General features: G+C 68.6%; 168 protein-coding genes, 2 tRNA genes and 4 pseudogenes. 80 read left to right on the top strand and 94 right to left on the bottom strand.

Features of this window, described 5'->3' with window-relative positions:
- Nucleotides 1-947 (top strand): L,D-transpeptidase (locus tag AWC24_RS03285; protein ID WP_207568295.1); only part of this gene is annotated, 947 nt, incomplete at its 5' end.
- Between the two features lie 33 nt (nucleotides 948-980).
- On the opposite strand, the gene AWC24_RS03280 is transcribed toward AWC24_RS03285, so the two are convergent.
- Nucleotides 981-3,053 (bottom strand): M13 family metallopeptidase, encoded by a 2,073-nt coding sequence (locus AWC24_RS03280; RefSeq protein WP_085082042.1) that lies wholly within the window; start codon nucleotides 3,051-3,053, stop codon nucleotides 981-983.
- A 52-nt stretch (nucleotides 3,054-3,105) separates the two neighbouring features.
- On the opposite strand from AWC24_RS03280, the gene AWC24_RS03275 reads away from it, so the two are divergent.
- Nucleotides 3,106-3,789: a hypothetical protein gene (locus AWC24_RS03275; protein ID WP_085082041.1), complete on the top strand. Its 684-nt coding sequence runs from the start codon at nucleotides 3,106-3,108 to the stop codon at nucleotides 3,787-3,789.
- A complete protein-coding gene (locus AWC24_RS03270; protein ID WP_085082040.1) occupies nucleotides 3,786-4,499 on the top strand; it encodes a hypothetical protein in 714 nt (237 codons plus the stop codon). Before AWC24_RS03275 ends, AWC24_RS03270 begins: the two co-directional genes overlap by 4 nt.
- 10 nt (nucleotides 4,500-4,509) lie before the next feature.
- On the opposite strand, the gene AWC24_RS03265 is transcribed toward AWC24_RS03270, so the two are convergent.
- A complete protein-coding gene (locus AWC24_RS03265) occupies nucleotides 4,510-5,001 on the bottom strand; it encodes a helix-turn-helix domain-containing protein (RefSeq protein WP_085082039.1) in 492 nt (163 codons plus the stop codon).
- Nucleotides 4,998-7,982, bottom strand: coding sequence for an MMPL family transporter (locus AWC24_RS03260; protein ID WP_085082038.1), 2,985 nt, complete (start codon nucleotides 7,980-7,982; stop codon nucleotides 4,998-5,000). Before AWC24_RS03260 ends, AWC24_RS03265 begins: the two co-directional genes overlap by 4 nt.
- Nucleotides 7,983-8,353: 371 nt before the next feature.
- On the opposite strand from AWC24_RS03260, the pseudogene AWC24_RS22845 reads away from it, so the two are divergent.
- Nucleotides 8,354-8,707: pseudogene (locus AWC24_RS22845) on the top strand (hemophore); the annotation flags it as partial.
- A gap of 16 nt (nucleotides 8,708-8,723) precedes the next feature.
- Here AWC24_RS22845 and AWC24_RS03250 read toward each other — a convergent pair.
- A complete protein-coding gene (locus AWC24_RS03250) occupies nucleotides 8,724-9,917 on the bottom strand; it encodes a lysylphosphatidylglycerol synthase transmembrane domain-containing protein (protein ID WP_407663461.1) in 1,194 nt (397 codons plus the stop codon).
- A 78-nt stretch (nucleotides 9,918-9,995) separates the two neighbouring features.
- Between AWC24_RS03250 and AWC24_RS03245 the strand changes: the two genes are divergently transcribed.
- On the top strand, nucleotides 9,996-11,171 hold the full coding sequence (locus AWC24_RS03245) for an AI-2E family transporter (RefSeq protein WP_085082036.1): 1,176 nt from the start codon (nucleotides 9,996-9,998) through the stop codon (nucleotides 11,169-11,171).
- On the opposite strand, the gene mmpL3 is transcribed toward AWC24_RS03245, so the two are convergent.
- The 3 genes from mmpL3 to trmB all read right to left on the bottom strand — a co-directional run bounded on the left by mmpL3 (nucleotide 11,131) and on the right by trmB (nucleotide 15,596).
- On the bottom strand, nucleotides 11,131-14,055 hold the full coding sequence (gene mmpL3, locus AWC24_RS03240; protein ID WP_085082035.1) for a trehalose monomycolate exporter MmpL3: 2,925 nt from the start codon (nucleotides 14,053-14,055) through the stop codon (nucleotides 11,131-11,133). The genes AWC24_RS03245 and mmpL3 overlap by 41 nt on opposite strands.
- Nucleotides 14,056-14,127: 72 nt before the next feature.
- The gene (locus AWC24_RS03235) at nucleotides 14,128-14,823 is read right to left on the bottom strand and encodes an NYN domain-containing protein (RefSeq protein ID WP_085082034.1); all 696 of its coding nucleotides are present in this window, start codon (nucleotides 14,821-14,823) and stop codon (nucleotides 14,128-14,130) included.
- Nucleotides 14,820-15,596 carry a tRNA (guanosine(46)-N7)-methyltransferase TrmB gene (trmB, locus tag AWC24_RS03230; RefSeq protein ID WP_085082063.1) on the bottom strand — a complete coding sequence of 259 codons (777 nt, stop codon included), beginning with the start codon at nucleotides 15,594-15,596 and terminating at the stop codon, nucleotides 14,820-14,822. The genes AWC24_RS03235 and trmB overlap by 4 nt, the downstream gene beginning before the upstream one ends.
- Before the next feature lie 197 nt (nucleotides 15,597-15,793).
- Between trmB and AWC24_RS03225 the strand changes: the two genes are divergently transcribed.
- The 6 genes from AWC24_RS03225 (at nucleotide 15,794) to fadD4 (ending at nucleotide 22,575) form a co-directional block, all read left to right on the top strand.
- A complete protein-coding gene (locus tag AWC24_RS03225) occupies nucleotides 15,794-16,789 on the top strand; it encodes a hypothetical protein (RefSeq protein ID WP_109560305.1) in 996 nt (331 codons plus the stop codon).
- Complete coding sequence (locus AWC24_RS03220) at nucleotides 16,786-18,273, top strand: hypothetical protein (RefSeq protein ID WP_085082032.1); 1,488 nt, start codon at nucleotides 16,786-16,788, stop codon at nucleotides 18,271-18,273. The genes AWC24_RS03225 and AWC24_RS03220 overlap by 4 nt, the downstream gene beginning before the upstream one ends.
- A 133-nt stretch (nucleotides 18,274-18,406) precedes the next feature.
- Nucleotides 18,407-20,227, top strand: a complete 1,821-nt coding sequence (locus AWC24_RS03215; protein WP_085082031.1) for a phosphoenolpyruvate carboxykinase (GTP) — start codon at nucleotides 18,407-18,409, stop codon at nucleotides 20,225-20,227.
- A 51-nt stretch (nucleotides 20,228-20,278) separates the two neighbouring features.
- A complete protein-coding gene (locus AWC24_RS03210) occupies nucleotides 20,279-20,509 on the top strand; it encodes a type II toxin-antitoxin system Phd/YefM family antitoxin (protein WP_085082030.1) in 231 nt (76 codons plus the stop codon).
- Nucleotides 20,506-20,889, top strand: coding sequence for a type II toxin-antitoxin system VapC family toxin (locus tag AWC24_RS03205; RefSeq protein ID WP_085082029.1), 384 nt, complete (start codon nucleotides 20,506-20,508; stop codon nucleotides 20,887-20,889). Before AWC24_RS03210 ends, AWC24_RS03205 begins: the two co-directional genes overlap by 4 nt.
- Before the next feature lie 156 nt (nucleotides 20,890-21,045).
- A complete protein-coding gene (gene fadD4 / locus AWC24_RS03200) occupies nucleotides 21,046-22,575 on the top strand; it encodes a fatty-acid--CoA ligase FadD4 (protein WP_085082028.1) in 1,530 nt (509 codons plus the stop codon).
- Between the two features lie 10 nt (nucleotides 22,576-22,585).
- On the opposite strand, the gene AWC24_RS03195 is transcribed toward fadD4, so the two are convergent.
- Together AWC24_RS03195 and AWC24_RS23260 are read right to left on the bottom strand one after the other, a co-directional pair.
- Nucleotides 22,586-23,629, bottom strand: coding sequence for an FAD/NAD(P)-binding protein (locus AWC24_RS03195; protein WP_174813670.1), 1,044 nt, complete (start codon nucleotides 23,627-23,629; stop codon nucleotides 22,586-22,588).
- A 64-nt stretch (nucleotides 23,630-23,693) separates the two neighbouring features.
- A complete protein-coding gene (locus AWC24_RS23260) occupies nucleotides 23,694-25,082 on the bottom strand; it encodes a PGRS repeat-containing protein (protein ID WP_163705494.1) in 1,389 nt (462 codons plus the stop codon).
- Nucleotides 25,083-25,444: 362 nt separating this feature from the next.
- On the opposite strand from AWC24_RS23260, the gene AWC24_RS23255 reads away from it, so the two are divergent.
- Nucleotides 25,445-29,329: a PGRS repeat-containing protein gene (locus tag AWC24_RS23255; protein WP_163705496.1), complete on the top strand. Its 3,885-nt coding sequence runs from the start codon at nucleotides 25,445-25,447 to the stop codon at nucleotides 29,327-29,329.
- Between the two features lie 90 nt (nucleotides 29,330-29,419).
- Here the strand turns inward: AWC24_RS23255 and AWC24_RS03170 are convergent, their stop codons facing one another.
- A complete protein-coding gene (locus tag AWC24_RS03170; protein WP_085082027.1) occupies nucleotides 29,420-30,583 on the bottom strand; it encodes an acyl-CoA dehydrogenase family protein in 1,164 nt (387 codons plus the stop codon).
- Between the two features lie 27 nt (nucleotides 30,584-30,610).
- Between AWC24_RS03170 and AWC24_RS03165 the strand changes: the two genes are divergently transcribed.
- On the top strand, nucleotides 30,611-31,579 hold the full coding sequence (locus AWC24_RS03165; protein ID WP_085082026.1) for a MaoC family dehydratase: 969 nt from the start codon (nucleotides 30,611-30,613) through the stop codon (nucleotides 31,577-31,579).
- A 32-nt stretch (nucleotides 31,580-31,611) separates the two neighbouring features.
- Here the strand turns inward: AWC24_RS03165 and AWC24_RS03160 are convergent, their stop codons facing one another.
- Genes AWC24_RS03160 through AWC24_RS03150 form a run of 3 tightly spaced genes read right to left on the bottom strand, consistent with a single transcriptional unit; the run spans nucleotide 31,612 to nucleotide 34,727 of the window.
- On the bottom strand, nucleotides 31,612-32,772 hold the full coding sequence (locus AWC24_RS03160) for an acyl-CoA dehydrogenase family protein (RefSeq protein ID WP_085082025.1): 1,161 nt from the start codon (nucleotides 32,770-32,772) through the stop codon (nucleotides 31,612-31,614).
- Nucleotide 32,773: 1 nt separating this feature from the next.
- The gene (locus AWC24_RS03155; RefSeq protein ID WP_085082024.1) at nucleotides 32,774-33,829 is read right to left on the bottom strand and encodes an acyl-CoA dehydrogenase family protein; all 1,056 of its coding nucleotides are present in this window, start codon (nucleotides 33,827-33,829) and stop codon (nucleotides 32,774-32,776) included.
- A gap of 4 nt (nucleotides 33,830-33,833) precedes the next feature.
- Nucleotides 33,834-34,727 (bottom strand): alpha/beta hydrolase, encoded by an 894-nt coding sequence (locus AWC24_RS03150; RefSeq protein WP_085082023.1) that lies wholly within the window; start codon nucleotides 34,725-34,727, stop codon nucleotides 33,834-33,836.
- Nucleotides 34,728-34,815: 88 nt separating this feature from the next.
- Here AWC24_RS03150 and AWC24_RS03145 point away from each other — a divergent pair, with 88 nt between their 5' ends.
- Both AWC24_RS03145 and AWC24_RS03140 read left to right on the top strand, forming a co-directional pair.
- A complete protein-coding gene (locus AWC24_RS03145) occupies nucleotides 34,816-36,048 on the top strand; it encodes an alpha/beta hydrolase (protein WP_085082022.1) in 1,233 nt (410 codons plus the stop codon).
- A gap of 56 nt (nucleotides 36,049-36,104) precedes the next feature.
- Nucleotides 36,105-37,523 carry a WS/DGAT/MGAT family O-acyltransferase gene (locus AWC24_RS03140; RefSeq protein ID WP_085082021.1) on the top strand — a complete coding sequence of 473 codons (1,419 nt, stop codon included), beginning with the start codon at nucleotides 36,105-36,107 and terminating at the stop codon, nucleotides 37,521-37,523.
- A 106-nt stretch (nucleotides 37,524-37,629) separates the two neighbouring features.
- Here AWC24_RS03140 and fadD12 read toward each other — a convergent pair whose 3' ends face one another.
- Both fadD12 and AWC24_RS03130 read right to left on the bottom strand, forming a co-directional pair.
- On the bottom strand, nucleotides 37,630-39,267 hold the full coding sequence (fadD12, locus tag AWC24_RS03135; RefSeq protein ID WP_085082020.1) for an acyl-CoA ligase FadD12: 1,638 nt from the start codon (nucleotides 39,265-39,267) through the stop codon (nucleotides 37,630-37,632).
- A gap of 5 nt (nucleotides 39,268-39,272) precedes the next feature.
- Entirely contained in the window at nucleotides 39,273-40,013 is a 741-nt protein-coding gene (locus tag AWC24_RS03130; RefSeq protein WP_234807238.1) for a 1-acyl-sn-glycerol-3-phosphate acyltransferase, read from the bottom strand.
- A 159-nt stretch (nucleotides 40,014-40,172) separates the two neighbouring features.
- Here AWC24_RS03130 and AWC24_RS03125 point away from each other — a divergent pair, with 159 nt between their 5' ends.
- The 3 genes from AWC24_RS03125 (at nucleotide 40,173) to AWC24_RS03115 (ending at nucleotide 43,489) form a co-directional block, all read left to right on the top strand.
- Nucleotides 40,173-41,021 (top strand): arylamine N-acetyltransferase family protein, encoded by an 849-nt coding sequence (locus AWC24_RS03125; RefSeq protein ID WP_085082060.1) that lies wholly within the window; start codon nucleotides 40,173-40,175, stop codon nucleotides 41,019-41,021.
- Nucleotides 41,022-41,108: 87 nt separating this feature from the next.
- Nucleotides 41,109-42,956, top strand: coding sequence for an acyl-CoA dehydrogenase (locus AWC24_RS03120; RefSeq protein WP_085082019.1), 1,848 nt, complete (start codon nucleotides 41,109-41,111; stop codon nucleotides 42,954-42,956).
- A 35-nt stretch (nucleotides 42,957-42,991) separates the two neighbouring features.
- Nucleotides 42,992-43,489, top strand: a complete 498-nt coding sequence (locus AWC24_RS03115) for a hypothetical protein (protein WP_085082018.1) — start codon at nucleotides 42,992-42,994, stop codon at nucleotides 43,487-43,489.
- A gap of 4 nt (nucleotides 43,490-43,493) precedes the next feature.
- Here the strand turns inward: AWC24_RS03115 and AWC24_RS03110 are convergent, their stop codons facing one another.
- From AWC24_RS03110 to AWC24_RS03100, 3 genes are read right to left on the bottom strand one after another with little or no spacing between them, the layout of a single operon-like run.
- On the bottom strand, nucleotides 43,494-44,261 hold the full coding sequence (locus tag AWC24_RS03110) for a hypothetical protein (protein WP_085082017.1): 768 nt from the start codon (nucleotides 44,259-44,261) through the stop codon (nucleotides 43,494-43,496).
- Nucleotides 44,262-44,305: 44 nt separating this feature from the next.
- Nucleotides 44,306-45,778, bottom strand: a complete 1,473-nt coding sequence (locus AWC24_RS03105) for an aldehyde dehydrogenase (protein ID WP_085082016.1) — start codon at nucleotides 45,776-45,778, stop codon at nucleotides 44,306-44,308.
- Between the two features lie 55 nt (nucleotides 45,779-45,833).
- Nucleotides 45,834-46,610, bottom strand: coding sequence for a class I SAM-dependent methyltransferase (locus AWC24_RS03100; protein ID WP_085082015.1), 777 nt, complete (start codon nucleotides 46,608-46,610; stop codon nucleotides 45,834-45,836).
- Between the two features lie 37 nt (nucleotides 46,611-46,647).
- Here AWC24_RS03100 and AWC24_RS03095 point away from each other — a divergent pair, with 37 nt between their 5' ends.
- On the top strand, nucleotides 46,648-47,802 hold the full coding sequence (locus AWC24_RS03095) for a glycosyltransferase family 4 protein (RefSeq protein WP_085082014.1): 1,155 nt from the start codon (nucleotides 46,648-46,650) through the stop codon (nucleotides 47,800-47,802).
- 23 nt (nucleotides 47,803-47,825) lie between these two features.
- Entirely contained in the window at nucleotides 47,826-48,248 is a 423-nt protein-coding gene (locus AWC24_RS03090) for a thiol-disulfide oxidoreductase DCC family protein (protein ID WP_085082013.1), read from the top strand.
- Between the two features lie 37 nt (nucleotides 48,249-48,285).
- On the opposite strand, the gene AWC24_RS03085 is transcribed toward AWC24_RS03090, so the two are convergent.
- Nucleotides 48,286-49,800: an HNH endonuclease signature motif containing protein gene (locus AWC24_RS03085; protein ID WP_085082012.1), complete on the bottom strand. Its 1,515-nt coding sequence runs from the start codon at nucleotides 49,798-49,800 to the stop codon at nucleotides 48,286-48,288.
- A 134-nt stretch (nucleotides 49,801-49,934) separates the two neighbouring features.
- The gene (locus tag AWC24_RS03080) at nucleotides 49,935-50,561 is read right to left on the bottom strand and encodes a TetR/AcrR family transcriptional regulator (protein WP_085082011.1); all 627 of its coding nucleotides are present in this window, start codon (nucleotides 50,559-50,561) and stop codon (nucleotides 49,935-49,937) included.
- Between the two features lie 160 nt (nucleotides 50,562-50,721).
- Here AWC24_RS03080 and AWC24_RS03075 point away from each other — a divergent pair, with 160 nt between their 5' ends.
- From AWC24_RS03075 to AWC24_RS03060, 4 genes are read left to right on the top strand one after another with little or no spacing between them, the layout of a single operon-like run.
- Nucleotides 50,722-51,444 carry a hypothetical protein gene (locus AWC24_RS03075; RefSeq protein WP_085082010.1) on the top strand — a complete coding sequence of 241 codons (723 nt, stop codon included), beginning with the start codon at nucleotides 50,722-50,724 and terminating at the stop codon, nucleotides 51,442-51,444.
- Entirely contained in the window at nucleotides 51,441-52,181 is a 741-nt protein-coding gene (locus AWC24_RS03070) for a hypothetical protein (RefSeq protein WP_085082009.1), read from the top strand. Before AWC24_RS03075 ends, AWC24_RS03070 begins: the two co-directional genes overlap by 4 nt.
- Nucleotides 52,178-52,789 (top strand): cytochrome c oxidase subunit 3 family protein, encoded by a 612-nt coding sequence (locus tag AWC24_RS03065; protein WP_085082008.1) that lies wholly within the window; start codon nucleotides 52,178-52,180, stop codon nucleotides 52,787-52,789. The genes AWC24_RS03070 and AWC24_RS03065 overlap by 4 nt, the downstream gene beginning before the upstream one ends.
- Nucleotides 52,790-52,795: 6 nt before the next feature.
- The gene (locus AWC24_RS03060) at nucleotides 52,796-53,074 is read left to right on the top strand and encodes a cytochrome C oxidase subunit IV family protein (protein WP_085082007.1); all 279 of its coding nucleotides are present in this window, start codon (nucleotides 52,796-52,798) and stop codon (nucleotides 53,072-53,074) included.
- On the opposite strand, the gene AWC24_RS03055 is transcribed toward AWC24_RS03060, so the two are convergent.
- Nucleotides 53,056-54,753 (bottom strand): MmpA family trehalose lipid delivery protein, encoded by a 1,698-nt coding sequence (locus AWC24_RS03055; RefSeq protein WP_085082006.1) that lies wholly within the window; start codon nucleotides 54,751-54,753, stop codon nucleotides 53,056-53,058. The genes AWC24_RS03060 and AWC24_RS03055 overlap by 19 nt on opposite strands.
- Nucleotides 54,754-54,760: 7 nt before the next feature.
- Nucleotides 54,761-56,029 carry a cell envelope lipid trafficking protein PgfA gene (pgfA, locus tag AWC24_RS03050; RefSeq protein WP_163705500.1) on the bottom strand — a complete coding sequence of 423 codons (1,269 nt, stop codon included), beginning with the start codon at nucleotides 56,027-56,029 and terminating at the stop codon, nucleotides 54,761-54,763.
- Nucleotides 56,030-56,193: 164 nt separating this feature from the next.
- Between pgfA and AWC24_RS03045 the strand changes: the two genes are divergently transcribed.
- A complete protein-coding gene (locus tag AWC24_RS03045) occupies nucleotides 56,194-57,318 on the top strand; it encodes an acyltransferase family protein (RefSeq protein ID WP_234807236.1) in 1,125 nt (374 codons plus the stop codon).
- A 24-nt stretch (nucleotides 57,319-57,342) separates the two neighbouring features.
- Here AWC24_RS03045 and AWC24_RS03040 read toward each other — a convergent pair whose 3' ends face one another.
- Nucleotides 57,343-58,671 (bottom strand): oxygenase MpaB family protein, encoded by a 1,329-nt coding sequence (locus AWC24_RS03040; protein WP_085082004.1) that lies wholly within the window; start codon nucleotides 58,669-58,671, stop codon nucleotides 57,343-57,345.
- Between the two features lie 106 nt (nucleotides 58,672-58,777).
- Between AWC24_RS03040 and AWC24_RS03035 the strand changes: the two genes are divergently transcribed.
- Nucleotides 58,778-59,359 carry a TetR/AcrR family transcriptional regulator gene (locus AWC24_RS03035; RefSeq protein WP_085082058.1) on the top strand — a complete coding sequence of 194 codons (582 nt, stop codon included), beginning with the start codon at nucleotides 58,778-58,780 and terminating at the stop codon, nucleotides 59,357-59,359.
- Nucleotides 59,360-59,365: 6 nt separating this feature from the next.
- On the opposite strand, the gene AWC24_RS03030 is transcribed toward AWC24_RS03035, so the two are convergent.
- Nucleotides 59,366-60,343: a phosphotriesterase family protein gene (locus tag AWC24_RS03030; RefSeq protein WP_085082003.1), complete on the bottom strand. Its 978-nt coding sequence runs from the start codon at nucleotides 60,341-60,343 to the stop codon at nucleotides 59,366-59,368.
- Nucleotides 60,344-60,396: 53 nt separating this feature from the next.
- Entirely contained in the window at nucleotides 60,397-60,819 is a 423-nt protein-coding gene (locus tag AWC24_RS03025; protein WP_085082057.1) for a MarR family winged helix-turn-helix transcriptional regulator, read from the bottom strand.
- A gap of 194 nt (nucleotides 60,820-61,013) precedes the next feature.
- Here AWC24_RS03025 and AWC24_RS03020 point away from each other — a divergent pair, with 194 nt between their 5' ends.
- The 4 genes from AWC24_RS03020 to AWC24_RS03005 all read left to right on the top strand — a co-directional run bounded on the left by AWC24_RS03020 (nucleotide 61,014) and on the right by AWC24_RS03005 (nucleotide 64,559).
- Nucleotides 61,014-62,111, top strand: coding sequence for an LLM class flavin-dependent oxidoreductase (locus AWC24_RS03020; RefSeq protein WP_085082002.1), 1,098 nt, complete (start codon nucleotides 61,014-61,016; stop codon nucleotides 62,109-62,111).
- 172 nt (nucleotides 62,112-62,283) lie between these two features.
- Nucleotides 62,284-62,889 (top strand): NAD(P)H:quinone oxidoreductase, encoded by a 606-nt coding sequence (gene wrbA, locus AWC24_RS03015; RefSeq protein ID WP_085082001.1) that lies wholly within the window; start codon nucleotides 62,284-62,286, stop codon nucleotides 62,887-62,889.
- A gap of 48 nt (nucleotides 62,890-62,937) precedes the next feature.
- A complete protein-coding gene (locus AWC24_RS03010) occupies nucleotides 62,938-63,621 on the top strand; it encodes a TetR/AcrR family transcriptional regulator (RefSeq protein ID WP_085082000.1) in 684 nt (227 codons plus the stop codon).
- On the top strand, nucleotides 63,618-64,559 hold the full coding sequence (locus AWC24_RS03005) for a R2-like ligand-binding oxidase (protein ID WP_085081999.1): 942 nt from the start codon (nucleotides 63,618-63,620) through the stop codon (nucleotides 64,557-64,559). The genes AWC24_RS03010 and AWC24_RS03005 overlap by 4 nt, the downstream gene beginning before the upstream one ends.
- 20 nt (nucleotides 64,560-64,579) lie before the next feature.
- On the opposite strand, the gene AWC24_RS03000 is transcribed toward AWC24_RS03005, so the two are convergent.
- The gene (locus AWC24_RS03000) at nucleotides 64,580-65,959 is read right to left on the bottom strand and encodes an NADP-dependent succinic semialdehyde dehydrogenase (RefSeq protein WP_085081998.1); all 1,380 of its coding nucleotides are present in this window, start codon (nucleotides 65,957-65,959) and stop codon (nucleotides 64,580-64,582) included.
- 111 nt (nucleotides 65,960-66,070) lie between these two features.
- Here AWC24_RS03000 and AWC24_RS02995 point away from each other — a divergent pair, with 111 nt between their 5' ends.
- Nucleotides 66,071-67,009: a hypothetical protein gene (locus AWC24_RS02995; RefSeq protein WP_174813671.1), complete on the top strand. Its 939-nt coding sequence runs from the start codon at nucleotides 66,071-66,073 to the stop codon at nucleotides 67,007-67,009.
- 41 nt (nucleotides 67,010-67,050) lie between these two features.
- Here the strand turns inward: AWC24_RS02995 and AWC24_RS02990 are convergent, their stop codons facing one another.
- Together AWC24_RS02990 and AWC24_RS02985 are read right to left on the bottom strand one after the other, a co-directional pair.
- Nucleotides 67,051-71,328 (bottom strand): alpha-(1->3)-arabinofuranosyltransferase domain-containing protein, encoded by a 4,278-nt coding sequence (locus tag AWC24_RS02990; RefSeq protein WP_109560294.1) that lies wholly within the window; start codon nucleotides 71,326-71,328, stop codon nucleotides 67,051-67,053.
- A 49-nt stretch (nucleotides 71,329-71,377) separates the two neighbouring features.
- Nucleotides 71,378-71,551, bottom strand: a complete 174-nt coding sequence (locus tag AWC24_RS02985) for a DUF2613 domain-containing protein (protein WP_013827163.1) — start codon at nucleotides 71,549-71,551, stop codon at nucleotides 71,378-71,380.
- A 135-nt stretch (nucleotides 71,552-71,686) separates the two neighbouring features.
- Between AWC24_RS02985 and AWC24_RS02980 the strand changes: the two genes are divergently transcribed.
- Nucleotides 71,687-72,874 (top strand): glycoside hydrolase family 3 N-terminal domain-containing protein, encoded by a 1,188-nt coding sequence (locus AWC24_RS02980; protein WP_085081997.1) that lies wholly within the window; start codon nucleotides 71,687-71,689, stop codon nucleotides 72,872-72,874.
- Between the two features lie 77 nt (nucleotides 72,875-72,951).
- Nucleotides 72,952-73,578 carry a TetR/AcrR family transcriptional regulator gene (locus AWC24_RS02975; protein WP_085081996.1) on the top strand — a complete coding sequence of 209 codons (627 nt, stop codon included), beginning with the start codon at nucleotides 72,952-72,954 and terminating at the stop codon, nucleotides 73,576-73,578.
- A gap of 96 nt (nucleotides 73,579-73,674) precedes the next feature.
- Here the strand turns inward: AWC24_RS02975 and AWC24_RS02970 are convergent, their stop codons facing one another.
- Both AWC24_RS02970 and AWC24_RS02965 read right to left on the bottom strand, forming a co-directional pair.
- Nucleotides 73,675-74,517 (bottom strand): MaoC/PaaZ C-terminal domain-containing protein, encoded by an 843-nt coding sequence (locus AWC24_RS02970; RefSeq protein WP_085081995.1) that lies wholly within the window; start codon nucleotides 74,515-74,517, stop codon nucleotides 73,675-73,677.
- A gap of 1 nt (nucleotide 74,518) precedes the next feature.
- Complete coding sequence (locus tag AWC24_RS02965) at nucleotides 74,519-75,883, bottom strand: 3-oxoacyl-ACP reductase (protein ID WP_085081994.1); 1,365 nt, start codon at nucleotides 75,881-75,883, stop codon at nucleotides 74,519-74,521.
- 143 nt (nucleotides 75,884-76,026) lie between these two features.
- On the opposite strand from AWC24_RS02965, the gene AWC24_RS02960 reads away from it, so the two are divergent.
- On the top strand, nucleotides 76,027-77,373 hold the full coding sequence (locus AWC24_RS02960; protein ID WP_085081993.1) for an acetyl-CoA C-acetyltransferase: 1,347 nt from the start codon (nucleotides 76,027-76,029) through the stop codon (nucleotides 77,371-77,373).
- A 173-nt stretch (nucleotides 77,374-77,546) separates the two neighbouring features.
- On the opposite strand, the gene AWC24_RS02955 is transcribed toward AWC24_RS02960, so the two are convergent.
- The 3 genes and pseudogenes from AWC24_RS02955 to AWC24_RS02950 all read right to left on the bottom strand — a co-directional run bounded on the left by AWC24_RS02955 (nucleotide 77,547) and on the right by AWC24_RS02950 (nucleotide 80,464).
- Entirely contained in the window at nucleotides 77,547-78,260 is a 714-nt protein-coding gene (locus AWC24_RS02955) for a DJ-1/PfpI family protein (protein WP_085081992.1), read from the bottom strand.
- A gap of 21 nt (nucleotides 78,261-78,281) precedes the next feature.
- Nucleotides 78,282-78,386: pseudogene (locus AWC24_RS21470) on the bottom strand (GlxA family transcriptional regulator); the annotation flags it as partial.
- Nucleotides 78,387-78,619: 233 nt separating this feature from the next.
- Entirely contained in the window at nucleotides 78,620-80,464 is a 1,845-nt protein-coding gene (locus tag AWC24_RS02950; RefSeq protein ID WP_085081991.1) for an acyl-CoA dehydrogenase, read from the bottom strand.
- A gap of 261 nt (nucleotides 80,465-80,725) precedes the next feature.
- Between AWC24_RS02950 and AWC24_RS02945 the strand changes: the two genes are divergently transcribed.
- The 3 genes from AWC24_RS02945 to AWC24_RS02935 all read left to right on the top strand — a co-directional run bounded on the left by AWC24_RS02945 (nucleotide 80,726) and on the right by AWC24_RS02935 (nucleotide 83,310).
- Complete coding sequence (locus tag AWC24_RS02945; RefSeq protein WP_085082054.1) at nucleotides 80,726-81,211, top strand: flavin reductase family protein; 486 nt, start codon at nucleotides 80,726-80,728, stop codon at nucleotides 81,209-81,211.
- A 64-nt stretch (nucleotides 81,212-81,275) separates the two neighbouring features.
- Entirely contained in the window at nucleotides 81,276-82,145 is an 870-nt protein-coding gene (locus tag AWC24_RS02940; protein ID WP_085081990.1) for an inositol monophosphatase family protein, read from the top strand.
- 358 nt (nucleotides 82,146-82,503) lie between these two features.
- Nucleotides 82,504-83,310 carry an aldo/keto reductase gene (locus AWC24_RS02935; RefSeq protein WP_234807235.1) on the top strand — a complete coding sequence of 269 codons (807 nt, stop codon included), beginning with the start codon at nucleotides 82,504-82,506 and terminating at the stop codon, nucleotides 83,308-83,310.
- Between the two features lie 9 nt (nucleotides 83,311-83,319).
- Here AWC24_RS02935 and AWC24_RS02930 read toward each other — a convergent pair whose 3' ends face one another.
- From AWC24_RS02930 to AWC24_RS02905, 6 genes are all read right to left on the bottom strand, one after another.
- The gene (locus AWC24_RS02930; RefSeq protein WP_085081988.1) at nucleotides 83,320-84,321 is read right to left on the bottom strand and encodes an aldo/keto reductase; all 1,002 of its coding nucleotides are present in this window, start codon (nucleotides 84,319-84,321) and stop codon (nucleotides 83,320-83,322) included.
- 3 nt (nucleotides 84,322-84,324) lie between these two features.
- Entirely contained in the window at nucleotides 84,325-85,080 is a 756-nt protein-coding gene (locus tag AWC24_RS02925) for a succinate dehydrogenase/fumarate reductase iron-sulfur subunit (protein WP_013827178.1), read from the bottom strand.
- Nucleotides 85,080-86,996 (bottom strand): fumarate reductase/succinate dehydrogenase flavoprotein subunit, encoded by a 1,917-nt coding sequence (locus AWC24_RS02920; protein WP_085081987.1) that lies wholly within the window; start codon nucleotides 86,994-86,996, stop codon nucleotides 85,080-85,082. Before AWC24_RS02920 ends, AWC24_RS02925 begins: the two co-directional genes overlap by 1 nt.
- Nucleotides 86,997-87,032: 36 nt before the next feature.
- Nucleotides 87,033-87,872 carry a succinate dehydrogenase subunit SdhC gene (gene sdhC, locus AWC24_RS02915; RefSeq protein ID WP_085081986.1) on the bottom strand — a complete coding sequence of 280 codons (840 nt, stop codon included), beginning with the start codon at nucleotides 87,870-87,872 and terminating at the stop codon, nucleotides 87,033-87,035.
- 68 nt (nucleotides 87,873-87,940) lie between these two features.
- Nucleotides 87,941-88,237: an Rv0250c family protein gene (locus AWC24_RS02910; protein ID WP_085081985.1), complete on the bottom strand. Its 297-nt coding sequence runs from the start codon at nucleotides 88,235-88,237 to the stop codon at nucleotides 87,941-87,943.
- 176 nt (nucleotides 88,238-88,413) lie between these two features.
- Nucleotides 88,414-88,860, bottom strand: coding sequence for an Hsp20/alpha crystallin family protein (locus tag AWC24_RS02905; protein ID WP_085081984.1), 447 nt, complete (start codon nucleotides 88,858-88,860; stop codon nucleotides 88,414-88,416).
- Between the two features lie 223 nt (nucleotides 88,861-89,083).
- On the opposite strand from AWC24_RS02905, the gene nirB reads away from it, so the two are divergent.
- Nucleotides 89,084-91,660, top strand: coding sequence for a nitrite reductase large subunit NirB (gene nirB, locus AWC24_RS02900; protein ID WP_085081983.1), 2,577 nt, complete (start codon nucleotides 89,084-89,086; stop codon nucleotides 91,658-91,660).
- Nucleotides 91,657-92,025, top strand: a complete 369-nt coding sequence (gene nirD / locus AWC24_RS02895) for a nitrite reductase small subunit NirD (protein WP_085081982.1) — start codon at nucleotides 91,657-91,659, stop codon at nucleotides 92,023-92,025. The genes nirB and nirD overlap by 4 nt, the downstream gene beginning before the upstream one ends.
- On the opposite strand, the gene AWC24_RS02890 is transcribed toward nirD, so the two are convergent.
- From AWC24_RS02890 to AWC24_RS02865, 6 genes and pseudogenes are all read right to left on the bottom strand, one after another.
- On the bottom strand, nucleotides 92,022-93,161 hold the full coding sequence (locus AWC24_RS02890) for a uroporphyrinogen-III synthase (RefSeq protein ID WP_085081981.1): 1,140 nt from the start codon (nucleotides 93,159-93,161) through the stop codon (nucleotides 92,022-92,024). The two genes, nirD and AWC24_RS02890, sit on opposite strands and share 4 nt — an antisense overlap.
- An 84-nt stretch (nucleotides 93,162-93,245) precedes the next feature.
- Nucleotides 93,246-94,637, bottom strand: coding sequence for a nitrate/nitrite transporter (locus AWC24_RS02885; RefSeq protein WP_085081980.1), 1,392 nt, complete (start codon nucleotides 94,635-94,637; stop codon nucleotides 93,246-93,248).
- A gap of 134 nt (nucleotides 94,638-94,771) precedes the next feature.
- Nucleotides 94,772-95,488, bottom strand: coding sequence for a sirohydrochlorin chelatase (locus AWC24_RS02880; protein ID WP_085081979.1), 717 nt, complete (start codon nucleotides 95,486-95,488; stop codon nucleotides 94,772-94,774).
- A pseudogene (locus tag AWC24_RS02875) lies at nucleotides 95,485-95,784 on the bottom strand (winged helix-turn-helix domain-containing protein); the annotation flags it as partial. The gene AWC24_RS02880 and the pseudogene AWC24_RS02875, both read right to left, overlap by 4 nt.
- An 87-nt stretch (nucleotides 95,785-95,871) precedes the next feature.
- Nucleotides 95,872-97,278, bottom strand: coding sequence for an MFS transporter (locus AWC24_RS02870; protein ID WP_085081977.1), 1,407 nt, complete (start codon nucleotides 97,276-97,278; stop codon nucleotides 95,872-95,874).
- A 255-nt stretch (nucleotides 97,279-97,533) separates the two neighbouring features.
- Nucleotides 97,534-98,757 (bottom strand): sodium-dependent bicarbonate transport family permease, encoded by a 1,224-nt coding sequence (locus tag AWC24_RS02865; RefSeq protein ID WP_085081976.1) that lies wholly within the window; start codon nucleotides 98,755-98,757, stop codon nucleotides 97,534-97,536.
- A 955-nt stretch (nucleotides 98,758-99,712) separates the two neighbouring features.
- Here AWC24_RS02865 and AWC24_RS22815 point away from each other — a divergent pair.
- Nucleotides 99,713-100,924 (top strand): annotated as a pseudogene (locus AWC24_RS22815) (SulP family inorganic anion transporter); the annotation flags it as partial.
- Between the two features lie 497 nt (nucleotides 100,925-101,421).
- On the opposite strand, the gene AWC24_RS02855 reads toward AWC24_RS22815, so the two are convergent.
- From AWC24_RS02855 to relB, 6 genes are all read right to left on the bottom strand, one after another.
- Entirely contained in the window at nucleotides 101,422-101,991 is a 570-nt protein-coding gene (locus AWC24_RS02855) for a GNAT family N-acetyltransferase (RefSeq protein ID WP_407663474.1), read from the bottom strand.
- Complete coding sequence (locus AWC24_RS02850) at nucleotides 101,985-102,878, bottom strand: 5-oxoprolinase/urea amidolyase family protein (RefSeq protein WP_085081973.1); 894 nt, start codon at nucleotides 102,876-102,878, stop codon at nucleotides 101,985-101,987. The genes AWC24_RS02855 and AWC24_RS02850 overlap by 7 nt, the downstream gene beginning before the upstream one ends.
- A 12-nt stretch (nucleotides 102,879-102,890) precedes the next feature.
- Nucleotides 102,891-103,550, bottom strand: a complete 660-nt coding sequence (locus tag AWC24_RS02845; protein ID WP_085081972.1) for a 5-oxoprolinase subunit B family protein — start codon at nucleotides 103,548-103,550, stop codon at nucleotides 102,891-102,893.
- Between the two features lie 87 nt (nucleotides 103,551-103,637).
- Nucleotides 103,638-104,582: an ABC transporter substrate-binding protein gene (locus tag AWC24_RS02840; RefSeq protein ID WP_085081971.1), complete on the bottom strand. Its 945-nt coding sequence runs from the start codon at nucleotides 104,580-104,582 to the stop codon at nucleotides 103,638-103,640.
- Between the two features lie 19 nt (nucleotides 104,583-104,601).
- Nucleotides 104,602-108,207 (bottom strand): hydantoinase B/oxoprolinase family protein, encoded by a 3,606-nt coding sequence (locus AWC24_RS02835; RefSeq protein ID WP_085082053.1) that lies wholly within the window; start codon nucleotides 108,205-108,207, stop codon nucleotides 104,602-104,604.
- Between the two features lie 14 nt (nucleotides 108,208-108,221).
- Complete coding sequence (gene relB / locus AWC24_RS02830) at nucleotides 108,222-109,172, bottom strand: type II toxin-antitoxin system RelB family anti-toxin (protein WP_234807232.1); 951 nt, start codon at nucleotides 109,170-109,172, stop codon at nucleotides 108,222-108,224.
- Nucleotides 109,173-109,302: 130 nt separating this feature from the next.
- Between relB and AWC24_RS02825 the strand changes: the two genes are divergently transcribed.
- From AWC24_RS02825 to casI, 4 genes are read left to right on the top strand one after another with little or no spacing between them, the layout of a single operon-like run.
- A complete protein-coding gene (locus AWC24_RS02825) occupies nucleotides 109,303-110,514 on the top strand; it encodes an acyl-CoA dehydrogenase family protein (RefSeq protein WP_085081970.1) in 1,212 nt (403 codons plus the stop codon).
- On the top strand, nucleotides 110,511-111,527 hold the full coding sequence (locus tag AWC24_RS02820; protein ID WP_085081969.1) for a phosphotransferase family protein: 1,017 nt from the start codon (nucleotides 110,511-110,513) through the stop codon (nucleotides 111,525-111,527). The genes AWC24_RS02825 and AWC24_RS02820 overlap by 4 nt, the downstream gene beginning before the upstream one ends.
- Before the next feature lie 20 nt (nucleotides 111,528-111,547).
- Entirely contained in the window at nucleotides 111,548-112,309 is a 762-nt protein-coding gene (locus tag AWC24_RS02815; protein WP_085081968.1) for an SDR family NAD(P)-dependent oxidoreductase, read from the top strand.
- A 34-nt stretch (nucleotides 112,310-112,343) separates the two neighbouring features.
- Nucleotides 112,344-114,047, top strand: a complete 1,704-nt coding sequence (casI, locus tag AWC24_RS02810) for a steroid-22-oyl-CoA synthetase (RefSeq protein ID WP_085081967.1) — start codon at nucleotides 112,344-112,346, stop codon at nucleotides 114,045-114,047.
- On the opposite strand, the gene AWC24_RS02805 is transcribed toward casI, so the two are convergent.
- Nucleotides 114,044-115,282 carry a DNA polymerase domain-containing protein gene (locus tag AWC24_RS02805; RefSeq protein WP_085081966.1) on the bottom strand — a complete coding sequence of 413 codons (1,239 nt, stop codon included), beginning with the start codon at nucleotides 115,280-115,282 and terminating at the stop codon, nucleotides 114,044-114,046. The two genes, casI and AWC24_RS02805, sit on opposite strands and share 4 nt — an antisense overlap.
- Before the next feature lie 58 nt (nucleotides 115,283-115,340).
- Between AWC24_RS02805 and fadD2 the strand changes: the two genes are divergently transcribed.
- Nucleotides 115,341-117,011, top strand: a complete 1,671-nt coding sequence (gene fadD2 / locus AWC24_RS02800; protein ID WP_085081965.1) for a long-chain-fatty-acid--CoA ligase FadD2 — start codon at nucleotides 115,341-115,343, stop codon at nucleotides 117,009-117,011.
- 81 nt (nucleotides 117,012-117,092) lie between these two features.
- On the opposite strand, the gene AWC24_RS02795 is transcribed toward fadD2, so the two are convergent.
- From AWC24_RS02795 to AWC24_RS02775, 5 genes are all read right to left on the bottom strand, one after another.
- Nucleotides 117,093-118,133, bottom strand: coding sequence for a TQO small subunit DoxD (locus tag AWC24_RS02795; RefSeq protein WP_085081964.1), 1,041 nt, complete (start codon nucleotides 118,131-118,133; stop codon nucleotides 117,093-117,095).
- A 120-nt stretch (nucleotides 118,134-118,253) separates the two neighbouring features.
- Nucleotides 118,254-118,736 carry a hypothetical protein gene (locus AWC24_RS02790; protein ID WP_133055689.1) on the bottom strand — a complete coding sequence of 161 codons (483 nt, stop codon included), beginning with the start codon at nucleotides 118,734-118,736 and terminating at the stop codon, nucleotides 118,254-118,256.
- Nucleotides 118,737-119,010: 274 nt separating this feature from the next.
- Nucleotides 119,011-121,209: an acyl-CoA dehydrogenase family protein gene (locus tag AWC24_RS02785; protein ID WP_085081962.1), complete on the bottom strand. Its 2,199-nt coding sequence runs from the start codon at nucleotides 121,207-121,209 to the stop codon at nucleotides 119,011-119,013.
- 32 nt (nucleotides 121,210-121,241) lie between these two features.
- Nucleotides 121,242-122,213 (bottom strand): 2-hydroxyacid dehydrogenase, encoded by a 972-nt coding sequence (locus AWC24_RS02780; protein ID WP_109560293.1) that lies wholly within the window; start codon nucleotides 122,211-122,213, stop codon nucleotides 121,242-121,244.
- A 1-nt stretch (nucleotide 122,214) separates the two neighbouring features.
- Nucleotides 122,215-122,850: a TetR/AcrR family transcriptional regulator gene (locus AWC24_RS02775; protein ID WP_085081961.1), complete on the bottom strand. Its 636-nt coding sequence runs from the start codon at nucleotides 122,848-122,850 to the stop codon at nucleotides 122,215-122,217.
- Nucleotides 122,851-122,937: 87 nt separating this feature from the next.
- On the opposite strand from AWC24_RS02775, the gene AWC24_RS02770 reads away from it, so the two are divergent.
- Nucleotides 122,938-123,516: a VOC family protein gene (locus AWC24_RS02770; RefSeq protein WP_085081960.1), complete on the top strand. Its 579-nt coding sequence runs from the start codon at nucleotides 122,938-122,940 to the stop codon at nucleotides 123,514-123,516.
- On the opposite strand, the gene AWC24_RS02765 is transcribed toward AWC24_RS02770, so the two are convergent.
- Nucleotides 123,513-124,160: a TetR/AcrR family transcriptional regulator gene (locus tag AWC24_RS02765; protein ID WP_407663463.1), complete on the bottom strand. Its 648-nt coding sequence runs from the start codon at nucleotides 124,158-124,160 to the stop codon at nucleotides 123,513-123,515. The two genes, AWC24_RS02770 and AWC24_RS02765, sit on opposite strands and share 4 nt — an antisense overlap.
- Before the next feature lie 239 nt (nucleotides 124,161-124,399).
- Here AWC24_RS02765 and AWC24_RS02760 point away from each other — a divergent pair, with 239 nt between their 5' ends.
- Nucleotides 124,400-125,362, top strand: a complete 963-nt coding sequence (locus tag AWC24_RS02760; protein WP_085081959.1) for a hypothetical protein — start codon at nucleotides 124,400-124,402, stop codon at nucleotides 125,360-125,362.
- Nucleotides 125,363-125,751: 389 nt separating this feature from the next.
- Nucleotides 125,752-127,068 (top strand): DEAD/DEAH box helicase, encoded by a 1,317-nt coding sequence (locus AWC24_RS02755; RefSeq protein WP_085081958.1) that lies wholly within the window; start codon nucleotides 125,752-125,754, stop codon nucleotides 127,066-127,068.
- A 31-nt stretch (nucleotides 127,069-127,099) separates the two neighbouring features.
- Here AWC24_RS02755 and AWC24_RS02750 read toward each other — a convergent pair whose 3' ends face one another.
- The 4 genes from AWC24_RS02750 to AWC24_RS02735 form a co-directional block, all read right to left on the bottom strand.
- The gene (locus AWC24_RS02750; protein ID WP_085081957.1) at nucleotides 127,100-127,636 is read right to left on the bottom strand and encodes a DUF5994 family protein; all 537 of its coding nucleotides are present in this window, start codon (nucleotides 127,634-127,636) and stop codon (nucleotides 127,100-127,102) included.
- A gap of 339 nt (nucleotides 127,637-127,975) precedes the next feature.
- Nucleotides 127,976-129,763 (bottom strand): selenocysteine-specific translation elongation factor, encoded by a 1,788-nt coding sequence (gene selB / locus AWC24_RS02745; protein WP_085081956.1) that lies wholly within the window; start codon nucleotides 129,761-129,763, stop codon nucleotides 127,976-127,978.
- 13 nt (nucleotides 129,764-129,776) lie between these two features.
- On the bottom strand, nucleotides 129,777-131,075 hold the full coding sequence (selA, locus tag AWC24_RS02740; protein ID WP_085081955.1) for an L-seryl-tRNA(Sec) selenium transferase: 1,299 nt from the start codon (nucleotides 131,073-131,075) through the stop codon (nucleotides 129,777-129,779).
- Between the two features lie 16 nt (nucleotides 131,076-131,091).
- Nucleotides 131,092-131,186 (bottom strand) — tRNA-Sec (locus tag AWC24_RS02735).
- 36 nt (nucleotides 131,187-131,222) lie between these two features.
- On the opposite strand from AWC24_RS02735, the gene selD reads away from it, so the two are divergent.
- Both selD and AWC24_RS02725 read left to right on the top strand, forming a co-directional pair.
- Nucleotides 131,223-132,200, top strand: coding sequence for a selenide, water dikinase SelD (gene selD, locus AWC24_RS02730; protein WP_085081954.1), 978 nt, complete (start codon nucleotides 131,223-131,225; stop codon nucleotides 132,198-132,200).
- A complete protein-coding gene (locus AWC24_RS02725; protein WP_085081953.1) occupies nucleotides 132,197-132,409 on the top strand; it encodes a hypervirulence associated TUDOR domain-containing protein in 213 nt (70 codons plus the stop codon). Before selD ends, AWC24_RS02725 begins: the two co-directional genes overlap by 4 nt.
- A gap of 6 nt (nucleotides 132,410-132,415) precedes the next feature.
- Here the strand turns inward: AWC24_RS02725 and nrfD are convergent, their stop codons facing one another.
- Genes nrfD through fdh form a run of 3 tightly spaced genes read right to left on the bottom strand, consistent with a single transcriptional unit; the run spans nucleotide 132,416 to nucleotide 137,717 of the window.
- The gene (nrfD, locus tag AWC24_RS02720; protein WP_085081952.1) at nucleotides 132,416-133,465 is read right to left on the bottom strand and encodes an NrfD/PsrC family molybdoenzyme membrane anchor subunit; all 1,050 of its coding nucleotides are present in this window, start codon (nucleotides 133,463-133,465) and stop codon (nucleotides 132,416-132,418) included.
- Entirely contained in the window at nucleotides 133,462-134,427 is a 966-nt protein-coding gene (locus AWC24_RS02715; protein ID WP_085081951.1) for a 4Fe-4S dicluster domain-containing protein, read from the bottom strand. Before AWC24_RS02715 ends, nrfD begins: the two co-directional genes overlap by 4 nt.
- A complete protein-coding gene (gene fdh / locus AWC24_RS02710; protein ID WP_163705504.1) occupies nucleotides 134,427-137,717 on the bottom strand; it encodes a formate dehydrogenase in 3,291 nt (1,096 codons plus the stop codon). Before fdh ends, AWC24_RS02715 begins: the two co-directional genes overlap by 1 nt.
- An 88-nt stretch (nucleotides 137,718-137,805) precedes the next feature.
- On the opposite strand from fdh, the gene fdhD reads away from it, so the two are divergent.
- The 15 genes from fdhD to eccE all read left to right on the top strand — a co-directional run bounded on the left by fdhD (nucleotide 137,806) and on the right by eccE (nucleotide 155,359).
- Nucleotides 137,806-138,630, top strand: coding sequence for a formate dehydrogenase accessory sulfurtransferase FdhD (gene fdhD / locus AWC24_RS02700; protein WP_085081948.1), 825 nt, complete (start codon nucleotides 137,806-137,808; stop codon nucleotides 138,628-138,630).
- Nucleotides 138,631-138,864: 234 nt separating this feature from the next.
- A complete protein-coding gene (locus AWC24_RS02695) occupies nucleotides 138,865-139,158 on the top strand; it encodes a hypothetical protein (protein WP_041316776.1) in 294 nt (97 codons plus the stop codon).
- Nucleotides 139,159-139,172: 14 nt separating this feature from the next.
- The gene (locus tag AWC24_RS02690; protein WP_085082049.1) at nucleotides 139,173-139,460 is read left to right on the top strand and encodes a WXG100 family type VII secretion target; all 288 of its coding nucleotides are present in this window, start codon (nucleotides 139,173-139,175) and stop codon (nucleotides 139,458-139,460) included.
- Between the two features lie 87 nt (nucleotides 139,461-139,547).
- Nucleotides 139,548-140,447: a class I SAM-dependent methyltransferase gene (locus AWC24_RS02685; RefSeq protein WP_085081947.1), complete on the top strand. Its 900-nt coding sequence runs from the start codon at nucleotides 139,548-139,550 to the stop codon at nucleotides 140,445-140,447.
- 266 nt (nucleotides 140,448-140,713) lie between these two features.
- Nucleotides 140,714-142,546 (top strand): type VII secretion AAA-ATPase EccA, encoded by a 1,833-nt coding sequence (gene eccA / locus AWC24_RS02680; protein WP_085081946.1) that lies wholly within the window; start codon nucleotides 140,714-140,716, stop codon nucleotides 142,544-142,546.
- Nucleotides 142,543-144,174, top strand: coding sequence for a type VII secretion protein EccB (gene eccB, locus AWC24_RS02675; RefSeq protein ID WP_085081945.1), 1,632 nt, complete (start codon nucleotides 142,543-142,545; stop codon nucleotides 144,172-144,174). The genes eccA and eccB overlap by 4 nt, the downstream gene beginning before the upstream one ends.
- Complete coding sequence (eccCa, locus tag AWC24_RS02670; RefSeq protein WP_085081944.1) at nucleotides 144,171-148,151, top strand: type VII secretion protein EccCa; 3,981 nt, start codon at nucleotides 144,171-144,173, stop codon at nucleotides 148,149-148,151. The genes eccB and eccCa overlap by 4 nt, the downstream gene beginning before the upstream one ends.
- A 28-nt stretch (nucleotides 148,152-148,179) precedes the next feature.
- A complete protein-coding gene (locus AWC24_RS02665) occupies nucleotides 148,180-148,491 on the top strand; it encodes a PE family protein (RefSeq protein WP_085081943.1) in 312 nt (103 codons plus the stop codon).
- Nucleotides 148,492-148,493: 2 nt separating this feature from the next.
- Nucleotides 148,494-149,939, top strand: coding sequence for a PPE family protein (locus tag AWC24_RS02660; protein WP_163705560.1), 1,446 nt, complete (start codon nucleotides 148,494-148,496; stop codon nucleotides 149,937-149,939).
- 20 nt (nucleotides 149,940-149,959) lie between these two features.
- Complete coding sequence (locus AWC24_RS02655; RefSeq protein ID WP_041316776.1) at nucleotides 149,960-150,253, top strand: hypothetical protein; 294 nt, start codon at nucleotides 149,960-149,962, stop codon at nucleotides 150,251-150,253.
- Nucleotides 150,254-150,267: 14 nt separating this feature from the next.
- Nucleotides 150,268-150,555 (top strand): WXG100 family type VII secretion target, encoded by a 288-nt coding sequence (locus AWC24_RS02650; RefSeq protein ID WP_085082049.1) that lies wholly within the window; start codon nucleotides 150,268-150,270, stop codon nucleotides 150,553-150,555.
- A gap of 45 nt (nucleotides 150,556-150,600) precedes the next feature.
- Nucleotides 150,601-151,473, top strand: coding sequence for an ESX secretion-associated protein EspG (locus tag AWC24_RS02645; protein WP_109560292.1), 873 nt, complete (start codon nucleotides 150,601-150,603; stop codon nucleotides 151,471-151,473).
- A gap of 24 nt (nucleotides 151,474-151,497) precedes the next feature.
- Nucleotides 151,498-152,940: a type VII secretion integral membrane protein EccD gene (gene eccD / locus AWC24_RS02640; protein ID WP_085081940.1), complete on the top strand. Its 1,443-nt coding sequence runs from the start codon at nucleotides 151,498-151,500 to the stop codon at nucleotides 152,938-152,940.
- A complete protein-coding gene (gene mycP, locus AWC24_RS02635) occupies nucleotides 152,937-154,376 on the top strand; it encodes a type VII secretion-associated serine protease mycosin (RefSeq protein WP_085081939.1) in 1,440 nt (479 codons plus the stop codon). Before eccD ends, mycP begins: the two co-directional genes overlap by 4 nt.
- Nucleotides 154,373-155,359: a type VII secretion protein EccE gene (gene eccE / locus AWC24_RS02630; RefSeq protein ID WP_085081938.1), complete on the top strand. Its 987-nt coding sequence runs from the start codon at nucleotides 154,373-154,375 to the stop codon at nucleotides 155,357-155,359. The genes mycP and eccE overlap by 4 nt, the downstream gene beginning before the upstream one ends.
- Nucleotides 155,360-155,369: 10 nt before the next feature.
- Here the strand turns inward: eccE and AWC24_RS02625 are convergent, their stop codons facing one another.
- Genes AWC24_RS02625 through bluB form a run of 3 tightly spaced genes read right to left on the bottom strand, consistent with a single transcriptional unit; the run spans nucleotide 155,370 to nucleotide 158,167 of the window.
- Nucleotides 155,370-156,563: an alpha/beta hydrolase family protein gene (locus AWC24_RS02625; RefSeq protein WP_085081937.1), complete on the bottom strand. Its 1,194-nt coding sequence runs from the start codon at nucleotides 156,561-156,563 to the stop codon at nucleotides 155,370-155,372.
- A gap of 18 nt (nucleotides 156,564-156,581) precedes the next feature.
- Nucleotides 156,582-157,481, bottom strand: coding sequence for an amidohydrolase family protein (locus AWC24_RS02620; RefSeq protein WP_085081936.1), 900 nt, complete (start codon nucleotides 157,479-157,481; stop codon nucleotides 156,582-156,584).
- Nucleotides 157,478-158,167 carry a 5,6-dimethylbenzimidazole synthase gene (gene bluB, locus AWC24_RS02615; RefSeq protein WP_085081935.1) on the bottom strand — a complete coding sequence of 230 codons (690 nt, stop codon included), beginning with the start codon at nucleotides 158,165-158,167 and terminating at the stop codon, nucleotides 157,478-157,480. The genes AWC24_RS02620 and bluB overlap by 4 nt, the downstream gene beginning before the upstream one ends.
- Between bluB and AWC24_RS02610 the strand changes: the two genes are divergently transcribed.
- From AWC24_RS02610 to AWC24_RS02595, 4 genes are read left to right on the top strand one after another with little or no spacing between them, the layout of a single operon-like run.
- Complete coding sequence (locus AWC24_RS02610; protein ID WP_085081934.1) at nucleotides 158,166-158,504, top strand: hypothetical protein; 339 nt, start codon at nucleotides 158,166-158,168, stop codon at nucleotides 158,502-158,504. The genes bluB and AWC24_RS02610 overlap by 2 nt on opposite strands.
- Nucleotides 158,501-159,133 carry a phosphatase PAP2 family protein gene (locus AWC24_RS02605; protein ID WP_085081933.1) on the top strand — a complete coding sequence of 211 codons (633 nt, stop codon included), beginning with the start codon at nucleotides 158,501-158,503 and terminating at the stop codon, nucleotides 159,131-159,133. The genes AWC24_RS02610 and AWC24_RS02605 overlap by 4 nt, the downstream gene beginning before the upstream one ends.
- 4 nt (nucleotides 159,134-159,137) lie before the next feature.
- The gene (locus AWC24_RS02600; protein WP_085081932.1) at nucleotides 159,138-159,374 is read left to right on the top strand and encodes a hypothetical protein; all 237 of its coding nucleotides are present in this window, start codon (nucleotides 159,138-159,140) and stop codon (nucleotides 159,372-159,374) included.
- A gap of 57 nt (nucleotides 159,375-159,431) precedes the next feature.
- Nucleotides 159,432-160,088 (top strand): L,D-transpeptidase family protein, encoded by a 657-nt coding sequence (locus tag AWC24_RS02595; RefSeq protein WP_085081931.1) that lies wholly within the window; start codon nucleotides 159,432-159,434, stop codon nucleotides 160,086-160,088.
- Nucleotides 160,089-160,105: 17 nt separating this feature from the next.
- Here AWC24_RS02595 and AWC24_RS02590 read toward each other — a convergent pair whose 3' ends face one another.
- Nucleotides 160,106-160,408, bottom strand: a complete 303-nt coding sequence (locus tag AWC24_RS02590) for a DUF732 domain-containing protein (RefSeq protein WP_085081930.1) — start codon at nucleotides 160,406-160,408, stop codon at nucleotides 160,106-160,108.
- A 20-nt stretch (nucleotides 160,409-160,428) separates the two neighbouring features.
- On the bottom strand, nucleotides 160,429-160,731 hold the full coding sequence (locus AWC24_RS02585; RefSeq protein ID WP_085081929.1) for a DUF732 domain-containing protein: 303 nt from the start codon (nucleotides 160,729-160,731) through the stop codon (nucleotides 160,429-160,431).
- 258 nt (nucleotides 160,732-160,989) lie between these two features.
- Between AWC24_RS02585 and AWC24_RS02580 the strand changes: the two genes are divergently transcribed.
- Nucleotides 160,990-162,144, top strand: coding sequence for a PPE family protein (locus tag AWC24_RS02580; protein ID WP_085081928.1), 1,155 nt, complete (start codon nucleotides 160,990-160,992; stop codon nucleotides 162,142-162,144).
- Nucleotides 162,145-162,155: 11 nt separating this feature from the next.
- Complete coding sequence (locus AWC24_RS02575; protein WP_163705506.1) at nucleotides 162,156-163,412, top strand: PPE family protein; 1,257 nt, start codon at nucleotides 162,156-162,158, stop codon at nucleotides 163,410-163,412.
- A gap of 1 nt (nucleotide 163,413) precedes the next feature.
- On the opposite strand, the gene AWC24_RS02570 is transcribed toward AWC24_RS02575, so the two are convergent.
- Nucleotides 163,414-164,040, bottom strand: a complete 627-nt coding sequence (locus tag AWC24_RS02570) for a TetR/AcrR family transcriptional regulator (protein WP_085081926.1) — start codon at nucleotides 164,038-164,040, stop codon at nucleotides 163,414-163,416.
- A gap of 39 nt (nucleotides 164,041-164,079) precedes the next feature.
- Between AWC24_RS02570 and AWC24_RS02565 the strand changes: the two genes are divergently transcribed.
- Complete coding sequence (locus tag AWC24_RS02565; protein ID WP_085081925.1) at nucleotides 164,080-165,306, top strand: hypothetical protein; 1,227 nt, start codon at nucleotides 164,080-164,082, stop codon at nucleotides 165,304-165,306.
- A gap of 446 nt (nucleotides 165,307-165,752) precedes the next feature.
- Here AWC24_RS02565 and AWC24_RS02560 read toward each other — a convergent pair whose 3' ends face one another.
- Both AWC24_RS02560 and AWC24_RS02555 read right to left on the bottom strand, forming a co-directional pair.
- Nucleotides 165,753-166,112, bottom strand: a complete 360-nt coding sequence (locus tag AWC24_RS02560; protein WP_085081924.1) for a hypothetical protein — start codon at nucleotides 166,110-166,112, stop codon at nucleotides 165,753-165,755.
- Nucleotides 166,113-166,124: 12 nt separating this feature from the next.
- Nucleotides 166,125-166,766, bottom strand: coding sequence for a TetR/AcrR family transcriptional regulator (locus AWC24_RS02555; protein ID WP_085081923.1), 642 nt, complete (start codon nucleotides 166,764-166,766; stop codon nucleotides 166,125-166,127).
- Nucleotides 166,767-166,864: 98 nt separating this feature from the next.
- Here AWC24_RS02555 and AWC24_RS02550 point away from each other — a divergent pair, with 98 nt between their 5' ends.
- The 4 genes from AWC24_RS02550 (at nucleotide 166,865) to AWC24_RS02535 (ending at nucleotide 170,023) form a co-directional block, all read left to right on the top strand.
- The gene (locus tag AWC24_RS02550) at nucleotides 166,865-167,713 is read left to right on the top strand and encodes an oxygenase MpaB family protein (RefSeq protein ID WP_234807231.1); all 849 of its coding nucleotides are present in this window, start codon (nucleotides 166,865-166,867) and stop codon (nucleotides 167,711-167,713) included.
- Between the two features lie 79 nt (nucleotides 167,714-167,792).
- A complete protein-coding gene (locus AWC24_RS02545) occupies nucleotides 167,793-168,176 on the top strand; it encodes an Rv0313 family protein (RefSeq protein WP_085081922.1) in 384 nt (127 codons plus the stop codon).
- Between the two features lie 75 nt (nucleotides 168,177-168,251).
- On the top strand, nucleotides 168,252-169,145 hold the full coding sequence (locus AWC24_RS02540) for a glycoside hydrolase family 16 protein (protein WP_109560298.1): 894 nt from the start codon (nucleotides 168,252-168,254) through the stop codon (nucleotides 169,143-169,145).
- 56 nt (nucleotides 169,146-169,201) lie between these two features.
- Nucleotides 169,202-170,023 carry a glycoside hydrolase family 16 protein gene (locus tag AWC24_RS02535; protein ID WP_085081921.1) on the top strand — a complete coding sequence of 274 codons (822 nt, stop codon included), beginning with the start codon at nucleotides 169,202-169,204 and terminating at the stop codon, nucleotides 170,021-170,023.
- Here the strand turns inward: AWC24_RS02535 and AWC24_RS02530 are convergent.
- The 20 genes from AWC24_RS02530 to AWC24_RS02455 form a co-directional block, all read right to left on the bottom strand.
- The gene (locus tag AWC24_RS02530; RefSeq protein WP_085081920.1) at nucleotides 170,020-170,829 is read right to left on the bottom strand and encodes a hypothetical protein; all 810 of its coding nucleotides are present in this window, start codon (nucleotides 170,827-170,829) and stop codon (nucleotides 170,020-170,022) included. The genes AWC24_RS02535 and AWC24_RS02530 overlap by 4 nt on opposite strands.
- A gap of 75 nt (nucleotides 170,830-170,904) precedes the next feature.
- Nucleotides 170,905-171,549, bottom strand: coding sequence for a PGRS repeat-containing protein (locus AWC24_RS23250; RefSeq protein WP_163705509.1), 645 nt, complete (start codon nucleotides 171,547-171,549; stop codon nucleotides 170,905-170,907).
- A gap of 646 nt (nucleotides 171,550-172,195) precedes the next feature.
- Nucleotides 172,196-172,789, bottom strand: a complete 594-nt coding sequence (locus tag AWC24_RS02520) for an NYN domain-containing protein (RefSeq protein ID WP_163705511.1) — start codon at nucleotides 172,787-172,789, stop codon at nucleotides 172,196-172,198.
- Nucleotides 172,790-173,206: 417 nt separating this feature from the next.
- Entirely contained in the window at nucleotides 173,207-174,610 is a 1,404-nt protein-coding gene (locus AWC24_RS02515; RefSeq protein ID WP_085081919.1) for a terminase large subunit domain-containing protein, read from the bottom strand.
- Nucleotides 174,610-174,849, bottom strand: a complete 240-nt coding sequence (locus AWC24_RS02510) for a hypothetical protein (protein ID WP_234807230.1) — start codon at nucleotides 174,847-174,849, stop codon at nucleotides 174,610-174,612. Before AWC24_RS02510 ends, AWC24_RS02515 begins: the two co-directional genes overlap by 1 nt.
- A 169-nt stretch (nucleotides 174,850-175,018) precedes the next feature.
- Entirely contained in the window at nucleotides 175,019-175,435 is a 417-nt protein-coding gene (locus AWC24_RS02505) for an HNH endonuclease signature motif containing protein (protein ID WP_085081917.1), read from the bottom strand.
- A gap of 133 nt (nucleotides 175,436-175,568) precedes the next feature.
- Complete coding sequence (locus tag AWC24_RS02500) at nucleotides 175,569-177,341, bottom strand: Gp37-like protein (protein ID WP_085081916.1); 1,773 nt, start codon at nucleotides 177,339-177,341, stop codon at nucleotides 175,569-175,571.
- Nucleotides 177,342-177,359: 18 nt separating this feature from the next.
- Complete coding sequence (locus AWC24_RS02495; protein WP_085081915.1) at nucleotides 177,360-178,049, bottom strand: hypothetical protein; 690 nt, start codon at nucleotides 178,047-178,049, stop codon at nucleotides 177,360-177,362.
- Nucleotides 178,036-178,473 (bottom strand): helix-turn-helix domain-containing protein, encoded by a 438-nt coding sequence (locus AWC24_RS22335; protein WP_163705513.1) that lies wholly within the window; start codon nucleotides 178,471-178,473, stop codon nucleotides 178,036-178,038. Before AWC24_RS22335 ends, AWC24_RS02495 begins: the two co-directional genes overlap by 14 nt.
- Nucleotides 178,470-178,742, bottom strand: coding sequence for a hypothetical protein (locus tag AWC24_RS22330; protein ID WP_163705514.1), 273 nt, complete (start codon nucleotides 178,740-178,742; stop codon nucleotides 178,470-178,472). The genes AWC24_RS22335 and AWC24_RS22330 overlap by 4 nt, the downstream gene beginning before the upstream one ends.
- Nucleotides 178,739-179,152: a hypothetical protein gene (locus AWC24_RS02485; protein WP_234807229.1), complete on the bottom strand. Its 414-nt coding sequence runs from the start codon at nucleotides 179,150-179,152 to the stop codon at nucleotides 178,739-178,741. Before AWC24_RS02485 ends, AWC24_RS22330 begins: the two co-directional genes overlap by 4 nt.
- Nucleotides 179,149-179,832 carry a DUF2637 domain-containing protein gene (locus AWC24_RS02480; RefSeq protein ID WP_234807228.1) on the bottom strand — a complete coding sequence of 228 codons (684 nt, stop codon included), beginning with the start codon at nucleotides 179,830-179,832 and terminating at the stop codon, nucleotides 179,149-179,151. The genes AWC24_RS02485 and AWC24_RS02480 overlap by 4 nt, the downstream gene beginning before the upstream one ends.
- Nucleotides 179,829-180,050: a zinc finger domain-containing protein gene (locus tag AWC24_RS22060; RefSeq protein WP_133055687.1), complete on the bottom strand. Its 222-nt coding sequence runs from the start codon at nucleotides 180,048-180,050 to the stop codon at nucleotides 179,829-179,831. Before AWC24_RS22060 ends, AWC24_RS02480 begins: the two co-directional genes overlap by 4 nt.
- Nucleotides 180,047-181,825 (bottom strand): hypothetical protein, encoded by a 1,779-nt coding sequence (locus AWC24_RS02475; protein ID WP_133055686.1) that lies wholly within the window; start codon nucleotides 181,823-181,825, stop codon nucleotides 180,047-180,049. Before AWC24_RS02475 ends, AWC24_RS22060 begins: the two co-directional genes overlap by 4 nt.
- Nucleotides 181,822-182,127 (bottom strand): DUF2742 domain-containing protein, encoded by a 306-nt coding sequence (locus AWC24_RS02470; protein ID WP_085081912.1) that lies wholly within the window; start codon nucleotides 182,125-182,127, stop codon nucleotides 181,822-181,824. Before AWC24_RS02470 ends, AWC24_RS02475 begins: the two co-directional genes overlap by 4 nt.
- Nucleotides 182,120-182,302, bottom strand: coding sequence for a DUF6011 domain-containing protein (locus AWC24_RS23470; RefSeq protein WP_220096839.1), 183 nt, complete (start codon nucleotides 182,300-182,302; stop codon nucleotides 182,120-182,122). The genes AWC24_RS02470 and AWC24_RS23470 overlap by 8 nt, the downstream gene beginning before the upstream one ends.
- Nucleotides 182,299-183,009: a hypothetical protein gene (locus tag AWC24_RS02465; RefSeq protein WP_133055685.1), complete on the bottom strand. Its 711-nt coding sequence runs from the start codon at nucleotides 183,007-183,009 to the stop codon at nucleotides 182,299-182,301. Before AWC24_RS02465 ends, AWC24_RS23470 begins: the two co-directional genes overlap by 4 nt.
- A complete protein-coding gene (locus tag AWC24_RS02460; RefSeq protein ID WP_085081910.1) occupies nucleotides 183,009-183,374 on the bottom strand; it encodes a hypothetical protein in 366 nt (121 codons plus the stop codon). Before AWC24_RS02460 ends, AWC24_RS02465 begins: the two co-directional genes overlap by 1 nt.
- Entirely contained in the window at nucleotides 183,364-183,513 is a 150-nt protein-coding gene (locus AWC24_RS22325; protein ID WP_163705516.1) for a hypothetical protein, read from the bottom strand. Before AWC24_RS22325 ends, AWC24_RS02460 begins: the two co-directional genes overlap by 11 nt.
- A complete protein-coding gene (locus AWC24_RS02455; protein WP_085081909.1) occupies nucleotides 183,514-183,693 on the bottom strand; it encodes a hypothetical protein in 180 nt (59 codons plus the stop codon).
- Nucleotides 183,694-183,797: 104 nt separating this feature from the next.
- Between AWC24_RS02455 and AWC24_RS02450 the strand changes: the two genes are divergently transcribed.
- Together AWC24_RS02450 and AWC24_RS02445 are read left to right on the top strand one after the other, a co-directional pair.
- Nucleotides 183,798-184,352, top strand: coding sequence for a hypothetical protein (locus tag AWC24_RS02450; protein WP_133055684.1), 555 nt, complete (start codon nucleotides 183,798-183,800; stop codon nucleotides 184,350-184,352).
- Nucleotides 184,353-184,416: 64 nt separating this feature from the next.
- A complete protein-coding gene (locus AWC24_RS02445) occupies nucleotides 184,417-185,532 on the top strand; it encodes a tyrosine-type recombinase/integrase (protein WP_234807227.1) in 1,116 nt (371 codons plus the stop codon).
- A gap of 68 nt (nucleotides 185,533-185,600) precedes the next feature.
- Here AWC24_RS02445 and AWC24_RS02440 read toward each other — a convergent pair.
- Nucleotides 185,601-185,674: transfer RNA gene (locus AWC24_RS02440), tRNA-Gly, on the bottom strand.
- Between the two features lie 154 nt (nucleotides 185,675-185,828).
- Between AWC24_RS02440 and dcd the strand changes: the two genes are divergently transcribed.
- Nucleotides 185,829-186,401, top strand: coding sequence for a dCTP deaminase (dcd, locus tag AWC24_RS02435; protein ID WP_085081906.1), 573 nt, complete (start codon nucleotides 185,829-185,831; stop codon nucleotides 186,399-186,401).
- A 111-nt stretch (nucleotides 186,402-186,512) separates the two neighbouring features.
- On the top strand, nucleotides 186,513-187,658 hold a 1,146-nt coding region (locus tag AWC24_RS02430), incomplete at its 3' end, for a DUF7159 family protein (protein WP_133055683.1).

The following is a 187,658-nucleotide window of genomic DNA, read 5'->3' as shown; positions in this document are numbered from 1 at the left end:
TCTGTGCCCCCCCGCCGCCTCCCGCGCCGGCGCCGCCGCCCGCGGACCCGTTGGTGTTCCCGCCCCCGCCGGAGCCCGCACCGCCTGTGCCCGGTGAGCCGGGTGCGATGCCGGGCGAGCCGGGTGCCGTGCCGGGTGAGCCCGGCGGGCCCGGTGAGCCGGGCTCGGCACAGCAGGGTGCGGTTCCGGTCGCGGCCGGCCCGGTCGCCGGGCAGAATCCCGAACCGTTCACCGGCACCGCGCCGTTCCTGCCCCCGTCGTTCAACCCCTTGGACGGATCGATGGTGGGCGTCGCGAAACCGATCATCATCAACTTCCAGCGGCCGATCGCCGACAAGGCGATGGCTGAGCAGGCCATCCACATCTCGTCGAACCCGCCGGTACCCGGCAAGTTCTACTGGATGACCCCCAGCCAGGTGCGGTGGCGCCCGTTCGACTTCTGGCCCGCCCACACCACCGTCAACATCGACGCGGCCGGCACCAAGTCGAGCTTCCGCACCGGCGATTCCCTGGTGGCCACCGCCGACGACAAGACACACCAGATGACGATCACCCGCAACGGCAAGCTGGAGAAGACATTCCCGATGTCAATGGGAATGTCGAGCGGTGGGCACGAGACCCCGAACGGCACCTACTACGTGCTGGAGAAGTTCCCCACCCTGGTGATGGACTCCTCCACCTATGGGGTGCCGGTCAACTCCACCTACGGCTACAAGGTGACGGTGCAGGACGCGGTCCGCATCGACAACAGCGGCGGCTTCGTGCACAGTGCCCCCTGGTCGGTCAACGACCAGGGCAAGCGCAACGTCAGCCATGGCTGCATCAACCTGAGCCCGGCCAACGCCAAGTGGTTCTACGACAACTTCGGCAGCGGCGACCCGGTCGTGGTGAAGAACTCCGTCGGCACCTACACCAAGAACGACGGCGCCCAAGACTGGCAGATGTAGCGCCACCCTTTCCGCCGGAGAAACCGGGCCGGGTCAGCTCCAGATGCGCACGCGCTGCGCGGGCTCCAGATACAGCGCGTCGTCGGGGGTGACAGCGAACGCGTCGTAAAACGCGTCCATGTTGCGCACCACCCCGTTGCAGCGGAACTCCGGCGGCGAATGCGGGTCCACCGCCAGCCGCCGGATCGCCTCGGCGTCACGGGATTTGGTGCGCCACACCTGCGCCCAGCCGTAAAAGACGCGCTGCACCCCGGTCAATCCGTCGATCACCGGCGCCTCGGCGCCGTCCAGCGACAACTGGTAGGCGAGCAGGGCGATCGACAGCCCGCCGAGATCGCCGATGTTCTCCCCGACGGTGAACGCTCCATTGACATGAGGGTCGTGCTGTCCGTCGCGCAGCTCCCGTGGCACATACGTCTCGTACTGGGCGATCAACGCGCTTGTGCGGGAACCGAACTCGGTGCGGTCAGCGTCGGTCCACCAGTCGACCAGGTTTCCGTCCCCGTCGTACTTGGCGCCCTGATCGTCGAACCCGTGGCCGATCTCATGGCCGATCACCGCACCGATTCCGCCGTAGTTGGCGGCGTCGTCGGCGTCGGCGTCGAAGAACGGCGGCTGCAGGATCGCGGCGGGGAAGACGATCTCGTTCATTCCCGGGTTGTAGTAGGCGTTGACGGTCTGCGGCGACATGAACCATTCGTCGCGATCCACCTCCTGCCCCAGCTTGGCCAGCTCACGGTCGTAGTTGACCGCGTAGCCCCGCAGGAAGTTGCCGTAGAGGTCGGCGCGATCGGTGACCAGCGCCGAATAGTCACGCCAGCTGGCGGGGTAGCCGACCTTGGCGGTGAACTTGTCCAGCTTGACCAGCGCCCGCTCCCGGGTCGCCGGGGTCATCCAGGCCAGGCCGGTGATGCTCACCCGGTAGGCCTCCCGCAGGTTAGCGACCAGCGTATCGATGCGAGCCTTGGCGTCCGGCGGGAAATGCTTTGCCACGTAGAGTCTTCCGACGGCGTCGCCCATCATCGACTCCACCAGGGACACGCCGCGCTTCCACCGTTCCCGGATCTGCTCGGTGCCGGACAGCCGTCGACCGTAGAACTCGAAATCCTCGGCGACCAGCGCATCGGTGAGGAGCCCGGCCCGGCCGTGAATCAGCCGCCACCGCGCCCAGTCCTGCCAATCGGCGAGTTCCACCGAGGACCACAGCGCGGCGAACGCCGTCAGATAGTCGGGCTGGCGCACCACCAGTTCGGTCGCGGCATCCCCGGACACACCGAGGGCGCCGACCCAGCCCGCCCAGTCGAAGCCGGGCGCCTCCTGCGGCAGCCCGGCGAAGGTGCGCAGGTTGTAGCCCAGCTCCGCGTCGCGGCGCTTCACCACATCCCAGTGCGCGCCGGCCAGGCTGGACTCCAGCGCGACGATCCGGGCCGCGACCGCGGCGTAGCCGGTCGGATCCCCGCCGTAGACGAGCGCGAACATCTTGGCGATGTGGTTCGGATAGTCGGCCAGGATCTCGGCGTGCTGGTCGTCGCGGTAGTAGGACTCGTCCGGCAGTCCCAGGCCTGACTGGGTCAGGTGCAGCAGATACCGGGTGGAGTCCTTGGAGTCGGTGTCCACATACAACCCGACGCCCCCGCCGACCCCGGTGCGCTGACATGCGCCCAGCACCCGGGCGAGGCTGTCACGGTCACCGGCGGCGTCGATCGCGGAAAGCTCCGCGAGCAGCGGTTCCATCCCACGCTGGGCCACGGTCTGCTCGTCGAGGAAGCTGGCGTACAGGTCGCCGATCCGTCGCTCGTCGCTGCCGGCCGCCCCGCCCGACTCCGCGGGTTGCTGCGCTGAACCGGCGGGTACATGCGCCGGTTCCAGCTTCGCCTCTCCTCCGTCGAGGCTCGCTGAACCGGCGGCCTCGGTGAGCAGGTCGCGGACCTGGCTCTCGGCCCGGTCGAACAGCGCGCGGAACGCTCCATCGGTGGCGCGGTCCGGGGGCATCTCGTAGCCGTCGAGCCAGCGGCCGTTGACATGACCGAACAGGTCGTCCTGTACGCGGATCGCGCTGTCGCGATGGCTGAGGTCAAGGCCGGAGCGGGTGGCTGGTGAGGTCATCGGGCCCATCCTTTCACGGCGAACCGTACAACCGTCCTGTAGCGTCACCGCCATGCCTGACGAGGAGCAGCCCGACATCTCCACTGAAGCGGACGGCGAAGTCGTCGAAGCCGGCGAGACCACCGTCGAGACGCCCCGGGACGACAAGAAGCCCGTCACCAAGAAGGGCGCCCCACCGGCTCCGGCGGCCAAGACGCCCAAGGGCGGGATCTCCGGCTACGGACTGGCGTCGGTGTTCCTCGGATTGGTCGCGATCGGCGCGTTGGTGTTCGGCCTGATCACCTGGAACGTGCACCGCGACGACGTCAACGAGCGCGCCTACCGCAGCCGGGTGCTGCAGACCGCCGCCAGCTGGACCAGCGTGCTGATCAACCTCAACGCCGAGAACGTCGAGAAGGGGATGACGCGGCTGCGCGACAAGACCGTCGGCGAGCTCAACAGCGAGTTCGACGCCGCATTGGAGCCCTACCGCGAAGTGGTGCAGCGGATCCAGTCCCGTAGCAGCGGCCGGATCGAGGCGGTCGCCATCGAGTTGGAGCGTCACAACCTCGACGATCCGGCCGCGGGAACCGACCAGCCGCAGAGCCCCGGCCGCACCGACCCGGTGATGGTGATCGCCACCTCGATCGCCGAGAACGTCGGAGGCCGGCCGCAGACGGTGCACTGGGCGCTGCACCTCGACGTCACCGACGTGGACGGGCACCTGATGATTTCCCGATTGAGGTCGATCCGATGAACAAGCTGGGGCTCCTGACGTCGCGAACGCTGTGGCGGATGCTGGCCTTCGACATCGCTGCGCCGCTGGCCGCGATCGGCGGTCTGCTGCTGGTCGGGCTGATGCTCGACTGGCCGCTGTGGTGGGTCTCGGTCTGCTCGGTGCTGGTGCTGCTCATCGTCGAGGGCATGGTGGTGAATTTCTTGCTGCTGCGTCGCGATGCCGTCACAGTCGGCACCGACGACGACCGGCCGAGCCTTCGCACCGGGGTGGTCGCGCTGGCCGCCACGGCGCTGGTCGCTGCGGCGGTGCTCGGATACCTGCGCTGGACGGTGCCCGACCGGGAACTGGAGGCGGACTCCGTCGAGGTGGTCAAGACGGCTGTCGCCATGGCCGAGGCCGCGGCGACTGTCTCACCGGCCAACCCGGACGCGTCGATCGAGAAGGCGGCGACCTACATGGTCCCGGACCGGGTCAACGCCTTCCGGGAAAGCATCGGGCGGACCGCCACCGAGATGGCCAACCGCAACATCGCGGTCGACGCGCAGACCCTCAGTGCCGGCGTCGAGGCGCTCGGTCCGTTGGCGGCTCGGGTCGCGGTGGTGCTGCGCAGCGTTCAGACCGTGGCGAACCAGCAGGTCAAGCAGGCGGTGGTGCCGGTGCGGGTGACCCTGACCAAGCGCGGCGACCAGTGGATGGTGCTGGAGATGTCGCCGATCCACGCGCGCTGAGGCCCGGCGACTACAGCACGTCGGGTGCGCCGCGGTTCTGCAGCTTGACGAACCGGTCCGACAGTCGGCGCATCCGGATCATCAGCGATGCCGGTGGGCTGACGGTGCCGTCGAGATACTCGCGCAGCGTGTCGGCGGGCACGCCGGCCCGCGAGCAGAACTCGTCTCGGCTCAGGCCCGACCGCGTGATCAGCACTCGCACGTGGCGGGCGACCTCGGCGCGCTCGTTGGCCTCCAGGTGTGCCCGGGCTCGGGTCAGCACCTCCGACAGCGCCTTGGAGATGCCGTGGGACTCGGTACCCTCCAGCACTTCTTCGACCTGGCGGGCGGTGCGCCCGTAGGGGTCGCGCTTGAGTGCCACCACGATGAGCTGCCAGGTGGCGATGTCGCCGGTCTGCAGCGCGGCGCGGATGGCGGACGTCGGCCAGAACTCCACCGGGCGGTCGGTGCTGCCGGACCGGGATGACTGCGATGCACGACGGCGGTCCGGGGCCAACGTCACCTCGCCTCCTCCAGCATCGACACCGCAACCGCCAGGCAGCGCCCGCGGACGTGTTCCCAGTCCGTTCCGGCCCGGGGCGCACCGTCACCGGTGTCGTCCGCTTCGCGTTCGACGGGCTCCGGGTCGGCGAGCCGACAGACCAGCTGCGTGGCCATCCATCGGCGGTCGGCTGGTTGCCCAGAGTAGTACCTGTCGATCCCGCCGAGTGCCGCAGCAACGGTTTGCGGGTCGAGCACGTCGACGAGCTCGGCGAGCTCGGTGTAGTCCCGGGGGCTGTTGCGCGACATCAGCAGGTATCCCTTGAGGCGCAGCGTCTCGGCGCAGGTGGGGATCTGCAGCCGGTCGCCGGTCGGCAGTTGGACCGCCGCGGTCTCCATCGGGCGGCACCGGGTCAACGCCGGGCCCTCGAAGCCGATCTCGTTGCCCACCCAGGCCTCGGTCTCCAGCGCGTCGAGTGCCACCGCGAGCCGGCGACGCCACACCGTGACGGGGTGCACCGGCCGTATCGCCTTCGGCAGTGCCCGGCCGCTACCGCCACGAGACGACCAGCCGCCGGCCAGCTTGGCCAGGGCGTTGCCCACCGTCTTGCCGCCGGCGGGCGCGGCCGCACCGACCGGCAGCGCTTCGATCTTGGTGGTGGCTATCTCGGCCACGCCGCAGCCGCGCAGCGCCAGCGGGTCGCCGACGCAGACCGTGTCGGGAACCAGTTCGGTGAGCCGGGCCGCCGACTTCACCACCGCCCGAAGGTCCGCGCTGGGGGTGATCAGTGCGGAGATGTCGTCGGGAATGATCACGACATCGCCCAGATCGACGGTGGGCAGTGGTTTTTCGAAGTCCACCGACGGCAGGATCCAGGCCAGCCAACGCGGCAGCCACCAGTTCCACTCGGCGAAGATCGCCATCAGCGCCGGCACCAGCACCAGCCGAACCACCGTGGCGTCCACCGCGATCGCCACTGCGCAGGCCACGCCGAGTTCGGCGACCAGGGGCATCCCGGCGAACGCGAAACCGATGAACACCGCGATCATGATCAGCGCGGCGCTGGTGATGGTGCGCGCGCTGGTGCTGACGCCGTGGGCGACGGCGTCCTGGGTGCTGCCGGACTGCAGGTAACGCTCCCGGATCCGGGTCAGCAGGAAGATCTCGTAGTCCATCGACAGGCCGAACGTCATGGCCAGCACGATCGGTGGGATGAAGCTGTCGATCGAACCGGTCGGCGGGAGCCCGAGCCGTTCCAACCAGCCCCACTGGAACACCGCGACCAGGCTGCCGTAGGCGGCCCCCACCGACAGGACCGTCATGACGACGCCCTTGAACGCCAGGAACACCGACTGGATCGAGATCAACAGCATCACGAACGCGATCAACGCCACGAAGACCAGCACCAGCGGTTCGGTCGCCGCGACCCGATCGTCGAAATCCTTGATCAACGCCGTGGGCCCGCCGACGTCCACCCGCACCGACGGCGAACCGGCCGCCGCGGGCAGCTTTTCCCGCATCCAGTCGATGGTCTCGCGGGCGGCCATGTCCTCGGGATCGACCGACAGCACCGCAGACAGCAGCCCGCTGCTGTCGTCGTCGCCGAAGACCGGGGGCGACACCGAGGCGATGTTGGGGGCCCGGGTCATCTCCTGGCGGATCGCCGCGAACGTCTGGGTGTGCGAGGGCGCCGAGGCGTCGGCACCGGGGATGGTGACCAGCACCCGGATCGGCCCCAACGCGCCCGGTCCGAGCGCCTGGGCCGCCGCGGCGACCCCGCCGCGGATCTCGTGGGAGGAGTCGAACTGCCGCAGCATGCTGTTGCCCTGCTCCAACGACAGCGCCGGCGCCGCCAGGGTCAACAGGAACCCGGCGGCCAGCAGCGCCGACATCCACGGGCGGCGCATCACCCAGGCCGTCCAGCGGGTCCAGAATCGTGACTGCGCGGCCTGCGGGCGGCGCGACCAGTGCAGCAGGGCCGACCGTTTGGCGACCGGGCGGCCGAACACCGCCAGCACCACCGGGGTGAGGCTGACCGCCGCCAACACCGCGACCGAGACCGCCAGGATCGCCCCGGTGGCCATCGACACCAGTACCGGGGTGTTGATCAGATAGATCCCGGTCAGCGAGGCCACCACGGTCAGGCCGGACAGCACCACCGCCAGCCCGGATGTCGCCATCGCAGCGTCGACGGCCTCCTGCGGCTGGCGGCCGGCCCGCAGCTCTTCGCGGTAGCGCATCAGGATGAAAAGCGAGTAGTCGATGGCCAGCGCGATCCCGAACATCGACACCGTCGAGGTGACGAAGACCGACATCGTGGTGAACATCGACAGCAGGTAGACCAGACCCATGGTGACGATCACCGTGCCGATCCCGAGCGCCAGCGGGATGGCGGCGGCCGCCAGTGAGCCGAACACCGCCAGCAACACGATCAGCACGATCGGCATGTTCCACTGCTCGGCCGCCGCGATGTCCTGCTTGGTCTTGGCCGACGCCGCGGCGCCCAGGGCGCCCTGCCCGATCACGTACAGGTTCACCGAGCCGTTCTCGACCCGGCCGGGATGCTCGCCTTCCACGCCCAGCTTGGAACGCAACTTCTTGGCGATGTCGACCGCGCCGGTGTTGTTGAAGTCCACCCGCAGCGACACCACATAGGGCCGGTCGGGCCGCGGCGCCGGCTGCCGCCGATCGGGAACCACCGTCACACTGGGCACCTCGCCGGCGACACGCTGCAACAGCGCGACGGCGTCCTGCATGTCGTGGTAGGTGGCGGCGGCGCGCGGGGCCGCCACCAGGGCCAGCGGCGAGGCGCCCTGGTCGGGGAAGTGATCCTCGAGTTGATACTGCACGTACAGCGACTGCGAACCCTCGACCTCGAAACCCCCGCCGGTGAGGTGACCCGACTGGGTGGCGGCCAGATAGAGCGAGGGGAGCACAGCCAGGAGCCAACCTGTGAAGACCACCCAGCGGAATCTGCGCAGGTTGCTGCTGAAGCGCATCATGAACTGCTGGATTTCGGTTCTCCCCGCTCTCGCCCGCACCGGTGCGTCGCGTGCTGCGAGCCTACCGCAGCGAGCAGCGGCGTCGGGGCTTTCTCGTCGCCTCTGAGCTGGTCTGATGCGGTCCGGGAACCGCACTGTGACCAGGCTGACGTGCGCCCCGGTGGCGACGGTGGGTCGATGCTGACAGGATGGCGAGCGGGTCCCGCCGGATTCCGCGAGCGGTGTAGTTCCGCGAGCAAGAGATCCGGCGACGACGGCACCGTCCGAGCGTGCCGCTGCTGCCGGGAGGCATCCCGCCGCATTCGACCATCCGAACGCCTCCGCAACGAGGCGGAACCGACCGAAGATCCCGCCAGTCGTGAGGAGAATTCGTGAACACCATCCGTGCCGCCGGGCATCGCAGCCGGACGCTCGGCGCCGTCGCCGCCCTGTCGGTGGGCGCCGCCGCGACCGTAACCCTGCTGTCGGTGCCGTCGGCGCCGTCGGCGACCGCGTCCAAGGATCCCTGCGTGGCCAGCGAAATCGCCCGGACCGTCGGCAAGGCGGTCACCTCGGCCGGCGACTACCTCGACTCGCACCCGGACACCAACCAGGTGCTGACCGGCGCGCTGCAGCAGCAACCCGGCCCGCAGACGCTGGCGAACCTCAAGAGCTACTTCGACGCCAACCCGAAGGTCGGGGACGACCTGGCCAAGATCACCGCACCGGTGACTGAGGTGAGTGACCAGTGCAAGCTGGCCGTCAGCCTGCCGCAGGTGCTCGGGCTGCTGCAGGCCGCACAGGCCCAGGGCGGCCTGCCGGGTGGTCTGCCCGGCGGTGGCCTACCGGTGAGCGGTCCGCCGGCCGGGGCAGTGACGCAACCGATCGCGGTTCGCTGACGCCGGTGTCGTAGCCGGCCGGGTCCCCGGAGTCCTGGGTGCGGAAGATGAAGAAGAACAGCACCCAGCCGACGGCGCCGACGAGCAGCCAGCTGATCATCCGGTAGATCAGCACCGCGGAGATGGCGTCCGGCCAGCTCAGGCCGCTGGACACCAGACCCGGCACCAATACGGCCTCGACGACCAGCAGCCCGCCCGGGATCAGCGGAATCGTTCCCGCGGCGCGGGCGGCGGCATAGGCCACCGTCAAACCGGCCACCGACGCGCTGCCGCCGGTAGCGTAGGCCGCGCACGCCAGGCAGGCGACGTCGGCGATCCAGTTGAACAGCGACCAGCCGAATGCCGTCGACGCGTCGCGGCGGCCCAGGCTCACCGACTCGAATTGCCCGAGCAGGCGGCGCCAGGTCGCCACGCCGGTGTCGGCGGGCTTGTCACGCACCGAGTTGAACCAGCACAGGACGCGCACACCGATGCCGTCGATCAGTTCCGGGCGCGACGCGACCGACTGGGCCAACAGCAGCAGCGCGACGAAGCCACCGAGGGTGAACAGCAGCGAGAACGGATTGTCGCGCGCACCGAGCAGAAAGGCGCCCCCCAGCCCCAGCAGGGCCAGCCCGACCGCCTGCAGCACCCCCGACATCACCAGCTGCCACGACGCCACCACCGGCGAAGCGCCCCAGCGCCGCTGTTGGCGGTACAGGAAGGTGGTCGACAGCACCGGACCGCCGGGCAGCGTGGTGCTCAGCGAGTTGGCGGCGTAAAAGGCGGCCTCGGATCGCCACTGCGTGACGTGCACCCCGGCCGAGCCCAACAGGGTGCGCTGGATCTGGGCGAAGCTGTGCATGGATGCCGCCGCCGCCACGATCGCGCCGAACAGCCAGCGGCTGTCGGCACGCCACAAGCTGTGCCACGCGGTGGCGAGCTGGTCCCACACCAGCACGATCTCGATGGCCAGCACCACTGTGACCAGCCCGGCGACGACCGGACGCACCCAGTTGCGGGCACCGGCCGCACGTTGCGGGGCCCGGGCCGGGCCGTCGATTACGTGGTGCGACACGGAATTAGAGGTTAGCCGCGAGACAGCGATATTCGGCTACGGTATGTGCTCTCGCTGCGGCATCGTTACGCTACCGGAATGTCAGCCAGCGCAGACGAATCCGTACATCCGACCGTGCGCAAGGCGGCAGCGTGGGCCTGGCGCATGCTGGTGTTGTTCGCCGCGGTGATGGTGGTCCTGCTGATCGCCCGGCGGCTCGAAGTCATCGTCGTCCCGGTGGCGCTGGCGATGATGATGTCGGCGTTGCTGCTGCCCGGCGTGGACTGGCTGGACCGGGGCGGGGTGCCTCGCGGCCTGGCGGTCTTCCTGCTGCTGCTCAGCGGTGTGGCGGTGCTGGCCGCGCTGCTGAGCTTCGTGATCGACGAGTTCATCGACGGCCTGCCCGAGCTGGTCGAGCAGGTCACCCAGATGGTCAACTCGACGCAGCACTGGCTGATCGAAGGCCCACTGCACCTGAGCGGCGAACAGATCGACAAGGCCGGCGCGACGGTGATCACCGAGCTGCGCAACAACCAGGCCAAGCTGACCAGCGGCGCGTTGTCGACGGCCGAGACCATCACCAAGATCTTCACCGGTGCGTTCGTCGTGCTGTTCACGCTGATCTTCTTCCTTTACGGCGGCCGCGACATCTGGCGGTTCACCGTCAGGTTCTTCCCGAGTGAAGTGCGGGCCAAGGTGCACGCGGCCGGGATCGCCGGCTTCGAGTCGTTGATCGGCTACATCCGGGCCACCTTCCTGGTGGCGCTGGTGGACGCCGTCGGGATCGGCATAGGCCTGGCCGTCATGGCGGTGCCGTTGGCGTTGCCGTTGGCATCCCTGGTCTTCCTGGGCGCCTTCATTCCGCTGGTGGGTGCGGTGCTCACCGGGCTGCTGGCGGTGCTGGTCGCCCTGATCGCCAAGGGCTGGATCTATGCGTTGGTCACCCTGGGCCTGATCATCGCCGTCAACCAGCTCGAGGCCCATGTGCTGCAGCCGCTGGTAATGGGCCGCGCGATGTCGATCCACCCGCTGGCGGTGGTGCTGGGCATCTCCACCGGAGCGATCCTGGCCGGTATCGTCGGCGCGCTGCTGGCTGTCCCGACCATCGCGTTCATCGACCGGGCGGCGCGGGTACTGGTCGGGGCACACGACGCCGACGATGTGCCGCCGGAGGACGACGCCGAGCCCGGGCAGGACGCCGCATCCGAGGAGGATGCGGCACCCGAGGACGAGATCAGTACCGGCCCTCCCGGCGCAGCAGCTCCGCCGCACTGAGACCACCGGCGGCGCCGCGGCGCTGCGGATTGTCGTCGCCCTTGTCGCCCTTGTCGCCCTTGTCGCCCTTGTCGGCCTTGCCTTCCTGGTCGCGGGGGGCGCTGAGCTTCTCGGTCGCCGGACTGTTCTGGCTCGCCGGGTCGCTTTGAACCGGGATGGCGGTGGTGGGGGCGTTCTCGGTGTCCTCGGTCGGCCCGGCGGGTTTGGGCAACGACCGCGTCCGCTCGTCGGACGGCCGCGGTTCGGCCGGATCCTGCCGGCCGCGCGAACGTGGCGATCCGGCATCCCGGCCGCCGCGCAGCTCGCCCAGCCAGGACTCGATCTCGCGGTCCCCACCGGCCGGACCCTCGGCGGGTGACTCGACCCGCTCGGTCACCGGATCGGCCGCCTGGAACCGGGTGGTCGGCGCCTCGGGCGGGCCGGCGTTGATCCGGTTGGTCCGGGCACCCGACGGGCTGCCGGTCACCGGCCGGGTCGGCAGCTGTTCGGTCGCCCGCGGCCGGGCCTGACCGCCGGCGCTGGGATGCGTCGGGTCGTGCGACGGCCGCGGTGGGGCAGCGCCCGCCGGTGCCATGGCAAGCGGTGCGGCCGTGCTGGGCCGGGTCACCCTGCGCTTGCGCTCGTCGGGCAGCCGGATCTCGCCCAGCCCGATCCGGTTCTGTAGCCGCTTCATCCAGCGCGGCGCCCACCAACAGTCGTCGCCGAGCAGCTTCATGACCGAAGGCACCAGGAACATCCGGATCACGGTGGCATCGAGCAGCAGCGCCGCCATCAGGCCGAACGCCAGGTACTTCATCATCACCAGATCGGAGAACACGAACGATGCGGCAACCACGGCGAGGATCAGGGCGGCGGCGGTGATCAGCCGCCCGGTGGTGGCGGTGCCGATCCGGATGGCTTCGGTGGTTGACATCCCCGATTCTCGGGCCTCCACCATCCGGGAGACCAGGAACACCTCGTAGTCGGTGGCCAGCCCCCAGCCGACCGCGACAACCAGCGCGATCACCACCACCATCAGTGGTGTGGGGGTGAAGTTCAGCAGCCCGGCGCCGTGCCCGTCGACGAACATCCAGGTGAGAATGCCCATCGTCGAACCGATGGTCAGGGCGCTCATCACCGCCGCCTTCAGCGGCAGCACCAGTGAGCCGAACGCCAGGAACATCAACAAGGTGGTGGTGGTCAACAGGATCACCAGCATCAGTGGCCCCTTGTCGACCATCGCGTGGATACTGTCCTGCTCGAGTGCTGGCGTACCGCCCACCAGCACGGACAACCCCTTCGGTGTGCTCAGCGAGCGCAGCGCCTTGATCTTGTGCGCCGCATCGTTGCGGTTGACCAGTCCGTTCTCGATCACCCGGGTGGAGTGGTCCTTCGACGCTCCGGGCAGATATGGACGCTCCTTCCACATCTCGGCCGGGTCGTCTTCGGGGACGACGAAGCCGCTGATCGCCATGGCCCGGTTGCGGATGTCGGCGACCTGCTGATCGGTCACCGGTTTGTCGGCGGTGCTCTTGATCACCAGCGTCAGCTTCTCGGTGCGGAAGCCGGGAAAGATTTCGTCGAAGTGCTCCTGTGCCACCCGGGCGGTGTTGTCCGGCGGCAGGTACTTCTCGCTCATCCCGCCGAAGGTCAGCTTGCCCAGCGGGATGATCAGCAGGATCATCGCGACCACGATCGGGATCGCGAACGCCAGCGGCCGCTGCATCACGAAGTTGACCAGCTTGCCCCAGAAGCCGGCCTCGACCTCTTCGCGGGTCTTGGTCTTCTGGGTCTTCTCGGCGAACCAGCCGATGATGCGGTTGGAGAACTCCCAGTCCCGCAGGAACGGAATGCGGTAGAGGGTGCGGACCCCTAGGGCGTCGACATTGGTGCCCAGCACGCCCAGGATGGCCGGCAGCAGCGTGATCGACAGCAGTGCGGCCAGCCCCACCGCGGCGAAGAACGCGTAGGTCAACGAGTGCACGAAACCCTGCGGCAGCACCAGCAGGCTGGCGCACGAGGCGATGATCAGCACCGCCGAGAACACCACGGTGCGCCCCGCGGTCATCACCGAGCGCCGGACCGCCGCCTCGGTGTCGTAGCCTTCGGCGATCTCTTCCCGGAACCGGCTCACCACGAACAGCCCGTAGTCGATCGCGATACCCAGACCGATCAGCGAGACCACCGGTTGGGCGAAGAAGTGCACCGGCCCGATGTGGGTGGTGAGCTGCAGGATGCCGGTCGCCCCGGCGATACTCAAACCACCGACGATGACGGGCAGGCTGGCGGCGACCACCCCTCCGAACACGAAGAACAGCACGATTGCCACCAGCGGGAGAGCCAGCACCTCCATCCGCTGCTGATCGCTGGCGATGGTCCCGGTCAGTGCGCTGGCGACCGGCTGCAGGCCGCCCAGTTCGACCTTGCCGCCGTCGAGCTCCTGCAGGGCCGGTTCGGCCGCCTGGAAATTCTTGAGGATGGTGTCGTCGTCGTCGCCCTCGATCTGGATCGAGGCGAACGCGTGCTTGCGGTCCGGGTCGGCCATGTTGGCCAGCGCTTCGGGATTGGTGAAGTAGCCAACCCAGCTCATGATCTGGTCGGGATGATCGGCCTTGACCTTGTTCAGCCCGTTCTTGATCCCGTCGAACCACTCCTTGTCGTCGACGGTCTCACCCTTGGGGGCGGTGAACACCGCCACCACATGGCTGGTGCGATCTCGGCCGTACACCTCGTCACCGAGGACCGACGCCTGGACCGACTGACTGCCGTCGTCGTAAAAACCACTCTGGGTGACGTGGTCGCCCAGACTCATGCCGTAGACCCCACCGCCCAAGCAGAGCGCCACCATCACGCCGATTACGATGAACCGGTAGCGGTATACAGTTCGACCCCACCAGGCGAACACCTATGCGCTCCTCACTAAAGTCTGTTGAGACATCTTTCGGACCCGCGCGTCCCTTGCCGGGTTGTCCAATTGTTACTCGCGCGAGGCCAGCAGTGAGCTCAGCGGCCGGAACGGCTGCAGCCACGCCCCTTGCTCCGGCAGCGAATCCAGGCTGATCCGCGGCAGCCGCTCCCGGAACACACCAGGAATGTCTTCCAGGTCGACAAACTCCAAGGTATCCGAGGCTAGCGCCCAGCTGGCATGTTCGCGAAATCCGAGCACCTGAACGGTTATGCCGAGCGCGCCCAGTTCTTCCAGCGGTTCCCGGAACGCCTGACCGTCGGCCGACGCCACCGCCACCGCGGCCAGCCCCTGGTCCCGCCGCAGCGCGATGTGTTCGAGCATGTCGGAGTCGACATCACTGTCCTCGTCGACCTTCGGCTTGGCGAAGACCGCGAAACCCACGTTGCGCAACGCCTCCACCCAGGGCCGGACGACGTCGGCGCTGCCCGGTGCGATGTTGGTGAACACGGTGGCCTCGGGCTCGACCGGCTGCTGCGGGTGATTTGCGGAGATCTCGGCGGTGCGATTCAGCAGCCAACGGCCCAAGGCGTCGAACCGGGGCCGTTCGGCTCCGGTCGGGCGGCGGCCCAGGAGCGCGCCCAAGCCCATGTCCAGGTTCGGCGCATCCCACACCAGCAGCACCCGGCGGGCCGGTGATCCGTGGCTGGTCGGGTCCTCGGGAAGCGGGGCGGGCCGGGCGGGAACATCCGCTACCGCGTCGCTCACCGCGGCTTCTCCCAGATCAACTCGGTGATGGCACTGCCCGCGTCGCGGCCCTTCGCTTCGTATTTGGTGGTGGGCCGGGCGACCGAGATGGGCAAGCCGGCGGCCGTGGACGGGTCCGAAGGGTCGGTCACCCGGCGCAGGCCCGGCTCGCCGTCGCCGGACTCGGCGATCTGTTCGGCGTAGCCGGCATGGTCGGTCGCCGCATGCAGCACCCCGCCCGGCTGTAGCCGGTCGGCGATCAGGGCCATGGTGGACGGCTGCAGCAGCCGCCGCTTGTGGTGCCGTGCCTTGGGCCATGGGTCGGGGAAGAACACCCGGACCCCGATCAGCGACTCGGGTGCGATCAGGTGTTCCAGCACGTCGAGGCCGTCGCCGCGCAGCAGCCGGATATTGGTGAGCTGTTCGCGTTCGACGGCGCACAGCAACTGCGCCAGCCCGCGTTCGTAGACCTCGACGGCGATCACGTCCAGGTGCGGCTCGGCCCGGGCCATTGCGACCGTCGAGGTGCCGGCTCCGCAGCCGATCTCGAGCACCAGCGGCGCCGCGCGGCCGAACCAGCGTTGCGGATCCAGCGGATCGGGGTGGCCGGCACCGTCGAGCGATACCGGGATGTCGGCGCCCAGTTCGGGCCAGAGCCGCTCCCAGGTTCGGCGCTGGCCGGCCGAGAGTGCGGAGTGCCGGTAGCGGACGCTGAAATTTCGGGCCCGCCGGGGAGCCGGTGCGTCGATGCCGGCGACGTCCGATGACGATTCGACGTCGCGCTGCGCATGCATGCAGTCCATGGTGGCTCATGTACCCATGTGTACCCACGGCGCGGTCCACATTGATACCCAACAGTTGCTTAGCGAGGCCGCCGGGATCGGCATGTGGACAGCGCGGCACGGTGACTCGCATCCCGGCGGTGCAGCTGACACCATGGCCTGCAAGTGGTGGGCCGAATCGGCGATGCGGGAGGGCGATGCGGGAGGGCATGGTCGTGACACCGGGGCACCAGCTCTTCGCCGACGGGCTGACTCGGCTGGCCGACGAGGTCTCCGACCCTCGGCTAGTGTCGATCGCCGCGGAAGTCAGCGCGCCGTTGCGGGTCGCGGTGTGCGGGCGGCGCGGGGTGGGCCGGCACACCGTGGCCGCGGCGCTGGCCGCCGCCGGGGTGGACGTTGTGCGCGCACCCGGCGCGGAGCCGAAAGCCGCAGATGCGGCGGTGTATGTCGTGGCCGAAGTGGTCAAACCGGAGGACCTCGCCGAGATCGTCGCGGTGCGCTCGGCGCGACGCCGGCCGGTGCTGGTGGTGCTGAACAAGGCCGACCTGCCGGGGCGGGCCTGCGTCGACGACGTCGCGACCGCCACCGGGGCGCCGGCGGCATCGCTGTCGGGGCTGTTCGCGCTCGCCGCACTGGCCGGTGGCCTGGACGGCGAGCTGTGGGCGGCACTGGGCGGGCTCGCCGCCGCTCCCGCCGATCGCCGCTCGGCCGACCACTTCATCGGTTGTTCGCATCCGGTGCCGCGGCAGCTGCGCGCGCGGCTCTGCGCCGTAGTCGACCTGTCCGGGGTCGAGCGGCTGCTCGAGCCGGCGCGGCGCGGCGACACGGTGACGCAGGCCAGGGCGGTGCTGCGCAGGCTCAGCGGCATCGATGGCGTCGTCGCGCGGCTGGGTGCGCTGGGCGCCGCCGCGCATCACCGGCGGACGTCGGAGGCGGTGGCCCGACTCGAGGCGCTGGCGGTCGGCCACGACGGCGCGGCCCGCATCGATGCGTTCCTCAACTGCGATGCGACGGTGGCGGCGCGGGCGGCCGCGGCGGCCGCGGTGGTCCACCAGCACGGTGCGCCGGGAGAGCCGCCGCTGCGGCGGGCGCGTCGCTGGCAGGGCCACCGCAGCGCCCCGGTGGGCGTCATCGAGCGTGCCTGTGCCGCCGACATCGCGAGGGGTTCGCTGCGGGACTGGGCCAGGACGCGGGGCCGCCCGTGACCACCCCCGATCCGGAGCGGGCCGGCGAGGATCCGGTCGCTGCAGTGGATGCCCTGGTGGCCGAGATCGCCCCCGGGCTACGGCCGCCGGCGGTGCGGCGCCGCAACGTGGTGATGGTCACCGGGCCTTGGCTGGCCGGGGTCAGCGCGGTGGCCGCGATGCTGGCCGAGCGCTTGGCGCACTGGCCGGTCGTCGAAGCCGCCGAGCTGTCGCCGGGGGAGGTGCCGACGGCGGTGGTGTTCGTGGTGTCGGCCGCGGCGGCACTGACCGAGTCCGACTGCGCGCTGCTCGACGCCGCGGCCGCCCACACCGATGTGCTGGTCGGGGTGGTGTCCAAGATCGACGTGCACCGGCAGTGGCGGGAGATGCTGCAGACCGCCCGCGAGACGCTGGCCGACTACGCGCCGCGCTACCGGGACGTGGCGTGGGTGGGGGCGGCCGCGGCGCCCGAACGCGGCGAACCCCGGGTGGACGACCTGGTCGCGGAATTGGCCAAGCAACTGGGTGACAGCGATGTGCAGCGACGGAACCGGTTGCGGTCCTGGGAGTTCCAGTTGCGTACCGACGCCGGCCGCATCGACCGCGACGCCCGCGCCGAGGGGCGGCGGGCGCGGGTGACGCTGCTGCAGGAGCAACGCGATGAGGTGGTGCGGCAGCGTCGGATGTCGAAATCGGAGCGGGTGATCGGATTGCGCAGTCGCATCGCCCAGGCCCGGGTGCAGCTGTCCTACTTCGCCCGCAAGCGCTGCGCCTCGGTGCGTGGCGAGCTCGCCGAAGACGCCGCGGGCATGACCCGGCGCCGGTTGCCGGAGTTCGAGGCCTACGTGCGCGGCCGGCTGGAGGAGGTCGTGGCCGACGTCGACCAGGGCGTCTCGGAGCACCTGGCCGACATGGCCCAGGAGTTGGGGTTGTCCGGGGATGCCGCGGCGGCGACGTCGGCCCCGCAGTTCGAGACCGGCGCGCCGGCGTTGTCGTCGCGGCGGTTGGAGACCCAGCTGATGACCCTGCTCGGCGCCGGATTCGGGCTGGGGGTGGCGTTGGCGCTGAGCCGGTTGTTCGCCAACCTGGGCCCGGGTCTGACCGCGGCCGGCGCGGTGGTCTGCGTCCTCGTCGGGGTCGCGGCCACGGTGTGGGTGGTCCGCATCCGTGGGCTGCTGCGCGACCGGGCGGTGCTTGATCGCTGGGTGGGTGAGGCAACCGCGGCGCTGCGCTCCGCCCTGCAGGAGCTGGTGGCGCTGCGGGTGGTGGCCGCCGAGTCGGCACTGACCGCCGAACTCGCCGAGCGCAACGAAACCGAGGCGGCGCGGGCCGCCGACCGGATCGCCGGGCTGGACCGGGAACTGCGGGAGCACGCCGCCGCGACCGCCCGGGCCGCCGCGGTGCGGGATCGCCAACTCCCGACACTGCGCCGCGCGCTGGCCGCGGTGCGCTCCGAGCTGGGCGAATCCGGTCCCGCGAACACCTCCGGGACGCCGGCCGAATAGCGGCGTGTACGCCCGCGTCGCCGCTCGCGGTTATGCACGGTAACCTCTTATCTAATGAAGGTATAAGAGGTGGACTGCGGCGCATACCAGCGGCAACGCCACGAAGTGACACCGGTTACAACAGGAGAGTTCAATGACCTCAGCGACCATCCCCGGTCTGGACAACGCCCCGACGAAACACCGCGGGTTGCTGGCCTGGGTTCAGGAGGTCGCCGAGCTCACCCAGCCGGACCGGGTGGAGTGGTCGGACGGTTCGGAGGCCGAGTGGGACCGGCTGATGGCCGAGCTGGTGCAGGCCGGCACCGCGGTCAAACTCGACGACGAGAAGAAGCCCAACTCCTACCTGGCGCTCTCCGACCCCGCCGACGTGGCGCGGGTCGAGTCCCGGACCTTCATCTGCACCCGCACCAAAGAGGGCGCCGGCCCCACCAACAACTGGATGGACCCCGACGAGATGCGGGCCACCATGACCGAGCTGTACCGGGGCTGCATGCGCGGCCGCACCATGTACGTGGTGCCGTTCTGCATGGGGCCGCTGGGTGCTGAGGACCCGAAGCTCGGCGTCGAGCTCACCGACTCGCCCTACGTGGTGACGTCGATGAAGGTGATGACCCGAATGGGTACCGCCGCGCTGGACAAGATCGGCACCGACGGGGCGTTCGTCAAGGGCCTGCACTCGGTCGGTGCGCCGCTGGCTGAGGGCCAGCAGGACGTGCCGTGGCCGTGCAACTCCGAGAAGTACATCACCCACTTCCCCGAGACCCGCGAGATCTGGAGTTACGGCTCGGGCTACGGCGGCAACGCGCTGCTGGGCAAGAAGTGCTACGCGCTGCGGATCGCTTCGGCGATGGCCCACGACGAGGGCTGGCTGGCCGAGCACATGCTGATCCTCAAGCTGATCTCGCCGGAGAACAAGGCCTACTACATCGCCGCCGCCTTCCCGTCGGCATGCGGCAAGACCAACCTGGCGATGATCCAGCCCACCATCCCGGGCTGGCGGGCCGAGACCCTCGGTGACGACATCGCCTGGATGCGGTTCGGCAAGGACGGCCGGCTTTACGCGGTGAACCCGGAGGCCGGTTTCTTCGGGGTGGCGCCGGGCACCTCCAACAGCTCCAACCCGAACGCGATGAAGACCATCGAAGCCGGCAACACCATCTACACCAACGTCGCTCACACCGACGACAACGACATCTGGTGGGAAGGCATCGACGGGGACACCCCGGAGCATCTCACCGACTGGAAGGGCAACGACTGGACGCCCGAATCGGGCACCCCTGCCGCGCACCCGAACTCGCGTTACTGCACCCCGATGTCGCAGTGCCCGATCCTGGCTCCCGAGTGGGACGACCCGGCCGGCGTGCCGATCTCGGCGATCCTGTTCGGCGCCCGCCGCAAGACCACTGTTCCGTTGGTGAGCGAAGCCCGCGACTGGCAGCACGGCGTGTTCACCGGCGCCACGATGGGCTCCGAGCAGACCGCGGCCGCTGAAGGCAAGGTGGGTGCGGTGCGCCGAGACCCGATGGCGATGCTGCCGTTCATCGGCTACAACGCCGGCCACTACATGCAGCACTGGATCGACATCGGCAAGAACTCCGATGAGTCCAAGCTGCCGAAGGTGTTCTTCGTCAACTGGTTCCGCCGCGGCGAGGACGGCCGTTTCCTGTGGCCGGGCTTCGGTGAGAACAGCCGGGTGCTCAAGTGGATCATCGACCGGGTCGAGGGCAAGGGCTCCGGAGAGTCGACGCCGATCGGCACCGTGCCGCGCGCCGCCGATCTGGATCTCACCGGGCTGGACGTCGACACCGCTGACGTGGAGCAGGCGCTGGTCGTCGACGCCGACGAGTGGCGTGCCGAGCTGCCGCTGATCGAGGAGTGGTTCGAGTTCATCGGTGACCAGCTGCCCACCGGCCTGCGCGATGAGTTCGAGGCCCTCAAGCAGCGCTTGGGCTGATACCCGGCAGCATGCTTAGTCCGACTGGACTAAGTCCGGTAGTCTCGGGTCATGGCGACGGTCAACATTCACGAGGCGAAGACGCATCTGTCCAGCCTGCTCGCCCGCGTCGAAAACGGTGAGACGATCACGATCGCGCGCGCCGGCAGGCCGGTCGCCGATCTGACGCCGCACTCGCGGATCGACGTCGCTTTCGGAGCTCTATCCGGTCGGCTCCACTACGACGACGAACATTTCGACGACGTCGACGACGCCCTCAACGCCCAGTTCGGGCTTGAATGACCGGCATCCTGCTCGATACCCACGTGCTGCTCTGGTCGCTGGACGACAGTCCACGTCTAGGTCACCGTGCGCGCGCCCGAATGATTTCTGCCCCGGCGGTATTCGTCTCGGCGGCCAGCATCTGGGAGATCTCCATCAAAGCGGCTACCGGCAAGCTCGCGATGCCCGCAGACTTTGAGGACGCCGTCGGGAAATCCGGCTTCCGCATTCTGCCGATCACCGGTCGTCACGCCATGGTGTGCAATATCGCTGGGCTGCCGCACAAGGATCCGTTCGACGCGATGCTGGTGGCTCAGTCCGAGGTCGAGCGCCTCGATCTGCTGACGGCGGATGCGAAGCTCCTCAAGGCGCTGCCCGCCGCAGTGGATGCGCGGCTCTGATCACTGGGGCGCGCGGCGTTGCGTTGCCGGGACCGGTAGGACTGGTCTTTGACGGCGGGCGCGATCTCGCGCAGCGCGGCGCCCTTATGAGCAGTGAGCTCGGCCCGAACCCCACCACTTGACACCCGTCAAGTCCGACGACGGTACAGTCTGCCCATGCAGATTCGCGAACATGTCGGTACCGGCAAGCCTGCCGTCATCCTGCACCCGTCCGGCACCGTCGTCACTTTCGACGACCTCGAGGCCCGAGCGAACCGATTGGCGCACTTCTTTCGCCGTGCCGGCCTGGTCGAGGGCGACACCGTCGCGATCATCATGGAGAACAACGAGCACATCTTCCCGGCCATGTGGGCCGCGCGGCGCAGCGGCCTGTACTACGTGCCGATCAACACCCATCTGACCGCGTCCGAGGCCGCCTACATCATCGAGAACAGCTCCGCCAAGGCCGTCATCGGCTCGGCGGCGCTGCGCACGACCTGCGAGAACTTAGCCGAGCATCTTCCCGGCGGACTGCCCGGCCTGCTGCTGATCGCCGCTGAAGCCGGAGAGGCCGATTTGCCGGGTTGGCAGCGCTACCCGGAATGCGTTGCCGACCAGCCCGCTACCCCTATCGACGACGAGATCGAGGGCGATCTGCTGCAGTACTCGTCCGGAACCACCGGGCGGCCCAAGGGGATCAAGCGCGCACTGCCGCATCTGCCGCCGGCTGAGGCGCCCGGCCTGATGACGATGCTGGTGGCGGTCTGGATGTCCCCGGACTCGGTCTACCTGAGCCCGGCGCCGCTGTACCACACCGCCCCGTCGGTGTGGTCGATGACCGCGCAGGCCGCCGGGATCACCACGGTGGTACTGGAGAAGTTCGACCCGGAAGGCTGCTTGGAGGCCATCCAGCGCTACCGGGTCACCCACGCCCAGTTCGTGCCCGCCCACTTCACCCGGCTGTTGAAACTGCCTGATGCGATCAGGAATTCGTACGACGTCTCCAGTCTGCAACGGGTGATGCACGCCGCCGCGCCGTGCCCGGTGGAGATCAAGAAGCAGATGATCGACTGGTGGGGGCCGATCGTCGACGAGTACTACGCCTCCTCCGAGGCGCACGGTTCGACATTGATCGCCGCCGAGGACTGGTTGCTGCACCCCGGTTCGGTCGGCAAGCCGATGCTGGGTGCGGTGCACATCCTCGACGAGGACGGCAACGAGCTGCCCGCCGGTGAGCCCGGCGAGATCTACTTCGAGGGCGGCAACGCCTTCGAGTACCTCAACGACCCGGACAAGACCGCGAAATCACGCCACCCGCGCGGCTGGGTGACGGTCGGCGACGTCGGTTACGTCGACGAGGAGGGGTACCTGTACCTCACCGACCGTCGTCACCACATGATCATCTCTGGCGGAGTCAACATCTACCCGCAAGAAGCAGAGAACCTGCTGATCACTCACTCGAAGGTGATGGATGCGGCGGTGTTCGGGATCCCCGACGACGAGATGGGGCAGCGCGTCAAGGCGGCGGTGCAGACCGTCGACCCGGCAGATGCCACCGATGCCTTCGCCGAGGAGCTGCTGGTGTGGTTGCGGGAACGGCTGGCGCACTACAAATGTCCGCGCTCGATTTCCTTCGAGTCGCAGCTGCCGCGTACCGACACCGGCAAGCTCTACAAGAACGAGTTGGTGGCGAAGTACACGGCGTGAGCCCGGGGTATCACGGGCTGTAGCGCAGCCACAGCGGCAGGGCCGCGTCGAGCAACTGCATGAACTTGAACAACCCGACGCGGTACTCGCCCGACCCCAACGGGTTGAGGCGGTATTCGGGGAACGCTATGCCGGCCCCGAAGAGCCCGGGCGCCAGAATCCCGTTGGTGGCATCGTATTTCAGCGGTCCCCACTGCGGGGTCTCCGGACGGCGTCGGGGTTCGAAGCCGACGGTGTAGACGACGTGGGTGCATTCCTGCAGCTGCTCGCCGAACCGGGGATCGCCCACCCGGCACCGTTGCAGGCGCTCCGGGGGCGTCCCGTCGATGTTCTCGCGTGCCCACTGCGCGGCCTGGCCTTTGAGGCCGGTGTCATCGTAAAGGATCCAATCGTCCAGGTACACGGCGTATTTGAGCGGGCTTCGGTAGAAGTTGATCACCCTGCTTGCCGAGGTCGCCAAAAGATTCGGCAGCGCGATCATCGATGAATGCGATGAGCCGAACACCGCGACGGTGGCACCGTCGAGGGCCAGTTGGGCGAGTCGGCCGGGATCCAGCGCTGCTTCGATCTCGATCAGCTCAAGTCCGGGGTGGTCGAGCTTCGTCGGGGCCGAACCGACCGCCAGGATCACGTTCGTCGAACTGATCTCGCCGCGGTCGGTGTGCACCGTCCAGGCGCGGTGCCGGAGCCACAGTTGTGTCGCCGACGCCTGCAATCGATTCACCCGGGCGCCCAACTGATGTGAGATCCACACCAACGGCTCGGCGACCATGCCGAGTGGGCACGTCTGGTCCGGATCGACGGTATTCAGCGGAAACCGGGGCGCTTGGTCGAAGCGAAACGACGGAGAAGCGGTCAAATAGTCCAGAAACAGGCCGACCTGGGTATTGCTCGACACGGCCCGCCACTTGGCGCCCAGGTCCCCGGCCCCGAATTCCGGGTCTATCCAGGCGATCTCATCGGCCGCGATGCCGTGATCGAGCAGCCGGCCGACGGCGGCGATGCCGGCCGGCCCCGCTCCGATCACGGTCCAGGAGTAGCGCCTCGCGTCCATTCCTCCATGGTCCCCCGGCGATGCCCGCCCGAGTAGTAGGACAGCGCCCAGGCAGGGTCAACGGTCAGGAAGTGCTGCCGGGTGTGCCGGGCAGACCTTGGCTGCCGGATTCCCCATGGACGGTGCCGGCCCCGCCACGGCCACCGGGGCCGGCGAGGCCACCGGCGGCGCCGTCGCTGCCGTCGCCGCCGTTGCCGCCCGCTCCGCCGTCGCCGCCATCTCCGCCGAAACCGGCACCGCCTCCGCCGATACCGCCGTGGCCGCCGTTGCCGCCGCGGCCGCCGTCGCCGCTGGCGTCGCCGCCGTTACCTGCGTCGCCGCCGTTGCCGGCGTCACTGCCACTGATGCCGAGGATCAGCGGGGTGCCACCGCCGCCGGCGCCGCCGGAGCCGCCGGCCCCGCCGGTACTGCTCGTCCCGGTTGCGGCGCCGCCGTCACCGCCGTGTCCGCCGTGTCCGCCCCCGGCGGTGTCGCCGCTGCCGCCGACCTTGCCGCCGGCACCGCCTTGCCCACCGGCCCCGCCGGTACTGCCTGTGCCACTGGCCGCTCCGCCGTTGCCGCCGTTGCCGCCGTCGCCGCCGCCGCCGAGATACTGACCGGCCTCGCCCCCGTTGCCGCCTCTGCCGCCGGCCCCGCCGGTGCTGCCGGTGCCGGTGGCGGCGCTGCCATCGCCGCCGGCGCCGCCGACGCCGCCGCTGCCGTAGAGATAGCTGCCGTTGCCGCCGTTACCGCCGTGGCCACCGGCCCCACCGTCTCCGATGCCGGCGCCGCCATGGCCGCCGTTGCCGCCGTTGCCCCACATGTCGCCGCCGTGGCCGCCGTTGCCGCCGTGGGCGCCGAGCCCGCCGGCGCCGCCGTCCCCGCCATTGCCGAAGCCACCGGCGTTGCCGCCGTCGCCGCCGGCCATGCCCTCGACGTCCGAGGACCAGCCGTCCCCGCCGTCGCCGAACCACAAGCCGCCGGCGCCGCCGTCAGGATTGGCCTCGGTGCCGTCGATGCCGTTGCAGATCACGCCGCAGAAACCCTGGGTCAGCGGCGCAAAGAGCGGGTTGATCAGACCGCTGACCTCTTGGCCGAACGGGCTGTCGAGCCAGTTCTGCATAGTCTCGTGCAGCCAGCCGTAGAGGATGTCCGTACCGCCGGCCTCCGCGCTGAACGGCAGGGCATCCGAGCCGCCCAGTTCGGTCTCGGCGACGGTCCAGGCGGCGGGATCGAACCAGTCGTCACCGGCCGCGGCACCGCCGTCGTCGGCCGCTGACCCGAACAGCGGGGCGATCAAGTCGACGACCCAGTCGAACCCGTCGTCGGCCTGTGCGATCGGCAGTGCGGCCACCGGTGCTGGCACCAACGCGATCAACGCGGCCAGCGCAGGCAACGCCCGCCGCGCCCGCCGCGTTGGTGCGACACCGTACGTTCCTCGACGCCGTGCGGCGTTGCTGAGGTGAAGCGACATGGCGATCGACCTTCCGGTATCGAGTAGAGGCAACGGTAGCCTGCAGCGCTCGGCTGGGCCGGTCGGTGTTCTGAAGGAGACATTCTTCCGCCTTCCAACCGTTTGTCAACTCAATCAGGGTGCAACGGGCCAAACGAATGCCATGGATCCATCCAATGTTCGATGTAGTGGACAACCGACTCCGTGAAAGCTACCGTAAGCGGCGATTACAGCAGAACCACAGGTTTAGCTAAGGCACCCACCAGCTACAGACAAGTTCAAAGGGGACATCACGGATGGCACAACGGCGTGGCTCTCGGCAGGCAGCAGCAGCGCGGACGCGGTCTCGGCGGCGGGACCGGGCGATCGGGGCTGCGGCTTCGGTGGGTGCGTTCCTGGCGTTTGGGATGGCCCCGTTGGCGACCGCGCCGGCTGCGCAGGCCGATGACTTCGGCCTGGATGCGTTCTGGGACTTCTTCGGCGTCGATGACAGCGGTTCTGAGTCGGGGTTTGACCTGTTCGACATCTCGACGTGGAGCGTGCCGGGCTCTGCTGAGGGCGGGCTGTTCGGCTTGTCGGACGCCGCTCACGCTGAGCAGTGGCAGGAGACGTTCTACCTGCCGGTGCACGGGATGTTGCAGGACTGGATCAACTCTGACTTCGGCGCGGGTGTCAACGGTGTGATCAACCAGGTGTTCGCGCCGTTCACCGACGGCTTCTGCGGGATGATCTGCAACGGTGCCGATGGCACCGCGCTCGACCCCGACGGCGAGGCCGGTGGGCTGTGGTTCGGCGATGGTGGTGCTGGTTGGTCGTCGAACCTTGACGGCATCGTCGGTGGTAACGGTGGTCATGCCGGTGGTATCGGCAATGGCGGTGATGGTGGCGCCGGTGGCCTGGGCGCTGACGGCGGCAACGGTGGACACGGTGGCGAGTGGTGGGGCAACGGCGGTGACGGTGGCGCCGGCGGTAACGGCACCGCCTCGCTGGCCGGTGGTAACGGCGGCAACGGTGGTTCCTCGGGTCAGGCCCAGGACTTCTTCGGCATGGGCGCGTGGGGCAACGGCGGCAACGGTGGGGCCGGCGGTGCCGGCTGGACCGGCACCAACGGCTCGGCGGGCAGCACGCCTGGGGCGAACGGCGGCAACGGTGTGGCCGGTGGTATCGCCGGTAACGGTGGTATCGGCGGTGACGGTTCGTCGTTCGTCGGGATCGGCGGCAACGGCGGTGTCGGCGGTGTCGGTGGTAACGGCGGCAACGGTGGCACTGGCGCCACGGGTGCGGCCGGCTCGTTCGCCGGTGGTGGTTCGGGTGATGGTCTGGCCGGTGGCGACGGTGGCGACGGCGCCGTCGGTGGTAAGGGCGGCGCCGGTGGCGCGGCCGGTGTCGGCGGCTCGGCCGATGGCACGGTCGGTGCCGACGGCGACGGCGGTGTCGGCGGTAGCGGCGGGCTCGGCGGCGACGGCGGTGGTGGCGCCGACGGCCTGGCGGTCAACGGTGTCGGTGCCAACGGTGCCGCCGCCGGCGACGGTGGTGTCGGCGGCAACGGTGGTGCGGCCGCGGCCGGTGGTGCAGCCGGTGGCGCCAGCGCCAGCGCGGGTGCGGCCGGTGTCGACGGTGACGGCGGCAACGGCGGCAACGGCGGTAACGGCAGCGCCGCCACCAACGGCGCCGATGGAACGCTCGACGCCGTGGGCAGTGGAGGCCAGAACGGCGGCGTCGGCGGTGCCGGCGGTAACGGTGGCGCCGGCGGTAACGGTGGCGGCGAGGCCGGCAACGGTGGCAACGGCGGTATCGGTGGTACCGGTGCGGACGGCGGCAACGGCGGCACCGGCGGTGCGCGACTTCACCCCGAAACCGACTCCGTGCACGGCCTGTACTTCACTCCCGGTAATGGCGGGGCCGGTGGCGCCGGCGGCAGCGGGGGTGCGGCCGGTCTGGGCGCGGCCAACGGTGACGACGGCCTGATCGGCGACGGCGGGAACGGCGGCACCGGTGGTGTCGGCGGTGACCTGGTGGACGTGACCGGGCACGCTTCCGTCGAGGGCCCGGCTGGTGCCGGCGTGATCGGACCGCAGGGCTCGGCGGGCCTCGGTGGTGCTGGCGGTGCCGGTGGTTCCGGTGCGACCGGCGGCAACGGCGGCACCGGTGGCGCCGGCGGTAGCGACCCGAATGCGGGCGGCGCCCACGGCGGCAACGGCGGCACCGGCGGCGCAGGTGGCGCCGGCCTGGCAAACGCGGACGGCTCCGGCGGCGTCGGTGGCGACGGTGGTGCCGGCGGTAACGGCGGCGACGGCAGCGCGATCCGCTGGGGTGACCCCAACTGGGCCACCACGTCCGGTGACTCCTCCTCCGGTCCGATCGACGGTGTCCACGGTGGCGCAGGCGGGGTCGGCGGCGCCGGCGGCAATGGCGACATCACCGGCGGCAACGGTGGTGCCGGCGGTGACGGCGGTACCGTCCTGTCACCGAAGCTCGGCGACGACGGACTCAACGGCGGTGCCGGTGACACACCCGGAGCTGACAGCGTCGGTGGTGCCGGTGGTGCCGGTGGTGCCGGCGGCGACGGCATCAACTCGGGCAACGGCGGTGCCGGTGGTAACGGCGGCGCCGGCCTGACCGGCGCCGACGGCAGCGACGGCGCCGACGGCGACGCCGACTCCGCCACCCAGGCGGGACTCAACGGCGGTGACGGCACCAACGGTGGTGACGGCGGCTCCGGCGGCAACGGCGGTAACGGCGGGGCCGCGGGCACCGCGGACGGCGGAACCCAAGGCATCGACGGCGTCGGTGGCAACGGTGGTGACGCCGGACTCGGCGGTGATGGCGGCAACGGCGGTAATGGCGCCACGTCGAGCAGCACCACCGATGCCTTCAACGGCGGTAACGGCGGTAACGGCGGCAGTGGCGGCAGCGCCGGCACGGCCGGCCTGGGCGGCACCGGGTCCACCAACGGTCAGGACGGGATCAGCGCCGGGATCGCGGGTAACGGCGGTAACGGCGGCGGCGGCGCGACGGACAACGGCGTCGCCACCAGCGGTCTGCGCGCCGGCAACGGTGGCCACGGTGGTGCCGGCGGCGCTGGCCAGGCCACTCAGGCCGGCGGTAACGGCGGTAACGGCGGTAACGGAGCCGACTCGTCGTTCACCGATGACAGCGGCGAGAGCTTCGGCGGTGACGGCGGCAACGGTGGCGCCGGCGGCAGCAGCATCGACGGCCAGGCCGGCCACGGCGGAACCGGCGGAACCGGCGGAACCACCAACAACAGCCAGACCCCGTCGTTCAACCAGCCGAGCGGTCACGGCGGCAACGGTGGCGCCGGCGGCGCAACCGTCGACGGCATCAGCGGTGACGGTGGTGACGGTGGCGCCGGCGGCAGCGGCAGCTACGCCGCCAGCGGCAACGACGGCGGTAGCGGCGGCAACGCCGGCCAGGTCACCGGCACCGGCACCGGCGGTCACGGCGGTAACGGCGGCGCCGGCGGTAACGGCGTCGACGGCCCATTGGGCGGTGGCGACGGTGGTGAGGGTGGCGCCGGCGGTAACGGCGCACTCGACAGCACCGGCACCAGCTATGTCGCGGGCAGCCAGGGTGGCCACGGTGGCGCCGGCGGCAACGGCGGTGACAGCACCGCCGAGGCGGGTGTCGACGCCACCTCTGGTGGTGTGGCGGGTGACGGTGGCGCCGGCGGTAACGGCGACATCGGTGGCAACGGCGGCAACGGCGGCAACAGCGGCGGTGCGGCTCCGGATGCCGGGTCCAACTGGATCTGGGGTACGGCCGGCGGCGCCGGCGGTGCCGGCGGTAGCGGTCAGGCCGGTGCCGGCGGTAACGGCGGTAACGGCGGTAACGGCGGTGCCCAGAGCGGCCTGAGCGACGGGGCGTTCCTGATCGGCAGCGGTACCGGCGGGGCCGGCGGCAACGGCGGCTTCAGTGACAGCGGTGCCGGCGGCGACGGTGGCGCCGGTGGTAACGGTGGTGCCGGCACATTCAGCGATTACGGTGCCCTTGGCGGCAACGGCGGTAACGGTGGCAACACCGACACCGGCACCGCTGGGGCGGGCGGCGACGGTGGTGCCAGCGGTGCCACCGACCTGGACGTCACTCCCACCCCGCCGAACCCGGAGACCGTCCACGGTGGTACGGGCGGCAGCGCCGGTGCGGCCGGGCAGACCGGCGGCTCGGGAGGAGGCAATGCCGGAACGGCCGGGAGCCCGGGCGGAGTCGACGGCAGCCCAGGGGCCGGCGGCACCGGAGGTACTCCGTAGTAGTCGGTTCGGCAGTTCGATCCGAGGCTGGCCTCCCGCACCTCAACGGTGTGGGGGGCCGGTCCCGTTCTACGGTTCGTCGCTATCCGCTCAGATCCCGCCGCGGGCAACCAATTGCGCGGCGATCACGTTGCGCTGGATCTCATTGGTGCCTTCGCCGACGATCATCAGCGGTGCGTCCCGGAAGTAGCGTTCGACGTCGTATTCGGTGGAGTAGCCGTAGCCGCCGTGGATGCGCACCGCATTGAGCGCGATCTCCATGGCGGCTTCGGAGGCGAACAGCTTGGCCATGCCGGCCTCCATGTCGCAGCGCTGGCCGCTGTCGTAGCGTTCGGCGGCATAGCGGGTGAGCTGGCGGGCGGCGGTGAGCTTGGTGGCCATCTCGGCCAGGTAGTTGCCGACGCTTTGATGCTTCCAGATCGGCTGCCCGAAGCTCTCCCGCTGCTGTGCGTAGGCCAGCGCATCCTCCAGCGCGGCGGTCGCCACCCCCAGCGCCCGTGCCGCCACCTGGATGCGGCCGGTCTCCAGGCCCTTCATCATCTGGGCGAAACCGGTCCCGGGTGCGCCGCCGAGCACCGCCGCGGCCGGCACGACGCAGCTGTCGAAGCTCAGCTCGCAACTCTCCACACCCTTGTAGCCCAGCTTGGGCAGATCGCGCGAGATCGTCAGCCCGGCAACCGGATTGTCCACCAACAACACCGAGATCCCGCTGTGGCGCGGGGTGGCCCGCGGATCGGTCTTGGCCAGCAGCGCGATCAGCCCCGAGTGGCGAGCATTGGAGATCCAGGTCTTGGACCCGTTGATCACCAGGGTGTCGGGATCGGCAGCGGGCACCGCTGAGGTCGCCATGTTCTGCAGGTCGCTGCCGCCGCCCGGCTCGGTCAGCGCCATGGTGGCCCGCAGCGCGCCGGTGGCCATGGCCGGCAGGTAGCGCTGCTTCTGCTCGTCGGTGCCGAACAACGTCAGCAGTTTGGCGACGACGGTGTGTCCCCCCATCGCTCCGGCCAGGCTCATCCAGCCGCGGGCCAACTCCTGGGTCACCAGGACATAGCACGGCATCGACACCGGGGCGCCGCCGTACTCCTCGGGGACGGCCAGGCCGTAGATACCCAGGTGCTTCATCTGTTCGATCCACGCCTGCGGGTAGGTGTTGGCGTGCTCGACATCGCGGACGGTCGGTTTGACCTCCCGATCGATGAAAGTCCGCACCGTATCGACCAGGATCGACTCTTCGTCGGTCAGCGAGAAGCTCATCGGTTCACCGTATGTCAGGATTCTCAGATGACCGACGCGCCCTACTTCGACGAACTCGATGTCGGCCAGGTGTTCGACGCGGCCCCGGCGATGACGTTGACGCCCGGATCCGCCGCCCTGCATCAGGCGATCCTCGGTGACCGGATGCGACTGCCGCTGGACGCTGAACTGTCCCGGATGGTCACCGGAGCCATGACGCCGCTGGCGCACCCCGGCCTGGTGTGTGACGTGGCGATCGGACAGTCCACGTTGGTGACCCGGCGCGTCAAGGCCAATCTTTTCTACCGCGGCCTGGCGTTCTTCCGGTATCCGGTTATCGGCGACACGCTGTTCACCCGGACCGAAGTCGTAGGCCTGAAACAGAACTCGGCCAAGCCCGGACGGGAGCGCACCGGTCTGGTGGCGCTGCGGGTGACCACCATCGATCAGGTCGACCGGTTGGTGCTCGATTTCTACCGTTGCGCGATGCTGCCGCTGTCACCGGACGCGGCCGACACCGGTCACCGCGACGACCTGTCCGCCATCGGCGCCGGCCTTGCGGCCCCATCGGATGTCACCGCGCACTGGGACGCCGAGGAGTTCCGGCAGCGAGTTCCCGGCCCGCATTTCGACCAGGCCGCGGGCGGCTTGAAAGGAGCCGTGCTGACCAGTACCGGCGACGTCGTGTCCTCCGCCCCGGAGTTGGCCCGCCTGACACTCAATATCGCCGCCACACACCACGATTCACGGGTGGCGGGTCAGCGGCTGGTCTACGGCGGGCACACCATCGGACTGGCGCTGGCGCAGGCCTGCCGCCTGCTGCCCAACCTGGTCACCGTGGTCGGCTGGCAGTCCTGCGACCACACCGGGCCGGTCCACGAGGGCGATACCCTCTACAGCGAACTGCAGGTGGAATCGGCTGCCGACAACATGCTGGGGTTGCGATCGCTGGTCTACGCCGTGGGCGAGCCGGATCGCCAGGTTCTGGACTGGCGTTTCACCGCCCTGCAGTTCTGAGGCCCCGCCGTCCGGCGCACCGTGCACCAGTGCTAGTGCGGTAGGTCGCGAAACGGTGCGTCGCGGTAGGGATCGGGTTCCTTGGGCAGCCCGAGGATCCGCTCGCCGATGATGTTGCGCTGAATCTGGTCGGTGCCGCCGCCGATCGAGGTGAAGTAGGCGTTGAGCGCCCGAAACGTCACCGCGTCGCCGACCGGATTCTCCGGTCCACTCAGCATCGACTCGGCGCCGACGATCTCGGTCTGGACGCGCGCGGTCTCGTGCAGAATCCGCGACATCGCGATCTTGCCCAGCGCCAGCAGGGTGGCGGCCTCGACGCGATCGGCGCTGGTCTTGGCGCGCTGGTTGTTCCAGCGGTTCACCGTCGACAGCGCCTGCACGCGGGCGATCTGCTGGCGGATGTGGGAATCGCCCAGGCAGCCGGCCTCGCGTGCCGATTCGACCAGGCCGTCGGTCTTCGCACGGCGGCCGCGGCTGGTGCGCGCGATGTCGCCCATCAACCGGCGTTCGTAACCCAGCGCGACCTGCAGCACCGACCAGCCGGCGCCCGGCTCGCCGATCCGGTTCGCATCGGGCACCCGGGCGTCTGTCAAGAACACCTCGTTGAACTCCGATTCGCCGGTGATCTGGTGGATCGGCCGGATTTCCACGCCCGGCTGGCGCATCGGCAGCATGAAGAAGGTGATCCCGTTGTGCTTGGGCACATCCGGGTCGGTGCGCGCCACCAGCATGCCGTAGTCGGCAGTCGTCGCGAACGACGTCCACACTTTCTGGCCGTTGACGATCCAGTCATCGCCGTCGCGTTCGGCGCGGGTGCGCAGGCCGGCCAGATCCGATCCCGCGCCGGGCTCGCTGTAGAGTAGGCACCATTTGCTCTCGCCGCGCAGCGCCGGGGGCAACAGTCTGCGCTGCTGCTCTTCGGAGCCGCGGTCGTGGATGGTGCAGGCGAACAGATCGCTCCGGTCGTGCCCGCTGCCGGGCGCCCCGACAGCAGCGAATTCAGCGGCCACCAACCGTGATTGCCGATCGGTGAGGCCGCGTCCGTAGCGGTCGGGTTCCCAGCTCGGCACGGTCCATCCCGCTTCGAGCACGGCGGTGGCGAACGTCGCCCGGTCGACATCGGGAGACCAGTTGGCCGCCAGCCAGTCCCGGACCTCGGCGCGCAAGGCGTCGTCGCCGATGCCGTCGCTCATCTCAGGCTCCGATCTCTCGCAGGTAGCGTTCACGGTGCCAGGCCGGACTGCCGAACAACTGGGCGTCGCCGCGGGCCCGCCGCAGATACCGGTGGGCGGGGTGCTCCCAGGTGAATCCGATCCCCCCGTGCACCTGAATGTTGGTGGCGCCCACAAAAACAGACGCATCCGAGCAATACGCCTGGGCAAGGGCGAGGTCGGCCAACCAGCCCGGCGAACCGTCGGCGACGGCTGCGGCGACGTGGCGGGCGGCCGACACCGCGGACTCGGCCTCCAACAGCATGTCGGCGCACATGTGCTTGACGGCCTGGAAGCTGCCGATCGCCCGGCCGAACTGGTAGCGGGTCTTGGCGTAGTCGCGGGCCATCTCCATGGCGCGCTTGGCCGCCCCGGCCTGTTCGCTGAGCAATGCCACCGCGGAGCGGTCCAACGCGGCGGTGAAAACCTCGACGCCGCGGCCAGGTTCACCGACCGGGGTGGCCGGCGCGCCGGCCAGCCGGACGGTGCACAGCCGGCGTGACTGGTCGACCGTGGTCAATGGTTGCACGGTGACGCCCGCGGCTGCGGTGTCGACGGCGAAGACTCCGGGTCCGGACGCGGTGTCGGCCAGCACATAGATCGAATCGGCGCCGTCGGCATCGAGCACGAACCGCTTCTCGCCGGTCAGCACCGGCGAGTCGTCACCGTGGGCCGACGTCGCCGGCCTCGCGGGCGGGCGGGGCGAGGAGCCCTCGGCGAAGGCGAGCGCGACCCGGGTGCCGCCGGCGGCGATCCCCGGCAGCACTGCTTCGCATTGCGCTGGATCATCCAGGGCTGCAAGGAGGTTCACGGCAAGTACCGCCGTCGACAAGTACGGACCGTCGAACAGCACCCGGCCCAGTTCCTCGGCCACCACGCCCACCTCGACCGGACCGGCCCCGGCCCCGCCGTACTCCTCGGGCACCAGCATTCCCAGCAGGCCCATCGCCGCCAGTTCGCCCCAGCTGTCGCCGTCGGCCTTGGCCATCAAGTCGGCGACCGCACCGCGCAACGCCTGCAGCTCCTCGCGATCGGCCACCAGATCAGGTCTCCTTGAAGGCGTTTCGCAGGCTCGCGCACTGGCTGGCGAAGAACGACCGCGAGACCGGCGCCTTGGTCAGCAGCAGATCGAATCCGTGGAACGCTCCCGGGACGGTTTCGACCTCGCACGGCACGCCCGCGGCCCGCAGCCGCTCCGCGTAGGCCAGGTTCTCGTCATGGAACAGGTCCAGCGTGCCCACCCCGATCCAGGCCGGCGCCAGCCCGCTCAGGTCTGCGCGGCGGGCCGGCACCGCGAGCTGCGGATCGGCATCGCCCAGGTACGACGTCCAGCCGAAAAGGTTGCTCCGCGGATTCCACAACCGGTAGCCGCGATCGGCCGGCAAGTGCGCGCTGCGGTCATCGAGCATCGGGTAGACCAGCAGCTGCAGTACCGGGCGCACGTCGCCGCGGTCGGCCGCCAACTGCGCCAACGCGGCGGCGAGCCCGCCGCCTGCGCTGGCCCCGCCGATCGCCACCCGCGTCGGATCCACGCCGGCCAGCCCGGCCAGCAGTAGTAGCCCGGCCCAGCAGTCCTCCAACGCAGCCGGGTATGGGTGTTGCGGCGCCAACCGGTAGTCGACCGAGGCGACCGTGATACCGAGTTCCTCGCTGAACCTGCGGCAGAGCCGGTCATCCTGCGCGGCGGTGCCGATGACGTAGCCGCCGCCGTGGATCCACAGCAGCGCGGGCGCCGGATCGGCGGAACGATGCGGCGGCCGATACACCCGCACACTGGCGCCCGACGGTAGGGGGAGCACCTCGATACCGCTGGGTGCGCGCCGGCCCTGCAGGCTGGCAAGGGCCCGAATCGCCGGCAGGGTCCTCGGCCCGATTCCGCCCCGCGGGAGGAATCGCGCGGCCCTGCGCAGATCTGGGTGAAACCCGCTGCTTACCATGGGCTCAGTATCGCTGTTGCCGGATCTTCGCCATCGGCAACCCGCCCGATTGCGGCTTACGCCGGCGTAAGCGCGGTACTCTCCGGTAATGACGGCAGCACCGCAGACCCCGAAGACGGGCTGGAATGTGACCGGCCGCCTGCGCTGGTTGAAGCGGGCGCGAACCGCGGACTACCTGCTCGCATTCAGCGTCGCTTCAGCTTCCCTGCCGGTGGTCGGGAAGCGGCTGGAGCCCTTGGGCGGAATGACCGCGATGGGGGTGTGGGGGACCCGCCACATGCCGGAGTTCCTCTCCAGTGCGGCCAGGTCGTGGCTGGCTCCGGGTGCCGCCACTGCTCGAAAGCAGGCGCGGGAGCAGACGCACGCAGTCTCCGAGGCCGCCCTGCGCGGTGTCGTCACCGCATCCGATCTGGCCGTCGAGTGGCCGCAACCGGAGCAGGCGCCGCCGGTGTGGAAGGCGCTGCAGCACCGCCGTCACATTCACCGCTCCGGGGTGCGCTACGGCAGCGACCCCGCCCAGGTGCTCGACGTGTGGGCGCCCCGCGAACTGCCGACGACACCGGCGCCGGTGCTGATCTACGTCCCCGGCGGCGCCTGGGTGCACGGCAGCCGGATGCTGCAGGGCTACGCGCTGCTGTCGCACCTGGCCGAGCGGGGCTGGGTGTGCCTGTCGATCGACTACCGCGTCGCACCGCACAACCGCTGGCCGCGCCACATCATCGACGTCAAGACCGCCATCGCCTGGGCGCACGCCAACGTCGACAAGTTCGGCGGGGACCGCAACTTCATCGCGGTGGCGGGCTCCTCGGCGGGCGGACACCTGGCCGCGCTGGCCGGGCTGACCGGCAGTGCGGTGGGCGACCGGGAATTCGCCGACCGACTGCCCGAAGGCGCCGACACCTCGGTGGACGCCGTGGTCGGTATCTACGGCCGCTACGACTGGGAGGACCGGTCCACCCCGGAGCGGGTCGCGTTCGTCGACTTCCTGGAGCGGGTTGTGGTCGGCCGATCGATCCGGCGGCACCGCGACATCTACCAGCAGGCCTCCCCGATAGCGCGGGTGCATCCCGAGGCGCCCCCGTTCATGCTCGTGCACGGCAGTGCCGACACCGTCATCCCGGTGGCGCAGGCACGTGCCTTCGCCGACCGGCTGCGGGCGGTGTCGCGCTCCAAGGTCGGCTACCTGGAGCTGCCCGGAGCAGGACACGGCTTCGACCTGACCGACGGATCCCGGACCGGCGCAATGAGTACGGCTATCGGCTTGTTCCTCAACCAGATTCACCGAGACCGCACCACGATCGGCGGCAAACAGGTCATCTGAACGGCGTCGGCTGCTGCCCGGTCGAGGTACTCTCGCTGCATGGGAAGCGGTCGGCAGTGAAGCGCCTCAGCGGGTGGGATGCCGTTCTGCTCTACAGCGAGACGCCGAACGTTCACATGCACACCCTCAAGATCGCGGTGATCGAGCTGGATGCCGACCGGCAGGGCTTCGACGTCAATGCCTTCCGGCAGGTGATCCACGGCCGGCTCTACAAGCTGGACCCGTTCCGCTACCAACTGGTGGACATCCCCGGCAAGTTCCACCACCCGATGTGGCGGGAGAACTGCGAAGTCGACCTGGCCTACCACATCCGGCCGTGGTCGTTGCCGGCTCCGGGCGGCCGGCGCGAACTCGATGAGGCCATCGGCCAGATCGCCAGCACACCGCTGGACCGCAGCTGGCCGCTGTGGGAGATGTACTTCATCGAGGGCCTGGCCGACAACCGGATCGCGGTGGTCGGCAAGATCCACCACGCTCTGGCCGACGGGATCGCCTCGGCGAACCTGATGGCGCGCGGCATGGACCTGGTGGCCGGCCCGAATTCCGAACGGGATTCTTACGAAACCGATCCCGCCCCGACCGCCGGCCAACTGGTGCGCTCAGCCTTCCGTGACCACCTGCGACAGTTGGGCAGGATTCCGGCGACCATCGGCTACACCGCGGCCGGCGTGCGGCGGGTGCGGCGCAGCACCCGCAGACTGTCCGCCGACCTGACGAGGCCGTTCACCCCACCACCGAGCTTCATCAACCACATGCTGACCCCGGAGCGCCGGTTTGCCACCGCAACCCTGGCGCTGGCCGACGTCAAGGCGACCGGCAAGCAGTTGGGCGCGACGATCAACGACCTGGTGCTGGCGATCTCGGCCGGCGCGTTGCGCAAGCTGCTGCTGCGCTACGACGGCCACGCCGACCACCCGCTGTTGGCTTCGGTGCCGATGAGTTTCGACTTCTCCCCGGACCGGATCTCCGGCAACCGGTTCTCCGGAGTGCTGGTGGCATTGCCCGTCGACGTCGACGACGTGCTGCAGCGAGTCGAAAAGGCGCGTGAGGCCGCAGATCTGGCCAAAGAGGCCCATCATCTGGTCGGGCCGGAACTGGTCAGCCGGTGGTCGGCGTATCTCCCGCCGGCGCCGGCGGAGTCGCTGTTCCGGTGGCTGTCCAGCCGCGACGGGCAGAACAAGGTGCTCAACCTCAACATCTCCAACGTGCCCGGCCCGCGGGAGCGTGGTCGGGTCGGCGGCGCCCTGGTCACCGAGATCTACTCGGTGGGTCCGTTGACCGCCGGTAGCGGCCTGAACATCACCGTGTGGAGTTACGTGGACCAGCTGAACATCTCGGTGCTGGCCGACGGCGCCACCGTCGAGGACCCGCACGAGGTGACCGGCGCCATGGTCGAGGAGTTCATCGCGATACGCCGTGCCGCAGGGCTTTCCGAGACGCTGACGCCGGTCGATACGGCGATGGCCCCGGCCTGAGCCGGACCGTCGGGGGCTCGCCCCGATTCGCCGAGCGTGCAATGGTTGCGAAAATCTTGGCGAAAACTAGCCGTCAGTACACGTTCGACGCGCCCTCGGCGGGCAATCAGTCGCCGGCCATCGCCTGCAACTCGCGCCGCAGCACCTTGCCGGTGTTGTTGCGCGGCAATGCCTCCAGGATGGTGACGTCGCGCGGCACCTTGTAGCCGGCCAGGTTGTCCCGGACGTGCTGCTTGAGCTCGTCGGGGGTGGCTGTGGTGCCCGGCTCCAACACGACGAAGGCGACCAGTCGCTGTCCGTAGTCGGCGTCGTCGACACCGATCACCGCGGCTTCGGCGACGGCGGCGTGCTTGGTCAACGCCTTCTCCGTCTCGATCGGGTAGACGTTCTCGCCGCCGGAGACGATCATCTCGTCGTCGCGACCGACCACGAAAAGCCTTCCGGTGGAGTCGAAGTAGCCCAGATCGCCGGAGGCCATGAAACCATCGTGGAACTGCTTGGACTCGCCGCCGGTATAGCCCTCGAACTGCGAGGAGTTCCGCACGAAGATCTGCCCGGTGACACCGTCCGCCACCTCGGCGAAATCGTTGTCGAGGATCCGGACCTCGGTTCCGGGCGCTGCTCGGCCCGCGGTGTCGGGCGAATAGCGCAGGTCTTCCGGTGTGGCCAGCGCGATCATGCCGGCTTCGGTTGCGTTGTAGTTGTTGTAGACGACGTCGCCGAAGTCGTCCATGAAGGCCGTCACCACGTCCGGGCGCATCCGCGATCCAGACGCTGTCGCGAACCGCAGTGAGCGGCACGGGTATTCGTCGCGGACCTCATCGGGCAACGCCATGATCCGGTCGAACATGACCGGCACGACACACAATCCGGTCGCGTCGTTGCGCTCCACCAGGTCCAGGGTCGCCTCGGGGTCGAACTTGCGCCGAGTGGCGATGGTGCAGCCCATCGTCAACGCCAGGGCCAGCTGCGAGAATCCCCAGGCATGAAACATCGGGGCCGCGATGACCACGGTTTCCTCGGTGTGCCACGGGATCCGGTCGAAGATCGCCGCGAGGTCGGCAACCCCGCCACCGCCGCTGCCGGAGCGCCGGGCGCCCTTCGGGGTGCCGGTGGTTCCGGAGGTGAGCATGACCAGGCTGCCGGTTCGGGCCGGTTTGGCCGGGCGCTGTCCGGTGTTGGCGTCGATCAGGTCGTCCACCGTCAGGCCGGGGATGTCGGAGTCGGCCCAGCTCGCCACCCGGACGCACCGGGAGTCGGCCGGTACGGCCAGATCCACTGCGGCGGTGAACTCCTCGTCGTAGAAGATCAGGTCGACACCTTCGCGGGCCACGACCTCGGCCAGCGCCGGCCCGGCGAAGCTGGTGTTGAGCAACAGTACGTCGGCGCCGATCCGATTGGCGGCGGCCAGCGCCTCGATGAAGCCGCGGTGGTTGCGGCACATCAGCGCGATCGCCTGCGGCGTCCGGCCGGGGAGCCGCTGCAGCCCGGCGGCCAGCGCATCGCAGCGCCGGTCGAGCTCGGTGTAGGTGATGCTGCCGCGCTCATCGATGACCGACGGACGGTCGCCACCACGCTGTGCGGCCATCGCGATCCCGACGGTGGTGGTGCCGCCCTCGCGGGCTGCCGCGGCGGCGATCCGCAGGTACTTGTCGGGCCGCAGCGGCGCCAGCAGCCCGGCCCGGCTGAACGTTTGCAGCATCGATCCGATCCGGGCGAGCCGGTCGAACGGTCCGGGGGCCATCCCGCTCAGCCCAGGACGGGGAGGCGGCGTTCGGCCGCGAGCTTGTCGAGTGCGTCCTGCATGACCGAGCGCACGTAGGCGTCGACGACGTCGATGTCGGGATCCTCACCGAACTCCGCGACGATGTCGATCGGCTCGCACACCTGCATGACGATCTTGGTGGGCAGCGGCAGGTTGATCGGCAGCACCGCGGACAAGCCGAAGGGGAACCCGAACGAGATCGGCAGGATCTTGACCCGCATCAGCTTGTCCAGTCCCAGCGCCTTGGCCAGTCCGGTGCCGCGGGACAGATAGAACTGGCTCTGCTGTCCGCCGATCCCGACCGTCGGCACCAGCGGCACACCCGCGTTGATCGCCGCCCGGATGTAGCCCTTGCGACCGGCGAAGTCGATCTTGTTCTCTTCCAGGGTGGGCCGGTAGACGTCGTAGTCGCCGCCGGGGAAGACCACCACCACGCCACCGGAGCGCAGTGCCTCGTCGGCGTTGGCGTGGTTGGCCGGGATGAAGCCGGTCTTGCGGAAGAAGTCGGCGGTGGCTCCGGTGAAGATGATGTCGTGGCTCAGTGTGTAGACCGGGCGTTCGTAGCCGAACTTGTCATAGAAGCCGGTGGCGAACACCGGTACGTCCATCGCGAACAGGCCACCGGAGTGGTTGGAGACCACCAGGGCGCCGCCGTTCGGGAACGAGTCCAGGCCCCGCACCTCCGACCGGTGGTATCCCTTGATCAGCGGCCGCAGCAGCCCCATCACTCGTTCGGTCAGGCCGGGATCCCACTTGGTGATGGGTCCGGGCACGTCCTCAGACCAGTCGTCGTCCGGTGTGTCCACCACGACCCCTTCAATTGAAACGTGTTCTAGTTTTACCCATGTTACCGGCTTGCGGTGGCCGTGGATAACATCGGCGAAATGGACGGGCAGTCGAAGGAGTCGGGCATCGACCTGCAGGCCTACTTCGACCGGGTGGGATACCGCGGCGGCACCGAGCCGACGCTTGCGACGCTGACCGCAGTGGTGGCCGCCCACGTCCGCCGCATCCCGTTCGAGAACCTCGACCCACTGACCGGGGTGGCGGTTATCGACCTGAGTCTGCCGGCGCTGACCGCCAAGCTGGTCACGCGGCGCCGTGGCGGCTACTGCTATGAGCAGAACGGCCTGCTTCGCGGCGTGCTGCGCGCACTCGGGTTCGGCGTCGAGCGATTGGCCGGGCGGGTGGTGTGGATGAACCCGGACGGCCTCGACGGCCCAGCCCACCCCGAGACCCACCAGACCCTGGCGGTGCGGATCCCGGGCTGTGACGAGCCGTATCTGGCCGATGTCGGGTTCGGCGGACAGACGCTGACGGCACCGATCCGCCTGGTCGCCGACGAAGTCCAGCAGACGCCCCACGAGCCGTTCCGGCTGCGCCACCACGCGGGCGGCTATGTGCTGGAAACGCAGCTCGGGGCGGCCTGGCGGCCGCTGTACACCTTCGGCATGCAGCCGCGGCCGCTGATCGACATGCAGGTGGGCAGTTGGTATGTGTCGACCTACCCGGAATCGAACTTCGTGGCCGGGCTCAGCGCCGCACTGGTGACCGATGACGCGCGGGTGAACCTGCGCGGCCGCAACCTGACCATTCATTCCCGCGGCGGCACCGAACGGGTGCGCTTCGACGACGCCGCGCAGGTTTGCAACGCGCTGACCGAGCGCTTCGGCATCGACCTGAGCGACCTCGGCGACATCGAGGCCAGGGTGGCGCAGGTACTCGACAGCTGAGGCCCGGCCCGGGCTCCGCGGCGGTTCAGGGGCCGAGATGCGCTGAAAGCCCGCAACTCGACGCGCGTCGAAGGGCATGCTTGAGCCATGGGTCACTACAAGAGCAATGTCCGCGACCTGGAATTCAATCTTTTCGAGCTGCTCGGGCTGGAGCAGTGCCTGGATCCGGAGCAGTCCGGGGGCGCCTTCGGTGACCTCGACGGCGACACGGTGCGCCAGATGCTGGCCGAAGCCGCCCGGCTCGCCGAAGGGCCGGTGGCCGAGTCGTTCGCGGAGAGCGACCGCCATCCGCCGGTATTCGATCCGGCCACCCACTCGGTCACGCTGCCCGACCCGTTCAAGGCGTCGCTGCGGGCCTGGCAGGAAGGCGAGTGGTTCCGGATCGGTCTGGCCGAGGATGTCGGCGGGGTGCCGGCGCCGGCGATGGTGTCCTGGGCGATCAACGAACTGGTGCTCGGCGCCAACCCGGCGGTGTTCATGTTCATGGCCGGTCCGATCTTCGCCAATATCCTCTACGGCCTGGGCAACGAGCAGCAGCGGCACTGGGCGGCCATGGCGATCGACCGAAACTGGGGCGCCACCATGGTGTTAACGGAGCCGGACGCCGGTTCTGATGTGGGGGCCGGCCGCACCAAGGCGATCGAGCAGCCCGACGGCAGCTGGCACATCGACGGCGTCAAGCGGTTCATCACCAACGGCGACAGTGATGACCTGTTCGAGAACATCATGCACATGACCCTGGCCCGCCCCGAGGGCGCCGGGCCGGGAACCAAGGGGCTCAGCTTGTTCCTGGTGCCCAAGTACCTGCCGGATCCCGAGACGGGTGAACCGGGCGAGCGCAACGGGGTGTTCGCCACCGGGCTGGAACACAAAATGGGCCTGAAGGTTTCGACCACCTGCGAGCTGACCTACGGTCAACACGACATCCCGGCGAAAGGCTGGCTGGTGGGCGACACCAGAAACGGTATCGCCCAGATGTTCCACGTCATCGAGTACGCGCGAATGATGGTGGGCACCAAAGCGATCGCCACCCTGTCCACCGGATATCTCAACGCGCTGGAGTATGCCAAGACCCGCATCCAGGGTGCCGATCTGACCCAGATGACCGACAAGACCGCGCCCCGGGTGACCATCATCGCGCACCCGGATGTGCGGCGGGCACTGATGATGCAGAAGGTGTACGCCGAGGGGATGCGGGCGTTGTACCTCTACACCGCGGCCCACCAGAACCCATCGGTGGCGATGCTGGTCTCGGGTGCCGACGCCGAACTCGCCGAGCGGGTCAACGACCTGCTGCTGCCGATCGTCAAAGGAGTCGGCTCGGAACGGGCGTATCAGTACCTGACCGAATCACTGCAGACCTTCGGCGGATCGGGCTTCCTGCAGGACTACCCGATCGAGCAGTACATCCGCGACGCCAAGATCGACAGCCTCTACGAGGGCACCACCGCCATTCAGGCGCAAGACTTCTTCTTCCGCAAGATCGCCCGTGACCGCGGCGTGGCGCTCGGCCATCTGGTCGCCCGGATCGAGGAGTTCCTCGACAGCGGCGATGCGCGTTCGGAGCTGGCCGACTCCCGCAAGCTGCTGGCCGCCGCGCTCGACGACGTGCGCGCGATGGCCGCCGCCATGACCGGATACCTGCTCGGTTCCCAGCAGGAGCCCCGCGAGCTCTACCGGGTCGGCCTGGAATCGGTGCGGTTCCTGCTGGCCGTGGGCGACCTGGTGATCGGCTGGCTGTTGTTGCGGCAGGCCGAGATCGCACTGGGCGCGCTCGAGGGTGACGTCACCGATAGCGACCGGGACTTCTATGCTGGAAAGGCCACCGCGGCAACGTTTTTCGCCGCCAACGTGTTGCCCCGACTCAGCGCGGAGCGACGCATCGTCGAAAGCAACGACCTGGCGGTGATGGATCTGAGCGAGGACGCGTTCTGACCGCGCGCTGACCGGGGGCACTACCCTCGAGTGCTGTGGACACCCACACCCGCAAGTACCGGCTGCCCGACCACGGCTACACCATCGTCAGGTGGGCGCACGAGCTGGCCAGGGGCCGCGGAGCGGTCGTGGTGGAACCCGACGTCGAGGGGATCCGGCGGCCCAACGGTGCGCTGGCATTCGCCGACGCCGCCCCGTTCAAGACCGCGCCGGATGGTCCGCTGTCGGTGCTGCGCGAACTGCTCGACCTGGAGGCTCGGGAGATCCGGTCCTGGAGCAAAGCCGGGTTCGCCAGGTTCCGCAAAGGGGCCGCCGCCCGTCGGGTCGACCGGATCTACCGGGAGCAGGGCAGTGAGGCCGCCGTCGACTGGGTGCTGGCGAACGCGAGCACCGGCGAGGTGAACCTTTCAGAGCTGCGGGACCGGCTCGGGGCCCGGCTGTACACCGCCGGCGGTCGCGACGAGGACTTCTACCGCGCCCAGGTGGGACGTTGCATCACACACCGCCGCGCACAGCGGCTGAACCGGAGCTGACGCCTCAGCCGCGTCGCTGCCGAACCTTGTACGTCGACGGCCATGACACCCGGGTGTCGTCGCCCAGCAGCGCCGTTCCCTTTGCGCCGACGGTGACGTTGTAGGCCTCCTGACCGGGGCCGACTTCACGGTTGGCGTGCTCGGTGGCCAGGTAGTAGAGCTGATCGATCTCCATGTCGACGAAGGCGACGAAGCTGGTCTTGCGCACCGCGTCGCCGAAGCCGGTGGTCATCCGATCCACCAGGATGCGCGAGGCGATCGCCGCCGCGGCCAGGATCCCGAACGGGATCACCCAGGAGCACAGGTAGGTCAGCGGGGAGCCCGGGTGGTGCAGCGTGGCGTCCGACACCGCGACCGGGGGGATCACCGCCGATACCGACATCGCCGCGATCGCGGCCAGCCAGATCCACGTCAGCCGCTTCACCACCGGGGCGAACAGCTCCGTTTGCGCCACCGCCGCGGGCAGATCCGCCTTCGCCACGTCCGCCACCGCCGACTTTCCCAGTAGCGTGCTGGTCAGCAACACCGCGAAGAGGGCGGCGAAGCTCAGTGGCAGCGCCCACCGCTGCGCCCAACTCGCCAGCGGCAGCACCGCCAGCACCGCGAAGGTCGCAACGGCCCCGATCCCCAGTGGCCGGGCCGATGACTCGCGGTCGCCGACGATGACGGCGACCGCAACGGCCAGCGCCACCGCCGCCGCGATCGACAGCGGCGCATTTCCCACCAGCACCCAGTACACCGCCCAGGGCGCGAACCAGACCAGAATTCCCACGACGGCAGTATAGGGGCTTACCGTTGCGTCAACGGGAATCGAGATCAGCTCTCCAGCGTGTACCCCATCGGCATCAGCACACTCTTCTGCTGGGTGAAGTGCTCGACGCCCTCCTTGCCGTTCTCCCGGCCGATCCCGGAGTTCTTGTAGCCGCCGAACGGGCAGCACGGGTCGAAGGCGTACCAGTTGATGCCGTACGTCCCGGTGCGGATCTTGCTCGCGACCTCGATCCCGTGCGGAACATCAGCCGTCCACACGCTGCCGGCCAGCCCATACACCGAGTCGTTGGCGATCGCGATCGCCTCCTCCTCGGTGTCGTAGCCGATGATGGACAGCACCGGCCCGAAGATCTCCTCCTGGGCGATGGTCATCGAGTTGTTCACGTCGGCGAACACCGTCGGCTCGACGAAGTAGCCGCCGTCCAGTCCCTCGGGTCGGCCCCCGCCGCAGACCAGCCGGGCGCCTTCCTCGATGCCCTTGGCGATGTAACCCTCAACCCGCTCGCGTTGCTTCTCGGTGATCAGCGCACCGATCTGGGCGGCCGGGTCATCCGGCAGCCCGACCGGCAAGGCGGTGACGAAGTTCTTGATCGCCTCCACGATCTCCTCGTAGCGCGAACGCGGCGCCAGGATGCGGGTCTGGGCCACACAGGCCTGCCCGGTGTTCATGATCCCGGAGAACACCAGCATCGGGATCGCCGACGCCAGATCGACGTCGGGCAGCACGATCGCCGCCGACTTGCCGCCGAGTTCCAGCGTGCACGGCTTGAGCAGCTCCGCGGCGCGCTTACCGATCTCCTTGCCGACGGCCGAGCTGCCGGTGAAGGAGAAGATGTCCACGTCAGGGTTGGAGGTCAGCGCCTGGCCGGTCTCGGCCCCGCCCGGCACCACCGACAACACGCCTTCCGGCAGGCCCGCGTCGGCGAACACCTGCGCCAGCGCGTTGGCGCTCAACGGCGTCTCGGCGGCCGGCTTGAGCACCACCGTGCAGCCGGCGAGCAGCGCCGGGCCCAGCTTGTTGACCGCCAGGAACAGCGGCACGTTCCAGGCGACGATCGCACCGACCACACCCAGCGGCTCCCGGCGCACGATGGTCTGCCCGTAGGCGCCGGTGCGAACCTCTTCCCAGCTGACCTCGTCGACCGCGGGGCCGGCGAAGAAGTTCAGTGCCCCGATCGAGCTCATCCAGTGCATGGTTTCCACGCCCATCGCCGGCTGGCCGGTCTCGGCGGCCAACAGGCTGGTGAACAGCTCCTTGCGCTCCTCCATCAGCTTGATCGCGGCGGCGATGACCGCGGCCCGCTCGGCCGGCGGCGTCGACGGCCACGGTCCGGAGTCGAACGCGGCGCGCGCCGCCGCCACCGCCGCAGCCACGTCGTCCTTGGTGGCCAGCGGCACCTTGCCGACGTACTCGCCGGTGGCCGGCGAGTGGACTTCGATCACCTGGTCGGTGGCCGGGGCGGTCCACTTGCCGCCGATGAACAGGGTGTCGTATTCGGTCGCGGTGCTCACGGTCATGGCGCACACCCTACCTAGCCGGCGGGCGGATTAGAACACGTTGCAGTCAATGGGATCAGCGGGGTTGCAATACCAGCACCAGGTTGCTCACCAGGAACTCGCGAACACCGGGCACCGCGGTGATCGGCCACGCCCATCGGGGGTGATAGCGGGGGAAAGCCGCGACGAGCGCGCCGGTGTGGCGGGCCCAGTCCAGACCGTCCGCGGCCGACACCGCGAACAGCGACGAACCGTAGTTGTTCTTCGGTGGGTGGCCGTGCCGGCGGGTGTAGCGCCGGGCGGCCCGGTGCCCACCCAGATAGTGGCTCAAGCCCATCTCATGGCCGCCGAACGGACCCAGCCACACGGTGTAGGACAGCACCACCAACCCGCCGGGCCGGGTGACCCGCAGCATCTCCGTGCCGAGCCGCCAGGGCCGCGGCACATGCTCGGCGACGTTGGAGGACAGGCAGATGTCGACGCTGCCGTCGGCGAACGGCAACGCCAGCCCCGATGCCCGCACGAACGGGCCCGGGGAATCCGCCGGGCGATGTCCGGCCGCCTGCATCGCGTGTACTTCTCGGGGGTCCGGTTCGACACCGATATAGCGCAGGCCGGCCTCGGCGAACGCGGTGGCGAAGTACCCCGGCCCGCCACCGACGTCGAGCACCGTCTTTCCGGCCGGATCGTCGCCGTGCAGGCCCCGCCACAGGTCGGTGACCAGGTTCGCGGTATCACCGGCCAGCGCGCCGTAGAACCGGGCCGGATCGCGCTGCTCGTAGCGGAACCGGCTCAGCAGGCGCACCGAGCGGGCCAGCGTCGCGCGTCGGGCGAGCAGGTCGGTGGCGGCCACCGGGCCAAGCCTAATCAGCGGACTACCCTGTAGTCCTGTGTCCGCCGTGCGCTCCGTCCTGCTGCTGTGCTGGCGTGATACCGGGCACCCGCAGGGCGGGGGCAGCGAGACCTACCTGCAGCGCATCGGCGCGGAGCTGGCCGCCGCCGGGATCACGGTCACGCTGCGCACCGCCCGCTATGCGGACTCACCCGAACACGAGGTCATCGACGGGGTGCGGGTCAGTCGGCGCGGCGGTCCCTACACCGTGTATCTGTGGGCGCTGGCGGTGATGGCGGCGGCGCGGATCGGACTCGGGCCGTTGCGCCGGGTTCGGCCGGACGTGGTGATCGACACCCAGAACGGCCTGCCGTTCCTGGCGCGACTGATCTACGGCCGGCGGGTGGCGATGCTGGTGCACCATTGCCACCGCGAGCAGTGGCCGGTGGCCGGACCGGTGCTGAGCCGGATCGGCTGGCTGGTGGAGTCGAGGCTGTCGCCGTGGCTGAACCGGCGCAACCAGTACCTGACGGTGTCGCTGCCTTCGGCGCGCGACCTGATCGAACTGGGGGTGGGCGCCGAACGCATCGCGGTGGTGCGCAACGGTCTCGACGAAGCTCCGGCGCCGACGCTGTCCGCGCCGCGGGCCGAAGCGCCGCGGGTGGTGGTGTTGTCGCGGCTGGTGCCCCACAAGCAGATCGAGGACGCCCTGGACGCTGTTGCGGCACTGCGCAGCCGGGTGCCGGGCCTGCACCTCGACGTCGTCGGCGGCGGCTGGTGGGGCGACCGGCTGGTGCAGCACGCCGCAGCGTTGGGCATCAGCGATGCGGTGACGTTCCACGGCCATGTCGACGAGACCACCAAACATCAGTTGGTGCAACGGGCTTGGGTGCACGTGCTGCCGTCTCGCAAGGAGGGCTGGGGTCTGGCCGTCATCGAGGCCGGCCAACACGGGGTGCCCACGATCGGCTATCGGGCCGCCGGCGGGCTGTCCGATTCGATCGTCGACGGCGTGACCGGGCTGCTGGTCGACGACCGCGACGAGCTCGTCGAGCAGCTCCATCGGCTGTTGGCCGATGCGGTGCTTCGCGAACAGCTCGGCGGCAAGGCGCAGGACCGCAGCGCCGAATTCTCGTGGCGGCAAAGCGCTGACGGGCTGCGCGAGGTGCTGGAGGCGGTCTGTGAGCGCCGCTACGTCAGCGGTGTGGTTTAGCCGGCAGAGCCGGAGGGACGCCCATGACCGACATCGACATAGCCCCGGTGCTGCTCTATGACGGCGTCTGCGGGGTCTGCAACCGATCAGTCCAGACCATCCTCCGGCACGACCGGCACGGTAGCCTGCGATTCGCAGCCCTGGACAGTGACTTCGCGCGCGCAGTCATCGAGCGCCATCCGGCTCTGCAGGACATCGACTCCATGATGTTCGTCGACAACCCCGGTCAACCCGGCGAGCAGGTCAGGATTCGATCGGCGGCAGCCCTGGAGGTGGTGCGCTATCTGGGTGGGCCGTTCCGGCTATTCCTGGCGGCCCGCATCATTCCCGCTCGACTCCGTGACTGGCTCTATGACCGCTTCGCCGCCATCCGTTACCGAATCGGCGGCAAGCACGACAGCTGTCCGGTGCCGGCGCCGGAAGTGCGCGTCCGGTTCCTGGGTTGAGGCAGGAGTGACGAGCCGCCTGGTCACGCGGGTGGGTTCAGGATGGCGGGGGTCGGATGTTGAGGGCGCGTTCGGCGACGATCGCCCGGGCGCGGTTCTGGGCCCGAGTCCGTCGCCGGGCGGGCATCATCAGGGTTCGTCCCGCCGAATCCGATTGTCGGTCAGCCGGCGCGGGTAGGCAGCCGGTCGGCTCGCAGAGCGCGGGGAACAGTAGCCGACTGCCGGGGCGGGTGGTGTAGGTCTGGCCGGTCGGGCTGAGCCAGTCGATGGTACCGTCGGTATGTTGCTGGTCGCGCCACCCGTGAAACGTCTTGAGTAAGTGATGTTTTCGACACAGGCAACGCAGATTCGACGGATGTGTCGGCCCGCCGAGCGCATAGGCGATCCCGTGGTCGAGGTCGCAGAATTCCGCCGGGCGGTCACAGCCGGGCCACCGACACGTCATGTCCCGGCAGCGCACAAACTCATCCAGTGCGGTCGACGGCCGATGCCTCGGCTCGTGGGCACTATCGGGTCCGGGGTGTCGCACCGGTTTGACGGTGGCGCCGGCGGCGATCAGTTCGGCCAGCATCGGTGCCGGGATCAGCGGTCCGCCCAGCAGCAGCGCGGGCGGGGCGTTCGGGGGCGGGTCGGGCTCGGCGGGGCGCTCTACTGGCGCGAACAGGTTCCGACGGTCGATCGGCGGCGGCGGTGGGTCTTCACCGTTGCGATGAGCGTCGGCGCCGGTGCCCATGCTCTCGGCGTTGGCCACCACGTGGATCAGCACCGAACTTGCCGGACGGTCCTGGGCGCCAGGGCAGCCCTCGTTGCCGCACCCGCAGGCCAGGGTCTGCCCGCCGGCAGCCAGTGCGCCGAGGGCGTCGGCGCGACGTTGGGCGATGGTGCGCGGATCGTCGTCGCAGACGCTGTGTGCCATCGCCAGCAGCCGCCGGTCGAGTGCTTCGGCGTCGTGGGCGTGCAGCCAGCCCCACAGCGGCGTGGTGGCATGGTCGGTGTTGCGTTTTACGACCACCAGGTCGCGGGAGCGGGCATGTTGGCGGCTGCGGCGCAGCGCCTGCGGGTCGTGAGCCTCGATGATCGCGTCGATGGCCTGCCCGGTCTTGAACGCCGACAGTGGCCCGTAGTGCAGGGCGTCGGCGGCCAGGGCGGTATCGACCGCGGCAAGGGCCCGACGGTCTTCGATCAAGGTGGTGTGCCAGGAGATGGTGGCTACCAGGGCGGCGTTGAGCTGTCCGGCGGCGAACAGTGCCGCCACCTTGGGGAGGCGTTCGCGCAGCGCCGAAGCCAAATACATCTGCCCGGATGCTTTGCTGTGGCTGATATCGCAGGCCGCACCCACTTCGGCGGCCACCGCGTCCCGGTTGTCGCAGGCCCATTTCGAATGTGCTGGGTCGTCGTAGAGTTTGCGGCCCACCAGCTCGGCGATCGCCGCCAGGCGGTGGGCGGCCGCGACGGCCTCCGCTTGGGTCCACCCTCCGATCGCTGCCACCAGTGCGGCCTCGTCGAGCTCGGCGAGGGCTTCGGGGTCGGGCAGGCCGATCCTTTCGAACATACTTACTTTCGCTTGTACGCCTCACGGGCGACACCGGGGCACTATCTCCGGTTCCAGCGGATCGGCGACCGATTGTCAGACCTGCCGGTCCCACCACCACCATGGCTGGCCGCCCCGATCGGCTGCCGCACGGGTCAGAGTCGAAGGCCGGGCGCCATGCTGCGCAGGCTACTGGAGACGAATTTCGTCAGCGCCACATCGCGTTCCGCCTGGGATTCTCCGACGGTGGTGAGCAGCGCGTAGACACCGAGGAGGAAGAACGCGGCGCTGTGGTAGGCGTCCACGTCGTCGTACAGGTCGCCACGAAGGCGTGACCGCTCGATCTCGGCGGCCAGCAGCACGAAGGTCGGGTGACTGGCCCACTTCTCCGGTTCGGGCCGGTTGGGCGAGAAGTACAGACTCAGGACGTCGCGGAACAACGCCGAACCCCAGCGGCTTTCGAGGGCCAAGACCAATTCGACGATCGTCTTCAGCACCGCCGCGAGGTCCCGTCGAGTGTCGAGGAATCGACCGAGCTCCTCGGCGAGGCGCATCTCGTCGCGTCGGATCAACTCGAGAAGCACGTGCTCCTTGGTGGGGAAGTGGAAGTAGAAGGTGCTGCGCGCCACCCCCGCGGCTTTGGCGATCGCGTTGATGTCGGCCGCGTTGGTGCCGGCCCGCTGAAACTCCACGATGGCGGCGTCGAGCACGCGGGCACGTGTTCTACGGCGCTGGGCTTCACGCTGGGTCGCACTGTCTGGCACGGCCTCATTGTGCCGCAGCGGAGCGATTCACTGACCCCTGTCACCCAAAAACGCGGCCGGCCGGCGCACCGACCTCGGCAATGGCAACATGATCACCGCTTTCTCGTTGTCATTTGTCAGTGAGTGTGTTAGACCTAGCAACCGAGCGGGTGGTGGCAGACCAGGCAGGGGTGGGGCGATGACGGCAGCGACGGCGATGAACACCAAGGGCCAGCGCATCCTGTTGTGGACGGTGCCGCCGGCGGCCGGGTTGTTCGCGCTGGCCTATCTGCTGTTCCCGGTGTTCTCCCCGCCGCTGTCACCGACGCTGACTCCCGAACAGGTCGGGGCCTTCTTCGCCGACAACGTCACCGGCATATTGGGCGTCACGATCCTGTGCAATCTGATCGCGTGCTCGCTGGTTCCGCTGTTCGCGGTGACCGCGGTGCAGATCTCCCGGACCGCGACGTCGAGCAGTGTCTTCACCTACGCCTACCTGCTCTGCGTCGGAGTGGGGCTCACGGCGTTCATCCTCGCCGACTACTGCTGGGCGATGGCGGCGTTCCGGCCCGAACGCGACCCGCAACTCATCAGTCTGCTCAACGACATGGCGTGGTTCTTCTTCATCGCACCCGTCGGCACCATCATCGTGCAGAACTTCTGCCTGGCCCTCAGCATCTACCTGGACGCCCGGCCAGACCCGGTCTTCCCGCGCTGGGTGGCGCACTTCAACGTCGCGGCAGCCGTGCTGCTGGTACCCAGCGCCTTCTCGCTGCTGTACAAGACCGGGCCGCTCGCCTGGGACGGTTCGCTCTCATTCACGCTGCGGCTCAGTGTCTTCGCCGTCTATCTCGTGGTCATGTTCGCCGTGCTGCGCGATGTGGTGAATCGCCAGGGCGACGAGCGTGAGGCGCTGGCATGACCAAGGCCGCGAAACGGGATCAGTGGATCGCCTTCTGGTCGGTCCCGGTCTTCTTCGCGCTGTTCGGCCTGGTCTTCGTCCCGTTGAGCTGGATGATGCCGCCCCGCTCGCCGAGCGCCGCACCGGCCCAGATCCTCGACTTCATGCAGTCGCACAATCTGCTGATCGCCTGCACCGTGCTGACGCTGGCGTTCGGTCTGGCGCCGGTGTCGAACGCGTGCTACCTCATCCAGATCAAGCGGATGTCGGTCAGCCCGGTGTTCCGGTACACCGTCATGATGGGGGCGATGACCGGCACCATCGTCGGGATGCTCTTCGGCATGTTCTGCTTCGGGCTCGGTGCGTTCCGTCCCGGTTACGACCCGGCGATCCTGGCGATGCTCTACGACTTCGGCTACCTGGCGTTCATCGGATCGCTGGGGTGCTTCTGCATCATGTGGATGGCCTTCGGCCTGGCGATCATTCTCGACGAGAACAATATTCTGCCGAAATGGCTGGGCTACTACACCGTCTGGCAATACGTGACCGAGCTGATGGCCGCACCCGTTTGGATCGCCAAATCGGGACCGTTCGCCTGGAACGGGCTGATGACATTCTGGCTCGCGATGACGCTGTACGTGTCATGGCAGTTCATCGTCTACACGTGCATCTTCCGGGCGATCAAGAACCAACCCGATGCTGAACTCGAAAACGCTTGGGTGGCGCGGGAACGCACGGGAGCCGGAGCCGGCGCATGACCGAGGTCGACGCGGAGCCCAGCATCAGTACCGACGAGATGACCCAAAACCCCGGTGCGCGCGGTCACCTTCCCGGTGAATCGAGCATGTGGTTCTTCGTCATCGGCGATCTGTTCATCTTCGCCGCCTACTTCGTGTCCTACATGTACTTCCGCGGCCAAGACCAAGCCATGTTCCTGGCCAGTCAGGCCAAGGTGAACCTCAGCATCGGCATCGTCAATACCGTTGTGCTGCTGACCAGTTCGCTCTTCGTGGCGCTGGGCACCTCGGTCGCGCGGGCCGGAAGGACGGTCGAGGCACGCCGGTGGTTCTGCGCCGCGCTGGCGTGCGGGGCGGCGTTCCCGCTGTTCAAGATGTGCGAATACATCCCGGAGATCACCGACGGGCTGACACCGGGAACCAACCTGTTCTTCATGTACTACTTCGTGATGACCGGAATGCACCTGTGTCACGTGTTCCTGGGGCTGGTGATTCTCTGCTTCGTCATCCGCAGCCTACGCGGAGCGGCGAAACCCCGAATGTCCTTGGTGGAGACCGGCGCAACCTACTGGCACATGGTCGACGTGTTGTGGCTGATCCTGTTCGCGTTGCTCTACTTGATGAGGTGATCGGCTATGACCACGTATCGGCGCAACCCGCTGATCTTGGTGTGGGCGCTGCTGACGGCGGTGACCATCGCGTCGTGGCAGACCGCCCGCGATGGGGGCGAGGCACACCACCTCAATGCCACCGTCACCGTCATCGTGCTGTTGATCGCCGCCATCAAGACCCAACTGGTGATCTGGCACTTCATGGAGGTCCGGCACGCGCCCACCTGGCTCAAGGTGACCACGAGCGGTTGGCTGCTGGCGCTGTTCGGGCTGCTGTTCGGCTTCTACTTCGCCGCGGGGTAGCGCCGCCGAACCGGCGGCGCCGCCAGGCCGCCCGCACCCACCACCAGCATCGCCAGCCACACCAGATGCGCCGCCAACACGGCCCGGCGCGCGCCGGCGGAGCCCTTCGGCGCACGGCCGCCGACCCGGTACACGGTGAAGTCGGAATCGCGGTAGGTGACCGGTAACCGGGACAGTGTCTTTGCCGCAGCACCCATTTCGCCGTCGGTGCCGGATTCGGCCACCACCCAGCCCACCCCGTACACGCCGAGCGTCACCGGCTCGGCGCCGGACAGCAGCGCCTCCTGAACCGCCCGGGCGTGGGCGCCCTCACCGGGCACGGTCTGCCCGCCGACACGCAGATCGCCGGTGGTGAGCACCTCGGCGCGCACCCACCGGCCCAGCGGGTCGAGCACCGGCGCCGGCCCGGCCCAGGCGAAGTGCCGCATCGTGTCGGCCGGCAGCACGGCGACCGGTCGCGGATCGGCGTTGATCTTCGCCGCCACCGCCGTCCAACCGGGCGGGTAGTGCACCGGCGAGATCCGGCCGCCCACACCCCAGGCAAGGTCGGGCAGCACAACGATCAGCGCGACGCAGCACACCAGTGCCGCCCGCGGCGGCGGGAGTCGGTCGCGCAGACCCACCACCGCGCCGGCCCCGGCCAGCACGTAACCCGGCATCGCCAGCGCCACCCACTTCTGGCCGTCGCGCAGCAGTCCGGCGCCGGGTGTGACGTCCACCGCCCAGCCCAGCACCGCCAACCCGGGGCCGGTCGCCAGCATCGCCAACAGCAGCACTGCCGTGCCCGCCAGCACCAGCAGCGGCCGGGCGGCGGGGATCTCCCGCACCGTCGGCACCCCCAGCGCCACCACGCCCAGCAACACCGCCGTCGCCGCCAGCGCGAAAACCGTTGTCCGGGAACCGGGTACCGCATCGGCATTCCAGATACCGGCCAGCCCGGCAAGACTGCCCAGCGTACCCAGGCCCGGCTCGGCGCGGGCCGCGAACGCCGCCACCCCGGCCGGCTCGCCGCGAACGGAACCCGGGCCCACCACCAGGGCCATCAGCCACGGCAGTGCGGCGGTCGCGGTGATCGCCACCGTGCCGGTCGCACACCACCACCGCGGCGGACCGGAACCCGGTGCCGCGACGCACACCAGTGCCACCACGGCGGCCAGCAGCAGCCCGGTGGGGGTCAGTCCGGCCAGTGCCAGAAAGAACACCAACCCGAACAACCCGGCGCTGCCGGATCGCAGCCGCAGCATCGCCACTGCCACCCAGGGCAGGCACCCGTAGCCGACCAGCAGGCTCCAATGCCCCTGCAGCAGTCGTTCGGCGACATAGGGATTCCAGATCGCGACGGTGACGGCCACCAGTTGGCCGGGCTGCCCGGCGTCCGGCAACACCGTAGCCACCAGTCGCGCCGCGCCGCAGCCGGCCAGCCACAGCGCCGCGATCAGCAACGCCTTGACCACGATGCCGCCGTCGAACAGCCGCGAAGCCAGCGCCACCGCGAAGTCCTGCGGTACTGCCCGCGGCGCCGTCTCGCCCAGTCCGAGCGCGCTTGCGGTCAGATACGACCGCGGCGTCGACACCGCGTCGCGCAAAAGCAGATAGCCCGGCCGCAGCAGCGGCGCCAGCACCAACAGCGTCAATCCCAGTGCATAGCACGGCGCGATCCAGCGCCCGGCTCGCACCACCGCGGGCTCAGGGCTGGTCGGGAGCGGGATCCGGTTGACCGCGAGTCGGCGGGTCGGCCTCCGGTGGCGTGGCCGGGCGGTCCAGCTGGGGGCGCTGCGTCGGCAGCTTCTCGGTTTCGGCCTCGGCCCCGGTAGCGGGTCCGGGCGACGGCGACTTGGGAGCGAAGCCGCCGAAGAATCCGCCGTCGGCGCCATCACGTCCCGGCCGGCCCAGTGCGGCCTCGGCCGGCAGGCTGAACCAGCCGACCAGCACACCGCCGATCAACGAGATCAGCCCGGCGGCCGTGAAGGTGATCGGCAGGACCCGCGACCACAGGGCGACCCGGTCCCGCTCATTGCGGGCGGCGTTGACCTGCGCCTCGATGGTCTCCTCGGAGCTGACGACGGTGTAGTCGGCCAGCGCGACTTCCGGTTTCAGCGGGTCGCGGGCGTAGTAGTGGTTGGCGTGCAGCTTCGACTTGACGATGGTGCCCGAGACCGGATCGACCCACAATGTCTTCTGCGCGGCGTAGTACCGCGTCATGGTGATGTCCTCGTCGGGGTCCGCGCCCTCGATGTCCCACATCCGGGCGGGGGCGGTGATCTCACCGTCCTCGTCGTGGCCGTACAGCGACGGGTAGCGCACCGGGTCGGCCAGGGCGCCGTCCGGGTCGTAGCCCACGTTCTGGGCGAACCGGTACACGGTCAGCCCGTTGACGTCGTCCTCGCCCTCGTAGTTGGCCTCGTAGGCCTTCTGCGCGATCGGATCGAAGTACTGGTAGGACTGCTTCTGGGTGTCGAAGGGGAACCGGTAGGACAGCCCCTCGTGCGGCAGCGCGATGTTGGTGGGCGGGCTGTCGTCGTCGAAGTTCCGCGGCCGCTGCACCGAGCCGCCCGGGTGGCTGTCATCCGAAATCGCTTCGGCGGTACGGCGGTCCACCGTCACGGTGTCGACGATCGCCAACAGCAGGCCGGTCTCCTTCTGCCGGTCCGCACGCCGCAGCGAGGAGCCGGCCTGCAGGGTCACCACGTCGGCGTTGGCGGGTGCCTCGACACCGATCTGCTCCTGCGACACCAACGGCACATCCTGGTCGACGACCGCGTGTTCACCCCCGAGCGATTCCGGGTCCAACGCGGCGCCGCTGCCGTTGCTGATCAGCGTGACGTCGACGTCCAGCGGGATCTTGGCGATCTTGCCCGCGGTGTAGGTGGACAACAGCAGGGCAGCGACCAATAATGCGGCACCGAGGCCCATGATTGCGCATGCCGCGATACGCATCATGACTGCTCGGTTCACGTCGCCGCACCCTTCCTTTCCGCCTTTTCCCGCCACACCTAAACCTGTCTGACCCTAACAGCAGAAGTTCAAACAGCTAGGGTGTGTCCATTGATGATTTCGACCGCGATCAGCTGAACCAGCAGGTGGGCGGCGTACGCAGCTTCCTGCCCGCCGTCGAGGGGATGCGCGCCTGCGCCGCCATCGGTGTGGTCATCACCCACGTGGCCTTCCAGACCGGGCACTCCTCGGGGATCACCGGGCGGTTGTGGGGGCGTTTCGACATGGCCGTGGCGGTGTTCTTCGCGCTGAGCGGGTTCCTGCTGTGGCGCGGGCATGCCGCGGCTGCGCGCGGGCTGCGGCAGCCGCCGCCCGCCGGGCATTACCTGCGCTCGCGCATCGTGCGGATCATGCCGGCCTACCTGGTGTCGGTGGTGGTGATCCTGGCGCTGTTGCCCGACGCCGGCGACGCCAGCCTGACCGTGTGGCTGGCCAACCTGACGATGACGCAGATCTATGTGCCGCTCACCCTGACGCCGGGACTGACGCAGATGTGGAGCCTGGCGGTGGAGGTCAGCTTCTACATCGCCCTGCCCTTCCTGGCGCTGGCGGCGCAGCGACTGCCGGTGCGCGCCCGGGTGCCGGTGATCGCGGCGGTATCGCTGCTCAGCCTCGGCTGGGGCTTTCTACCGATCCACACCCCGTACGGGGTGAACCCGCTGAACTGGGCGCCGGCCTACGGCTGCTGGTTCGGAGCGGGCATGCTGCTGGCCGAGTGGGCCCACAGCCCGGTCACCCGGGTGCACCGGCTGGCCCGGCGGCGACTGCCGATGGCGGCGCTGACCCTGGCGGCGTTCGTGGTGGCCGCCTCGCCGCTGGCCGGCCCCGAAGGACTGACCTCAGCCACCGTCGGCCAGTTCATCGTGCGCACCGCGATGGGCGGCGTACTGGCCTGGGCGCTGCTGGCGCCGTTGGTACTGGACCGTCCCGACACACCGCATCGCTTCCTGGCCAGCGCACCGATGGTCACGCTGGGCCGCTGGTCCTACGGGATCTTCATCTGGCACCTGGCCGCCCTGGACATGGTGTTCCCGGTGATCGGCCGATTCGCGTTCACCGGGGACATGGCGGTGGTGCTGGCGCTGACGATGGTGTTCACCGTCGCGATCGCCGCGGTCAGCTACGCCCTGGTGGAACAACCGTGCCGGGAGATGCTGCGCGGCTGGGAGAACCGCCGTGCTGCGCGCCGTGCCATGCCGGCGGCCGGCCCGGCGGCGCCCGAAGAGCCCAGGCCCGTCGGGGTGCGCTGAGGCCGTGACCGGTGCCCGGCGGGCTCAGGCGGCCCGGCCGGACGGCGTGTAGTCGGCGACGTCGCTGGTGTATTCCGCGGTGCCGTATGCCTTCAGCCGCCGCTGAATCAGCCGCAGCACGTAAGCGTTTGTGAGTCGGCGCAGGGCGGGGGTTCGGGCGGCGCGTTGCACCACCATGGCGCGGCCGTATACGAACGGAGCGGTCAGCGCGACGCGCGCGAAGTCGCCCACGCTGAGCGTGACACCCATCTTCGCGGCCACGTCACGTTTGCCGCCGCTGAACATCTTGACGAAGAAGAATTTGCTGTAGCTCTTCTCGACCGCGTCGGCGATGCGCTCGCGCAGCGTGTCCTCCTGCCGCAGGTAGGCATCCATCGTCGAGCGGACCAATTCGCCGCAGGTGGCGTCGTCGAAGTCGTCGCGCAGCAGTGCCGAGCGGCCGCTCATCAAGTGGATGATCTCGGTGGGCGTTTCGGGCAGCAGCTCTTTGGGCAAGCCGAGCAGAAAGCTGCGGTAGCGGGTGAATTCAGCCTCAGCCCGCTCCGCCGCGGTGAACTCGGCGCGTCCCTGACGACGGGCCTCCATGGCGAGCACGTAGAGGTTGATCATCCCGGCGGGCATCTGATCGAGCTGGGGAATCGGCAGCCCGTAGATGTCTACGTCCCATTTGTCGGAGCGCTTGAGCGCGTTGAAGCGGACCATCGAGTGCATCAGCCGCACCATGGCCGCCGCCTCGAATCCCGGCCCATACCGGTCCAGGGCGCCGGGCAGGGTGGTGACGGCGAAGAAGCTGGTCGTCTCGTTGACCCGCCGCGCGGCACGGTTGCCGGACAGGGCACCGGTCAGCGCCATCGGCAACGCTGCATAGGTATTGAGGAAGGTCGCGATGAACGCACCGCGCACGACGAACGGCGCCAGCAGCGCCATCGGGAGGCGGGAGTGTTCGGCGCCTTCTCGGACCAGGTCCATGTCCAACCAGTCCGGGGTGGCTTCCATGTCGGCGATGAACGCGGCCAGCTCCGGCGGTGCGTCGGGCACCGCGTCGACGCCGTTGCGGCAGGCCTGCTTGAGCATGGTGATCAGGCTGCTGACGCTGTACTGCCCCATCAGCGCGGCATAAGAGTCCGCCACCACATCGCCCAGCCAGGTGGTCGTCGAGATCAGTTCGACGAGGCTTTCATCGGCCAGGATTTTTGCCCGGGTGGAGGCTTTGCCGCGCAGTGCGGACACGTCGTCGGGGTTGGTCGTCGTGCGGTAGGGCTGGGAGTCGAAGTCCAACTCGCCGTAGAGCTCGGGCAGCAGCTCGGCTTGACGGCGGACCCGTTGGTGCAGCGCTGGGTAGTACGTAGGCATCGACGAAACCTCTCCGGGACATCTCCACTTAACTCACGTTTCGTTAGTTACAGGTAACAGGGTGTTAGTTATGCTGTCAAGCGTGATCCCGACCAGTCGGCGGCGCATGACAGGAGAGGCGCGGCGCGAGCAGATCCTCGATGTCACGCATGCGATCGTCGACGTCGAGGGCTTCCACGCAGCGACGCCGAACCGGGTCGCCGAGCAGGCCGGCGTCAACCGGTCGCTGATCTACCAACAATTCGGAAGTCCCGCAGGGCTTTTCGTCGCGCTCATCGACCGTGAAGCAGGCCGGGCGGCAGCGCAGTTCAACAATGCGATCACCGGCAGCGAGAACCCCGATTCTGAGGGCTTTCTGGCCCGGGTGTTCGATGGCGTGCTGCGCGCCGCCGACGGCCATCCCGCGACCTGGCGGTTGTTCCTGTTTCCGCCTCAGGGGGCGCCGCCGGAGCTGCACGAGCGCCTGGCGCGCGCGGAGGAGGCCGTTCGGGCGTTCTTCACCCGAGAACTGTTGCGCAGCCTTCCCGATTTGGTCGATCCTGATTACACGGCCCGCCTGGTGGCCGCTGTCGGCCGCGAGCTGCTGCAATTGCGGCTCAGCGATCCCGACCAGGCCACCCCCGAGCGGCTGCAGGCGCTGCTGCGAACGCTGCATTTCGGCGCCGCGAGCCGGTCTGCGCCGGCGTGAGCGAGCTCAGTAGCCGCCGGAGTGCTCGAAGATCCTGCGCGGATTCTCGACGAGCATCGCCCGCAACTGGTCGTCGGTGACGCCACGCTGCCGCAGCGCGGGGATCACGTCGTGGTGGATGTGCAGGTAGTGCCAGTTCGGGGCGGCTACCGAGCTCAGTTCGCTCGGCAGCGCGTCGAAATAGCAGTTGGCGTCATGCGAGAGCACCATCTTGTCGGCATGGCCCCGTTCGCACAGCTGTGCCACCGTGTTGACCCGGTCCTCGAACGGCAGGATCAGGTCGATGCCGAACCGGTCCATGCCCAGATACGAACCGGCTGCAATCAGTTCTTCCAGGTAACCCAGATCGGTTGAGTCGCCGGAGTGACCTATCACCACCCGGGACAGGTCGACGCCCTCTTCTTCGAAGATGCGCTGTTGCTCCAGGCCGCGGCGCAGGCCGGCATGGGTGTGGGTGGAGATCGGCGCCCCGGTGCGGCGGTGGGCCTGGGCGACCGCGCGCAGCACTCGCTCGACTCCTGGAGTGACGCCGGGTTCGTCGGTGGCGCACTTGAGGATTGCGGCCCTGATCCCGGTGTCGGCGATGCCCGACTCGATGTCGCGGACGAACATGTCGGCCATCAGCTCCGGGCCGTCGAGCATGGTGCCGGGACCCCGGTAGTGGAAGAAGAACGGCACGTCGTTGTAGGTGTAGACGCCGGTGGCCACCACGATGTTCAATTCGGTGCCGGCGGCGACCCGCGCGATGCGGGGGATGTAGCGACCGAGTCCGATCACGGTCAGGTCGACGATGGTGTCGACTCCGGCGGCCTTCAATGCGCCCAGCCGGGTGATCGCATCGGCGACCCGGGCGTCCTCGTCGCCCCAGGCATCCGGGTAGTTCTGGGCGATCTCGGTGGTCATGATGAATACGTGTTCGTGCATCAGCGTGACGCCGAGGTCGGTTGTGTCGATCGGCCCGCGCACGGTGTGACATTGCGACATGGCCTGATCGTATGGAGCCCGTCGCGGCCATCGGTCGCCTTCGCCGAGAATGCCTAGGGGTCGCCCAGCAGGTTGTCGCGGAGCTGCGCGTAGGAGTGGGCGAACTGTTCGACCTCACGCGGGCTCAGCAGGTCGAAGAGGTTGGCGCGCACCGCCCCGACGTGCCCGGGTGCCGCCGCCCGCAGCTTCGCCGTGCCGGCCTCGGTGAGTTCGGCATAGAGCCCGCGTTTGTCCTCATCGCACTTGGCCTGCTGGACCCAGCCGGCGTCGATCAGCCGCCTGACCGCGCGGGAGATCCCGCTGCGGCTCGCCACGGTGATGTCGGCCAACTCGTTCATCCGCATCCGCTGCCGGGGGGCCTCCGACAGCAGCGCGAGGATCTCGAAATCTGACAGGTTGATGCCGGCGTCAGCGATCAGTTGGCGGTCCAGGGCGCGAAGCAGCAGTCGGGTGCTGTCGAGGTAACCGCGCCACATCCGCTGCTCCTGGTCGCTCAGCCATTGTGTCTGCACGCTCCCCAATATAGTTGCTGCGCGCACCAGTGTCGAACCGGCATTACGAGCATGAGCGGGTATACGCCGGAGGAATGATCGGCCTGGTAGTTGCGTTAGCAACTACCAGGTACAGTGAGGAAGCAACGAGAAGGAGGCCTGGCGTGTCCGAAACGGGTATGCAGTTCGGCATCTTCACCGTCGGCGATGTCACCGCCGACCCGACCACCGGGCGCAAGCCGACCGAGGCGGAGCGGATCCGGGCGACGGTGACGATCGCCAAGAAGGCCGAGGAGGTGGGCTTGGACGTTTTCGCCACCGGCGAGCACCACAACCCGCCGTTCGTGCCGTCGTCGCCGACGACACTGCTGGGTTACATCGCGGCGCAGACCGAACGGCTCCAGCTGAGCACCGCGACCACCTTGATCACCACCAACGACCCGGTGAAGGTCGCCGAGGACTACAGCGTGCTGCAACAGCTGGCCGACGGCCGGGTGGACCTGATGCTGGGCCGCGGCAACACCGGCCCGGTCTATCCCTGGTTCGGCAAGGACGTTCGGGCCGCAATGCCGCTCACGGTGGAGAACTACCAGTTGCTGCGCCGGTTGTGGCGTGAGGAGGTCGTCGACTGGAGCGGGGAGCATCGCACCCCGTTGCACGCGTTCACCCTGGCGCCACGTCCGCTTGACGGGGTGCCCCCGTTCGTCTGGCACGGCTCGATCCGCAGTCCCGAGATCGCCGAGCTGGCCGCGCACTACGGCGACGGGTTCTTCGCCAACCACATCTTCTGGCCGCCGTCGCACACCAAGCGGATGGTGCAGTTGTACCGGCAGCGTTTCGAGCATTACGGCCACGGCAGTGCCGATCAGGCGATCGTCGGTCTGGGCGGCCAGGTGTTCATGCGGCCCAACAGCCAGGACGCGGTCAGCGAATTCCGGCCCTACTTCGACAACGCGCCGGTCTACGGCCACGGCCCGAGCCTGGAGGAGTTCAGCGCCCAGACCCCGCTGACGGTCGGCTCGCCGCAACAGGTGATCGACAAGACGCTGGGGTTCCGGGACTACGTCGGCGACTACCAACGCCAACTGTTCCTGATCGACCACGCCGGCCTGCCGCTCAAGACGGTGCTGGAGCAGCTCGATCTACTCGGTGAGCACGTCGTCCCGGTACTGCGCAAGGAGTTCGCCGTCCGTCGGCCCGCCCATGTCCCCGGTGCGCCGACACATCAGTCGCTGGTCGAGGCCGCGGCCGCGCCCCCGATCGGCAGGGCGTCATGACGCGGCGACCGGGGGCGCCGGTGAGACTGCCCGAACCCGATTTCCAAGGCGGCCAAGCACTTCGCCCGGCTGCTGGAACTGCGTGGACCCCGACCCGGCGATCCGGTCAGCGCAGAAGTCGATGAGATGACACGCCTGCTCACAGGCGCCGAATGAAAAGGAGAGAGCGAGAATGACGAAGTTGGCGGTTATCTACTATTCGGCCACCGGACACGGCACCGCGATGGCACATCGGGTGGCCCGGGCCGGCGAGGCCGCCGGCGCGGAGGTGCGCCTGCGGCACGTCGCGGAGACGCGCGATCCGGCCACATTCGCCCAGAACCCGGCCTGGACCGCCAACTATGAGGCGACCAAAGACCTGCCGGCCGCCACCGGCGATGACATCGTCTGGGCGGATGCCGTGATCTTCGGCTCGCCCACACGATTCGGCTCCCCGTCGGCGCAGTTTCGCGCCTTCATCGACGGTCTGGGCGGGCTGTGGGCCAAGGGGGCGCTGGCCGACAAGGTCTACGCCGGCTTCACCTCCAGCCAGACCGTGCACGGCGGGCAGGAATCCACCTTGTTGAATCTCTACGTCACGCTGATGCACTTCGGCGGCATCCTGGTGCCGCCGGGCTACACCGACCCGCTGAAGTTCGCCGACGGCAACCCCTACGGTGTCGGGCACGTCACCGGGCCGGAGAACCAGAACGACCTGGACGAGACCACCCTCGCCGCACTCGACCATCTGGCCACCCGGGTGGTGGGAGTCGCGGACAATCTGACCCTTGAAACGTGACGTGCCTCACACTAGGATGACCAGGGGTCATTCCAGTGAGGTGGTCCGATGCCGACGGTGACGTGGGGACGGGTCGACCCGGTGCGCCGGGCCGCCGTGTTGGAGGCTGCGGAGGCGGAGTTCAGCGCGCGGGGTTTCTCACGCGGCAGTCTCAACGTCATCGCTCGGCGCGCCGAGGTCGCCAAGGGCAGCCTGTTCCAGTACTTCGCCGACAAGGCAGACCTGTACGCGTTCGTCGCCGACACCGTCGGCCAGCGGGTGCGGTCCTACATGGAGCGGCGGATCGTCGAACTCGACGCCAGCCGGCCGTTCTTCGAGTTCCTCACCGACATGCTCGACGTGTGGGTCGCCTACTTCGCCGATCACCCCCGTGAGCGGGCGCTGCATGCCGCGGCCAGCATGGAGACCGACACCGACGCCCGGATCAGCGTGCGGACCGTCGTCCACCGCCACTACCTGGAGGTGCTGCGCCCGCTGGTCGACGACGCTCAGGCGCGGGGAGACCTGCGTGCCGACGCCGACACCGGTGCGCTGCTGTCGCTGCTGCTGCTGATCGTCCCGCACCTGGCACTGGCCCCATACCTGCGCGGCATCGACCCGGTCCTCGGGCTCGACGAGCACACTCCGGAACAACCGGCCCTGGCGATCCGCCGGTTGGTCGCCGTGCTGGCCGCGGCATTCGGCGGCGAGAGAACTCGCCATCGCCAGCAATCCGAGGAGGCAGTTCCATGACCCGCACCCACTACGACTCATTGGCCGCCGGCGGGCTGAACTGGGACAGCCTGCCGCTCAAGCTGTTCGCCGGCGGCAACGCGAAATTCTGGGATCCCGCCGACATCGACTTCTCCCGCGACCGGGAGGACTGGGAAACGCTGACCGAGCGGGAACGCGACTACGCCATCCGGCTGTGTGCGCAGTTCATCGCCGGCGAGGAGTCGGTCACCCAGGACATCCAGCCCTTCATGGCGGCGATGCGCGCCGAGGGCCGGCTCGGCGACGAGATGTACCTGACCCAGTTCGCGTTCGAAGAGGCCAAGCACACCCAGGTGTTCCGGATGTGGCTGGACGCCGTCGGGATAACCGACGACCTGCACGGCTACCTCGACGCCCTGCCCTCCTACTTGCGGATATTCAACGAGGAGCTGCCGGCATCACTCGAGGCGCTCTCGATCGATGCGTCACCGGCCTCCCAGGTCCGGGCGTCGGTGACCTACAACCACTTCGTCGAGGGCACGCTGGCGCTGACCGGCTACTACGCCTGGCACAAGATCTGCGTGCAGCGCGGGGTGCTTCCGGGCATGCAGGCGCTGATCGGGCACATCGCCGACGACGAACGGCGCCACATGGCATGGGGCACTTTCACCTGCCGGCGGCACGTCGCCGGCGATGATGCCAACTGGGCGGTGTTCGAGACACGCATGAACGAACTACTGCCGCTGTTGGTGAGTTACACCGCGGAGGGTGACCGCATCTACGGCGACGACATCCCGTTCGGATTGTCCGCCGACGAGTTGCTGCAGTACTCGATGGACAAGGGGACTCGGCGGTTCGGCACGATCAGCAGCGCCCGCGGCCGCCCGGTCGGCGAGATCGACCTGGACTATTCGCCGGTGCAACTCGAGGACACCTTCGCCGACGAAGACCGAAAGGTGCTGGCCGCCTCCGCCTGAGCGCGCGCACGAACCAGTCCTCAGGCCACCCAGACCGTCTTGAGGTTGCAGAACTCCCGAATGCCGTGGCCGGACAGTTCCCGGCCGTAGCCCGACCTCTTGATGCCGCCGAACGGCAACTCCGGGTAGGACACCGTCATGCCGTTGATGAAGACCTGACCGGCTTCGATCTCGTCGGCGAACCGGCTGATCTCGGCCTCGTCGCGGGTCCAGGCGTTGGACCCCAGACCGAACGTGGTGGCGTTGGCGATCTCGATCGCCTCGTCGGCGTCCGCGGCCCGGTACACCGAGGCCACCGGGCCGAACACCTCCTCGGTGAACAGTGCCATGTCACGGGTGATGTCGGTGATCACGGTCGGCGGGTAGAACCAGCCCGGCCGGTCGAGTCGCTTCCCGCCGCACTGGATCACCGCGCCGGCCGCCGCCGCGGTGTCCACCTGCTGTTCGACCTCGTCGCGGCCCTGCTCGGTGGCCAGCGGCCCGACGTCGGTGTCCGAGTCGGTCGGATCACCGACCCGCAGCGCCGACATCTGGGCGGTGAACTCGGTGACGAAGTCGTCGTAGACGTCGGTGTGGACGATGAATCGTTTTGCCGCGATGCAGGATTGGCCGTTGTTCTGCACCCGGGCCTTGACCGCGGTAGCCACCGCGGCGTCCAGGTCGGCAGACGGCATCACGATGAACGGGTCGCTGCCGCCCAACTCCAGCACGGTGTGTTTCACCTCGTCGCCGGCGATGGCCGCAACCGACCGCCCGGCGGGCTCGCTGCCGGTCAGGGTCGCCGCAGCCACCCGCGGGTCGCGCAGCACCCGCTCCACGGCGCCCGATCCGATCAGCAGGGTCTGGAAGCAGCCATCGGGAAAACCGGCACGGGACAACAAGTCGGCGAGGTAGAGCGCGGTCTGCGGCACGTTGGAGGCGTGTTTGAGCAGGCCGACGTTGCCGGCCATCAGGGCCGGCGCGGCGAACCGCACCGCTTGCCAGAGCGGAAAGTTCCACGGCATCACGGCCAGCACCACCCCGAGCGGCTGGTAACGCGCGAACGCCTTGGACGCGTTGACCGCCGAGGCGTCGGGGGCGGGCTCGTCGGCCAGCAGCGCTTGGCTGTGATCGGCGTAGAACCGGAAGCCCTTCACGCATTTGAGCGCTTCGGCCTTGGCCGACGTCAACGTCTTGCCCATCTCCAGCGTCATCATCGCGGCGACGTCGTCGGCTTCGGCTTCCAGTAGATCGGCGGCGGCATGCGTCCAGCGGGCGCGCTGGGCGAAATCGGTGCGACGGTACTCGGCGAAGCGGGCCGCCGCACGAGCGATCGCGGCCTCGATCTGCGCCTCAGTCGCCGCGGTGAACGTCTTGACCGTCTCGCCGGTTGCCGGGTTGGTGGTGGCAATTGCGGGCACGCGAGTCTCCTTCGGACGCTGCGTCGGGGGGTGTGTAGGTCCAGCCTGCCACTATCGAACCGCGTAGGCTCGCGACGAGCCAGCGTCAGTACATCGATACGGGAGTCCCGGATGCGTTTCAACCCCCCGCCCAACTGGCCGCCTGCGCCGCCCGGCTGGGCGCCGGACGCGAACTGGGCGCCGGATCCGTCGTGGCCGCCCCCGCCACCCGGCTGGCCGTTGTGGCTGGACGACTTCGGTCAGCCCGCAGCCGCGGGCGGCGCCTCGGTGCCCTATCCGCCCTACGGTGCGCCGTGGCCGATGCCGGCGCCCCAACAGACCTCGCGCAAGGGGCTGTGGCTCTCGTTGGCGGCGGTCGCGGCGGCGGTCGTAGTCGGGATAGGACTGATGGCGGGCTTCGGTGGCCGCTTCACCGCGGAGGAGAAACCGTCCCGGAAGCCGGACCTCACCGAGCTGACCTCGGACATGCTCGTCGAGCGAGCCTCCTTCCCGGACCCCTCCGGCGGCAAGTGGATCAGCGGGGTCAACAGCGCCGGCGACGCTCCCTCGGAGATGCCGAATCTGACCGTTGACCCCCCGGAATGCGCTGATTTCTACTCGAGTCCCAGTTCCGCCACCCAGACGGCGACAGCGACGTTGGCCAAGCTGCAACCCGGGGGCCTGCACTCGATGAGGGTTCGGCTGGCCCTGACGCCGGACCGCCCGGACCTCAAGGCGTTCGTGGACAAATGCCAGTCGTTCAAGCAGACCTTCGAGTCCGGTGGGCGCAGTGTCACCACCGATATCCAGCTGAATCCGCTGGAGGCCGACGGGGTGCCGCCGTGGGCGGTCGCGACGGTGATCACCAGTTCCAGCAAGGCGGCCATCCGGCTGCCGATCGCGATCACCGCCTCCACGATCTCCGGCTACTACCGTGGCGTGCTCGTCGTCGCCAGCAGCAATGACATCGGGCTCCGAACCGGCGATGACGAGTCGGAGGATGCCGCCCACGCCGATGAGCTGGTGCAACTGTTCAACACCCAGATCGAGAAGCTCGAGGCCGCGCAGTAGCCGGCTCGCCGGGCTCGCGACCACCGGGGGCGACCACCGTGTTAGTCGCGGTGGCCCGCTGCGCCCGGCTCCGCGGGCTCCGCCGCTCTTGCGACCACCGCGGCGGTCGCGGCGAGCACGGCGACCGAGACCAGAGCGGCCAGCTGCACGCCCGCGGAATGGCCGGCATAGCCGTCCACCGATCGCCACGGATGGCGGCACAACACCGCCCCAGCCAGGATCAGCCCGCCGGCGCTCAAACCGAGCCGGGTCGTATCGAACGCGCGCCGGCGATGGCGCAGCGCGAACATCGCGATCAGCGCCGTACCGAACACCGCCGCGCCGGCAGTACCGGCGATCAGGGCGCCGACCGTCAGCGCGGCGATCCCCAGCTGTCCCCGGCTGGGCTGCCAGGGCTGCGCCGGCGGGCCGGGACTGCGGGTCCGCCGTGCCGGCCACCAGGCCAGCAGGGCCAGCAGCGGCAGGAGTGCCAGACCGCCGGCCATCCCAAGGCGGTACATCCGGTTGGGGCCGAACGTCAACGTGATCGTGCCGTCCGTACCGGCGGGCACCACCCAGCCCTGCTGCCATCCGTTGACCGCGACCGGGGTCAGGCGGCTGCCGTCGGGTGTGCGTGCCGCCCAACCGCCGTTGATGCTCTCCGGAACGATCAACACCCGGGTCGCCGGCGCCTCGGACACCGTGACCTCGCGCCGGGCGGGGCTCCACGTGCCGACGTCGGCGGGCGTCGTCACGGTGCTGACCACATCGCGGCCTGCCAGCGGCCCGGACAGCGTGGCGCTGTCGACGACGAACGCCGAACCCGGGCTGATCAGCAGCTCCTGCGCGCCGGGGGGCAGCGCGATGGGCCGCTGATCGCAGGCCTGGGCGCGCACCGGCTCGTCATCGAGCAGGGCACCCACGGTGGTGCTGATCGAGGTGTGGACGAACCGGCCGGCGATCGCGATGATCGGGCCGTTGCCGCAATCGACGGTGACCGGGCGTGACCGGTTGCGGGCGGAGTCGGCGGCGGCGATCGGCCGGCCGTCGGCGCCCAGCACGCTGACTTCGGCGAGTCCGGGCGGTTTGAGCTGGTCGAAGCCGATCGCGGTGCGGTCGATCACGTCCTGCCATTCCAGCAGACTGATCGAGACGGTGTCGGTCACCCGGGGCTGCAGCCGCACCCGCTGTTCGTCGGAGTCCGCCAGTTCCCGGACCTGCGGGCCCGAGCCGAGGTCGATGGCCACCAGCGTGGGTCGTGCCGGCAACGGGGATCTACTGGCGGCGAACCGCAATCCGGCCACCTCGACCGGACGCGGCAACGTGATGGTCAGGGTCGGCGGCGACCGGTGGGCGACCACCCGCTGCGACGCCGTCCAGGCGGTGCCGGGATCTCCGTCCGCGGCGGCGTATGCCGACCCGAGCACGTCGAGCACGTCGGCGTCGCCGCGGGCCCTCGCCGCGCCCGGTTCGGCGATCAGGTCGACCAGGTGGGGGCCCTGACGTGGCCGCACCCAGACCGCCGGGGTCACCGAGATGGGCTGCGGCACGTTCAGGGTTCGGCTGAAGGTGGCGGGTTCCTCGGGCTCCAGCATCATCGACGCGGCGCAGCGGACGGAGCCGGAGGCCGCGGCGCAGCCGGCCCGGCCGGGCAGGCCCGTCCCCAGATCCCACTGGGATACTCGCGCACCGGCCGGTGGCGCCGGCACCAGCGCAGTGTGGCGCAGGTCGACGGGATGCGCGTACCCGGACGCGTCGTACTGGGTGACCGACAGGTCGGTGATACCGAACTGCACGCCGGGGGAACCGTCTTCGGTTCCCGACGCGGTGATCCGCACCCACGGCGTCTCGCCGTAGGGCAGCGCGGCGGTCAGCGGCTCGCCGGCGTGGTCGAACCGCAGTGTGGTGGTGCCGTTGACCGTGGAGATCTGGATCCGCCGTACCTGCGCGCCGACGGCCGTCGCGCTGGGTGTCAGGGTGATGGTGCCGTTGGTCAACGGATGGTCGAAGTCGATCTGCAGCCATTGGCCGACCGCCGACTGCAGCGCGTTGGACACCCAGGCGGTGCCCGAGTCGCCGTCGATGGCGGCGGCCGGAGACGTCGACGGCGCCACGTCGGGCAGCGCGGTGGCGTCCGAGGACGAACTCGACGCGGTGAGCCGGCCGCCGATCCAACCGCCGAACACCGTGGCGGCGCCGGGCGTCGGATAGTCCGGCACCCGGCTGTGGGTGTGGCGGGTGTCGCCGGCGGCCCGCAGCGTCGATGAGTGGTCGTCGACGCGGCCGTAATCGGTCTCGCGGGCCAGTGGCGTGTCGGTGACGGTGACCCCGGAGCTTCTCGGGGCACCGAGTCCGGCGCGGCGCGCGTCGGCCGTCATCAGCACCGGCCCCATCACCGGCTCGCCGCGCAACCGGCGATGCTCGTCGAGCCGCAGCAGCACCTCCGGGCCTCCGGCGACGCGCCGCAGCGCATCGAGGTCGGCCAGATACGGTGCGCCCGGGTTCGCTCCGGCTGCCGGGTCGCCGACCCGGTAGATCTCGATCGCCGGGTAGGCCGGGCGCAATCCGCTGTCGGAGACGAAACCGGGCACCGTGCCCGACCCGACCGGCTCGCCGAACCGAGCCACCCGGTGCAGCCCCGGTGAGCCGTCGACGGCGCGGTGCACCAGCAGCGGCCGGGCCGACCGCGAGGTGTCGGGGTCCAAATCGTTGCGCACCACCAGATACGAGATGCCCTGCCGGGCAAGGGTATCGGCAAGCCCGGCCGAGGGGCGACCGGCGGCGAACAGTCGCTGCACCGAGTCCAGCGCCCGGATGGTCTGCGGCGGCGTCAGCGGAATCGAGTCGCGCACACCCCATGGTCCGGCCCCGATCTCGCTGAGCACCTGCAGCGGCTCGTCGTGACTGGTGCCCCAGGTCTGGGTGGCGAACGGGGCTCCCGGCGCGACCAACACCCGGCCCGGCGTCGGGCCGCCGTTGTTGTGTTCGTCGAGCCAGGCGGCGGCGTCGCGCCAATACTGCGGCAGGTCCGAAAACGTCCCCGGCGGAGTGAGTCGGCCGGTCCAGGCCAGCGACGTGCTGACCATCAGTGCCGTCAAGACGACCAGGCCGACCGCCGCCGCCTTGTGGTGTTCGGGTTGAACGTAGGCGCGCCGCCACACCGCCGCCGGGGCGCTGCCCGGCAGCGGGATGCGGCCCAGCAGATGGGTGACTCCGAGCACCAGCGGGATCCGGATCACCGACTCCAGCTTGTGCACGTTGCGCAGCGGGGCGCCGGCCGCGTCGAGGAACGTCTGCACGGCGGGTGCCAGCGGCGAACCCAGTCCGCCCGCGTAGCCCACCGCCAGCAGGGTCACCCCGATCAGCAGCATCGTGACCAGCCGCCCGGCGCCGGGAAGCTGCCGGCGCAGCATGCCGGTCAGCCCGGCCAGCCCGGCGGCAGCCACCAGGCAGGTGCCCAGGATCAGCACCGGGCGGGTGACCAGCGGTGCGCCGGCCGTGGCGTTCGGCGCGACGAACGGCGTCCAGCTGTGGGTGCCGCGCAGCATCTCGGTCAGTGACGTCCACCGGGTGGTCACCCCGGCGGATTCGATGAAGTCCAGGAACGGCGGACTGACCCGGCCCAGCAGAAGCAGGGCGACCAGCCACCAGGTCACCGCCAGCGCCAGCGCCAGCAGCCACCAGCCGGTGAAGGACCACCAGCGCCGGTTCGGGCGATGACACAGCCACCAGACGATCGCCGGCAGGCACCCCGCCAGCGTCGCGACGGCGTTGACCGCGCCCATCAGTGCCACCGCCACCCCGGCTTGGCCGGCGAGCGCCCGGACCGGGCGGCCCGGCGCCTCGCCACCCGGTGCGCCCAATGCCCGGATGACGGGCAGCAGCACCCACGGCGCCAGCATCATCGGCAGCGTCTCCGATGAGATCGAACCCATGGTGGTCAGCACCCGCGGCGACAGGGCGAACGCGGCGGCGCCGATCAGCCGTGCCGTGGGGGTGCCGATCCGCAACGTCTCGGCGACCCGCAGCAGGCCCCAGAACCCCACGGTGAGCAGCAGCGCCCACCAGAGCCGCTGAATGACCCAGCCGGGGACCCCCACGAAGTCGCCGAGCAGGAAGAAGGCGCCGTGCGGGAACAGGTAGCCGTATGCCTGGTTCTGCACCTGACCGAACGGCAGTTCGCTGCTCCACAGGTTGACCGCGCGGGCCAGAAACCGCAGCGGATCGGCGGTCAGGTCCAGTTTGGTGTCCGGGGAGATTCGGCCGGGCGCCTGGATGAAACTGCAGGCCAACGCGATTGCGCCGACCAGCCACAGCCAGCGCCGCGACAACATCGTCACACCCTGCAACTCCGTCTGCGAACGTCCGGAAGCCGACGACGTCCGCAGGTCAGCCGCGGTTGCCGTATTCCACCCTGTTCAGCACCGAGGATTGCGGGTCGCCCCCGGCTATCTGCGGCTTGGTGTCCTGTTGCACCATCAAGGTCACGCCGAAGACAGCCGCCGCACCGAGTAGCACCCCGACGACGATGCTGATGGCCGCCGGTACCACGAACCGAGGCATGGTCTGGCTCCTTCCGCAATCCCGCGACGTGATCTCGGGGCACCGGCAATACCGCCCCCATCGACCCCAACGGCCAACGTAGCATGCGGGACCGCCGCATGAGCCGCGTAGTTCCGGCCGTGACAGCATGGTGCGATGCCTCGATCGCTGACTCGACAACTGCCCGGTCTGCTGTTGGCGGCCACGTTGCTGCCGGCGCTGACGACAGCCTGCTCCCATCGCGCCGAGACACCCGCGCCGTCGCCACAGGCGGAGCCGACGAACACGTCCACAGCCGCCGCGCCGGTTGACCCGGCCTGTGAGCAGCTGGCGGCCCTGCCGATCCGCGACCAGCTCGCGCAGCTGGTGATGGTCGGGGTCCGGGACGCGGCCGACGCGCGCGCGGTGGTCACCGACCATCACGTCGGCGGCATCTTCATCGGCAGCTGGACGGAGCTGTCCATGCTGACCGACGGCTCGCTGATCGAGCTCAAGGAAGACCGGGCCGCCGCCGGCCCGCTGCCACTGGCGGTCAGCGTCGACGAAGAGGGCGGCCGGGTCGCGCGACTGTCCTCGCTGATCGGGTCCTCGCCGTCCGCCAAGGAGCTGGCCGCCACCCACAGCGTCGCGCAGGTGCGCGAGCTGGCGGCCGAGCGCGGCCGCAAGATGGCCGACCTGGGGATCACCATCGACTTCGCGCCCGTGGTCGACGTGGTCGCCACCGGCACCGACGACGACACCGTGATCGGGGACCGCTCGTTCGGCTCGGACCCGGCCAAAGTCACCGAGTACGCCGGGGCGTACGCGCAAGGGCTGCGTGACGCCGGCCTGCTGCCGGTGCTCAAACACTTCCCCGGCCACGGCCACGGCTCCGGTGACTCGCACACCGCCGGGGCGGTGGCCACGCCGCCGCTGGCGCAGCTGCAGGACAACGACCTGGTGCCCTATCGCACGCTGGTCACCCAGGCGCCGGTGGCGGTGATGCTGGGACACCTGGAGGTGCCCGGGCTTACCGAGGACCCGGCCAGCCTGAGTCCGGCGGCGGTCAGCCTGCTGCGCACCGGCACCGACTATCACGGCCCGGCGTTCTCCGGGCTGGTGTTCACCGACGACCTGTCGTCGATGGCCGCCATCACCGAGCACTACGGCGTCGCCGATGCGGTGCTGCGAAGCCTGCAGGCCGGCGTCGACATCGCGCTGTGGGTCACCACCGACGAGGTGCCGGCGGTGCTGGACCGGCTGGAGCAGGCCGTGGCGGCCGGCGAGCTGAAGCGGGAGGCGATCGACGCCTCGTTGGCGCGGTTGGCGGCGGTCAAGAAACCCGGAACGCACTGCCACGGCTGATACCGCCATCGCCGGACGCGAAGTTACTCTTCGGTAAGATCGTGCCGCAGAAGGTACGCGGAAGGAACCCCGAGGCGATGGCAGCTGGCAGTAAGCGGTTACCGCGGGCTGTGCGTGAACAGCAGATGCTCGACGCCGCGGTGCAGATGTTCTCGATCAACGGCTATCACGAGACCTCGATGGACTCGATCGCAGCGGCCGCCCAGATCTCCAAGCCGATGCTCTACCTGTACTACGGCTCCAAGGAGGAACTCTTCGGGGCTTGTCTGGACCGTGAGCTGGCGCGCTTCGTCGAGACGGTGCGCACCAGCATCGACTTCGAGCAGAGCCCGAAAGACCTGTTGCGGAACACGATCCGGTCGTTCCTGCGCTACATCGACACCAACCGGGCGTCGTGGATCGTGATGTATTCGCAGGCCACCAGTTCGCAGGCGTTCGCCCACACCGTGCGGGAGGGCCGCGAGCGGATCGTCGAGCTGGTCGGCCGGCTGTTGCGGGCCGGCACCCGCAACCCCGAGCCCGGCGTCGACTTCGACATGATGGCGGTCGCGCTGGTCGGTGCCGGCGAGGCGATCGCCAGCCGGGTCAGCACGGGCGACACCGACGTCGACGAGGCCGGCGAGCTGATGATCGATCTGTTCTGGCGCGGCCTCAAGGAGGCGCCCGGCGGCCGTGACGGCGCCGAGAGTGCCGCCGCGGGATAAGTCCGGCCGGTCAAAGCCGTGACGGGGCGGCGTGGGCCGGAGCCGTGGTGAGCGCAAGGCGTCGACGAAGAGATCCGCGGTCGGGCGGAGTGCCGGCTACAGTGCCCGCACCGCGCCGGTCAGATACGGATACCCCTTGGCGATGTTGCGCAGCGATAGATCCCAGCCGCCCTCGACCCGGTCGACGTAGAGCCCCGGGCCGGCCGGCAGCAGCATCGGCTTGCCGAACTTCACCGAGTACTCCACCGCGTCCGGCAGCGCTCCCTCGATGTTGGCCAGCACCGCTGCCGCGGAGAACATCCCGTGGGCGATCGCGGTCGGGAAGCCGAACAGCTTGGCGCCGATCGAGCTGGTGTGGATCGGATTGTGGTCGCCACCGGCGGAGGCGTAGCGGCGGATCTGACCGGGCGTGACCCGCAGCACCGCGTTCGGCGGTCCCAGCTTGGGCTGTTTGGCCGGCGGTGGTTTGGCCTCGTCGGACAGGCTGGTGCGCTGTTGATGCAGGAAGGTCGTCACCTGGTGCCAGACCAGGTCGTTGCCGACGTTGATGTCGGTGACGATATCGACCAGCAGACCCTTGCGGTGCTCGCGCAGGTTCTCCGCGTGCACCTCGACGCCGACGGTGTCGGTGACCGCGATCGGCCGGTACTGGGTGATCCGGTTCTCGGTATGCACCGATCCCATTGCGGCGAAGGGAAAATCGAACCCGGTCACCAGCGACATGACCGTCGGAAAGGTCAGGGCGAACGGGTAGGTGACCGGCACGTGATTGCCGTACTGCAACCCGGTGGCCGCGGCGTATTCGGCGACGTGGCCCGGGTCGATGGCCAGCTCGTCGACCCGCAGCGACCGGTCCGGCAGGGTGCCGGCGCGGGGAATGAACGGCAGCGCTCCGGCGACCGCGCGCAACATGTTCCTGGTGCCACTGGGTTGCGTCATGTCATGCCCCCAACATGGCCTGGCCGCAGACCCGGATGGTGTTGCCGGTCACCGCATTCGACGCCGGGCTGGCGAAGTAGCCGATCAGCTCGGCGACGTCGACGGGCTGACCACCCTGGAACAGCGAGTTGAGCCGGCGGCCGACCTCGCGGGTGGCCAGCGGGATCGCCGCGGTCATCTCGGTTTCGATGAATCCGGGGGCGACGGCGTTGATCGTGATGCCCTTCGCTGCCAGCACCGGCGCCAGCGCATCGGTGAGGCCGATCATGCCGGCCTTGGTGGCCGCGTAGTTGGTCTGGCCGCGGTTGCCGGCGATGCCCGCCATGGACGACAGCCCGATCACTCTGCCGCCCTTGCCGATACTGCCGCTTGACACCAGGCCCTCGGTAAGACGCTGCGGTGCAAGAAGATTGACCGCCAACACCGAGTTCCATCGGGCGTCGTCCATGTTGGCCAGCAGCTTGTCCCGGGTGATGCCGGCATTGTTGACCAAGATGTCGGCCTTGCCGTCATAGTGCTCTTTGAGGTGCGCGGCGATCTGCTCGACCGCGTCGTCGGCGGTGACGTCCAGGGCCAGCGCGGTGCCGTCCACCCGGGCGGCCGTGGCGTTGAGCGCCTCGGCCGCGCCTGGCACGTCGATCGCCACCACCTTGGCGCCGTCGCGGGCGAACACCTCGGCGATGGTGGCGCCGATGCCACGCGCGGCGCCGGTGATGATCGCCACCTTGCCCTCCAGCGGGCGGTCCCAGTCGGCGGGCGCGGTGGCGTCATCGGCGCCAACGTAGAACACCTGGCCGTCGACGTAGGCCGAGCGGGCCGAGAGGATGAACCGCATCGTCGATTCCAGGCCGGTGGCGCCGGGCTTGGCCTCCGGCGACAGGTACACCAGCTGCACGGTGGCGCCGTGCTGCAGCTCCTTGCCCAGCGAGCGGGTGAAGCCCTCCAGCGCGCGCTGGGCGATCCGCTCGTCGACGCTGCCGGTCGCCTCCGGAGTGGTGCCCACCACGACGAGCCGGCCGCAGCGGCCCACGTTGCGCAGCAGCGGGGTGAAGAACTCGTGCAGCGCGGTCAGCCCGGCCGGCGAGGTGGTGCCGGTGGCGTCGAAGACCAGCCCGCCGAACGAGTCGGCCCACCGGCCGCCGAGGTTGTCGCCGACCACCTCGTAGTCGCCGGACAGCGCGGTGCGCAGCGGTTCGGCCACCCGGCCTTCGCCGCCGATCAGCAGCGGCCCGGCCAGCGGTGGCTCGCCGACCCGGTAGCGGCGCAGCGTCTCGGCCTGCGGAACGCCGAGTTGCTTGGACAGGAACGATCCGGGGCCGGAGTTCATGATCTGGGACAACAGGTCCGAGGGAAGCTTGGGGGCCACTTGAGCTGCCTTCCGTGTGGGGACGTGTGCCTGGTGCAGGCGACGGTGTCGACAACGAACTTACTCCAGAGTAAGAATACTGGGTAGTATCACCCCGATCGCCCCGCCGGTGCGGGGCGCCCCGACCACCAGACGGAGAGATCGTGGCACCTGGATCTGCTGCTAAGCCCACACCCGCCGACACCGGCGCGCGCCGTCGCGTCGCCGTCCTCGGCGGCAACCGCATCCCATTCGCACGCTCCGATACTGCCTACGCCAGCGCGTCCAATCAGGACATGTTCACCGCGGCGCTCGGCGGCCTGGTCGACCGGTTCGGCCTGGCCGGCGAGAAGTTGGATGCGGTGATCGGCGGCGCGGTGCTCAAGCACAGCCGGGACTTCAACCTGATCCGGGAATGCGTGCTCGGGTCGGCGCTGTCGCCCTATACACCCGCCTTCGACCTGCAGCAGGCCTGCGGCACCGGCCTGCAGGCGACGATCTGCGCCGCCGACGGTATCGCCGCCGGCCGCTACGAGGTGGCCGCCGCGGGCGGGGTGGACACCACCTCGGATGCCCCCCTGGAGGTGGGCAACGAGTTGCGCCGCACGCTGCTGGCGCTACGCCGCTCGAAGTCCAACCTGCAGCGCCTCAAACTGGTCGGCAAACTGCCCGCGGCCCTGGGGGTGGAGATCCCGGCCAACAAGGAGAACCGCACCGGGCTTTCCATGGGCGAGCACCAGGCGATCACCACCAAGAAGATGGGCATCAAGCGAGTCGACCAGGACGAGTTGGCCGCCGCCAGCCACCGCAACATGGCCGCCGCCTACGATCGCGGCTTCTTCGACGACCTAATCACCCCGTTCCAGGGCCTCTACCGCGACAACAACCTGCGGCCCGAGTCGAGTCCGGAGAAGCTGGCCACCCTCAAGCCGGTGTTCGGCGCCAAGGCCGGCGACGCCACCATGACCGCGGGCAACTCCACGCCGCTGACCGACGGCGCCTCGGTGGCGCTGCTGGCCAGCGAGGAGTGGGCGGCCGCGCACAACCTGACCCCGCTGGCCTACTTCGTCGACTCCGAGACGGCCGCCGTGGACTACGTCAACGGACCCGACGGGCTGCTGATGGCGCCTACCTACGCGGTGCCGCGGTTGTTGTCCCGCAACGGTCTGACGTTGCAGGACTTCGATTTCTACGAGATCCACGAGGCGTTCGCCTCGACGGTGCTGTGCCACCTGGCGGCGTGGGAGTCCGAGGCCTACTGCAAGCAACGGCTGGGGCTGGACGCCGCGCTGGGCGCGATCGACCGGTCCAAGCTCAACGTCAACGGCTCGTCGCTGGCAGCCGGGCACCCGTTCGCGGCCACCGGCGGGCGGATCGTGGCGCAGGCGGCCAAACAGATCGCCGAGGCAAAGGCGGCGAAGAAGGGCGCCTCGAAGAACAAGCCGGTGCGGGCGCTGATCTCGATCTGCGCCGCCGGGGGTCAGGGCGTGGCCGCCATCCTGGAGGGCTAGCGCCCGCGGCGGCGACCAGGCCGCCGACCACCAGGTTTGTGCCCGGGTGGCCGCGGGTAGTCAGCAGCACGGTTCGCTCCGCGTGGGCGTCTGCCCCCATGGCATCGCGGAGCAACCTACGTCTTGGCCCGCCGCTGGACTGAGGGGATCCAGCGGCGGCCAACTCATCCCGGCTAACCGCGTCGGCGTCGGGCCGCGCCGATCGCTCGATCCCACAGCAGTAGTGCTCCGGCTTTCAGCTGGCTCGGCGTCGCCAGATCCTTGGCCATCAGCGCGCTCGCCGCGGCCTTGGTCTTCGCCGACGCCTTCGACATGTGCCCGGAGTCGAACGGCGGCTGCGGATCGTATTCCAGTGACAACTGGATGACCTTCGCGCGGTGCTCGCCGCCGATCCGCCCGGCCAGCCACAGTCCGAGGTCGATGCCGGCCGAGACTCCCGCACAGGTGACGATGTCGCCGGAGTGCACGATGCGTTCGTCTGCGACCGGGGTGACCCCGAACGCCTTCAGAGCGGGCAGCGCCATCCAATGGGAGGTGGCTCGCTTGCCGGCCAGCAGCCCGGCGGCCGCCAGGATGACCGACCCGGAGCACACCGATGCCGTCCAGGTGGCCGTGGCATGGGCTCGCCGCACCCACTCCAGCAGCTTCTCGTCGCGGGCGTGTTCGGTGGTCGTCATGCCGCCGGGTACCAGAATGACGTCGGGGCAGGGGGTTTCGTCGAACGAATGGGTGGCCCCGACGACGAGCACGCCGGAGTCGGCGATGATCGGCCCGGGCTCGTGCCACAGCAGGCGCAGCTGGACGCGCGGCAGCCAGCGCAGCGTCTCGTAGGGGCCGATGAAGTCCAGCGCGGTGAAGCCGGGATAGAGCACGATCGCGATCTGCACGGTCTTGTCCTTTCGGGGGTGTCAGGCGAAGGTCTTGCGGTAGTGGTCCGGCGCGATACCGAGCCGGCGGACGAAGGTGCGGCGCAGGGTTTCTGCGGTACCGAAGCCGGCCCGCGCCGCGTCGACACCCGCGCCGCCGGGCAGCACCACCGTGTCGAGACCCGACGTGGGGTCGGGCAGCGCGGATAGCCGAGGACGACGACGCTGCGGGTCACGCCATCAGTGTCAGCCGAACACCCCGATGACGTCTACGCCATACATCCCACAGATCACGACAAGGCGGCTCGCGCCGGCCGCAATGCAACAGGCCCCCAAGGGATCGCCTCGGGGGCCTGCGCGGCCTGTGTTGTCGCGGCGTTCTAGAACGCCGCCTCGTCGAGCTCCATGATGTCGTTGTCGATGGCGTCGATCACCGAGCGGGTGCTGGTCAGCAGCGGCAGGAAGTTCTTGGTGAAGAACGATGCCACCGCGATCTTGCCCTCATAGAACGCCCGGTCGGCGCCTGAGATATCGCTGCCGCCGGCGTCCAGGGCTGCCACGGCCACCGCGGCCTGGCGGGCCAACAGCCACCCGATGATCAGGTCGCCGACGCTCATCAGGAAGCGCACCGAACCCAGCCCCACCTTGTAGATGCTGGAGATGTCCTCCTGCGCGGCCATCAGGTAGCCGGTCAGCGTCGCGGCCATGCCCTGCACGTCGGCCAGCGCGGTGGCCAGCAGCTCGCGCTCCGCCTTGAGCCGGCCGTTGCCGGACTCGTTGGCGATGAACGCCTCGATCTCGCCCGCGACGTGCCCCAGCGCCTGGCCCTTGTCCCGGACGATCTTGCGGAAGAAGAAATCCTGCGCCTGGATGGCCGTGGTGCCCTCGTACAGCGAGTCGATCTTGGCGTCACGGATGTACTGCTCGATCGGGTAGTCCTGCAAGAATCCCGACCCGCCGAGCGTCTGCAGGCTCTCGGTGAGCTTGGCGTAGGCCTGCTCGGAGCCGACCCCCTTGACGATCGGCAGCATCAGGTCGTTGATGCGGACGGCGAGATCCGGCTCGACGCCGTGCAGCTTCTCGGCCACGGCGGCGTCCTGGTAGGTCGAGGTGTAGAGGTACAGCGCCCGCAGCCCCTCGGCGTAAGCCTTCTGGGTCATCAGCGACCGGCGCACGTCCGGGTGGTGGGTGATGGTCACCCGCGGTGCGGACTTGTCGGTCATCTGGGTCAGGTCGGCGCCCTGCACCCGTTCCTTGGCGTACTCCAGTGCGTTGAGGTAGCCGGTGGACAGCGTGGCGATGGCCTTGGTGCCGACCATCATCCGGGCCTGCTCGATCACGTCGAACATCTGGGCGATGCCGTTGTGCACCTCGCCGACCAGCCAGCCCTTGGCCGGCACCCCGTGCTGGCCGAAGGTGAGCTCACAGGTGGCCGAGACCTTCAGGCCCATCTTGTGCTCGACGTTGGTGACGAACACACCGTTGCGCTCGCCGAGCTCGCCGGTCTCGAAGTCGAACAGGAACTTCGGCACGAAGAACAGCGACAGGCCCTTGGTGCCCGGCTTGGCGCCCTCGGGGCGGGCCAGCACCAGGTGGAAGATGTTCTCGAACAGGTCGTCGGAGTCAGCCGAGGTGATGAACCGCTTGACGCCGTCGATGTGCCAGGAGCCGTCGGACTGCTGGACGGCCTTGGTGCGTCCGGCGCCCACATCCGAGCCGGCATCCGGCTCAGTGAGCACCATGGTCGAGCCCCAGCCGCGCTCGGCGGCGATGACGGCCCACTTCTTCTGCTCCTCGGTGGCCACGTGGAAGAAGATGTTGGCGAAACCGGCGCCGCCGGCGTACATCCACACCGCCGGGTTGGCGCCGAGGATGTGCTCGTGCAGCGCCCACATCAGCGCCTTGGGCATCGGCATGCCGCCGAGTGCCTCGTCGATGCCGGCCCGGTCCCAGCCGGCATCCAGGGTGGCGCGCACCGACTTCTTGAACGACTCGGGCAAAGTCACGGTGTGGGTGGCCGGGTCGAACACCGGCGGGTTGCGGTCGCCCTCGACGAAGGAGTCAGCAATCGGGCCCTCGGCCAGCCGGACCATCTCGCCGAGCATCTCCGTAGCGGTGTCGACGTCGAGGTCGGCGTATTCGCCCTGACCGAAGACCTGGTCCAGGCCGAAGACCTCGAACAGGTTGAATACCTGGTCACGGACATTGCTCTTGTAGTGGCTCACAGCTTCCTCCTCATGGGATGCCACTTGCGGTTGGGTACTTGGGCTTAAGTTACCCACCAGTAACGTGCCCTGAAATATACCTTCTGGAACCCACAGCGCAAGCCAGTGTGAGCTACATCCTCTTAGCTAACTAACCAACCAGTTGGTCTCACCAGGTCAGCCCGCTCTGCCGCGGCCGATCCGCCTCGGCCGGGGCGCGGCGGGTAGGGTTCTTCAGCGACCAGACCCGACGAGGTGAATGAGTTCCCGGTGAGTGCCCACGTGAGTTCCGCCAGCAATCTGACGCCGTCGTCGCTACGGGAGGCATTCGGCCATTTCCCGTCCGGCGTGGTGGCCGTCGCGGCCGAGGTCGACGGTGTCCGGGTCGGGCTGGCCGCGAGTACTTTCGTGCCGGTCTCACTCGATCCGCCGCTGGTGTCGTTCTGCGTGCAGAACACCTCGACGACCTGGCCGAAACTCAAGGACTCGCCCCGGCTGGGCATCAGCGTGCTGGGTGAGGCGCACGACATCGCGGCTCGCACCCTGGCCGCCAAGACCGGCGACCGGTTCGCCGGGCTGGAAACGGTGACCAACGAAGGCGCGGTGTTCATCAAGGGCACCGGGGTGTGGTTGGGCAGCTCGGTCGAGCAGTTGGTTCCCGCCGGGGACCACATCATCGTGGTACTGCGGGTATGCGATGTGACGGTGGATCCCGAGATCACGCCGATCGTGTTTCACCGCAGCGGCTTCCGGCGGCTCGGCGGTTGATTCCCGCTGCGGTGTGGCGTCGCCGAAGGTGCGATGACCACCGCAGATGTGTTGCTATGGGCAGATGGCGACGCTGTATGACGACCCGGGACGCTTGCGGTCCACGGCGGAGACCCTGGTGGCGGAGGCGGCCGACTTCGTGCGGCGCCGCCGAGCCGAGGTGTTCGGCGCCCAAGCCGCCGATTCAGCCCACGACCTGGTGCAGACGAAAAGCAGTCCGACCGATCCGGTGACGGTGGTCGACACCGAGACCGAGCGGTTCATCCGGGACCGGCTGGCCGCGCTGCGGCCCGGCGATGCGGTGCTGGGCGAGGAGGGCGGCGGCTCCGGCGACGTCTCCGGGCGCGACCCCGGTGCGGTCACCTGGGTCGTCGACCCGATCGACGGCACCGTGAACTTCATGTACGGCGTACCGGCCTACGCGGTCTCGGTGGCCGCACAGGTCGGCGGAGTATCGGTGGCCGGCGCGGTCGCGGACGTGGTCGGCGACCGGATCTACTCGGCCGGCGCGGGGCTGGGCGCACAGGTCACCGATCGGACGGGCACCGCTGCGCTGCGCTGCACCGAGGTCGCCGAACTGTCCGTGGCACTGCTCGGGACCGGCTTCGGATACTCGCCCCACCGCCGGGCCGCCCAGGCGGTGTTGCTGGCCCGGCTGCTGCCGGCGGTACGCGACGTGCGACGGATCGGCTCGGCGGCGCTGGATCTGTGCATGGTGGCCGCGGGACGGCTGGACGTGTATTACGAGCACGGCATCAAGCTGTGGGACCACGCGGCGGGATCGCTGATCGCGGCCGAGGCGGGCGCCCGGGTGGTGCTGCCGGGTCCGGAGATCGACAGTGGCGATGTCATCATCGCCGCGGCACCGGGTATCGCCGACGAATTCATCGCGACGCTGCGGCGCGAGGGTGGATTCGCCGCGATCCCGCAATAGCCGTGCCGGCACGGGAATTGTGATCAATTTCACGTGACGAGCCATTTGTCGCCTATCGCGGATTGACTGCGGTTCGATCACGTCGGTATAACGGTTCGTGCGGATGCGCCCGTGCTCCCGAACCGCATCGACGCGGTAATCGCTGGATAAGCGCAACATCTGCCGTCAGAAACCACCAGGTTGATCAGCGGCGGTTCCGCGTGCTGGAAACGTAACCAGAGATGCAACGTAACCGAATGTGTAGGTCGAAAAGATGACGATTTCTTTTGCTTCATTTGCGGTGGACACCGCTGAGTCCGCCCGGGCCGGGACGAATGCGTATTCGATTCCGCATACCGCCCTCAACAACCGCGTGACCATGCCGGTCTTGGGACTCGGGGTGGCGAAGCTGTCCGATGAGCAGACCGAGGCCTCAATCCTGGCCGCCCTGGACAGTGGCTGCCGGCTGATCGACACCGCGGCCTCCTACGGCAACGAGGCCGTGGTCGGCCGCGCCATCAAAGCGTCCGGGGTTCCACGTTCCGAACTGTTCGTCACCACCAAGCTGGGCACCTCCCGGCAGGGGTACGCCAGCACCCTGGACGCCTGTCGCGAGAGCATCGACCGGCTCGGCCTGGACTACCTGGACATGTACCTGATCCACTGGCCGGCGCCCGAGGTGGGCAAGTACCTCGACAGCTGGCAGGCCATGATCCATGCCCGCGAACAGAGGCTGGTCCGGTCGATCGGCGTCTGCAACTTCACCGAGGACCTGCTCGCCGAGCTCATCGACGAGACATCGGTGGCGCCCGCACTCAACCAGGTCGAACTGCACCCGCTGTTCAACCAGGAGCGGCTGCGCCGGTTTCACGCCGAGCATCGCATCGTCACCGAGGCGCACAGCCCGCTGGGCTTCGGTGAGCGCCACGTCATCGTCCGGGTGATCGACAACCCGACGGTGAAGGCGATCGGCGCCAAGCACGACCGGTCGCCGGCGCAGGTGCTCATCCGGTGGAGTTTGCAGCTGGGCAATGTGGTCACTCCGCGCTCGTCGAAACCGCACCGGATCGTGGAGAACTTCGACGTCTTCGACTTCGAGTTGAGCGACGCCGACATGGAACTGCTCAACGGGCTGCACAACGGAACCCGGATTCACCACCACCCGATGACGTTCCTGGGCACCTGAGCAGGCGCGTCATCGGCCGTCGCGCTCGGCGAACTCCTTCCACATCTCCGGGTAGGGCCCGCCCAGCGGTGCCGCCGTCGCCAGGATCTCGGCGATGGCGGCCAGATCATCGGCCGTCAGCTCCAGGTGCACCGCTGCGGCGCTGTCCTGCAGATGGCCGACATGCTGCGCCCCGACGATGGCGACCTGCACGCCGGACTGCGCCAACGTCCACGCCAACGCCAGTTGGCTCAGGGTGACGCCCAGCTCGGCGGCCAGCGCGCGAAGTCCCGCAACGACTTCCAGGTTCCGCGCGAACCCGTCCCCGCTGAAGATTCCGCTCTGCGCGCGCCAGTCATCGGCTGCAAGACCGCTGTCGGAGGTGATGGCCCCGGTCAGCAGTCCGTGCGCCAGGGCCCCGTAGACCAGCACACCGATGTCGTTGGCCACGCAGTAAGGGAACAGGCTGTCCTGCAGGCCGCGCCGCAGCATGTTGAACGGCGGCTGGACGGTTTCCACCGGAAGGGTCGCCGAGAACTGCGCGATCTGATCGACGTCGTAGTTCGACACCCCGACATGGCGAATCTTGCCCGCCGCGACCAATTCGGCCAGGGCGCCGGCGGTTTCGGCTGCCGGCACGGCCGGATCGGGCCAGTGCACCTGGTACAGATCGATGTGGTCGATGCCCAACGCGGCCAGGCTGGTGTCGACGTCGTGGCGAAGCCATTCGGGCCGGGCGTCGCGGACGGGACCGTCGTCGGTCTCCCGCAGCCCGCCCTTGGTCGCGATCACCACCTCGTCGCGGGCATGGTCGAGATCGTGACGCAATGCGGTGCCGAGAATGCGTTCGGCGGCTCCGAATCCGTACTCGTGCGCGGTGTCGAAGAAGTTGAACCCCAGCTCGCGGGCCCGGCGCACGAGCGCGATCGCCGCGCCTTCGTCGACTTCGCCCCACGCCCCGCTGAACTCCCAGGTCCCCAGCGCCAGACGTGAAACCTGCAGGCCGCTTCGTCCCAGCGTGGTGGCCTGCACGGGTCAGTCAGGCTTGCGGCGGAAGATCTTTCGGCCGAGCCAGACGATCGGGTCGTAGCGATCTCCGGCCACCCGCTCCTTCATCGGGATGATGGCGTTGTCGGTGATCGTGATGTGTTCCGGGCAGACCTCGGTGCAGCACTTGGTGATGTTGCACAACCCGAGACCGGCCTCGTCCTGAGCCAACTGACGCCGATCGGCGGTGTCCAGCGGGTGCATCTCCAACTCGGCCAGCCGGATGAACATCCGCGGGCCGGCGAAGTTCGGCTTGTTGTCCTCGTGGTCCCGGATGACGTGGCAGACGTTCTGGCACAGAAAGCATTCGATGCACTTGCGGAACTCTTGGGACCGCTCGACGTCGACCTGCTGCATCCGGTACTCGCCGGGTTGAAGATCCGCCGGCGGCTTGAAGGACGGCATCTCGCGGGCCTTCTCGTAGTTGAAGGAGACGTCGGTGACCAGGTCACGAACCACCGGGAAGGTCCGCACCGGCGTCACCGTGATGGTCTCATCCGGGGAGAACATCGACATCCGCGTCATGCACAACAGTCGGGGGAAGCCGTTGATCTCCGCCGAACACGAGCCGCACTTGCCGGCCTTACAGTTCCAGCGCACCGCCAGGTCGGGTGTCTGGGTCGCCTGCAACCGATGGATGACGTCGAGGACCACCTCACCCTCGTTGACCTCGACCTCGAAGTCCTGCAGCCCACCGCCGTCGATGTCGCCGCGCCATACCCGTAGCTGGGCGATGTGTGTCATTACGCTCTCCGTCCCGGGTGTTGCGCCAGCTCTTCGTCGGTGTAGTACTTCTCCAGCTCGGAAATCTCGAACAGTTCCAGCAGGTCCTCGCGCATCCCGGTCTGCGCCTCCGGGGTGATCGTGATGTCGGGCACCTCACTGTCGTCGGCGACCCGGCAGACCAGCAGGGTCTTGCGCCAATTCGAGTCCATGCCCGGGTGATCGTCACGGGTGTGCCCGCCGCGGCTCTCGGTGCGCTGCAGCGCGGCCTTGGCCACGCACTCGCTGACCAGCAGCATGTTGCGCAGGTCGACGGCCAGATGCCAGCCCGGGTTGTAGTGCCGGCCGCCCTCGACGGCCACGGCCGCGAACCGGGTCTTGAACTCCTCAAGCCGGGCCAGGGCCTGTTCCAGCTCGCCGGCGTTGCGGATGATGCCGACCAGGTCGTTCATCGACTGCTGGAGATCGGAGTGCAGCGTGTACGGGTTCTCGCCCGCGCCGCCGCCAGCCCGGTCGAGCGGGGCCAGAGCCAGCTTCGCCGCGGTCTCCAACGTCGCCGGCGCCACCGCCGGCCGACTGGCCAGCCCCCGCACGTACTGCGCGGCGCCCAGACCGGCGCGGCGGCCGAAGACCAGCAGATCCGACAGGGAGTTGCCGCCCAGCCGGTTGGACCCGTGCATCCCGCCGGCGCATTCACCGGCGGCGAACAGCCCCGGGACCGCTGCTGCGGCACTGTCCGGGTCGACCTCGATACCGCCCATCACGTAGTGGCAGGTGGGGCCCACCTCCATCGCGTCCTTGGTGATGTCGACCTCGGCGAGCTGCATGAACTGGTGGTACATCGAGGGCAGGCGGCGCTTGATCTCCTCCGGCTTGAGCCGGGAGGCGATGTCGAGGAAGACCCCGCCGTGGGGCGAACCCCGCCCGGCCTTGACCTCGGAGTTGATGGCGCGGGCCACCTCGTCGCGCGGCAGCAGGTCGGGAGTGCGGCGGGCCGAGTCGTTGTCCTTGAGCCACTGGTCGGCTTCTTGCTCGGTTTCGGCGTACTGGCCTTTGAACACCGGTGGGATGTAGTCGAACATGAACCGCGTCCCGTCGGAGTTCTTGAGCACCCCGCCGTCGCCGCGCACGCCCTCGGTGACCAGAATCCCCTTCACGCTGGGCGGCCACACCATCCCGGTCGGATGGAACTGCACGAACTCCATGTTGATCAGCGTCGCGCCGGCCCGTAGCGCCAGCGCGTGTCCGTCGCCGGTGTACTCCCAGGAGTTCGACGTCACCTTGAACGACTTGCCGATCCCGCCGGTGGCCAGCACCACCGCGGGCGTCTCGAACACGATGAACTTGCCGGATTCGCGCCAGTAGCCGAAGGCACCCGAAATCGCCCCGGTGGAATCGTCTTTGAGCAATTCGGTGATGGTGCACTCGTGGAAGACCTTGATCTTCGCCTCGTAGTCGCCGAACTCGGCGTGATCGTCCTGCTGCAGCGAGACGACCTTCTGCTGCAGCGTGCGGATCATCTCCAGGCCGGTGCGGTCGCCGACATGCGCCAGTCGCGGATAGGTGTGACCACCGAAGTTGCGCTGGTTGATCTTCCCGTCTTTGGTGCGGTCGAACAACGCGCCGTAGGTCTCCAGCTCCCAGACCCGCTCCGGCGCCTCGCGGGCATGCAGTTCCGCCATCCGCCAGTTGTTGAGGAACTTGCCGCCACGCATGGTGTCGCCGAAGTGCACCTGCCAATTGTCTTTGTCGTTGACGTTGCCCATCGATGCGGCGGCACCGCCCTCGGCCATCACGGTGTGCGCCTTGCCGAACAGCGACTTGCACACCACCGCCACGCTCAGGCCCTGCTGGCGGGCTTCGATGACCGCGCGCAGACCCGCGCCGCCGGCACCGATCACGACCACGTCGTAGGAGTGCCGTTCGACTTCAACCATGAATTCTCGCTTACTCTTCGTGTGAATGTGGCTTCGTCAGCCGATGAACCGGATATCGGTGAAGACACCGCTGGCCACCATCCAGACATAGAAGTCGGTGAAGGCCAGCGTGCCCAGAGTGATCCAGGCAAACTGCTGGTGACGGCCGTTGAACCAGCTGATCTTCGACCAAAGCCAGTAGCGCACCGGGTTTTTGGAGAAGTGGGTGAGCCGTCCACCCATGACGTGCCGGCAGGAGTGACAACCGCCGGTGTAGGCCCACAGCATTGCCACGTTGACGCAGAGCACGATGTTGCCCAGGCCGAATCCGAATCCACCGGCGCCACCGTTGGCGTCCGCGGAGTAGAACGCGGTGGCCGCGTCATAGGTGTTCAGCATGGTGATGGCCAGTGCGGCGTAAAAGAAGTAGCGGTGGCTGTTCTGGATGATCAGCGGGAACCGGGTCTCACCGGTGTAGCCGGCGCGCGGTTCGGGCACCGCACAGCCGGCCGGCGAGAGCCAGTAGGCGCGGTAGTAGGCCTTGCGGTAGTAGTAGCAGGTCAGCCGGAACGCCAGCAGAAACGGCAGGACCAACGCACCCAGCGGAATCCACCAAGGGAACTCCGGCAGCCAAACCCCCAGGTGACTGGAGCCCTCCACGCAGGACGCGCTGATGCACGGCGAGTAGAACGGGGTCAGGTAGTGATATTTGTCGACCCAGTAGTCGCTGCCCCAGAACGCCCGGATCGTTGCGTAGAGAACCCACGCGCTGAGGAAGACGTTGACCCGCAGTGGCGACAACCACCACCGGTCGGTGCGCAGGGTGCGATCCGCGATTCGTGCGCGAGTCGCCGAGAAGACGCCGGTGCCAGGACGGTTCACGGCGGGTGCGCTCATCTGGGGGGTTCCCTTCGGCTGGATTTCGTCAGCGGGCACCCCCTATATAAGCAGCACCCGGTTGGGGGTCAGTACCTGCCGTGGCCGCCGACGCCCTCGTCGTCGACGTCACGCCAGAATTCGCTGTCGTACTCGGTGTCGGGGATCGCGATCTTCTCCTGGGCGCGCTCGGCGGCCCAGCGTTGCAGATCGAGCTCCCCGGCGTCGGATTCGAGGAGTTGAACATCGGCGAGGATGCGCTCGGCGTCCATCTCGATGCGGCGCATCCCGGGGATGTCACCGAACCGGGTCTTCAGTCCCAGCACGCAGCGCCGCAGATCCCCGATCAGGGCGTGCAGTTCGGCGAGTTCGCTAGCGCTAGACACCGGTTCCTCCTCAGGTGTTACGGATCACAGTACGTTCACCCGATGCTAGCCACATCGGGAACCGGACGTGAGACAGATCACGTTGATGTGGCAGAACACCGGACACGCGAAGGACACGCGAAAAACCCCCACACACGCTGTGTGCGGGGGTTTTCCGGCGGGCCGTGCCGCGCGGCCTACTTGGTGATGGCGATCCGCTGCGGCTGGGCGCCGGCATGGACGCCGGTCACCCGGACGCTGAGTACGCCGGCGTCGTAAGACGCCGAGATCGCGTCGCCGGTGACGTGCCCCGGTACCGCAAACGACCGGCGGAACGCGCCGTAGCGCACCTCGCGCAACGTGCGGTGGTCATTGCCGGGATCGGTTTCGGCGTGCTCGTCGCGACGCTCGCCGCGGATGACCAGACGGCCGTCGTCGAGTTCGACGGTCAGGTCCTTCTCCACGTCGATGCCCGGGAGCTCCAGGCGGACCACCGCGTCGTCGCCGTCCTTGGTGATCTCCGCCGCCGGCCGGAAGCCGCCGGTCTCGGGTGCCCGCCAGTCGCTGGCCGTGGCTGGGCCGAAGAAGTCGCGAACCCACCGGTCGGTGTCGAACGGGCGGGGCCACAGAGTCAGGGTGCTCATTGGTGTCACTACCTTTCTTGGATTGCTGCCGCGCCGGTCGGGTGTGCCGGCCCGTCACCGAGTAGAACTTGAGTCGACCACGCTAAAGTTCCGTGTTCGCCGACAGTGAACAAACCCACACTTCAGGGGCCCGGTGAACGCCCTCACAGCGCCGTGAGCACACCGTCACACGCTTGTAACGCATGGCGATACTGCCGCAATATCGGCTTTCTAATCTCAGCGCATGGCCCCGATCGAAACGCCCCGCGCCGGCGACCCCCTTCGGGAACTGGTCGTAGTCGGACACGGCATGGTCGGCCACCGCTTCGTGGAGGCGCTGCGCAGCCGGGCCGGCAGTGGAAGCTGGCGGGTCACCGTGCTCGCCGAGGAGTCCGACCCGGCCTACGACCGGGTCGGGCTGACGTCCTACACCGACGGTTGGGACCGTTCCCGGCTGGCGCTGCCCGGCAACGACTACGCCGGCGACGGGCAGGTCCGGCTGCTGCTCAAATCCCGGGTCACCGAGATCGACCGCGGCGCCAAGACCGTGCAGACCGCCAACGGCGACAGTCACAGCTACGACACCCTGGTGCTGGCGACCGGCTCGCGGGCGTTCGTGCCGCCGGTGCCCGGCCACGATCTCCCGGGCTGCCACGTGTACCGCACGCTGGACGACCTCGACGGTATCCGCGCCGACATCGAATGCATATTGGAAGCCGGCGGCACCCGCGCCGGCGTGGTCATCGGCGGCGGACTGCTGGGTCTCGAGGCGGCCAACGCCCTGCGGGCATCCGGGATCGAACCGCACATCGTCGAGATGGCGCCGCGCTTGATGCCGCAGCAGCTCGACGACGCCGGCGGCTCACTGCTGGGCCGGATGATCTCCGATCTGGGCATCGCAGTCCACGTCGGTGTCGGTACCCAGGCCATCGAGCGCCGCACCCACGAGCACCGGTCGCCCACGCTGGCGGTGCGGCTCTCCGACGACACCGTCATCGAGGCCGGACTGGTGATTTTCGCCGCCGGGGTCCGCCCGCGCGACGAGCTGGCCCGCGCGGCCGGGCTGTCGATCGCCGAGCGCGGCGGCGTGCTCACCGACATCTCCTGTATGACCAGCGATGCCGACGTCTACGCGATCGGCGAGGTCGCAGCCATCGAGGGCGTCTGCTACGGCCTGGTCGGCCCCGGCTACACCAGCGCCGAGGTGGTCGCCGACCGGCTGCTGGATGGCCTTGCCGAATTCGGCGAAGCCGACATGTCCACCAAACTCAAGCTGCTCGGCGTCGATGTGGCCAGCTTCGGCGACGCGATGGGGGCCACCGAGAACTCACTGTCGGTGGTGGTCAACGACCCGGTGAAGGGCACCTACGCCAAGCTGGTGCTCTCCGACGACGCCAAGACGCTGCTCGGCGGGATTCTGGTCGGTGACGCCTCCGCCTACGGCGTGCTGCGGCCGATGGTCGGCGCCGAGTTGCCCGGCGACCCGCTGGACCTGATCGCGCCGGCCGGTTCCGGCGCAGGCAGCAAGACCTCGCTGGGGATCAGCGCGCTGCCCGGCGCGGCGCAGATCTGCTCGTGCAACAACGTCTCTAAGGACGCCATCGTCGGAGCCATTCAAGATGGCTGCCACGACGTGCAGGCACTCAAAGAGTGCACCAAGGCCGGAACCTCCTGCGGCTCCTGCATTCCGCTGCTCAAGGAACTGCTGATCGCCGAGGGCGTGGAGCAGTCGAAGGCGCTGTGCGAGCACTTCGCCCAGTCGCGCGCCGAACTCTTCCAGATCGTTCAGGTCACCGGGATTCGCACCTTCTCCGAACTCCTGCAGCGCTTCGGGACCGGGTACGGCTGCGACATCTGCAAACCGACCGTCGCCTCCATCCTGGCGTCCACCGGTTCCGAGCACATCCTGGAGGGCGAGCAGGCGGCACTGCAGGACTCCAATGACCACTTCCTGGCGAACATTCAGCGCAACGGCAGCTACTCGGTGGTGCCCCGGGTACCCGGCGGTGAGATCAAGCCCGAGCACCTGATCCTGATCGGGCAGATCGCGCAGGAGTTCGGGCTCTACACCAAGATCACCGGCGGGCAGCGGATCGACATGTTCGGCGCCCGGGTCGATCAGCTGCCGGCCATCTGGCGCAAGCTGGTCGACGCGGGCATGGAATCCGGTCAGGCGTACGGCAAGTCGCTGCGCACCGTGAAGAGCTGCGTGGGCAGTGACTGGTGCCGCTACGGGCAGCAGGACTCGGTGAAGATGGCGGTCGACCTGGAACTGCGCTACCGCGGCCTGCGCGCGCCGCACAAGATCAAGATGGGGGTGTCCGGCTGTGCGCGGGAATGCGCCGAGGCGCGGGGCAAGGACGTCGGCGTGATCGCCACCGAGATCGGTTGGAATCTCTACGTCGGCGGCAACGGCGGGATGTCGCCCAAGCACGCGCAGCTGCTCGCCGCCGACATCGACACCGAGACGGTGTTCCGTTACATCGACCGGTTCTTGATGTTCTACATCCGCACAGCGGATCGGCTGCAGCGCACCGCGCCCTGGGTCGAGTCGATCGAAGGCGGCCTCGACCACATCCGCGCGGTGGTCTGCGAGGACTCACTCGGGCTGGCCGAGGAGTTCGAGGCGGCGATGGCCCGCCACGTCGACAACTACACCGACGAATGGAAGGGGGTGCTCGACGACCCGGAGAAGCTGTCGCGCTTCGTGTCGTTCGTCAACGCCCCCGACGCCGAAGACCCCACCGTCGCGTTCACCGAGCGTGACGGCCGCAAAATACCGCTGCCCATCCCGGTACTGCGCACTGAGGAGGAATCATGATCACCACCACCGCCAACTCCGCATGGACCACCGCCTGCCGGTACGACCAGCTCGTCCCCGGCCTCGGCGTGGGTGTGCTGCTCGACAACGGCAAGCAGGCCGCGTTGTTCCGGCTCGACGACGGTTCGGTGCACGCCGTCTGCAACGTCGACCCGTTCTTCCGGGCGGCGGTGCTGTCCCGGGGGATCGTGGGTGACCGCGGCGGCCGGCTCTCGGTCATCTCGCCGCTGAAGAAGCAGGCGTTCGCCTTCGACGACGGCAGTTGCCTGGACGACCCGCGTATCTCGGTGCGGGTGTACCCGACGCGGGTCGTGGACGGCTACGTGCAGATCGGCCGGACCGTCTCCGAGCGGGCCGTCGCCTAACCGCTCGCCTGATCGACCGCCAGCCGGTAGCCGCGTTTGACGACGGTGGCGACGATATTCTTGTCGCCCAGCGCATTTCGCAGTCGCAGCACCGCCGTTTCCACGGCGTGCGTGCTCCGGCCGTTGCCCGGCAGCGCGTCGAGCAGATCGTCGCGGGACACCACCTTGCCGGGATGACGAGCCAGCGCCCGCAGCGTCGCCATCCCGGCGGGGGACACCGTCTTGGCCGCCCCGTCGACCAGCACGCAACTGCTGCGGACCTCGATCCGGTGGCCGGCGGCGTAGACGGTGCGGGAACGCAATCGGGGAAGTTGGTCGACGATGTGGCGAGCCAACGCTCCCAACCGCATTCGTCGCGGTGACGAAGTGGGAACACCCAGCTGCGCCAGCGGCCGGGCGGTCAGCGGGCCCACACACATCGCGTGTACCTCCGATCGCAGCGCCCCGAGCAGCTCGTCGGAGACGCCGAGCTCGACGGCGCGGGTGAGCGTCGCCATCACCGCCGCGGCTGAGGTGAAGCTGACGGCGTCGAACTGCCGCTGGGCGATCTCGGTGGTCAGTTGGTCGAACTCTCCGCCGCGCCGGGCCGCGCGCCACCGGTAGACCCGGATGGGCGTCACTTCGGCGCCCGCACAATGGAATCGGTCGAGCAGTTCGGGAGCCGGATCCCAGCCGCCACTGGTGCCGTGCAGCTGTACTGCGATGCGGCAGCCGGAGACACCCGCCGCCCGCAGGTAGCCGAGCATCGCGGCCGATGATTCGGATGCCGGCGACCACTCCTCGGGCAGGCCGGCGGCGCGCAGTGCGCCCACCGCCTTGGGGCCACGAGCGACGATACGGGCGGTGTGCAACGCCTCGATGAGCCCATCGGCCAGTCCCCAACCCTCGGCCGCGGCGATCCAGCTGCGGAAACCGATCGCGGTCGTCACCACCAGGATGTCTGGTGGTCCCGCGATCAATTCCTCGGTACGCCGATGTAATTCGTCGTCATCGGTCAGGTCGACCATGTCGATCGCCGGTGCGGCGCAGACGGTGGCGCCGTGGCGCCGCAGCAGGGTGCTGAGCTCGTCAGCGCGACGCGCCGAGGTCACCGCGACCCGGTAGCCGCTCAGCGCCGACCGGTCTGGCCGGCTCATCTGGAAACCACCGCGGCAGCGAGATCCGGTCGCCGTTGCGGGCAGTCGCCGGCCCGGTTCGGCTCCGTCGCGGTGGCGGCCACCTCAGGCCGGGGCCAGGGCGGTCCGGGCCGGTTGCGCGGTGAGCAGCGGGCTGCGCACATATCTGAACCAGGTCACCCCGGCGGCGCCGACGTAGCCGGACAAGAAGATCCAGAACGCCGTCGTGGCCGAACCACTGGACAGATACGACTGGCGCAGCGCCAGATTGATGCCGACGCCGCCGAACGCCCCGATGGCACCGGCGAAGCCGATCAACGCCCCCGACATGGCCCGCGACCACTGCCGCCGTTCGCTCTCACCGAGGCCCAGGGCATGACTGCGGGCCTCGAAGACCGACGGGATCATCTTGTACACCGAGCCGTTGCCGATCCCCGAGACGATGAACAACGCCACGAAGCCGATGCCGTAGCCGACCATGGTGGCGCTGGTGGTGGGACCGCCGTGATGGTCGGCCAGCACGCTGACACCGACGAGCAGCCCGGCGGCCGCGAACATGCCGCCGAACGCCGCCAGGGTGACCCGGCCACCGCCGAGCCGGTCGGCTATCCGGCCTCCGAATATCCGGGCCAGCGAACCCAGCAGCGGTCCCAGAAACGCAATTTGTGCGGCGTGCAGTGCGGCCTGCGCGGGGCTCTGACCGCTGCTCATGAAGCTGATCTGCAGTACCTGGCCGAAGGCGAACGAGAAGCCGATGAAGGAGCCGAAGGTACCGATGTACAGCAGGGCGATGATCCAGGTGTCGGTCACGGGCAGGATCGAGCGCATCGCGGACAAGTCGACCTTGTGGTTGTCGAGGTTGTCCATGAACAATGCCGCGCAGATCCCGGTCACCGCCAAGAACACCAGATAGACCGCGCATACCCAATACGGTTGCCGGTTGCCCGCGGTGGCCAGCACTCCCAACCCGATCAGCTGGATCAGCGGCACGCCGAGGTTGCCTCCGCCGGCGTTGACCGCCAGCGCCCAGCCCTTGAGCCGGTTCGGGTAGAAGGCGTTCACGTTGGTCATCGAGGCGGCGAAATTGCCGCCACCGAGGCCGGTCAGGGCCGCGCACACCAGGTACGGCCACAGTGGCAGTCCGGGGTTGGCCAGCAGCACCGTCATCCCCACCGTCGGGATCAACAGGACCAGCGCGGAGAAGACCGTCCAGTTGCGGCCGCCGAATGTCGCGGTCGCCAGCGAGTAGGGAATGCGTAACGCACCGCCGGCCAGGGTTGCGGTGGCCGCCAGGAGGAATTTGTCGCCGGCGGTGAAGCCGTACACCGACTCCGGCATGAACAGCACCATCACCGACCAGATCGACCAGATCGAGAAGCCGACGTGTTCGGCCACCGTCGACCAGATCAGGTTGCGGCGGGCGATCTTGTCGTTCCCGGCCGCCCAGGCCACGGTGTCTTCGGGATCCCAGTCAGTGAGGAGGTGTGAACGAGCCATGTGGATACGGTAGGAATGTTTCGTTACCGCAAGGCTGCATCCGATGTCGGCCCCGTGAACTTCTGCTCACGGCCTCACCGAGCAGGTGTGAGACGCCACTGCCCGCGATGGGCCGGCGAATGCCCCGGCGCCTGCTACCGGTGATCGCCGAAAAGACCTGACCGCAGGGGGATCCGAGTCCGGGCGGTGATGAATCGATCGGCCACGATCCGGGCGATAGCGGGGTGGGTTCCCAGCGGCTGGGTCACCAGATCCGCCCCGGCGTCGTGCAGTCGCCGTTGAAACAGGCCGTCGGCCAACAGATAAGAAGCGACCGCCACCCGGGCCGCGCCCCGGCGCCGCAAGCCGGCGACCGCCTCGGTCACGGTGGGGGCGCCGGTGGCGGCGAACGCCACCTCGACGGGCGACCCGAGCAGCCGTGTCAGCATCCGCGCGGCGTGGACCAGGTCGGCGCGCGCTGTGGGGTCCGACGAACCGGCTGCGGCCAGGATCACCGCATCCCCGCAACGCCAGCCCGATTCGGTAAGCCGCGCGGCGACCACGGCGGTGACCCGGGGATCCGGCCCCAGCGCGGGCGCGATCGTCACGTCCGGGTGCCCACTGGCCAGGACATGCGTCGGTACGTCGACGCCGACGTGGTAACCGCGGGCCAGAAAGGCCGGGACGACGACTGCCGGGCGGCCGGTAGGGGCTTCAGCGGAAAGGATCTCTCCGGGAGTGGGACCCAGTACGTCGACGAACGCCACCCGCACCGGCCGGGCCAGCAGCGCGCCGACACGTTCGGCGAGTTCGCCGATCATCAGCACACCCTCGGGCCGGCGGGTGCCGTGTGCCACCAGGATCGGGATCATGTTTCCCCCTGGTGGCCGTCGACCGCGAGCCGGTAGCCGCGCTTGACGACGGTGGCAACGATCTGGCTGTCGCCCAATGCTGTTCGCAGCCGAAGTACCGCGGTGTCCACCGCGTGCGCACTGCTTCCCTGTCCCGGCAGTACTTGCAGCAACGCGTCGCGGGCCACGACGGCGCCCGGCCGGTGCGCCAGCACCCGCAGGGTGGCCAGGCCGGCGGGAGACACCGGCTTGATCATCCCGTCGACGAAGACCCGGCCGTCCTCGATCTCGATGAGGTGCCCGGCCGCCTGAACGGTGCGCATGTATAAGGTTTAACGGCAGCCGATTTCAGCTGTGTTACCGACCGATTTCCAAACCGTTGCCCGGTATGGGCGCGATTTCGGTCACACCGGCACCTTTTCGGTGCCGCGCGGGGCCGGCGGGGTCGCCGCGGCCGGTATCCGCGGCGGACGACGGACGTACCTCGCCCAGGTCAATGTCGCTGCCGCGCAATACGCTGCGAGGAAGATCCAGAAGGCGGGCGTCTCGCTGCCCGTGCTGGCGTAGGCCTGTCGCAACGTCAGGTTGATGGCCACCCCGCCGAGTGCGCCGACCGCCGTGGCGAATCCGATCAACGCGCCGGAATGCGAACGCGCCCAGTGCCGGCGTTCGGGTTCGGTGCGGTTCAGTGACCGGCTGCGGGCCTCGAAGATCGACGGGATCATCTTCAACACCGATCCATTACCCATCCCGGCCAGGATGAACAGCACCAGGAACGCGGTGATGTAGGCCATGATGGTGGACGTCGACACCGAGCCGGGGGTGCGGTCGTCGATGGTGCTGGTGACGGCCAATACCGCTGCGGCAAACAACATTCCGACGAAGACGACGAAGGTGACCCGTCCGCCGCCGCGCCGGTCGGCCACCCGGCCGCCGTAGATGCGGGCCAAGGCGCCCAACAGGGGCCCCAGGAAGGCGATCCGGGCGGCGTACAGCGAGGCCTCGGCGGGGCTGTGGCCGGTCTCCTCGAATGTGACATGCAGCACCTGGGCGAACGCAAAGGCGAAGCCGATGAACGAGCCGAAAGCCGCGCAGTACAGTGCCGAGATGACCCAGCTGTCGGGGACCGACAGGATCGACCGGATACTGCCCACCTCTTCGGCGCCGTGGTCGAGATTGTCCATCCGCAGCGCCGCGCCGATGCCTACCAGCGCGAGCAACACCAGATAGACAGCGCAGACCAGCTCCGGCTTGGTGTTTCCGGCGGTGGCCAGCACCAGCAGGCCGACCAGTTGGATGGCGGCCACCCCGAGGTTGCCGATTCCGCCGCACAGCCCGAGCGCGACGCCTTTGAGGCGTTGCGGATAGAACGCGTCCACGTTGGCCAGTGACGCCGCGTAGTTGCCGCCGCCGAGTCCGGTCAGGGCCGCGCACACCAGATACATCCACAACGGCTGGCCGGGGTTGACCAGCAACAACAGCGTCCCGACGGTGGGTATCAGCAGGATCAGCGAGGACAACACCGCCCAGTCGCGTCCGCCGAACTTGGCGGTCGCCGACACGTAAGGAATCCGCACACCCGCACCGACCAGGGTGGCGACCGCCGCGAGCAGCAGTTTGTCGCCCGGCGTTATGCCGTAAACCGGTTCCGGCATGAACAGCACGACCACCGACCACAGTGACCAGATGGAAAAGGCGACGTGCATGGTTGCCGTCGACCAGATCAGGTTGCGCCGGGCGACGGCTTTGTTGCCGCCTTCCCAGGCCGCGCAGTCCTCCGGGTCGAATTCGCTGATGTGGGCGGGCGTCATTGAAATCTCCTCGTGCTCTGAGCCACCGTCGCGTCGTGCCGCGCGCGCCGCGGTGGGTCGCCGTGCGAACATATCCAGCTGAACTGACAAGTTGCGGTGTAAAAGCTGTAAAAGCCTTGGAGTGCAACCACGCTGGCGCAGGTAGCTTCGCAGACACCGGCTCGGAGAAGTGGCCTACGTCACGTATCGGCGGGAGGCGCAGGAGATTTCGCCGGCGTCAAGTGGCGAATCGCGCGCCGGCCGGTACGGTCTCGATCAGCCGAGTGGCAGCCAGTTGTTGACGGCTTGAGCGATCTGCAGGTACAGCGGAATGCCGATGGTCACGTTGTAGGAGAACGTCAGTCCCAGCGAGGCCGCCAGCGGCACCGTGGGACTGGCCTCGGGAATCGCGATTCGTTGCACCGCGGGGACGGCGATATACGACGCCGCTCCGCACAGCACGGCGAACAGCACGTAGCTGCCGATCTCGAAGTGGGTGGCGGTGGCTTGCGCGTAGCCGTGGATGATGAGGATCCCCGCTATCGCAAAGAGGTTCGGCGCCAACAACCCGAACACGATCAATCCGCGTCCGGCGGCCTGCAGGTCTTTGAGTTTGCGCGACGCCGTCATACCCATCTCGAGCAGGAACAGGCCCAGGATGCCCTGGAACGCCGTCACGAACACGGGGTCGCCTTCCGCGATGACCGCCGGGCCCTGCAGGCGGCCGACGAAGCCGATGATGATCCCGCCGAAGAGCAGGTACAGCCCGGGGTTGAGCAGTACTTCACGCAGCAGCGGCGCGCTGACCGGTGCCGCGGCCATCGGCGCCGGGCCGGCACCGGCCGGATCGGGATGCGCTCGCTTCTCCAGTGAGACCTCCAGTTCCTCTTGGGCCTCGAGCTGACGTGCGGTCACGGGCTGCTGTGCGCTCAGCTGAGCGGCGGTGACCAGTTCGAGGCGGGCCTTCGGGTCGTACCCGGGCTCGTCGGGCATGTTGCCCAGCGCGTCCATTCCGCGCTCACGTAACCGCGCCACCAGCAGCAGCGCCACGATGCAGCCCGGGATCTCCATGATGGCCAGCATCACCGGCATGTAGGCGTCGAAGGCGATGTCCAACGCGGCCAGCACCCCCAGGCAGGTGGCGAACGTGCCCGCCGAATCCGATCCGTAATAGCCGGCCACGGTCGCTCGGTCGACACGTCGCATCCTGGTCATCCGGGTCAACATCCCGTAGGCGACGAATCCGATGATCAGGTTGGTGACGAAACCCAACACGATGAACCCGAGGACGTTGCCGATGCTCGATCCGTCGATGGTGGCGAGCTCCTGGCCGCCACGCCAGCCGATTGCCAGCAGCAGGTACAAAGTCAATCCCTGGTACAGCACGTAGGGGAATTCGAACTGGACTTTGAGGATCGGGATCAGGAAACCCATATAGAAGAAGAGCAGCAGTGGTTTGAAGAGGTTGTGGGTGAAGTTGTGCCAGAACTCGAACAGCATGGAGTCTCCCGTGTCGGTGGCCGGAGCCGCGCCAGACTATTCGGTGCTGCTGCCTGAGGGCTGCTGCGGCGGCTATGCATTTGCTGTGGGGTCCGCGACCGGAAGAAACTCGGCTCTGGTGTTGTCGTAGCGGGTTGGTGCCCCGGGGGCCGGGTGCGGCGCGAGAGCGACTGTCTCACAACCGCTTCGACATGCCATCTCGATGAGGACTCCAGCCCGCCCCGTTGTCGATCAGTGCGGAGCGCGGGATGTCGTGTTGTTCAACGGTTTTGTGGGAGACTGCATGGACGATGGTGCTGGTGGCGCGGCGTAGGATTCCAGTGTCGGTGCGATTGGCGAGGCGTCAGTGGGTGAACTCGGCTCGCCGGCATCGGTCGGGGCCGTGTGTGGGCTGGGTTCGACGCGCCGCGGGGATGACCACCCGAGCCTTCGGCACCAGCTGAAACCGGCCGATCACCGGTGTCTTGAGACGCCCTATTACGAGAATCTTGAAACGTCAGAGCTGCTAGTTTGCTGTGAAGGTAGTTGCCAAGCTTCTGGGAAGGCGGCGATGGTGCCACCTCGTACGCCCAGCTCCGGGATAATGCCACCCTCAAACGGCACTGGCGGCTTGTAACCCCGGCGTTGGCCAAGTGCCAACAGTCGTGAGCGTCGCATGTCAACTGGGGTATTCGGCACGGGCCGCCGTGATAACCGCGGGGCCCATCGAGCCGACGCCGTCGTGGCCCGGTTCGAGGTTCATCGTCGTATCGGGCCGGCGATTCGGCGTTCGCAGTGGCAGCGCGGATTTCACGGTGACTGCGTACAAGTGGCGGACGCCGCTGGAACGGCTACCATGCGATTGTTCGTCCCGCCCCGTACCGCCATCCTGCTGTCATCGAGTCGGATTCACGCTGCACCAGTTCCGGCAGCGCTTCACCCAACCGTTTTGAGCCGCTGCCGAGAGACCTGATCCATGCAACAGAGCCTGACCGTTCCGGCCGAGAAGCCGCGCAATGGCGTAGCCGGTCTCAAGCACTGGCGCTACGATCTGCGGTCGGGTTTTACGGTGGCCATGATCTCACTGCCGTTCTCGATGGGAATCGCGATCACCTCCGGCGCGCCGCCGATCTGCGGGATCGTGTCGGCGATCATCGCCGGTTTTGTCCTGCCGTTTCTGGGCGGCTCGTATGTGACCATCAGCGGTCCGGCGGCGGGTCTGGCGCCGGCCCTGTTCGCCGGCATGATCACGCTGGGACAGGTCCGCCTGGGCGACGGCGCCTCGGAATCCGAGCTGCTTGCGGTGGGTTACCCCCTGGTCCTGGTTGCCATCGCCCTTGCGGGTGTGGTGCAGGTGATCCTTGCCAGGTTGAAGGTGGCCCGCCTGAGCGCCATCTTCCCGGCCGCGGCCATTCAGGGCATGCTGTGCGCGATCGGCCTGATGATCATCGCCAAGCAGATCCCGCTGTTTATGGGCGTCACGTTCGAGGCACGCGAATTCTGGGCGATCCTGGGCGAAGTGCCACGCCGTGTCGGGACGATCAACCCGGCGGTCTTCGGCCTGGGGGTCGGTTGCCTGGCGGGGCTTTTCGTGCTGACGGCGATTTCCGGGCGGCTGCTGAAAGTCATGCCGCCTCCGGTCTGGGTGTTCCTCGCCGGCACGCTCGCCAGCGTATTCATCCTGAAGCTGGACGAGCACTACCTGATCAACGTCCCAGGTTCGCTCATGGACGGGATTGTCCTACCCGAGTTCGGAACGGTGTTCGCCCATCCCGAATTATGGCTGCCGCTGGTCTACCTGGTCGTCACCCTGGTCTTGATCGACGGGACCGAGTCCCTGGCGACGATCGCGGCCGTGGACAAGATCGACCCATTTCGTCGCCGTTCCGACCCGGATCGGACCCTGCTGGCCATGGGCGCGTCCAACGTCGCCTCCAGCGCGCTCGGTGGCTTGACCATCATCCCCGGAATGGTCAAGAGCACGGCCAATATCATGGGCGGCGGCCGCACCCAGTGGGCCAACTTTTACAACGCCTGCTTCCTACTGGTGTTCGTGCTGCTGTGCACCGACCTGATCAACCTGGTCCCTTTGACGGTGTTGGCCGCCGTCTTGGTGTTCATCGGCTACAAACTGTGTAGACCCGCGGTTTGGCTCAATGCCGCACGGGTCGGGTCCGAACAGTTCGTCGTCTTCGCGACCACTGTGCTCGTGACGGTGACGACGGACCTGCTCATCGGTATTTTCGCCGGCGTCGCCACGGAATTGGTACTGAATCTGTGGTTGGTGAGCCTTTGGCACACGGTGCGCAAGGGCTCGGATTCCGCCAGGCCGAATCTTGCCGGCCGCTTCCTGGGTCTCTTCCGCAATCCGGTGTCGCGACGGCACTTCGATGACGGTGCCTACCACCTGTACCTGGATGGTTCCCTGGTGTGTTTCAACCTGTTCCACGTAATTCGGGAGTTGGGGCAGCTTCCGCAGGATACCCAGGCGGTACACCTGCACCTCGGCTCGCGCGTGCCCCTCGTCGATCACACGACAAGCGGATCCCTTCGTTCTTTCCTGGAGGAGTTCAGCGGCCAAGGCCAGACCCCGACGCTGGTGATCGAGGGATGGGACCACCTGCGGCCTCTCTCCAAGCACGAGATGAGCACGCGAATCGCCCTGGCCAGCCTCGAGGAGTTGGTCTACCAGACGCCGCCGTCGCGCCAGTCGCAGGCCAGATCTGAGGTGGTATCCAGGTCTAACTCTGTCGGCATCACAAAGACGGTGCCGTCGGCTTCGGGAGTACGCTGCGGTCCGGTCGGCGACAGCACCGACGTCGGCCCGCGCCACGGCAGCCAACCCCGCGAACTGTAGATCCGCCGGCTGATCTCGGCCGAACTGAGCGCGCCGACTTCGAAGGCGCCCCGGATCACCTGTTCGCAGGCATCCAACACCGCGGTCGCCAAGCCTTTGCCCCGGTGGTCCTCGGCGACCGCGACGGCCTCCACGTAGCCGCAACGCAGAGATCGGCCGCGGTACAGCAGGTGGCGCCGGACCACTGCACCGTGGGCGATCAGTATGCCGCGGCGCCAGATGAGCGCGTGCATACCGCCGAGCGCGTGCTGCCAGTGGTCGCCGGGGGCCGTGTCACCTGAGGCCGCAAAGGCGTGGTCGACCAGTTCGCGAGCGCCGCGACGGGTTTCGTCGTCCAGATCGGAGGTGTGGATCAGGCGGGCGGTGTGAATCTTGCCGGGCACCCGCCGGCCTACCAGGTCGAGTGGTCGGCCGGGTGCCGGAGCGGCCGCGACCAATGCATCCGCACCGTCTGTCCGGGCCTGATCTGCCCCAGCGTGTCGATGTCCTCCTCGACCACCACACCGACCACCGGGTAGGCGCCGGTCACCGGGTGGTCCGGGCCCAGGATGATCGGGAAACCGTTCGGTGGAACCTGGATCGCGCCGCGATCGGCGCCTTCGGCGGGCAGCTGCCGCTCCGGCCACCGGTACTCCAGCGGCATTCCCACCAGCCGCATCCCGACGCGGTCACTGCGGTTGGTCACCAGCCAGTTGGTGCGCACCATGACGTCGGGGTCGACGAACCAATCGTCGCGGGGGCCGGGGGTCACCCGCAGCTCGACCACGTCGTCTGGGATCGTCGCCACCGGTGCCTGGTCGATCTCCGGATAGTCGCCGGTTCGCTCGCCGATCTGCAGCACATCGCCGTCGCGCAACGGCGCCGGTCCGATCGCGGCCATCACGTCGTAGCTGCGCGAGCCCAGCACGGGCGCGACCTCGATGCCCCCGCGCACCGCCAGGTAGGTTCGCAGCCCCGACCGGGGGGTGCCCAGTGAGATGACCTCTCCGTCATGGACGCGCTGAATGCTGTTGCTGCCGAACGTAACCCCGTTGACCTCCGGATCGGTGTCAGCGCCGGTGACCGCGATGTCGACATCGCCGCCGTGAACGCGCGCGGCGAATCCGCCGAACGCGACCTCGATGGTGGCCCGATCGTCGGGATTGGCCACCAAACGGTTGGCCAACTGGTGCGACCGGCGATCGGCGGCTCCGGAACGGGTGACACCGAGATGACCCAGCCCGGCCCGGCCCAGGTCCTCGACCAAGGCCAGCGGACCGGTACGCAGTATCTCCAACGTGGTCATGTCATCCTCCCGTCACACGGCCCGGAATTGCACCGTCAGGCCCGGTGTCAGCAGCGCGGGGTGGGGCCGTTGCAGATCCCACAACACCGCGTCCGTGCGCCCGATCAACTGCCAGCCGCCCGGCCACTGGCGCGGGTAGACGCCGCTGAACTGTCCGGCCAGCGCCACCGAGCCGGCCGGAACGGTGTCCCGCAACTCGGCGCGGCGCGGCACCTGCAGCCGCGGGTCGCCGCCGATCAGGTAGGCGAATCCCGGTGTGGAGCCGCCGAATCCGACCCGCCACGGCGTCGTGGTGTGAGCGTTGATCACCTGGGCGACGGTCAATCCGGTGCGCTCGGCCACCTCGGCTAGGTCGGCGCCGTCGTAGACCACGTCGATCACCACATCGATGGCGGCGTCCTGCGCGGTGGGTTCGATCTCGTCCGGCTCGACCGTCAATTTGGCCAACCGGCGCCGCACCTCTGCCTGGTGGGCGGGCGCGGCCAGCTTCACGAAGACGGTGTGCGACGCCGGAATGATGTCGATCACCCCGGGGACCGCGGCGGCGGTCAGGGCAGCGGTCCACGCCAGCACCTCGGCGGTCCGGTCGAACTGCAACAGCAGCGCGCAGTCGCCGTAGTCCAGGATGCTGTCGGTCTGGGTGAGATCCGTGAAATCCAGTGTCGCGCTCATGCCCCCGACCGTAGTCGGGGAAAGTGATCCAGGCCACATTTCTGGCGGCTATGCCAGAGGGGTCTTACCGAATACGCAGAGTTCAGGTCAGCCGAGCGCCTTGGCGATGAGGCCGGGCAGCTGGTCGGCCACCAGCGGGTAGCTCAGCGGCGAGGCGAAGGCGACCGCGCCGGCCTGTTCCTCGGTGGTGAAGACACTGCGCGACTCGTAGGCGGCGAGGTCCGGATCACCGAGCAACGCCCGGCGCTCGTCGTCGCTCTCGGTGGTCCAGATCAGTACGTCGGCGGCGCCGAGGAGCGAACCGATCCGGTCGCGCTCGACCACCGCGGGCGCCTCGGCGACGGTCAGCCCCAGCTGCGAGAGGAACTCGGTGCGCCAACCGGTGGCCGCGGTGAGCTCGCCGTGGTCGAGGCGCCCGTCTAGTAGCAGGGCCCGCTTGCCCTGGAAGCCGGGGTGCGCGGCGGCCGCCTCGGCGAACCTGGTGTCGACCCCGTCGATGAGTGCCTGCATCTGTTGTGGCTGGTGTACCGCTCGGCCGATGGCGGTGGCCTGGGTGCGCCACGGCTCGAAGAAGGCGTCACCGTTCGACTGCGGCACGGTCGGCGCGATCGCCGACAGCTGCTGGTAGGTGTCGGCGTCCACCCCGGCGTTCGTCGCGACGATCAGATCCGGCTTGAGCTCGGCGATCCGGGCGACCGCGATCCCGTCGTCCAGGTTCAGCACCGCCGGTTCGGCGTCACCGAGACGCTGCTGCGCCCAGGGCCATACCGCGAACGGCTGGTCGCCGAACCAGTCGGTGACCGCGATCGGTACCACGCCCAGGGCGAGCAGGTCGTCCTGCCCGGTGTAGCCGGCGCAGACAACCCGCTTGGGCGGCTCCGGGACGGTGGTCTCACCGAACAGATGCGTTAACGTGACCGGGCCCGGCGCCGCGGCCCGGTCGTGTTCATCCGACGAGCAGGCCGCCAGCAGCGTTGCCGCCCCGGCGGCGCAGAGGCCGAAGAAGCCGCGCCGGCTCCACTGGACGCGCATTGCGCGAGATTAGCGCTGATCAGCGAGGTTCGCCATATCCGCCGCCGCCGGGGGTCTCGATCACCAACACGTCGCCGGGCGCCATGTCGGTCGAGTCGCAACCCGCCAGCTCGGTCACCGCCCCGTCGGCGCGCTCCACCCGGTTGTGTCCGATCGCCCCGGGTGTTCCGCCGGCCATGCCGTACGGTGCGACGGCCCGATGTCCCGAGAGCACACTGACGGTCATCGGCTCGCGGAACTCGATGCGCCGCAGCCCGCCGTCGCCGCCGGTCCAGCGCCCCGGGCCGCCGCTGCCGCGCCGGATAGTGAACTCGCGCAACAACACCGGGAAACGCATCTCGAGAACTTCGGGGTCGGTTAGGCGGGAGTTGGTCATGTGGGTCTGCACCACCGATGCGCCGTCGAAGCCGTCGCCGGCGCCGGAGCCGGAGCCGAGTGTCTCGTAGTACTGGTGGCCGGCATTGCCGAACGTGACGTTGTTCATCGTGCCGGAACCTTCGGCCTGCACCCGCAGTGCGCCCAGCAGTGCTCCGGTGATCGCCTGGGAGGTTTCGACGTTTCCGGCCACCACCGCGGCCGGGTAGCCCGGCGTCAGCATGGTTGCCTCCGGAATCGTGATGCGAAGCGGGCGAAGGCAGCCGTCGTTGATCGGGATGTCGTCGTCGACCAGGGTGCGGAACACATAGAGCACCGCGGCGGTCGCGACCGACGACGGCGCGTTGAAATTCGTCGCCAACTGAGGCGAGGTTCCGTCGAAATCGATGGTGGCGCTGCGGGCGGCGCGGTCGACGGTCACCCGCACCGCGATCGTCGCTCCGGAGTCCATCGCATAGCGGTATTCGCCGTCGTCGAGGGAGTCGATCACCCGGCGCACCGCCTCCTCGGCGTTGTCCTGGACGTGACGCATGTAGGCCTGCACGACATTCAGGCCGAAATGCTCGATCATAGCCCGGATCTCGTCGATCCCCTTCTGATTGGCGGCGACCTGCGCGCGCAGGTCCGCGAGGTTGGTGCCGGGGCTGCGTGAGGGGAACCGTCCCCCGGTGAGCAGCGATCGGGTCTCCGCCTCACGGAAGCTCCCGTCGTCGACCAGTAGCCAGTTGTCGAACAGCACACCTTCCTCGTCGACGGTGCTGCTGTCGGCCGGCATGGAACCCGGTGTGGTGCCCCCGATTTCGGCGTGATGCCCGCGGGAGGCGACGAAGAACAACACCGGGTCGTCCGGGTTCGCGGACTCGCGGTAGACCGGGGTGATGACGGTGATATCCGGCAGGTGGGTGCCACCGTGATAGGGGTCGTTGACGGCGTAGACCTGACCGGGCCGCAGCTGCCCGGCCCGCCGGGTGATCACCTCCTTGACGGTGGCGCCCATCGATCCCAGATGCACCGGGATGTGCGGCGCGTTGGCGACCAGGTCGCCGTCCGCGTCGAACAGTGCGCAGGAGAAGTCCAGCCGTTCACGGATATTCACTGATTGAGCGGTGGCCTCCAGCCGGGTGCCCATCTGCTCGGCGATGGCCATGAACAGATTGTTGAAGATCTCCAGCAGCACCGGGTCGGCGTGGGTTCCGGCGTCATCGGGCGTCACGGCCGTCGTCCGTCGCAACATCAGCTGTCCGTCGGCGGTCAGCCGCGCCTGCCAGCCGTCGTCGACGACGGTGGTGGCGTTGTCTTCGGCGATGATGGCCGGCCCCGACACGACGTCGGCGGGGGTGATCGCCTCCCGCCGGTACAGCGGCGCGTCCCGCCAGCTGCCGGCGGTGTAGAGCCGAACGGCCTCGGCGGGGCGGCGGTCGGTGCCGGATGCCGCCCGGTCGGCCAGGTCGGGCTGTTCGGTGAGGCCGGTCGCCTCGACGGCGACCGCTTCGGCGATCAGCGGTCGCTCCATCAGGAACGAGTACATGCTGCGGTGAATGTCTTCGAATGCCGCCGTCATCTGCGCCACGCCGTCCAGTTCGACGGGGATGGCGGTGTCGGTGCCCTGGTAGCGCAGGTGAGCCCGGCGTGCCACTTGTATCCGGGCGGCCGGAATGTCTTGGGCGGCAAGGGTTGCACGTGCCTGCCGCTCCAGGCCGTCGGCGATGTCGCCGAGTTCGGGCGCCGCGGAGTCCAGCCGGGCCTCGACGGAGCGCTCCCGTATCACGGTGGTGTCGGCCAGCCCGATGCCGAGCGCGGACAGCACGCCGGCCATCGGCGGGACCAGCACCGTGCGGATGCCGAGTTCGTCGGCGACCGCGCAGGCGTGCTGGCCACCGGCCCCACCGAAGGTGGTCAATGCGTAGCGGGTGATGTCGTGGCCCTTGGCCACCGAGATCTTCTTGACCGCGTTGGCCATGTTCGCCACCGCGATCCGCAGGAACCCCTCGGCGACCTCTTCGGGGCTGCGGCCGGCGGAATTCGGGCCGGTGGCCGCGTCGATTGCGGCGGCCAGGTCGACGAAGGCCCGGCGCACCGCCGCCGCGTCCAGGGGCTCGTCGCCGGAGGGCCCGAACACCGGCGGAAAATGCGCCGGCTGGATGCGTCCGAGCAGCACGTTGGCGTCGGTGACGGTCAGCGGGCCGCCGCGCCGGTAGCAGGCCGGTCCCGGGTCGGCGCCCGCGGATTCCGGCCCTACCCGGTATCGGCTGCCGTCGAAGTGCAGGATCGATCCGCCCCCGGCGGCGACGGTGTGGATGTGCAGCATCGGCGCCCGCAGCCGCACCCCGGCGACCTCGGTGGTGAACACCCGCTCGTAACCGCCCGACGCGGCGCTGTAATGCGAGACGTCGGTGGAGGTTCCGCCCATGTCGAACCCGATCACCGAATCGAATCCGGCCAGCGCCGACATCCGGACCATGCCCACGATCCCCCCGGCGGGGCCGGACAGGATCGCGTCCTTGCCGCGGAAGTGATCTGCCGCGGCCAGCCCGCCGTTGGACTGCATGAACATCAGCCGCACGCCGCGCAGTTCGTCGGCCACCTGGGCCACGTAGCGGCGCAGCACCGGGGACAGGTAGGCGTCGACGACCGCGGTGTCGCCGCGTGGAATCAGCTTGGGCAGCGGGCTGACTTCACTCGACAGTGAGATCTGGGTGAAGCCGAGCTGTTCGGCCAGCGCACCGATCGCCTGCTCGTGCGCCGGGTTCCGGTAGCTGTGCAGGCACACCACGGCCAGCGAGCGGATCCCGTCGGCGTGGGCAGTGCGCAGTGCGTCGCCCAGGGACTCCAGGTCGGGGGCGCGCAGTACGCCGCCGTCGGCGCCGATCCGCTCGTCGACCTCCACGGTCTGCTCGTGGAGCTGGTCGGGCAGCACGATGTGGCGGTCGAAGATGCGGGGCCGGTTCTGGTAGGCGATGCGCAGCGCGTCGCCGAACCCGCGGGTGATGACCAGCAGGGTGCGTTCCCCGGCGCGTTCCAGCAGGGCGTTGGTGGCCACCGTGGTGCCCATCCGTACCGCATCGACGGTGCCGGGCGGAATCGGTGCGTCATCGGGGATCTGCAGCAGGGCGCGGATTCCGGCCACCGCGGCATCGCGGTACCGGCCCGGGTTCTCCGAGAGCAGCTTGTGGGTGAGCAGGCGTCCATCGGGCCGTCGGGCCACGATGTCGGTGAAGGTGCCGCCCCGGTCGATCCAGAACTGCCACATCGTCGACACGGCCCCTATTGTGCCCAACCGCCGGTCGGCCCGGGCATGGACGCCGCATCCGAGGGCCGCTGTCTGGTCAGCAGGGACACCGCGAACTCGCCGTAGGCGCGTGCGGTCTCTTCGGGGGTGGCGGGACCGGCGGCGTTGAACCACTGCGGCAGTGACGTGCACATGGTCGCGATGGCGCGCCCGGCGATCCGGCGGTCGGCGGCGTCGCCGAGCACCGTCGTGACGCCATCGACGGCACGGAGGCCGGCTTCCTCCGATGCCCGGTCGATCGCGGCATCGAGCATGTGCTGCACTTTGTTTCGCGCTTCGGCGATGCGTCTCCGGTTGGCCGGGTTCAGGCTGCGCATCTCGCTTGCCCCGATGAACGCCAGCTTCTGGCGGTGGGTGTGGAACAGCGCCAGCGCCTCGACGATGCGCCGCACCTGGTCGATGCCGGTTGACGCGTCGGTGCGGGCGGCCGCAACACGCCAGTGCAGTTCGGCCATGGTGGCATCCAGTATCGCGACCAGCAGTGCCTGCTTGTCTGGGTAGTGGTGGTAGATGCCGGGCACGCTCATGGTCGCGCGCGAGGCCACATCCCGCATGGTGCTGCCGTGGTAGCCGGTGTCGACGAACGCATCGACGGCTGCGCGCAGCACGGTGTCCAGAACCAACGGCGGAAACGTTCGCCAGTCGCGCTCGGGCGGATGCGGCTCCGCTGCGGCTCGATCGGGGCCGGACGCGGGTAGCCCGGTGCCGCCGTCCAGGAGTTGCGCGGCCGTCACACCCAGCGCCCGCGCGTACTGCTGCAACCGTGTCACCGAGATCCCTGTCTTGCCATTCTCGACCGCGCTGACGGTGGCCGCGCTGAGCTGCAGGCGCTGCGCCAGCTCCCGCACGGTCATCCCCCGGGCCCGGCGCGCCGCCCGGATCGCACCGCCGCACGAGGCGGTCGTATCCACCATCATGTTCAGCATTACTGAACTATAGCCGGCCCCGACCCGCTTTTGCGCCGCCCGTTTTGACTGGACAAGGCCTTGTGTGCCAAAGTCCGTACTGTTCGGACCGAACGATTGGTCGGTCAGGTGACGGTGCTGATGGAGTGACATGGCAATCGAGCTGAGCTACTCGCCGGAGGTGACGGCGCTCGTCGAGAAGACGCGGGCATTCATCGAGGACGTGGTGCTGCCCGTCGAAGACCGCCACGGCGGGGACATCGCTGCAGCCGGTGGCGACACCGTGATCAAGGAGCTGCAGGCGGCGGCCCGGCAGGCCGGGGTGTTCGCGCCGCACGCCCCGGTGGAATACGGCGGCCTCGGCCTGAACATGTCCGACCGGGCGCCGGTGTTCGAGGCCGCCGGGTACTCACTGTTCGGTCCGGCGGCGGTGAACATCGCAGCGCCGGACGAGGGCAACGTCCACCTGCTGGCCGAGGTGGCCAGCGCCGAGCAGAAGGCCCGCTACCTGGCCCCGCTGGCCGCCGGTGACGTGCGGTCGGCGTTCGCGATGACCGAACCCGCTCCGGGGGCGGGATCGGATCCGGCTGCGCTGACCACCAAAGCCGAACGCCGGTCGGGCGATTGGTACATCAGCGGCCGCAAGTGGTACATCACCGGTGCCGACGGCGCCGCGTTCTTCATCGTGATGGCCCGGACATCCGGGGAGCCCGGGCAACGCGGCGGAGCGACCATGTTCCTGGTGCCCGCCGACGCTGCGGGTCTGACCGTCGGCAGACACCTGCAGACCCTCGACCGCTCCATGGTCGGCGGCCACTGCGAGGTGCTCTTCGACGACGTCCGGGTTCCCGAGGATGCGGTGCTCGGTGAGGTCGACCGCGGCTTCGAGTACGCCCAGGTCCGCCTGGGGCCCGCACGCATGACCCATGTGATGCGCTGGCTGGGCGCGGCCCTTCGCGGCCACGACACCGCACTGGCCCATGTGGTGGAGCGGCGGGCATTCGGATCCGCGCTCGGCGATCTGGGCATGATCCAGAACATGGTGGCCGACAACGAGATCGACATCGCGGCCACCCGCGCACTGCTGGTGCGCGCCTGCTGGGAGCTGGATCAGGGCTCTGCCGCAGGGGATGCGACGTCGATCGCCAAGACCTTCGCCGCCGAGGCCATCTTCCGCATCGTCGACCGCAGCATGCAGATGTGCGGCGGGCTCGGCGTCACCGAGGATCTGCCGCCGGCGCGGCTCTCCCGTGAAGTGCGGCCGTTCCGGGTCTACGACGGCCCCTCGGAGGTACACCGCTGGGCGATCGCCAAGCGTCGGATCGGTGCGGCCCGACGGGCGCTCAAGGCGGCCCAGCAGTGACGGTCGAAGCGCTCGATGGCGCTGCGCTTCGCCGGTACCTCACCGACAGCGGCATTCCGGTTCGAGGTGAGCTGGCCATCGAACTGATCGCCGGTGGGCGGTCGAACCTCACCTTCAAAGTCAGCGACGAAGTGTCGGAGTGGGTCGTCCGCCGGCCTCCACTCGGCGGGCTGACGCCCTCGGCGCACGACGTGGGCCGCGAATTCGTGGTCACCCGGGGGTTATACGGCACCCCGGTGCCGATCGCCCGCCCCGTGGCCTTCGACGCCGACGGCACGGTGTGCGGTGCGCCGCTGACCGTCACCGAGTTCGTGACCGGACGGGTCTACCGGCACAAGGACGACCTCGACGTGCTGTCGGACGCGGACCTGGCCGCCAACGCCGCCGCGCTGGTGCAGATACTGGTCGACCTGCACGCGGTCGACTACCGCGCCGCCGGGCTGGAATCCTTCGGCAGGCCGGACGGATTCCTGGAGCGCCAGGTTCGCCTGTGGGCCCGGCAGTGGGAACTGGTCAAGACCCGCGAGCTCGATGACGTGGCGCCGTTGGCCGCCGCGCTCGCCGAGGCCGTTCCGAAGACTCCGGAGTCGTCGGTGGTGCACGGCGACTTCCGCATTGACAACACCATCTGCGATCCCGAGCAGCCCGACGTCATCCGGGCGGTCGTGGACTGGGAGTTGTCGACCCTGGGCGATCCGCTCACCGACATCGCGCTGATGTGCGTCTACCGCTCACCGGCTTTCGACCGCGTCTTCGGTCACCCCGCGGCCTGGACCAGTGCGCGACTGCCGTCGGCGGATTCCCTCGCCGAGGAGTATGCGCGGCGCTCCGGGCGTGATCTGGGGCAGTGGAATTTCTACCTGGCGCTGGCGAACTTCAAGATCGGTGTCATCGCCGAGGGCATCACCCACCGGGCCCAACACGGTGCGAAAGATGTGCTCAACGCCGGCGAAGCGGCGCAGGCCACGCCGGAATTCATCGCGGCGGCACGAAACGCATTGAAGCGCTGCTGAAACGACGAAAGGTGACTCACGTGAGCGTACTGGACAAGTTCCGGATGGATGGCCGGGTCGCAGTGGTGACCGGCGCATCCTCGGGCCTGGGCGTGCACTTCGCCCGGGCATTCGCCGAGGCGGGAGCCGACGTCGTACTGGCGGCGCGGCGGGTGGACAAACTCACCGCCGCCGCCGAGCTGGTCGCCGCGACGGGACGCACCGCCCTGCCCGTGGCGACCGACATCGCCGACCCGGACGCCGCGACCAACATGGTCGAGGCCGCCATGGAGCGGTTCGGCCGGGTCGATGTGCTGATCAACAATGCCGGTGTCGGAACGGCGCACCCGGCCACCCGGGAGACCCCGGAGCAGTTCCGTGAGGTGATCGACATCAACCTCAACGGGGCCTACTGGGCCGCTCAGGCCTGCGGCCGGGTGATGCAGCCCGGCTCGTCGATCGTCAACATCTCCAGCATCCTGGGGCTGACCACCGCCGGGCTGCCGCAGGCCGCCTATGCCGCCAGCAAGGCCGGCCTGATCGGTCTGACCCGCGACCTGGCCCAGCAATGGGGCAGCCGCAAAGGCATCCGGGTCAACGCCATTGCGCCCGGCTTCTTCCAGACGGAGATGACCGACCAATACCGCCCGGGCTACCTGGACAGCATCTCCCATCGCATCGTGCTGGGACGGATGGGCGACCCCGAGGAACTCGCGGCCACCGTGCTGTGGCTGGCGTCTGCGGCCGGCGGCTACGTCACCGGGCAGACCCTGGCCGTCGACGGCGGCTTCACCATCAACTGAAGTCGCGGGTCCCGATCCGCGATAGCCTCGGTTGATGCGCTCAGACCCGACCCGGCTGTCCCAGCCGGGGTGCGGCTTGGGGTCCGACATCGCCGGCCTGCTGCTGGCCCGCGTCGGCGACCGGCATCCGGGATTGGTTACCCGACAGCAGAACTGGACCTGGGACGAGGTGGTGCGCGAATCCGCCGCGCGCGCCGAGTTGGCCATCGAACTCCGCCGGGACGGGCCCTTCCACATCGGGGTGCTGCTGGACAACACCGAGGATTTCGTGTTCTGGCTCGGCGCGGCCGCGCTGGCCGGTGCGGTAATCGTCGGGATCAACCCCACCCGCGGCGATGCCGAGCTGGCCGCGGAGATCCGCCATGCGGACTGCCAGCTCATCGTCACCGACACCGCCGGATCCCACCGGTTGCGGGGTCTGGGTCACGGCCTGGAGCCCGACCGCGTCCTGGTCACCGGCGTCCCGGTCTACACCGCACTGGTCGAGGCGCACCGGGTGGTGCGGCCGACGGCCGCGCCGGGCGTAGGCCCGGAGTCGCTGCTGCTGCTGTTGTTCACCTCCGGCACCACCGGCGCATCGAAGGCGGTCAAGTGCAGCCAGGGCCGGCTGGTCCGGATCGCCGAGATGGCCACCGCCAAGTTCGGTCATGTGCGTTCCGACATCGACTACTGCTGCATGCCGCTGTTCCACGGCAACGCGATCATGGCGCTGTGGGCGCCGGCGCTGGCCAACGGTGCCACGATCTCCCTGACGCCCAAGTTCTCGGCGTCGCAGTTCCTGCCCGACGTGCGCTACTTCGGCGCAACGTTTTTCACCTATGTGGGCAAGGCCATGGGCTATCTGCTGGCCACCGAGGAACGTCCCGACGATGCCGACAACACGCTGGTCCGTGGTTTCGGCACCGAGGCGTCACCGCAGGATCAGGCGGAGTTCCGCCGCCGGTTCGGCGCCGTGCTGCACGAGGGTTACGGCTCCAGTGAGGGCGGCAACGCGGCGGTACCCGACCCGGCGGCCCCGTCCGGCGCGCTCGGTCGCCCGGCGCACCCAGGTATCGCCGTGGTGGACCCGCAGACCCGGGCCGAATGCGCCATCGCGGTCCTCGATGAGCATGGCCGGGTGATCAACGCCGACGACGCGGTCGGCGAGATCGTCGACAAGAACGGCGCCCGTGACTTCGAGGGCTACTACAAAAACGATGTCGCCGACGCGGAGAAGGTTCGTGACGGTTGGTACTGGACCGGCGATCTCGGGTACCGCGACCAGGCCGGCTTCCTGTACTTCGCCGGCCGGCGTGGCGACTGGATCCGGGTCGACGGTGAGAACATCTCGGCGCTGGCCATCGAACAGGTGCTGCGTCGGCATCCGCTGATCATCAGCGCCGGCGTGTACGCGGTGCCCGACCCCCGTTCGGGCGACCAGGTGATGGGTGCGATCGAGGTCGCCGATCCGGCGGGTTTCGACGTGGCGGAGTTCGCGGCCTACCTGGCCCGCCAGGCCGACCTCGGTGCCAAGGGCACCCCGCGCTTCCTGCGGATCTCAGCGGGCCTGCCCGTGACGGGCTCGAACAAGGTGCTCAAACGTGAGCTGCAGGCGCAACGTTGGGACGCCGACGACCCGGTGTACCGGTGGGCCCGACGGGGCGAGCCCGTCTACACCCGGATGACCGACGAGGACAAGCGGTCCCTGGACGCCGAATTCGTGACGTATGGGCGGCAGAGCTACCTGCGCCCGGTTTAGCTTCTCCTGCCTTCCCAGGGGCTGTAGTCGGCGATCAGCTCCTCCTGCGGCGGGCGCTGTCGGGCCGGGACGTGCTGCAGGTTTATCCGGACCCGGTACCAGATCGAACTCGGCCCGCGCATGCCGTCGAGCAGCACATCCTCCGGCGCCAGCCGTTTCGCGGCCGCGGCATGCTTTTCGTGCCAGACACCCAGGGCGGCCATCGCCTCGTCTTTGGTCTTGGTGCGGGCGATCTCGATCAACGGCAGCGGTGAGGCGCGCCGGCCGCCGATGTTCTTGCGCGCACCGCGCGGCGCCTTCTCCGCCGGGCCCTGCGCTTCGGCCAGCTCCAGCAGCGACACCAAGTCGCCGACCGCATCGTTCATGCCCGCCCACGGGTCGCCGATCTCCGCGAACCGGCCCGGCACGGTGTCCATGGTGAACGCCGCGGGATCGACGCCGGGCACCTCGTCCCAGGACAGCGGTGTCGACACCCGCGCGTCGGGGGTGGCGCGCACCGAATAGGCCGAGGCCACCGTGCGGTCCTTGGCGTTCTGGTTGAAATCGACGAAAACTCCGTGCCGCTCTTCCTTCCACCATCTGCTGGTGGCCAACTGCGGTGCGCGCCGTTCGATCTCGCGGGCCACCGCCTGGGCGGCCAGCCGGAGCTGCCGGAACTGCCAGCGGGGCGCGATCCGGGCGTAGATGTGCATGCCCCGCGATCCGGACGTCTTCGGCCAGGCGGTCAGCCCGTGGTCGGCCAGTACCTCCCGCGCCAGCAACGCCACCTCCACGATCTGCGGCCAGCCGACGCCGGGCATCGGATCGAGGTCGACGCGAAGCTCGTCGGGGTGCTCCAGGTCGCCGGCCAGTACCGGGTGCGGGTTGAGGTCCACGCAGCCCAGGTTGATCACCCAGGCCAGTCCGGCCGCATCGTCGATGACGACCTCTTGCGCCGATCGCCCCGAGGCATAGTGCAGTTCGGCGACCGACACCCAGTCCGGGCGATTGGCCGGTGCCCGCTTCTGGAAGACGGCTTCGGCGTCGATGCCGTCGACGAAGCGTTTGAGGATCATGGGTCGCCCGGTCACCCCGGCCAGCGCGCCGTCGGCCACCGCCAGGTAGTAGCGAATCAGCTCCAGCTTGGTTCGCGGGGCGGAGCCGTCGTGACCCGGGAACACCACCTTGTCCGGGTGGGTAACCGCCACCCGGTGTCCCGCCACCTCCAGCGACAATCCGCCGGCCATGACGGCCATGTTAGCCAGAGGTCGAATCCGCTGTTCGGCAGCGAGCTGCGTCACATAAGGTTGGGCCATGGCAAAGCTCACCGACCTGCCAAGTCAGGCCGTCACAACGCTCGGTCGTTATCTGGAACGAGGAAGCGCCGAGCTGCACTATCTGCGCAAGGTCCTTCAATCCGGAGCTTTGAGGCTGGAATCACCGGGCATCATCGCCAACGCGATCGCCGATGGCGCCCGCTGGGGCGAGCTGGGGATGATTCCGGCACTCAACGCTCGGCGTAACCCGAACGGCCTGGCCGTCATCGACGACGACGGCAGCATCACCTTCAAAGAACTCGACGACGCCGCCAACGCGGTGGCCAACGGCCTGGTTGCGATGGGTGTGCGGGGCGGCGACGGGGTGGCGATCCTGGCCCGCAACCACCGCTGGTTCTTGATCGCCAACTATGGCTGCGCCCGGGTCGGCGCCCGACTGATCCTGCTGAACAGCGAATTCTCCGGCCCGCAGATCAAGGACGTCTCCGAACGCGAAGGCGCCAAACTGATCATCTACGACGACGAGTACACCGCCGCGGTCGCCCAGTCCGACCCGCCGCTGGGCAAGCTGCGGGCGCTGGGGGTCAACCCCGACAGCGACCAACCGTCGGGCAGCGCCGACGAGACGTTGGCGCAGCTGATCGCCCGCAGCAGCAAGGCACGGGCGCCGAAGGTCACCAGGCACGCGTCGATCATCATCTTGACCTCCGGCACCACCGGTACCCCCAAGGGCGCCAACCGCAGCACCCCGCCCACCCTGGCGCCGATCGGCGGCATCCTGTCGCACGTCCCGTTCCGCGCCGGTGAGGTGACGTCGCTGCCGTCGCCGATGTTCCACGCCCTGGGCTATCTGCACGGCACCCTGGCGATGTTCTTCGGCTCGACACTGGTGCTGCGACGCCGGTTCAAGCCGGCCACGGTGCTGGACGATCTGGAGACGCACAAGGTGACCGGGATCGTCGTGGTTCCGGTCATGCTGTCGCGGATCCTCGACCAGTTGGAGAAGACCAGTCCCAAACCGGATCTGTCGAACCTGCGGATCGTGTTCGTGTCCGGTTCACAGCTCGGCGCCGAGTTGGCCGGCCGGGCGATGAAGGATCTGGGCCCGGTGGTCTACAACATGTACGGCTCCACCGAGGTCGCGTTTGCCACCATCGCCGATCCGGGCGACCTGCAGCACAACCCGGCGACGGTGGGACAGGTGGTCAAGGGCGTCAAGGTCCGAATCCTCGACGACAATGGCCACGAGCTGCCGCAGGGCGAGGTCGGACGGATCTTCGTGGGCAACTTCTTCCCGTTCGAGGGCTACACCGGCGGCGGCGGCAAACAGATCATCGACGGGCTGCTGTCGTCGGGCGACGTGGGCTACTTCGACGAGCGCGGGTTGCTCTACGTGTCGGGCCGCGATGACGAGATGATCGTCTCCGGCGGTGAGAACGTCTTCCCCGCCGAGGTTGAAGACCTGATCAGTGGGCACCCCGAGGTGATCGAGGCGACCGCGCTGGGTGTCGAGGACAAAGAGTGGGGTGCGCGGCTACGTGCCTTTGTGGTCAAGAAGGAAGGCTCCGCGGTCGACGAGGACACCATCAAGGTCTATGTGAAAGAGCACCTGGCACGCTACAAGGTGCCGCGCGAGGTGGTCTTCCTCGACGAACTGCCGCGCAACCCCACGGGCAAGATCCTCAAGCGCGAACTCCGCGAGCTGTAGCGCGGTTCTTTGGTGCGAGCGTGCGTGTTTGCTCACCGCCACGCCGGTGTTTGTGTACAACCGCGCACGCTCGCGGCACCCTCACGGGCCGATGCTGACTGCCTGTTCCCAGGTGGCGCCGCTGATATCGGTGAGGATGAGGGTGTACTGGCGGGTCGCGTCCCACCGGGCCGGTCCGGTGTCGATGCTCAGTTGCGCTTTCGCGCCCAACGGGACGACCAGGCTGTGCGCGCCCGGTTTGACCTTGGCCACGTAGCGGTTGGCTATCGCCGCCTCGGGCAGCCGACTCAGCTGGGTACCGTCCAGCTGCACGACGGTATCGCCGGTGGTGTCGTCGCGGACGCTGACCCCGATCACGAAGGAGCCGTACACGTCGGCGCCTTCGGTGCGGAAGAGCTCGAATTGCAGCCGGTTGTCGGCTATGTGGGCGTCGGTGATCTCGATGACCGGCGCAACCGATTTGTTGTGCAGCGGGCCATAAATCCCGCCGTGGAAATGCTGGTTGGTGAACAACGCCGCGGCCAGGATCAATATCGAGCCGCTGACCACGACCGGTGTCCTGACGTTGATTGCACCGGAGCTCAGCCAGTTGAACCATTTCTGCTGCGCCAGCCGCGGAATTCGTTCCGAGACAATGCGATCCACGCAATAGCGTCCGCCGCCGCTCAGAAACAGCATGAATCCGCAGGCCATCCCGAGGATCCCGATCTGCCACTCATCCAAGCAGGTGGTGCCCAACCAGCCGGCGCTCAGCAGGATGCCGAACGCCAACCCCAGGACCGCCAAACTCATGACCCGGGTGAGAAGACCGATCATCACGCAGATCCCGACGACGCCTTCCACGATGGTGAACACCGTCATCGCCACCGCGAGCAGACCGGGGTGGGTCAGCAGGTGCTCGATGATCGGGCCGATGCCAAGCGCTTGCGGGAGAAAATGGTTGAACTTCTCGCCGATATAGCCGGGCACATCCGGATCCAATTTGTCGGCGATGCCGACACGGCGCCAGAAAGCGGAGAAATACGTCCACCCGATGACCAGCCGGACCGGCAGCGCGAACAGGCCTGCGGTAGCGAAATGACGCTCGATGGTCCCGGTTCTCTCGATGGTGTCAGCGGTCACGGGGGCACCTCCGGTGCAGTAGTTTCCTTGGCTTCCAGGAATGATCGGGCGATGTAGTGGGTGAGGTCGCGGAATCCGCATGAACGGCGGCAATGCAACGGACGAAACCAGCGCGCCAACTCAGTAGGTGAGGGTCTTGTAGCCCTGCTCCTGTAGCCCGAGTGCATATGTCAGAGCGTTCCCGGTGGTGGGTACCTCGGGCGGCAGTAGAGCCGGATCGATGCCCATCCGCTGAACCGAAATATTGCAGGCCACGACTTTGAGTCCGTCGTCGATCACAGCCCGACGGACCGCATCCTTCACCGCCGGAGCCGTTGCGATCTCTTGGACCAATTGTCCGTACGCCACAATCTGAAAATCAATGGCCGAGCTCTTCGCCTTGAGGTCTCGGCCGGTCATTATGGCTCCATCCAAGTGGCGTGCCTCGGAAGCCAGCAATGCGTATCTGCCGTCGGCCCTTATAGCGTTCTCCGTCGCGAAGATCTCTTCAGCGCTCGGCGGCCGAGCATATGCCGGGTTGGCGACTCCGAGTGGGATGATGGCCACGGCGGCCGTCAGCATCAAAAACTTACTGAACCTGTTCACGTACCCTCCATCGTTCACCCCGTCAACGGTATCTACGTACCTACGTAGTAGATACATAGGTACCGATGTTTCTAGCATGCGGGAGCCGATCGCCGCAATCGGGATGAGCCCACGCGGGCATCACGGCAGGTCCAGGGTCATCGACACACCCGTCGGCCGCGGCGACTTTCGATGAAGGCGACGGTTTGCGGTGTTGGCGTCGCCCACTCAACATTTCGTTGGCGCGCTCGAGTTTTCGGTCCTCTCGTGCCCTGGCCAGCGCGATAAGTGACCAGAGTGCGGTTTTCAGCTCCTACGGATCGCGGGGCAGTCCCAGCAGACGCTCGGCGATGATATTGAGCTGGACCTCCGAGGTGCCGCCGTAAATTGTGGTGGCACGGCTCATCAGCAGATACTCGGCCCATTTGCCGGGCAGTTGCTCGCGGTCACCGATCGCGGCGTCGCCGGCGAAGGTGCTCACCCCGAACTCCGCGTAGCCCTGGCCGGTCCGCATCGACAGCAGCTTGGACACCGCCGCCGCGGGCATCGGGTCCTTGCCCGCCAGCGTCAACAGCGTCGAGCGCAGGTTGAGCAGCTTGGCGGCGTGCCCCTCGGCGATCAACTCGCCGGCCCGGCGGTGCTCACCTTGGTCGAACTGGCCGTCGCCCATGAACTCCACGAACCCGTCGAGGCTGGCCAGAAACGGCATCTCGGACCCGCCGATCGACACCCGCTCGGCGGTCAGCGTGTTGCGGCTGACCTCCCAGCCCCGGTTCACCTCGCCGAGCACCAACTCGTCGGGGATGAACACGTCGTCGATGAACACCGTGTTGAACATCGCCCCGCCGGTGAGTTCGCGCAGCGGGCTGACCGTCACGCCCTCGCTCTTCATGTCCAGCAGGAAGTAGGTGATCCCATCGTGCTTGGGAGCCGATGTGTCGGTCCGCGCCAGCAGCGCTCCCCACGAGGAGAACTGCGCGGCCGACGTCCAGATCTTCTGCCCGCTGAGCCGCCAGCCGCCGTCGACCTTGGTGGCCTTGGTGGTCAGGCTGGCCAGGTCTGAACCCGCGCCCGGCTCGGAGAACAGTTGGCACCACACCAGTTCCCCGCGGAACGTCGGCGGCAGGAAACGCTGCTTCTGCTCGTCGGTGCCGAATGCCACGATCGACGGGATGAGCCACGCCGCGATGCCCATCCCCTGTCGGCGCACCCGGCCGGCCGCGAACTCCTGCTCGATGATGATCTGCTCGATCGGTTCGGCGGCCCGACCCCACGGCTTCGGCAGGTAGGGCAGCACCCAGCCGCCCTCGGCGATCGCCACGGTGCGCTCGTCGCGCGGTATGGCCTTGAGCGCGGCCACCTCCGCACGGATCTCCGCGCGCAGTTTCTCGGTTTCGGGATCCAGGTCGATGTCGATCTTGCGCATCCCGCCGGCAGTGGCGGTGTCGACGACCTGCTGCGGGTAGTCGGCACGGCGGCCGAACGAGGCGGCCAGGATCAGTGCCCGCCGGTAATAGACGCCCGCGTCGTGTTCCCAGGTGAAACCGATTCCGCCGTGGACCTGGATGCAGTCCTGGGCGCAGTGCTGCGCCGCGTCCGGGGCCAGGGTCGCGGCCACGGCGGCCGCGAACTGCACGGCCGAGGAGGCGGGGTCGTTCGCCGTTGCCTCATCAATCGCTCGGGCGGCGTCCCACACCGCGGCGGTGGCGCGTTCGGTGGTGGCGATCATCTCGGCGCACTTGTGTTTGATGGCCTGGAACTGACCGATCGGCCGGCCGAACTGTTCGCGGATCTTGGCGTACTCCGCCGCGGTGTCGGTGGCCCACCGGGCCACTCCGACCGCCTCAGCGGACAGCAGTGTCGAGATCAGCGCGTGCGCCTGCGCCTGGCCGAGGTTGCCCAGCACCGCCGTGCCGTTGACCTCCACACCGTTGGCCCGCACGTGGGCGATCGGCCGCAGCGGGTCGACACTTTCCACCGGCTCGATCTCGAGCTGGTCGGCGCCCAGCACCACCCACGCCTCGCCGCCGGCCCCGCCCTCGGCGACGGGCAGCACCAGCAGCGACGCCTGGGCTGCCGCCGGTACGGCGCGTACCTCACCGCGGATCACCAAGCCGTCGCCGTGGGCGGTGGCCGTCAGTCCCGGGTTGAGGGTGTAGCTGGCGATGACCTTGCCGGTGGCCAGGCCGGCCAACGCGGCGGCGGCCGGATCGTGGGCGGCGATCAGGGCGCTGGCGATCGCCGACGGCACGAATGGTCCCGGTACCGCGGCGTAGCCGAACTCGGCCAGCACCACCGCCAGCTCCAGGATGCCGAAGCCCTGGCCGCCGACCTCTTCGGCCAGATGCACTCCGGCCAGACCCTGCTCGGCGGCGGCCCGCCAGTACGGCGGGGGATTTTCGATCGGGTTGTCCATTGCCGCATGCAGCAATTCGGACGGCACCGCCCGGGTCAGAAGTGACCGCACTGAATCGGCCAGGTCCTGATGCTCAGATGTGATCGCTATCGGCATGTTGCGCCTTTCGGTGTGTGCGTGGGGCCAAACTAACAACCGGTCGGTTGGTTGACTACCTGGGTCAAGGGTTGACCATCGCGCAACCGGCGACAGTTGTCGACGGCGGCGCTCAAATAGCGCTGCATGGTGTCGGCGGTGTACCAGCTGACGTGCGGTGTCAGCACCACGTTGTCCAAGCCGAGCAGCGGATTATCCGGGCTGACCGGCTCGACGGCGAACACATCGAGCCCCGCGCCGGCCAGCCGCCCGCTCGCCAGCGCCTCGGTCAGCGCGGCTTCGTCGACGACGGGACCGCGCGCGGTGTTGACCAGCACCGCCCCGGGTTTCATGCGCGCCAGGCCGGCCTGGTCGATCAAGCCCTCGGTGGCCGCGGTCAACGGCACGTGCAGCGACACCACATCGGCTTGGGCCAGCAACTCCGGCAATGAGCGCCAGCCGGGCCGACCGTCGTCGCGGGTGCTGGTGTGCAGCACATTCGCCCCCATGGCGGAGACGATCCCGGCGACGCGTCGGGCGATGCTGCCGTAACCGACCAGGCCGACGGTGCAGCCGCCGATGTCGCGGCAGTGCTCGCCCAGCTCCGGATCGGTGGGCCAGCCGTACCCTTGACGCGTCGAGCGATCCAGCGGCACCAGTCGGCGCAGCACCGCCAGCATCAGCAGGACGGCGCCCTCGGCCACCGATGCCGCGTTGGCGCCGGGCATGTTGGCGACCGCGATACCGCGTTCGGTGGCGGCCTCCACATCGATGGTGTTGATCCCCACGCCGAACTTCTGCACCAGCCGCAGCCGGCGCCCGCTGCGCAGTTCCTCCCCGGTCAGTGGGCGCAGCACGTGCCAGATCACTTCGGCGTCGGCCAGTTCCTGGCGGAAGGCGGCCTGGGATTCACCGGAGTCATCTGCGGCGCACCACCGGATGTCGAGCCAATCCGATTCCGGCGCAACGAAGTCGATGACCTTCGGCCCGGGGACGAAATGCGCCAGGACTCTCACCGCCGGCATGTCAAGTGGTCTCCTTGGCGTAGACGGCCCGATAGAAGATGTTGGACAGGGTGCGGATGCAGGCTTCGTCGTCCGGATCCGACGCTGTGCCGGTGAGTTGGACGTAGCAGAACTGGTTCAGCATCGACACGATCGCCACCGCGAGTAGTTCCGGGTCGTCATCGGCACAGTGGCCGTCAGCCTGGGCGCGTTTCACCGTTTCGGTGATGAACGACACTGGTACCGCACAGATCTCCGCCCAGTAGCGGGCGAAGTCGTCGTTGACCATCGCCAGTTGGGAGACGCCGATCATCTCGGCGAGTCGGTTGCGGTAGGTGTGCCAGTGGGCGGCGGCGGCCTGCTCGATCCGTTCCCGGTTCGACAGCCCGTGCCGAACGGCGCCGGACGCCCGCTCGCCGGCCTCGTCGCGGAACCGCAGCGCCCACTCCCGGACCATCGCCTCTTTGGAGTCGTAGTAGTTGTAGAACGACGCGGACGACCGGCCGGCTTCGGCCGCGATATCGGCGATGGTGGTGGCCAGTACGCCTTTGCGGGCGATCACCGCGCGCGCGGCGGAGTCGATCGCCGCCTGGGTGCGCCTGCCCCGCCGAGTCGGCAACGGGTCACGCTGGATGGGCTCTTCGGAGAGGGTCGACACCGAACCGGGTTCCTCTCGCTGCTGGGGCTGGATCAAAACTGAATCTGATGTTAGATTCAGATTCTGCTCTTGGCCAGAGGAGTCACGATGATCAAGCCGCACGGCGTCAACACCGAGTTCGAGATCAGTGGGATCAACCACGTCGCGCTGGTCTGCGCCGACATGGCGCGAACCGTCGACTTCTACAGCAATGTGCTCGGGATGCCGCTGGTCAAATCACTCGACCTACCGGCCGGGATGGGGCAGCACTTCTTCTTCGACGCCGGCAACGGTGACTGCGTCGCGTTCTTCTGGTTCGCCGAGGCGCCGGACCGAGTGCCGGGCATCTCCTCGCCGGTCGCCATCCCGGGCGTCGGTGAGATCACCAGCGCGGTGAGCACCATGAACCACCTGGCGTTCCACGTGCCCGCAGACAAGTTCGACGCCTACCGGCAGCGACTCAAGGACAAGGGTGTTCGGGTCGGGCCGGTGCTCAACCACGACATGTCCGAATTCCAGGCCAGCCCGACCCTGCATCCCGGGGTGTACGTGCGGTCGTTCTACTTCCTCGACCCCGACGGCATTACGCTTGAGTTTGCCTGCTGGACAAAGGAATTCACTGGGGACGTGGAACATGTCACGCCGAAGACCGAGGCCGACCGGAGGGTTCCGGCCGCCTCCACTTAGTCCCGGTACAGCGCCGGATCGCCGAGTTTGTCGAGTAGTGCGGCCAACTGCTCGATCAGGCGCTCCGGCTTGAACCGCACCTCGCCGGCCAGCCAGGCACTGATCGTCTGGGCGACTCCACCGACCACGAAGTGCCCGGCTGCCCTGATCCGGTCGTTCTCCGGCAGCCGCAGCGCGGTGCCGGCGTGCTGACCGGACAACATCGCCAGCAGCACACTGGATTCCACCCGTTTGCGTACCACCACCGCGTTGCTCAGATGCACGCCGAACAGCAGTCGCCCGATCCGGGCGTCACCGGCGATCGTCCGCACGATGTTGGCGATCCCGGCCCGGGTCTGCTCGCCGGGCGGTGCCGCCTTCACGACCGACTGGGTCTTGGCCGCCAGCTCGGCGATGACCGAATCGAAGACCGCGCTGACGAATTCCTCCTTGTCGGTGAAGCTCTCATAGAAGTAGCGGGCGGTCAGGCCGGCCTGCCGGCAGATACCCCGCACGGTCAGATCCGCGATCTGGGGCACGTCGGCGCCGAGTAGATCGAGCCCGGCTTCAAGGAGTCTTGCTCGGCGCGATGCCCGACGTTCGGCGGCTTCGACCCCGCCGTAGAGGCGCGCTCCCGCCACATTGGTGGACACCATGCCGAACATCTTGGCACCAGGACTGACACAGAGCAATATCAGGAAACAGCTGTTCTCAGAATAGCGGGACGACACTGCGCCCGGCAGCTGAGACGCGCCGTTACGCACCCCGGCACGACCGCGGGCTCGTACAGCGCATTCCGCCCAAAATTTCCCTGTGAGTTCATTTGACGGAACCTCATAAGAACCCTAATATTGGCCAAACCAAGTTCTAACAAGGACACCGGTTACAAACAAGGGAACATGCCATGAAGTTCATCATACTGGGCGTCGCCGCCGGAGGTGCCGCAGCAGCATTCCTAACGGCCGCAACCGCCGGCGCCGAGGTCTCGGAGACCCCGGTGACCTGGACGCCGACCTATAACGTCGACACCGCCGAGATCCTGCAGGCGGCGAACTCGTTCAGCAACACCTGGGCGGTCACCTCGATCTTCACTCCCAGTGAGGGCGAGGCGCTAGCAGGCACCACCTACCTCACCCCGTCGACGGGCGGACTCAACACGCTTTTCATCGATGAGGCCACCGGTGACATCTACAACCAGAACCAGCTGGGGCTGGGCTTCACCAACCTGTACTACGACGCCGCGGGCGACGGCAAGGACGTCGTCGACATCCTGAAGACGCCGTTCGGAAACTTCGACGTCTCCTCGATGGCGGCGTGGTTCGCGCCGGCCGATGTGGCAGACCTGACGCCGGCGTCACCGCTGGACGCGCTGGAGAACGCCGGGCTGTACAGCGCGCTGAACCTGGGCCTGGGTGAGGACGCTCCGGCCGACGTGACCTGGAATCCGACCTACGCCCTCGACGGTGCCCAGATGCTCGACGTCGACGACCCGTTCTCGCAGACCTGGAAGTTGACGGCCGCCTTCACCAACGGTGACGGCGACATGCTGTCGGGCACCAACTACATCACGCAGTCGTTGTTCGGCGGCGGCATCGACAACCAGTTCGTCACCACCGACGGGGACGTGTACGCGCAGAACCAGTTGGGTCTGGGCTTCACCAACCTGTACTACGACGCCGACGGCGACGGCAAGGATGTCGTTGACATCTTGAAGACGCCGTTCGGAAACTTCGACATCTCGTCGATGGCATCGTGGTTCGCACCGACCGACTTCTCCGATGTCGATGCGGTCTCCCCGCTGGCCGATCTGGAGGACGCCGGGCTCTACAGCGTGCTGGACCTCGGTCTGTTGACCCCGGACGTGTAACCAACCACGCAGCAAGCGCGAATGCCCCGGTTCTGCCGGGGCATTCGTGCGTCAGCTCGGGCGGCTGGGCGCCGGCCGTCATGATGCGGGGTGTTCACGCCTTCCACTTCGGCCCCGCCGTTACCGCCGATCCCGATCGTGGGGTACGCTCTGATCCAACGTCGGCGTCATGCGATGCCGACACGTCGTGGACTGCTTCCTCATCACCGGCACCGGCCCCAGGCTCGGTATCACAGCCGGAAACCCCCGATGATTCGTGCCCCAGCACAAGCTCTTCTCGCGGCGATCGATTTTGCCCACCGGCAATCTCGCCACTCTGTGCTGACCGCTGCCGGACAACTCCGTCGCAGACCGGGAGCACACCCGATGCCCGAAAGGCACCGAAACCCATGAATACCCAAACGACCTTTGCCGAGTTGGGCGTACCAGCCGCGCTGGTCGGCGTGCTCGCCGCCACCGGCATCACCAACCCGTTCCCGATCCAGATCGACACCCTGCCCGACACCCTGGCCGGCCGGGATGTGTTGGGCCGCGGCAAGACCGGCAGTGGCAAAACCCTGGCATTCTCGATCCCGTTGGCGGCTCGTCTCGCGACGGTCACCACACGCCGCGCGGCCCGCCCGACCGGTCTGGTGCTGGCCCCGACTCGGGAACTGGCCACCCAGATCACCGCCGCCCTGCAGCCGCTGGCCACCGCTCACCGACTCAAGGTGACCACCATCTTCGGCGGGGTGTCGCAGAGCCGTCAGGTCTCCGCGCTCAACGCGGGCGTCGACATCGTGGTGGCCTGCCCGGGTCGGCTAGAGGACCTGATGCGCCAGCAGCTGATCAGCCTCGATTCGGTGCAGATCACCGTGCTCGACGAAGCCGACCACATGGCCGACCTGGGCTTCTTGCCCGGGGTCACCCGCATTCTGGCCGCCACTCCGCCGGGCGGTCAGCGGCTGTTGTTCTCGGCCACCCTGGACAACGGGGTCGACAAGCTGGTCAAACGGTTCCTGACCAACCCGGTATCGCACTCCGTCGACGAGGCCAACTCGCCGGTGGCGGCGATGACCCACCACGTGTTCCATGTCGCCGACTCCACCAGCAAAAAGGAGCTGGTGCACCGGCTGGCCTCAGGTGCTGATCGGCGAATCCTGTTCATGCGCACCAAACATCAGGCTCGCAAGCTCGCCCGACAGCTCACCGAGGCGGGTATCCCGTCGGTAGACCTGCACGGCAACCTGTCGCAGCCTGCTCGCGACCGCAACCTGGCTGCGTTCGCCACCGGTACCGCCCGGGTGCTGGTGGCCACCGACATCGCCGCGCGCGGCGTGCACGTCGACGAGGTGGGTCTGGTGGTGCACGTGGATCCGCCCACCGAACACAAGGCGTACCTGCACCGCTCGGGGCGCACCGCGCGCGCCGGCAGCGCCGGCGACGTCGTCACCGTGGTGCTACCCGAGGAACGTCGGGACACCTCGACGCTGCTGCGCAAGGCCGGGATCACCGCACGACCGCAACAGGTGAGCGCGCAGTCCGAGCCGGTGACCGCGTTGGTCGGCGAGGTCGCGCCCTACCAGGCTCCGGCGCCCAAGCCGGCCGTCACCGCACCCGGCAACGCCGGCCGGCCGCAACGCCGCCGCGCTACCTCCCGCAACGGTGGAAACGTCAGCCGGACACCGGCGTCGGGACGCGCACGTCAGCGCGTAGCCGCCCGATAACCGCCGCCGCACAATTCGACGAAACTTGTGCTTACCCGCTCGGGGCCGGGTGTCCGCTGTGCACACCCGGCACCGAGTGGCTTTCGCCCGCCAGATCGTCGGCCATTCGATCGGCCCAGGACGCGCTTTGTGTCCGCGCTGCCCGGATGATGTAATCGGCAGTGCCCAACTCGCGATCTTCTTGCTGTGCAAGCGGAATGGGGATTTCAGCCGCTCGGCGCAGCAGCATCAAGCCGAGGCCCGCCCTCGTCAGGTGAGGTACCACCAACAGTTTCACGCGGCCGAGACGGCCGGTGGCGATCAGCAGACGTTGGCTCTTATCGCGCCAGCCCGGCCGCGCCATGCCGGCCGCCGTCATCGAATCCAGATCGGGCGAGCCGTCCGTGACGGACCAGTTGATACTGATATTCGTGATCTCGCCGACCCGTCGCTGCAACGCCGCGATGAGTCCGGGTAGCTCGTTCACCATGGAGGCGGTCTGCGGCCACCAGGCCCCGTCGATATCCGCGCCCAGTCGGGCGGCCAGGGCGATTCGAATAGGACGCGCCGAGCGGCGCGTCCCGGTCATGTCGTTGCCGATGGCGGCGGAAGGGTGAAAGGAGACTCCGCCGCAGGCAGGTCGGAAAGGGCCGGCTTCTCCACTCGCGTTGTGGAGGGCGGAACAACGAACTCCGGCTTGTCGGGGTGCGAGAACAAGTTGGCGAAATCCATTGCGGTATATCCTTTACGGATCAGTAGGGGGTAGCCGCGTTCAACGCGGTGAACAGCTGGCGATTGAACCACTCGAAGCGACTCGCACGCGGATATCTTTACTAATGCGTGGAGATTGAGGATCGCCGTGAAAAACGAGACGGCTTGTCCTCATGCTACACCCCCGGTGGCTTCGCAATCGTGGTTCACGGGTTTCCTAACGCACCACTTCCCGCTGGACATTGTCGATACGCCGGGTCCAACCGCGGGCATCGAGGTACTCCAGCAGTGGGATCGCCACCCGCCGGGTGGTGTGCAATGTCTGCTTGGCCTGCGTGGCGGTGAAAGGTTGGGCCAACAACGCCAGTTCGCGCATCGCCAGGGCCGGCGCCGACGGTAGCAGCACCACCGAGTCGGTCAGCCGCAGCAATCGGCCCGCGCGCTCGGCTGCGGCCAACTCGCGGACCCCCAGTCGCAGGGCGGTCAGGTCGTCAGCGCCAGGGGCCCGGAACGGCTCAGCCGCGAGGCGAGATTCCAGCGCCGCGACCGCGGCCTCGGCCGGCCCGAGATCACCACCGGTGCCCGCTACCCGGATCAGGCCGTCGTGGAACTCCAGCCCGCAGTCCCGCACCACGTCATCGAGCAGGACCGCATCGGGCAATCCCAACAGGTCAGCTGCTGCCCCGCCGGACAGCCCTGCCGACAATGGGTTTCGATCGTGCAGTTCGCGTACCGCCGAGCCCAGGCGTTCCACCCAGTCCCGATGGATGCGGGTATGCACCCACCAGCCACGGATCTCGCGCACCCCGGCAGGCACCGCCGCGCAGTCGTAGCCGAGCAGTTGCAGCCGGCGGCGGGGCACCGCGCCCCGGTCTGCCACCACCGCCGCCGGATCGCCACCGGGTGCCAGCGCCGCCAGCGCAACCGCGCGCCGGGTGCTATCGCCGCGGCGCCGCAGCCCCGGAGGATCGGGATCGAGTACGCGGACCCCGGCGAGTATCCGCCGACCACCGGGGTCGCGTAACAACAGTTGGTCCGAAAGCGTCAGCGGCAGAGGATGTTCCAAGGAGAGCCGGGCGTGGTCATCGTCGAACGGGCGAAGCCGCGCCGGCGCCGACGCGGTGCCGACGTGCACCACCAGGTGTTCGGGCGCCTGGTTCAGCACAAGACCGGTCGTACGCCGCACATCCAGCACGTCGGTGATCGGCCACGCATCGACGGTGACCAGCGTGTTGCCGCGGTGCACGTCTTCTGCCGGCAACCCTCGCAGGTTGACGGCCACCCGAGCCGCCGGCGACAGCGTCGCGCAGTCGTGACCGCAACTCTGCAACCCGCGAACCGTCACCTCGCGCGGGTGTCCTCGTCCCAGCAGGGTAAGTCGGTCACCGCGAGCCAGCGTGCCCGCCGTGAGGGTGCCGGTCGCCACGGTCCCGGCCCCGGTGATGCTGAACGCGCGATCCACCCACAGCCGAACCCGTGCGGCCGGGCAGGGCGCGGGCAGCCGGGACAGGACCGCATCGAGCGCCGTTCGCAGCTCGGTCAGTCCGGCACCGGAGACGGCGGACACCGCCACCGCGGGGGCGTCGTGCAGCCCGGTCTCGGCGAGCTCGGCGCGGGTCTCGGCCAGCACCTCGGCAACCCGGGCGGGTGTCACCCGGTCGGTGCGGGTCAGCGCCACCAGGCCGTGTGAAATGCCGAGGGCGGCAAGGGCGTCACGATGATCCGACGACTGCGCCCGCCAGCCTTCGTCGGCGGCGACCACGAAACACACCGCCGGTGCCGGGCCCAGGCCGGCCAGGGTATTGGTGAGGAAGCGTTCATGCCCGGGTACGTCGACGAACGCCACCCGGGCGCCGGAGGGCAGTGTGGTCCAGGCGAATCCGAGGTCGATGGTGAGTCCGCGGCGGCGCTCTTCGGCCCACCGGTCGGGCTCCATCCCGGTCAGCGCCCGCACCAGGGTGGATTTGCCGTGGTCGACGTGGCCGGCGGTGGCTATGGCAAACATGGCCAGATCACGGTTACTCCAGCGCCGCGCGTACCGCGGCCAACAGCCGCTCGTCGTCGGCGTCGGGAATGCAGCGCAGGTCGAGCAGGCAGGCGCCGTCGTGCACCCGGGGCAGTACCGCGGGATCGCCGGCGCGCAGCCGGGCGGCGGCTGTCTCCGGCAGTCGCACCGCCCAGCCGGGCAGCGGAACGCCGGGAGCTCCGCCGCCGCCGACCCGCCCGTCGTGCGGAACGGTCTCGGCGCCAACAGCATCCGCCAGTTGATCCGCGCGGCGCCGCAGCGATTCGGCATCGGCGTGCAACGCCCGGGTCACCGGCGGTAGGCCACCGACCACGGTGGCCTCGAGCGCGGCCAGTGCGAGTTTGTCGGCCCGCACCGCCCGGGCCAGCGGATGACGGGCCAGCCGCGTGACGATCTCGCTGCGACCCAACACCAGCCCGGCCTGCGGTCCGCCGAGCAGTTTGTCCCCGCTGGCGGTCACCAGGTCGGCGCCGGCGGCCAGCGCGGTCGCCGCATCCGGTTCGTCGGGCAGCAGCGCGTCGGCAGCGAGCAGTCCGCTGCCCAGATCGGCCAACAGGGCCACACCGTGTTGGTCGGCCAAGCCCCGCAGTTCGCGCAGCCCGACCGCCGCGGTGAACCCCTGTACGGCGAAGTTGCTGGGATGCACCTTGAGAATGCAGCCGGTCCGCGGTCCCAGCGCCTCGGCGTAGTCGGGCAGGTGGGTGCGGTTGGTGGTGCCGACCTCGCGCAGCACCGCGCCGGTGGAGGCGATCAGATCCGGCAGCCGGAACCCGGCGCCGATCTCGATCAGCTCGCCGCGGCTGACGATCACTTCCTTGCCCGCGGCCAGCGTGGTGGTGGCCAGTACCAGCGCAGCGGCGCCGTTGTTGACCACCAGTGCGTCCTCGGCCGCCGGACACGCCGCCAGCAGCGCGGCACGCGCGGCGCGGCCGCGTTTGGACCGGGTTCCGGTTTCCAGGTCCAACTCGACGTCGACATAACCGGCGGCGGCCACCAGCGCCTCGACTGCGGCCGCCGATAGTGGAGCTCGGCCCAGGTTGGTGTGGATCACCACCCCGGTGGCGTTGAGCACCGGCCGCAGCGTGGTTCCAGCACGAGACGAAAGACGGTCCAGCACCGCTGATTCCACCTGCTCCGGCACCAGTTCACCGCGTCGCGCCCGGTCTTGGAGGTCGCGCACCACCGCTCGGATGGCGTGCTCGCCGAGCCGGGTGGCCGCCTGGCGCACCGCGGGCAGCGCCAGCAATGCATCGGTGCGGGGAATGGCGCGACGCGGATCGACCTGGCTCACAGCCCCTCCTGTCCGGTGGCGGAGGCGGACGGGAATCGAACCCGCCAGACCGAGCTGCTCGGCCTCACCGGTTTTGAAGACCGGGGAGCCCACCAGGACCCAGACGCCTCCGCTGATCAACCTAGCCGGTCTGGCTAGCCTGAAACGATGACCATCCGGCTCACCGGCTACGCGCACGGCGGCGGCTGCGCCTGCAAGATCCCGCCCGGCGAACTCGAGGACGCGGTGCGCGGACTGACCGGGCAGGCGCACGACCGGGTGCTGGTCGGGCTCGACGACGGCGACGACGCGGCCGCGGTGCTGGTGCGCGACGACCTCGCGGTGTTGTCCACCGCGGACTTCTTCACCCCGGTCGTCGACGACGCCTACGACTGGGGGCGGATCGCCGCCGCCAACGCGCTCTCGGACATCTACGCCATGGGTGGCACCCCGGTGGTCGCGATCAACCTGGTGGGCTGGCCGCGGGAGACGCTGCCGATGGAGCTGATGACCGAGGTGCTGCGCGGCGGGCTGGCCGTCGCCGAACAGGCGGGGTGCCCGGTGATCGGCGGGCACTCCATCGACGACCCGGAACCCAAGTACGGCATGGCTGTCACCGGGGTGGCCCACCCGAAGAAGTTGCTGCGCAACGACTCCGCCGCACCCGGGCTTCCGCTGACACTGACCAAGCCGATCGGGGTCGGACTGCTCAACAACCGGCATAAGAGCACCGGGGAGGTCTCCGGCGAAGCCGTCGAGCTGATGACCCGGCTCAACCGCGACGCGGCACGCGAAGCGGTGGAAGCGGGGCTCCGGGCCGCCACCGACGTCACCGGATTCGGGCTGCTGGGCCACCTCTACAAGATGTGCCGGGCCTCCGGAGTGGGCGCGGTGATCGATCGCGGCGCGGTCCCGGCGATCGCCGGTGCCGCCGAGGCGCTGCGCGACGGCTTCGTCTCCGGCGGCACCCGGCGCAACCTGGACTGGGTGCGCCCGCAGTTGCACCCCGGCCCCGGCATCACCGAGGACGACCTGCTGCTGCTGGCCGACGCCCAGACCTCCGGCGGCCTGCTGATTGCCGGAGAGCTTCCCGGGTACCCGGTGATCGGACATACCGTTGCCGGAACAGGGATCGAGGTGCGATGAGCAAGTTCAAGGTCGGCGACCACGTGCGATGGAACTCCGAGGCCGGGCACGTGAGCGGCAAGATCACCAAAGTCCACACCAAAGACACCGAATACAAGGGGCACAGCCGGCGCGCGAGCCCCGACGAACCGCAGTACGAGATCAAGAGCGACAAGAGCGACCACATCGCCATGCACAAGGGCTCGGCGCTGCACAAGCTCGACGACTGACTCGTCTCACCCCGCAGTGGTGATCGAATCCCCGGTGATACCGGCTGCCCGCCGCGCCGCCAGGCGACGTTTCTGCGGTTCGATGGTGTAGCGCGGATCCTTCGCCGACTCGATGCCGGCCTCGAACACCCCCAACCGGGTCAGCGCAGAGGCGCCCAGCAGCGCCAGCCCGGACAGCGCCGCCACCCCGCGGTTCCGCCCGCCCAGCAGCGTCCCGACACCGCCGGCGATCGCCAGGCCTTCACTGCACCGCAGCATCAGCCCGGCCCGGCCCTGCCGCAGCGGCTCGGCGGTGATCGGGTCCATCCGGTGCTCCATCGCCCGTGTCGCGATCACGTCACCGATGACCCCGAGCACCGCCAAACGTCGTGCCGGTCCGGCTTCGGTCACCGGCGTGGTCAGCATCGCCAGGCCACCGGAGGCCAGGCTCGCCGAGCTGACGAACACGAACGGCAGGTCGCGATGGGCGCCGTGCCAGGTCGGGGTGGCGGTGTCGCCCAGCAGCACCGCGGTGTAGACGGCCAGCGGCGCGGCGAACACCGCAGCCTCCAAACCGGCCGGTCCCTCGGCCACCCGCAGCACCGACCGCAGTGGGCCCAGCGGCAGCCGCTCACCGGTCATGCGATCGACCTCGGCGGCCGCAGCCACCCCGGCGCCCGCGCCGAAGCCCGACAGGATCCAGGAGCCCAGGCTCATCGGAGAGGTCAGTTTGATGGTGCGCAGCATGTTGACGAAGCGTTCGGGGCGACCGAGGTCGCTGATCAGCGCCGCCGCGCTCAACGCGATCGCCACCAGCGCCGCCAGCCGCGAGTTGCGGCGCAACACTTTCCGGCCGGTGAGCTGGGCGCCGGCGGCCAGGATGCCGGACCCGCCGGCCAGGCCGCCGAGGAACAGGTACGCGGCGATCTCGTGGGTCCACGGCGCGGGCTTGACCACCGGGCGCCCGTAGTACGAGGTGAACTGCACGTCGGGCACCATCGGCATCTCGCGGCCGCCGTCGCCGCCGCCTCGGCGCCGACGCTTGCCGCGGCGCGAACCATCCGCAACCGTGCTCATGAACGTCCACCCAGGAATGCGACGGCAGCAGCTGCCAGCATCCCGGCGGCGGCCAACCCCGACCGCTTGAACATCGCCGGCAGGTCCGCCGTGCCGACCCGCGGGTCCGGTGGCAGGCCGTAGACCTCCGGTTCGTCGAGCAACAGGAAGACCGATCCGGTGCCGCCGACGCCGTCGTGCTCGTTGGCACCGTAGAGCCGGGCCTCGGTGCGGCCCTGCGCGTGCAGCCGGGCCACCCGCTCGCGGGCGTCGGCCACCAGCTCGTCGTGGTCGCCGAACTTGATCGATTCGGTCGGGCAGGTCTTGGCGCAGGCCGGGGTCTCGCCGTCGACCAGCCGGTCGTAGCACATGGTGCACTTCTGGGCGATCCCGGCGTCGGGCCCGCCCGGAGCGGCGCCGCGGACGGACTTCGGCGCCGCGGTACCGTCGGTGCGGCGCTCGATCACCCCGAACGGGCAGGCCGGCACGCAGTTTCCGCAGCCGTTGCAGACGTCGTCCTGCACCACCACGGTGCCGAACTCGGTGCGGAACAGCGAGCCCGTCGGGCAGACGTCCAGGCATCCGGCATGCGTGCAGTGCTTGCAGACGTCCGACGACATCAGCCAGCGGAACTGGTCGGTGTCCGGCGGCGCGATATCCGGTGCTGCGCCAGGCATTTTCGGCATGCCCAGATCGATCAGCCGTCGGCCCGACTCGCGAGCCTCCGCGATGGCGTCGGCGCCCTGTTCGATGAACGCGACGTGCCGCCAGGTGTTGGCGCCCAGCGAGCCGGTGTTGTCATAGGAGGACCCGAGCAGCTTCAGGTCGCCATCGGCCGGGTTGTGGTTCCACTCCTTGCAGGCCACCTCGCAGGCCTTGCAGCCGATGCAGATCGAGGTGTCGGTGAGAAAGCCCTTGCGCCGGTGCCGCGGTGACCAGCCGGCGTCGGCAGCGGGGTCGGTCGGTCCGGACAGTTGGCCCATCAGTCCCGCCTTTCCGGGTCGATAGCGGTGTTGCCGGTCTCCGGTGTTGCCCCGGAACGGCTTTGGTATTCGGCGATCAGGCGCAGCAGCTCCGCGCCGTGCGGTCGCCGGCCCGGCCGGATGTCACAGGAACCGGCCTTGGACTCCTGGATCTGCACGTTCGGGTCCAGGGTCACCCCGAGCAGGTCATTGGCGGCGTCCCCGCTCACCACGGCGTCGCCGCCCACACCCCAGTGGTACGGCAGGCCGATCTGATGCACGGTGTGTCCGCCGACGACCAGCGGTGTCATCCTGTCGGTCACCAGCACGCGGGCCTCGATCGCCGCCCGCGGCGAGATGATGGTCGCCCAGCCGTAGTTCTGCAGGCCCCGTTCGGCGGCCAGTGCGGGGGAGACCTCGCAGAACATCTCCGGCTGCAACTCGGCCAGATACGGCAGCCAGCGGCTCATCCCGCCCGCGGTGTGGTGCTCGGTGAGGCGGTAGGTGGTGAACACGTACGGGTACACCTCCGCGCCCGGTTCGCCGGCGCTGGGGGCCGACAGATTGTCCTTGCGCGGGAACGTGATTCGGGCGGGGTTGCGTTGCTGGCGATACACCGCGTTGGCGATCGGCGACTCCTGCGGTTCGTAGTGGGTCGGCAGCGGGCCGTCCACCACGCCCTTGGGCGCGAACAGCCAGCCCTTGCCGTCGGACTGCATCACGAACGGGTCGTCACCGGCCAACGCGTCCGGACCACCCGACGCCGGATCCGGCCGGGCGCCCGGAGCGCGGTCGACCACGAAGTCGGGTACGTCATCGCCGGTCCAGCGGCCGGCTTGCGCATCCCACCAGATGTAGCGTTTTCGTTCACTCCACGGCACCCCGTCCGGGTCGGCCGACGCCCGGTTGTACAGGATCCGCCGGTCGGCCGGCCAGGCCCAGCCCCACTGCGACTGGCTGCGGCCGGGCCCGCCGTGCGGCGCCCGCCGGGCGGCCTGGTTGACGCCGTGGGCGTACACACCGGAGTAGATCCAGCAGCCGGCGGACGTGGTGCCGTCGGCGCGCAGTTCGGTGAAGCCCGAGACGCACCGGCCGGCATCGGGACCGGACAACTGCTGGCCGTTGATCTCGGCCAGCACGGCCTCGGGATCCGGGCCGCCGTGCTCGTCGACGGGGTAGTCCCAGACCAGATCCAGCAGCGGCCGGTCGGCCGGATCGGTCGACCCGGCCAGCTTGGCGCGAATGCGGTTGCCCAGCTCGACGAAGAACTCCAGCTCGCTGATGCAGTCTCCAGGCGGGGCGACGGCCTGATGGCGCCATTGCAGCAGCCGCTGGGTCTGGGTGAACGTCCCGGCTTTCTCGACGTGACCGGCAGCCGGCAGGAAGAACACCTCGGTCTCGATGTCCTCGGTGCGCAGCTCGCCGGAGGCGATCTCGGGACCGTCCTTCCACCAGGTGGCCGACTCGATCAGGTTCAGGTCGCGCACCACCAGCCACTTCAGGTGCGCCATGCCCAACCGCTGTTGGCGGCCGTTGGCCGAACCGACCGCCGGGTTCTGGCCGAGCAGGAAGTAGCCCTCCACTTCGTCGGCCAGCATGCCGGTCACGGTCTGATAGGTGCCGTGTGCTCCGGTCAGCCGGGGCAGGTAGTCAAACGCCCAGTCGTTGTCGGCGGTCGCGGCGTCCCCCCACCACGCCTTGAGCAGGCTGACCAGGTAGGCGTCGGCGTCGGCCCAGAAACCCTTCTGGCTCTTCGACCCGACTCGGTCCAGGTACGCACCGAGGGTGTCGTCGCGGCCGGCCGTGGGCATCGGCAGATAGCCGGGCAGCATGTCGTAGAGGGTCGGGATGTCGGTGGAGCCCTGAATGCTGGCGTGCCCACGCAGCGCCATGATGCCGCCGCCCGGCCGGCCCACGTTGCCCAGCAGCAGCTGCAGGATCGCTGCGGTGCGGATGTATTGGGCGCCGAGGGTGTGCTGCGTCCAGCCCACCGCGTAGGCGAAGCAGGTGGTGCGTTCCCGCCCCGAGTTGGTTGTGACGGCGCGCGCCAGGTAGTCGAACAGCTCGGGGTCGATGCCGCAGACGTCGCGGACCATCTCAGGCGTGTAGCGCGCGTAGTGCCGCTTGAGGATCTGGAAGACGGTCCGAGGGTGCTGCAGGGTCTCGTCGCGGTGCACCCGGGCGTGGTCGAGCGGCGGGCCGGCGGCGCCGAGCGTCTCACCGGCCGAGCGCGCCGACGCGCTGCTGCCGTGCTCATGGCCGCCGCCGGGCGAGCCGATGTCGTGCTCGCCGGCGTCCCGGCTCTGATACGCCCAGCTCGACGGGTCGTACTGCCGGGTCTCCGGGTCGAACCCGGAGAACAGTCCGCCCAGGTCCTCGGTGTCGCGGAAGTCTTCACGGACCAGTGTCGCGGCGTTGGTGTAGGCGAGCACGTACTCACCGAACCACAGGTCGTTGGAGAGCACGTGGTTGATCAGGGCACCCAGCAGCACCACGTCGGAGCCGGCCCGGATCGGAATGTGCTTGTCGCACACCGCCGAGGTGCGGGTGAACCGCGGGTCGACGTGGATCACGGTGGCGCCGCGGGCCCGGGCCTCCTCCACCCACTGGAAACCCACCGGATGGCACTCGGCCATGTTGGAGCCCTGGATGACGATGCAGTCGGCATTCGCCATGTCTTGCAGGGTTTGCGTCGCGCCACCGCGACCGAAGGAGGCTCCCAGACCGGGAACCGTGGCGGAGTGTCAAATACGAGCTTGGTTGTCGATCTGTATCGCGCCGGCGGCGGTGAAGAGTTTCTTGATGACGTAGTTCTCTTCGTTGTCCAGGGTGGCGCCGCCCAGCGAGGCGATCCCCATGGTTCGCCGCAGCGGCCGGCCGTCGGCGTCGTGGTCCTGCCATTTGTCGCGCCGGGAGGCGATGAACCGGTCGGCCACCATGTCGATCGCGGTGTCCAGTTCCAGTGGCTGCCAGTCGCGGGCGCGGGGCGCCCGGTAGAGCACGGTGATCTGCCGGCCCGGGGAGTTGACCAGTTGTTCACTCGCCGCGCCCTTGGGGCACAGCCGGCCGCGCGAGATCGGCGAGTCCGGATCGCCCTCGATCTGCACGACCTTCTCGTCCTTGACGAAGACGCGCTGCCCGCAGCCGACCGCGCAGTAGGGGCAGACGCTCTGCACCACCCGGTCGGCGGTCGCGGTTCGCGGCGCGGTGGCGCGGGTGCGTTCGGAGGTGACCGCCGGCCCGCGGCCGAACACGTCACCGGTGCGCAGTTGCCGGATCACCGGCCACTCCAGGAATTTTCGCTGAACCATTCCTGCAGCGTAGTCCCGCTGCGCTCGAGTCACGCGCCGTTACGGGGCAACCGGCACGCACATGAACCACAGCCGGGATGATGGAGTGATGAGCCGGATAACGCAGCGTCGACGGGTCAGCCACCTGGCCGCCGGAGACGCGACGCAGCGACCCGAGACGCTGGCGGTGGAGGAACCGCTGGAGATCCGGTTGGGCGGCGTTCCGCTCACGGTCACCATGCGCACCCCCGGATCCGATATCGAGCTGGCGCAGGGTTTTCTGCTCACCGAAGGGATCATCGCCGGTCGTGACGACGTGCTGACCGCGCGCTACTGCGCCCGCCCGGACGGAACCAACACCTACAACGTGCTGGATGTGACGTTGGCGCCGCACGTCCGGCCGCCCGAGGTCGACATCACCCGCAACTTCTACACCACCTCGTCGTGTGGCATCTGCGGCAAGGCCTCGCTGGAAGCGGTGCGGCTCGCCAGCCGATACGGCCCCGGCGACGACCCGGTCCGCGTCACCGCCGAAGCGGTGACCGCGATGCCGGATCAGTTGCGGGCCGCACAGGACGTCTTCGCCACCACCGGCGGTTTGCACGCCGCGGCGCTGTTCGACGTCGGTGAGGGCGGGGTGATGCGGGTGGTTCGCGAGGACGTCGGCCGGCACAACGCAGTGGACAAGGTGATCGGCTGGGCACTCGAACACGGCCGGGTACCGCTGGCCGGGTACGTGCTGCTGGTCAGTGGGCGCGCGTCGTTCGAGCTCACCCAGAAGGCGGTGATGGCCGGGATACCGGTGTTGGCGGCGCTGTCGGCGCCGTCGTCGCTGGCCGTGGACCTGGCCACCGAATCCGGACTGACCCTGGTGGCCTTCCTGCGCGGTGACTCGATGAACGTCTACAGCCGGGCCGACCGCATCATCGGCTGAACGCCGGCCGGGCGCCATTCCATCTGCCGCAATCGCGGATATATACGGGGCTTGCACGTCGTATCTCCTGTCAGTTTCCCGACGATAGATCCGCAAGTATTGACTCGGAGTGCTCGGCCGGGCGTACCGTCGGAGGGTGCCGTGGCGGCGCTGTTGCGGCGAATAGTTCGCGGTGCCCGGGAACCGCACCGGTGCGCCACGCGACTAACCGGTAGAGCAGAAGGGAGTGCGGCGATGAGTATGTTGGATGCCCATATTCCGCAGTTGGTGGCCTCGGAGTCTGCGTTTGGGGCCAAGGCGGCGTTGATGCGGTCGACGATGGCGCAGGCGGAGCAGGCGGCGTTGTCGGCGCAGGCGTTTCATGTCGGTGAGGCGGCGGCGGCGTTTCAGGGGTCGCATGCGCGGTTTGTGGCGATGGCGGCGCGGGTGAATGCGTTGCTGGATATGGCGCAGGTGAATCTGGCTGATGCGGGTTCGACGTATGTTGCTGCCGATGCGGCGGCGGCGTCGGGTTACACCGGGGTTTAGAAGGGGTTTGTGTGATGTCGCAGATTATGTACAACTACCCGGCGATGTTGGCGCATGCCGGGGAGATGAATAGCTATGCGGGTGCGTTGCAGGCGGTGGGTGCGGATATCGCCAGTGAGCAGGCGGCGTTGCAGGCGGCGTGGCAGGGCGATACGGGGATGACGTATCAGGCCTGGCAGGTGCAGTGGAATCAGGTGATGGAGGAGTTGGTGCGGGCCTATCACGCGATGGCGACCACGCATGAGACCAACACGATGATGATGAACGCCCGCGACACCGCCGAAGCCGCCAAGTGGGGGTGACGGCGCGACAAACCTGCGTGGTTCACGCCGCGACCAGCGGGGATCGCGCGCCGACCACTCCGGCGTAGGGTCACTGGAATGCCTTTAATGCGTAGTGACGGCGACAGTTGGGACATCACCACGAGTGTCGGTTCGACCGCCTTGTTCGTGGCCACGGCGAGGGCCTTGGAAGCCCGCAAGCCCGATCCATTGGCGGTCGACCCCTATGCCGAGTTGTTCTGCCGGACGTCCGGCGGCGACTGGGCGGCGGTGCTCGCGGGCGACCTGCCCGACCATGATCTGCTGACCAGCGATTTCGGGGAGCACTTCGTCAACTTCCAGGGTGCGCGCACCCACTACTTCGACGACTACTTCCGCCGCGTCGCCGAGGCGGGCGTGCGGCAGGTGGTGATCTTGGCGGCCGGGCTGGACTCCCGCGCCTACCGGTTGGACTGGCCGGATCAGACGACCATCTTCGAGTTGGACCAGCCCCAGGTGCTGGCTTTCAAGGGCTACGTCCTCTCCCAACGCGGCATCCGGGCCGGCGCGGAGCGGCGCGAGGTCGCCGTCGACCTGCGGGAGGACTGGCCGCAGGCGCTCCGCGACGCCGGCTTCGACCCGACCCAACCCTCGGCGTGGATCGCCGAGGGGCTGTTGATCTACCTTCCGGCCGACGCACAAGAGCAGCTGTTCGCCGGCATCGACAGCCTGGCGGCTCCCGGCAGCCACGTCGCGGTCGAGGACGGCACCCCGCTGCCGGACGAGGTGTTCCAAGCCGCGGTGCAGGCCGAAGTCGCCGCCGGTGACGACGGCCGTGTCTTCCACCAACTCGTCTACAACGAGCGCTGCGCGCCGGCCGATCAGTGGTTCGGCGAGCGGGGCTGGACCGCGGCCGCCACGCCGCTGGCGGATTACCTGCGCGACCTGGGCCGCCCCGTACCGGGTCCGGACAGCGAAGCCGGCCCGATGGTGGCGCGGAACTCGCTGGTGCGGGCGGTCAAAAGGTAGGGGCCTTCAGTGACGTCAGCCACTGTCGTCAACAGGCCCCGAATGGGGTAACGTTCCAGCAATCGAAAATCATTTTCAATAAGGAGTCGGGCTATGAGTCGGGTCGTTGTCGGTGCTCCCGTGGCGGGTCTACCTGCCGTAGGAGCGTGGAATGCGGTGATGCAGGCCACTCGGCGATGGTCCGAACCGACCTCGACAGTTAGCTTATGCAATGCTAACTTCAGCCGAGTCAGCTTGGGGAATTTTGGTGAAGGGGCGAGCCACGCATGAACAACGGTGACGCGGCTCTGTTGGCGCCGCAGCCCCGGATCGACGAGGAGACCCTGAGCCGGTTCGCCACCTGCTGCCGTGCCCTGGGCATCCCCGTTTACCAGCGGCAACGTCCGGCCGACCTGGCCGCCGCCCGCACCGGTTTCGCCGCTCTGACCCGGGTTGCGCACGAACAGTGCGACGCCTGGACCGGCCTTGCCGCTGCCGGCGACCAGTCCCCGCGGGTGCTGGCCGTCGTCTCGCAGACCGCGGCGAGCGCCGGGGCGCTGCAACGCCGACTGGACCTGCCGCAGGGCGCGCTGGGTTTCCACTACGACACCGGGCTGTACCTGAAGCTGCGCGCCACCGAGGCCGACGACTTCCACCTCGCCCACGCCGCCCAGCTGGCGATGGCCGGCCGCTGCGGGGAGGCCAACGAGCTGGTCGCCGCGATCACCGCGCGGCGCCCGAACTGGAACGACGCGCGCTGGATGGCGATCGCGGTGAACCACCACGCGGGACGGTGGTCGGACATGGTCAAGCTGCTGACCCCGATCGTCAACGACCCCGACCGCGACGAGCTGTTCAGCCACGCCGCCAAGATCGCGCTGGGCATCGCCCTGGCCCGGCTGGGCATGTACGCCCCGGCATTGTCCTACCTGGAGGAGCCCGACGGCCCGATCGCCGTCGCGGCCACCGACGGGGCACTGGCCAAGGGACTGATCCTGCGGGCGCAGGGCGAGGACGAGACGGCCGAGGAGGTGTTGCAGGACCTCTACGCCGCCAACCCGGAGAACGAGCAGGCCCAACAGGCCCTGCTGGACACCAGCTTCGGGATCGTCACGACCACGGCGGCGCGGATCGAGGCGCGCACCGACCCCTGGGACCCCGAGACCGAGCCGAGCGCCGAGGACTTCGTCGACCCCGCCGCCCACGAGCGCAAGGCCGAGCTGCTGGCCGAGGCCGAACGTGAACTCGGCGAGTTCATCGGCCTGTCCGAGGTCAAGAACCAGGTCCAGCGGCTCAAGAGCTCGGTCGCCATGGAGGTGGTGCGCAAGCAGCACGGACTGGCCGTCGGCCAACGCACCCACCACCTGGTGTTCGCCGGGCCGCCCGGGACCGGCAAGACCACCATCGCCCGCGTGGTGGCGAAGATCTACTGCGGCCTGGGGCTGCTGAAGAAAGAGAACATCAAAGAGGTGCACCGTGCCGACCTGATCGGTCAGCACATCGGTGAGACCGAGGCCAAGACCAACGCGATCATCGACAGTGCGCTGGACGGGGTGCTGTTCCTCGACGAGGCCTACGCCCTGGTGGCCACCGGCGCCAAGAACGACTTCGGCCTGGTCGCCATCGACACGCTGCTGGCGCGGATGGAGAACGACCGCGACCGGCTGGTGGTGATCGTCGCCGGTTACCGCGCCGACCTGGACCGGTTCCTGGACACCAACGAAGGTCTGCGGTCGCGTTTCACCCGCAGCATCGACTTCCCGTCCTACCAGCCGCCGGAGCTGGTCGAGATCGCCTACAAGATGGCTGAACAGCGCGACAGTCGCTTCGAGGAGTCCGCGCTCGAGGAGATGCAGACATTGTTCGGCCAACTGGCCGAGGCGTCGCACCCCGACGCCAACGGGATCGCCCGGCGCAGCCTGGACATCGCCGGCAACGGCCGGTTCGTGCGAAACCTGGTCGAACGCTCGGAAGAGGAGCGCGAGTTCCGGCTCGACCACTCCGAGCAGTCCGGTACCGGGGTGTTCACCGATGAGGAGCTCATGACCATCACGACCGAAGACGTCCGTTACTCGGTGACGCCGTTGCTGCGTGGCCTGGGACTGGAGGCGAACGCGTGAGTGCCGCGCAGTCCGACCGGCCCGACGAGGACCGACGCTCCTTCGCGTCGCGCACCCCGGTCAACGAGAACCCGGACCGCGTGGAATACCGCCGCGGTTTCGTCACGAAGCACCAGGTCAGCGGCTGGCGCTTCGTGATGCGCCGGATCGCCTCGGGAGTGGCCCTGCACGACACCCGGATGCTGGTGGAGCCGCTGCGCTCACAGGCGCGCGCGGTGCTCATGGGTCTGCTGGTGCTGGCCACCGTCGCCGGCGGCTGCTTCGTGTTCACCCTGATCTGGCCCAACAGTGCAGCCGCCAACGACCCGGTGCTGGCGGACAAGTCGACCTCGGCGCTGTACGTACGGGTCGGGGAACAGCTGCACCCGGTGCTGAACCTGACCTCGGCGCGGTTGATCGCCGGCCGCCCGGTCAATCCGACCGCGGTGAAAAGTGCCGGGCTGGACAAGATCCCGCGCGGCAACCTGATCGGCATCCCCGGAGCTCCGGAACGGATGGTGCAGAACACCAGCCTCGACGCGGACTGGACGGTGTGCGACTCGGTGGCCGGCTCGGAAGCCGGGGTCACGGTGATCGGCGGACCGCTGGGCGACGGCGGCTCCCGGGCCGGCGCACTCGACGCGCACCAGGTGGTGCTGGCCGACAACGGTTCCGGGGCATGGCTGCTCTGGGACGGCAAACGCAGCCGGATCGACCTGGCCGACCGCGCCATCACCGGCGCGCTCGGGCTCGGTGAGAAGGGTGCCGCCGTTCCCACGCCGCGGTCGATCTCGACCGGCCTGTTCAACGTGATCCCGGAGGCGCCCCCGCTGAGTGCACCGATGATCCCCGGCGCCGGCGACAAGCCTTCGTTCGACCTGCCGGCGGGCGCGCCGGTGGGCGCGGTCGTGGCGGCGCACGCCCTGGAGGGCAACGAGCAGGGAACCCTGCGCTACTACGCGGTGCTGCCGGATGGCCTGCAGCCGATCTCCGGAGTGGTCGCCGCGGTGCTGCGCAACACCGACTCCCACGGGATGGACCGGCCGCCGCTGCTCGGCGCCGACGACGTCGCCCGGCTGCCGGTGTCGCACGCGCTGGACGTCTCCCGCTTCCCCGAGCGGCCGGTCAGTGTCATCGACGCGGTGCACGACCCGCTCACCTGCGCGCACTGGAGCCGGCCGGCCGGGGCCAGCACCAGCTCGCTGACGCTGCTGTCCGGCTCGTCGCTGCCACTGCGCGACGGTGTCCGCACCCTGGATCTGGTCGGCGCCGGCGTCGGCGGGACCGCCGCCCGGGTCGCGCTGGCACCGGGTACCGGCTACTTCGCCCAGAGCGTCAGCGCCGACCCGACCGGAGACCACTCGACGGGACCGCTGTTCTGGATCGCCGACACCGGGGTGCGCTACGGCGTCAACACCGAGAGCGGTCCGGGCGGCACGGAGAGTTCCGACGGTGACACCGTGGCTGCGCTGGGGCTGAGCCGGCCCGCAGTGCCCATCCCGTGGTCGGTGCTGTCGCAGTTCGCCCTCGGGCCCACGCTGTCGCGCGCCGACGCGTTGCTGGCCCACGACGGGCTGGCGCCGGATCAACGACCCGTTCGCCGCGCTACCACCGAGCTGGGTGCAACCAACGGGGGAGAGACCCGATGAGCCGTCTGATCTTCGAGGCCCACCGCCGGCTGCCGGCGCCGCCCACCGACAAGGGCACCATCACCATCGAGCCTCCGCCCGAGCTGCCGAGGATGGTGCCGGCGTCCTTCCTGCAGCGTGCGCTGCCGGTGGTGATCGTGATCCTGATCGTCGGCATGGTGATCGCGATGGTCGCCACCGGGATGCGGCTCATCTCCCCGGTGATGCTGTTCTTCCCGTTCGCCCTGCTGGTGGCGGCCGCGGGCATCTACCGCGGTGGCGACAAGAAGACCCGCACCGTCGAGGTCGACGCCGAGCGCGCCGACTACCTGCGTTACCTGTCGGTGGTCCGGGACAACATCCGGGGCTCGGCAGCCAAGCAGCGGGCAGCCGCGGAGTGGTCGCACCCCGACCCGTCGGATCTGGCCGCCGTGCCCGGCTCACGCCGGCAATGGGAGCGCGACCCGCACGACGAGGACTTCCTGGTGGTGCGCACCGGCCGTCATTCGGTCCCGCTGGCCAGCCCGGTGCGGGTCACCGACACCGCCGACGAGATCGACCTGGAACCGGTGTCGCACAGTGCTTTACGCAGTCTGCTCGACACCCAGCGCACGGTGCGCGACGTGCCGGTCGGGCTGGACCTGACGAAGGTTTCCCGCATCACCGTGCTCGGTGAGGGGGACACGGCCGCCGATGACGTGCGCGGCGCGTTGCGGGCCTGGATCGCCCAGGCCGTCACATGGCAGGACCCGACCATGCTGGGGGTGGCGCTGGCGTCGCCCGGTCTGGAGACCGCGGACTGGTCCTGGCTGAAGTGGCTGCCCCACATCGACATCCCCGGCTCCGTGGACGGCGTCGGCCCGGCCCGCTATCTGACGTCCAGCCCCGAGGAGTTGGCCGCCCTGCTGGCGCCGGCCCTGGCCGAACGCCCGGCGTTCACCGGGGGGCCGGCCGAGACGGCGCGGCACCTGCTGGTGATCATCGACGACCCCGATTTCGATGTGGCGGCATCGTCGCTGGGCGCGGCGCGTGCCGGGGTCACCATCGTGCAGCGCGGCAGCACCGCGCCGAACCGCGAGCAGTACTCCGACCCCGAGCGGCCGATCCTGCGCATCGCCGGGCAGGCCGACGGGGAAAACCGAGCGGTAGCCATCGACCGCTGGCAGACCGGCGGCTGGCAACGCCACGTGGATCAGGCCGATGCTTTGACCGCCGAGGAGGCCGCCCACCTGGCGCGGCGGCTGTCGCGCTGGGACTCCAACCCGACCCACGCCGGGTTGCGATCGGCCAGTACCCGCGGCGCCACCTTCACCACGATGCTGGGCATCCCCGACGCCTCGCGGCTGGACGTGGCCGCGCTGTGGGCGCCGCGGAACCGCGACGAGGAACTGCGGGTCCCGATCGGCGTCACCGCGACCGGCGAACCGCTGATCTTCGACCTCAAGGACGAGGCCGAGGGCGGCATGGGACCGCACGGCCTGATGATCGGCATGACCGGGTCCGGCAAATCCCAGACCCTGATGGCGATCCTGCTGTCGCTGCTGACGACGCACTCGGCGGATCGGCTGATCGTGATCTACGCCGACTTCAAGGGTGAGGCCGGCGCCGACATCTTCCGGCACTTCCCGCAGGTCGTCGCGGTCATCTCCAACATGGCCGAGAAGCGCTCGCTGGCCGACCGATTCGCCGACACGCTGCGTGGCGAGGTCGCCCGCCGCGAGTTGCTGCTGCGTGAGGCCGGCCGTCAGGTGCAGGGCAGTGCGTTCAACTCGGTGACCGAGTACGAGGCCGCGATCGCCGCGGGCCACGATCTGGCCCCGATCCCGACGCTGTTCATCGTCGCCGACGAGTTCACCCTGATGCTCGCCGACCACCCGGAGTACGCCGAGCTGTTCGACTACGTCGCCCGCAAGGGCCGCTCGTTCCGGATCCACATCCTGTTCGCCTCGCAGACCCTGGACGTCGGCAAGATCAAGGACATCGACAAGAACACCTCCTACCGGATCGGCCTGAAAGTGGCCAGCGCCAGCGTCTCTCGCCAGATCATCGGGGTGGAGGACGCCTACCACATCGAGTCCGGCAAGGAGCACAAGGGCGAGGGCTTCCTGGTGCCCGCCCCGGGTGCGGCGCCGATCAAGTTCCGCAGCACCTACGTCGACGGCATCTACGACCCGCCGCGGCAATCCAGAACCGTTGTGATGCACGCGATTCCGGAACCCAAGTTGTTCACCGCAGGGCCGGTGGCCTCGGGTGAGGAGACCACCGTGGTGGTCGAAGCCGACGACGAGACGCACGCCCCGCCACGCAAGTTGATCGCGACGATCGGCGACCAGCTGGCGCACTACGGCCCGCAGGCGCCGCAGCTGTGGCTGCCCCCGCTGGACGAGTCGATCCCGCTGGTCTCGGCGCTGGCCCGGGCCGGTGTCGGCGAGCGGCAGCTGCGCTGGCCGCTGGGCGAGATCGACAAGCCGTTCGACATGCGTCGCGATCCGCTGGTGTTCGACGCCCGCTCGGCCAGCGGCAACATGCTCATTCACGGCGGGCCCAAGTCCGGGAAGACGACTGCGCTGCAGACCTTCATCATGTCGGCGGCCAGCCTGCACTCACCGCGCGAGGTGACCTTCTACTGCCTGGACTACGGCGGCGGCCAACTGCGCGGGCTCGAGGACCTGGCGCATGTGGGCAGTGTCGCCTCCGGGCTGGAGCCCGAGCGGATCCGGCGCACCTTCGGCGAACTGGAGCAACTGCTCACCGCCCGCCAGCAGCGGGAGGCGTTCCGCGACGGCAGCATCGGTTCGCTCAACGACGGGTACGGCGAGGTCTTCCTGGTCATCGACAACCTGTACGCCTTCAGCCGGGACAACACCGACCAGTTCAACACCCGTAACCCGCTGCTGGCCAAGGTGACCGAGCTGGTCAACGTCGGCCTGGCCTACGGCATCCACGTGGTCGTCACGACCCCGAGTTGGCTCGAGGTGCCGCTGGCGATGCGCGACGGACTGGGCCTGCGCCTGGAACTGAAGCTGCACGACGCGCGCGACAGCAACGTGCGGGTGGCGGGGGCACTGACCCGGCCGGCCGAGGCGGTACCCGCCAACCAGCCGGGCCGCGGCCTGACGATGGCCGCCGAGCACTTCCTGATCGCCGAACCGGACCTGGGCCAGATCGCCGAGATCAACGCCCGCCACCCCGGTCTGGCCGCACCGCCGGTGCGTCTGCTGCCGACGAACCTGGCCCCGGAAGAGGTCGGGACGCTGTGGCCGGGCCCGGAGCGGATCGTGATCGGTCAGCGCGAAGAGGACCTGGCTGCGGTGGAACTCGACTTCACCGCCAACCCGCTGGTGATGGTGCTCGGCGACAACAAGTCCGGCAAGACCACCCTGCTGCGGCACATCATCCGCACCGTGCGGGAGAACAGCACCGCCGAGCGGGTCGCGTTCACGGTGTTGGACCGCCGGCTGCACCTGGTCGACGAACCGCTGTTCGCCGACAACGAGTACACCGCCAACGTCGACCGGGTGATCCCGGCGATGCTGGGCCTGTCGGCGCTGATCGGCTCGCGCCGGCCGCCCGCCGGGCTGTCGGCGGCAGATCTCGCCGGATGGACCTATGAGGGACACACCCACTACCTGATCATCGACGACGTCGACGCCATCCCGGATTCCCCGGCGCTGACCGGTCCGTATGCGGGGCAACGGCCGTGGACCAACCTGATCGGCCTGCTGTCGCAGGCGCAGGACCTGGGGCTGCGGGTGATCGTGACCGGTCGGGCCACCGGGTCGGCGCACGCGCTGATGACCAACCCGCTGTTGCGGCGCCTCAACGACCTGCAGGCCACCACGCTGATGTTGTCGGGCAACCCGGCCGATTCCGGCAAGATCCGCGGGCAGCGGTTCGGCCGGTTGCCGGCGGGCCGGGCGATGCTGCTCGGCGACAGCGATGAACCCACCTACCTACAGCTGGTCAATCCATTGTTCAGCCAGAGCCTGACGCGCTGATGCGCATCGAAGGGAAGGAGAAACTGCCATGACGCTCAACGTGGTTCCCGAAGGACTCGCCGCCGCCAGTGCAGCGGTCGAGGCGTTGACCGCCCGGCTGGCGGCCGCACAGGCCAGTGCGGCCCCGCTGATCACCGCGGTGGTTCCGCCGGCGGCCGACCCGGTGTCGCTGCAGACCGCCGCCGGTTTCAGCGCCCAAGGCAATGAGCACGCCGCGGTGGCCGCCCAGGGCACCACCGAGCTCGGTCGCGCCGGCGTGGGCGTCGGTGAGTCCGGCGTCAACTACGCCGCCGGTGACGCGGCAGGTGCCTCGAGATACTTGATGGGGTCGCGCGGCTGATGATTGCCGCCCCGGTCTGGATCGCCTCCCCCCCGGAGGTGCATTCGGCATTGCTGAGTAGCGGTCCCGGCCCGGGTCCGCTGCTGTCGGCTGCCGGGGAGTGGAATGCGCTGAGCGCCGAGTACGCCTCGGTCGCCGACGAACTCACCGCGCTGCTCGGCGCGGTGCAAAGCGGTGCGTGGCAGGGGCCCAGCGCCGAGCGGTATCTGGCGGCGCATGCGCCGTATCTGGCGTGGCTGGGCCAGGCCAGTGCGGACAGTGCGGGCGTGGCGGCCCAACACGAGGTGGCCGCCACCGCCTACACCACCGCGCTGGCATCGATGCCGACGCTGGCCGAGCTGGCCGCCAACCACATGACGCACGGGGTGCTGGTCGCCACCAACTTCTTCGGTATCAACACCATCCCCATCGCGCTCAACGAGGCCGACTACGCCCGGATGTGGGTCCAGGCGGCCACCACCATGAGCACGTACCACGCGGTGTCCGGTGCGGCACTGGCATCGGCGCCGCGCACCGTGCAGGCGCCGCCGGTGCTCAAAGCCGATACCGCGCAGCCGGCCGCTGACACCTCGTCGGACATCGGGGACTTCTTCACCCGGCTGTGGGATCAACTGGTCCAGTTCTTCACCGACCCGATCGGGGTGATCCGCGAGATCCTCAGTAGCCCCGGCGCCCTCGTCACCTGGTTCCCATTGCTCTTCTTCATCGCCTACGAAGCGTTCTTCATCCCGTTCGGCTGGACCTTCTGGTCGCTGTTGTTCGCCAGCGCGGCCCTGCTGCCGATCCTGCTCGGAGTCGGCCTGGGCCACCTCGCCGACCTGCTGGGCGGGGAGTTGGCTCCCGACGGCGACTTGAAGCCGGTGCCGGTCGGCGTCGCCCCGTCGGGCGACCGGGCGGCACCGGTGGTGGCCGGTTTCAGCCCGAGCGTCGCCACCCCCGGCGCAGCGAGCGTTCCCGCCGCGCCGGCCACACCGGCGCCGGCGCCGGTGCCCGCGGCGGGCACTGCCCTCGGATTCGGCTACCTGGTCGCCGGCGCCGATCCCGGCAGCGGCCTGGGGCCGACCCTCACTGACCGCAACAAGGCGCAAGCACCGGCCTCGCGGGTGCCCGCGGCAGCCGCGGCGGTGGGCGCCTCGGCGCGGGAACGGTCCCGGGCGCGACGGCGCCGCCGGGCCGTGCTGCACGACCACGCCGACGAGTACATGGACATGGATTCCGGTCCGGCCGGTCCGGTCGACGAACCGGCGTCGGCGGCGGGTTCGGATCGCGGCGCCGGGCCGCTCGGTTTCACCGGAACTGCCGGCACGCGCGGTGCCGCGACCGCGTCGGGTCTGACCACCCTGGCCGGTGACGGATTCGGTGGCGGCCCCGGTGTGCCGATGCTGCCCGACACCTGGAGTGAGAACGAACTTTCCGGCCAGGAGCCGGAATCGGAACCGAAGAAATAGTTGGAGAAAGGAGTGCGGCGATGAGTATGTTGGATGCCCATATTCCGCAGTTGGTGGCCTCGGAGTCTGCGTTTGGGGCCAAGGCGGCGTTGATGCGGTCGACGATGGCGCAGGCTGAGCAGGCGGCGTTGTCGGCGCAGGCGTTTCATGTCGGTGAGGCGGCGGCGGCGTTTCAGGGGTCGCATGCGCGGTTTGTGGCGATGGCGGCGCGGGTGAATGCGTTGCTGGATATGGCGCAGGTGAATCTGGCTGATGCGGGTTCGACGTATGTTGCTGCCGATGCGGCGGCGGCGTCGGGTTACACCGGGGTTTAGAAGGGGTTTGTGTGATGTCGCAGATTATGTACAACTACCCGGCGATGTTGGCGCATGCCGGGGAGATGAATAGCTATGCGGGTGCGTTGCAGGCGGTGGGTGCGGATATCGCCAGTGAGCAGGCGGCGTTGCAGGCGGCGTGGCAGGGCGATACGGGGATGACGTATCAGGCCTGGCAGGTGCAGTGGAATCAGGTGATGGAGGAGTTGGTGCGGGCCTATCACGCGATGGCGACCACGCATGAGACCAACACGATGATGATGAACGCCCGCGACACCGCCGAAGCCGCCAAGTGGGGCTAGTCGCCATGTTCTGCTCGATGACGGAAGGCCGCTCGCGTGAACAGGGTGACTGAACCCAACGCTGCCGAGCTGACCGTCGAGCAAGCCTGGTACATCGCGGAAACCATTGGCGCCGGGTCTTTCCCGTGGGTATTGGCGATCACTATGCCCTACACCGACGCCGCGGAACGCGGTGCGTTCATGGCACGGCAGCGCGAGGAACTGACCCGGATGGGCGTTGTCTCGCCGGACGGCACGATAAACGCGTCTGTGGCCGAATGGATCCGGGTGGTGTGCTTCCCGGATCGTTGGCTGGATCTGCGTTACGTGGGCTCACCGTCCGGCGGGGCAGACGAGATGCTGCGCGGTGTCGTGGCGCGCCGCGACCACGGCGGCGCCAAGCCCACCCGGACGGTGGTGGCGCTGCGCAACGCCCAGCTGGTCACCTTCACTGCGATGGACATCGCCGACCCGCGACTGCTCGTCCCGGTGCTCGGCGCCGGCCTGCGGCAGCGCCCGCCGGCCCGATTCGACGAGTTCACCCTGCCCGCCCGGGTCGGGGTGCGCGCCGACGAGCGGCTGCGCGCCGGCGCCCCGCTCGCCGAAGTGCTTGATTACCTGGGTATTCCAGCATCAGCGCGACCGGTCGTGGAATCGGTGTTCGCCGGCCCTCGCAGCTACGTCGAAGTTGTCGCCGGCTGCGCCCAGAACGGCCGGCACACCACCACCGAGGTCGGCATGAGCCTGGTCGACACCGAACAGGGCCGGATATTGGTCGCGCCTACCCGAGCTTTCGATGGCGAATGGGTGTCGACCTTCCGGCCCGGAACCGACTTCGCGACCGCCGTCGCGATCGAAGAGTTGACCGCCACGCTGCCCGAGGGCCCGTGGTTCCCCGGTCAGCGGCTGTCCCGAGATTTCACCACCCAGCTGTCCTAGCAGAGAAAAGAATAGAGAACACCAATGACCGAAGCTCCGGTGCTGACCAGTGCCGCCATGCCGATCGTCCGTATCGCGGTCCTGGCCGACAGGCGCCTGACCGAGATCGCCGTGCCCGCGGAGTTGCCGCTGCGCGAAATCCTGCCGGCGGTGCAACGCCTGGTGGCACCGGACTCCGGTGACTCGGCTGATTCAGCCGAACCGGGCACCGGTGTGACGACCCGACTGAGCCTTGCGCCGGTCGGCGGTGCACCGTTCAGCCTGGACGCCAGCCTGGACACCGTCGGCGTGGTGGACGGCGACCTGCTGGCGCTTCGACCGGTGCCGGTCGGGCCGGCGGCGCCGGGCATCGTGGAGGACATCGCCGACGCCGCGGTCATCTTCTCCGCATCCCGCCGTAAGCCGTGGGGTGGCAACCACATTCGGCGTGGCGCATTGGCGGCCGGTACGGGGCTGATCCTTGCGGCCACCGGCCTGGCCACCGCGCACGGGGCGCTCACCGGCGAACCGGCCGGGTTGTTCGCGGCCGCGGCCATCGCGTTGCTGACCGTCTTGGCGGCGCTGCTGTGCCGGACGCGGTCGGCGGAGGCGGCGCTGACGCTGTCGATCGCGGCGCTGGTGCCGCTCGCCGCCGCAGGCACCCTGGCGGTACCCGGCCTGTTCGGTCCGGCGCACGTGGTGCTGGGCGCCGCGGCGGTCACCGCGTGGTCGCTGATCTGTCTGATCCTGCCGCCCGGCGGCCGCGGTGAGCGCGGGATCGCCTTCTTCACCGCGGCCGTGGTCGCCGGGGTCGGGGTGCTGGCGGCGGCCGCCGTCAAAACCTTCTGGGAGCTGCCGTTCGTCAGCCTCGGTTGCGGGCTCATCACCGCTTCGCTGCTGCTCACCGTTGCCGCTCCGCAGCTCTCGGCGCTGTGGGCGCGGCTGCCGCTGCCGGTGATCCCGGCGCCGGGCGACCCGACCCCGTCGGCGCTGCCGCAGAGCGTGCTCGAAGACCTGCCTCGCCGGGTGCGCGTCACCGACGCCCACCAGACCGGCTTCGTCGCCGGCGCCGTGCTGCTCGCGGTGCTCGGTTCGGTGGCGATCGCCTTTGCACCCGAAGGTCTTTCGGGCTGGGCGTGGTACGTGGTCGCGGGCATCGGGCTGGCCTCGGTGCTGCGCGCCCGGGTGTGGGACTCGGCGTGGTGCAAGGCCTGGCTGCTGGCCCAGCCGCACCTGACCGCGGTCGTGCTGCTGGCCTGCTACGCCGCGACCGGCCGGTTCGCAGCCGCCTTCGGTGCGGTGCTGGTGCTGGCCGCACTGGTGGCGGTCTGGGCGGTGGTCGCGCTGAGCCCGACGGTCGCGTCGCCGGACAGCTACTCGCTGCCGGTGCGGCGGCTGGTCGGCTTCCTGGCATCCGGCGTCGACGCCACCCTGATCCCCGTCATGGCCTACCTGGTCGGCATTTTCGCCTGGGTTCTGTCTCGATGACCGTTGCCGACACGCGCAGCTGGAGCCGACGGGCGGTCGGCGTCGTCCGGGGGGCCGGGATCGCGGCCCTGGCCGCGCTGCTGACCAGCGCCCCGGCGCTGGCGATCACCCCGCCGACGGTCGACCCGACGGTGCCGCCACCCAACGGCGCACCCGGCCCCGTCGCGGCGATGGAGCAACGTGGGGATTGCGCGAGTTCGGGCGTGCTGCCCGGCAGCGACTTCAATACGGCGACCGCCGGGCAGCGGATGCTCGATCTGCCCGCGGCGTGGCAGTTCTCCCGCGGCGAGGGCCAGACGGTGGCCGTCATCGACACCGGCGTGCGTCCGGGCCCGCGGCTGCCGGAGGTGGACCCGGGCGGCGACTACCTGGGCACGACCGACGGCCTGACCGATTGCGACGGTCACGGGACCCTGGTCGCCGGCATCATCGCCGGCCAGCCTGCGCCGGAGGGCCAGGACGGTTTCGCCGGCGTCGCCCCCGCGGCGCGACTGCTGTCGCTCCGCACCGCCTCGGCCTCGATCTCGCCGCGGTTGGCCGGGGACGATCCCCGGACGACTCGGGTGCTCACCGACATCACCGCGTTGTCGCGGGCCATCGTGCATGCCGCCGACCTCGGCGCCCGGGTCATCACCATCTCGACCACGACCTGCCTGCCGGCCGACCGCAACGTCGACCAGACCGCGCTGGGCGCCGCGTTGCGCTACGCGGCGGTGGAGAAGGACGTGCTGATCGTGGCGGCTGCCGGCGACACCGGTCAGACCGGGTCGGTCGGCGGCGGCGGTGAGGGGTGCGAGTCCAATCCGCTCACCGACCTCAGCCGCCCGCACGACCCGCGCAACTGGACGGGCGTCACCTCGCTGTCGGTGCCGTCGTGGTGGCAGCCCTACGTGCTGTCGGTGGCGGCGTTGTCCTCGAACGAGCAGCCGTCGAGCTTCACCATGGCCGGGCCGTGGGTCGGCGTCGCCGCACCCGGCGAGGGCATCGTCTCGGTCAGCAATCGCGACGACGGCGGTCTGGCCAACGGTCTTCCAGGCAACCAGGACAGGCTGGTGCCGCTCAGCGGCACCGGTTATGCCGCCGGTTACGTCGCGGGCGTCGCCGCGCTGGTCCGCAGCCGCTACCCCGACCTGAACGCCAGGCAGGTGGCGCACCGGATCGTCGCCACCGCCCACAACGGCGCCCGTGCCCCGTCGGCTCTGGTGGGCGCCGGGACCGTCGACGCGGTGGCCGCTCTGACGTGGGAATTGACGCCGGTGGCGGATCCGGCCCACTCACCGTCGAAGAAACTTTCCCCGCCGCCGGCCCCGCAACCCGAGGACCCCGCGCCGCGGATCGTGGCCTTCGCCGGAACCGCGCTGCTGGGCGGGCTGGTCGTCGCGGTCGCCGTCGGCGCCGCAGCGGCCGCCCGCCGACGAAAGGAAAATCAGCTGTGAGCCAGTACCGTTCCACCATTCCCCGGCCCGGCCCGGCCAGAATCACCCTGGTTCTGCTCGCCGTCGTGCCGGCACTGCTGGCCTACCCCTGGCCGACCCCGCGGGACCGCTGGGTGCTCGCCGTGGGGGTCGCCGTGGCGATCCTGCTGTTGAGCTGGTGGCACGGCCTGCACCTGACCACGATCGTGCGCCGCCGGCTGGCCATGACGCGCTCGAGCCGCGGCGTACACACCGACCGGCGAGCGGTCTCCGGCGCGCGGGCAACGTCGGCGCTGCGGGTCACCGCCTCGGCTGCCGGGGATACCTTGCCGCTCGCGGTGATCGCCGGTTACCTGAACCGGTACGGTCTGCAGGCCGACGCCGTGCGTATCACCAGTCGCGGGGCCCGGCCGGAAGGCGGCGCGGAGAATTCCGACACCTGGATCGGCCTGACCTTCTCGGCCGCACCGAACCTGGCTGCCCTGCAGGCCCGTTCGCCGGAGATTCCGCTGCAGCGCACCGCTGACATCGCGGTGCGCCGGCTTGCCGATCATCTCCGCGAGATCGGTTGGGACACCGCGCTTGTCGACGCGGATGAGATCCCCTCGCTGATCGACTCGGGCGCCCGGGAGACGTGGCGGTCGGTGGTCGACGGCTCGGGCGACCACGTCGCCGCCTACCAGGTCGCCATCGACGCGGCGCTGGTCGACACGCTGAGCCGGATCCGGGCCTCGAGCGCCGGGGAGACCTGGACGGTACTGGAATTCGCCGACGACGGTGGCCAACGGACCGTCGCGGCCGCGTGCGCGCTGCGCACCGGGTCGGCGCCCGTCGGCGCGGCCCCGCTGGCCGGTCTGGTCTCCGAGCAGGGCAATCACCGCAGCGCGCTGCTGGGCCTGCATCCGCTGTCGGGGAGTCGTCTCGACGGCCGTGCCGCGTTGTCGGACGACGACCTCGCCGGGCTGCGGTGGCCGGTGGCGTCGGCGAGCGTGGCGGCGCGTTAGCGGGTCGGCGTCAGAACATGTACCCGCGCAGGAAGGCGGTCATCCGGCGCAGGTAGGTCGGCTGGCTGACGTGCAGCACGTGGTTTCCCGGGAACCAGTGCAGCGCACATCGATCCCAGTGCTGCCAGAGCATCTCGGACTGCTCGGGCGGCGCCAACCGGTCACCCAGACCGGTGATGATCAGCCGGCGGTCCTTGGCGACCAGCGGCGGGTAGTTCAGCGGCGAGTGGTATGCCGTCGCGTCGGTGAATGCGCTGTGGTCGACCCGGCCCAGCAGTTGGCCGACCTGCACCACCTTGTTGGCCGGGAACCAGTCGCGGATCTCCGAATCGACCGAGACCACCGGAACATTGGGGATCACCGCCTGTAGACGGGGCTCGACCGCGGCGAGCAGCGCGCTGGTGTAACCGCCCAATGACAGGCCGGTCAACGCGATGCGGTCGACGCCGGTGAACTCGAGATAGTCGACCACCGAGCGGAAGTCGTGGACGGCTTGGGCGATCGCCTCGGCGAAGCCCGACATGCCGTGCGAGAAGATGCCGTATCCGCTGAAGGGCGAGTACTTTTCGGCACGCCTGCCGTGGAACGGCAGGGTGAACAACACGACGTCGTAGCCGGACCGGTAGAACCAGGGCAGTGAGAAGAACAAGCCGTTGAACAGGTAGGCCGACCCCATGAAACCGTGGATGACGCACAGGGTCGGCCGGGGGCCGTCGTCGTGACGCCAGTGCTGAAACCGTGCGGTGTTGTTCTGGCCCAGCGCGTTCCAGGAATCCCCCATGGCCGGGTTGATGGCCTCGAAACTGCTGTGGAACGACACGTTCTCCACCGTGCCGCGCGCCACCCGCTCGGCGAGCGGGTTGGCCCGCCGCGAGGAGATCCGCGGCAGCGCCGTCGGCGCCGGAAAAGACCGGACCGGGTCGCGTTCGGCGGCCAACTCGGCGTAGAACGCCAGACGTTCCCTTTCCCGCCGCGACTGTTCGCGCCCCATCGCGGTGGTCAGCACCGACGGAATCATCGACGCCGCGACCATGGATGCCACCGCGGTGCGCAGGCCGAGGTCGGCGAACGCCGAGGTGTCGACGATCAGCTTGTCCCGCAATGACAACTCGCTGCGCTCGGGCAGGCCCTTCGGGCCGGCGTCAGCGCCCGGAACGTCGGGGACCGGGATGGGTGGGGTGAGCGGGGTGGCGTCAGTGGTCACGGTCGCCGGCCTTTCTTCTCAAGCGGATGGTAGCGCGATCTCGAACAATCGGGCCGCATTGTCGTGGAGCACGCCCCGCATCCAGCCGTCGTCGATGCCGGGAACTGCGGTAACGGCGGTCAGTGCGTCGCGGTACCGGTACGGGATGTTCGGAAAGTCGCTGCCGAACACGATCCGCTCACCCGCGTCGCGCAGTCGCGCTTGCTCGCCGGCGGGAAAGGGCATCAGTTCGTCGACGAACGCAGTGAACGCCATGGTGGTGTCCAAGTGCACAGCGGCCGAATCCAGGCAGATGTCGAGGAACTCACCGTACTCGGGCATACCCATGTGCGCGACGATCAGCGGCAGCCGCGGGTGACGGTGCAGCAGTCGCCGGACCGGTTCGGGCCCGGTGAACCGCCCGGGTTGCGGCCCGGAGCCGCAGTGGATGACGACCGGGGTGGCGGAGTCGGAGATGGTGCCCCAGACATCGTCGAGTAGTGGGTCGTTGGGGTCGTAGTCGCCCACCTGGATGTGTGCCTTGAACAGCTGGGCGCCGGCGTGGACGGCCGCGCCGACGTAGTCACCCGCCCCCGGTTCGGGATAGAACGTCGCGGTGGCCAGGCAATCCGGTGTGGCGCGGGCGAATTCGGCCGACCACTGGTTGAGCCACGCGGCCATCTGGGGCTTGTGCGGATAGACCAGCGAGGTGAACCGGCGCACCCCGAAGGACCGCAGTGTCTCGACGCGGTGGGCCTCATCGGTGCGGTAGGTGATCGGCCAGCTGCGTCCCACCATCGGGCCTGCCGAGTCGAAGTAGTTCCACACCTTGTCCATCACCGGTTTCGGCATGAAATGGGTGTGCACGTCGATGATCCCCGGCAGCCCGAGCCCGGACCAGATCCGCTGGACCGCGGCGGCCTCGTCGTCGGCGGTCATGGTCGCTCCCAGGTGTTCTCGGAGACGAACTCGCGCAACGGTTTCCGGTAAGCCCAGTCGTCCAGCTCCAACGCCGGGCGATCCGGAAACTCCGGGACCGGGCCGAGGCACAGGATCGCCACCGGCTCGGCGTCGGCGGGCATGCCCAACAGCTGCGCCAACGGCCGTGGCTCGAACAGCGAGACCCACCCCATGCCCAGGCCCTCGGCGCGAGCCGCCAGCCACAGGTTCTGGATGGCGCACGACACCGACGCCAGGTCCATCTGCGGCAGCGTGCGGCGGCCGAAGATGTGTGCCTGCCTGCCCTCGCGCAGCGCCACCACCAGCAGTTCGGCGCAGTCGCGGATGCCTTCCACCTTGAGTGCCAAAAACTCCTGTTCACGCCGTCCCAGCGCGCGGGCGGTGCGATGGCGTTCCTCGTCGACCAGGGTGTGGATGCGTTGCCGCAGGGTGCCGTCGGTGATCCGGACGAACCGCCACGGCTGCATGAGCCCCACACTGGGCGCGGCGTGGGCCGCGGCCAGCAGGCGGGCCAGCACGTCCGGGTCGACGGTGCTGTCGGGGACGAACCGGCGCATGTCGCGCCGTTCGGCGATCACCCGGTAGACGGCTTGGCGCTCCTGGGCGCTGAAGGACGGATCAGCCACGCGATCATGGTAGGAGTCACACGAAGGGATGCCCGCCATGAAACGTTCGGAACTGCTGGATCAGCTGTCCGCCGACTCCACCGGTGCGCTGGTCTACGGCGAACCGCACCAGACCCCCGACGGCACCACGGTCATCACCGCCACCCGGATTCAGGCCGGCCGTGACGGTTCGGCGGTGACCGCCACGCCGCTGGGTGTCATGGTGATCCGCGGTGACAAAGCCAAGTGGGTGGCCGCCGTCAACGCGGACCGGATCGCCTTGGTGGGAGTGCTCACCGGCCTGCTGTCGGCGGTGATCGCATCGCTGGCGGTGCTGCGCCGCCCGCCCTGGCCGGACCTGCGGGGCGTCGGCACACGTCGCGACCCGACGTCATGACGCCGTCGGCGGCGCGCGCATCCGCACTGGTCTCGGTCGTTGTCGCGGCGGCGGTCTGTGCTCTGATGCTGGTGGGTTACCGGCAGGGCTGGGGCTGGCTGGCCGCCGTCGACACCGCGGCGCTCGACGCCAGTTACGACATCGGGATCAAACATCCCGGGTGGGTGTCGTTCTGGGACGGGTTGTCCACCGTCTTGGCGCCGGCGGTGTTCCGGGTGCTGGCCATGGTGGCGGTGGTGGTCGCGTTGCTGCGGCGCCGGTTGCGGCCGGCGCTGTTCCTGTTGCTGACGGTGGAGTTGAGCGGGCTGCTGACCGCCGTGGCCAAGGGCTCGGTCGATCGGCCACGCCCGGTGACCGCGTTGGCGGGGGCGTCGTCGTCGTCGTTTCCCTCCGGGCACGCGCTGGGGGTGATGGTCGCGGTGGGTGCCCTGCTGGTGCTGATGTTGCCGATGCTGCGGCGCAATGTCCGGGTGGCGGCGGTCGGCGTGGGTGCGCTGGTGGTGGCTGCGGTCGGCATCGCCCGGGTGGCGCTGGGCGTGCACCATCCCTCCGATGTGCTGGCCGGCTGGGCACTGGGCTGGGTGTATCTGACCCTCTGGGCGCTGTTACTCAAACCGTGGCAGGCTTGAGGAGATGACCAGCTATGACGCCGACCCGGTGGGGACGCTCGTCTGCTCGCGTAAGGGTTGCAGCGCCGAGGCGACGTTCGGGATGCTGTGGAACAACCCGAAGCTGCACACCCCCGAACGCCGCAAGGTATGGCTGACATGTCCTGAGCACCGGGAGTATTTCCGCGGCTATCTGTCCTCGCGGGGTCTGCTCAAGGACGAGGCGCCGGTCGACGACCTGCCGCGCCGTGCAGAACCGTGACCCGGCACGCCGGGACCGGTGTTTGACCCTCCCGGGGCACCCGCCGATGATGAGTCAATGCGCCGACTGCTGAGCCTGTTCTGCGCTGCCCTGTGCACCGCCGGCACGACGCTGGTTGCCGCGCCGGGTGCCCAAGCCGACGTCACGCCGTGGTTCGCGCGATCCGTGGGGAACGCGGCCCAGGTGATCTCGGTGGTCGGAGTCGGCGGTTCCGACGCCAAGATGGACGTCTACCAGCGCAGCGCGACGGGATGGCAACCGGTGGCCGCCGGGATACCCGCCCACGTCGGTTCCGCCGGGATGGCGCAGCAGGCCAAGAGCGGCCATCCGGCCACCCCGATGGGCGTGTTCACGCTGCCGTACGCGTTCGGCACGGCACCGAATCCCGGTGGGGGACTGCAGTATGTCCAGATCGGTCCGGACCACTGGTGGGACGGTGACGACAACAGCCCGACGTTCAACACCATGCAGGTCTGCAAGAAGGAACAGTGCGCGTTCAACACCGCCGAGAGTGAGAACCTCCAGATTCCGCAGTACAAACATGCGGTGGTGATGGGCGTCAACACCGCCCGCACCCCCGGTGACGGCGCAGCGTTCTTCTTTCACACCACCGACGGTGGCCCGACCGCGGGCTGCGTGGCCATCGACGACGCCAAGCTGGTGCAGATCATCCAGTGGCTGCGTCCGGGGGCCGTCATGGCCATCGCGCAATAGCGCGCCGGCGGCGGTACTTACACCTCAGCGCAGTAGGTGGCTCGCGCGATACCGACGAATTGCGACGCCTTGGTCAGGGTCAGGCTCGGGTTGGCGTTCTTGACGCCCTTGGCCGCCTGATTGGCGCTGTGCCCCTCGGCGATGTACCGGCATACCGCCTGGCCGCCGGCGACCGCGTCGGCCGGATTCGGGTAGGAGATGCCCATCTGGTCCAGGGCGCCGAGGAACCGGGCGTCGCCGGGCTCGGCGGCCACCGGGGCGGCCAGACCCAGCAGACCTGCCATCGCGAAGACCGCCACCGCTGGCTTGCGAACCCTCATCGTGTCCTCCGTCGGCCGGATCAGTTGGGGCAGTACGAAGTTCGCGCGACTACCACGAATCGGGCGGCGTTCTTCACCGACAGGCCGCGGTTGGAGATCCGCAGCGCGCGCGCGGCGCCGTCCGTCTGGTGCCCGGCGTGCAGGTAGTCGCAGACCTGGCGTCCGACGGCCACGGCCTCCTGCGGGTCGGTGTATTCGATGCCCGCCTGCTCGATCGCGGTGAGGAACGCGACGTCCGGATCGGTGTCGGCGTGTGCGGGCGCACCCAGCCCGACCAGCGCGGCGGCGCTGACCGCGGTCAGGATCCATCGTGCGTGCTTCATAGTGGTGAAAGCATCGCGGCCCGGGATTAATCGCCACCTGCCATGACGTGAATAACCGGTGAACACCAACCGTCTGATCTGCATCGGGGCTGCCTCGATGACGGCTGGACCGATCGTGCGCCGCAGATTTCATCGACGCGCCACTGTGCTGACCACCTGGACGTAACCCCGAGTTCATTTCAGCGGCGTTTCCTCAGTCGCCGGGTGACTTTTCGGAGAACTGCAGGAGAACTGTGGGTTAGCTGCTAAGGGGCTGTGATGTACCTGGACTATAATGTTCTGCCCCCGGAGATCAACTCCGGACGCATCTACGCAGGGCCCGGGTCCGGATCAATGCTGACCGCCGCGGCGGAGTGGGAGCAGCTGGCCGCCGAACTGCTGACCGCCGCAGCCGGATACGACTCGATCACCTCGGGGTTGGCCGCCGGCTCCTGGACCGGCCCGGCCGCGACCGCGATGGCTGCCGCCGCCCAGCCCTACGTGACGTGGTTGCGCGGCAGCGGTGCGCAGGCCGAGCAGACGGCACGACAGGCCGTGGCCGCCGCGGAGGCCTATGCGACGGCCGTCGCGGCGGTGGTGCCCCCGCCGGTGATCACCGCCAACCGGGTGCTGCTCGATGAGCTTGTCGCCACCAACGTCTTCGGGCAGAACTCCCCGGCGATCGGTGAGGCTGAACGCCAATACGCCGAGATGTGGGCCCAGGACGCCGCCGCGATGTACCGCTACGCGAGTTCGTCGGCCGCCGCGTCGGCGCTGACCGCATTCGGTCAGCCGCCACCGACGACCAATGCGTCCGGGCAGGCCGCCCAGTCGGCGACGGCCCAGGCCGGCGCCACCGGCGCCGGCGGCGGGGTCTCGGGTCTGCTCACCTCGGTGACGTCGATCATCGGTCAGTTCTCACCGTTCACCGGACTGGCGACGCAGGGCATGAGCGCCACCATGACGGGCTGGTCGGGCACGGCGAACATGCTCAGCAACATCAACAACGGCATCGGCCTGGCCGCCTTCACCGCCGAAAACCCGGGCGGCTTGGGCGAAATCCTCAACCCGCCGATGATCGGACCGGCCGGTCTGGGTCTGGGCGGGTTTGGCCTGGGCGGTGGCTTGGGCGGTGGCGGTCTGGGTGGTGGCGGCTTGGGCGCCGGGCTGTCGGCGAGCGCGGGCAGCGCACTGCGGATCGGGGGCCTGTCGGTGCCGCACGGCTGGGCGATGCCGGCCACGCTGGCTTCGGCCGTCGGCCCGGCCGGGGCGGCTCTGCCGGCCCCGGGGCCGGCGGTCGCCGGCGGCCTGCCGGGAACGGCATTCGGCGAGACCATGCTCGGTACCCTCGCGGGTCGCGGGCTGGGCGCGGCGACGTCTCGGGCCGTTTCAAATCGACGCACGGTCGTTCCTCGACCGCCGGCCGCGGGCTGATGGGAGCCGGTATGGACTTCGCGCTGCTTCCCCCGGAGGTCAATTCCGGGCGGATGTACACCGGTCCCGGGGCGGCGCCGATGATCGCGGCGGCATCGGCCTGGGACGTCCTTGCCGCCGACCTGGAGATCGCCGCCGTCGGGTACTCGGAGGCGATCGCAAGCCTGACCGGCCACCATTGGTCCGGCCCCGCCTCGGCGGCGATGGTCAAGGCGGCAATGCCGTATGTGGCGTGGCTGCAGGCGAACGGCGCCAAGGCCGAGCAGACCGCAATCCAGGCCAAGACGGTGGTGGCGGCCTACGAGGCGGCTTTTGCCGCGACCGTGCCGCCGGCCGAGGTGGCCGCCAATCGGGCATTGCTCGCGGCGCTGGTCGCCACCAACTTCCTGGGGCAGAACACCCCGGCCATCGCCGCCACCGAAGCGCACTACGGGGAGATGTGGGCGCAGGACGCCGTCGCGATGTACGGATATGCCGCGGTTGCCACGCCGGCCAGCGCCCTGCCGGCCGTGGACCCGCCGCCGCGAACCACCAACCCGGCCGGATCCAGCACCCAGGCCGCTGCGGCATCGCACGCGGCCGGAACCAGCGCTCATGCACACCTCAATAGCGCGATACACACCGTGCTGCACCACATGCCGGCATCGACCGGCTCATCGGGCACGTCGTCGGAGTCACTGGCCGACCTGGTGAACCCGCTGACGCCGTATACCAGCGTCGCCGCCAGCGGGATCAGCTTCGACTCCAGCATGTACACCGTGGTCGCCAACGGTGCCGGTTGGGGACGGCTGCTGTTCGTCCGCGGTGGCGTCGAGGGTGCGTTGACCTTCGAGGGGCTGGGCCCGCGCGGTGTGCTGTCGTCGTCCACGACGCCGGCGGTCGGTGCCGGCATGGGCCGGGCCACCCCGATCGGGCGGCTGTCGGTGCCGCCGAGGTGGGCAAGCGCGGCACCGCAGCTGCGGCCGACCGCGTTCACCCTGGCCGCTGCCGACACCCGGCTGCCGGCCGCCGTCGCGTTGCCGCCGGGAACGGCGTTCCAAGAGGCGATGATGGGAACGACCGCCGGCCAGGGCGCGACGGCCGACACCGGCGGTGCTCGCGGCCAGAAGACGGGCAAGAAGAACGAGGAGCAGGACGGCCGGCCGGCCACCACGCTGACCAACGGCAACGGCTGGTTGGCGTCATCGTGGGCGTATCACAATCGACCGCGTGAGGCGCAGCCGCTGCCGACCCATTGGCGCACCGGGCCCTCGGACCAGTCCGCGTAGGTTAGCGGCGCTCGCGCTCCAAGTAGTGGCTGACCATCTCGATCAGCGCCCGCCGTTCGGCCTGCCAGTCGAACTCTCCGCCGATGATCATCTGTGCCAACACGATTCCCCGCAGCGATGCCCAGATCACGTCGGCCACACCGGAATCCGCCGGGTCATCGGAGACCAGCACGCCCAGCCGGTTGATCGCCTCGTTCATCTGCAGCAGGTGCTCGTAGGACTGCTCGCCGAGGCTGCCCCGGGTGGCTCGCAGGATCTCGAACGCCGCCAGGGAGGTCGGGCTGGCGTAGCAGCGCCACGCGGTGTCGACGACGGCCTCGATGCGCTGCCGCAGTTCCAGCCCGCCGACGTCGACCGCCGACAGGCTCGCCAGTAACCGGGCGACGCCGTCGTCGACCACGGCCATCAGCAGCCCGTTGCGGTCGCCGAAGTGGTACTGGATGACGCCCCAGGTCACCCCGGCCCGTTCGGCCACGTGTTTGGCGGTGGCTGCGCCGAAGCCCTCGTCGGTGATGCAGCGCACCGTCTCCTCGATGATCCGGGCGCGGGTGTCGTCGCCGCGCTTGCGGGGCGCGGTGGTTCGCCGCGTTGGACCGGGAGACGGGCTGGTACCAGCGGAAATTCCCATTGTTGACTTTATAACATAGTCAGGTCTATTTTTTCTTCTGTGACCGAATCCAGGTATGCGTCGCTGTCGCGCGACGAGTTGGCCGTGCTGGTACCCGAGTTGTTGCTCATCGGGCACATGATCGACCGCTCCGGGATGGCCTGGTGCATCCAAGAGTTCGGCCGCGAGGAGATGTTGCAGATCGCCATCGAGGAGTGGGCCGGCTCGAGCCCGGTCTACACCCGGCGCATGCAGCGGGCGCTGGGCTACGTCGGCAACGACGTGCCCACCATCTTCAAAGGCCTGCAGTTCGACATCGGCTCACCGCCGCAGTTCATGGACTTCCGCTTCACCGTCCACGACCGCTGGAACGGCGAATTCGAGTTGGCCAGCTGCGGCGCCTTGCTCGACGTGGAGCCGATGGGCGAGGACTACGTCTTCGGCATGTGCCACACCATCGAAGACCCGACCTTCGACGCCACCGCGGTGGCGACCAACGCGAAGGCGCAGTGCCGCCCGGTGCACCGGCCGCCCCGCACGCCGGTCGACCGGCAGCCGCACTGCTGCTGGACCGTCATCATCGACGAGTCCTATCCCGACGCCCAGCCGATCCCCGCATTGGCGGTGATCAGCGAAACCAATGCCGCCACCTGGGAACTCGGCGCCATCGACCCGTCCGGCGAAGGACTGGCGGACTACACCGGGCCGCTGCTGTCCGATATCGACTTCACCGCGTTCTCCCACTCGGCACTGGTCCGGATCGCCGACGAGGTGTGTCTGCAGATGCACCTGCTGTACCTATCGTTCGCGCTGGCGGTGCGCGCCCGGGCCGACACCGACGAGCTGGCGGTCTCGGTGGGCCGTCGCCAGCTGACCGGACTGGCCGGGCTGGGTGCGGAGCGCATCAAGAACGCCATGCGGCTCTCCGATGACATCGCCGGGGCGCTGCGCACCTTCGAATTGCACCCGCTGCTCAATCCGGCCGGCTACGTGCGCGCCGAGATCGGTGACGGCCGGATCTCGGTGCGCCGCTCACCCGCGCACGACGACGGTGCCTGGATTTCGCTGTGTTCGCCGGCCGAGGTCAACCCGCTGCAGGCCATCGCGACCGCGGTCAACCCGCTGCTGCGGGTGAGCATCGAGGGGTCCGACGACGAGTGGACGGCGCGGCTGATCGAAACCGACACCGAGGCCAAGGAGTTGCCCGAGGTGATGGTGACCAAGGTCAGCGGCGGTGCGACCTTCCAGTTCCGCACCCGAAAGTCGTTGCCGCTAACGGTTGTATAACCCTATGGTCTCGGCGGTGGCGGCTCACCGCGCGTGCCCCTAACGTGGTCACGACACTAGCCGTTGTCGATCCAAGGTAAGCAGCATATGTACGACCCGCAGGACGACGATGTCACCCGGGAAGCCGACGCAGTCGAGGCGACCGCGATGGCGCCGACAGTGACCTCTGCTCCAGGAACCGGTTCCGTCGTCGGCGCATTCGCCTGGTCGCAGGAGGACGGCAGCGCCGGCGCCGAACCGGTGCCCTACGTCGAGGACCGCTACGACGACTCGCCGGGCACCGGACGCCGACCGGCTGCCCCGCCGCCTCCGGCACCGGTCCCCGGTCGCCGCCACCCGTCGCGGCTGCCGCTGTACGCACTCGGCTTCGGCATTCTGGTGGCGCTGATCGCGGTCGCCGGCGCGCTTTACAGCTTGGCGCGCAGCTCTGAGGAGCAAGCACCCGTTCAGCCGGAGACCAGTGCCGTGGTGGCGCCGCCGGCCCCGCCGTCCAGCGAGTTGCCGCCGCCTCCGGCCCCCAGCACGCCCGCACCTCCGCCGCCTCCGGTGGCCACCGCGCCGCCGCCGACCACCACCGCGCCGCCGAGCACCACCACCACGACGGTGCCACCCACCACCACGACGACCACGCATCCGCCGAGCACCACCACGACAACGGCGCCCACCACGACGACGGCACCCCCGACCACCACGGTGCCGCCGAGCACCACCGCGCCGCCGACGACCACCGTGCCGCCGACCACGACCGTGCCGATGACGACCGAGTATCTGCGAATTCCCTTGGTGCCGATACCGATTCCGATCACGGTGCCGGAGAACTAGGCCCGCCCGCGGATCAGCGGAACCAACACCGAGGCGGCGAACGTCGTGATATCGGCGTGGGTGTGCAAGTGCGGCGGCCCGTCCGGCGTCAACAGCAGTGACTGGGTCAGCCGGGCCAGCACCGCTGACAGGGAAGCGATCTCGCTCGCGTCGGTCGAGCCTCCGGAGCGCTGGCGCACCAACCGGATGCGCTCGGCGAGGAAGGCGGACGCAAGTTCGACCACGTCACCGGCTCCGACGGTCAGCGCTCGCAGCGTCTCATCGCGGTCGACCTCGAGCAGCTGGTGCAGCAATCGGTTGTCACGCAACGTGGTCAGTGTCGTGGTGCAGAACCGCACGAGGTAGTCGTCGATCTCGGTGTCGCTCGGACGGTCGGCCAGCACACCGCTGCCGGAGTCGATCTGTGTCAGCACCCGGCCGGCCTCGTAGAGGAATGCGGCCGCGACGATGTCGCTCTTGGCGCCCAGTCGCCGGTAGAGGGTGGCCCGGTTGACCCCGGCGCGGCGGGCGATGTCGTCGGTACTGGTTCGTCGTACCCCGGTCAGGGCGAACTGCTCCAGGGCAGCCCGCAGGATGGGGGCATCGGCGTCGGACTCGTCTGGCGCCCCGAGCAGCGCAAACAACGGATTGGCGGCCATCGGAGTCGAATCTACCGCCGAAACCGTTGCCAACCCCTCCGAACGATGCAACAATTATCGTTGAATCGTTGCACAACGGAGAGGGTGTGACCATGGTTATGCAGCTATCCCGACCACCGGTCGACCGGGGTCTGAACCTGGCCGACTACGTCGGGGAGGGTTTCCTGTTCCTCGGCGCCGGCGTGACGGTGCTGTTGCAGCTGGCCGAGCCCGGCGTCGGCCACGGCGTCGCCGATCACTCCACCGTGCTGTCGCGGCCGCTGGACCGGCTGCGCACCACCATGACCTACATCTACGTCACCACCCTCGGTACCGAAGAGGAGCGGCGGGCGGTGGCCAAGATGGTCAACCAGGCGCACGTGCCGGTGAAGTCGAAACCGGACGGCCCGGTGACCTACAACGGCTTCGACCCCGATCTACAGCTGTGGGTGGCGGCAACGCTCTACAAGAACGGCCAAGACCTCTACGAGCGCTTCCTGGGCCCGATGGACGAGGCCACCGCCGAACGGCTGTATCAGCAGTCGGCGGTCTACGGCACCACGCTGCAGGTCAAGCCGGAGATGTGGCCGGCGACCCGCGCCGAGTTCGAGCAGTACTGGCAGCGCAAGCTCGACGAGCTGACCATCGACGACCACGTTCGGGCGTTCTGCCACGAGCTGTTCCGCGGCGGCGACTCGCCGCTGTTGATCCGGCTCGGCATGCCGTTGAACCGGTGGATCACCCGGGGCCTGCTGCCGCCGCAACTCCGCGAGCAACTGCACTGGACCTGGAGCCCACGCGATCAGCAGCTGTTCGACGCGCTGATGGCGGTGCTGCCGCCGGTGTACCGGCTGGTGCCGCGGCCGATCCGCTGGTTGCCGTCGCGCTACTACCTGTGGGCGATGCGCCGCCGGCTGAGCAGCGGGCGGCGGCTGATCGACGAGCGCGACCGGGTCGGCGCCGCCTGACACCGGCCGGACGACGCTGGCCAGACCCAGCCCGACGCAGGCACACTGGGGTGTGACACCGGGCCGGAAGGGGTTGGCGATGAGCAACGACGGTTCATTCGGATTCGATTCCGAGGATCTGGATCGGATCATGCGCGAGGCCGGTGAGGGGCTGCGCGCCGCGTTCGACCGGTTCTCCGGAGCGGTCGGCTCCGGCAGCCGGGTGGGCTGGGGCGGGATTCTCGCCGACCTGGCCCAGGCGGCGCGGTCCGGGCCGCCGACCACCGGCGAGACCGGCGACGGCGTGTGGGCCATCTACACCGTCGGTGACGACGGCGCGGCCCGGGTCGAGCAGGTCTACGCCACCGAGATCGATGCCCTGCGAGCCAGCCAACGCAATCCCGATCCCAGACGAAAAGTACGGTTTTTGCCTTATGGAATTGCGGTCGGTGTGCTCGACGACAGTGCTGACCAAACCGAGTGACGTAGTCCACCGACAGGCGGGGCACGCCTGGTTTGACACGGTTCCGGCGTGGGTTACATTGCCACCGTGCCTGAGATGAACCGCCGCCAAGTCATGATGATGCTGGGTGCCGGGGCGCTGGCCGCCACGGCCCCGAACCCGCTGGCCAGAGCCGTTCCCGCGCCTCCCGGGGCGCCCGGCGACCCGACCCAGCCACCGGCCGCACCGGGCGACCCGGCAGTGCCCGGCGCCGGCGCCAAGCCCGGCGGCTTCATCTGGCATGACGAATTCGACGGCCCAGCCGGTTCCGCCCCGGACCGGTCGAAGTGGACGGTCTCCAACCACCGCACCCCGATTCGCCGCCCGGTGGGCTGGGACCGGCCCGAGTACTTCTACCAGTACCGCGACAACCGCAAGAACGTCTTCCTCGACGGCAAGTCCAACCTCGTCATCCGCGCCACCCAGGAGGGCAACACCTACTTCGGCGGGCTGGTGCACGGTAATTGGCGTGGTGGCATCGGCACCACCTGGGAAGCCCGGATCAAGCTGAACTGCCAGACCGCGGGTTGCTGGCCCGCATGGTGGCTGTCCAACGACGACCCGGGCCGCGAGGGCGAGATCGACATGATGGAGTGGTACGGCAACGGCGAGTGGCCGTCCGGCACCACCGTGCATGCCAACCCGTACGGCACCGCGTTCGAAACATTCGCGCTTCCGGTCGACGGCAATTGGCACAACTGGCGGGTCACCTGGAACGCCAGCGGCATGTACTTCTGGCAGGACTACGTCGACGGGATGGAGCCCTACTTCAGCGTCCCGGCCGTGGGCATCGAAGACGTCGAGGAACCGGTCCGCGTGTGGCCGTTCAACGACCCCGGCTACACGGTCTTCCCCATCCTGAACCTGGCCGTCGGCGGATCCGGTGGCGGTGACGCCCGGCAGGGGAGCTACCCGGCGGACATGCTGATCGACTGGGTGCGGGTCTTCTAACCGGCGTTCCGCCGTTCCGCCGTGCCGTCGACGCCGATCGATGGCACCATTCGAGGATGCCCGAGATGAATCGACGCAGCCTGATGCTGACCACCGGGATCGGGATGCTGGCTAGCGCGATGCGCGTACCGGAGGCGTGGGCGCAACCGTCGCCGGCGGGTCCACGGCCTGCCGCGCCGGCCCAGACCTACCTGTTCAGTGACGAGTTCGACGGTCCCGCCGGTTCAGCACCGGATTCGGCGAAGTGGATCGTGGCGCGAGCCCGCGAATCCATGACGGACCCGACGTACTGGGAGCTGCCCGAGAACGTCGGGCAGTATCGCGACGATCGCCGCAACGTGTTCCTCGACGGCAAGTCCAACCTGGTGTTGCGCGCCGCCAAGGACGGCAACACCTATTACAGCGGCAAGGTCGCGAGCCGGTGGACCGGCGGCATCGGTCACACCTGGGAAGCCCGCATCAAACTCAACTGCCTGACACCCGGCGCCTGGCCCGCCTGGTGGATGGGCAACGAGGATCGTGGCGAGATCGACGTGCTGGAGTGGTACGGCAACGGCAGCTGGCCCTCGGCGACCACTGTCCACACCAAAGCCAACGGCGCCGAATGGGCGACCCACCAGATCGCGATGGACAGCGCCTGGCACACCTGGCGATGCCGGTGGGACGAGGACGGCATCCGGTTCTGGCGCGACTACGTCGACGGCGCCGCGCCCTACTTCACCGTCCCGGCGAACTCGATCGCCGACTGGCCGTTCAATGACCCCGGCTACCAGGTGTTCACGGTGCTGAATCTGGCCATCGCTGGTTCGGGCGGCGGCGATCCCGGGCCGGGCAGCTACCCGGCTGAGATGCTCGTCGACTGGATACGGGTGTTCTAAGGGAGGCTGCGCTGGTCGAGCCAGGCCACGCCTTCTTCCGCCGCCCGGGACAGTGCGCCGCGCTCGCCGAAATAGCCTGCGATCGCCCCGATCCCGGGCAGCAGACTGAGCCGTTGGTACAGCTTGTTGGGGTGTGGCCGCTTGGCCGCCTCCTCGAAGGTCGCCCGCAGGATCCCGGCCAGCTGCCAGATGCTCCGAGCGACGCCCGGGCTGTCCCGCGGCGGCTTGGGTTCCGACGGAGTGGGCACGTGGACGTCCTCGGGCAGCCGCCGGTCGCACAGCACCGCCGCCAGCAGCCGCACCTGCTCGCGCCGGTCGGTGACGCCGTACTCACGGGCCAGCGCACACAGCACGATGGCGTGATTGACGAATCCGGCCAGCTCGCCGACCGGCACCACCCGTGCCAGCCACCCGAAGATGCGCGGCGAGGCCACCACCACGGTGTTCAGCGCGCCGACCCGGTGCACCCACCAATGCACCCGCTCGTCACGGCTCATCCGGTCCCAGGCGGCGGTGCCCGGCAGGTCGGCGGCGTTGATCAACTGCGCGCCGGCGTTTCTGGCGCGGTCGGCGGCGCTGGGGCCGCGGCCGGCCTCGTTACGCCGCCGTCGGAGCCGGAACCGGCGGATCCGGCCGGTCACCCCACGCGGCGGTGCGAGCAGGCGACGGGTGCGCTTGCGCAGCCCGATCGGATCGGATTGCGAAAGCAGGTCGAGCAAGGGGTTGATGACGGCCACCGCGCGGCCGAGGGCGTCGGCGACCTCGGCATCGGTCAGGGCGGCGTGCGGCTTCGGGAAGAGACCCATGGTGGTGATTGTGCTGTGCGTGGCTGCTCAGCGTGGAGCCGATCGCGGAAATCTCCCGGCTCCAGACCTGCCGGCCTACCCGGTCGCGCCGGGGCTCCCGTCGTTTCCGTACAACCAACCGCCCTGACCACCGGGACCGCCGTCACCCCCATCACCGCCGTCACCGCCGTTGCCGAAGTAGGCGACAGTGCCACCGGGGCCACCGTCGGCACCGTCGACGCCCTCACCGCCGGCACCGCCATTACCGAAGTACGCCGCGCCACCGGCACCGCCAACACCCGAAGCGGAAGTACCGCCGTCACCGCCGTCCCCCCACCACAACCCGCCGGGCTCGCCGGCGGCCGCTGCCACAGTGCCGCCGTCGTAACCGTCGGCGCCATCGCCGATCAGCATGTGCCCGTTTCCGAACCATTCGTTGACCGTATGGCTGAAGACCATCCAGAAGTCGGCCTGGATCATCTTCAGCAGGTAGATCCATGGTTCGGCCCAGTCGTCCCAAGAAGCGTCCGACGGCGACACCGCGCTACCCGGCAGACCGTCCAGGTCCCAGCTCGCCGGGGCCAACCAGTTCACGGCATCCGACGCGCCACCGTCATCGGCCGGGACCCAGGCGGACACGTCGAACACGTCCGCGATCCAACCGAACTCGTCGGCCTGGGCCGGGGCTAACGGCATCACGCCGAACGTCAGGAACGTCCCCAGCGACGCCGCGGCCCCCACCGCTCGATTCCGCCGGCGCGACCGTGGTTGCGCAGTGCCCCTATCGATGCTCCCCCGATTAGCCATGCCCCCGTTTCCCTTCTTTGCCCTGTCCCGGGCCGATCGACTTTCCGAACACGTCGAGAACCCCGGCGCTTAGGTGGCTCTAAGGTATGACGGCGGCAACTTCTTGTCAATGAAAACGCAGATTGTCAGCCGTTTATCCTGATATTGGGTGGGATAGATGACTCCTAGTGTGATCTATTCCGAATCGGGCCACTTCAAGATCGGCTCGAGCGGGGCGCTGGTCCGGAAAGGTCATCGCCATGATCGCTCGCAACAGTTCCGCTGCCCGGGCGTCAAGCTCAGCGGGACCTCAGCTAGGCGGCGGGTGACCGCCGTCCGCGCCGGTCGGTGATCCGCGGCCGAGGAGGGAGTCGCCGTGCCCGTCGCACGGGTCTGACCTGCTCAGACGTGGAGCCGATGACGGGAATCGAACCCGCGTATTCAGCTTGGGAATACGGTCGGAACCGTCTGTTGCGATAGTTGTGGGTACGTGAAACCTGTTGATCAGCAACGATACGTGTAGCCGAGTCCGCATGGATACCGCTCAATGCGGGGGACTTGTGACCCTGACGTGACCCGCGGGGGCTTACTGCGGACGCACTTAGTACTGCTTCGGATCTTTGCAGCTCGTGTACTCAGCTCCACTGAGCGTGGTGCACCAAAGCTGTCGACCGGCTGGAAGTCGGAGCCGGCTGGTGTTACTCCAGCCCGCAACCTCAATCTGGACCTTCGCGAGGTCGTTTGCCATCTCAAGTGCTGGGACAAGGTCTGTGTCTCTTGAAACGAGGATGAGTGTGTCGGCCGCCGAAGTCAGCGCGCAGCGCACAAAGTCAATGGCCAGCTTGACGTCGACGCCCTTCTCTTTGGCCTTGTCTGTGGGCCAGTTACGCGGGTAGCGGAGGGTACGCGTGCTGACCTTGACCCGTCGATCACGGGACCACTCCGCGGTCTGCGCCTTATTCCGGGACGCCGGGGTGGGTTCCTTGGCTGAGCCTGGCTGGCCGCGATAGACGTAGATGTTCTGGACGACCCCGCCTCGCCCATACAGAAGACGACGCTTCATGAGGACATCGACAAACCTGCCCGGATGGATCAAGTAGGTGTGGGGTGGCGTCCCCGGAGGCGCGAAAGCTTCGCCGGCCGATAGGTGGAGGTTCTGGTAGTCAATGAAGACATCCACCACTGGATCTGTCACCGGAGCCACCCTGTTCAGATATTAAAAGCCCCGCCAGGCCCGGAGGACGGCGGGGAGCTACATACGCAAAGATAGGCAAGCGCAGCAGGACTGTCAACTACCCCGAACCAAGGGCTACTCCCTAGCCCAGCCTTACGTGACCTGCATAAACGCCCCCAGGATCGCTCACGACGCACCAAAGCGCCGGACCGGTCGCCCTCACCCGCCTCGCCGGGTTCTCGTCGACGAGCGCGTCTTATAGGCGGGTCAAAATACATGCTCTGTCGGCGTTGTCGAGCATCCGAAGAATCACACTGATGTACTTGTGGCTTAAGTCATATCTAAGGCTCTTCGTGCGGCGTTTCCGGGGGCCTATGGCCGTTGGGGACCCCACCGGCCATAGGCTGGCCCCGTCGGGAAAAAAGAAAAAAGCGGTTGCTACGCGAACCCCGAACCGCCGCCAGAGCGTTTCTTGCGGGCACCGGATGCGCCGAGCAGGGCCAGGGTGGAAGCGACCAGCGGGTGAATCCGGCACGTTGCGTCCCGACGATCCCAACCCCAGCCACCGGCGTCTCCGATGGGGCGTTTCTGCGCTCCCAGCACCGCATCAGTGAGCGAGTCCTGCCCGCGATGCGACAGGGTGCCCGCCTTCAGTCGCGTCTCGAACATGCCGCAGCCCTTGGCCATGTCCCGCGCTGTCGACCTGGTGGCCTTGATGCGGCGTGCTTTCAGCTCGGGGATCATCTGCGCGGCCGGCGACAGGTCGTCGATGACGATGGGCGTGCGTCTGTTGGCCACCTCGACGATGTAGTCGACCGCCGCCGACGTGTCAGAGCCGGCAAACAGTTCCTCAACATGTACCGAGCCATCCTCGCGAGCCCAGCAGCCGATGACCGAGATGTCCAGGCCGTGTGACATGTCCACGCCGAGGGCAGTCGGCGGCTCATCAACGGATGCGCCGAGCAGAGCGCCCCAGGCGGCGTCGCTGATGATGGCGGGCTGGCGCGCTGCGACCGGCGCCCACATTGACAGGCGTTCGGCCTGGAACTGGCCCTCGGGCAGGATCGCCCGGTCGTCGGTGATGGCCTGCACCGGAACACGTCCCGCCGCGACAGCCGGGTTGACCCGTATCCACATCTGTTGGTCGTCGATGTCGTGGCCCCATTCGGCGCACCATTCCCACCACGCCAGGCGCGGGTTGAGTCCGTCGTGTGCGCTGGCGCGCATCGTGGTGAACGCCAACGCATCGTGGGTCAGTCCCGGTGCCGTGCCGAAGTAGAGCGACTGTGCGCGCGGTCGGGAGAACACCGTGGGGGCCAGCGCCCCGACTTCCGGGGCCGGGAGGTCTTCAGCCTCATCGACCACCAGGCGATCCACTGATAGGCCGCGGCCGGCCGAGGCCGATCTGGTGGTGAACGCGATCCGCGCCCCGGTGTCCAGCTCGACGTACTCCGCACCGATCATCTGCGAATGCCGCCGTACCCGAGTGGCGAGATCGTCGTGATTCTGGATCACCGACCACAGTCGCCGAAACGCATCCGATGAGGTCTTGACCGCGTGCGCGGTGTGCAGGATGTTCTCGCCCAGCTCGAAGAGCCCGAACAGCTCGACGGCCAGCAGGATCTGTCCTTTGCCGTTCTGCCGGGACACCACCAGGCCGGCTTGCGATGCCGACCACGCACCACCGGACTCACGCAGCAGTTCGCGCACGATGTCGGCCTGCCAGGCGTCCAGGGGGATGCCGTAGGCCGCAGCCAGCTCCACGCAATCCTCGCCGGTGGCCTCATCACCGTCCGGGACGCGGGTGAACGTCGGCTCGGTGGTGACGGTCGGAGCCTTCATTACGCACCCCGCTTGCGACGACGGGCAGCGATCTCGTCCAGCTTCGATGTTCCTGCCGCCGGGGTGACCGCAGCCAGCGCCGTGATGGTCTGGCGGTACTCCCGACCGAGGGAAGCCAGATCACGCGGTGAGGTTTCCGGGTCTGTGATCACGGCCTCCAGGCGGTCGCGCAGGGCCTCCAGGCGGGCACGATCAGCACCCACGGACTGCATGTTTATGCGGTTACTGCCTTGGGTCATTTGGGGTCTCCAGAGTTATCCCTATGCCACGAGCCGGAACCCGGGGACCGGTCAGGGGTCACCCCCCACCCCTTGAGGCTCTGACCTGTGGGTATGCGTCGGTTAAGCCTCTGGCCTGCGGTAATGGGCGGGGACGTGTATGCGGTGGTGTGAATATTCATGCAGGTCATCACCATCGGCGTGCGGTCTCGAAGGTGACGCCGGGACGTGGGTGGTGGGTGCCGTTGCATCGGGTGCAGAGTTGGCCGGCGGGTGCGCAGGCGGGTGTCATTGAGAAGCGTGGATTCACATACGTAGGGCGCTTGATGACGACGCCGTAGTGGGCAGCCGCGGCGATGGTGATCGAGTCGATGCGGTCGCTGCGTTGCCGGTTGCAATACCGATGTGCTGCGGCGCAGTTCTCGGGCTCGTACTCCGGGCCACCGTTGGCAACTTGCCACAGGTGGTCGACCTGGAAGGCACGCGGGTGCAGGTGGTGTGCCTCGTAGGCGATGGCCTCACCGCAGATGTGGCAGGGATTGCCCTGTGCGCGGAGCTGGGCGCGTAGGCGCTTGGCCTTGGCGTCGTTGGGACGGGCTCTCACCATTGCCTGCGGGCCTCCTGTCTGTGGTTGGTGGCGGCGCGGCTCCAGGTACCGCGCCGCCACCGTGTGCCGGCCGTCGCTCAAGGAAAGGAGTTAAAACCCGAAGCGGCACGTCGGCGGTCTGTGGAGTCATCGGTCAGTACAAATCGTTCGATCCGAACAGTGTGCCGACGGCCGACCACATGGTCTGCAACGTCCGCACCGCCTGACCTAGCGGATCTTCCTGCTCGGTGTCGGTGCCGATGGTGATCTCGAAAGTCTTCGGCGTGTCCTGGTCGTAATGCATTCTTACGGCATTGACTTGGTCGGTGTAGAGCAGGCCGTCGATCTCGAACAGGCAGCGCGTACCAAGGTCGAAGTCGTAGTAGATCGAGTAAGGGCGCCGATTCCAGATGGAGACCTTGAACGCCTGATACGGGCGGGTCTTCCAGTGTCCTTGGCGCATCGTCAGCGCCGAGGAGATCGTGTAAGCGGTGCCGCCACCCTCCTGCGTGAAGTACTCCAGGTAACCCATGTCGCCGCTGGAGATCTCGCGCAGCGGGTCGGTGTGGCGCATGAACGCAAGCAGCATGTTGTCGAGTTGGCCCTGGTAGATCTCCTCAAGGCCGGAGCCGACCGGCGCGGGGCCGGTGTTTTCACCCAGTCCGTAGGCGTGGACTACCTGCATCTGACTCAGACCGAACTTGATTCCCCAGGTCTGCAACTGGTTAATAAAGCCGGGCGACTTGCCCCCCACCAGGATTGACTTAGCTTTGGACTTGAACACCGCCCGCTCGCTGGTCTTGATCGGTGATGTCGGCGTGCTGTCCCGGAACACGATGCTGGGCAGTATCGGCGCGATGCCAAGGAAGTCGCGAACGTAGGGCGGCACGTTTTTGCCCGTCCGCGGGTCAATCGCGTCAGCGTCGCGGAACTCGTAGAGGAGTTCGCTGATCAGGTCATCCGCGGTAGCCGCAACGAGATTGACGGCCCCGTCCACTGCTGTCCCGGTCAACCCGGTCACGCCCGACTGGTCCTCGACAGCGAGCACGATGCAGGCCCGCGACGGCCGTGCCGCCTCCTGTCCAATGAGGTCGGCCAGCTCGGGGTGTGGGGAGTCCTCATCCTCAGGAAGCCACGTGTAAGCGCGCACGTTGCAGCCCGCATCCTTGAGCAAGCCCGCGGTGGTGTCGTGCGCCGGGGACCAGCGGGTGGCGATCACCGAGAAGCGGGACGTGTCGGTCAGCGGATTGACGAACTGCATCTGAATCGGCCAGTTCAGCGGCGACCACAGGCGGCCGTCCGACAGGGGCTTGACCCACGCGCCGGGGTTCACGAAGTTGTCGATGATCCCCAGTGGCGGCCAGAAGATCCGGGCCAAGTTCACAAACCCCGTGACCGCCGTAATGGTCCGCGTGTTGCCGGGCAGCACCCACGCCTTGAGGGGCTGAAACTCCGGGGCAAACCAGGGCGTGGCCGCGAAATACAGGTGCTTCCAGTGCTCCCGATTCTCGGCCACGTCGAAATGCAGCTCATGCAAACCGGCCTCGGTACGCACGTTGCGCACGGCCGTCACCTTGCAGCCGTACCGCCACCGCCAGTTCCGCTTGTTCGGGTAGGGGTCGATGGTGACATTCAGGTCATCGTTGGCGCGGACATCGCTACGCAGGAAGCGGTTGAGCCAGTTCGATCCGCGCACGACAATGGAACCCGTGCCGGTGTCGTGAAGCCGCTGCTCGACATCGACGGACTTCTCGCCGCCGATACGGCCGATGAACTTCATGTCCTTGTCCCACAACCGGATCAGCGGACGTGCGCGGCCCTCGGCATCCTTGACCATCCGCTTGGCGTGGGCGTACCGGTAGGCGGAGATCGGGGCGGTCAGCGGGTCGGGGACGCCACCCTCGCCGACGGGGGGAAATTTGAACATGGGGTAATCCCGGCGTTTCTAGAAGGCCACCCCGACCGATCCAGGCCGGTATGCCTTCCCCCTGGTGGGCGCGCTGGGTTGTGTGGGTGGGGTTTCCGCCAACTTCTCCAGCCGCCGGCCGACGTCGTCGCCGGTAAGGGCGCCAGGTGCTGTGGCGCGGAGGGCATCGGTCAGCTCGGGTGGCATTGTCGGTGTTCCGACCGAGAAAACGATGCCGACGGCGGCGCTGAAGTTCCCGCCGCTGGGCAATTCGTTCAGTTCCGCCAGGACGTCGGCCTGTCCGGTGTCGGCAGCGTAGGTCGCGGCGAGGTCTGGCTGACCCTGGCTGTAGGCGCGGCTGGCGAGGGCCCGCGCCATCATGTCATCACCCAGGTTGCTGGCCTGGGTGAAGAGGCGGCCGAGCTCGTCGGGGTCGGTGATCTTGGCGGCGCGATCCTGGGCATCCCTGAACACCAGCGTGGTCGTCGGGTCGGCGTCGGCAGGAAGGCCAAACAATTTCTTCGCGAGCCCGCGGCGAGCGGTGTCACTGGTGGTCACGAACTCATCCCGAAGATCGACGGCCTTCTGGCGGTGCTCAACGATGGCCTTGGCGATCTCGTGAATCTGGCCCTCGCGGCTGAAGTTCGCATTGCCGGCGATCGTGTCGACCTGCGCTTGCAGGTCGGCGCGGATGGCTTGGACCCTGGCTTTGGCTTCATCCAATTTCATTGGGGTTTCTCCTATTTCCGGCGGTCTGTGTGATGGCCCGGACGTGGTGGGCGTGTATCAGCCACCGGCCGCCGTGACGGGTAGCGGGCACTCGTCCGTTGGCGATCCACTTGCGGATGCAGCGGTCGGTCACGCTGAGTTGCGCTGCGGCTTGGCTGGTTGTCCACAGTTCTGATTCTTGCGAATCATCTTGTGCGGCAGCTATTTTTGTTCCGATACCGGAACGGTGTTGTAGGGCAGCGAGGTGCAGGGCAGCCAGGATCTCGTAGGCGACGGGATCGGTGGTGCGCAGGTTGATGCGGCGGTCGGCGGTCAGTCCGGCCTGGGATTCGAGCCAGTGCGCGATGCGAGGGGGAACGCTGACCGACCCGTCCGGTCCGACGCGGCGGGCGATCCGTTGGGACCAATCGTCTACCGGGCTCACGACTCCCACTCGATCAGCACCAGCTCGGCGTCCGGGTACTCCTGCTCGCACCAGTAGCCAAGGACGGCCACCAATCCCACATGCCCGTGGGCGCCAGCCTCTTTGACACGGCGCGCCCCGGCTTGGTGCCACTCTTTCGGATATTCCATCCCCGGGGTGATGGCATCCTCCGGGACGCCGAACAACAAGGACCGGCCGATGGTGCACAGGAGCAGATCGCCGGTCTCGGTGACGGTGGCGCGGACGATAATCCTTTGCGGCGAAGTCACGATGCCTCCTCGGCTGGGCGTCCACGCTTGGCCGGGATGCGGCCGGCGATGACACCGGACGGTTTCTTGCGGGCGGGTAGGGCGCTGTACCAGCGTTCGCAGGACGCCAACGCTGGGCAGACCTTGCACAAGCCGAGCGCTTGCTGGTGGCGCTGATCCGCAACGTCTTGGGGTTCATCGGGGCCGCGCTCGTCAAAGAGGTGTGATCGGTTGCGGCAGCGGGCGCCGGGAAGTGCGGGGGCGCCTGCCAGGACGGCGGACAGCACCTCGACCACCGGGTCGGCGGAGGTGTCCGGGCGGACACGGGGCGCCTGCGGCCGGTCCTTGTGCCAGCGTTGGGCGTAGTGCTTGGAGCACAGGCCCATTGCGCGGGACGGGGTGGTGCATTCGGCGACGGAGCAGAGGGTCATGTGGCCTCCTGGAGCTGGTGGTCGATGATTCGTTGGACAGTCGTGTAGCCGACTTTGAGGGTGCGTTGGATGGTGGACGGTGCGGTGCCGGCGGCGTGGGCTTCGAGTACCTGGGCGACCCGTTCGGGGGCGATGCGCACCACGCCTTGCCTGACGATGCGGTGCGCGGCGTTCAGGTGTGCATCGGCGTGCGTGGCGTTGTGCACCGTGTTGTGCACCTCGACATGCACCGGCGGTTGCGTGTCCGCGTGATGCGCAGCGGCGTGCACCTGCGCTGCGGATTGGCTGTTGAGCGCCAGGAGCGCGATCGTGCTTGCGGTCATGCCCAAGTCGATGATGAGGGGCACGATCCACGCTATGGCGGGGTCGATGCTCGCCTGGGTGAGCGCCAGATCGCGCAGGGCGACGAAGTTGACCGCGAACGCGCCGGCGGCGAGCAGGCCTGCGGCGGCCAGTGCACAGCGGTATACGGAGCCGGTGATCTGGGCTTGCACCAGGGCGTGCACGCCGTATGTGGCGCACAGTTGGATCGCAACGACGACGGTTGCGAGGGCCGAGGCGATCACAGGCGAGCGTGCGTCCCCGAGCATGGCGTGCGCGACGACGCCGCAGACCGACACCGCGGCCGCGCCGATCAGCCAGGCCCAGAAGAACCGGCGGGCGGCCTGGTGGGCGTTCACGATGCCTCAGTTGGTCGGCGGGGCTCGGAGAAATCGACCGGTGTGGAGCCGGTGGACGGCGTCAGGTCAGCGGCGGCGATCCTGTCGACGCACGGCACCTTGCTCACGCGACCATCTGGCTTGGCGCACGGCTGGCCTGCCGTGGCGCCGCAGTGGGGGCAGGTGATCTCCCCGGCGTGGGTGTCGGTGTAGGCGGCCATGACCGCGCGGCCCGTCACGCGGTGCCCTCCTCGGTGTCAGCACCCGCAGGCCTAATGCGCCATATGGTCGCCCGCGAGTCGGCGGGATCGACCACGGGCGTAATGCGACCCGACCTACTGATGGCTTGTACGGCTGCGTCCCAGGTGTGCCCGGCCGCCGTAGCTGCCTCCCTGAAGCGCGCCTTGTCGATGATGCCGGTGTTTGCCGACAGGGAGTCGAGGTAGTCGTGCACCCACTGCGCGGCGGGCTTGTATCCGGTCTTCTGGCCGGTGATGCTGTAGATCTTCGAGCGCCCTTCGCTGCCAACGAGGACCATGTCCGGGTTCCGGTCTATGGCCTGCCCTATGTTGCTTTTTAAGTACCCGGCTGCCCGGAGGTGGGAGTACACAGCAACCGTTGTGACGGTGGTTTGGCTGGCTTCGCGTAGCTCTGCAATGTACTGGGCGAGCTCGCTAGCGCACGACACCTTGGGCCGCTCGGTTTCGTGCGACCTGCGGGAATCCAGTTCAGTAACCGTGGCGGGGTGGTCACGGGTGACCTCGTTGGTCACCCTTCCTGAACTGGCCTTTTGGGGGGTGACCTCCTTGGTCACGGGTGACCCGATTCGGTACCTCACACTGTTGTGCTCTCCCGGCCGCATCGACACAATTCCGTCGGCTTCCAGCAAAGCAATAGCTTGGTCGAATAGCTCCCGTTTCTCCCGCTTGCCCAGGCGCCGCCGGAGATCTCCGCCGGCCTGTTCTCCGTCGCGATCGAGCATCCGCATGATGCTGCGCTTGACGGTCTCCAGGCGGCTGGCATCGTAGAAGTCCTCACCGACAGCCCGGGCAACTGCCCGGTCCCGAATCTTTGCCCGGGCGGCCTGGCGGTCGTACTCGATCACCGCGTCTCGGGTGGCATCGGACTTGGCCATGATGACCTCCGACAGCGCCCAGTCGCTCCCGGAAATGACCGACCGGTGATCGAGGATCGCCAGCGCGGCGGCGACCTTGAGTCGAGTCAGGGTGCGGTGTCCGTCGATGGCGTCGAGCTCTCCCCGCTGGTTGGCCAGCAGGCCCTCTGCGACGTACTCCGAGATGTCCGGGGTGCCGTACTGGATGAGCACCTGCTGGTCCGCCAGCGCCCATGCCGGCAGCTTCGTGTCCAGCGCCCGGTCGGGCTCAGGTCCCGGGGTGTCCGGGATGGAGGGATCAGTGACCGATCCCCACACCAGTCGCTGTGGCGTGCCGCCAGATACGTCGTCGAGAAGAACTCCGCAGTGACCGAACTGTGCACTGATGGACAGGGCTAGCCGGTATGAGTCGGCTGGCACGGCGCGGGTGGTGGCCGCGGAGGCACCCTTGCTCCCCAGGCGGTCGCCGGTCAGTGCCGCTTTGATTGCCGCCCTGGTGTTGTTGCCCTGCCCTGCATTGAGAGCGGTCAGGTGATCAATCTCTGAGACGGTGATCAGCGCGCGGGTGATCCGGTCCTCGGGGTTCTTCTGCTCCTTGAACAGCTCGGCGATGCCCTGCCCGGAACCGAGGCCTTCTTCGTGGATGTCGGCGGGCCAGACAACGCGAGCCAGCTTGTCGGTGACACCCTTGCCGGAACCGGACCTGCCGACGAGCACGATGCCCATGTTCAGTGACGCTGGGGCCGGTGGACCGGGTAGCATCACGCGATGGCTGGTCGACACGCTCACCCGCAGCAGCACCGCAAGTAGCAATGCCCAGGGGGCTACGTACCGGGCACGAGCCCATTGGTGAATTAGGTTGAGTTGGTCGGTGGCCGACCAGAATTCGTCGTCAGTCAAGATGCTCTCCTGGGTATGTATGCGGGGCCGCGCCCGCTGCGGATCAGGCGGGCGACCACGGGCCAGTCCTCGGCCGCGGCAATGGCTTTGGATGCCTCGGCGGCAGCCTCCTGGGCGATCTCGCACCGCAAGACGAAGTGCTCACCGCCCACGGCAAGAGCCGCGAGCTTGCGCGGGTCGCCGTCCGCGAGGGCGCACCATCTCGGCGTGCCGGCCGCGGGCAGGTCACCAAGGTTCGACTTGGCCAGGTATTCGGTCAGGAACTGGTGGGTGGGCCACCACGCGACCTGGCGGCTATGCATGGACGCCCTCCGCCTGTGCACATCGAGGACCGATTCCGGCCATTACGCTGCGAGGGTCCGTCAGCCAAGATCCACATGCTCGGCACCGCACCGCGATCCGCCACTCCGGGATGTCAGCGGGGACACCGGCCCGCGTGGGGCCGGCTCCCTCTACCTTGGTCGTCTTCACAGTCATTCGGACGCACCAACCTGGGCCGCCCTGAGCGCCGCTATGAGGTCTTCCACGTGGGCGTCCGGCAGACGGTCCGCGTCGGACCAATGCGCCAGGGCACACGCGAGCAGGAGTTTGAGGTGTTGCCGCCGCGTAGCCATCCGCTCCTCATTTGCCACCCGGTAGCAGTCGGGACAATCCATTTCCACCCACCAACCGCCGGTCTCGGGGTCCTCGTATTCCTGGTCGAAGCGCACCGGATCGGGCTGCAACAGCTCGTCGCCGCCGCGGGTCCTGGACTTCTCCGGGAGCTTCTGGACCTCACCGCAGAAGGTGATGACGGTGGTCCGGCCGGCCTTGCGTGCCGCTTGCGCGTCGGAGGTCGCCCACAAGTGATTCATGAGCGGATTAGGTTGACGGCCTTGGCGGTACGCCTCACGGATCTGGTGGCGGGTTGCGGTGTATGCATCGCCGTAGGGGTCTTTGCCGCCGAGTGCTATCCGCGTGATCCGCTCGGCGTGGTCCCGGTGCGGGTCGCCTTCCCGGTGGAGGATGGCGTGGCGGGTGATCTCCCCGCAATTCGCGCACTTAAGGTCACCGAGTTCGCGGTGCCAGTTCGGGTCGACCGGACTGCACAGCCAATAGTTCTCGCGCTGGCGGTTCCGGGCTTGGCGGCAGGTGCGGACTTCGCCGCAGGTGCAGCAGAGGGCCTGGCGGATCTTCGCGCTCATCACTTCACCGCCTGAGCGTCGAGGACGCGGTGTAGTGAGGCGAGGCCGAGGGGGACCGTCTCGGCGAGTCGGGCGATGAAGTCGATCCGGTCGGCCAGCTTGCCGGACTGTTCCGGCCACATGTCCGCGATCCGCTCGGCGGCCACCGCGGCGTCGACTGCCTTGCGGTGGGCGTCCACAACGGCGGCGATCAACGAATTGCAGCGGGGGCCGTGTACTCCGATCGAGCTGCAGCAGCGGCGGTAGGTGCTGTCGACCGGGTTCAGACCGCGATCCACGTCGTCGGCGGGATCAGCCAGGACGTAGGGAATCGGCGCACGGTCATCACGACCGTCCGTGCTGATGGGATGCGGGTTAGACTTCATAGCGAACTGCCTTTCTGCTGGTGATGCGGTGGTGGGTGTTCTTTTGAAGGGCCTCGGTTGCAGCCGGGGCCTTTCGCATATCCGGGGTCAGGTCGTCGTCGACCAGCCCCAGGTCTTCGTGCTGCGGGTAGTCGCGCATCTATGCCGCATCCCCGCCTTGTTGCTCCAGGCGCTGGATGTAGTCGTCGATCTGGCGGTCGGTGCTGAACCGAAGTTTTCCGATCTTCACCGAGCCCAGCTCGCCCGCTGCCCAGAGGCCGAACACGGTCGATCGGCTGATGTCGCCGAGGCGTGCGGCCGTCGCTTGCCAGTCGTTCACCGTCTCTCCCTTGCTGTTGTGTGATGAACACGTATATCTGCGTGTTCTGTGTTCATTTCTAACATTAGTTGGCATTGAACACAAGTGCTGTCAGACTGTGTTTTGTGGACACATGGGAATTGGGGCATGCCCACCAGGTCGGCCGGATGGTGCAGCGATTACGCAAGCCGCGGTCTGCTCAGTGGCTTGCCGATCGGACGGCTGAACTCGGTCTAAAGATGACCAGGCAGGCGATAGCCGATCTAGAGAACGGCCGGCGGCGCTACATCACGACAGCCGAACTGTTCGTTATCGCATTTGCGCTTGGCACATCCCCGGCCATGCTGCTTTTCGGGCACGCGCTGGTAGACGGCGAAGTTGAGGTTCTCCCGAACTTAAAGACATCAGCAATCCATGCAGCGCAATGGTTTTCAGGGGAGCAACCGCTGCTCTTGATTGATGTTGTGGGGGGGTACTCGGAAAATAACCGTGCCCTGGCAGATGGGCGTGAGCTGGAAGATTACCGGAGGCCTCTCGTGACGACAGCGCGCAGTGATGCTGATCCAGAGGCGTGGGAAGCGTGGAAGCGCATGGTTGTTGAGCGCGTCAGAGCGCGCGAGGCCGTCGAGGACCGGCTACGCGCCTCCGGTCTTATCGTCTCGGATGACGACGATGCCTAGACAGCAGCTCCCCCCGCAGATCCGCAAGATCGAAGTCCTTGACAGGCGCACCGGGAAAACCGTTGTGCGATACAGGGTTAAGGTCGACGTCGGCACACACCCGGTCACCGGAAAGCGTCAGCAGGCGAAGCGGCACTGCATCACCGAAGCGGATGCCCGGCGGTTGCTGTCGGAACTACAAGGCAAAGTCGCTACGGGAAGCTACGTATCCCCCTCGAAGATCACCGTCGACCAGATGTGCGCCGACTACATCGCCGGCCGCCACAACCTCCGCGAATCATCGCTGGCCAAGCTGGCCTACGACCTGGCACCACTGCGGGAACAACTCGGTGATCTCCGGGTGCAGAAACTCGCCAAGGCGGACCTCGACCGGCTCGTCACGGACCTGATGGCAGGCGGCACCGTCACCGCGAAAGGCAACACTCGGCGGCCCTGGTCGGCGGTCGCGGTCAACAAGGTGATCTCCACCGTCGACCAAGTGCTCACCGACGCAATGCAGCAGGGCATCGTGCCTAGGAACGTCGCGGCGTCCATCGCCCGGGTGTCGAGTGTCCACAAGGACGTGGAGACGTTCACCGCGGCCGAGGTAGGGCAGTTGCGGGCGAAGTTCGCTGACGACCGTCTCGGGCACGCCTGGGAACTGGCGCTGTACGGGCTGCGGCGGGGTGAGATAGGCGGCCTACGGTGGTCGGATATCGACCTCAAGGCGAAGATCCTGACGGTGGTGAACAACCGAGTCGATGCCGGCGGTACGGCGGTAGAGAACGACCCGAAGTCCCACGCCTCCCGGCGCACGCTGCCGTTGCCGGATCGGCTGGTGAAGGTGCTCAAGGCCGCTAAGAAGCGTCAGGCCGCCGAGCGGCTGCTGATCGGGAAGCACTACGGCACCGGAGCGTATGTCGCCTGCAATGAAGCGGGGGAGCCATATCACCCGCAAGTGCTATCGAGGTACTGGCGGGACGCGGTGAGTAGCGCCGGGGTGCGGCATATCAAGTTGCACGGCGGTCGTCATACGGCGGCCACGCTGATGCACCTGGACGGGGTGCCGGTAGCGGTGATTGCTGCCTGGATCGGGCACTCCGATCCGACCCTGACGCTGCGGGTGTACGCACATTCCCAGGACGATGCGCTCAAGTTGGCTGGCGCCGCGCTGGATGGTCCGAACAAGAGTTCTGGATGAGTTGTGACCTTTGGTGACCCTGACGGGCCTGATCGAACGGGGTCGAACAGCGTTTCCGCTGCTCAACGTGGAGCCGATGACGGGAATCGAACCCGCGTATTCAGCTTGGGAAGCTGATGTTCTGCCATTGAACTACATCGGCATCGGTGCGCTAGCAGGCTAGCACCTGCGACCTCGCCGTCAGGCAACGATGGTGGTCGAGAGCGCGGAATCGTCGGCTGAACCGCCGAAAAGCCGACCAAACCGCACAGTCGGCGCTGCGGGCGGCGCGCCAGCCGAGCGGATACGCTCATTCGGTGCTGCTCTCCGACCGTGATCTGCGGGCCGAAATCGCCCTCGGCCGACTCGCCATCGACCCCTTCGATGACGCACTGGTCCAGCCGTCCAGCGTGGACGTCCGCCTCGACAACCTGTTCCGGGTGTTCAACAACACCCGTTACACCCACATCGATCCCGCCAAGCAGCAGGACGAGCTGACCACCCTGGTCGAGCCCAAAGCCGGCGAGCCGTTCGTGCTGCACCCCGGCGAGTTCGTGCTGGGCTCCACCCTGGAGTGCTGCACGCTGCCCGACGATCTGGCCGGCCGGCTGGAGGGCAAGTCGAGCCTGGGCCGGCTGGGCCTGCTGACCCACTCCACCGCGGGATTCATCGATCCGGGCTTCTCCGGGCACATCACCCTGGAGCTGTCCAACGTGGCGAATCTGCCGATCACGTTGTGGCCGGGGATGAAGATCGGCCAGCTGTGTCTGCTGCGGCTGACGAGTCCGGCGGAGCACCCTTACGGCAGCACGCGCGTAGGGTCGAAATATCAGGGCCAGCGCGGGCCGACGCCGTCCCGCTCGTACCAGAACTTCATCCAGTCCGGTTAGCCCTTCGGCTGTGACGGCCGTCGCGCGGCTGGGATGAAGCCGGTATCTGCTGGGCCTGCGGGGGTGCGGCCCTCAAGTACTGGCCGAGCAGCAGCGGGGTGGAGGTTATCGGTGGACATCGTTCTCGGGGTGTCGGTTGCGCCCTCGACGGTCCGCATGGTCCTGGTGGAAGGCGAATGCGCCGACGGGGTCACGGTCGAGCACGACGACTTCGAGGTTGGCGCCGACACCCAGAGTGCCCAGGAGCGGGTGGTGTCGGCGATCCTCGGCACCCGTGAAGGCGCTCGCGAGGGCGGCTATCAGCTCAGTTCGACCGGGGTGACCTGGAGCGACCCGGCGGAAGCCGCTGCGCTGCGCGAGGCCCTGATAGGGCACAAGGTCGAGAACGTGATGCTGGTCTCGGCGTTTCTGGCCGCCGCCGCGCTGGCTCAGGCGGTGGGCAGCGCGACCCGCTACCAGCGCACCGCCCTGCTGTTCGTCGAACCCGACGCCGCCACCCTGGCGGTGGTCAACTCCGATGACGGCGCGATCACCGAGGTCCACCGCCAGCCGCTGTCGCGTGATGACGACAGCGCGGTCGGCGAGCTGACCGAACTGGTTGCCGGCGCCCAACAGCTCGAGTCGCGTCCCGACGGGCTGTTCGTGGTGGGATCGGGCGGCGTCAATGTCGCGATGATCAAACCGGAGCTGGACAAGGCCAGTCCACTGCCGGTCAGCGCGCCCGAGGAGCCCGACATGGCGCTGGCCCGTGGTGCGGCGCTGGCCAGCGCGCACGCCCCGCTGTTCGTGTCCTCCACCCGGGCCGTGGCCTGGGCGCAGGACCCCGGCACCGGCTCGCTGGACCCGGCGCTGGTCAGCTCCGGATACGCCTACGTCCCGGCCGAGGCGGTCGACTACAACGCCACCGCCGACATCGAGCCGCTGGCCTACAGCGCGCTCCCGGACTACACCGACAGCGGCTACTTGCCGTCGGGCATGCAGCGCGTCGTCGACCAGCCGGAACTCGTCGACTCTCGGCTGCTGGACTTCAGCACCGGACTCCAGCAGCGTGAACGCAAGCCGATGCTGGTGACCGGCGGCGTCGCGGCGCTGTTCGTGGTCGGGGTGTTGACGTTGGCGATCGCGCTGGCGGTGGGCATGCGGGCCGCCAACCACCACGGCCCCGATGTGCGCGCCAATATCGTCACCCAGAAGCCGTCGCCGCCCAAGGCCGCCGTCCCCCCGCCGGCCCCGCCACCGTCGGCGCCGCCCGTGCCG

The organism is Mycolicibacter senuensis (genome assembly GCF_002101885.1).
Taxonomy (GTDB): Bacteria; Actinomycetota; Actinomycetes; order Mycobacteriales; family Mycobacteriaceae; genus Mycobacterium; species Mycobacterium senuense.
This window is presented reverse-complemented; position numbering and strand designations above follow the sequence as displayed.

Coding starts and splice junctions, on each gene's coding strand:
- AWC24_RS02865 (WP_085081976.1), bottom strand. CDS start 98,757: ATGCTGTTCGAGTTCTGGCACAACTTCACCCACAACCTCTTCAAACCA.
- AWC24_RS02925 (WP_013827178.1), bottom strand. CDS start 85,080: ATGACACACATCGCCCAGCTACGGGTATGGCGCGGCGACATCGACGGC.
- AWC24_RS02825 (WP_085081970.1), top strand. CDS start 109,303: ATGGCAATCGAGCTGAGCTACTCGCCGGAGGTGACGGCGCTCGTCGAG.
- AWC24_RS03065 (WP_085082008.1), top strand. CDS start 52,178: ATGACCGAGGTCGACGCGGAGCCCAGCATCAGTACCGACGAGATGACC.
- AWC24_RS02835 (WP_085082053.1), bottom strand. CDS start 108,207: ATGTGGCAGTTCTGGATCGACCGGGGCGGCACCTTCACCGACATCGTG.
- AWC24_RS03005 (WP_085081999.1), top strand. CDS start 63,618: ATGACCCGCACCCACTACGACTCATTGGCCGCCGGCGGGCTGAACTGG.
- casI (WP_085081967.1), top strand. CDS start 112,344: ATGCGCTCAGACCCGACCCGGCTGTCCCAGCCGGGGTGCGGCTTGGGG.
- eccCa (WP_085081944.1), top strand. CDS start 144,171: ATGAGCCGTCTGATCTTCGAGGCCCACCGCCGGCTGCCGGCGCCGCCC.
- AWC24_RS03145 (WP_085082022.1), top strand. CDS start 34,816: ATGACGGCAGCACCGCAGACCCCGAAGACGGGCTGGAATGTGACCGGC.
- AWC24_RS02510 (WP_234807230.1), bottom strand. CDS start 174,849: ATGACCCAAGGCAGTAACCGCATAAACATGCAGTCCGTGGGTGCTGAT.
- bluB (WP_085081935.1), bottom strand. CDS start 158,167: ATGGCGGGCATCCCTTCGTGTGACTCCTACCATGATCGCGTGGCTGAT.
- AWC24_RS03070 (WP_085082009.1), top strand. CDS start 51,441: ATGACCAAGGCCGCGAAACGGGATCAGTGGATCGCCTTCTGGTCGGTC.
- AWC24_RS02755 (WP_085081958.1), top strand. CDS start 125,752: ATGAATACCCAAACGACCTTTGCCGAGTTGGGCGTACCAGCCGCGCTG.
- relB (WP_234807232.1), bottom strand. CDS start 109,172: ATGCTGAACATGATGGTGGATACGACCGCCTCGTGCGGCGGTGCGATC.
- AWC24_RS22325 (WP_163705516.1), bottom strand. CDS start 183,513: ATGCGCGACTACCCGCAGCACGAAGACCTGGGGCTGGTCGACGACGAC.
- sdhC (WP_085081986.1), bottom strand. CDS start 87,872: ATGAGCGCACCCGCCGTGAACCGTCCTGGCACCGGCGTCTTCTCGGCG.
- AWC24_RS02985 (WP_013827163.1), bottom strand. CDS start 71,551: ATGCCTCGGTTCGTGGTACCGGCGGCCATCAGCATCGTCGTCGGGGTG.
- AWC24_RS03195 (WP_174813670.1), bottom strand. CDS start 23,629: ATGGACGCGAGGCGCTACTCCTGGACCGTGATCGGAGCGGGGCCGGCC.
- AWC24_RS02845 (WP_085081972.1), bottom strand. CDS start 103,550: ATGAGCGCGACACTGGATTTCACGGATCTCACCCAGACCGACAGCATC.
- AWC24_RS02655 (WP_041316776.1), top strand. CDS start 149,960: ATGAGTATGTTGGATGCCCATATTCCGCAGTTGGTGGCCTCGGAGTCT.
- AWC24_RS02610 (WP_085081934.1), top strand. CDS start 158,166: ATGAAACGTTCGGAACTGCTGGATCAGCTGTCCGCCGACTCCACCGGT.
- AWC24_RS02515 (WP_085081919.1), bottom strand. CDS start 174,610: ATGAAGGCTCCGACCGTCACCACCGAGCCGACGTTCACCCGCGTCCCG.
- AWC24_RS02550 (WP_234807231.1), top strand. CDS start 166,865: ATGCAGCTATCCCGACCACCGGTCGACCGGGGTCTGAACCTGGCCGAC.
- AWC24_RS02970 (WP_085081995.1), bottom strand. CDS start 74,517: ATGACGCAACCCAGTGGCACCAGGAACATGTTGCGCGCGGTCGCCGGA.
- AWC24_RS03125 (WP_085082060.1), top strand. CDS start 40,173: ATGGACGGGCAGTCGAAGGAGTCGGGCATCGACCTGCAGGCCTACTTC.
- AWC24_RS03035 (WP_085082058.1), top strand. CDS start 58,778: ATGACAGGAGAGGCGCGGCGCGAGCAGATCCTCGATGTCACGCATGCG.
- AWC24_RS03130 (WP_234807238.1), bottom strand. CDS start 40,013: ATGGGGCTGCTGCGGCCGCTGATCAAGGGATACCACCGGTCGGAGGTG.
- AWC24_RS02870 (WP_085081977.1), bottom strand. CDS start 97,278: ATGACGCCCGCCCACATCAGCGAATTCGACCCGGAGGACTGCGCGGCC.
- AWC24_RS02685 (WP_085081947.1), top strand. CDS start 139,548: ATGCGTAGTGACGGCGACAGTTGGGACATCACCACGAGTGTCGGTTCG.
- AWC24_RS02465 (WP_133055685.1), bottom strand. CDS start 183,009: ATGAGCGCGAAGATCCGCCAGGCCCTCTGCTGCACCTGCGGCGAAGTC.
- AWC24_RS03105 (WP_085082016.1), bottom strand. CDS start 45,778: ATGACCGTGAGCACCGCGACCGAATACGACACCCTGTTCATCGGCGGC.
- nrfD (WP_085081952.1), bottom strand. CDS start 133,465: ATGAGCACGGTTGCGGATGGTTCGCGCCGCGGCAAGCGTCGGCGCCGA.
- AWC24_RS02850 (WP_085081973.1), bottom strand. CDS start 102,878: ATGACCACGTTGGAGATACTGCGTACCGGTCCGCTGGCCTTGGTCGAG.
- fadD12 (WP_085082020.1), bottom strand. CDS start 39,267: ATGGCCCCCGGACCGTTCGACCGGCTCGCCCGGATCGGATCGATGCTG.
- wrbA (WP_085082001.1), top strand. CDS start 62,284: ATGACGAAGTTGGCGGTTATCTACTATTCGGCCACCGGACACGGCACC.
- AWC24_RS03120 (WP_085082019.1), top strand. CDS start 41,109: ATGGGTCACTACAAGAGCAATGTCCGCGACCTGGAATTCAATCTTTTC.
- AWC24_RS02595 (WP_085081931.1), top strand. CDS start 159,432: ATGCGCCGACTGCTGAGCCTGTTCTGCGCTGCCCTGTGCACCGCCGGC.
- AWC24_RS02620 (WP_085081936.1), bottom strand. CDS start 157,481: ATGACCGCCGACGACGAGGCCGCCGCGGTCCAGCGGATCTGGTCCGGG.
- AWC24_RS03075 (WP_085082010.1), top strand. CDS start 50,722: ATGACGGCAGCGACGGCGATGAACACCAAGGGCCAGCGCATCCTGTTG.
- AWC24_RS03030 (WP_085082003.1), bottom strand. CDS start 60,343: ATGTCGCAATGTCACACCGTGCGCGGGCCGATCGACACAACCGACCTC.
- AWC24_RS02580 (WP_085081928.1), top strand. CDS start 160,990: ATGTACCTGGACTATAATGTTCTGCCCCCGGAGATCAACTCCGGACGC.
- AWC24_RS02770 (WP_085081960.1), top strand. CDS start 122,938: ATGATCAAGCCGCACGGCGTCAACACCGAGTTCGAGATCAGTGGGATC.
- eccA (WP_085081946.1), top strand. CDS start 140,714: ATGAACAACGGTGACGCGGCTCTGTTGGCGCCGCAGCCCCGGATCGAC.
- AWC24_RS02805 (WP_085081966.1), bottom strand. CDS start 115,282: ATGGCCGTCATGGCCGGCGGATTGTCGCTGGAGGTGGCGGGACACCGG.
- trmB (WP_085082063.1), bottom strand. CDS start 15,596: ATGCATGCGCAGCGCGACGTCGAATCGTCATCGGACGTCGCCGGCATC.
- AWC24_RS02495 (WP_085081915.1), bottom strand. CDS start 178,049: ATGAAATTGGATGAAGCCAAAGCCAGGGTCCAAGCCATCCGCGCCGAC.
- AWC24_RS02555 (WP_085081923.1), bottom strand. CDS start 166,766: ATGGCCGCCAATCCGTTGTTTGCGCTGCTCGGGGCGCCAGACGAGTCC.
- AWC24_RS02995 (WP_174813671.1), top strand. CDS start 66,071: ATGCGTTTCAACCCCCCGCCCAACTGGCCGCCTGCGCCGCCCGGCTGG.
- AWC24_RS03010 (WP_085082000.1), top strand. CDS start 62,938: ATGCCGACGGTGACGTGGGGACGGGTCGACCCGGTGCGCCGGGCCGCC.
- AWC24_RS02935 (WP_234807235.1), top strand. CDS start 82,504: ATGCCGGTCTTGGGACTCGGGGTGGCGAAGCTGTCCGATGAGCAGACC.
- AWC24_RS02905 (WP_085081984.1), bottom strand. CDS start 88,860: ATGAGCACCCTGACTCTGTGGCCCCGCCCGTTCGACACCGACCGGTGG.
- selB (WP_085081956.1), bottom strand. CDS start 129,763: ATGTTTGCCATAGCCACCGCCGGCCACGTCGACCACGGCAAATCCACC.
- AWC24_RS03025 (WP_085082057.1), bottom strand. CDS start 60,819: ATGTGGCGCGGTTACCTCGACAGCACCCGACTGCTGCTTCGCGCCCTG.
- AWC24_RS02760 (WP_085081959.1), top strand. CDS start 124,400: ATGAAGTTCATCATACTGGGCGTCGCCGCCGGAGGTGCCGCAGCAGCA.
- AWC24_RS02585 (WP_085081929.1), bottom strand. CDS start 160,731: ATGAAGCACGCACGATGGATCCTGACCGCGGTCAGCGCCGCCGCGCTG.
- AWC24_RS03160 (WP_085082025.1), bottom strand. CDS start 32,772: ATGAGCGACGGCATCGGCGACGACGCCTTGCGCGCCGAGGTCCGGGAC.
- selD (WP_085081954.1), top strand. CDS start 131,223: ATGACCATCCGGCTCACCGGCTACGCGCACGGCGGCGGCTGCGCCTGC.
- fadD4 (WP_085082028.1), top strand. CDS start 21,046: ATGCAGATTCGCGAACATGTCGGTACCGGCAAGCCTGCCGTCATCCTG.
- AWC24_RS03090 (WP_085082013.1), top strand. CDS start 47,826: ATGACCGACATCGACATAGCCCCGGTGCTGCTCTATGACGGCGTCTGC.
- AWC24_RS02570 (WP_085081926.1), bottom strand. CDS start 164,040: ATGGGAATTTCCGCTGGTACCAGCCCGTCTCCCGGTCCAACGCGGCGA.
- AWC24_RS02650 (WP_085082049.1), top strand. CDS start 150,268: ATGTCGCAGATTATGTACAACTACCCGGCGATGTTGGCGCATGCCGGG.
- AWC24_RS02575 (WP_163705506.1), top strand. CDS start 162,156: ATGGACTTCGCGCTGCTTCCCCCGGAGGTCAATTCCGGGCGGATGTAC.
- fdhD (WP_085081948.1), top strand. CDS start 137,806: ATGAGCCGGATAACGCAGCGTCGACGGGTCAGCCACCTGGCCGCCGGA.
- AWC24_RS02545 (WP_085081922.1), top strand. CDS start 167,793: ATGAGCAACGACGGTTCATTCGGATTCGATTCCGAGGATCTGGATCGG.
- AWC24_RS02940 (WP_085081990.1), top strand. CDS start 81,276: ATGGCGACGCTGTATGACGACCCGGGACGCTTGCGGTCCACGGCGGAG.
- AWC24_RS02535 (WP_085081921.1), top strand. CDS start 169,202: ATGCCCGAGATGAATCGACGCAGCCTGATGCTGACCACCGGGATCGGG.
- AWC24_RS03170 (WP_085082027.1), bottom strand. CDS start 30,583: ATGAGCTTCTCGCTGACCGACGAAGAGTCGATCCTGGTCGATACGGTG.
- AWC24_RS02840 (WP_085081971.1), bottom strand. CDS start 104,582: ATGCGCGTCCAGTGGAGCCGGCGCGGCTTCTTCGGCCTCTGCGCCGCC.
- eccD (WP_085081940.1), top strand. CDS start 151,498: ATGACCGAAGCTCCGGTGCTGACCAGTGCCGCCATGCCGATCGTCCGT.
- AWC24_RS03245 (WP_085082036.1), top strand. CDS start 9,996: ATGTCAGCCAGCGCAGACGAATCCGTACATCCGACCGTGCGCAAGGCG.
- AWC24_RS02590 (WP_085081930.1), bottom strand. CDS start 160,408: ATGAGGGTTCGCAAGCCAGCGGTGGCGGTCTTCGCGATGGCAGGTCTG.
- AWC24_RS03085 (WP_085082012.1), bottom strand. CDS start 49,800: ATGTTCGAAAGGATCGGCCTGCCCGACCCCGAAGCCCTCGCCGAGCTC.
- AWC24_RS02920 (WP_085081987.1), bottom strand. CDS start 86,996: ATGGTTGAAGTCGAACGGCACTCCTACGACGTGGTCGTGATCGGTGCC.
- AWC24_RS03045 (WP_234807236.1), top strand. CDS start 56,194: ATGCGCGCCTGCGCCGCCATCGGTGTGGTCATCACCCACGTGGCCTTC.
- AWC24_RS03280 (WP_085082042.1), bottom strand. CDS start 3,053: ATGACCTCACCAGCCACCCGCTCCGGCCTTGACCTCAGCCATCGCGAC.
- AWC24_RS03260 (WP_085082038.1), bottom strand. CDS start 7,982: ATGATGCGCTTCAGCAGCAACCTGCGCAGATTCCGCTGGGTGGTCTTC.
- AWC24_RS23260 (WP_163705494.1), bottom strand. CDS start 25,082: ATGTCGCTTCACCTCAGCAACGCCGCACGGCGTCGAGGAACGTACGGT.
- AWC24_RS02715 (WP_085081951.1), bottom strand. CDS start 134,427: ATGGGCCAACTGTCCGGACCGACCGACCCCGCTGCCGACGCCGGCTGG.
- AWC24_RS03020 (WP_085082002.1), top strand. CDS start 61,014: ATGCAGTTCGGCATCTTCACCGTCGGCGATGTCACCGCCGACCCGACC.
- AWC24_RS02485 (WP_234807229.1), bottom strand. CDS start 179,152: ATGACCCTCTGCTCCGTCGCCGAATGCACCACCCCGTCCCGCGCAATG.
- AWC24_RS02885 (WP_085081980.1), bottom strand. CDS start 94,637: ATGGCTCGTTCACACCTCCTCACTGACTGGGATCCCGAAGACACCGTG.
- AWC24_RS03270 (WP_085082040.1), top strand. CDS start 3,786: ATGAACAAGCTGGGGCTCCTGACGTCGCGAACGCTGTGGCGGATGCTG.
- AWC24_RS02460 (WP_085081910.1), bottom strand. CDS start 183,374: ATGAAGTCTAACCCGCATCCCATCAGCACGGACGGTCGTGATGACCGT.
- AWC24_RS03060 (WP_085082007.1), top strand. CDS start 52,796: ATGACCACGTATCGGCGCAACCCGCTGATCTTGGTGTGGGCGCTGCTG.
- AWC24_RS23470 (WP_220096839.1), bottom strand. CDS start 182,302: ATGACTGTGAAGACGACCAAGGTAGAGGGAGCCGGCCCCACGCGGGCC.
- AWC24_RS03275 (WP_085082041.1), top strand. CDS start 3,106: ATGCCTGACGAGGAGCAGCCCGACATCTCCACTGAAGCGGACGGCGAA.
- AWC24_RS02750 (WP_085081957.1), bottom strand. CDS start 127,636: ATGACCGGGACGCGCCGCTCGGCGCGTCCTATTCGAATCGCCCTGGCC.
- mycP (WP_085081939.1), top strand. CDS start 152,937: ATGACCGTTGCCGACACGCGCAGCTGGAGCCGACGGGCGGTCGGCGTC.
- AWC24_RS02690 (WP_085082049.1), top strand. CDS start 139,173: ATGTCGCAGATTATGTACAACTACCCGGCGATGTTGGCGCATGCCGGG.
- AWC24_RS02725 (WP_085081953.1), top strand. CDS start 132,197: ATGAGCAAGTTCAAGGTCGGCGACCACGTGCGATGGAACTCCGAGGCC.
- AWC24_RS02505 (WP_085081917.1), bottom strand. CDS start 175,435: ATGGTGAGAGCCCGTCCCAACGACGCCAAGGCCAAGCGCCTACGCGCC.
- AWC24_RS02600 (WP_085081932.1), top strand. CDS start 159,138: ATGACCAGCTATGACGCCGACCCGGTGGGGACGCTCGTCTGCTCGCGT.
- AWC24_RS02605 (WP_085081933.1), top strand. CDS start 158,501: ATGACGCCGTCGGCGGCGCGCGCATCCGCACTGGTCTCGGTCGTTGTC.
- AWC24_RS03040 (WP_085082004.1), bottom strand. CDS start 58,671: ATGCCTACGTACTACCCAGCGCTGCACCAACGGGTCCGCCGTCAAGCC.
- AWC24_RS02765 (WP_407663463.1), bottom strand. CDS start 124,160: ATGTTCGGCATGGTGTCCACCAATGTGGCGGGAGCGCGCCTCTACGGC.
- AWC24_RS02890 (WP_085081981.1), bottom strand. CDS start 93,161: ATGAGCCGGCCAGACCGGTCGGCGCTGAGCGGCTACCGGGTCGCGGTG.
- AWC24_RS02880 (WP_085081979.1), bottom strand. CDS start 95,488: ATGATCCCGATCCTGGTGGCACACGGCACCCGCCGGCCCGAGGGTGTG.
- AWC24_RS02785 (WP_085081962.1), bottom strand. CDS start 121,209: ATGCCGATAGCGATCACATCTGAGCATCAGGACCTGGCCGATTCAGTG.
- AWC24_RS02530 (WP_085081920.1), bottom strand. CDS start 170,829: ATGGGTCTCTTCCCGAAGCCGCACGCCGCCCTGACCGATGCCGAGGTC.
- AWC24_RS02780 (WP_109560293.1), bottom strand. CDS start 122,213: ATGCCGGCGGTGAGAGTCCTGGCGCATTTCGTCCCCGGGCCGAAGGTC.
- AWC24_RS02695 (WP_041316776.1), top strand. CDS start 138,865: ATGAGTATGTTGGATGCCCATATTCCGCAGTTGGTGGCCTCGGAGTCT.
- AWC24_RS02470 (WP_085081912.1), bottom strand. CDS start 182,127: ATGCATAGCCGCCAGGTCGCGTGGTGGCCCACCCACCAGTTCCTGACC.
- fadD2 (WP_085081965.1), top strand. CDS start 115,341: ATGGCAAAGCTCACCGACCTGCCAAGTCAGGCCGTCACAACGCTCGGT.
- AWC24_RS03225 (WP_109560305.1), top strand. CDS start 15,794: ATGGTCGTGACACCGGGGCACCAGCTCTTCGCCGACGGGCTGACTCGG.
- AWC24_RS03165 (WP_085082026.1), top strand. CDS start 30,611: ATGACCGACGCGCCCTACTTCGACGAACTCGATGTCGGCCAGGTGTTC.
- AWC24_RS02980 (WP_085081997.1), top strand. CDS start 71,687: ATGCCTCGATCGCTGACTCGACAACTGCCCGGTCTGCTGTTGGCGGCC.
- nirD (WP_085081982.1), top strand. CDS start 91,657: ATGATCACCACCACCGCCAACTCCGCATGGACCACCGCCTGCCGGTAC.
- AWC24_RS03150 (WP_085082023.1), bottom strand. CDS start 34,727: ATGGTAAGCAGCGGGTTTCACCCAGATCTGCGCAGGGCCGCGCGATTC.
- AWC24_RS02500 (WP_085081916.1), bottom strand. CDS start 177,341: ATGTTCAAATTTCCCCCCGTCGGCGAGGGTGGCGTCCCCGACCCGCTG.
- AWC24_RS03210 (WP_085082030.1), top strand. CDS start 20,279: ATGGCGACGGTCAACATTCACGAGGCGAAGACGCATCTGTCCAGCCTG.
- AWC24_RS03205 (WP_085082029.1), top strand. CDS start 20,506: ATGACCGGCATCCTGCTCGATACCCACGTGCTGCTCTGGTCGCTGGAC.
- AWC24_RS02540 (WP_109560298.1), top strand. CDS start 168,252: ATGAACCGCCGCCAAGTCATGATGATGCTGGGTGCCGGGGCGCTGGCC.
- AWC24_RS02975 (WP_085081996.1), top strand. CDS start 72,952: ATGGCAGCTGGCAGTAAGCGGTTACCGCGGGCTGTGCGTGAACAGCAG.
- AWC24_RS03215 (WP_085082031.1), top strand. CDS start 18,407: ATGACCTCAGCGACCATCCCCGGTCTGGACAACGCCCCGACGAAACAC.
- AWC24_RS02665 (WP_085081943.1), top strand. CDS start 148,180: ATGACGCTCAACGTGGTTCCCGAAGGACTCGCCGCCGCCAGTGCAGCG.
- nirB (WP_085081983.1), top strand. CDS start 89,084: ATGGCCCCGATCGAAACGCCCCGCGCCGGCGACCCCCTTCGGGAACTG.